Here is a 230,686-nt window from a genome sequence, read left to right on the forward strand (position 1 = left end):
GCCGGTCGGGGCTTTGAGTGCTTATCTGTCGCGTCTGATTTCGGCCAAGCCCTATCAGTCGATGCGGCATATGGCCAAAGAGATTATCAGCAAGTTACCGCCACGACTGGAAACTGCAGCCAAAAGGGCAGAAGAATATGCCCGCGGATTTCTGACAGGTGGTACGCTATTCGAGGAACTGGGTTTCTTCTATATTGGCCCGATCGATGGTCACGACTTTTCCCATCTGCTGCCCGTGCTTAAAAATGTCCGGGACTGTAATTACGACGGTCCGGTCCTGATTCATGCGGTAACTCAAAAGGGCAAAGGCTACGAACCAGCGGAAAAGGCAGCCGACAAATACCACGGCGTGTCGAAATTTGATGTGGTTAGTGGCAAGCAGGAAAAATCCCCCCCCAAGGCGCCGCTTTATCAGAACGTTTTTGCCAAGGCCTTGATTGCGGAAGCCCGGGAAGACGACAAGATCGTCGCGATGACTGCAGCCATGCCGTCTGGTACGGGAATCAATCTTTTTGAAGAGGAATTTCCGGACCGGACTTTTGATGTCGGGATTGCCGAACAGCATGGCGTGACTTTCTGTGCGGGCATGGCCTGTGAAGGCTACAAACCTTATGCGGCGATCTATTCGACCTTTTTACAGCGTGCCTATGACCAGGTAATCCATGATGTGGCTATTCAAAGCCTTCCCGTGCGCTTTATTATCGATCGTGCCGGTATGGTTGGTGCCGATGGAGTTACGCATCAGGGAAGCTATGATCTGGCGTATCTTGGCTGCATCCCGGATATGGTGTTGATGGCACCCTCGGACGAGCTGGAACTGATGCACATGGTTGCGACCTCGACCACGATCAACGATCGTCCAAGTGCCATCCGGTTCCCCCGGGGAGAGGCGACAGGTCGCATGGCGTTGCCCGAGCGGGGAACGGTACTGGAAATTGGGAAAGGCCGGGTTATCCGCGAGGGCAAACATGTTGCAATTCTTGCTTTGGGAACCCGCCTTGATGATTGCCTCAAGGCCGCAGAAAAGCTGGCCGCGAGAGGGTACACTACAACGGTGGCCGATGCCCGCTTTGCCAAGCCGCTGGACGTTGATCTTATCCGTGATCTTGCAAATAAACATGATGTTTTGCTCACGGTTGAAGAAGGCTCCATTGGCGGATTTTCTTCGTTGGTATCAAACTATCTGGCGAATGAAGGTTTCTTTGACAAGGGGTTGAAGTTTCGCCCTGTCTGTATGCCGGATGTCTTCATTGATCATGAAAGCCCTGCAACACAGCTGGCTCAGGCCGGACTGGATGCGGAGGGGATCTTTAACCGGGCGCTTGCTGCATTGGGGCAAGGTGTCGCTCGACCCTCTTCTTCTATTGCCTGACTGCAGGTGACAGCTGGGCCAGGAGTTGCTCTGCTGTCTTAAAAAAAGAACCGTATTGCACTGTTTCTGGTATTTCGGGGCAGGGCAGGATGGTGTCCGCTTTTTCTTGTGCACTATACAACTATGAGATTACCCGTTAGGGTGGATTGATATTCATTCTGACACTATGGCGAACAGCCGCTTTTGGTTGCGTCCATCGGTGATTTTCTTTTTGGGATCCAGTACATGTCGATCAACCTTGCAGAGGACAGGGCCGAAGAGGCTTCTGACCAGAATTTGCCGTCTGTCTGGCGTTGGGGAGAAGAGCTGAGGGCGACCTTTGTTCTCGCCTGGCCATTGGTCATAGCCCAGGTCGCGCAGATGGCACTGGTGACAACCGATGTAATCATGATGGGGTGGCTTGGCCCAAAATTTCTGGCTGCCGGAACGCTGGCCAGCAGTCTGATGAGCCCTTTTTACCTGTTTGGAATTGGCCTGGTTTCAGCTGTTGCCCCCATGATTGCGCAGGCAATCGGTGCAAGAGATTTCAAGTCTGTCCGCCGTACTGTCCGCCAGGGCTTCTGGGTCTCTGTTCTGCTCGCTGCTTTTCTGGTGGCTTTGATCTGGAATACAAAAGCCATTTTTCTTTTTGCCGGGCAGACCGAAGAAAGTTCAGGGATGGCACAGGTCTATGTGCACTATGCAATCTGGCATCTTTTTGCGTCGTTCCTGTTTCTGGTCTTGCGCTGTCTGCTTTCTGCTCAGGGTAAAACCAAGGTTATTCTTGTCATCACGCTGGCCGGAATTGTGGTCAACGGACTGGGGAACTATGCCTTGATGTTTGGCAACTGGGGCTTTCCACGATTGGAATTGATGGGGGCAGGGATCAGCACAACTTTTGTTAATACGGTGATGTTCCTGATTGCTCTGGGTTATATTCTGACCCACCATCGTTTTAAACGCTATGCCATCCTTGTCCGTTTGTGGAAGCCGGACTGGAACCGGTTTTTTGAAATCTTCCGGATCGGATTGCCGGTGGGGTGTATGCTGACAGCCGAAACGGGATTGTTTGCTGCTGCAACGCTGCTGATGGGCTGGCTGGGCACCAATGAATTGGCAGCTCATGCTGTCGCTCTGCAATGTGCGTCCATTGCTTTTATGATTCCCTTGGGGATCAGCCAGGCGGCGACAATCCGGGTTGGTCTGGCCTATGGCGCTAAAAAAAGTGAAGGCATTCGCAAGGCTGGCTGGGTTTCGATTATCATGGGGACCGGCTTTATGGGAACGACCTGTCTGGCTTTCTGGTTTATTCCCGAGGTGTTGGTCGGGTTTTATCTGGATCCGCTGTTGCCTGAAAACCAGGTGCCATTGCAACTGGCCGTGTCCTATCTGGCTGTTGCGGCCCTGTTCCAGTTGGTTGACGGGGGACAGGTTGTTACCTCTGGCGCTTTGCGCGGGTTGAGCGATACCAAAGTACCCATGTTCGTGGCGATATTCGCCTATTGGGGGCTGGGTTTGCCGATCTCTTATTTTTGTGGCTTTGTTCTTGGCTGGGGCGGGCAAGGTATCTGGTTAGGTCTTGCTGCAGGACTTGCTTTTGTGGCAGTTGTTTTTGTTATACGTTTCGCCTGGCGCGAACGCCTTGGTCTGGTCAATTACAAGAGCATATAACGTGGCAAAAGTCGGTAAAATACGCGTGGATCAGCTGTTGGTCGACCGGGGGCTGGTGGAAAGCCGATCCCGGGCACAGGCCAGAATTATGGCAGGACAGGTGTATTCCGATACCCGAAGGATCGACAAACCCGGACAGACCCTGCCTGAAGATGCGGAATTGACCCTCAAGGGCGAGGATCATCCCTGGGTCAGCCGCGGGGGACTGAAGCTGGAAAAAGGCCTGTCCACCTTTGCAATAGATCCCACGGGCAAGGTTTGCATGGATGTGGGAGCTTCCACCGGGGGATTCACTGATGTTCTCTTGACCGGGGGGGCGGCCAAGGTCTACGCCGTCGATGTGGGGCATGGTCAGCTGGCCTGGAAAATCCGCAAGGATGAACGTGTCGTGGTGATGGAGAGAACCAATGCCCGTCATCTGGATGCGGAGAAGATACCGGAACCAGTTGATCTGATTGTCTGCGATGCCAGTTTTATCGGTCTTGAAACCGTTTTACCTGCGGCAATGGCTTTGGCGTCTCCCGGTGCTTTGATGGTAGCCTTGATCAAGCCCCAGTTCGAGGTTGGCAAAGGGCGTGTTGGCAAGGGGGGCGTGGTCCGCGAACCAGAGCTCCACCAGGAAGTTTGTGACCGGATTGAAAGCTGGTTGAACGAGGAAACGGACTGGGCCGTTCTCGGGATCACAGAAAGCCCGATCAAGGGACCGGAAGGGAACATTGAATTCCTGATTGGTGCGCGGAAATTCATTTAGCGCCGGGCCTGCCTATACACTGTAAAAATATTCCAGAAACGTAATAGTTAGAGCGGATTACCTGCTCTCGTTTATGACCTGTTAACTTCTGCGGCGCTATCGTGTAATCCGTGATATAAATACACAAAACGGCTGAAGGAAAGTGGCGGGGATGCCAGAGCCTCGATACTTTTCAGGGAGTGGGCTGATATCCTGCCGTCGAGTTGGTTTTGCCTATGGCCTGATGATCATTAGCAGGAGTGGAGTTGTGAAACCGGACTGCTTTAATTATTGCAGAGGCCTTGCAGGGAGAACAGTCACTTGATGAAGCCGGATTGAAATTAACAGATAGGTTTTCGAACTTTAATGGCCTTTAAATCTGTCCGCACCAAGCTGTTGACCATCTGTATCTTGTCGGTCCTTGTGACCGGGCTGGTCCCTTTCCTGTTCTTTGAAGTCAGGTTTTTGCAACAGGAAGAAGAGCGGATCTCACAACGGGCACTTGACCTGGCCAACAAGGTTGCTGTCCCGCTTTCCCGGTCGCTCTGGGATTATGACGAGAGCACTGTCTTGCTGGTTCTCGATACGCTGATCCGGGACCCGGATCTTGTCCGGGTCAGAATAGTTCTTCCCGAAGGTGCAGGAGAGTTTCATCCACTGGATGAGAGCGATGAGCTGCCGGTAACAAAGGATGACATCAACTTTATCAAGGTCCCTCTTACCTATGTTGCCTTTGAGGACGAAGAGGTACTCGGCCATCTGGAAGTGGGCTACACCACGGTGCAGGCTTATGACAAGGTCGCGACGCGTGTCCTCCTCGACGGAGTGATTTTCTTCTGCATTCTGATGACACTGGGTGGTGGGGCTGCTTTGGCGATCAACCGTATTATCGGTCGCCCCCTGGCCATGTTGTCTCATTCCATCGATGAAATGGCGACCCAAAAAAAGCCCGTATTGGTGAAGTGGCGTTCAGAAGACGAACTGGGACAAACTGTCGAGGCCTATAACAACATGCTGATCACGATTGAACAGCATGAAAAGGATCTGGTGAAAGCCAAGGAAATTGCTGAAATTGCCAACCGGGCAAAAACCTCCTTCCTGGCGAATATGAGCCATGAACTTCGGACCCCTCTCAACGCGATCATCGGCTTTGCCGAGATTTTGATGAAGGAAGACGATTACAAGATCGATCAGGCAAGACGTTCCGAGTATCTGGGGTATATTTTCGAAGCGGGCTCAAGCCTGATGATGATGGTTTCCGACATTCAGCAGATCTCGAGGCTTGAATCAAGCGAAGCAGGAATGCAGGACGAAGAACTGGACGTCGAGGACGAGATCCGGAGTTGTGTCAGGGCACTGGAGCTCCGGGCTGGAGACGGGGCCGTTGATCTTGAATATTCGCTGCAGTCAAACATCCCCTATCTTCGGACCAACGCGCAAGGTTTCAAACAGATTGTCGTTAATCTGTTGAGTAATGCTATCCACTTTACCCCTCGTGGCGGGCAGGTCGAAATTTCGACGCTCTATGATTCTCATCACGGTTTGACAATCCGGGTGGCTGACACGGGAATTGGAATCTCTAAGGAAGACTTGCCTCTCGTGACAGATCCCTTCTGGAAAACATCTGATGGTAACGAAGAGCGGAGCGGGCTGGGCCTGAGTATTGTCAAATCAATTACTGAACGAAACAAAGGGCGCTTATCCATAGAAAGTGAACTTGGTAAAGGCACGACGGTAACCGTCAATTTCCCCGTAGACCGTCTGGTCGAACGCTCTGAACTGCTTTTGGGAAAAGCAAAAACAGCTTAGAAAAACCTGAGGGAAGTTACATTCTTATGGAGTTTGACACCGCCTGCCAATCTCTGAATGGCAGGCGGTGTTTTGTCCTGTTGCGGCCTTGTTTATTGGTCAGTCAGGCGAGGAAGGCCGGAATAAAGAACTGATGCCCTGCGATCTTTGGTTGTTTGCTGGAATTCCTGCAGGAAGGGAGACGCGACCCGGACAACCTCTTTCACAGAACTTGCGACGGCTGGATCACTCAGGATCATCGAGCTGCCCAAGATCCCGTCAAGAAGTTCTTCCAGTGGATCCTTGGGGACGGGCAGAATAACAAGTTCGTGTTGCGTTTCCTCATCGATTGCAGCCATTTCACGTGTCGCCTGCAGAGCTTCGCGGAAGCCGCCTAGATCATCAACCAGACCGTTTTTCTTGGCCTGTGTCCCTGACCAGATCTGGCCCTTGGCAACGGTATGAACAGCAGGCTGGCTCATGCCCCGGCCTTCACTGACCTTAAGCGTGAAATCCTCATAGATCCGATCGAGTGAGTCGTGCAGATGTGTCCAGCCATCGCTGTCAAAAGCTTTGTTGGCACTATAAAGATCAGCATTCTCCCCGGCCTTCACGCCGTCCCACTTGACCCCGATTTTGTCCCAAAGTCCTGTAAGCACCATTTTCCCGCCAGCAACACCGATTGATCCGGTGATGGTTACAGGATTGGCAAAAATCCGATCTGCAGGAGCAGAAATAAAATACCCGCCAGAGGCAGCGACTTCACCCATGGAAACAATAACCGGCTTGCCCAGTTCCCTGGCCCGCTGGACTTCCCGCCACATAACATCCGACGCGACGTAGGACCCACCGGGGCTGTCAACGCGAAGAAGGATGGCTTTGATTGTATCGTCGTCAATTGCATCAGAAAGAGCTTCGGCGATGGTGTTTGAGCCCATTGACATCCCGCCATCGAAGAAGGAACCACCCTGGCTATCCCCCAGGTGAATCTCGCCCTGACCGTATATCACGGCAATGCGCGGTGCGTTTTCCGGAGCTGTCATCTGAGTGGCGAAGGTGTAGTCACTCAGATGGACAAATTCACGATTTTCAACCAGAGCTTCTGAAAGAAGCTCGTCCCAATAACCAACCCGATCGACAAGATCATTATCGAGGGCTTGCAGGGCACTGAAAGGTGCCTGATTCATAAAGGAAATAATCTCGCCGGGTTTTTCACGGCTGATGGAGATCTCGTTTGCAATTTGCTCGAGTATGGAATCAAGGGCTGCTTTTGTATTCTGGCGGACGGGCTCTGGCATGGCCCCGTCTGTAAAGGTATTCATCACCCCTTTGAATTCATGGCGTTGGCTGAACTGGGGTTGAACCCCGAATTCATCCAGCACGGGCCGTAAATAGGGGATCTCCATACTGAAACCAGAGATATCGAGATCTCCCGAAGGCTGGATCCAGATATTTTCAGCTGCACTGGCAAGATAGTAATGCAGGGTGCCATGTCCGGCTTCGCCATAGGTTTCGGCGAAAGAGGCTGACCACTTGCCGGATTTGGTGAAGTCCCGGACCGCTCGTCTCAGTTCTTGTGCCGATGCAAGACCCAGAGAGCCCTGACCTGCACGAATAAGCAAACCTTTTACCCGGTCATCGCCCTGGGCCCGATAGAGGGCTTCTATGGCATCGTGAAGGGGCAGTCCGGGTTGTAGTGAACTGCTGAGGAAGGAGGGCTGGACCGGCCCTTCCCAAATACCTTCGGAAAGATCTATGGTCAGGATGATTTCTGCAGGCAAGTCCTGCTTTGCGGCCCGACGGGTAAGGTCGTCTGCATTATTGAAAAATGCCCCGACTAACAGCCCGAGGAGAAGAACGAGAAGGCCAAGTGCGGCAAAGATACCGACAATGCCCTTGAACAGAAATCGCAGGAATGACATGAGCAGAAATCCGGATGTTAATATGTAAAAATCTTAATACAGGCAGAGTATGACACCCTTGCTCTATTGCAAGTGCGGGGTGGCAAGTTTGTCCAGTTATATGGGGAAGCACGGAGAGAATTAAACCAAAAACGGCAGAATTCTTGTAACTTTGCAGGGCAGGGATGCGATGCGCGGTGACGGCTTGTGATTGCGGTGTGAAAAAAAGCTGCTAGATTGGCGCAAATTCATTCGGAAACCGGATGATATAAATTCATAAGAAGGTAGTCAGGAAGATGCGACGCAAAGCGCGCCCGGGTGGCGGTAAACAGCTTGAGCTGGTGATAGACAGTCTCGGGGCACGAGGAGACGGTGTTTCCGAGCATGAGGGCCGTCCTGTCTATGTCCCCGGGACCATGCCTGGAGATCGCTTGCGGGTGAAGCTTGTTGGCGAAAGGTCCGGCGGCTTCAAGGCCGAGATCCTTGAGTTGCTGGAGGCGGGCGAAAGTCATGTCGATGCACCCTGTCAGCATTATGGTGTTTGTGGTGGCTGTAACGTTCAGCATGTCGCACCGGAATTTTACCGTCGCTGGAAGCGGGATATTGTTGTCCAGGCGCTGACCCGTAAAGGCTTTAGTGGCGGTGAAGTTGCCGAAATGGTTCAGGTTGCCGCGGGCACACGGCGTCGGGCTGTTTTTTCTGCGCTTGCCCGCGGAAAGAAAGTTTCTCTGGGCTTTCATGAGCGTGAAAGCCATAGAGTTGTGGATGTCATCGACTGTAAACTTCTGAACAGCCCTCTGGCCGGGATGATTGCACCTTTGCGTGAACTCTTGATGGTTCTGCTGGTGCCCGAACAGGAAAAAGCCGATATTACGGCGATTTCTTCGACTGCGGGTCTGGATATTCTGGTTGTCAGCACAGCGAAATTGACCCTTGAGGGGCGCGAAGCCATCACCGCCTTTGCCGAGAAAAATTCTGTCGCACGTTTCGCCTGGAACCGCCCCGGTGAAGAACCCGAACCTGTTGCCATTAGAGACAAGCCGATACAGGTCTTTGGCGATATTCCGGTTCTTCCGCCTGAAGGAGCGTTTTTACAGCCCAGCGCCGAAGGGCAACAGGTCTTGACCGATCTGGTCATGGGCTATCTGCCGGACTCTTTTGAAACTGTTGCGGATCTCTTTTCCGGTTGTGGAACCTTTACGTTTCCTTTGTCTAAACGCGCTCAGGTTCATGCGGTGGAAGGGGATGAGCGGGCTGTAATGGCTTTGACCACCTCAGCAAGACGCAATGAAACCACACACCGGATTACCAGTGATTGCCGTGATCTTGATAAAGATCCGATTACAGAAGAAGAGCTGGAAGGGGGCGACTGTGTGGTCCTGGACCCACCACGTACCGGGGCAAGAGAACAGTGCTATGAGCTGGCAAAGTCGGACATCAAGACGATTGTCTATGTGTCCTGCAGTCCAAGCACCTTTGCCCGGGATGCCCGTATTCTGGTTGAAGGCGGTTACAGCCTCCAGGAAGTGACGCCGGTTGACCAGTTTATCTGGAGCGAGCATGTCGAGCTGGTAGCCCGTTTTGAAGCCGAATACGACACGGATGATGATTCGGCTGATCTGGATGTAGAAGAAGAATCTTAAAAAGGAACAGTGGTTTACGGACCGGGTAAGGGGTGCAACAGGTCTTGGACCAGTTGCATCTTTGTTTCCTGCTGTTCCTGGACAAGACAGCTACGCATCACAGCCTTTTCTTCCTCAGCGACAACGGGGTGGGAAAAGGCATGGTCGCGCATCTCCTGACTGGGCCAGATCGCATAGGCTATCCAGCTTCCGTCGCTGCCCAGATGCAGCCGTGATCCCGGGAATCTGTAACGGGAACGAAGCTCGAGTGTGACACGGTGCCAGATCTCTTTGAAAGGCTGGAGCAGCGAAGGATTGATCTGCCAGTTGTAAAGGACTGCAAAAATATCAGGATCTTCTTCAGCAAGCGGCAACAGCAGATCGTCTGTTATTTCCATGGTCTGTTCGGGATGGCGTTCTTGTATGGCATGATGCATCTGCATGACGACCTGCCGGGGGAGGCTGCCAGAGGCAAAGGCTTCGGATCTCTGTTCCAGTGTTTCCCAGAGTGCGTAAGAGAGGTAGCTGCCGTCGTCACATCTGTGCAAGCGCGCGCCGAATGCCCCGGTTTTTTCTCGTAGGGCAAGCGTGATTTCTCTCCAGGCCGTAATAAAATCGGTTCTTCTGGAGGGGATAAGTTTCCAGCGATAGAGAATGGCTTGCATGAGGCATTGTAGCGCGGAGGAGGAAAATTGGGAACAGGGGACTTTGCATGGCGGTGCTGTCCGCCTATATTCCCCTGCAATAAAGATCTGGCATTATTCGGGGGAAGGGCCTCGGAAGGATGCCATGACTCCAGCCTTACAGAGGACCTTATGCCTGCTGCACAGCCTGAAAAATATTTTCCCGCTCGCCACCCGGAAATCCCTGCTTCGAAGGTCGGGGTTCTCTTGATGAATCTTGGAACGCCGGATGGGACGGACTATTGGTCCATGCGACGGTATCTGGGGGAGTTCCTGAGTGATCAGCGTGTGATCGAGGCACCGAAGTGGCTGTGGCAGATTATCCTGCAGGGGATTATCCTGACCACAAGGCCGGGGAAAAGCGGCAAGGCCTACGAGGAAATCTGGAACCGGGAGAAAGATGAATCCCCGCTCAGAACCATAACCCGTGAACAGGCAGAGCAGCTTCAGGTGATGCTGGCGGAAAACCACCCGGAAGTTGTAGTTGACTGGGGCTGGAGATATGGTAACCCGGCGGTAAAGGGGCGGATTGAAGCCCTGCAGAAACAGGGGTGTGATCGTATCTTGCTGTTTGCTCTTTACCCCCAATACTCGGCAACCACTACGGCAACGGCTTATGACAAGTGTTTTGATGCCCTGAAAAGTATGCGTTGGCAGCCTGCTGTTCGTTGTGTTCCTGCCTATCATGACCATCCGGTCTACATTGATGCACTGGCAAACTCTGTGGAGCAGGGTTTGGCAAAACTTGACTGGAAGCCGGACGTGACAATCGCGTCATTCCACGGTTTGCCCATTGAATATCATGAGAAAGGTGATCCCTATTACTGCCACTGTGCCAAGACGACCAGATTGCTCCGGGAAAAACTTGGCTGGACTGAAGAAAAGCTGAAACTCTGTTTTCAGTCTCTCTTTGGCCCGAAGGAATGGCTCAAGCCCTATACCCAGCCAACAGTGGAAGAAATGGCAAAGAACGGGGTGAAAAATCTGGTGATTCTGACGCCAGGGTTTTCTGTCGATTGTGTCGAGACCCTGGAGGAAATTGATATTGGTGTACGTGAAGCTTTTCTTGAGAATGGCGGAGAAAATTTTGCTTTTATTCCCTGTCTGAATGCGGACGAAGGGGGAATGAAGGTTATTCGGGATATTACATTGCAAGAGTTACAGGGCTGGATCTGATCGGCTGCTGTCGAAGGGGGGGGAATTATGAAGGCACTGCTTGTTATTGATTTTCAAAAAGCGATTTCTTTTGAGCCAGCGGCGCATGCGTTGATGGAAACCCGTGATGTGCTGCTTCAGGCGTTAGAGACAGCGCGAAGTCAGGGAATCCCTGTTGTTTTTGTCCAGCACAGTGAAGCCGGAACGCCCTTTGAACGCAATACAGAAGGATGGGAGTTTTTTGGGGGTGTTGCTCCACTTGCCGGGGAAGCTGTTGTGGAAAAGGCCTCTTGCGATGCATTCCGTCATACCCGGCTGGACGAGGTTTTGCGATCACTGGGGGCTGACACCCTGATAATCGGTGGATATGCCACAGAATTCTGTATTGATACCTCGATCAGAGCTGCGGCGAGCAAGGGTTATAAAACGCTGGTTATGCAGGATGGGCACACGACCCGTAACCGTGAACATCTTTCGGCAACAGAGATCAAAAAACACCACAACTGGATCTGGCCTAATATGGCGAACCCGGCGTACGAGATCTGTTTGCTGCCCGCTGCAGATTGTTTCAAGGCCTGAGCATGCCTGAAAAGGTCTACTTCAATGCCGAGAGGATGTTGGAGTAATCATCAGTCCAGACTTTTGTATCCGGATCGTTCGCAAGTTCCCGCCATATGTTCGGAGTGTCTGCCTTTCCCCCGGGATTTCCCAGGGGAATAAGATGATCCAAGGTATTCCGGTCTTTTGAAAGAGCGACCCAGGATGAAAGGAAGTGGTGGGGATTGTTCTTCGCCTGCTCCGAGGTTGGAATGTAGCGATAGATTCTGCTGTGCAGGCCGGTGATCTGCGCTGTTGTTGCAACAGCGGCCTCAAGATCAAAAAAGCGGTTGGAAATATGGAGAAGAATAATACCCTTGCTATCGACCTTGTTGCCATAGATTTCAAAGGCTTCTTTGGTCAGGAGGTGAAGGGGGATGGCATCGGATGAAAAGGCATCTGCAATAAGAAGATCGTAGGTACCGTCCGGAACGTTCTGTAGAGACAGGCGCCCATCGCCAATGATGACCTCGGCGCGCGCAGGGCAATTTTCCAGATAGGTGAAAATATTGGTGTTTCTGGCCAGGCGTTCAACCAAGGGATCGATTTCAAAAAAAGTCCATTGTTGATGTTCCTGACCATAGCAAAGAACAGTTCCGGCCCCGAGCCCTATCGCGCCAATTTTCTGTGGCTGAAAACCTTTATTTTCATAGGCCTCGAACAAGCGCCCCACACCAGAATTGCGGTGGTAGTAACTCAGGGGCTCAAGCGAACTGGTAACCTGGATTCCATGAACCGTGGTGCCATGCTTGGCAATGCGAACTGATTCTCCGGACAGGTCTTCAAGTACTGTTTCCCTGACTGAATAGACCCCGAAAAAACTGCGTTCATGAAAAATGCGCTGTTTGCCCTGCAGGCCGAGTTGCCCACTGTAAAACAGGCAGAATACGATCCCTAGAGTGAAGCGGACTGGTCGACCGATCCCCTCGACCAAAAGAATGATAATCAGGGTGAAAAGGCCAAAGGTAACCAGCTCAAGCCCGAAGTCCAGTTGGGTCTTGGCAAGCCTGACCAGTCCAAAGGAAACAAGAACAAGGACAGGGAGCAGAATATCTGCGAGGGCTGTTTCAGCTTTTTTCCCAAGAAGTTTATTGAATAGGATTGCCTTTGGGTTGTCGGACTGGGGCATAAGCAACGCAGCAACAATCAAAAGCAGGGCGTATTCATAGATATCAGAAAAGACGAGGGGGGCAAGTATGCCCACAAGGATGCCGCCAAGAACGCCCCCCAAGGACATGGCGATATAGAAACGCGTCAAATATCTGGCATCCGGGCGCCGGGCGACAAGTTGACTGTGACAATAAAGGGCAATGACAAAAAAGCAGACAAGGTTCCCGGCCAGAAAAAACAGAATGGTCGGGACTGAAAGGGCAATGATGTTGTAGATCGCTGCAGCCAGCAAAAAGTAGGGCGCGAGTAGATTGATGGTTCTGTTGGAAATCCATGGTTTCTGGGCAAAGGCGATCACAAAAGTCAGGAGGTACAAGGCCAAGGGGATCACCCAAAGCAGAGGCATGGCAATCAGATCTGTCGTGATCTTGTTGGTGACACTCAGAAGAAGGGCAGAGGGGATCAGTCCCAGCAATATCCAGGAAAGGTAAGTGGTCACTGCAGGTTTGCTGTGGGGCGAAAGCTCCAAACCTTCCTGTACATCTGAAGTGATGGATAATGGCTGTTTCTTCAACAACAGTCCGCAGATCAAAATCAGGCCGAACAGCAGGGCAAAACCACCGGACCAGAGAACTCCTTGGGTCGAGAGACCAAACTGGATTTCGATCAACAGAGGGTAGGCGAAGAGGGCGGTCATACTGCCAATGTTGCTGGCAGCGTAGAGAAAATAGGGGTCTGCAGCAGAGGGATCGCCGGAAGACCTGAACCAGTTTTGCAGCAGGGGGGCGTTGGCCGAGATAATAAAAAACGGAGCGCCAATCGAGACCATAAACAATCCGAGTAACCAGACAGTCGGCCAGTTCTCTGAGGGGGACGTAAAATGTTCCGAGATTGCGATGGGCAAGGCCAGGGCGGCCATGAGCATGATTGCAAGGTGTATAAGGATCTGATGCTTCAGAGAGAATTTCTCAGAGAGAAAATGGGCATAGATATAGCCGGCGAGCAACAAGGCCTGAAAGAAGACCATCGCCGTGTTCCAGATCGCAGGTGCACCGCCGAGTAATGGCAGAACAAGCTTGGTAAACTGGGGCTGGATCAGAAACAGCAAAAAGGCGCTGAGACAAAGCGTGAGAACAAAGAGGCCTCGAACCAGCCAGGCTTGCTGGTTACTTTGCCGGGGTACAACCGTTTCTGCCACATTCGTTTTTTGCATGAAGAGATCCCGAGTTTTGCCTCAGGATCATAGAGGCAGCTTCTTAAGACAGGTTTAAAGTACAGAAGCGATTGGAAATGTCTTCACAGATATTATGATCAGCGGCACTGAGCTTTGTGGCGCAACCAATGATCGGCCAGTGTCAGGGCCATCATGGCTTCGCCAACCGGGACACCTCTGATGCCGACACAGGGGTCATGCCGACCCTTGGTGAAAATTTCGGTTTCCTCGCCATCGCTTGTGATTGTTTTCCGGGTTTGCAGGATCGAGCTTGTTGGTTTGATTGCAAAGCGGACAACGACGTCCTGTCCTGTGGATATTCCCCCGAGAATACCGCCAGCGTGATTGCTGGTGAAATGGGCTTTGCCATCTTTCATACGGATCTCGTCGGCGTTTTCCTCACCGCTATAAGCTGCCGTATCAAAGCCATCACCAATCTCGACCCCTTTGACGGCATTGATCGACATCATGGCTTTGGCCAGATCTGAATCCAGTTTGTCGTATACCGGATCGCCAAGTCCAACAGGCACGTTGCTGGCAACAACTTCGATAACGGCACCGAGTGACGACCCGGCTTTACGGGCAGAATCGAGATAGGTTTCCCATTCCTTGGCGGCAACAGGATCAGGGCACCAGAAAGGGTTGTTATTAACCTCTGCCCAGTCCCATCTGGAGCGATCGATCTTGTGCGGTCCCATCTGGACCAGGGCACCACGGATCTGCACGCCCCCCTCGATTTGTGTGTCGAGCACCTTGCGGGCAATGGCTCCGGCGGCAACACGCATGGCGGTTTCCCGGGCAGAGGAGCGCCCGCCACCGCGATAATCACGGATGCCGTATTTTTCCCAATAGGTGTAATCGGCGTGACCGGGGCGGAATTTCCTGGCGATGTCGCCGTAATCCTTGGACCGCTGGTCGGTGTTCTCGATAATCAGTCCAATGGGTGTTCCAGTTGTCTGGCCTTCAAACACGCCCGAGACAATCTTGACCAGATCGGCTTCCTGGCGTTGCGTGGTAAAGCGGTTCTGGCCGGGTTTCCGGGCATTGAGGTATCCCTGGATATCCGCTTCACAAAGGTCAATCCGCGGAGGAGTGCCATCAACGACACAACCGATAGACGGGCCGTGACTTTCGCCCCAGGTCGTAAAACGGAAGATCTCGCCAAAGGAATTACCAGCCATAATGCTCTCGCAATGTTTGAGTGTTAGTCTGTCTTAAAATTCGGGGGAGCAACAGCCCTGCCGCGCTCCCCCATATTTTTGCGATCTCTACAGATCGGCAAGCCCAAAGATCAATTAACCCTGCGGGTTAAAGTTTGCCAGAAGTTCGGACAGGTCCTTGGCTTTGTCGACATTCATCATGCCGACGACATGATAGCCGGAATCTACGTGGTGAATTTCGCCCGTTACCCCGCCTGACAGATCGGACAGCAAGTAGAGACCAGCCCCGCCAACCTGCTCGATACTGACATTACGCTGGAGCGGAGAGTTGTACTCGTTCCATTTCAGGATATGGCGGAAGTCACCAATACCTGAAGCCGCCAGAGTCTTGATCGGGCCGGCAGAGATTGCATTGACACGGATATTGTCAGGTCCCAGATCGGCAGCGAGATAGCGCACAGACGCCTCCAGAGCCGCTTTGGCAACACCCATAACGTTATAGTGAGGCATTACCTGCTCAGCACCGTAATAGGTGAGCGTCACAAGGCTGCCGCCTTCGGTCATCAAAGGTGCAGCATGCTGGGCAATGGAGGTAAAGGAATAGCAGGAAATATCCAGGCTCTGCAGGAAGTTCTTGCGGCTGGTATTCAGGTACTTGCCTTTAAGTTCTTCCTTGTCAGCGTAGGCAATGGCATGAACAAGAAAGTCAAGCTTGCCCCACTTTTCCTTGATTTCACGGAAGGTCGCCTTGACGCTGTCATCATCGGTGACATCGCATTGAACCAGAATTTCAGAGTTAACGGAAGCAGCCAGAGGCTCGACACGTTTTTTCAAAGCGTCGCCCTGATAGGTGAACGCCAGTTCCGCGCCTTGGTCGGCAACCGCTTTGGCGATCCCCCAGGCAATAGAGCGGTCATTGGCAACACCCATTACAAGGCCACGTTTGCCAGCCATTATCGGTTGTGGGTTGGACATAGGGTTCCTCGCTGTGAGATTGTCCTGATAAAAAGGTGCAGCATCCTACAACATTGCCGGGATTGGTCAAAGAAATGGCGACGTCAGGAGTACATTTTCTGACTTTTTAGCTGGGAAATTTGTTTCGCGCCAGTGATAGTTAACCACAAAAGTGAAAATGGCAGGGCTCAGAGGGATTCTCGGTGACAGATTCGACAGTAAAAAGACTAGTGGTCATGCTGAAACAGCTTGCAGACCGGAAAACATGGATCAATCTGGGGCGGTTTGTCCGCTATGTTCTGCGGCGATTTGATAATGACAAGGGAACCCGTGTTGCCGCCTCGCTGAGTTATTCATCTTTGTTGGCGATTGTGCCGATGATGACGATTGCCCTGGCTCTGATGTCGGCTTTTCCCGGTTTTGAAGCTTCAAGAGGAACACTTCAGGATTCTCTCCTGAAAAATATTCTTCCTGCTGCCGAGCTGGAAATTGCCGAACAGCTCAACAGCTTTGTTGCAAATGCCCAGAATATGACGGCTATCGGTGTTCTGGCTCTGGCCGTGACGGCAATCATGCTGCTCTATACGATCTCGCATTCCTTCAATTCGATCTGGTGTGTGCAAGAGCGACGTCCCCTGTTTAATTTGATCCTGGTTTATTGGGCGTTGCTTACTCTTGGGCCCTTGCTGCTGGGGGCGTCACTTACCGTTTCCAGCTATGGTTTTGCTATGGCAGAACTCGTCGGTGGGGGCAGTTACACCCGATCCTTTGTAAGCCGGATTCTTCCCGTTGTTCTGGGTGGGACAGCTTTTACATTGCTTTACCTGGTGGTTCCCAACAGACCTGTCTTATTCAAGCACGCCCTGGCTGGTGGTATAGCGGCAACAACTCTTTTTGAATTGCTCAAGCGCGGGTTTGGCCTCTATCTTTCCTATTTCCCCTCCTATCAGGCGATCTATGGGGCAATGGCGACAATCCCGATCTTTCTCATCTGGATGTATCTGTCCTGGGTGGTCGTGCTGTTGGGTGCGGAAATTGCCGCCGCTTTGCCTGAGCGTCGGGCTGTTCTGCGCCGGGGGATCAGACGGGAAGGGATCGGCGATTATCTTTCGCTGATGATTGCCCTGCTGCGCAAACTTGAAAAAGCAGGGCATCACGGAACTTCTTTGAAAGAGACGGTCATGATGAAGGGCTTGCCGGCTGATTTGCGGGCAACAGGTGAAGTTCTCTACGATTTGAAACGTCTGCGCATTGCCAACCGAACAGGGCGAGGACGATGGATTCTCTGCCGGGACCTTTCGGCTGTAACGCTGGAGGATCTGTTAAAAGAGCTGGACCTGGATTATCTGCCACGGCGCAACTGGCCCGAAGGTATTGCGGATGTTCTCAAAGCCCTGGAACAGAACCCGGTTGAAGTCAGGAAAAAATCCCTGAAAGAGATTCTTCGCCAGACGGAGTAAGAACTGGCCAGAGTAATTGACCAGAATAATCGGCCAAAGCAAGAGGAAGCTGATGCCTGTTGAACATGCCAAACGTTATGCGCCTGAGTACGGGCCGCATCACTTTTCTAACCACTTTCCTATGACAGTTTATGCCCTGCGGAAAATCGGGGCAGCCGGAAGCGCTTTGACAGAGTTTTCCCAGGCATATCTTGGGCAACTGGAAGCGGTGGAACCATCAGGTGGAACAGAGACGATTGACCTTGAGAACTTCAAAATTCATTTGGGGAAACGGAATTATTACAGGGCGTATTTTGACTTTTTCCAGCAAAGGATTACGCCAGAAGATCCGGTGCCGTTGTTCAAACTGTTAATTCCTGGCCAATCAGCCAGCGCATTTCATGCCCTGATCAGATTGGCGTATGGGATTGCTGCAAAAAACAAAAGTGAAATTGCAGCGGGGCTGGCTTATATGGCTGCTTCTTATCTACCGCTGTCTCTTGAAGCAAACGTGTGCGCTTTGGATCGTTGCGACACCGTTGCTTCACTGGGAGAGAAAGTGCTGGTTGCGCAACAGGAAAATACCTTGGCGTCTCTGCCCAGGATCAGATCGATTTTTCGGCAGATGGAAGCTGCTTTGGGGGAAGCGGAGCGTCACAAGCTGGTGCAGGCAGCCTATGACGCAAAGGATATTTCCCTCGAGGATATTTCCAGATTGAGTCTGGATCTGTTCCTGCGGACGAATGACTTTACGGTGTTACATGCGGTGACTGCCAGCCATGCTGCCCGCATAGTTCTGCCGTACGCAGAAGATGAAAAGCTGTTCCTGCGCGAGTTTTTTGCAAGCATTATCCTGTCTGTTTTGACAGTCGAGAGCGGGGCCTTCGGGCAAAAGAGGTTTGCTCCCGCTGCAATAAAACCCTGGGATAGCCTGATTGCCCGGGCTTTGGACAGCCTTGACAGCCACGACGTGAAATTTGTTTTCAGCTGTCGTGAAGAACAAGAACACTATCAGGAACCAGGGTATCTGCTCGCTGCCCAGCTCTGGCTCTTTGGTTCACAGGAATAATGCTGTGTTGAGGCATTCCGGGAGGTCCTACTGGTGCCTCGGCCCCTGAGATTATCCCCTGTTGCGGATAATCTCTTCCAGTTCCTGTCGCGATTCTGCTGGCAGGGCCTGAATTGCGGTGGCGAGATGCCCCAACAGCGTCCGCAGGTTATAGACCTGATCCATACTGCGTAAGATGATTGGCATGGCTTCGTAGTTGACGCCAATCTCATTGATCATTTCGTTGAGCAGCCTGACACGGGATTCGTCATCATCGGTAAAGAGAATCGTTCCATCTTCCTGGGTCGGTAGAACCCAGTTGTGTTCGATCCATTCCGAAAGCTCGGAGCCGCTGATGTTCAGATCATCAACAATTTCGTCAAAACTTTTCATGACTGTCGTGGTTCCCGGATTGAGTTTGTGGCTGAACTTGGCCTCTACCTAGGCTCTCTGGCTTGCGGGTGCAAGGGGAGATCATTTCATAGCTATGAAAAAGGTTATGCCTGGCTCACTCAAAGAGACCTGTATGTTTGCGAGGATCATAGTTTTTGGTCTTTGCCCAGTTTCGTATGAAATCCCGCAATTCCTTGTCTGTTTCGTCCGGCAGATAGACCTGCAAACGAATCAACTGGTCGCCCCGGTTAACACCCTTGATGTCATCAATTCCTTTGCCTTTCAGGCGCAAGGTGGTGCCGGTATTGGAATCTGGCGGAATTCTCACCTTCACGCGGCCAGTGACTGTCGGCACTGTCAGAGTGGTTCCCTCCAGTGCTTCTGTCAGGGATATTGGCAAGTCGAGATAGACGTCTCGTCCTTTTCGGGAAAAGAGGGGATGGCTTTCAATTCTGACCTCGATCAGGGCATCGCCGTTTGGTCCGCCGCCCACACCGGGAAGACCTTTGGTTTTGAGACGCAGAACCTGTTTGTCTTCTGTGCCTGGCGGGATGGTAATATTCAGGGATTTCCCGTCGGCCAGATCAATCCGTTTGATTGCACCAGCTGCAGCTTCGACGAAGTTGACCGAGCAGGTGTATTTGACGTCACTCCCTTTACGTTGAGGGGGGGATGTTCTTGTCTGTCGTTTCCTTGCACCAAAGAGATCGGAAAAAATGTCTCCGATATCCATCTCGTTGCCAAAATCAAAGCCACCATTCCCGCCTGCGGTTGCACCGCGGGGTTGCCCCCGGTGTGTGTATCCACCATGAAAGGGGTTGCTGGCTTGTCCGGTCGCATCAATCTGCCCCCGGTCATATTGCTGTTTTTTCTTGGCATCACCAAGAATGTTATAGGCTTGTGAGATTTCCTTGAATTTCTGTTCAATGGCCTTGTCATCCGGATTTAGGTCTGGATGGTATTGTTTCGCGAGTTTGCGATAGCCAGCCTTGATTTCCGCATCCGAAGCGGTTTTGCTGACCCCGAGAGTTTTGTAGAGATCTTGCATTATGGGTGATGAAACTCAGTCATATGTTACAGAAAGCCGCCACAGGGTCTGCCTTTTGAGTGTCGAGGCAGGTATCCGGGGCAGACACAAAAATAATATAATAGATTAAACATAACTTTAAAGAGGCAAGCCCGGTTCTACAAGCAATGTAATAGCATTGCTGTTTGACAGGTTTGTTATGGTAACCGAAGACAGTTGCTGTTCAGGCAGAGGGAAAGACAAAAAGCCCTGATGAAAATCATCAGGGCTTTGTTGGCCATCAGGCAAGAGCAGGCAGCTCTATGGCTGGTACTGCAACGGGTTTATTGAATTTCCCAGGAACCGTCAGGCTGGCGACAGGCCGTGCCATAGGCTTCTTCGGTTTTCCCGCCAACCACAACTGTCTGCTGATATTCGCGACAGTAAGCACCAGACGAGGATTTTCCGTCGCGTACAGGAGTAACTGTGCCGGAATGTCCTGTGTCCGGGTTGTTCCAGGCTATGGTCTGGCCGACCGGAGCTGTCTGGGCTCTGGTATAGGCCGCGTCAGCTTTTTTCTTGTCTTCGTCGTCCATATAACGACCAACCTCGCTGCCGAGCAAACCCCCGAGAACGGCGCCTGTTGCAGCAGCCACAATCCGTCCGTTGCCTTTGCCGAACTGAGCTCCAAGAAGCCCGCCAGCAACTGCACCACCCAATCCGCCTACGGTTTGTTTTACACCACGGTCAGCACAGGCCGTGGTCGTAAGAGCGATCATCAGAACAGCTATACTCGCTTTGAGTTTCATCTTCTTGTTCTCTTGCAGTTGTTTTGCCGAATTAGGGAAAGTATATCACAATCCTTGTACCCAATCCGGACTATCCTAAATCATCATTATCGATAATAAGAAATTGAGGCCGTTTTATGGCTTAAACCACAATCCTGTGACATTTGTGTGTCTTGATGTGCGGTTTTTGAAACGCCGGTTTTCTGCCCGGCTTTGCAAAACTGTCGCAGTCAGAACGGTTGTCCGGTTTCCTGCAATCTGTTACGCCTTCAGGAAGCTTTATGTTCTTATCCAAGCCCTCTGATGTCTCTGGTGTATTTATAGCAAATAAAATGAGGCCGGAAATACCGGGAAATACCATGATTCGCGATGCTACTCCGTCAGACCCCTATGAAGTTTTTGCTGCCTGGCTGAAAGAGGCAGAAGAAAAAGAGCTCAATGATCACAATGCCATGTGTCTGGCATCTGTTGATGCGAATGGCATGCCTTCTGCGCGTATGGTCTTGCTCAAGGATTGGGATCATGAGGGATTTGTTTTCTATACCAACTTTGAAAGCCGGAAGGGTGAGCAGCTTCTGGCCCACCCCAAGGCAGCGCTGATGTTTCACTGGAAATCAGTACGTCGTTCCGTGCGGGTAGAGGGTATGGTTGAACAGGTCACGTCTGAAGAAGCGGATGCCTATTTTGCCAGCCGGCCCAAACAAAGCCAGATCGGTGCCTGGGCGAGTGATCAGTCCCGCCCTTTGACCGGAAGATTCGAGCTGGAGAAGAAGGTCGCAAAGTTTGCTGCCAAATACGGATTGGGAACGGTACCGCGCCCGCCGCACTGGTCTGGTTTCCGTGTTCGCCCGCAACGAATTGAATTCTGGCAGGACGGTCCTTTTCGGCTACATGACCGTCTGGTCTACCACAGTGTTCCCGGTGGGACTGAGCAGAGCTGGACAACTGAACGTCTTTATCCCTGATTCATTGCCTTATAGCGTCTTGTTAAAAAATCTCGGTGAACAGTTGGGCCTGCAACAGGCCATCAATGGGATGACTGGATGAGCGACAATAGTTTGAATCACAGAGAAAAAACTGCCCTGCTTATGAAGCGGGCCGCTTATGCAGCTGTTTTGACTGCTCTGGTTCTGATCGCAGCAAAGTTATCCGCCTGGGCGTACACCGGATCAGTTTCGATCCTGACGACTCTGGTCGATTCCCTTCTGGACGCAGGTGCTTCCCTGCTTAATTTACTGGCGATCCATCATGCGCTGACTCCCGCTGACAAGGAGCATCGTTTCGGCCATGGCAAGGCAGAGGGCCTCGCGGCATTGGCACAGTCTGCCTTTATCACAGGGTCCGCTGTCTTCCTCATGCTACAGGCGGGGGAAAGACTTGTGTCTCCCCAGCCGGTCAGCAACAGCAACCTCGGGATTGCTGTTATGGTTTTCTCGATTCTTGCGACCTTTATCCTCACACGCTATCAGCACAGAGTTGTCAAACAGACAGGATCGGTAGCTATTCAGGCCGATGCCCTTCACTATGTTGGTGATATGGTCGTGAATGCCTCGGTCATTCTGGCTCTGGTACTGGGAAAATACCTGGAGCTTCCCTGGATTGATCCGCTTTTTGCCTTGCTGATCTCCTGCTACATCCTCAGTTATGCCTGGAGCATCTTCAAGAAGGCGCTGGACATGCTGATGGATCGGGAGTTGCCCGATGATGAGCGCCGGAAAATCAAGGAGCTGGTTCTGGCTCATACCGAGGTGCTTGGGCTGCATGACCTGCGGACCAGGATTTCTGGACCGGACCTTTTTATCCAGTTTCATATGGAGCTGGACGGGCATATCGCTCTGGCGCAATCCTATGCCATTGCCGAGGAAGTCGATCGGGAGATCTGTATGATCTATCCCCATGCAGAGATTATAGTATTGCAGGAACCCTATGGAATTGAAGTGAGCAAGATCGTTCGTGCTCAACGGGACGAGGAGAAAAAGAATGCAGGATAAGGGGCCCAGTAATCACGAAGTTGATCCCGAACAGCGGAAGACACTGGTTCTTACCGGTGCCAGCCGGGGTATCGGTCATTCAACTGTCCAGTATTTCAGCCAGCGAAACTGGCGGGTGATTACCTGTTCCAGAGAGAATATTCCCGATCATTGTCGCCGTGATCCAAACTGGACCGAACATATTGTTACGGATCTGAACAACACGGAAAGCACGCAAAAATTCATTGATCGGGCCAATGAAATTCTGGGCGAGGCCCCGTTACATGCGCTGGTCAACAATGCGGCGGTTTCACCCAAGACAACCTACAAGGAACGTCTGGGCTGTCTGAACGGGGATGTCGAAACCTGGCGCGAGGTTTTTGAACTTAACTTTTTTGCCCCTCTGATGCTGTGTCGGGGTTTTGCTCCTGCCCTGGGACGAGGGGAGGGGGCCGTGGTCAATATTACCTCTATCGCCGGGCATGGAGTTCACCCTTTTGCGGGTTCTGCCTACTCGACCTCCAAGTCGGCTTTGTCGGCGCTGACACGGGAACTAGCTGTGGAATTTGCCCGTTTTGGTGTGCGGGTGAATGCTGTTGCTCCGGGGGAGATCGAAACAGATATGATTGGCGAGGAATACGAGGCCCTGATTCCGCGGATCCCGATGAACCGAATGGGGCAACCTGTAGAGGTCGCATCAGCCGTTTACCAGCTCTGTACACCCAATTTTGGCTATGTGACGGGGACTGAGATTTTTGTAACAGGCGGGCAACACCTGTTTTAGCAGGGGGCGATACAAGGAACAGTATTGATGGATCAGGGCTTTAAGTGGTTATTCCGGAGTGTCTTGAGTGCTGTTCTCTTCAGCCTGGTTGTTTCGTTTCCTGCACTGGCGAAAGCCGAGACGGTAAAGGTTGCCGTTGCATCCAACTTTAAAACAACAGCAGAGGCGCTAGTACGTGCTTATTCTCTAAAAAGTGGTCATGAAGTTGTGTTGAGTTCCGGCTCGACAGGCAAGCTTTATACCCAGATAAAAAACGGGGCTCCTTTCGAGGTATTTCTTGCAGCTGATTCTCTGCGAGCGGCACTGAGTGAAAAAAATGGTCTCGCTGTGGCAGGCAGTCGATTTACCTATGCCCGAGGGCGGATTGCCCTGTGGAGCAATCGAGCTGATCTTGCCGGGCTTGGTCCGGATTATCTCAAGGGAGACAAGGTGACCCGTTTGGCCATCGCCAATCCCAAGACGGCTCCCTATGGCCAGGCAGCAGTGGAAATGCTGAAGAACCTCAGACTTTATGAGGCAGTCAAACACAAGATCGTCCAGGGTGAAAATATCGCTCAGACCTATCAGTTTGTCTACAGCGGGAATGCTGAGGTAGGGGTTGTTGCCCTGTCCCAGATTGTATCTCAGGCTCTGCAACAGCAGAAAACAGTGGCAACGCAGAATTCCGAAATTGGGGGAGTCAGCTGGGTTGTTCCAGAGCATTTGTACCAGCCAATTGATCAACAGGCAGTTCTCTTGATAAAGGGACAGGGAAATCCGGCGGCGACTGCATTCGTTGCCTATTTAAAAAGTGACGAAGCGGCTGCAATCATTCAGAGTTTCGGGTACGCTACAGTCAAGCCGTAATTAACGATATTCAGTTTATTAAATTTGTTGCAGGAGTTCTGAGGCAATGTGGGATCCGATCTGGATCACGGTCAAACTGGCCTTCATCACCACTGTCGTTCTCCTGTTACTGGGAACACCGGTGGCCTGGTGGTTGGCACGTTCCAGATCCTGGTGGAAAGAAGCCGTGGCAGCCGTTGTTGCGCTGCCGATCGTGTTGCCGCCGACAGTTCTCGGCTTTTACCTGTTGATTGCCCTGGGGCCAGATAGTCCTTTGGGCCAGCTGGCGACACAGATTTTCGGCCGTGCATTACCCTTTACTTTTGCCGGGCTGGTGGTTGGCTCGGTAATTTACTCCATGCCTTTTGTTATCCAGCCGATCCGCAATGCCTTTGAGGCAATTGGCGAACGGCCGCTTGAAGTGGCTGCGACACTGCGGGCCAGTCCGCTGGATACCTTCTTTGCTGTCGCAATTCCTATGGCGCGTCCGGGGTTTCTCACAGGCGCTGTCCTCGGGTTTGCTCATACAGTGGGTGAGTTTGGTGTGATTTTAATGATCGGAGGCAATATCCCAGGAGAAACGAGGGTTCTGTCCGTTGCAATCTATGATCACGTCGAAGCTCTTGAATGGGGAGAGGCTCATGTACTTTCGATTGGGCTTCTGATCTTTTCCTTCCTTGTAATCCTCAGCATGATCCTGCTGGAAAAGAAAATGGGGCGGCGCTTGAGATGACCCAAATTATTGCCCGCTTCTCTGGCCCCCTGGATGACTTTGATCTGGACAGTGAATTTTCCATTCCAGCGAAAGGTGTTACTGCCCTGTTTGGGCAATCAGGATGTGGCAAGACCTCTGTATTACGCTGTCTGGCTGGACTGAGCCGACAGCCCGGTGGCTTCCTCTCGGTCAAGGGGCAGGTCTGGCAGGATGAAACAAGTTTTCTTCCTACGCATCAACGTCCGGTGGGGGTGGTGTTTCAGGAGGCTAGCCTCTTTTCTCACCTCTCGGTTAAAGACAACCTGGTTTTCGGGCAGAAACGTGCCGGGGCAAGAGGGCAACTGTTACGCCTTGAAGACATTGTCGCTTTGCTGGGGCTGGGAGATCTGCTGGGGCGCTCGCCCCTGACTCTCTCGGGTGGAGAGCGACAGCGTGTTGCGATTGGTCGGGCGCTGCTCTGTGGACCTGAACTGGTGCTTATGGATGAACCCCTGGCGGCGCTGGATCGTTTCAGTAAAGACGAGATTATTCCCTATCTGGAAACACTTTTCAGAAAGCTGGATATTCCAATGATTTTTGTCTCGCACGATACGGACGAGGTGGAACGTCTGGCGGACTGGATGGTGTTGATGGAGAAGGGGCGGGTTCTTTCTTCCGGTCCTCTGGGCGATGTATTGTCAGATCCGGAACTCTTCATTGCCCGGGGTGCCAAAACGGCTTCTGTGGTGGAAGGACAGGTCGTTGGGTTCGATCCTGAAGATCTTCTGAGCGAAATGAGTGTAACCGGCGGTAAAATTCTGGTGCCGGGAAGACTGGGCGAGGTTGGTACGCGTCACCGGATCAGAATTTCAGCCAATGATGTGAGCCTGGCACGGGAAAGACCGTCGCGTACGACAATATTGAATGTCTTGCCCGTCAGGATATTGGCAATTCACTCTCTGGATGAAGCGAGGGTCAATGTTCTGATTTCTGCAGGACACGGGAGCTCTGTTGCAGATGATGGAGAGCCAAGGGCAAGGTTTATTGCCCGTATTACCCGACGCTCGCTTCGTGCTTTTGCCTTCGAAGTCGGGCAGGATATCTATGCCCAGGTTAAATCCGTCTCAATGCTCAATCCCAAGAAAAAAATCAAAAAAGTCTCGTAAAACCTGAATTTCCCACGTTATGACGCGATGTCTAAGCCATGTCATCACTGATAATGTGTCGCCAGAAGGATAGAGGTTTCGGTATCCATGACATCTTCATGAGTTCGGATATCTGCCAGAGCATCATCCAGCTTTTCAAGCGATAACGCCTGGATTTCCACAAGTATGTCGTAGGGACCGCTGATGGTGTGCACAGCAATGACTTCAGGTTTCCCGGAGATGTAGGCGATGAGACGCTTGTGCGACTTTGACTGCATCTTGATATGGGTTTGTGCCCGGATCGGCATTTGGTTGTCAGGTGAAGCAGTTTTTATTGTAAAGCCATGGATAACCTTCTTTGCCAAAAGGCGCTCAATTCGCTTTTGGACTGTTGCTCGGGATATCTTGAGATGATGCGAAATCGAAACCACAGGCAGCCTGGCATCTTTTCTCAAAAGAGAGATCAAGGCTCTGTCTGTGTCATCCAGATTTAGCATTTTGTCACATTTCCTGATCAATTTGTTAGTTATTATTCAATATGTAATCAAGAATTACTCTATTTGTCGACAAGAAATATTTGGATGCTTGTGGTGCTCTGACAGGATCGAAGGTATTCGGTTTTTGTCGGGAATCTGGTCGTGATAATAGAAGTAGAATGAGAAGATCAAATGAAAGTAACCGTCTGTCAGTTTGATAATCGTCCCGAGGTACAAGAAGCCAATTTTCAGGCTTTGTGTCATCATGTTTCAGAAGAGAAATCAGAATTTGTGCTTGTTCCTGAAATGGCTTTTTATCCTTGGTTGGCTGCAGATAAAGTGCCCTCTGCAACTGAATGGTCCATGGCGATAGACGCGCATGACAAAATGATTCTCCGATTAGAGGAGTTGGGCGCGAAGGCAGTGATGGGGACGCGTCCTGTCTTGCAGGGAGGGAGCCGCCGCAACCGAGCGTATCTATGGCGTCATAACTATGAGTTGGTCGATTTTCATGACAAGTGGAACCTGCCGGATGAAGAGGGGTATTGGGAAGCGACTTGGTATGATAGGGGGGATAAAATCTTCACGACGACACGCTATGGAGACATCCGGATCGGGGTTTCTATCTGCACTGAAATGTGGTTCTTTGAACATGCGCGATCTTACGCGAAGCAAAAAGCTCATCTATTATGTGTTCCTCGGGCAACGCCACATGAATCAACGGACAAATGGTTAGCAGGTGGGCAAGCATCAGCTGTGGTGTCAGGGGCTTACTGCTTATCTTCGAATCTTTATAATCCGAAAGGTTTGGGGGAAAATCTGGGAGGCTTGGGTTGGATTATTGATCCCGAAGGTAATATCCTCGGAACAACCTCGGCTGAAGTTCCGTTTGTGACCGTTACAATTGATCCGGAATTTGCAGAAGTGTCTAAAAAAACCTATCCTCGGGATGTACCGGGCTGATCTTGAAATCGGTACTTAATGCCAGATTGAATAATGTTTTCGGTCTGGCACTTTTGTTTTCTGAAAAGTTTGATTTTTAAAAGTAGAATTACTCTGCACTTATCTGCGCAGCCATGACTTCGTAGCTGGCAAGCTGTTCCCGGGTGTGGGTGATATCCTGGTCAAGCCAGCCACTGAACTCACCTTTGGCCGGGGTGTAGCCCTGTTTCAGCTCCAGCAACCTGTTGAGCTGGCGTTCGTGGATATCAACCAGCAAATTGATCTGCATGTTACGGGTCTTCTCGTCAGCGAGATGAAGCAGACGCATCTTAATGGCAATGATCAGCTTGCTCATATCCGTAACCGGAGCGCGAAGATTGGAGGCCATCAGTTCGTCAAACTCTTCCCGCCCGGTCTGGGTCAGGCAGAGTTCACTTTCTTCGTCAGGATTTTTTTTGACGAGCCCTTCAACCTTGAGAACTTCCAATGGCGTGCCAATAAGATCAAGAGAGGGGCCGACAACAAGGCTGGTAAAACCGCGGACAGTCTGGGCTAGTTCACCATAACTCATGGCTTTTTCCAGCAAAAGTCCCAGCGCAAGCAGGCGCGTGGCTTCGGCGGGGACCAGAGTATTATCGCGGTACATCGGTTCGCTCCTGAATAGAAGACTCTACGGCAGATCAAGCATCTGCACAAAACCTATCGTGCCGCGTTCCTCTTGTCCAGTCAAATGCGAATGATTCGCAAATTTGCGGTTTATGCTGCGATCCGAAGATTCAGTTCCTGCCAGATTTCCTTGAGCGCCCGGGTGAGATACGCGATATCCTCATCACTGTGTACGGGCGATGGTGTCAGCCTCAGACGTTCGGTTCCCTTTGGAACAGTGGGATAGTTGATCGGCTGAACGTAAATCCCGTAGCGGGTCATCAAGGTGTCGGTAATCTGGCGGCAGAGAACAGGATCCCCTACCATAACAGGAACGATGTGGGTGTCAGAGTGCTGAACCGGAAGTCCAGCTTCCTTGAGCTGGCGCCGGGTTTCACTGGCCCGGTCCTGGTGGCGGGAGCGTTCAAAGCTGCTTTGCTTGAGGTGCTGGATACTGGCCAGGGCTCCTGCGGCAACAGCGGGAGGCAAAGAGGTCGTGAAGATAAAGCCCGAAGCATAGCTCCGGATGAAATCGACCAGGCTTGCTGTTGCAGTAATGTAACCTCCGACAACACCAACGGCCTTGCCGAGGGTGCCTTCTATGACGTCCAGTCGATGGCAGAGGTTATCCCGATCGGCAATACCACCGCCACGGGGACCGTAGAGTCCTACGGCATGGACCTCATCAAGGTAGGTGATGGCATTGTATTTGTCAGCCAGATCACAGAAGGCTTCAATCGGTGCGACATCTCCATCCATGGAATAGACGGATTCAAAGGCAATGATCTTTGGTCGCGCCGGATCAATTTCCTTCAGGCGAGCTTCAAGATCGGCTGCGTCATTGTGCTTGAAGATGATCTTTTCGGCCTTGCTGTGGCGGATACCTTCGATCATGGAGGCATGGTTCATGGAATCTGACAGAACCACACAGTTCGGCAGTTTTCCAGCGAGTGTGCTCAGCGCAGCCCAGTTGGATACATAACCAGAGGTGAAAAGCAGGGCGGCTTCCTTGTGGTGCCAGTCTGCCAGTTCCCGTTCCAGAAGAACATGATAGTGATTGTTGCCGGAGATATTGCGGGTTCCGCCTGCACCTGCGCCGCACTTGTCTAGTGCCTCATGCATGGCCGCGATGACCTTGGGATTCTGGCCCATGCCCAGATAGTCGTTGGAGCACCAGACAGTGACCGGACGGTTGCCCTTGTCGCTGTAATGGGTTGCACTGGGAAACTGGCCGGCCTTACGTTCAAGGTCAGCAAATACCCGATAGCGTCCTTCTTCCTTGAGGTCAGCTACCGCGGTGCTGAAAAACTTTTCGTAATCCATCTGCTCTTCTCGCCTAACGTGGGCCGTTTAATCCGGCTTGTTGTTGCTTGCCGTGAGGTTCCCCAGAACAAGCTTATCAGTTGCTGAATTAATGAATAGTGTACCCCAAATCAACAACAATTGGCAGTCTATTGCGTCATCATACTATCACCAACGCGACTGAACGACGCATAAAGATAACAAGGTCTGTACAAATGACTGTTACCTCTTCGCGATCCTTCTGCATTGATCGATGTCAAGAGTCCGCGAATTTATTGAAACCGGAATGCTCACCAGAATCCCCGCCGGAATACTGATGGGGACAAACGATAAAAGATGGCTGAGGTGCCATCTTTTATCGTGGAAACTAAGCCACGGAAAGCAGGCCTTCCCGTCTTGTCCAGTCCAGCGTTTTTTCCAGGGCTTTTGCAAAGCGCCCGATCATTTGATCAATCTGATCATCAGTGATGATCAAAGGAGGGCAGAAAGCGATCGTATCCCCCATGTTCCGGATAATCAGTCCTTCTTCCACAGCCCGCTCGTTCAGATAGGTGCCGACCTTTCCCGCAGGTGAAAAGCTCTCTTTTGTCCGTTTGTTTTGCACGAGCTCGACCCCGGCTATAAGACCGATGCCCCGGACTTCTCCCACCAGAGGGTGATCTTTGAAAGCGGCCAGACGGTTTTGAAGATGTGCGCCGGTTTCGGCGACCTGGGCAAAGAGGTTGCGCTCTTCGTAAATTTTTAGGGTTTCAAGAGCGACTGCCGCACAAACGGGATGACCGGAATAGGTGAATCCGTGACCCAGTACGCCGATCTTGTCAGAATTATCGGCAATGACCTGATAGAATTTGTCATTCAGCATGACTGCCGAGATGGGAAGGTAGGAAGAACTGAGGGCTTTGGCCATGGACATGATATCGGGTTCAATCCCGAAAGTCTGACTGCCAAAGCTGTTCCCGGTGCGCCCAAATCCGCAGATCACCTCATCTGCAATCAATAGAATGTCGTGTTTCCTGAGCACGGTCTGGATTTTTTCCCAATAAGTCGCCGGAGGAATAATCACACCGCCAGCGCCCATCACTGGCTCCCCAATAAAAGCTGCAATGGTCTCGGGACCTTCGGACAGAATCATCTCTTCAAGCTCGCATGCCATGCGGCTGGCAAATGCTTCTTCACTTTCTCCTTCTTTCCCGAACCGCCAGTAGTGGGGGCAGGATGTATGGAGGATATTATTGATTGGCAAATCAAAGTCAGTCTGGTTGACGGGTAACCCTGTCATGCTGGCTGTTGCGACAGTAACGCCGTGATAGCCTTTGACCCGGCTGATAATCTTCTTTTTTTCGGGGCGACCAAGCGCATTGTTGTAATACCAGACCAGCTTGACGATTGTATCGTTGGCTTCCGAACCCGAGTTGGCAAAGATCACTTTCGACATTGGCACAGGGGCCATGGCGATCAGTTTTTCGGAAAGCTCAACAGCGGGAATCGCTGTCTTGTGGGTGAAACCGTGGTAAAATGGCAGGGCGCGCATTTGTTTGGCGGCAGCCTCAACCAGGCGTTCCTCACTGAAGCCCAAAGACGTGGACCAGAGTCCCGCCATGCCTTCGATGTAAGATTTTCCCTGATCATCGAAGACTTCAATTCCCTTGCCGTGGGTTATCACGAGCGGGCCCTTTTTTTCGTGGGCCCTGGCGTTTGTATAGGGGTGCAGACAGTAGGCGATGTCGCGACTGGCAATCGAATTGGGCTTGGGGCTCATGAAGGTTTCCTGTTTGGTCACAAGTGAGTTTGTTGACGAGGGGCAATCATTTAGGAAAATAAGTACTAGCCTCTGTAAACAAGGCAATTACACCCGAGTGTGGGGTTTTCTTCAAGAAGAGAAACGCCGCATTCAAATTTGCCATATGATTGATGTACTTTCAGTGAAAAAGAGGATTTTTGTCTCTCTTATTAATATGGAAATGATTTCCTTATAGGATCGGGTTGTCCTCACCAGAAGAGGTGATAAACGGTTTCAGGGATTTTGACGGAATGAATTCTGGGGAAGATGAATCTTATCAGCTGTTGCAACAGGATTTTGTCGATCAATGCCATAGTGTTGTCGAAGATCTTGAAGACCGCCTCAATCAGGTCTACGCCGGACAGATGGGCGAAGCCGAAGCGATTCAGCTCATTCGTCGAGAGGCCCATAATCTCAAGGGCCAGGGGACGGTGTTCGGCTTTTCTGTGATTGCCATGATTGCACACAGGCTGGAAGATTATCTGGCGAAAACCAACAGCTTGGGTGGAGAAAATATAGATGCAGTGAATGTGTATCTGGATCACATCGGTAAACTGGCAGATGTAAACCGGGTGTTGGATCAGACAGAAGCGGCACGTTTATTACGCTCTCTTCCTCAGGCATCCGACTTGTCACAGGGGCAGGTCAGCCTTGAAACAGGAGCAGTTGAAGAAGTCGAAGTGATGGTTTCTATCTCCAGTCGTTTGCATCTGCATCGCCTGGCTCAGGAACTTAATCGGCCGGGATGGCGGATGATCTCTTTTGGCAGCACCTTGGAATTGCTTGAAAATGCCTTGGTCAGCCCCCCCGATGGGGTGATTGTGTCAGGGGAGATGCCAAAGGTTTCGGGCATAGATCTCGGACGCATTTTTCAGGTTCTGGATCGTGTTCGCGATATACCCTTTGTGCTCCTGACAAGCCGAAAAAAAGATTCTGCTCACTTTGCCGGGTTACCAGAACGGACTGAATTTATCAGCACGGGTACGAGTTTCTCTCAAGACGTCCTCAGGGTTTCCAAATGCTTTTCTGCCGCGGCAAAAAATACTGAAGCATCACAGATACCAAAACAGAAACGATCTCTGGGGAACGAGAGGGGTGTTGAAAAAACGGCTGTAAAACAAGCTGGTTTGAGCCGGGAGCCAAGAAAAGGCGATGGGGAGGAACAACCGGAAAAATCCCGCAACCTGAAAATCTTGGTCGCAGAAGATAACAAGATCAACAGGATGTTGATCCAGAGCTTTTTCGAAAAACTGCCTTTTGACCTGATGTTTGCCGAGAATGGTGTCGAAGCTGTTGAATGCTGCCGCAGAGAGAAATTTGATGTTGTCCTGATGGATGTCATCATGCCTGAGATGGACGGAATGGAAGCCACAGGCAAAATCAGGGCACTGGAGAATAACGAGGCAGGGAAGGTGCCGATTATTGCTCTTACTGCAGATGATACCGAAGAAGATCGTCTGCGCTACAAGGAAGCGGGCATGAACGGTTGTATTGGAAAACCGATTGATCCAATGACTTTGATTGAGATGATCAACAGTCTTGTGGCCCGCCCTTGTCCCTGACGGGGATAAAGAGGCAGGGATTAACGAATCTGGAAAAATCTGTCTGTACATATTTGTCTATTTGGAAAAGGTGACGGTGTGAAAAAATATCCCCATTACAAGGCCGGGAAAGCATTGTTGATTTTCCTGGTACTGGTTTTGTTTTTTTCAGGAAGAGGCAGCATTCTTGCTGCTGAAAATACCTTCCGCTGGGCCTATCAGGGAGATATCCAATCCCTTGATCCCCACGTACTGAATGAAAGTTTTACATTGGGATTCCTCTCTAATGTATATGAGGGGTTGGTTCGCCGGGATCACGATCTCAAAATTGAACCGGCTCTGGCGGAAAGCTGGGAACAACTTGAGCCGACCCGGTGGCGGTTTTATCTGCGCCAGAACGTGGTGTTTCACAACGGCAATCCTTTTACAGCAAGTGATGTGGTTTTTACCTTTGAGCGGGCTTTGCATAAGGACGCCAATGCCAAGAGCTATATTCCACAGGGCTTGAAAGTTGAAGTCATTGATGACTTTACGATTGATTTCATTACAGCAACTCCCAATCCGATACTCTTTCATGAATGGCCGAACCTCCTGATTATGGATCGGGAATGGAGTGAGGCTAATGGTGCAGAAATTCCGGCATCTGTCGCCGAGGGACGTACAGGTTTTGCTTCAGCCCATGCCAATGGAACAGGGGCGTTTCGTTTGCTTTCACGTGTAGAGGGCGGGGCTGCAGAGCTGGAAGTCAACAAGCTGTGGTGGGATACGAAAAAACATAACCTTGATCGCGTGATTTTCTCTCCGATAGGCAAGGATGCGACAAGGGTCGCTGCGTTGATTTCAGGAGAGATGGACCTGATCTATCCTGTGCCACTACAGGACATTGCCGCGATAGAGGCATTAGAAGAAACCAGGATTGTTGCCGGCCCGGAAGTAAGAACGATGTTCCTTGGCATGGATCAAATGCGCGACGAGCTGCTTTATTCCAATGTGAAGGGTAAAAACCCTTTCGCAGATCGCAGGGTGCGCGAAGCTTTTTACCGGGCTATTGATGTCGAGCTTCTGAACAAAAAAGTGCTCTATGGCATCGGGACACCAGCTGCAACAATGATTTCTCCTCTGTTATTTGCTCCTGCGGGTCAAATGCGGCGCCTTGACTATGATCCGGATAAAGCGCGGGTGCTGTTAAGGGATGCTGGCTATGAAAAGGGGTTTGAACTGGAACTGCTTTGCCCTAACGACCGCTATCTGAAGGATGAAGAGCTCTGTCTGGCTGTGGCCGCTTTTCTGGCCAAAGTAGGGATTACAGCCAAGGTCGAGGCGATCCCGAAATCGCAGTTTTTTAAACGCTTGTTGGGCCAGGATACATCGTTCTATTTCCTCGGCTGGACGCCGGGGAGCCTGGACAGTTACAACGTGATCCAAAATGTGATGGGCAGTCCTGACAAGGAGCTGAAGCGGGGTGGCTTTAATTTTGGAGGCTACAGCAATTCCAGAATTGATGACTTGTCAGAAAAAATCCTGGTCGAGATTGATCAGGACAGGCGGGATGAACTGATTACACAAGCCTATCAGATTCTCGCCGAGGATGTTGGTTATATCCCGCTACACCAGCAAGGGGTGGTCTGGGGTGTTCGTCGTGGTGTCGAAGTCCGGAGCAGGGCTGATGACAGCCTGATGCTCTATACGATTACAAAAGGCGACTAGTCTAAAGGTTCGTCAGAACCGGGCGGATTTCTACTCAGGGGTGTCGAGAGGTGAAGGGCTTTGCACACAAGAAATTTATGTGTCGTGATACAGGAAAATCACTGATTTCACGCTAGACTTTATCCCTGTTTCGGTTTCGGGAGAAAGGAAAGAGGGGATGGAGTCTTTCACAAACGCTTGTCGTCGGCAAAGGAGGCAAAATTACTGGCTCCTGTTGCAGGGAATAGCCTTGTCGCTGGCCATCTTCTTTATATCGGTCGCTCCCCCCGTAAAGGCAGCAACAGCACCGCAACGGGTCCAGGTGACGGGTGAAATCATTGATACCTGGTGTTATGTCACCGAGATCATGGGGGATGCCCAGGGAACTGCGCATCATCTTTGTGCCGTCTGGTGCGCGATTGGAGGTATTCCAGTGAGTATTCTCGGCGAAGACGGGAATGTTTACATGGTTTTACGGGTGGAAAACGAAGACACCAACGTCGCTAATCCAACCATAGTCAATATCCAGACGCACAAGGTGACAGTTGACGGAGACCTCTACGAGAGAGACGGGGTCAAATATCTTTTTGTCACGCAGGTGGCTGATGACCAGGGGGTGGTTAATCTCAACCACGAAGATTATGGCATTATACCTTTCGGGAAATAAGATCATGAAAAAATTGCCTATAGAGCACTGGAGAATTCGGGGGCTTGTCATGGCCATTGCCCTGTTGTCCGGTATCCCACAGGTTGAGGCCGCAAATGAATGGGGTATTGAGCACGAGCAAGCGACGGAGTTGACAGGCAGGGTTGTTGATCTGGCCTGTGAACTCAGTGGAAACTGTCCGGATAGCTGTGGCGCAGGCAAGCGACAGCTCGGCCTGCTTCTGCCGGATGGAAAACTCTATCCTGTGGTCAAGGGCGGCACGAACTTTGCCGGGGGAACAGAAGATCTGATCGCTCATTGTGGCAAGTCGGTGCAGGTGGATGGTTTGTTGATTCAAGATCCTCTGATGACACTTTATTTTGTCCAGAGAGTACGTTCGGAAAAAACCGGAGAGTGGGAAAAAGCCAGTAAATGGGGACAGAAATGGCTGGCGGCCAATCCGGGGAAAGATCTGGGAAAATGGTTTCGTTCGGACGAGAGAATACACAAGATTGTCGAAGAAGGTGGCAAACTTGGTATCCCGGGCTTGATCTATGAGGAAGAGTGAATGAACTGGCAGACTTTGTTTCAGAAATTCGCCCTGCTACTTGTCATCATCTTTGGAACAGAAAGTACGGCCCTGTTTGCCCAGGCAGTTGCTGAAACCGTCCCGGTGCCAGATTCAAAAACCGCTTCAGAAACCGCCCCGGTTACGCCTCCTGCCCTGGAGGCGTTGTTCGGAGGGACTTTCGAACTGCTTGATCATCAGGGGTCTGTTCGCCGGGATAGTGATTGGCCCGATAAACTTAAGCTGATTTTCTTTGGCTATACGCATTGTCCTGCCATTTGTCCGACGAGTTTGAATGATATTTCTGAAGCGCTGGATTTGTTGGGGAATGAAGCTGACTTGATACAGCCACTGTTTATCACGGTCGATCCTGAACGGGACAGGCCAGTGGTTTTGGCTGACTATATAAGTTCTTTTCATCCTTCCCTGATCGGGTTGAGCGGAACCGAGGAACAGGTTGCTGCTGTGAGTAAGAAATTCCGGGTACAGCGTCATAAAATTCTGCTTTCCGAAGAAGATCACAGTGCCCATTCAGAACATTCCGACGGGCATGGCGGTGCTGTAAATTACGATGCTGCCCATAGTTCGCTGACCTATTTGATGGATACAGAAGGAAAATTTTTGACAATATTCCCTTATGATACTGGGGCTAACGTGATGGCACAGCGTTTGAAAGTGTATCTGGAAAAGTCCAGATGAGGGTCTTCTTTATAAAAGATCGACAAAGGTTTTCCTGTTGAGGAAAACAGAATTTATGCGTGATAAAGGTGGCCTTCTCGGCCCGGGGCAGTAATAGTGTTGCAACCTCCTTTCTCAAGCAGGGCTCGGGCCTCGATCCCAGCTTTGTGTCACCTTTTCAGCGATCCATGGGTTTTACTTTCGGAAAGCTGTTATATTCCGGATTATCATGCTCACTGTTTTCGAAAGTATCCTTCCTATTTTCGCCATCGTCATGCTGGGGTTTGCCCTGCGCAAGTCGAACTTCGTCCCGGCGGATCACTGGCGGGTGGTCGAAGAACTCTGCTTCTGGATTTTCTTTCCGACCCTTCTTGCCGAAACCCTGATCAAGGCTGATCTGGCGACCATCGCTCTTGGGCCCTATGTCTTTACCCTGTTGGCCATGCTGGCGACGATGGCCGTGCTGACGCTTTTGACCTGGCCATTCCTTGATCGTTTTTGGCGGACAAAGCGGGGGCAATTCTCGACCATCTTCCAGACCACGACCCGCTGGCATGGCTTCATTGCCCTGGCGATAGTGCTCAAGCTTTATGGCGGGGATGGTGCGGCCCTGATTGCTGTGGCGATTGCGGTGATGGTGCCAACCTTGCAGGTTTCCAATATCTTTGTTCTGGCGACCTTTTCTTCAAATGCCCGTCCGCCAATCGGGCAAATTCTTAAAACCGTTCTGAAAAATCCGCTGATCTGGGGCGTGTCAATCGGGTTGCTGGTTAATCTGACCGGAACAGTCGTCTGGGAGCCAGTAATGACCATGGTCGATCTGCTTGGACGCTCTGCTCTGGCCATGTCACTTCTGGCGCTGGGGGCGGGACTGAGCCTGAAGGCTGCGCTCAGACCCTCTAAAGAACTGCTGGTCGGACTGGTTGGAAAGCTGCTGCTCACGCCTGTTGTTATGGCTTTCTGGGCCGTGTGGTTCGGGGTTAGCGGTCTGTCTTTATCCGTATTGCTGGTCTGCGCCTCGGTGCCAACAGCGATGAACGGGTATCTGCTGGCCAAGAAAATGGGCGGTGACGCTGATCTCTATGCGGCAACCTCGACAGTCCAGACCGTGGTATCGTTTTTCTCGATCCCCCTGATCCTGTGGCTGGGCAAAAGCTATTTTGGGGCTCTTTGAGGGGAAATAACTTTAGGCTTGATGCACAAAAGGGCGGCTACCGGATGGTGCCGCCCTTTGTCGAGACAATAGCTGAAAGCCTAGTCGGCTTTGCCACCGCGTTCACGGGACCAGTCGGTCGGATTGCCCAGGAAAGAGCGAACCTGCTCCAGACCTTCATCGGCGAGGTAACCCTTTTCTTCGGCAACCTGCAGGGCATCCCACCAGGTGGCAAGTGCGTGCAGTGTGACGCCCTCTTTTGCCAGATCGCTGATTGACTGGGGGAAGATGCCGTAGTGGAAGAAGACAAAGGTATGATCGCACTTGGAGCCGGCCTTGCGGATGGCTTCGACAAAGTTCAGTTTGGAGCCGCCGTCTGTCGCAAGGTCTTCAACCAGAAGCACCCGGCTGCCTTCGGGCATGTAGCCTTCGATCTGGGCATCACGTCCAAAACCTTTTGGTTTTTTACGTACATACAGCATAGGCAGGCCCATCCGTTCGGCGATCATTGCAGCGAAGGGAATGCCCGCTGTTTCGCCCCCGGCAATGGCATCAAGTGATTCATATCCGATATCACGCTGGATCAGCTCGACTGCCATATCCATCAGTTTGGCCCGGGCGCGTGGGAAGGAAATAATCTTGCGACAGTCAACATAGACCGGGCTGATCCGACCTGATGTAAAGGTAAAGGGATCTTCAGGGCGGAAAAGCACGGCTTCGATTTCCATAAGAATGGAGGCGGTGGTTCTTGCGGTATCGGTGATCTGGCTCATCTCGGTTCCCATCTGTGTCATCTGTGAGGGCTGCGGACTGATTTTGCCTTGTTTAACTTTTGTCGTGCTTTTCTGCAATGAAATTTCAGAAAAAGCTCTGCCCCGCAACAAGAAGGAGCCTTGCAGCCTAATGAAAGGTTCCGGTAGAATCTTCATCGCCGTCGGCGCTGGCCACCTCTGCGGCGAGCAATCCTTGTAGCATTTTCTAAAGCAATTGGTTTATGAAGTGGTGGGACAGTGAAGAAGTTCGTAAAAAGAGAGCAGTTTGAAAATATTTTTGGGGAAAAGGCTTTAGCGTATGGCCTTTTTTACAAGCACAACATCGCCCTTCGCTTTGAGCTCGAACTTCCTCATAAAGGTGTTTTTCATGAAGAGTTCCTTTACGCTTGGGAACGCGCACAAACCATTATCCAGCGAGTATTTGATTCTGAAAGTCGTGTCGGGGTTTGTTTAGCCCTGGAGAGTGATAAAAAATCTACATTTTCTATACGTGAACAAATATATGATTTGAAATGTACAGGTATTACTATTCCTAAGGGGCGTGAGTATTGGTTTGTCTTGGGGGAGGAAGATGAGGGTAATGAATATTATTTATATCGCCACTTTATTTTGTATGATGCTCCCTGTAAGGACCTTAAATCGCTGGTTTGGATTTCTTTGGCAAAATCTCTGGGTATACGTCCTGACATAAATGGAGAGGTTTACTTATTCGATCTTGAAAAACAGATACTCGCTCACCCCTATGATAACCGAGGCATTGATCTGATCAGTCCTAATGTTGATAAACTCAACCCCATTTACCAAGACCTAAACCATCTTCTTTTCGACTATGACAGAGAAAAAATGGATAGGGTATTTAAGGCTTAACACCATTTTTAATATGAGATCTGTTTCAATAGTTCTTGGGCTTTATAGATAAACCGCCTTTTCCATAAGCCTTCAAAATAACTAAAGATAGTTTAATACAACGCCCAGAGACACGTTTCTCAACGATGCCTAAGTAAGCATCGGGGATTGTAGATGAGCACTATGCAGGCGCAGTCTCGTAAACTTGCTATTTTGTCTTTTCTGACTCTCGATGGTGTCATATTGGCACCTGCAAGTCAGCATGACGGTACATTGATAAAGGCATTATTCAGCTATATCGGACATTACAAAAAAGGCGTTTCGATGGGGGCCTATAAACGTCCATAATATTGGGTCATTGATTTTGATGAACCTGGGTCAGAGCTTAAGTCATTCTTCTTGCCACAAGCGACGGGAAGAATGCACTCTTTAGCTACGAGGATTTTTTTTAAAGACCATATCTCAATCGAGGCCTGTATGACAAAACCGGAAACCAAGGCGGGAACAGATAAAGTGGGCTCAGTCTTGTTTTTGCGAGACGGGGCTATTGCCACTGTCATTCTGAACCGGCCAGAAAAACTGAACGCTTTCAATCTTGCCATGTGGGAGCGACTGGGGGATGTGATGCAGGACGTTTCTGCTGATGACAGCTTGCACTGCGTCGTTATTCGGGGCGCGGGCGGACGCGCTTTTGCGGCAGGTGCTGACATTGCAGAGTTCGAACAGGTGCGTTTTTCGTCAGCGCAGGCCGAAGAATATGCCAAACCGATGGACCGCGCGGCGGAAGCAATCCGGGACTGCCCTCATCCTACCCTGGCCTTTATCGAAGGTGCCTGTATGGGCGGTGGGCTGGAACTTGCAGCGCAATGTGATCTGCGTATTGCCAATGCCTCGGCAAAATTTGGTATTCCGATCAACCGGATTGGTAATGTTCTGCCTTCTCCGGCCATGCGGGCACTGGTTGATCTGGTGGGGCGCAGCACGACCCTGGAACTTTTGCTGGAGGGGCGGATCTTCACGGCGGAAGAAGCCTATGCCAAGGGACTTGTCGGGCGGATTGTTGACGATTTGGTTGCAGAGGAAGAAGTCTATAAATCTGCAACCAGAATTGCCGAGGGTGCACCCCTGGCGGCACGTTGGCACAAGAGGCATGCAACGCGCGCTCTTGATTCAAAACCCTTGAGTTCAGAGGAACATAGAGAACCATTTCTCTGTTGTGATACCGACGATTATAAAGAGGGCATCAGAGCCTTCCTTGAAAAGCGCAAGCCCGTTTTCAGGGGAAAGTGAAAAAGCCGGAGCAGAGTGTTTCAAGTCTCTGCCCCGGTGTTTTTGCAAAACCGGATATGATTCCGATGATCTTCTTGCTCTTAGACAGCGATGGCGATTTTGCCGAAATGTCCGGCTGTTTTCATTGCTTCGAAGGCCTTGGGGGTATCGTTAAAATCAAAGACCTGATCGATTACCGGGCGGATCTGGTGACGGGTCATCTGGGCCAGCATGTTGATAAACATGTCGCGGCTGCCAACCATGATGCCTTGCAGGCGCAGTTTTTTAAACAGGATCGGTAACGGTGAGATGTTATGCCCTGGATCGGCCTGAACGCCGATCATGGTGATTCGCCCGTTGAAGCGAGCTGCTTGAAGAGATTGTTCAAGTGTGCCGGGACCGCCTGTGTCGAGCACAACATCAGCACCGACGCCATCGGTCAAGCGCAGAACTTCTGCAGCCCAGTCAGGGGTTTCGCGATAATTGACAAGGTGATCAGCGCCCATCTTTCCGGCGCGGGCCAGTTTGTCGTTGCTGCTTGATGTAATAATGACCTTTGCCCCCAGTGATTTAGCAAACTGCAGGGCAAAGAGGGAAACCCCGCCTGTACCAAGAGTAACAACCGTTTGCCCGGGTTTCAGGTCCCCTGTTTCCATCAGGGCATTCCAGGCCGTCAGGGCCGCACAGGGAAGGGAAGCTGCTTCTTCATAGCTGAGAAAATCGGGAATTTTGACCAGAGCTTTGGTTGGCAAGATGACCTCTTCGGCCAGCACTCCGTCGATTGATGCGCCCATGGCGGTGTACTGCGGGTCAAAGGCCCCGCTCTGCCAGTCGCGCCAGAACATGTTGGCAACGCGGTCTCCCGGGGTAAAGTCAGTGACGCCTTCGCCAATTGCGATGATTTGACCCGCCCCGTCAGAAAGCGGGATCAAGCCGCCTTCTTTGGTTTGCGGGGTGCTGCCATTGGCCACGAGAAGATCACGATAGTTGAGCGACGTGGCGTGCATACGCAACCGGACCTCGCCTGGGCCGGGGTTGCCAATGCTGATTTCCTGTTGCTGCAAATCCAGTTTTTCTGTGTTTGGGATAACTTTCCAGGCTTTCATGATTTTCTCCAGTTGAAAGGGTTTATCGAGATCAGGATGGTTGCTTTCCCGTCCGCTGCCTGAATAGTTAGGAAAGAAATATACATTCGACTAATTTATTATTTGTATGATATTCATTCATTTTGTGAATGTATTGAGGCAGAAATGCAGAACCTCGATCTGAATCTTCTGGTGGTGTTTGAAGCCATCATGACGGAACGCTCGATGACCGGGGCAGCCCGGCGGATTGGCATGACGCAGCCTGCCGTATCCAATGCTGTGGCGCGCATGCGGCAGGTCTGGAATGATCCGCTTTTTGTCAAGCAGGGGCGGGGGATCAGGCCAACCCCTTATGCAGAACGGTTGTGGGAAAAAACCAGGGCTCCCCTGCTGGAAATCAGGGATGCAGCTTCTGGTGATCAGTTTGACCCGGGGAAAAGCGGCCGGGTTTTCCGAATTGGTGTAACTGAATATCCCGTGGACATGCTCTGGTTGCCCTTGCGCAAGTTTCTCGAGCAGGAGGCACCGGGAGTGTCGCTGCATTCTGTTCCCTTGCATGGGAACACAGAAGAACTGTTGCTTGATGCCTCTGTTGATCTGGTGATCCATTATTATGTGGGCAGGCACAAACAGATTCGCTCTTCCTGGCTTTTTAATAACCATCTGGTCTGTGCGGTTCGGCCTGGCCATCCGATGCTACAGTCTTTGAAATCCGGTGATGTGTTGCCTCTGGAAGACTATCTTGCTGCGGATCACCTGATGGTATCGCTGACAGGGGCGGCCAGTGCCAATGTGGATAGTATTCTGCGCAGGCAGGGACTTGCCCGCCGTGTCGCGATGACTGTAACCCATTTTGCTGCCATCCCGCCGCTGCTTATGCAGACGGATCTGGTTTGTGTGACCCCCCAGGCCGTTGTCGCCCGGGCGGTCAAGGCCGGGGAGCTGGTTATCGTACCTTTGTCGTTCGAGATTGAACCTGCGCCAATTTCCCTTGTCTGGCACAGTCGACAGGACAGGGATCCCGGCAGCATCTGGATGCGGAAGCTGATCTCTGATTTTGCGACTGTAGAAGCAAAGCGACTGGCAGATTATTTCTTGCGTGGATGAGAAGTTAGTACTTCCGTTGTGTTTGTTGGATGGAAAAATGAATAGCCGGCAGGCATGTGCCGCCTGTGGTGTTTTGAAAATTTCTTAGGTAAGTCTTCAACGTTTTGGTATGTTTTCAAAGACTTGATCTGTTGACCTGGTGCTGAGAGAAATTTAGTCTCTGGGTGGTTTCTGGTTTGTCCCTTTTTATCAGGCAGGTAAATCTATGCATCAGACGGTGAGCCTGTCCGGTATACAGGAGACAAACCCCGTGTATGTCATGGCGTCTTTTTACGCCGATATGGCCGGAGTGGCTTTGTCCCGGTTGATGCCCCCTGCGAATCATGTTGACGACACCCCGGGCTTCACACCCCCTTTATGGACCTCTTTTGATCCTTTGAAGGTGCGAAAGATATTACCCTGGATAATGGTAATTCAGCGTGTGAACACTGGTCCGGAGGGGCATGTGATCAAGCTGGAGGGGGAGCGCATTATCGAGCTTTCAGGCATTAACTCGATGGGGAAGAGTCTGGCAGAGGCTTTTTCAGGAGAGATTGCCGAGGTCAAATGGCAGGAGCTGGATCAGGTCTCCCGAAGTCGAAGTGTATCTTTTACGCGAAGCCCTGTTCCCCGGGAAAACCGGGCCTTTATCGAGATCTTCAGGGGGTGTTTTCCTTTTTGTGACGAGCAGGGGGAGATCAGCCGATTTCTCGTCGTCGTTGCGCCGGTGAAAGATGACTTGGCCTAAAGGGATTGATATTCTGGTTTGCTCTCGCCCTAGAATATTTTCATCACAGCCTCTCCCTGTCCAACCAGTTGTTTGTGCTGGTTAAAGACTTCACAAGACAGGAACTTTGTGCTTTTTCCCCCACCCTTGTAGATGCCAGTGGCATAAAGTGTGTCCCCGACGTTGGCCGGGGCGGTGAACAGGGTTGTCAGGGAGAGGGTAACAGCACGGCGCTGCTTGGTTGGGTCGGGATTGTGGATAATCGCGTACCCGCAAGCAGTGTCAATCAGGGTCGCGAGAACGCCGCCATGCATGATTCCTGCCCGGTTTAAGTGGCATTCGGCAATGGTCAGAATGACTGTTGCCTGGTTTTCTGACCACTGCCCAAGTTCATAGCCCATGTGTTGCCCGAAGTTACTGAGTTTGTCTCTGGGCTTGTCTCTCGGTTCATCCTTGGGCTTGTCTTCGGAGAGAGGGGGGTGCTTTTTGTCTTTGCCGGTCATTCAGGCGGTTCCCATAGCTGAAATATTCTGCTCGTCGGTTCGCTGTCATCAAGAGCATAGGATGGCCTGTTCAGAGGAGCAAGCTGTGGGTATCGCGGAGGTGTATACCGGGGAAGCAGGTGACGGATCAGAAATTGTCTTTTACATGCAGGATATTGGTGTTCTTGACTTCTTCCATGACCACATAGCTGTGAGTCTGTGAGACACCGGGAGCTGCAGCAAGTTTGTCGCCCAGAATTCCTCGATATTCAGTCATATCCGCTGCACGTACCTTGATCAGGTAGTCGAATCCACCAGAAACCATGTGGCATTCCAGTACTTCGGGGATCTGCATTATGGTGGTTTTGAACTCTTCAAAAAATGCGGAGGTGGTTTTTTCAAGGGTAATCTGAACAAAGACCAGCAAATTGACGTTGATTTTAGCGGGGTTAAGGGTTGCCATGTACCCCTTGATGTAGTTGCTCTGTTCCAGTCGCCGGACCCGCTCGAGACAGGGGGTTGGGCTGAGGTTGACCCGACGGGCCAGCTCAACATTGGAAATGCGACCGTCTTCTTGGAGGACGCGCAGGATGTTGCGATCAATTCGGTCAAGGGTTCGTTCTGTCATGGCGGAATATATAACTGCAAAAATGCTTATTTACTAGAGAAAATATCGCGTATTTTTGATATTTAGCAGCACATATCGCTGATGGTGGAGTATTCTTTTCTTACTCTGGTTATCATCCTGATGCCCGAGGTGAGCTTTGACAATGCGGTTTCCGGGATTAAAATGATGATCATTGATAAAGAAATGGCCAATGCAACCCCTCTGCTGGCAGCGCTTCGTAGCGCCTATCGTATGGATGAGAGCAAGGCGGTAAAAGACCTGATTGGGTCACTGGATCTGTCGAGTGACGCCTTGGACCGGATTTCCGCGCGCGCCAGGGATCTGGTCAAGGAAGTACGCAAGTCCCGGGTTGGCCAGGGCGGTATTGATGCTTTTATGCATGAATTCGAGCTTTCCTCTAAAGAAGGGGTGGTTTTGATGTGTCTGGCCGAAGCGCTTTTGCGTGTGCCCGATAGTGAGACCATCGACAAACTTATCCGCGATAAACTGACGTCTGCTGATTGGGAAGCCCATCTCGGTCACAGTGATTCCCTCTTTGTGAACGCCTCGACCTGGGCGCTGATGCTGACCGGTCGTGTTGTGAATTTTAAAAAGGAAGAAAGTCGGGATTTTTCCGGTTTGCTGCACAAGATGGTGCAAAAGAGTGGCGAGCCGGTCATTCGCAAGGCCGTGCGTCAGGCGATGAAAATTCTGGGCAAGCAATTTGTTATGGGCCGTACCATCAAGGAGGCCCTGGAGCGCGCGGTAGAGGAAGAGAAAAAAGGGTATCGCTATTCCTACGACATGCTGGGCGAGGGTGCCCGGACCATGCCGGACGCCGATCGTTATTTTGAAGCTTACCGGGGTGCTATCGAGAAAATCGGATCCGCTGCCAAGGGGCGCGGGGTGATCGACTCCCCCGGTATTTCGATCAAGCTTTCCGCAATTCATCCCCGGTATCAGTTCAGTCACTTTGATCGGGTGATGGGTGAGGTTGTGCCGCGCTTGAAAGCTCTGGCGCTGGAGGCAAAGAAGTATGACATCGGCCTGACCATTGATGCAGAAGAAGCCGACCGTCTGGAAATTTCCCTCGCTGTCCTCGAAGCAGTGTCAGCCGATCCGGATCTCAAAGGCTGGAACGGTCTGGGGCTGGCGGTTCAGGCCTATCAGAAGCGCGCACCCTTTGTCATCGACTGGCTGGCTGATATGGCGCATCGCCATGGACGCCGCTTGATGGTGCGTCTGGTCAAGGGAGCTTACTGGGATACCGAAATCAAGGTTGCCCAGGAACAGGGACAGGACGGATATCCGGTCTATACCCGTAAGATTTCCACCGATGTGTCCTATCTGTCTTGCGCCCGCAAGATGTTAAATGATCCCGAGGCTTTCTACCCCCAGTTCGCCAGTCATAATGCCCATACCGTTGCTTCCATTCTCGAGATGGCAAAAGCAGGGCAGGATTTTGAATTCCAGCGTCTGCACGGCATGGGTGAAGCGCTTTATGAACAGGTTGTTGGCAAGGAAGGCAAGGGCTATCCCGTGCGCATTTATGCACCGGTCGGCAGTCATGAAGATCTTCTGGCCTATCTGGTGCGCCGCTTGTTGGAAAACGGGGCAAACTCTTCCTTTGTAAACCGTATCCAGGACGAAAAGCTGCCGATTGACGAGATCATTGCCGACCCGATCCAGAAGGCACGTGCTCTGTTCAATATTCCACATCCACAGATTCCCCTGCCGCTCAATCTCTATGGCACAGAGCGTCAGAATTCCCGCGGACTTGACCTGTCAGATGCGCCAAAGCTGGTTGACCTCGGGTCGAAAATGAAAGCTTTTGCCGTTACAGGCTGGAGCGGTGGACCGATCATTGGTGGGCTGGAGGTTCCCGGCGACAAACAGACGGTGACATCTCCTTCGGATCGCGGCATCAAGGTTGGTGAAATGGCCTGGGCCTCAAGGGATCAGGCAGAGCAAGCCGTTGCCAGAGCAGATCGCGCCTGGTGGGGCTGGAACAAGACACCGGCTGCCAAGCGTGCGGAATGTCTTGAGCGTATGGCGGATCTGATGGAGGAAAACACACCTGAGTTGATGGTGCTCTGTATGTGTGAAGCAGGTAAAACCACGGCAGATGCGATTGCCGAGGTCCGTGAAGCTGTTGATTTCTGCCGCTATTATGCCGTGCGCTGTCGCCGTGATTTCGGGGATGCAATGGTGATGCCTGGACCGACCGGAGAGCGCAACGAACTGTCTTTGCAGGGCCGGGGTGTCTTCCTCTGCATCAGTCCATGGAACTTCCCGCTGGCGATTTTCCTGGGACAGGTCAGTGCGGCACTGGCTGCCGGGAACGCTGTTATTGCCAAACCGGCTGAACAGACAGGTCTGGTCGCTGCTGCGGCAATCAAACTGTTCCACCGCGCTGGGGTGCCGGGGGATGTGCTACATCTTTTACCGGGTGATGGTCCAACTGTTGCAGGCCCTCTGTTGTCGGATGAGCGGATCAAGGGTGTTGCCTTTACCGGGTCAACCGAAACCGCCAAGCTGATCCAGCGGGCTCTGGCTGCGCGGGATGGGGAGATCGTTCCGCTGATTGCTGAAACCGGCGGGCAGAATGCAATGATTGTCGATTCAACCGCCCTGCCAGAGCAGGTGGTCCGGGATGTGCTGGCCTCTTCGTTCCAGAGTGCGGGACAGCGCTGTTCTGCGCTTCGGGTTCTTTTCCTGCAAGCTGATGTGGCAGACAAGGTTCTGACCATGCTGGGCGGGGCCATGGATGAGTTGACGATCGGGGATTCAGCGGATCTGGCAACAGATGTTGGTCCTGTGATTGACGAAGACGCCCAGGCGATGCTGACGGCGCATATTGAACGCATGCGCAAAGAAGCGAAGGTTATTCGCGATCTGCCTTTACCTGCCTCGACCGAAAAGGGGACATTCGTTGCGCCAGCAGCTTTTGAGATTGCCGGGTTGCATGTTCTGCAGAAAGAAGTCTTTGGCCCGGTGCTGCATGTTATCCGCTTCAAAGCTTCTGAGCTTGATAGCATTATCGACCAGATCAACAATTCCGGCTTTGGGCTGACGCTGGGTATCCACAGTCGTATTGACGAAACCGTCAATTACATCTGTCAGCGGGTACGGGTGGGCAATGCCTATGTCAACCGCAACCAGATCGGGGCAATTGTCGGGGTGCAGCCCTTTGGCGGTACCGGCCTTTCCGGTACAGGCCCCAAGGCAGGAGGCCCTCGTTATCTGCACCGTTTTGCCACGGAATACGCTGTGAGTATCGATACGACAGCTGCGGGCGGCAATACCTCGCTGATGACGCTCTGATTTCTTCAGCTCCACTGCCAGGAACCCGGCTATTCGTAAGGATAGTCGGGTTTTTTGTTGTGTAATCAAGGATATGACTTATCGTGTGCCGAGATCCTATCGGGAAGATTCAGCAAGGAAGTACAGGGTGAACAGAGAAGATAACAGAGAGTTCGTTCTGGAGGCCTTGCGTGCGAATGAAACCTTATGCTGGTTTGATCAGCCGAAACCGGGACCTTTGTGGAAACATGAACGGGCAACGATACTGTCCAGAAGTCTGATTTTGATCTGGGCTGTTCTGCTGTTTTTTTGCGGGCTGATGAGCCTTGGCGGCGTTGTGACCATACCCTTGCTCATCCTGCTCCTTGTTGCATCCGGTGCCCTGATCCTGCGCCTGATCTGGATCTGTTATCTGACGCGACGCCTGACCTATGTCCTTACGTCAAAGCGGTTGCTGGTGCTGTTGGAAGCGGGCAGGCCGATCGAGTACAAAAGTTATTCTCTCAGCCGGATTTTCGCCATTGATCGCAGGGAAAATCCTGATGGCTCTGGTAATGTTCTCGTGCGGGTGAGAGGCAGGAGAGCGAACCAGCCTGACGAAACAGAAGGTTTTTATGGCATAGAAGAGGCCGAAGAATTTGAACGAGAACTCTTCGGCCTTTGTTCCGAACTCAAAAGCTGAGGGGCGGAATTTCCAGTGAGGATTCTGGAATTCTCCTATTGTTTTTCCGTGAATTTTCCTCCCTTGAAGCAGCGGACAGGATTTCCCCGTTCAAGCTGGTGGTGCTTGAGATTTTCAGTCTTGCGTGCTCCAGCCTGAAACAGGGAATGTTGAACGGCTAACTGTTCGGATAATCGTTGTAACGCAACCTGTTTGTTCCGGTGTTGCGATCTTTGGTCCCGGGCAACGGCAGACAATCCAGAGGGGGTATGGGTTACACGAACGGCGCTGTCTGTGGTGTTTTGATGCTGCCCTCCAGGACCACCGGCCCTAAATGTTTCAAACCTGACGTCGTTCTGGTCGATTTCATTTGGCCAATCAGGTTCATGATCAATCTTGAAAACACCAACATACCAGTTCTGCCGTCGATGCCCTGGCCTGAGAGGGCTTTGGGCGATCCACTGGATCGTCCCCAACCACCTGTCAGCAAGAGATTTGGCCTCTTCCCCGTAAAGGAGGACGACGGAAGAAGCAGGCAGCTTTTCTTTGTCCACGGACTGTCCGGAAACGTTATCGGAAACAATCTCGTAATTGAGGCCGCGTTCATCGGCTTCACCGGAAATTTTCTTCAGCACGTGACGAACTGCCAACTTGCATTCATTTGGGCCATTGCCACTGCTCACCAGCAGCCGGATTGAAGTGGAAGAATTATTCATAAGTGTTTCTCCTGCTTGTAGGCCGCTTACTTTCTTGTTTTGCTTTTTTGAAGGTAACCAATGGTTGGAAGGCAGCAACTGTAGTTGCGAGTTTCTGCCCGGTCAGTTCTCTTAAAACCTGTGCAGAATTTTTATAGGCTTCTGGAGCCTCTTCTATGAGAAGGTGCCTATCTTCACATACAATATGCCCGCCGAAGGAGGTTCTGCTTAACCTGGCCAGGTCAGATTTTTTGTTGTTCAGGCGTCCATGCATCGAACTCCGATCATATTTCCGACCGGCACCATGTGAAAGAGAAAGCAGAGATTCCTCATCGTTGTTGGTTGGTTTAACCAGATAACTGAGAGAGTCTCTTGAACCAGCAAGTGGTACAAAAGGCATGTCAGCCTTGGCTGCACCTTTTCGGTGGAGGATCGCGCCCTTCACGCGTTCGACCAGGTTATGAGGTGAATCAGTAAGGAGTTTTGCCTCGCTTCGTAGGGCTTTGGCTGCGCGCTGGGCAATGATTTGACGATTCAGGCTGGCCCAGGCGACGGCCTGATCGTGACGGTTCAGATAGTTGATGGCCTGAGGGTGGTCGAGATCCAGATCAGCAGAACCATGAGAGCAGATCTCTTCAAAGACCTCGGTACCGAAACTCCGGGAGCCTGAATGAACGAGCAGATAGCTGGCATCTTTGATGAGCCCGGCTTGTTCTGCGAGTTCCTGATCATGGATCTTGTCGATGACCTGTAATTCGCAAAAATGGTTGCCTCCGCCAATGGTGCCGAGGCTGGAGGGCGTGGCGTCTAGCGGTAGGCCTCTTTCTTCCATGAGAGCAAAAGGATCTCCATCCCAGGTTCCTTCTAGAAGTCTGAGGCGTTTGGCGGCTTTTTCAGGACGTATTTTCCTTGCCGGGAGGTCCAAGATGAAAAGAGACATGCCGCAGCCGATGTCGTTACCAACCAGTTGAGGATGCAGCCGGTTTGCGAGAATTGCGATGCCGACCGGACCATATTTCCCTGGGTGTAAATCAGGAAAAACGGCGATTTTTTGAATGTCATGCATCTGCGCGACGTGTTGGAGTTGCTCCTCAGCCTTGCCTTCAATCCAGGTGGCTGAGGAATAGAATTTTCGAACGAAAGCACCCTGCGGTTTTTGTTGCAGGGGGGCGTTCACTTTTGAAGTGCCCATGTAGGTGGCCTTTAAAAACAGGAACTCACGCCCGAAAGCCAAGGCTCACGGGAGTTGTCTCTGAAGAAACCGAAATCTCAGTTTAGTTCAGGGATATTGCCTTAAGGGGCAAGTGGCGAAGGTCGCGCATTTTTTTTGCTCCTGTTTTTATAAGGGGTAAAAGGCTTGAGCCTTTGTGACCGTTGTCCTGCCGACTATGTCGAGCTGGAGAATTTATGAGCTAACAAATGGCTCAACTCTGGTTATTGATCAAGCAAAACTGTAGATCTGTTGCAAAAATACACATCCGTGTGACTTTTTAGCATCACACGGATGATTTCACTGGCGGGTCAAGATGGGGTTACTCCAGATGACGCAGTGCCTCTTCACTTGATAAAATTTCGGCGTAGGCAAAGCCTAGGGCGGACATGAAGGCTGCATGGACCAGTTCTGCTGGAACTGTTGTCCCTTTGAACTCGAGATCGCGAGTGGCACAGCTGTCTTCGGCAACAACACATTCAAAACCATAATCTGATGCGGCGCGGGTCAAGGCATCAATACACATGTGGCTCATGGAGCCCGCGATGATCAGTTTTGTTACCCTTTGTGCTCTCAACAAATCGAGCAATTCTGTATTCTTGAAACCGTTGATTTCGGACTTGACGATAACGGGTTCATTTTCCTGGGGGCTAACAGAATTGTGGATCTCGGCACCGCTGGTTCCCTGAGCGAAAAAGGGTGCATCAGCTTTGCCGGAAAGGTGCTGGATGTGGATAACAGGAAGACCATTCTTGCGACAATGTGCCAACAGGCCCTGTGCTTTTTGGGCGGCCTGTTCCTGGTTTTGCAGTGGCCAGTTGCCTTTCTCGAAATAATCGTTCTGGAGATCGACGAGGATTAGTGCTGTCCGGGAGGTATTCTGTGTCGGCATGATTTATTCCTTCATACAGTTTGGTGATGTTTCGCGATATCTGGTTGTTCTGGTCCCAGTTAAGCTTTTTATGTGGTATGAGGGGATAGGCGTATATGACAAATTAAAGGTGAAATCCGACAATATGAAGAACATGGTCAACATAGCTGTTCTGTCCTATCCCGGAGCAATGAAATCCGCGCATTATGGTTTGTTTGAGTTTTTCGAGGTGGCGAACACCCTCGCGAATGAACATCCGGGTTCTAACTGGCCTTTCTTTCGTTGCAGCACGAGAAGTGCGCTCCCGGACGTGCCTGGAATGAGCCCGGAACTAGGCACAGAGTACAAAATGACAGCAGATAGCGGCGCCGAAGGTGCGGACGATAACATTTTTGATATTGTTGTCCTGCCGCCGCGCACGGCAGAAATAGACTGGGCTATGAGAGCCGGAAATTGCAGGCGCTGGCTTAAGTTTCAACACCAGAAAGGAGCTGTTATGGCATCTGCCTGCGCCGGAGCTTTTCTGCTGGCCGATGCCGGGCTGCTTGACGGGCGACGGGTAACAACTCATTGGGGGCTGGCTGAGGAGTTTCGAAAGCGTTATCCCAAAGCCTTTCTCTGCGAGCAGGAACTGTTGCTGGATGAAGGGGATATCATTACTGCGGGGGGGATGATGGCCTGGATGGATCTGGCCTTGCGATTGGTTGAAAAATTCGCCAGCCCCTTTCTCTCGCTTTTGTTGGGAAAGTATTTTCTGGTTGATACGGGGCAAAGAGATCAGCGATGTTATCAAAGCTTTTCGCCAAAGCTAACCCATGGCGATATGGAGATCCTGAGCTTGCAACACTGGTTGCATAAGAACTGGGAGGAGGGGGTTGATCTTGGTAAAATGACCGATGAGGTTCATATGAGCGAACGTACGTTGCAGCGTCGTTTTACCCAGGCAACGGGCTTTTCTCCCTCTAGCTATGTGATGAAACTGAGATTGCAAAAGGCACGCGAGTATCTGGAAACCAGCAGAGCAAGCATTGACGAAATTGTCTGGAAAATTGGCTATGAAGACCAGAGCTCTTTTCGAAAGCTGTTCAGACGTGAAACGGGTTTGACGCCAAGTGAATATCGCAAACGCTTTTCAAGATAGCGAACTCTGGGTGTAAATAAAGAGAATCCCGGGAATAGTCTTGCTATCACAGGGCAAGGTTTCTAAATTGGCGCTCAACTTTATTTCGGACGTTTTATACGATGGCAACCAAAGATATCTGGTCTCGATTGACGATTTTGACTGTCACCCATAACGGGGGGCAGGTGGTTGGCAATATGCTGGAAACAGTCCCTGCCGAAGCTTCTTTGATTGTCGTGGATAATGCCTCTACAGACGATACTCTTGATATTGTGCGTTCCTTGGCGCCAAAGGCAAAATTGATTTGCAATGAAGTCGGTCTTGGTTATGGCAACGGGATGAATTGTGGTCTCAAGGTCGTAGAAACCGAGTTTGCCTTGTTGGTGAACCCCGATTCAGTTTTGACGGAAGAGGCAATCACGAAGCTTGTCGAAGCGGCAGACAGTTTTCCCGAAGGCGGTCTTTTTGGGCCTACAGTTCTCAATCCGGATGGTTCAATCGAGCTTTCACACGATGTAAATATGTTTGCCCGCTCTTCTCTGGGTAAAAGAGTGGGGGAAGTGTCTCCTGAAGGACCGATCAGCGCTGATTTTGTTTCTGGCGCGGTGGTGCTGTTGAGAATGGCTGCTGGCCGGGAAGTGGGTTTTTTCGATCCAGAAATTTTTCTTTATTATGAAGATGATGACATTTGTACGCGTCTTCGGCAGGCAGGTCATAGTGTTATTCTGGTGCCCTCAGCCGTAATTACACATATCGGCGGTGGCTCGGTTCGACCCAACCGGGCTTACTATTGGGAAAAATTCTGGCACATTTCCTGGTCCCGGCTTTATTTCGAGAAAAAATATCATGGAGCAAGTTCGGCCAGACGGTTAGGGTGGCGTTATGCTTTGCGTTATGCATTGAAAGCCCTTGGTTATACTTTGGTATGGAACCGAACCAAAGCCTGGAGAGATGCAGCCCGTTGTGCAGGTGCTCTTGGTTTTCTTTTTGGTAAACGGGCCTCTGTCGTGCCAATTGCAACGGCTTGATAACAAAGAAAGTAAGTGACAATGAAAGCAGTGATCCTCGCAGGTGGACTGGGAAGCCGGATTTCAGAAGAAACAGATCTGAAGCCCAAGCCAATGGTCGAGATCGGTGGTATGCCTATTCTTTGGCACATTATGAAAATATACAGCAGCAACGGGATCAATGAATTTGTCATATGCCTTGGTTACAAGGGGTATGTGATCAAGGAATATTTTGCCAATTATTTCCTGCATAATGCAGATGTGACGATTGACCTGGCTAACAACCAGCTGGAATATCACGCGTCAAAGGCTGAATCCTGGAAGATTACCCTGGTTGATACAGGCCCCATGACCCAGACCGGCGGGCGGGTTCGCCGTGTTGCGCCGTATCTGGACAAGGACGAACCTTTCTGCCTGACCTATGGTGATGGCGTCGGCAACATCAATGTGCGTGAGACGATTGCGTTGCACAAAAAATCTGGCCGCAAGGCAACAATGACTGTTGTAACTCCACCCGGCCGCTTTGGAGCAGCTATTATCGAGGGGGACGGGGTTTCTGCCTTTACAGAAAAGCCACATGGTGAACAGGGACGGATCAATGCAGGGTATTTCGTCTGTGATCCCTCGGTTATCGACCTGATCGACGGGGACACTACCGTCTGGGAAAAAGAGCCGCTGCAGAAGCTGGCAGCCAGCGGTGAGTTGACCGCTTATGCCCATGATGGTTTCTGGCAGCCGATGGATACCTTGCGAGAGAAAAACGAGCTGGAAGCATTATGGGCGGGGGGAAAAGCTCCCTGGAAGATCTGGTGATTGTTATCTTGATAACAGAGAGAATTTAATGAGCCTGGATCTGGATTTCTGGCGAGGGAAACGCGTTCTTCTGACTGGACACACCGGTTTCAAGGGAGCCTGGATGTATCAATGGCTCCGCTTGATGGGGGCTGATGTTGTCGGATTTGCTCTGGCTCCGCAAACCAATCCCAATCTATATGATTTGCTCAACCTCGGGAATGAGAAGAGCTGCATTGGTGATCTTCGTGATCTTGGGGCTGTTCAATCGGTCGTTGCCCAACATCAGCCGGAAGTTGTTCTGCATCTCGCAGCGCAGGCACTGGTGCGCAAAAGCTATCGCGATCCGCTGGAAAGTTTTTCGACCAATGTTATGGGCACGGCCAATCTGCTGGAAGCCTTGCGTGACTGTCCCTCTCTTGAGGCAGTACTCGTTGTCACAAGCGACAAGGCGTATGAGAACGATGAGCGTGCTGTACCTTTTCATGAAGGCAATGCACTGGGAGGTAAAGATCCCTATAGTGCCTCAAAAGGCTGTCAGGAAATTGTTACGCATAGCTACGCCCGCAGCTTTTTCTCTGGTAAATCCATTCCAGTAGCAACGGCCCGGGCCGGAAACGTTATCGGGGGTGGCGACTGGTCAGAAGATCGCCTGATGACTGACGTGATTTCGGCGCTGTACCGGGAAGAAGAGGTTGTCCTGCGCAATCCGTTGGCAACCAGGCCCTGGCAACATGTACTGGAGCCCTTGGGCGGATATCTGCTTTTTGTACAGAAGCTGGCGAAAAAAGAAATAAGTCTTCCTGCACTCAACTTTGGCCCCAATGGCTCTGCGAGTGTCCAGACTGTGGTTGAAGAGGTTTGCCGTCTCTGGGGCGATGGTCGTCGATGGGTACAGGATGAGGCCGATCAGCCAGCTGAAGCCCATGCCCTGGCACTGGATATCACACTGGCAGCTGAAGAGCTCGGCTGGCACCCTCTGTTGGGGTTCGAAGAAACCCTGCAATGGATTGTCTCCTGGCACAAGACACATAAAGACGGCGGAGATGTCAAAAGAATGACACTTTCGCAGATTACCACTTTTCAGAGCTTACTGGCGGGATCATGAGCAGACTTCATTGCCGTTCTTGTGGAACGGAACTCAAACATTCTTTTCTGGATCTCGGGCATACCCCGCTGGCAAATTCTTATGTAAAAAAGGAAACTGTCTGGACAGCAGACAAGCAGTATCCGCTCCACGCAAGGGTCTGTGGGAACTGTTTTCTTGTTCAGGTCGAAGACGTGGTGCCTCCTGAGGATATCTTTTCCGATTATGCCTATTTTTCATCTTATGCTTCCAGCTGGGTTGAGCATGCCAGGAACTATGCAGAAAGTGCAATCAAGCGATTTGATCTGAATGAAAAGAGCTTTGTTGTCGAAGTGGCCTCGAATGATGGCTATCTGCTTCAGCATTTTGTAAAACAGTCGATCCAGGTTTTAGGGATTGAACCTGCGGCTAATGTTGCGGCAGAAGCGCGTAAAAAATCTGTCCCGACCACTGTTGCTTTCTTTGGCCGGGAAACGGCCTTGAAGGTGCGCGCGGATCACGGACCGGCTGATCTGATGGCTGCAAATAATGTTCTGGCACATGTTCCCGATATCAACGATTTTGTTGCCGGATTTGAAGCACTGCTCAGTGATGAAGGTGTTGTCAGTTTTGAATTTCCCAGCCTGCTAAATTTGATTGAGAATGTGCAGTTCGATACGATTTACCACGAACATTTCTCCTATCTCTCGCTCTTTGCCATTGAAAAATGCTTCTCTCGTAATGGCCTTAAAGTTTTTGATGTGGAAGAGCTTTCCACACACGGAGGCTCCTACAGAGTTTGGGCTTGCAAGAAAAATGCAGACCGGGGAGAGACTGATAACCTGAAGAAAGTCAGGCAGCGGGAAAAAGCTGCGAAGCTTGATGCTCTTGTCGGGTATCAGAACTTTGAACCCCGAGCACAGAAACTGCGCGATGATTTATTGGCTTTTCTCAGACGGGCCAAAGCAGAAGGCAAGCGGGTTATAGGATATGGAGCCGCGGCCAAGGGGAACACTTTGTTGAATTATTGCGGTATTGATCAGGAACTGGTTTCCCATGTTGCTGATCTGAACCCGCACAAACAAAACACTTTGCTTCCCGGCAGCCGTATTCCAGTGATCTCTCCTGATGAGATTTCTGATATCAAACCGGATTACATCCTTATTTTGCCCTGGAACCTCAAGACAGAAATTTCTGGTTCGCTCGCCTATGTTCGTAACTGGGGGTGCCGTTTTGTCATTCCTGTCCCAACGACCGAGGTTCTTGCATGAAATTTTCCTCTACTGACATAGAGGGGCTTTTTCTTTGCGAGCTGGAGGCTTTCAGCGACGAGAGGGGTTTTTTCGCCCGTGCGTTCTGTAGCAAGGAGTTTTCAGATAAGGCGACAGATTTTAAGGTGTCCCAGATAAACCTTTCCGGAAATGTTAACCGGGGAACCCTCCGGGGGCTGCATTATCAGGCGGCTCCTTTACCAGATCCTAAGGTCGTACGTTGTATCCGGGGGGCTGTATGGGATGTTGTGGTTGATTTGCGGCAGGGTTCTCCCAGTTATCTTAAATGGTTTGGAACTGAACTAACTGCTGACAATCGTAAGGCGTTCTTGATTCCTGGTGGCTGTGCCCATGGTTTTCTAACCCTTGAGGATAACAGTGAACTCTTGTATCTGATGGGTGCAGACTTTGTTCCTGAACTTGCCCGCGGGCAGCGCTGGGATGATCCGGCCTTTGCCATCCTCTGGCCTGGAAAACCGGTGGTTATCAGTGAACGTGATGCGACCTACCCGGATTATGTCGCCCCATGAGTAGAATTCTTGTAACAGGTGGTTGTGGATTTATTGGCCGACACACTGTTGCTACCCTTTTAGCCGCTGGACATGAGGTTATCCGCCTTTCACGGAGCCAGCATTCTTCACACAAAAGCAGCAATGAAGACGTGTTTATCGGAGACCTGCTCTGGGATGGGGAGCCGGAACGTATTGCTCGTGATATCCGGGCCGATCTGCTGGTACATCTGGCCTGGGAAACCGAACATGGCCATTTCTGGCATGCCGAGAGCAACCGACAATGGGAGGCCCAGAGCGTTCGTTTGGTCGAGGCTTTTTGGGATGCGGGTGGAGCCAGGGCGGTTTGTGCAGGCACCTGCGCGGAATATGACTGGAAATCGCTTGGGCAAGATGAAAATCTCGACGAGGATCACTCGGCACTCGTACCAGCTACACTTTATGGTCAAAGCAAGCTTTCCTGTTTTAAGTCCCTAAGGATCAGAAGCGCGGCTGGAGCGGGAGCATTAGCATGGGGGCGGGTGTTTTTGTTGTTCGGCAGTGGAGAAGCCCCCACAAGATTTATCCCTGCAGTGATACGCGCCTTGCTCGCAAACAAAGAGGCCCCGATGTCGTCGGGGCAGCAAGTCCGGGACTTTATGGACAGCCGAGATGTCGGGGCTGCTTTTGCTGAACTTGCGTTATCCAGGGCAGAAGGTGCATTCAATATCTCCTCAGGGCAGGGACGGAGCCTTTTGTCCATAGCGGAGATGATTGCCGACAAACTTGGTAAGCGGGATCTGTTACGTCCGGGAGCCTATCCTGATCGTGAAGCAGAGCCATATCGTTTGGTGGGAAGCAATCAAAAATTGATTAAAGAAGTTGGTTTTGACGTCCGATTTTCACTTGAGCAGGGGCTGGATGATTGCCTTTCCTATTGGAGAAATGAGGTAGATTTGTAATAGAGTGGTGTGTCTCGACCAATCTTTATCACTTTTGTGCAGAATAATAAAAAACCCCGGTTCTCGAAAACCGGGGTTTTTTATTTATAGATGACCGCGCCTTAGATCTTGGTGCGCAGGTGGAAAGATTTCGGACGGGTCAGGTGCTCGTAAGCAACAGCTGAGAGACTGCAACCGCGCCCGGAATTCTTGACGCCTGTCCAGGCCAGGGCCGGATCGAGATAGTCACAGCGGTTCATAAACCAGGTGCCGGTTTCGATGTTGTCACCGATTGCCAGTGCAGCCTCAACATCGTTGGTCCAGATTGAAGCGGTCAGACCAAATTCACTGTCGTTCATCAGTTTGATGGCTTCTTCATCGGAGGAGACCTTCATGACGCCAACAACCGGGCCAAAGCTTTCTTCGTTCATGACGCGCATGGAGTGATCGACATTAACGACCAGCTGAGGTGCAAGGTAGGGCGTGCCTTCCTTGTTTGCAGCAAAGAAACCGGGATCGATCAGGGCAGAGGCACCAGCCTTGACTGCATCCGCAACCTGGCTGCGGACAAAGTCAGCGGCGCTGGTTTTGACGACCGGGCCGAGGTTGGTATTGGTATTTGTCGGGTTGCCGAGCTTGTACTGTTTGATGAGATCTACGGCACCGGATACGAAGTCATCGTAAACCGAAGCGTGAACGTAGATCCGCTCAATCCCGCAACAGGACTGACCGGAGTTGAACATGGCGCCGTCTACCAGGCTTTCAACAGCGTAGGCGACGTTGGCATCTGCCCGGACATACCCGGGATCTTTCCCGCCGAGCTCAAGGCCCGTGGCAATAAAACGGCCTGATGCGGCTTTCTGGATGGCATGACCTGCCGGTACGGAGCCGGTGAAGTTGACAAAATCCACGCCGTCGGTGCCGATCAAGCGCGCAGCGCCATCATGGCTCATATGCAGGTGCTGGAAGACACCCTCAGGAAGGCCGGCTGCTTTGAAAGCTTCGCTGAAACGTTCTGCACAAAGGGGAGTCTGCGCGGCGTGTTTCAGCAGAACAGTGTTCCCGGACAGCAGAGCTGGCACGATGCAGTTGACGGCCGTCATCAAAGGAAAGTTCCAGGGGGCGACAACAAAAACCACACCGAGAGCTTCCTTGCGGATGAAGCGGGTGAAGCCTTCTTTGTCACCAACGTTTCGGTCTGCCAGAGATTCAGGGGCGATCTGGATCATGTAGCGGGCGCGTTCTTCAAACCCGCGAATTTCACCGGGAGACTGGGAAATCGGGCGGCCGATCTGCCAGGTGATTTCCTCGGCGATAGCAGCACTGTTGGCGACAAAATAGTCGACAGCTTTGCTGATCAGGGCCTGTTTCTCGCTTAAAGGAACCTTGCGCCAGCTTTTCTGGGCGGCGACTGACTTATCCAGGGCATCCTGGATGTCACGGTCACTTGCCAGTGGACGTTCGACATAAACGGAACCGTCAACAGGTGAAATACACTTTAAAATTTCGCTCATGGAAGGGGCTCTCCTTGGTGTTGTGGAGTATTTTTGTGCGATAGTCTTAAACTGAAGCCGGGAAGGCGACAAGAGAGCCAGAAGGAAGCCCACCTATGCAGTTTATGCATGGCTGCAGGTGAAAAACGCATAGCTAAATGGTTGTAATTAATTATCCTCGAGAGAGATTTGTTTCCTGATTATCGGCACTGATTTTCGTTAATGTATTGTGCTTATAGAGAAAATTCCCTGGTGTCCCTAGCTTTTTTTGATTAAGGACTCGTTAAGATTAAGAGAATAAACTAAGAGTAATCAGATTTTTATCGGAGCACGTAGCTCAACCGCATGGATTGTCAGAGAGAACGGTTGAATTATTTTTGACAGGCGATCATGTGGAGGCCTCAGGAGGAGGAAAAAATGGCACTTTCTACTTTGGGACTGCTGCAGCAGGGCCTCGACAGGCTGCGTGGATTCCCTGACCCGTCTTTAGGGAAAACACTTCCCCAGAATGCTGACGCCGCAGGTAATGCAGCCGGACAAGGGCATGCCTATGGAAAAAATTCCCTCGCAGGTGAAGCGGGCTCAGGCAAGTCCGGGCGACCTCCTCTCAAGGATGCTGTTGATGTTCCCGCCAGTTTTCTGAAAAACAGGGCTGGAGATGTTGAGAAGGGCAGCAATCAACAAACGTCAGATGTAGCCGTTAGTCCAAGTGAAGCAATACAAAAGCTTCTCGGGTCGGCACTTGATGCTATTGTCGGCACGCTGGCTGACGTTTTTGAGCGTCTTGGCAGTACGAAAGAGGCGGCACTCGAGTTTGCGCAAGGCCTGGTCAATTCTATCAAACAGGCTGCCAGCAGTTCGGATGAGTTCAGCTTCTCTTTTGAACAGGCTGTATCTATCAACTCTCGCAAGTCGGTTTCCTACAGCGGGGCTGATGGCACAGGGTCGGGAGTCACAGAAAAGGCCTATCTTGCCGTTCAGTCGCTGGATATCTATGTGAATAACAAAACCGGCGAGTTCTCTTTTAATTTTGCTTCGGTTCAGGCTGAAGTAACGAAAACCACGGCTGTTGCCCAATCGTCTTCGGCAGCGGGTGCGGCTTCGGCTCTGGGGAATGTGTTCCAGGCGCTTGGAAATGATTCGCTGCTGGATGCAGGCAATGGTCTGGGGCTGGACAAGGCAGGAAAAGGGATTAGTGAAATCCTCAGCCAGCTTGTAGGGAACCCAAAACGGGATGCCGCTGCGGAGGAGGGCAGTCCTGTTCTTGATGGAATACCGCTGATCGGCCTGCCGATAGAAGAGCCGTTAATATCCTTGCGCGAACGCGAAGAGATCCCGGCCCGTGGCGAAGGGGAAGACTCTTTTACCCGTTTTCGGGCTGATCTTCTCGTGCCGTTGGGGCAACTGTTCAACGGACAGGATGGTCCCGTGCTGGAGGATCGGCAGGGTGTCAGACACCTGTTGCGTGAAGGGCTGGCAGATTTTGCGCCCCGTGTCGGCGTTGATGCCTGAAGATACAGGGTTCATTATCGAACGCGTATTATGACGGCAAAGGGTTTCGGAGGATCTCCTCCGGAAAGCAGAGTGCAGAGTATGTGTATTTGTAATAAAACCAGAGAGCGTTATTTTGCTCTCTGGTTTTATTTTGTTCTCAGGGGCGAGCGAGCAGACCTCCATCGACAACCAACTCTGTCCCGGTGATATAGCTGGCGTGATCTGACAAGAGGAACAAGGTTGCGTTGGTCATATCCTGAGTCGTACCAGCCCGACCCAGTGGGATAACTTTTTCAGTAGCTTTTTGAATAGCAGGATCCTTGACCCATCGATCCTGCATCGGCGAGACTGTTGGCCCCGGCAGCAATGAGTTGGAACGGATGCCATCAGCAGCACCTTCCATGGCAACGGTCTTTGACAGGGAAATAATTCCGGCTTTTGAAGCCTGATAGGCAACCTGGGGTTTGTCGTCCCCGCGCATGGCCTGAACTGATGCAACATGGACCATGGCACCGCCCCCGGTCTTGCGCATTAAAGGCAAGGCGTGACGGCAGGTAATGACCATGGACTTGAGATTGATACTGATGATTCGGTCCCAGGCATCAAGATTGACTTCTTCTGTAGAACGGTCTTGATCAAACCAGAGTACCCCGGCGGCATTGACGAGATAATCAAGACGTCCGGTCCGGGTAAAAGCAGCGTTCATAACCTGGTTTATAAAGACATCATCGGTGATATCTCCTTTGGCCATTACTGCCTGTCCTGGTCCCTGGGCTGTGAGATCAATTTCTGGTTCCTTGATGTCAATAAGAACGACATAGGCACCTGCCCGGACCAGGTCCAGAGCGATATTTAACCCCATACCGCCTGCGGCACCGGTTATAACGGCGGTTTTTCCCGAAAAACCAGTGTCTGAAAAACTCATGTGATGTTCCTGAAAAATGGGGTCCGTACTGTCATCAGTAATGCCAGCGGAAGATTGATGTCTGGTCAGAATAATAGCTGGAATTAAATCTTTAAACACAGATTATTCATCAAGGGCCAGCCGTGAAAGATGATCTGGAATAATCCCGGTTATGCAAGATTCATCAGTCGTTTGATTCGCAGTGAGGTCGCGGGGTGAGTCGAGGTCAGGTCCCCGGCAGTTTCACTGAAGGCCCGGTTGGGGTTTATGATAAAGAGATGTTCTGTCGCGCTGTTCTTTTGGGCCAGATGGGCATGGTCATTGATTTTTAACAGAGCTGATGCCAGCCCTTTTGGATTACGGGTTAACTGGGCGGCGGTTGCATCTGCAAGATATTCCCTTTCACGGGAAATCGCCATACGGACGAGCAACGCCACGATCGGGGCAAGAATGGCAGCGAGTAGCCATACAGCACCGACAATAATCATAATCAATCCGGCGCCTTTTGAATCACTGTCCTTTGACCGGGAAGACCGGGGGGAAAAGAACAGGCGCGACAGGCGGAGCATGATTTCAGCAAAGACTGCAATCAGACCTGCACCAACAGCAACCAGAACTGCATACTGAACATCCCGATTCAGGATATGGGCGATTTCGTGAGCAACGACCCCCTGCAGCTCTTCGCGAGTAAGTTCGTTATAAAGTCCCGACGTCACGGTCACTGCTGCAAGGTCGGGGCGCAGGCCTGTGGCAAAGGCATTCATTCCTTCGTCTTGAATAATATAGACTTCAGGTTTCGGGAGGCCAGAGGCGATTGCCATCTCTTCAACCACGTTGTGCAGCCTGCTATAGTCCTCTGCGTCTGCTTTAATGGCACTGTTGAGACTGAGGAGTGTTCTGTCCGCAAAAAGCCAGGTCCAGCAGAGGGAAAGAAGTGAAAAAATGAACATGCCTATAGCGGCGAATAGTCCCCACTCGCTTTTCAGGGTATGTCGCAAGATTTCAAGTGTTTCGCTGCGGGGGCGGATCAGATCAAGTGCCGGATGTGCCCCTGTCAGAATTTCTGCAGCCCAGCCTGATACATACCCCAAGCCAACGGCTGTTGTAATCATGATCAAGCAGAGAACAAGTGAATTACGCCTGTTACGGGCTTGGGCACTTTTGAAATCGGTCGACTGGACCACAAGAGAGGCAGTGCTCATGCAAAGACGGTTTCCTGAATGATATCGGTGAGGGAAGGAGTGGGGACCAGACGAGACCTAGAAGGATACAGTCGGTGCATCCTGGAGGTAGTTGCGGGTGACATCGTCCAGTTCCCAAAGGTCTTCCATCTTGAATTTGAATATATTTGCAAAAATATTGGAAGGAAACTGCTGCACCTGATTGTTTTGTTCTGTTGCAACATCGTTGTAATGCTGACGGGCAAAAGCAACCTTGTTCTCGGTTGTCGTCAGTTCTTCTGTCAGGTTGCGGACATTGCCCTGAGACTTGATGTCAGGGTAATTTTCCATCACAGCCAGGAGATTGGCGGTGGCATTGGATAAAAGGTTATTGCTCTCGATCGCCTCACTCCGGCTTCCGGCGGAGGCGGCGCGGGCACGGGCTTCGGTGACTTCTGTCAGGACGGCCTTTTCGTGCGCCATAAAACCCTTGACGGTTTCGACGAGGTTGGGGATCAAGTCGATACGACGTTTGAGCTGGACATCGATCTGCCGCCAGGCATTTTCAACAGAGTTGCGTCCCGAAACCAGCTTGTTGTAGGTCATGATGGCATATAGTGCCGCAATAACGACAAGGCCTAGAAGAATATATTCGGTCATGATTTGTCCTGTGGCTGTGCTCTGTTGTCGATGAAAAGAGAAAGGTTGTCGGGCTGAAAAGTCATTGGCGAGTTCGCAGTAGGTTTGCCCTGTTTTATAACTTTACGCGATGACGATGAACAGTCGGTTTTTCCCGGGCGCTTTGGGTTCTATTGTAATTTACAGGCAGAAAAGGCAACAAAATCAGGATTTTCTGGTTTTAACGGGTTTGGTTCTTTCCGGGTAACAAGTGGTGCAAATTTCGCATTTTGTGCCATCACACCCGCGTGCTGAACAATATTCACGTCCATAATAGATGATTTCGAGATGCAGGTCGTTCCAGCGCTCTCGACGGAAAAGTCTTTTGAGATCTTTTTCTGTCGTTTCAACATTCTTGCCATTGCTCAGTCCCCAACGTTGTGCCAGTCGGTGAATGTGGGTGTCGACGGGGAAGTTCGGGACGCCGAAAGCCTGTGACATTACGACGCTGGCTGTTTTGTGCCCTACACCGGGCAGTTCCTCCAGGGCTTCCAATGACTGGGGGACCTCGCCATCATACCGTTCTACCAGGATCCGGGAGAGTTCGGAAATAGCGCTGGACTTTCTGGGAGACAGACCACAGGGGCGGATAATGGCCCGGATTTCCTCGACAGGAACCTGTGCCATATCAAAAGGGTTGTCAGCACGAGAAAAGAGGGCAGGCGTGATTTTATTGACCCGTTCATCTGTACATTGAGCCGAGAGTAAAACCGCGACCAGAAGCGTGTAGGGGTCTTTATGATCCAGCGGAATAGGAAGGGTCGGATAGAGTTCCTTCAGTCGCCGATCGATATATTCAACACGTTGTTTTTTAAGCATTCTGAAATATGTCTCAAATTTCTTTATATTTTTCTCTGGCAGTTACCTTATTTTAACGCTCGGACCGAATAATCAAATCGGAAGCTATAAAAGCAACATCTTATTGTCTCGCAAAGAGCCATATCTAACAAGGTCGGGTTAAGTCGTGTCAGAAACAAAATCGAACACCCTTGATGAGCAACCGGAAGAGGTTGCTGTTGAGGCAGAGGTGCTGGAAGAAGCACAGCTTGATGTATATACAGATGCCGAGATCGAAACAGAGGTCAGCCGGACTACTTTTCTGGGGAATTTTTCTGTATCAACGCGTATCTATGCGTTGATGTTGCTGGGTATTGTCGCCCTGGCAGTGATTTGCTCGATCTTTTTTGTCGGAGATATGATGCTGGCCAAAAGCCAGGAGCAGCTGGCTGAAAACCAGTCCAGGCTTGAAGAGAGTCAGATTGCCCTGTCGGCAGACCAGGAAAAGCTCGAAAATGCGCAGCAAATTCAGAAACTCGTCGATGAGATTGATGTTGGCATTAATCGCCTTGCCCTGAGTGAAAAGGATTTTCTGCTCAAGAGTGATCTGAAATATGAGGATCAGTTTTTTGCCGCGATGGATGTTGTTAATGCCAAACTCAAAGAACTGGAAGCTCTGTCAGAAGCGCCTGCTTTGAAAGAGGGACTTACGGCATTGAGAGGGAACCTCAGAACCTACGAAGAAAGTTTTGGTAAGGTTGTTGAGGATAAAAATACCCTTGGCCTGACAAAAAACGCGGGGTTGAAAGGGCGCCTGAACAACTCTGCCTTTGCAATCGAAGACAGCCTGAAAGCCCCTTATCTGATCAAGCTGGCAGGGGAGATGACAACAATCCGTACTGTTGAGAAAAGCTTTATCATCTCGCATGAGAAAGAGGATATGGACGATGTTCTCAACCAGGGAAAAAAGTTTTTACGGAATGTGAAATACGCGCTGCTTTCAAAAGATGAGAAAAAGAATATTCAGACACTGGTCGAGACCTATCTGAGCGACTTTGAAAAATTCGCGTCAACGACGCTCAGTTTTGATGGCGGAACGGATCAACTGGTTCAGGCTTTTGGCACGCTTCATGCCCCGATCAAGTCAATGGGGACCTATAGCAAGGAAGAGCTGGAGGCGATCGCTGACCGGGTGAGCAACGTTTCGTCGACCGTTGAAGCCATTTCCGCTGATGTCAAAAGTGTTTCGGCAGAAGCTGCTGACAATGCCAGCGCAGTGCGTAACCTGATTATCGGGGCCGGCATCGTCATCTTTATTCTTATGGTCGGAATTGGGGTGGTTGTGCTCAGGAGCCTGACCGGACCTATCCGTTTGATCACCGATGTTACAACCCGGCTGTCCGAAGGAAACAAGGACGTTGATATCCCTGCAGTGGAGAATCAGGACGAAGTCGGCGAAATGGCCCGGGCACTTCTGGTGTTCAAGGAAAACCTGATCGAACGCGAGAGAATTGAAGAGGAACAGGAAGTACAGCGCAAGGAACGAGAGGCGCGTGCGCTGCGTCTTGAGGAATTGGCAAAGGTATTCGATAGCGATGTTCGCGATGTTCTTGCCGCCTTGCAGAATTCAACAGGGCGGATGGGTGACACAGCAAATACAATGTCTGATGTGGCTGAAGAAACCAAAGCCCAGTCTGCAGCTGTGGCCTCGGCATCAGATCTGGCCTCCACCAACGTTCAGACTGTGGCATCCGCTGCGGAGGAACTGTCTGCTTCTATTAACGAGATCAGCCGCCAGGTGATGGAATCTGCCAATGTCACAAACCGTGCGGTTTCAGAGGCAAGCAAAACCAGCCAGACGGTACAGCAACTGTCTGAAGCGGCACAAAAAATTGGAGAGGTTGTGCACCTCATCAATGATATTGCCGAACAGACCAATCTACTGGCCTTGAACGCGACCATTGAGGCTGCCCGAGCTGGTGAAGCAGGCAAGGGCTTTGCGGTGGTGGCTTCCGAGGTTAAATCCCTTGCCAACCAGACAGCCAAGGCAACGGAAGAGATTTCCGAACAGATCGCGACAATGCAGCGCCAGACCGGCTCTGCTGTGACCGATATTGAAGGTATCAGCAAGATTATCAACCAGGTAAACGAAATCGCTTCGGGTATTTCTGCCGCGGTTGAGGAGCAGGGAGCTGCAACGCAGGAAATTGCCCGCAATACCCAGGAAGCAGCTCGTGGAACCCAGGAAGTCTCGTCCAATATTTCGGGGGTCAGTATGGCTGCCGAGAAATCAGGGCAGGCTTCTCAGGAAGTAAAAAAGGCGGTAGGTGATCTTAAGTCCCAAGGTGACCGTCTTAATGGTCAGGTGCGGGATTTCCTTCGGGAAATCAAATCAGCCTAAGAGAATCTGTCATTGGACTTAACAGGGGGGGAGGGCGATGGTCCTGCCCCCCTGTTAATTTGGGATCATTTTTTGTGATCATTTTTCAGGGAAAGAAACCAGTCTAGAGACAGGCGACTGACCGCGATCCCGGAAAGGATCATGGCGAGCGCCAGAAGTGTTTCTGCCGGGAGGCGTTCGCCCAGGAATACAGTCCCCCAGATAACGCCAAAAACCGGGACGAGATAGCCGACATATGACACAAAGGTATAGTTGACCTCTCTGATCAGATAGAAGCGGAGTATAAAGGCCAGCGCTGTCGGAATAGCCCCAAGATAGACCAGAGCTGCCAGCGTTGATGAACTACTCGCAGAAAGGCTCTGCCAGGGGGAGTCGAGCAACAGGCTGAAGGGGAGGATCTGTAGCGTTGCCACAAGCAGGATCGAAGCCGTGGTTATCGTGTTTGATGTCTCCTGGACACGTTTGACGAGGAGTCCGGAGCCAGCATAGCACATGGCGGCAACCATGGTTGCCAGCTGGGCAGGAACATCCTTTCCGAACTCGGAAAAACTGTCGAAGCCAAGAATCAGTAATACGCCGGAAAAACCAATTATGACGCCCAGGAGCTTGAAGAGGGTAAAGCGGTCATCAGTACTGAAAAAGTGGGAAAGAACAAGGGCGAGCAGGGGGCCTGTTGCCATCAAAATCGCGGTCAGGCCAGATTCAATGTACTGCTCGGCCCAGCTGATCAGGGTAAAAGGAGCAGCCATCGTGAAAAAGCTGACGAAAAAAATCTGTATCCAGAATTTTTTGTCGCGAGGGAGGTAGAGACCACGACTGCGCATGTAACCATAGATGATGATTGTTGCGACCAGCAATCTGGAAGCCGCGATTGTCGCAGGAGGGACTTCGTGAACAGTGATCTTGATGGCCAGGAAAGCTGACCCCCATATCGCTGCAAGCAGGATGAGAATCAAAGTGTCCTTGAGCGTGGGGTTTCGCATTTATGTTCCGTTTCCGTTCCTGCGTCTGGTTAGAGTGGTATCGTTAAACTCATTGTCCAGGCAAGGAAAAATGATTGTAACGGCTTATTGCACGATTGCTGTGACAGAGATAGGGCGGTAAGGTGACGCCGATGTTCTTTGGCCTGTTAAGGCCCCTGAAAGAAGCAGAAAATTTCAAAGTAAATAACAAAGTAGTGTTCCAGGATGTCCGAGATCAAAGAACAGCATCGCCCCCGTATTATCGTTGTCGGTAATGAAAAAGGTGGTTCTGGCAAGTCGACCACCTCCATGCATTTGATCGTATCCCTGCTCAGGGAGGGGTTCAGTGTTGGCACTATTGATCTGGATGCCCGGCAGGGGACCCTGTCTCGCTATATAGAAAACCGGCAACATTTTGTTCAAACGACCAAGGCGCAGATTTCGGTGCCCGAACACAGAAGGGTTTATCGCTCTGCAGTGGAGGATAACGAACTTAGCAAGCAGGAAGATCGCCAGAATCTGGAACAGGCGATGGAAGAATTATGGGATCGGGATTATCTGGTATTTGATACGCCCGGGAGTGACAATTATCTTTCCCGGCTTGGTCATAGTTATGCAGATATTCTGATTACCCCCCTCAATGACAGCTTTCTCGATATGGATATGCTGGCAAAAATAGAGGTTGTGGATGACGATCTGAAGCTGACTCCAAGTACCTATAGCCAGATGGTCTGGGAACAGCGCCAACAACGGGCTATCCAGCGAAAACGGCCAATTGACTGGGTGGTAATGCGTAATCGGCTTTCGCATATTGATGCAAAGAACAAACGTGACATGGGGTTGCTGCTGGAACATCTGGCCAAACGGCTACAGTTCCGCTTGGCTCCGGGCTTTGGGGAGCGGGTGATTTTTCGCGAACTTTTTCCAAAAGGCTTAACGCTTCTGGACCTTGATTCGGAAGATGCCGGAATCTCGCTGAGTATGAGCCATGTTGCCGCGCGCCAGGAGGTGAGGAGCCTGCTGCAGGCCATTGGTCTCAGTGGAGAAATGGCTATAGAACACCCTGAAACAATTTAATTCTCCTGTATCCACAAGTAATGTTTGAGGAAAGCCGGAGCGAAGAAAATCCTATTGGTCCCTTTTGTGCGACGATAGTGATGATTATATATTTTGATGGAAATAGCCTTTACACTGGATCTTCATCGTTCCAGAAGCTTTTGATCTCCTGAAGGAAGCAGCGTGCCAGAGCAGAGACCATCCAAGCAAAAGATTGCGCTTCGATCTTCGAAAGATGAGGTGAGTGCTTTTTTGACAAAGCTGGAGCAGACCCCGGTCAGGGGAACTGAAAGAGGTCGCCTTGTCTTTGCCATGGATGCGACAGCAAGTCGCCAGTTCACATGGGATCAGGCCTGCTATATTCAGGCGATGATGTTCGAAGAAGCGGGAAGGGTTGGCGGTCTGGATATCCAGCTGATTTTTTTCCGCGGTTTCCGGGAGTGCAAGTCAACGGCCTGGATCTCTTCGGCACAGCAGTTACAAAAATTGATGACATCGGTTCAATGTTTGGCGGGTAAGACCCAGATCCGCAAGGTCCTGAAAAAAACACTGGAGGAAACCCAGAAAAAACATGTGAATGCATTGGTTTTTGTTGGTGATGCCATGGAGGAAGATGTGGATGAACTTGGGCACCTGGCTGGGCAGCTCGGGCTGCACGCTGTGCCCTGTTTCATGTTTCACGAGGGACGGGACCCTTTGGTGGAAAATGTGTATCGTCAGGTTGCCCGCCTTTCTGGTGGCGCCTATTGCCCCTTTGACGAAGGCGCTGCTCAACAGCTCAGAGAACTGTTATCAGCTGTTGCTGTTTTTGCTGCAGGCGGGCGGCGGGCCTTGACCGACTTCAGCAAGGGCAAAAAAGGGGGGGCGACCTTGTTGTTAACGCAACTGGGGAAATAGAATCCTTGTTCCAGCCTAAGGTGAGTTTTAAACCCGGATTGCCCCTTTGGGGTTGATAAGTGGGTGAAGGAGAATGATGCTGTGATTGCCTATTTTCTGGCTGGGGTGGCTTTGCTTCTGGCCCTGATTTTCCTGGCTCAGTGGTACAGTCAGGCTTCTCCCTCGACCATTATAAAAACCCTGAAGCGGCTTGCGATCTCGCTTGGCCTTTTTGTTGCCTTGTTTCTGATTTTAACTGGCCGCGTTTTATTGGTTTTGGGTGCCTTGCCTCTGCTGCTGCCTGTACTTCTAAGGTATCGTGGAATTTTGCAGCGATTGAAAATGGCAAGGGGGCCGGCTCCAGGGCAATTTTCGGAAGTCGTGACCCGGTTTTTGCAAATGAGACTGGACCATACAAGCGGTGAGATGAGCGGTCAGGTCATCTCTGGTACTCATGAAGGGAAATCCTTATCTGATCTGCCCCCTGAAGTGATTGCGCAGCTATACCGGGATTATCGGCTGGCGGATACTGAATCTGCTGATCTTATTCTGGCATATGCTCAACGCCGGTTTGGAAGTGACTGGATGCAGGAAGAAGACGGGGCAACGGCTCAGGATTCCAGAGAAAATAAAGAGGGCTTGTCTGATGCTGTTATGGATAAAAAGCAGGCGCTGGAAATACTGGGGTTGAAAAAAGGGGCTTCTGCCGAGGAAATTCGCGAAGCTCATCGATCCCTGATGCAAAAGCTGCATCCCGATCACGGGGGAAGTACATTTCTGGCAACCCAGATTAACAGGGCGAAAGATGTGCTATTGAAAGGCCCGGGTTGAGTTCGCTGTGTCTCTATGGCATGACGTGTGTTGTTTAATTCTAGAATAAGGAGTGGGGGCACCGATGCGCCGACCCGTTCGTAAAGCAATATTTCCTGTTGGTGGTCTTGGCACAAGATTTTTACCAGCAACCAAAGCCATGCCGAAAGAAATGCTGCCTGTGGTTGACAAGCCCTTGATACAGTATGCTGTTGAAGAGGCAAAGGCCGCAGGAATTGAAGAGTTTATCTTTGTCACGGGTCGAGGAAAGGCCGCGATAGAGAACCATTTTGACCGGGAATACGAGCTTGAAGCTGTGTTGCAGTCGCGCGGCAAGCACAAGGAACTGGAAGACCTTTCCTCTTTGTTGCTTGAAGCGGGCAGTGTCACCTATACCCGGCAGCAGGAACCCCTGGGGTTGGGGCACGCAGTATGGTGTGCAAGAAATCTGATCGGCGACGAACCTTTTGCTGTCTTGCTGGCAGATGACCTGGTGAAATCCGATCAGCCGTGTCTCAAACAGATGGTTGAACATTACGAGGACGTTGGCGGCCATCTTGTTGCCGTAATGGACGTGCCGAGAGAGCATACCAATCGCTATGGTATTCTTGATGTGGTCGAGGAAAAAGGTCCTCTGGCCCGAGCACGGACTCTGATTGAAAAGCCAGATCCTGCGGAAGCGCCTTCGACCCTGTCAATTATTGGCCGCTATATTCTTGACCCCTCTGTTTTCAAAGAGCTGGACAAGAAACAACGCGGTGCCGGTGGCGAAATCCAGCTGACAGATGCGCTGGCCAAGACACTGGACGATGTTACCTTCCACGGATTACGTTTCGAGGGAACCAGGTTCGACTGTGGCAGCAAGGCAGGCTTTCTGGAAGCCACCATTGCTTTTGCGCTGGAGCGGGAAGATCTTGGTGTCCGGATGCGGGACATCCTCAACAAGTATGTATAAGTAACCGATTTCAAGCGGCCAGACGATATCCGTATCTTGTCTGCTGATTTGAAAGCGGCGTAGGAGATAATCATGCGTATTGCGATGCTTGGGACAGGCTATGTTGGTCTGGTATCCGGAACCTGTTTCTCTGAGTTCGGAACAGATGTCGTCTGTGTAGACAAGGATGAGGCAAAGATTGAAGGTCTGAGAAATGGGGTGATTCCTATTTTTGAACCAGGCCTTGAAACGCTGGTGAAAAAGAATGCGGCGGCGGGGCGTCTGAGCTTTTCTCTCGATCTGGCAGAAGCAGCCCGCGATGCAGATGCGATTTTTATTGCCGTTGGTACGCCTCCGGGCCCTCAGGATGGCCAGGCTGATCTTTCTTATGTCTATCAGGCGGCCCGGGAAATTGCGGCTGTTCTTGATGGCTACAAGGTTATTATCACCAAATCGACTGTTCCGGTCGGGACGGGGCGCGAAGTGGAACGGATAATCCGTGAAGCCCGCCCGGATGCTGATTTTGATGTCGTTTCAAACCCGGAGTTTTTACGCGAAGGCGCTGCGATCAACGATTTCATGCGCCCGGATCGCGTGGTTATCGGTGCCGAAAGCAAGCGGGCACAGGACGTTATGGCTGAACTGTATCGGCCACTCTACCTGATTGAAACACCGATCATTTTCACCAAGCTGGAAACTTCCGAGCTGATCAAGTATGCAGGCAACGCCTTTCTGGCGACCAAGATTTCCTTTATCAACCAGATGGCTGACCTGTGCGAGAAGGTTGGTGCTGATGTGCATCAGGTTGCCAAAGGTATTGGGCTGGATGGCCGGATCGGGCGAAAATTCCTTCATGCAGGGCCCGGGTATGGCGGCTCCTGTTTCCCCAAGGATACGCAGGCCCTTGCCTATACAGCCCGAGCGAACGGTGCTCCGGTGAGTTTGGTAGAGGACGTTATTTCATATAATGCTGCACGCAAGCGCGGTATGGCCGACAAGGTTATTGCGCATTGTGGCGGCACAGTTGCAGGAAAGAAGGTTGCTGTGCTTGGCCTTACCTTTAAGCCGAACACAGATGATATGCGGGATTCGCCGAGTTTGGATATTATCCCGATTCTCCAGGCCCAAGGGGCAACAGTCAGCGCCTATGATCCTGAGGGAATGGAAGAAGCAAAAAAACTTCTGTCAGATGTGACCTATTGTACTGGTGCCTATCAGGCCATGGAAGGCGCTGATGTGCTGGTTATCGTTACGGAATGGAATGAATTCCGGCGATTGGATATGGATAGAGTGAAGTCATTGCTTTCTGCCCCCTTGATTGTTGATCTGCGTAATATATATAGCCCGGCAGAAATGGCAGAAGACGGCTTTGAGTATCTCAGTATTGGCCGTCCCCTGTCTGCGTTTATGGATATCTGAGAAACAGATCTCACCTTTTGACCCTGTTTAACCTTTGGACTTGAACCAACGTGCACACTTTTCATCCGAGCATCATCCGGGAATATGATATTCGCGGAATTATTGACGAAACCCTCTTTCCTGCTGATGCCCGGGCCATAGGGCACGCTTTCGGCACGATTGTTCGCCGGGCCGGGGGCAACAAGGTTGCTGTCGGTTATGACGGACGTGTCTCTTCCCCGCTGTTGGCATCGGCAGTTGCCGAAGGACTTCGTGCGGCTGGTGTGACCGTCTATGCTGTAGGGCTTGGTCCCACGCCAATGCTGTATTTTGCGGCTTATACTCTGCCGGTTGACGGCGGGATCATGATTACCGGATCCCATAACCCGGGTAATCATAACGGTTTCAAAATCGTTCATAAGCGCAAGGCCTTTTTTGGCGATCAGATCAAGGAAATTTCCCGGCTGTCCAGTAGTGGCGACCTCGAAAATGGTACAGCTGATCTGATTCAACATCCGATTTTTGATGCCTATATTGCCCGGTTGCTGGAAGAGGTCAGCTTTAAGGATACTGGTCTGAAAGTTGTCTGGGATGCCGGAAACGGCGCAGCAGGGGATGCAATGACAGCACTTTGTGCCGCTCTTCCGGGGCAGCACAAACTTTTGTTTGCGGATATTGATGGCACCTTTCCCAATCACCACCCTGATCCGACAGTGCCGGAGAACCTGGTGGACCTGCGTTCGGCAGTGGCTGAGATGGGGGCAGATCTGGGGATTGCCTTTGATGGCGACGGGGACCGGATTGGCCTGGTGGATTCCGAAGGTGAAATTCTCTGGGGTGACCAGATCATGCTGCTCCTGGCGCGGGATATTCTCAAAGACAAACCCGGAGCAACAATTATTGCTGATGTTAAGGCCAGCCAGGTTCTGTTCAGCGAGATTGAAAAGGCCGGTGGCAATCCAATTATGTGGAAAACAGGCCATTCACATATCAAGTCCAAGATGATTGAAACCGGCGCCCCCTTTGCCGGGGAAATGTCGGCCCACCTTTTCTTCGCCGACCGTTATTACGGTTATGATGATGCGCTCTATGCCGCTGTCCGTGTTCTGAATATTATTGCAAAAACAGGACAGTCTCTTGCCGAGTTTCGCAAAGCACTGCCTGTTGTTGTCAATACACCGGAGTTGCGTTTTGACTGTGAGGAAGAGCGCAAATTCTGTGTCGTCGAGGAAGTCGCTGAACGCCTTTCAGCCGAGAAAGCCGATGTGGTTTCTGTCGATGGTGTGCGTGTCAATACATCTGATGGCTGGTGGCTATTGCGCGCCTCGAACACGCAGGCTGTGCTGGTTGCGCGCTGCGAGGCCTCAACACCAGCAGGTCTCGATCGCCTTAAAGCCCAGCTTGCTGCCCAATTGGCCGAGAGCAAGGTTAACCTGCCAAGCTGAACAGCTTGTCACAGTAAAATAAGTTCCTTATGGGGATAAAAAAATAGCCCGGGTTCAACCGGGCTATTTTTTTTAGGTCTAGTTATAAAATGACTTATCCGGGTTGGTTCAGAACAGACCTGGTGGAACAGCAACACAGGACATGCGTTTTTCCTTCAGCTCCCGGCAGGCGTTGCGGGCGGCGACTTCGTCGAGACCTTTGAGGCGCGCCCGATAGAGTGAGCCATCGGCTTTGTCGACCTGCTGGATATGAACCTGTGTGGCATCGTTATGGGATGTGATCTGGGCCTTCGCCTGGGCTGCTGCCATCTTTGCCGGTTCGTAATCGCTGAAGGCGCCAACCTGGATACCCCAGCTGTCGTCGCTGACGTTGCTGGTTTCTTCGCCGTTTTCTTCGATCGCGAGCCCCGTCGTTGTTGCCAGCGCGGCAATCTGTCCTGGAGCAGGGGAGGTTGAGGCGTTAACCAGAACAGGGCGCGGTGTTGGTGTTACTGGTGGTGGCGCAAGTGCAGCGACATCGCTTTCCCGAAGAGGATTGGGCTTGGGTACAGCAGGAAGCTTGGCAACTCTTGTAACGCCAACCTGTTTAAAGCTCTTGTCGAGAATATCTTTCATATGGCGATCACGAGAACGCCCCGTCTTTCCGCCAAAAACAACACCGATAAGGCGACGGTCATTGCGCAAAACGGAAGCAACGAGGTTGAAGCCCGAGGCATTGGTGTAGCCAGTCTTGATGCCGTCAGTCCCCTGATAGCTGGCGAGAAGCTTGTTGTGATTGTTGTAGGTGCGGTTCTTGTAAGAAAAACTCTGGGTCGAGAAGAGGCCGTAGTACTGGGGAAAGTCCCGCATCAGGGCCTTGGCCAGTGTTGCCATATCTCTTGCGGTGCTGAGCTGTCCCCGGTTAGGGAGGCCCGACGCATTGCGGAATGTGGTGTTGCTCATGCCGAGTTTGCGGGCCTGACTGGTCATCATGTTGGCAAAGGTGGTTTCCTTGCCACCGATAGCCTCTGCCATTACCACAGCGGCATCATTCGCCGATTTGGTGACCAGGGACATGATGACATCCCGGGTGGTGATCGTACTGCCAGGGGCCAATCCCAGTTTCGAGGGGGCCATCCCTGAAGCTCTCTTCGAAACAGGAAGTTTTTGCTCCATTTTCAATTTACCCTTTTCCAGGGCATCAAAAGCCATGTAAAGGGTCATCATCTTGGTCAAGGAGGCCGGATAATTTTTGACATCGGCGTTTCGGCTATAGAGAATCTCGCCTGTTTCTGCATCAAGGACAATAGATGCATACTTGGCATGTGCTGGTGCCATAAGCACAAACAGGGTTAGAAGCATTGTTGAGATGAGCTTCAGTCCTAGATTCATTAACTTCCCCTTACAAGACGGGCTTCCTGAATAACACCTTAAAGCGTGTTTCCAAAGTTGAGACTCAGCTTATTGATCTAAGCATTTAATACTGCAGGATTCTACATAAAGATGAATCCTCTGTCCAGTCGCCATTAGCTTGCCATATTTATCTTGAGAAATAGTGAACAAACAGAGCTAAAAGTAACTTTTTGATAAAAAGATGAAAAAAACTCGACTTTTTCGAGGCTCTTTGCCTTTCATCTTGAGCGAGGAAAAATGCAAAAACTCTTTCTTCTTCCCCTGTGTCTCTGGATTGCGGGCTGTTCTTACCAGGGTACCATCGATAAACCCCACACCCAGAAAGCCACCTGGTTCAGTTATGTTGGTGGAGAAGATATCCGTCAGCGCTGTCAACCAGGCATGACCGAATATCGATTTGTCTATAATGCGGTATATGATGAACAGATCAGAACTTATGAAGTCACCGGAATTCCCGGAGGCCCGGCCGAACTGATTTCACGGGCACAAGAGGGAAGTGGCATTCGGGTTAATCACATTTCGCTGTCTGATCCCCTTGCCCAGTTTGGATGGGAAAAATCCCAGCGCAGCCTTTCAAGGGAAGAACTGGCCGAACTGGAGCAGAAGCTGCAACAAAGTGGCGCAGGGGAACTTCGAACCGAGGGTGACCGCTTGCGCTCGGACGATTTTTATTGGACCTCAGCACTGTGCCATAATGGCAATTTTGTTTTCAATGGCTGGAAACTGAAAGACAAGAGTTTTGATCATCTGGCTTTCGTTCCTTATTTGCTGAATCAGGACCAGACCGGTGTTGAAGTCAATCCGATCCGGGATATGGGAACTGCATTCCAGGCGCGTATGGGGCAATCTAAAGCCGAGAAACACAAACATTTCGAATTGCGTGTCGGCAGTAATGGTTTGACCAACACCGCGCTTTTTTAAGATAAAAACAGCCGTTTTGAAACGAACCCGGGCAGTTCCTGGCTGATATAGGGTTTAATAAATGTCATCTGCAACCATAGGGGTTCAGGTGACATTTTGGTTGCACTTGTGTTATGTGTTTGTTGCATTGCAGCATTGCCCTTGAAATTCTCCTGAAACAATGTATATTCACAATTATGTTGCATCGCAGCATGAGGGTGTTGTCAAAAGAGTGACGATCTTCGCCCTACCAAATAAAGCCTGCGGGGCCAAGGTGAAGAACTCGCTCCAAAATTGAGATGATATTGAGGAGATACATATGACAACCACGACTAAAAAGAAGACGGCAGATACTACCGAGAAAACAGTCTCCGGTACGAACGGGCCGAAGACGAATGTTGAAGAAACCCCTGTTAAGCAAACAGTTACCGTGGAGAACGAAATGAAAACTGGTATTGAATCTGCCGCAAAAGGCTATGAACAAATTTTTACTTTCTCTCAGGCCCAGGCTGAAAAAGTAATGACTACATTTTACAAACAGTATGAAGATGCTGCTGCCATCAGCAAGGAAACGGCTGAACTGGCTACAAAATCTGGCAACAGTTTTTCGACAAGCTATCAGCAGTTCAGCACGCTGTTCACCGATATGGCTCAGACAGCTATCAAAAAGAATATGGCTGTTGCCGAAGCTTTCCTGGCTGCAAAAGACATCAACGAAGTTTCTGACATCCAGTCAAAATACGCCCGTGAGTCTTTTGATGCCCTGGTAAAAAATGGTACAGAAATCACTGAACTGACTACGAAGGTTGCAACCGAGGTTGCCGAGCCAATCCGTCAGCAGATGACACAGACTTTCGAAAAGATGTCCAAAACAGCTGCCTAAGCTTGAGGTATTCTTTTTAAGAGTTATGGCAAAAGCCCCGTATTCCACGGGGCTTTTGTCGTTTTGTCTTCCTCGTTATTTTCGGGGTTATTTCCGGGGGTTATTTCTCAGGTTATTTTGCTGGAAACAGACAGGTTGCGATTGAGTTGTTGCCGAGATCACAGAACAGCTATTTCACCGTCGGCTTCTTGAAGAAATGGCTGGTTGATACTATAATATATAGCCTTGAGTATGCGTCCCTGTTGGGGCGTTGTTTGCATTAAAATCAGAGCAGCCTTTCGGTGAAAGGATTGCTTGTAAAAGACAATCAGGTAGCAGTGGATGAGTGGACCAGACCGCGATAATGATTTCGATGAAGAGCAGGGTGTTGTCGTAAAACCACGCACACGAACCAAACGCCCGTCTATGTACAAGGTCCTGTTGCTGAATGACGACTACACACCGATGGAATTTGTCATCCATGTCCTGACACAGTTTTTTGGCAAGGATCAGGAAGACGCGACACGGATTATGTTGCAGGTACATCAGCAGGGTGTCGGGATTTGTGGTGTTTTCAACTACGACGTTGCCGAAACCAAGGCAACCCAGGTAGTTGATCTTGCACGGAAAAATCAGCATCCTTTGCAGTGCGTGATTGAAAAAGAATAACGCGAAGCATGCTCTTCCCGTTTTTTACGGCTCTTTTCGCTGTTTTCTAAAAGAGCCGGCTTATTTTTACACTTTCTTCTTTATTTCCCTTCTAAAATGACTCAACGCAATAGTCGAAACCGCTTTAAACGCCCTGCTTGTCTTAATGGTAAAAGCAGGGTTCTGCCGGGAGATGCTGGCAAGGCGCAGAGATAAAGTGAATTCAGTTCCGCCGGGTTTATCGGAAGAAAAGAAGGAACTGATTTTCTCGGGAAATCTATTTCCCGCTATCTCTTGCTGATTCAGTTTTTGCTCCCTAGGTATAGTGAAAGCCCTACGTTTGGTAAAAGAGGGTGGTCAAAGACACAGGATCAGGATTTAGGGTTCCTGTAAATGATCAGGTGATCTGACCACGATGGTTAAAGGGGTGTGATAACATGGCAATGCTGTCAAACAATCTGGAACAGACACTGCACAGGGCTCTGGCATATGCCAATGAGCGCCGGCACGAATATGCCACACTTGAACACCTGTTGCTGTCCCTGACGGAAGACCAGGATGCCATCGCGGTTTTGAAAGCCTGTGGCGTCGCGCTGGAAACCCTGCGGGAAGATCTGCTGGACTATATCGATAACGATCTGTCCAATCTGGCGACGATCCATCTGGGTGATGCAAAACCGACAGCTGGCTTCCAGCGGGTGCTGCAACGCGCGGCCATTCATGTCCAGTCTTCTGGCCGGGAAGAGGTCACCGGTGCGAATGTGCTGGTTGCCATGTTCTCTGAACGTGAAAGCCATGCCATTTTCTTCCTGCAGGAACAGGAAATGAGCCGCCTGGATGCCGTAAATTATATCAGCCACGGCATTGCCAAGGTTGAGGGTCTGGAAGAAACCCGCACGATCCATGGTGCGGAAGACCGACGCGAGGAAGGGGGAGCAGAAACCCCGAATAACAAAGGACGCGAGGCGATCGATGCCTATTGCGTCGACCTGAACAAAAAAGCCAAGGCTGGAAAGATCGACCCTCTGATTGGGCGGGAATCCGAACTGGAACGTACGGTTCAGGTTCTCTGTCGCCGGACCAAGAACAACCCGCTTTATGTCGGGGATCCCGGTGTCGGTAAAACGGCCATTGCCGAAGGACTTGCCAAGCGTATTGTCGATGGCGAAGTCCCTGACGTCCTGAAAGATACAATCATCTTTTCCCTTGATATGGGCTCATTACTGGCGGGTACCCGCTATCGTGGCGATTTCGAAGAACGTCTTAAGGGCGTGGTCAAGGAAGTCGAGGCCATGGAAGGCGCTGTTCTGTTTATCGACGAAATTCATACGGTGATCGGGGCCGGGGCCACATCCGGCGGATCCATGGATGCGTCCAATCTGCTCAAACCTGCCCTGCAGAACGGCAGCCTGAGCTGTATTGGTTCGACAACCTATAAGGAATACCGCAATCACTTCGAGAAAGACCGGGCACTGGTGCGTCGTTTCCAGAAAATCGACGTGGCTGAGCCTTCAATCGAGGATGCGGTAAAAATCCTGCGCGGCCTGAAGCCCTATTATGAGGAACACCACAAGGTCAAATACACCAACGAAGCCTTGCGCACGGCGGTGGAACTGTCTGCACGCTATATCGGCGAGCGCAAGTTGCCGGATAAGGCAATCGACGTGATCGACGAGGTTGGTGCGTCGCAGATGCTCTTGCCGGAAAACAAACGCAAGAAAGCGCTCGGAGTCAAGGAAGTCGAGGCTGTCGTAGCCAAGATTGCGCGGATCCCGCCCAAATCGGTTTCCAAGGATGACAAGTCTGTTCTTAAAAACCTGGATCGGGATCTCAAGACCATGGTCTACGGTCAGGATCAGGCGATTGTCGCGCTGTCATCGGCTATCAAGCTCGCGAGAGCTGGACTGAGAACACCGGAAAAACCGATTGGCTGTTACCTTTTCACCGGTCCGACCGGGGTCGGGAAAACCGAAGTGGCCAAGCAGCTGTCCCATTCTCTAGGTGTCGAGCTGACCCGCTTTGATATGTCCGAATATATGGAGCGCCATGCGGTTTCCCGTCTGATCGGTGCCCCGCCGGGCTATGTCGGTTTTGACCAGGGTGGTTTGCTGACCGATGCCATCGACAAGACACCACATTGTGTGTTGCTGCTGGATGAAATCGAAAAGGCACATCCTGACATCTTCAACATCTTGCTGCAGGTGATGGATAATGGTCGTCTGACAGATAACAACGGCAAGTCTATTGATTTCCGGAATGTTATTCTGATCATGACGTCGAATGCCGGGGCGGCTGATATGGCCAAACCTGCGATCGGATTTGGCCGGGAAGTCCGGATTGGTGATGATGAGGAAGCGGTCAACAAGGCCTTTTCCCCGGAATTCCGCAATCGTCTGGATGCGATCATTCCTTTCCGTAACCTCTCGACTGGCGTAATGACCAAGGTGGTGGACAAGTTCATTATGGAGCTGGAGACCCAGTTGGCTGACCGTCATGTGACCATTGAACTGTCACCTAAAGCCCGCAAGTGGCTGGCCGCAGAAGGGTATGATCCCCTCTATGGTGCCCGCCCGCTTGGGCGTGTGATCCAGAATGTGATCAAGAAGCCCCTGGCCGAAGAGCTGCTCTTTGGCAAGCTGACACGGGGTGGTCTGGTCCGGATTGATATCAAGGATAATGCACCAAGCTTCAGTTATCCCGAATCTTCGGGGGGAAGCAGTAAAAAAGGTACGAAGAGAAAAGAGCCTGCCTAAGTCTGACTATCGCACCGTTATATGAAAAAAGGCCTCGCATTTGCGAGGCCTTTTTTCGTGGAGTAATTCCTGCATGATCACAGGGGAAGGTCGTGGTTAATGCGCATGTTCACTGGGCTTCAGGGTTTTCTTTGGCTTTGATGTCCCCTGTTGTATCTGGTTTTTCGCGAAGTTCCCGGTTCAGGTTCCTGGTCAGGTACATCAGGAGCAACAAGACCAGAAGCACGAGACCGCTTCCCATCGTCAGGGCATAGTCTTCCATCTGCAGGATCGAGTAGAGGAAGCCGTAGAGGGCAGCAAGCAGACCAGCAACAGCCAGGCCATTTTGTTTGCTGTGGCTTGCTACCGTGACATAGCTGGCGATTGACAGCACGGTTGTACCGGCAGCGAGGCCATAAGAGAAAGCAAAACTAAGGTGTTCGGAAAGTGTCAGCAGCAGAAGATAGAATACTGACAGGGAGACCCCGACCAGGGTGTATTGAACAAGGTGTAATCTTACCCCGCGGGTGAATTCAAAAATCAGCAACATCAAATAGGTCAGAGCAATAAACATGATGCCGTACTTGGCGGCGCGGATGGATGTCCCGTAGTGGGAGATAGGTTCAAATAAACGGGCTTCGGCGATCACTTCCTGTAGATTTATGCCACTGTTGTCGGTGAAAACCTGGGGATAATTGCGGGAGAGATGGCTGATTTCCCAGTTGGCTTTAAAGCTGTTGTTGTCGATTTCATGGGCTTTGGGCAGGAACTGGCGGAAACTGGGATGTGGCCAGTCCGCGGATATCTTAATCTGCGTATTCATGCCGAGAGGGATGGCGCTGATATTCCTGCTGCCGCGCAGGAGGCTGTCAAACTTGACCGAAAAGCGGCTTAAGTCCTGTCCCGGGGTCGGGCGGGCACTGAAACCGCTAGCGAGCAGGTTGGTTCGCAGGCCCGTTCCAGGCATCAGGTCCAGCTTTTTATTGTCGATTGTCACTGTGGGAGAGGCGGCAATGCCACTGTTATCGCTCAGAGCGATGGTGATATAGGCCTGATCATAGAGGATCTGCTGCAAATTCGGGATTGGTGGAGGATTGAAACTGAAGTCTGCAAATCCTTCTACCCGTGCCGTATACACAAGGCTGCGGTAGATACTGCGTTCGCGAAATTCATGATCCAGATTGGCAGAGAGTGACAACTGGTCGGGAAGAATGATCAGTTTGTCATGACCAATAACGATTTTTTCTTTTCCCTGATCCGTCGTAATCCGGGTTTCGGTGACAAAGGGAACGACAAGAACGGGTGCTGCAATTGTCTGCTCCTGCCCCCAGTCGTTGTCTGTTTCATACAATACTGAATGATAGAGATTATTCCGCTCGTTCATCAGGTCGTGGACAAGGGCTGTCGGAATGAGCATGAGCAAGGTTAAGAAGCCGATGATCACTGCCTTGATCATAAGAGGGTTGCTGTTGGCGATACGGCCCCCCAAACCGCTGGCCTGTTCGGCATAACGGCTGGTTATCCATCGTAAACAGGTCAGGCCGATGATGATAAAGATCCCGAGAAAAATGACAGCGACGAGTATGAGAAACACTGTTGTAAGGTCCATCATGGTGAAATCCTCCCCCCTGGAGGTGGTTGTTAGCGGTTTTGTTTCCTGTGCAAGACAGAATATGAGTGAAGTGCCAGCTATCCTGATGGGGGAATGAGAAGAAAGTTTGCGGTCAATAAGGCAAAGTCGGCTGTCGTAGGGCAGGAAAGATGATCTGTTATCGCCATGGTCTTGCCTTACTGTGACCCGGAAAAGGGCGCAAAATGCTGTTTCTCTGACGGGGAATAGTAAAGAGGATGCGTTATGTGTCAGTGGTCCGGGATAACAAGGCGGTTTTCAGTTCTTGAACCCAAGAGTGGATACAACAACCTGATCCGCTGGTCAGTTTGCTTCTTGTTGCTGTGCTGGAGCGGGGCAGCTTTCGCTGATCCGTCTTTTGGGAAGAGGTTGTCGGAAGAAGCTCTCAAACGCACAGAAGTTTTTGTGCTCTATGACAGCAGCTATTACCGGATCAGTTATCCCGGCGGCGATGTACCACAACATAGCGGGGTCTGCAGCGATGTGGTTATTCGAAGTTATCGCGGTCTGGGGATCGACCTTCAGAAGCTGGTTCATGAAGATATGCGCACCAGTTTTTCGGCTTATCCTGCCTATTGGGGCTTAACAAAGCCGGACAGTAATATCGATCATCGCCGGGTTCCAAACCTGCGGGTGTTCTTTACGCGCCATGGTATATCCTTGCCTCTTTCCAAAGATCCACAGGCCTATCAAGCCGGAGATCTGGTCAGCTGGAATCTGCGTCCGGGAGGATCGCTACCTCACATTGGAATTATCAGCGATGAAAAAAGCACTGATGGGGTGCCGCTGGTGGTGCACAACATCGGGAGAGGCCCGGAGTTGGAGGACATGCTGTTCGATTACGAAATCACCGGGCACTACCGCTACGGCACCGGGGATCCTAATCCTTAGGCTGTCTGAGAGAATCTGAAGGGGCATTGGCAGCTGTCTTGCGGAAAGGTCCGAGCTCTTTCAGGTAACTCATATCCTGTTCCAAAGCTCTTTGTTCGCCCTCGAGGAACCGGGCGATGGCATCGCGGAAGTTTGGATCGGCAATGGCGTGCAGGCTGTAAGTTCGGGATGGCATGTAGCCGCGCTGGATCTTGTGTTCACCCTGTGCGCCGGCCTCTACTCTTTTCAGGCCGTGGGTGATGGCATAGTCAATGGCCTGATAATAGCAGAGTTCAAAATGCAGGCTGGGATAATGGCCTGTTGATCCCCAGTTCCTGCCATAGAGTGTATCACTGCCACGGAGGTTAAGGGCAGCAGCAATCAGTTGCCCGCCGTTCCAGGCGCTGGTCAGGACGACCTGTCCGGCCAGCTGTTGTCCCAGACGGGAGAAAAAATCCCGGGTCAGGTAATCATGGGCATGTTTTTTGTCGACGGTGTTGAGATAAAGCCCGTGAAACTGTTCGAGGATTGTTGGAGTGAGGGTCTCGCCTTCAAGTGTTTTCAGGGTTAATCCGTGGCTGTTTGCTTCACGTCGTTCTTTTCTGATCGCTTTTCGTTTGCGTGAACTGAGATCGGACAGGAAATCTTCAAAACCGCCATAACCTTTGTTCTCCCAGTGATACTGGACGCCTGTACGGGGGAGTAACCCGGGTTGGGCCAGGGACTGCCATTCATCCTCGCGGGTGAAGGTCAGGTGCAGAGACGAGGCCTGATATTGCTGGAGCAGCTGCAACATGGCGTTGATCAGGGCCAGTCTGAGATCCTGTTGTTCTGTCCTGTTTTCTGGCGCGATGAGCAAGCGCGGGCCGGTAACAGGGGTAAAAGGCACAGCACACTGAAGCTTGGGGTAGTATTGTCCTCCTGCACGTTCAAAAGCATTGGCCCAGCTCCAGTCAAAAACGTACTCCCCATAGGAATGGCTTTTCAGATAGAGCGGCGCGCAGGCGAGTATCTGCCCGTCAGGATTTTTCAGCGTCAGGTGCTGGGGTTGCCACCCGGTTTCTGCACAGGCGCTTTTGCTTTCTTCAAGTGCCAGCAGGAATGCGTGGGATACAAAAGGGTTGTCTGCGCCAGCACAACGGTCCCAATCGTCCGGGGCAATGCCACTGATCCGGGGATGTACTTCAACACGGAATTGGCTCATCGGGCTCCTCGGAGCGGCTGGGGCAGGAAAAGAGTTCACCACAAGAAATAGGAAGCCGTCTGCCGGATAGCAAACGAAAAAGGCAGGCGCTGAGGCCTGCCTTTTTCATAGGAAGATAGACAGGATCAGTCGATTTCCGCGACGCAGTCAACTTCGACGGCAATACCGAGCGGCAGACTTGGCGCAGAAACGGCAGCGCGGGCATGAACACCTTTGTCGCCGAAGACTTCGACCATCAGATCAGATACGCCGTTGATTACTTTTGGCTGATCCGTGAAATCAGGGGTAGAGTTCACAAAACCACCCAGCTTGACGATACGTTTGACCCGGTCAAGATTGCCGCCAGTGGCTACTTTCAGCTGGGCAATGATGTTGATACCACAAAGGCGGGCCGCTTCCTGGCCTTCTTCAATGGACATGTTATCGCCCAGTTTACCCTTGTAGAGGATCTCGCCATTCTTGGCCGTGATCTGTCCGGAAACAAATACTGTATTGCCAGAGGTAACATAACCAACATAGTTGGCAACGGCTTTTGCAGGTTCGGGGATTTCAATCCCGAGTTCTTTCAAACGGGCGTCAACAGTACCAGCCATAGCTCTATCCTTTGTTTTTTTATTACTTGTTGCTGTCACGGACCTTCTTCCCCCTGCCAGCGGGGCGTCTTGTGAGAAAAAAGTCCAAACCGAAGGGGAGGATATAAAGCGGTTGCGCCCTCGTATCCTGCCTTTATCTGTAGAAATACAGAGCGGATTTTAGCCGGATCCACAGCGAGTGCAAGTCAAGTCTTGGGAAGAAATGCGACAATATTCTGAATGTTTGAGCCTGCTGCAGTGCAATATCATTATGCGGAGTGCGTTCCTGACGACATATCCCTGCGTTTGATGGAGAGAGAGTGCTGGATCAGAGGTCAGGGAATATCTCTCCACAAAACAACAGGCCACAAAACAACAGGGCGGCCTGAGCCGCCCTGTTTATCGCAAAGAAACGGAAACCTTGGCTTAGGAACAGCCAGTTGTACCCCCGCAGGTATCACACTTCAGACAGGTGCCGTTGCGCACCAGAGTGAAGTTACCGCACTCAGGACATGAATCCCCCTCATATCCCTTCATGCGGGCTTCGCGGACCTTTTCCATACGCTTGTCCACGGCCTTGACGATGGTCGTTTCCGCAGCGACGGCGGTCTGGGTGTCGGTAACACCCACGAAATCCTGATTTGCTTCGGCAACAGCAGCGGAAGCCGAGGCCAGTGTGTCCCCGATATCCTGGCCGCCGTTCACAACCATCAGCTTGTTACGGACATACCCTGTAGAAGCCACGCGGCGAACTGTTTCAGCAACAGAATTCCGGGCAGCAGGCAAATCACTTTCGTCAGAACCTTTCCCCAGAGAATCCGGCAGCATGTCTGCTGGCTCTACATGGGCGAGGTCGTTACGCCCAAGATAGGAAACAGCCAGTTCGCGGAACAGATAGTCAAGGATAGACGTTGCCATCTTGATCACGTCATTGCCTTCGACCATGCCTGAAGGCTCGAACCGGGTGAAGGTATAGGCCTCAACGTATTCTTCCAGCGGAACACCGTACTGCAGACCGATGGAAATCGCGATGGCGAAGTTGTTCATCAGGCTGCGGAAAGCGGCACCTTCCTTGTGCATGTCGACGAAAATCTCGCCTAGGGCGCCGTCTTCGTATTCACCCGTGCGCAGATAGACCTTGTGACCACCAACGATGGCTTTCTGGGTGTACCCCTTGCGGCGGGATGGCAGCTTCTTGCGCTCGGTCACAGCTTTTTCGATGACGCGTTCGATAATGCGTTCGGCGACAATCTCGACCCGCTTGGAGGTTGGTGCCTCGGCAACATCATCATCTTCTTCTTCGAGTTCCAGCAGAACACCGGAAGAAAGCGGCTGGGAAAGCTTGGAACCGTCACGATAGAGCGCGTTGGCTTTGAGGCCGAGTTTCCACGACAGCATATAGGCATCTTTACAATCATCAATCACGGCATTGGCTGGCATGTTGATGGTTTTGGAGATCGCCCCGGAAATGAACGGCTGGGCAGCCGCCATCATGCGAATGTGGCTTTCGGCGGAGAGGAAGCGTTTACCGGTTTTCCCACAAGGATTGGCACAATCAAAGATCGACAGGTGCTCGTCTTTCAGGTGCGGTGCACCTTCGAGGGTCATGGCGCCGGTACAGAAGATGTTCGCGGTGTCGATTTCCTTGCGGCTGAAACCAAGCTCGGTGAGCATGTCGAAAGACGGATCATTCAACTGGGCTTCGGTAAAGCCAAGCGTCTTGATGCAGAACTCTTCGCCCAGGTTCCACTTGTTGAAGATGAACTTGATGTCAAAGGCGCTGGCGAGTTTTTCTTCCAGTGCGGCAAGGGCATCATTGGTGAAGTCTTTTTTCTTCAGACTGTCATGGTTGATGCCCGGTGCCTTTTTCAGCGTTCCGTGACCCACGGCAAACTTGATGATGTCCTCGATCTGGCTTTCGCTGTAGCCTAGGTATTTCAGCGCACCGGGAACTGTCCGGTTGATGATCTTGAAGTATCCGCCGCCAGCAAGTTTCTTGAACTTGACGAGGGCAAAGTCGGGTTCGATTCCGGTGGTGTCGCAGTCCATCACCAGTCCGATGGTGCCCGTCGGGGCAACAACGGTGGTCTGGGCGTTGCGATAGCCGTGTTTCTCGCCGAGTTCGAGGGCTTCGTCCCAGGCTTTGGTTGCCGCAGCAACAAGTGCCTCGTCCGGGCAATCCTTGGCAAAGATCGGCACGGGCTGAACTTCGAGGGCTTCATAACCGCCTTCTTCACCATAAGCTGCACGGCGATGATTGCGCATGACCCGCAGCATGTCGTTCTTGTTCAGCTCATAGCGCTTGAACGGGCCAAGCTCTCCAGCCATCTCAGCAGAGGTTGCATAGGCGGTTCCGGTCATGATCGCGCTGAGGGTCGCACAGATCGCGCGGCCTTCGGGCGAGTCATAAGACACACCGGTTGACATCAGCAGGCCGCCGATGTTGGCGTAACCAAGACCGAGTGTCCGGAATTCATAGCTGAGCTGGGCGATCGCCTTGGAAGGGAACTGCGCCATGAGCACAGAGATTTCCAGGGTAATGGTCCAGAGGCGGCTGGCGTGGATGTAGGCATCAATGTCAAAGCTGCCGTCAGCGCGCTGGAAGGTCATAAGGTTCATGGAGGCCAGGTTACAGGCCGTATCGTCCAGGAACATGTATTCGGAACAGGGGTTGGACCCGTTGATCCGGCCAGACTGCGGACAGGTGTGCCATTCGTTGATGGTGGTGTCGTACTGGATGCCGGGATCCGCACAGGCCCAGGCCGCATAGGAAATCTGATCCCAGAGATCGCGGGATTTTAGGGTCTTGTGGACCTTGCCATCGATACGGCGGATCAGGTTCCAGTCACCGTCCTCTTCGAGGCTCTGGAAGAAGCCGTTGGCAACGCGGACCGAGTTGTTCGAGTTCTGGCCCGATACGGTCAGGTACGCGTCTGAATCCCAATCGGTGTTGTAGGTGTCGAACTCCATCTCGGTGTAGCCCTGTTCAGCGAACTGGAGCACACGCTGGATGTAGCTCATCGGCACTTCATGAGCCCGCGCGGTTTTGATCGCAGCTTTCAGAGTGGTGTTCTTGCGGGGATTGACCCGGTCCTTGTCATCAAGGGCATCTGTATTGCAGGCCGCCATGATGCTTTTGAGATGCTTCTGGCAGATATTCGATCCGGCAACCAGTGCGGCGACTTTCTGCTCTTCAACCACTTTCCAGTTGATGTATTCCTCGATATCCGGGTGGTCGAGATCGACAGTCACCATCTTGGCAGCACGACGGGTGGTTCCGCCGGACTTGATCGCACCAGCTGCGCGGTCGCCGATTTTGAGAAAGCTCATCAGACCGGAGGACTTTCCACCGCCAGAGAGAGGCTCTTCAGCGCCCCGGACCTTGGAGAAGTTGGTGCCTGTTCCGGAACCGTATTTGAACAGGCGCGCTTCGCGAACCCAGAGGTCCATGATGCCGTTGTCATTTACCAGATCATCACCAACAGACTGGATAAAGCAGGCGTGAGGCTGTGGATGCTCATAGGCTGATTTTGAACGGACCAGCTTGCCGGTTTCGTGATCGACATAGTGGTGACCTTGACCAGGTCCATCAATACCATAGGCCCAGTGCAGGCCTGTATTGAACCACTGTGGAGAATTCGGTGCAGCCATCTGGTTGGCCAGCATGTACCGCATTTCGTCGAAATAGGTTTTGGCGTCTTCTTCGCTGTCGAAGTAGCCACCTTTCCAGCCCCAGTAGGTCCAGGCGCCAGCCAGACGATCAAAAACCTGCTTGGAGCTGGTTTCTCCGATGATGCGTTCGTCCTCGGGGATATCGGACATGGCATCGTGATCGGGTTCAGAGCGCCACAACCATGAAGGGATTGAGTTTTCTTCTATACGTTTTAATTTAAGGGGGATGCCGCGTTTGCGGAAATATTTCTGGGCGATGATGTCACAGGCAACCTGGCTCCAGCTCGCAGGAACGTCGATGTCTTTGGCCTGAAAAACGATTGACCCATCTGGATTGCGGATTTCGCTGGTTGTTGTGCGAAACGCGATGGCGTCATAGACGTCTTTTCCGGTTTCCGTAAAGCGACGTGCGATGCGCATGCCGTATCCCCTTTATTTTAAACAAAACTCAATAGAAAAGCTCTGGATAAAGGATGTTGATATCCTGTACCAAAGCTCACTCAAACAACAAGGTCCGCAAGCCGGGTGACTCTGCGGTTTTTCTGCGAAAGAAGCACATTTTGTTGATCTGAAGTGATTTAACCACAATATTTGGTTTTCGTCACCCGTATTTTGCATATTGACACCACATTTTGTAGCTCGACAGTAACCATTAAGCCTGTGGATAAATCTGTGAATTACCAGGGAACAAAATTGTATGAATGGGAAAAGTTGCGGAAAAATAAGGCGCTTTTCATTATCCCTAAAATTAATGTTTTCTTTTAAGCTGGTGGAAAAATGCAGGGTAATTTTTATCTGAGAATCTGGTGAAGCAGAATCAGCCAAAGAAAGCAGAAAAAGGGTTACCGATTCGTGTCAGAAAGATAAAATTCCCGGGACCAAACCACAGCAGTATCTGGGGGAATAGAATGATGTCCTGGCTTTCCATCCTGAAAAAATAGCAATAACAATTAGTTGTATTGGCTCTATTGCGAGAGAGGCCTTATCTCGTAGCGGCAAGATGGCATTCTTAGGGTACTGCTGGCTGCTTTGGCCGGGTTACGGGGCGATAACAGGTCCCCGCGATTGCCAGCATAACAAAGAGGGCACCGATAATCTGGGAAATGCCGAGGGCTTCATGTAACACAAGAACCGCCATGGCGATGGTGACAACAGGTTCGCTGTTGAGAAACATTGCCGTGCGTGACGGGCCGATCATTCCGACTGCGGTGATCTGGGCAAGAACAGCCACCAGATAAAGTCCGGCAATAAGGCTTGTGAGTGAGAACTCGGTGAGATTGTCCGGAACATGAAAACTGTTGTTCAGGGGAAGATAGAGACAGGAAAGGACAATCCCGACCACATTGACATAAAAAAGAGATGTCAGGTTTGGTACCAGAGGAACAACTTTCCGTCCGCAAATCAGCCCGCCACACATGGAGAGAGAGGTCAGGCAAAGAAAGCCCAGACCACGCCAGTCAAGACTGTCCAGTGATGGGCCCAGGGCGATGGTAATGCCGGTAAAAGCCAGAAGCGAAAGCCCCAGCTGGGGCAGGCTTGGTGCGCGTTTTTGTAACAGGGGGTCAATAATGGTGACGATAACCGGGAAGGTGTAAAAGACAATGGCGGCAAGACCGATGGAAATGTATTGAACTGCCGAGAGATAGAAAATCGTGACGCAAAAAATAAAAAAAGACATGCAAAAGAGCGGAAGGCGCCCTTTGGGGGGGACAAGGAAGCTTCTCCGAGTGATGCCGAGGATGACGAGCATGACAAGGCTGCCTAGAATAAAACGGAACAGCGTAACTGTCATGGGAGTTGCGCCTGCCTCATATACAGCCGGAGAAATCGGGGTGATCAGCCCGAAGGAGATGCCCGCGAGCAAACCGCTGAGGATACCAGCAGAAGGAATTTTAGTTTCTGTTGGAGTATTCATGGTTTGACTATCCCTGTTTCAGGAGATGCGATTTGTCTCTTTTGTTAAACGCCTCCTGTCGACGTTAGAGGGCATGAGATGGAAACAACAGGAAAAAAATGAACGAACAGGGGCGGCAATGTAATCTTGCTTGCCATTTGACAGGCCGAAGCGGGAAGGGCTTTATATTTTCCGGAAACAACAGCTTCGGCAATTACTTGCTCAAAAGACAGAGGAAACCCCGATGACGGATAAACGGCAGACATATGAGGCAAAGTGCCACTGTGGCAAGGTGCATTTCAAATTCAGGGGAGAGCCTGTGCACACTGCTATCAGGTGCAATTGTTCCATGTGCCGCCGCAAGAATGCTGTCATGTCTACGGGATGTTATAGCGGTGACGCTTTTGAAATTATATCAGGTAAGGATAACCTCGGGACCTACCTTTTCGGTGATCGCAAGGTGAAGCACCATTTCTGCACGAGCTGCGGGATCTATACATTCCACCAGATGGGGCGGCAGCAGGACCATGAAGAGATCGAGCTTCAGGGAGAATTCAGGGTTAATCTTGGTTGTGCTGAGGAAATCGATCTGGAAAAACTGTCGGTCCGGGTTTTTGATGGCCACGACAGCTGGCGCTTCCTGAACTGATGCCTGCAGGATGAGGCAAGGTGAATTTAAATTCCCTGGCCTGAAGGTACTGGATAGAGACAAGAGGCGTTCGCAGGAGATGTGCGAGAGAGCCTGAAGGAAATGATATGAAAATCGCGCTACCCGAATTTCGGGATAAACTCGAAGATTGCCTTGAAGCCCGCGGTGCCCAGGATATTGCGCTGGATCAGGCCTCTGGCATGGTCCAGTGGGCAGAAAGAATTCATCGTTGCGGGGTCGCTTATCTTGCCCAGAAGCGGGATGCCTATAGCAAGCTGGACATCAATGCAGTCAAGCTGCAGCTGGAAAAGGGCAATGCCTCTTTTCTTGATGCGGGAGGGCAGTCATTGGCTGTGGCCGGTCCTCAGGCTCTGGAAAAAGCTATGCTCACAGCCCGTGAAAGCGGTATAGGCCTCTCGGTGATTACAAACGTCTGTGACCTGATCGGTGTCGGGCAGCTGGTTGAGCAGGCTCTGGCAGAGGGGCACGCCTGTTTTGCCACCTATGTTGTTGATCCGGCCTCGGAAGAAGGGACGGTATTGACCGAGGTCTATGGGCATGTACGTGGCATTGCAGCCGTTGCCGGAACCGACAACACCATCCGGACAGAGCTGCACGGATTGCCCAGCAGTCATGGCAATTTCATGAGGGGGAATGCGCCGACCAATCTTGGGGATCTGGTGGTTAGTACACTGTCAGAAGGGAAAAGTCTGGTGCCTGGCTGTACGATACTCTGTCTTGATCTGCCGGATCTTTACGATGATCTGATCAAGGGGCTGGTCGCCGGGGTCGAACAAGCTCCCGCCCGGCTTTTTTATCCTGTAGAACTGAGTACCCGTAACCTTGAGGTCTCGGAAGACGGTTTCGAAGTTGATCAACAGGAATGGCAGATCCTGGCTGAGGAAGAGGGGCTGTTGCCGCCGCCTGAGGGCACAGCTGAGGTGTAAAGGGATATAAAGAGGCGAATATTACGTCAAATTATGTTGTTGGGGCTGGACTGCCGGGGGATGCGGTGTAATATTCAGCCCCATAGCACTCTGGCGGCTGTCGGTGATAGCAGAGCCGAAATCTGAATAAAAACAATTGTTAGGGCGCTGCCCGATAAGGATTGAGATATGGCTGGAACTCCTCTTGGAACCCGTCTTTTTACCTGGCTTAAAGGCGAACTTGTTGGTCAGGATGGTCAAGGCAACAAGTTTTATCGCACCAAGGGTGGCAGTGAAGTACATAAGGACAGCCTGCGCAATGAGCGTCGCTGGGTGATTTATAACGGGGAAGTGGAAGCAAGTCGTGTTTCGGCTGACTGGCACGCCTGGTTACATCACACGACCAATGAACGGCCCCCAGAAGGCGGTTATCCCAAACATGCATGGCAGCTTGAGCACAAGGCAAACAAGACGGGTACAGCGGAAGCCTATCGCCCCGCTGGCAGTACCTTGAAAACCGGGCAGCGCCCGCGGGTTTCAAGTGATTATGATGCCTGGCAGCCGGAATAGTCCGGCAGGGTTCTGTTTCCTCTATTGTGCTTTTCCCCCTGGAAGCGCTCTGTTTTTTAACTGCTGATATATTTTCTTTATTAAGGTGCCTGCATGAACAGAAGTATCGTCGAAACGCTTATTGGTGCGCTGGTTCTGTTTGTCGCAATTTCTTTCGGTTTCTATGCCTTCAATAATGGTGATGCGAGTGGTTCCGGGCAGGGGTATGAAGTTATCGCCGAGTTTGATAATGCCAGTGGTCTGGTGTCTGGAACAGATGTCAAGATTGCCGGTGTCAAGGTTGGGACCGTTCTCAGGCAAGCGCTTGACCGGGATACTTACTTTGCCGTTGTGACGCTTCAGATCAACGACGACGTCAAGCTTCCGAAAGGAACCTCGGCGCGTATTCTGTCAGAAAGCCTGCTGGGAGGCAGTTTTGTCAGTCTTGAACCCGGTGGAGAAGACGGCTACATCGACAAGGGCGGCTATATCAAAGATACCCAGGGGAGCGTTAACCTGATGGATCTTCTTGGCCGCTTTGTTTTCTCTTCTGGTGAAGCAGAATAATTTTTTGCCAGAGTGTTTATCTGCCCTGCAAGCAAGGGTGAGTGGATAAGAGCTGGACTGATGGCCGATAAAGATGACCAGGCGATAATCTGGCGTGAACCTGATGGAACGCCGCTTTCCTGCCTTGAAAAGATCAAAGTTCTCAATGAAAATCTCGATGAGATTCGCGAGCTGTCTCAGGATGCGCTTGAAGATGCCATTCTGATGGGGGCTGATGAAGCTCAGGTAAGGCGGGTTCTGGAGCAGATTGTCGAGAAACTGGTTAATCCTTATCACCCCAAAGGAACTGGTAAACATTGAACCGGAAAGTTGTTATGAAAAAGCTGTTTGTTGCTGGTGCCTTTCTGATAGGAGGGGGGATAGTCTCTGTGCCTGCCCAGGCGGAAATGAACAGCTATGGCGTTGCTGTTTTGCAGGGGTTGAACAAGGTAACCGCCAGGGTTTCTGAATTTGAAGTCCCGTTGAATCAGCCGGTTTTATTTGGCTCATTGGAAATTACAGCGCAATCCTGCCGCAAGAATCCACCGGAAGAAGCACCGGAAGCAACATCCTTCCTTGAAATCTCTGACGTGGGCTCTGATGGCGAGAGAAAGCCGATGTTTTCGGGCTGGATGTTTGCATCTTCCCCGGCGATTTCGGCTCTGGAACATCCGGTTTATGATGTCTGGGTGCTGGATTGTCGACCTGCCACCAATCCCTGAAGGATTGGCCCTAGCAGCTTTAATCGCCGCTATAGATCGCAGGACGGTTGTGGCGGCTCAGTTCAATAAAATCTTCCAGCTCGTTTTTTGAAAGCTCCATTGGAAAGTATGCCGGTACCTGTATGGCTTTGAGAAGTCGCGCCTTATAGTCTTCCCGCCCGATATCGACTGTCCCGAACTGGCTCAGGTGGTGGGTGGTAAACTGGGTGTCCAGGAGTGTGTACCCCCCTTTGAGTAGACGCGCCGCCAGATGGATCAGAGCGACTTTGCTGGCATTGCTGTGCCGGCTGAACATGCTTTCGCCAAAGAAGGCTCCCCCCAGAGAGACACCATAAAGGCCGCCAACCAGTTTGCCATCCAGCCAGCATTCGACCGAGTGGGCAAACCCGCGTTCATAGAGCTGGATATAGAGGCTTTTGATAAGGGGATTGATCCAGGTGTCAGGGCGACGGACCGTTGTCTGGGCGCAGAGATCCAGCACCTGTTCAAAGACGGTATCGCAGAGAATTTTATAAGGGGGATTGCGCAGGATCTTCCGCAGGGAGCGCGGGATATGAACCTTTTTCAGGGGAAGGATGCCACGATTCTCTGGATCGATCCAATGCAGATCAGGAGAATCGTGGCTTTCAGCCATAGGAAACACCCCGATGGTATAAGCTTTTAATAGCAGATCTGCCGTGATCTCCATGTAATACCTATGCCCGCGTGTGTTTTATTGTATATAGCTTCCTACTGGTTGTTCAGGCTGTCCACAAATTTTTCCAGCCAGTGGATGTCGTAGACACCTTCGTTGAACTTGTCGTTGTGCACCAGTTCAACATGCAGGGGAATGGACGTGTTGACGCCATCGATGACGTATTCCCTCAAAGCCCGCTTGGTTTTCATGATGCAGTCGGCCCGGTCATCACCGTGAACGATCAATTTTGCAATCATGCTGTCATAGGTTGGTGGGATTTTATAGCCAGCATAGATCGCGGAATCGACCCGAATACCCAGACCTCCAGGGGCATGATACCCCTTGATTGTACCTGGCGATGGCATGAAGGTGAAGGGGTGTTCTGCGTTGATACGGCATTCGATAGCATGCCCCTTGAGCTTCACTTCATCCTGGGTAACCGAAAGCTTCTCACCCGCAGCGATCCGGATCATCTCCCGCATCAGGTCAATGCCACTGATCGCTTCGGAAATGGTGTGCTCTACCTGAATACGGGTGTTCATTTCAATGAAATAAAACTCGCCGTTTTCATAGAGATATTCGATTGTCCCGGCACTTTTGTAGCCAAAACCGAGCATCGCATCGGCAGAGATCTGGCCAATACGATTACGTTCTTCCTCGGTAAGGGCTGGTGACGGTGCTTCTTCGAGAACTTTCTGGTGGCGACGCTGCAAGGAGCAGTCGCGTTCACCAACATGGATAGCTCCACCCTGCCCATCCCCGAGCAACTGGATCTCGATGTGTCGGGGCGTGCTGAGATACTTTTCCATATAGACCACGTCATCGCCAAAAGCAGACTTTGCTTCCTGACGGGCGAGACGATAGGCATCTTTAAGTTCACCAGCATGAGTGGCGACTTTCATTCCGCGGCCACCACCGCCGGAGCGGGCCTTGATCAGGACAGGATAGCCGATGCGATCCGCTGTTTCCTGCGCTTGATCTGCGCTTTCAAGTGCGCCATCGGATCCAGGAACAACCGGAATACCCAGTTTGATCGCTGTTTCCTTGGCCATCACCTTGTCGCCCATGATGCGGATATGTTCGGGAGACGGGCCGATAAAGGTAAAGCCATGCTCTTCGACCATTTCCGCAAACGCGGCATTTTCTGACAGGAAGCCAACACCGGGGTGAATGGCATCTGCACCTGTAATTGTGGCTGCAGAAAGAATCGCCGGGATATTCAGATAGCTGTCTTTGCTGGGCGCAGGCCCGATACAGACAGCTTCGTCTGCCAGGCGCACATGCATGGCATCGGAATCAATGGTGGAGTGAACCGCGACGGTTTCGATGCCCATATCGCGACAGGCCCGCAGAATTCTGAGGGCAATTTCACCGCGGTTGGCAATGAGGATCTTTTTGAACATGGAACCTTCTTGGCCTGCTTTATTCTATTACCATCAGCGGTTCGCCAAATTCGATTGGCATACCGTCTGAGACAAGGATCTGCTTGACCACCCCGGCTTTGGGGCTTGGCAGCGGGTTCATGACTTTCATGGCCTCGATAATCATCAGGGTCTGACCTTCACGAACAGTGTCACCCACTTTGACAAAAGAGGGGGCACCGGGCTCACCGGCAAGATAGGCCGTACCGACCATGGGCGAGGTTATGGCATTTGCCGGAACGCCGCCTTCACTTGTCGCGGGTGCTGCCAGAGGAGCTGCAGCAACAGGAGCTGCGGCGACAGGAGCAGGGGCATGGACAACGGTATTGCCGCGTACCAGGCGAATACGATGACCTTCGGCTTCGTATTCGATTTCAGTCAGGTCTGTCTCATCCAGCAAGCCTGCCAGAGTGCGAATAACCTTCTCATTTACTTCAAGCTTGGACATATGATTCTTGTTTGCTGTTTATCACGTTAGCCAGGGCATCCAGCGCGAGAAGGTATCCTTCAAGTCCAAGACCACAGATTACCCCGAGGGCAGCCTGAGAAACATAGGATTGATGGCGAAAACTTTCCCGTCGATGAATGTTAGATATATGTACCTCAATAACCGGGAGCGCGACACCTTTAAGAGCATCGAGCAAAGCAACAGAGGTGTGGGTGAGGGCACCCGGATTTATGATGATGCCATCATGGATACCACGCGCCGCATGGATCCAGTCGAGCAACTGTCCTTCCCAGTTGGATTGTTGGCACGTCAAAGAAAGTCCCAGGGCCTTGGCTCTCTTGTTACAGAGGCCATGAAGGTCATCCAGGGTTTCTGCGCCATAAATTTCTGGCTCACGGCTTCCCAGCAAGTTCAGGTTGGGGCCGTTTAACAGTAAAACCGACGGCAAGGACATTCACCACTCATTTCAGTTCAAATGAATTGACTAGCCCTATCATAGCGCCGGAGAAGGCGCAATCATTGCCGCGCTTCTTCCTGCGTTTTTATCGCCGTCAAAAAGGGTTTGTGTCTCTCGACAGGTCATTGGTCCGGTTGGGCTTAGCTGTTGCCCTTGCTCCTGATATCCGCAATAACCTGCTGGAAGGCCTCGTAGCTTGTTCCAGGGGAAAGGCTGCGGGTTCCGACAATAAATGCGGGCGTTCCCTCGGCGCCGACTTTTTCGGCAAGAGAACGGTTTTTCAGAATCGTTTCGCCGATTTCGGCTGATTTCATATCAGCCGCGAACTGCTGTTTGTCCAGGCCGAGGTCTGCCGCCAGTTCAAGAAGGCGGTTCTGGGAAAGGTCTTTGGCATTTTCCATAAGGGCAAAGTGATATTCAGCGTATTTTCCCTGTTTTTGTGCCGCCAGTGCTGCTCTTGCCGCGACAACTGATTCAGGCCCGAGGATTGGAAATTCCTTCATCACGACTTTCAGGTTGGGATCATCTTCGATCAGGGCCTGAATGATTTTTGACGCCTTGTGGCAATAGGGGCAGCGGTAGTCAAAAAATTCAACCAGTACCACGTCACCATCGGGATTTCCCAAGACCGGGGAGGTCTGGTCATTGTGGAGCTGGTCGGCATTCATGCTGATGGCCAGATCCTTGAGTTCAGACTCGCGCTGTGCCTGGAGTTGCTGATAGCGGGTGAGGGATTCAATAATGACTTCAGGATTTTCCAACAGATACTTTCGGACAGCTTCTTCAAAAGCCTGGGTTTGTTCTACAGTTGCCGATTCTGTGGTCGGAGGTGCGTTTTCTGCCAGCAGGGGAGGTGTGTAGCTCAAGGTGGCAAGGAGCAGCCCGGAAGCCAGCAGGGGAAGTTTGAAAAATTTGCTGTGATGGTTCATCAGTTAAAGTATCTCTTGATCTTGATTTTTTGTGTGAAACGCGAGTTGCAACAGATCAGGGAAGCCTTTCAGGCAAAGGTGAAAAGGGCACCTGCTCATGAATCTTTTTTACGCTGTTTGTCCCTGCGATCGGCGGTAATGTTGAGGTCTGATGCCCGTAACCAGGCTGGGGATCCTTTCGGCAGAAGTTCACTTGCCCGCCCGGACTGAAGCATGGCTTCTGTAAAGTTTCCGCGGCCAAAGGCGGCTTCGGCCAGCGCGAGGTGGGTCATTCCCTTGTCTCCCCGACGGCCATAAATAATTGCAGCCTGGCGCCAGACACTGGCGTTGTTCGGTTCTGCCAGCAGAACCTTTTCGATGTGCTCGAGGGCTTTGTCATCCTCGGCGGGGATATTTTCTTCTACCAGAACCCGGATAAGAAGCATGCGGATGGGATCTGCTTCTGGTGCTTTCTCGATGGCTTTTTCCAGATAGGGAAGTGCTTCATGGCCCCTGGCAAACTCGAACAATATCTGCCCCTTCAGCTCAAGAAAATAGGGGTCCTCGGGAAGTTCGGCAAGAAGACTGTCGAGCTCTTGCGTTGCTTTTTCCAGATTGGTCGATCTGTAGTAGGAAATCGCACGGGCGTAGCGCGCCGAGACTGACGTGTCTTCCTCAGGGTATTTACGGGCAACCTGATTGCTGTTTTCCAGAAAGCCGATAAGTTTAGCTCTTACCCTGCTGTGGAGATAGACAGCATCCGGAGAATCCGGCTTTGTTGCATAGGGCGACTGCGAGACAGCATTGTCGAGAAAGTTGATACGTTCCTGGGTCAGGGGGTGACTGCGCAGATAGGGATCCTGATTTTCGCTTAGCAGCACTTCCTGACCGCGCAAGGTTGACATGAAGTCCCGCAAGCCGACGGGGGACTGCTCTGTCGCCTGGAGATACTTCACCGCAGCCTGGTCAGCAGCAGCTTCCTGCTGGCGCGTATAGCTCAGAAAGTTCCGCAGGGCAAAATCCTGCCCGGCGCCGATGATAACAGCAGCGGCTTCACCCTTGCCTGTTGCAATGGCGGCGCCGATCCCCAGCAGATAACTGGCAATACTGGTGCCGATCGCCTTGTCCACACTGTCGCCGCGAAAGGCGACGTGCCCCCCTGCAATATGGCCGGTTTCATGGGCAATGACCCCGATCACTTCAGAAGGCGTCTTGGCTTTCATAATAAGGCCGGTATTGATAAACATTCGGTTGCCAACTGTAACAAAGGCATTCAGGCTTTTGTCATTGACGATGAATATATCTACACTCTGTGGAGCAATCCCTGCAGCTTGCAGGACCGGGGTGGCATAGTTTCGGATCGCCTGTTCTGTTTCTGCGTCCCTGATCAGGTTCAATCCCTGAGCTTTTACTGGCAAAGCAAAGGCAAGAGTGGCAATAAGGGTGGTAATGCGTAAGATCAGGCGGGCTGGGCGTTTTTTCAACGTTCAGTACTCACAGGTAAAGTATAGAGTTACAAGTTATTCAATTGGGGGCAAAGCGTCGGTAATGCAAGAAACCTTTTTCAGGAAGTCTAAAGTCCGTTCCGCGATCATAACAGCATGTCTGGGGGGATTGCTACTCTCGGCTTGCGAGAGTACGGATGATCAGGCGCAGGGTACACTCCAGACCGTGAAAGGATTCGCCGGCCTGGTGTCGGCTGACGAACCCCGGGCCGCGCAGATCGGTCGTGAACTGCTGGGGAACGGCGCAACAGCTGCGGATACGGCTGTGGCCATGTACTTTACAATGGCGGTGACCATGCCCTCGCGTGTTGGTGTGGCTGGCGGTGGGGCCTGTTCCTATTATGATCGGGAAAGCAACTCAGCAACCGCATTGAACTTTCTGCCATCAGCTTCCTCTTCAGGTGGAGTCGTCCCCAAGACACCTCGGGCCATGGCCGCCCTCCACGCCAAATATGGCTCCCTGCGCTGGGAACAGCTTGTGACCTATGGTGAGAGGCTCGCGCGTTTTGGGAACCCGGTCAGCCGTTCTTTTGCTTATGATCTGGCCTTGGCCAACAGTCGGTTGGGTGTAAATGCAGAGATGCTGTCAAAGTTCACACGCAGTGACGGAAAGCTTCCAAGCGAAGGAGATATTCTGGTCCAGCCTGAACTTTCGGGTGTGTTGGCCGGATTGCGCGCCCAGGGAGCCGGTTATCTTTATATGGGGCCTTTGACCCGCCGCTTTGCTGAGGCATCCACAGCCGAAGGTTTGCCGCTTAAAGTCGAGGATATCAGGAACTATCTGCCGGGCATGGAGACACCGCTGACTGTTGAAGTGGGAGTCGATAAAGCCTATTTTTCAGGCGATTATGCCGGAGGCGCACTGGTTGCAGCGCACCTGGTCGGGCAACTGAATGTCAGTGGCGATTATGACGGCGCCGAAGCTGGAAAGCAGGCGCATCTCTTTACTGAGGCCCTGAAGCGTGCCCAGGCAATCCGCAGTGGGGTAATGGCAGGTAAGGTTTCCGCGCAGGAGAGCCTCTCTACTGATGCGCTTGAAGCTGATTTTGCTGCCTTTAATGAAAACCGGGCGACCCCGGTTTCTTCCTTGACCCATGAGCCAATGCCTGCGTCAGGAAACCCTTATGCTGCAGGTTTTGCTGTCATTGACCGTTATAATAACTCTGTTGCCTGCAGCTTTACACTGAACGGACTGTTCGGTTCTGGCCGTATGGCTCAGGATCTGGGTGTGGTTCTGCCTGCTCCCCCTCGGTCGTCAGCGGATGGCCTTGATACTGTCATTGCTGTGGTTGTCGCCAATGAGCCGACGTCGTTCAGCCGTTTTGCCGGAACGGCTTCGGAAGGGGCAGTCGGAGCTTCCTCTTTGAGCAAGGTTATGGCGGATACCCTCTTGGGGGAAGTTGATCTCAAAACAGCTATAACCGCTCCACGCCTGCATCATAGTGGCCAGCCGGATGTTGTCTTCTATGAAGAAAGCACTTCTGATTCTGTGGTTTCCTCGCTCAAAACCCGCGGTCATGATGCCCGGCCCGCGCCAGAATACGGACGGGTGAATGCAGCTTACTGTGCCCAGAGCCTCAAATTTAAGCCAGAGAGCTGCTTTTCGGCATCGGATAGCCGCGGTTTCGGTCTGAGCCGTCTGGCGCAATAGGCAACAATAATCTCTGGTGTCCTCTTTGATGAGAGGATTGTTACAGAACGGGAGGTAGAGCAGTCGAGGATCTGCCTGCTCTGCCTCCAAAAAACTGGATCATGATGCTATGGCTTTAAAACTGTCAACAAGGGGGGATATTCCCCCCTTTATTGTTATGGATGTGCTTCGTGCTGCAAACGAGCGGGCAGCAGCAGGGGAAGATGTCCTGCACCTGGAACTTGGCCAACCGGAAACGCCGGCCCCGCCAGCTGTGCTGAAGGCCGTGAAGCAGGCACTTGATCGCGAAACTATTGGCTATACAGATGCGATGGGGCGGGCAAGCCTGCGGCGACGTATTGCGGAACATTATCGCCATTGCTATGGGCAGGATGTAGATCCGCAGCGCATTATGGTGACCACGGGATCGTCAGCAGGATTTCTGCTGTCTTTTCTTGCGGCCTTTAATCCGGGCGATAAAGTGGCGCTGGCGGCGCCGGGGTATCCTGCCTACCGCAATATTCTCAAGGCGCTTGATATCGAACCTGTGCTGGTTTCTGCGGGGCCGGGAGAACGGTTTCAGCCTTCTGTCGAATTGCTGGAGGCGCTGGAGATTGATCTGGATGGTCTGATTCTGGCTAGCCCCTCAAACCCGGCAGGTACGATGCTGGATGGCACAGCGCTTGAAAAGCTGGTCAGTTATTGCAAGAGGAAAGGCATTCGTCTGATTTCTGACGAGATCTATCATGGCATTACCTTCGGGACGGAGGCCAGGACTGCTCTTGAATACAGCGATGATGCCTTTGTTATAAATTCGTTTTCCAAGTACTTTTCCATGACAGGATGGCGTCTGGGCTGGATGGTGTTGCCTGCAGACATGTGCCGTCCACAGGAATGCCTGGGGCAAAATCTCTTTATCTCTCCGCCGACCCTGTCGCAAATTGCGGGAGAAGCCGTATTTGACTGCTATGATGTGCTGGAAGAATATGTCGAGCGCTATGCCCGGAACCGGGAAATTCTGCTGAACGAACTGCCGGGGGCGGGGTTTGGCGAACTGGCACCGGCCGATGGCGGGTTCTATATCTATGCTGATATTGGCCACAGGACAAATGACAGTCAGGATTTTTGTCAGAAAATGCTGGCAGAGGCAGGTGTTGCGGCGACTCCCGGTGTGGATTTTGACCCCTATAATGGCAATCGTTTTATGCGGTTTTCTTTTGCCGGATCGGAAAAAACAATGCTCCAGGCGGTTAAACGTCTTCGGGGCTGGCATCCCTGAAGCACAGGGCGGTGACGCTTAAGCTGAGAGACGACTTTCCTTTGTGGCAGCGATGTTCTCTTGGCGGAGCAGGAAATAGAAAAAGCCCCGGTCAATTTCTTGGCCGGGGCTTTTTGTCAGGCAGGCATACTGGTTTTATTGGCCAGTGATGCGGCTCCACCATCCCTTTTTCCTGGGGCCATCAGCCGCGCCCTCGGTCGAAGGTGTTGTCTGAGGGGATGTAGCGGCGGCCCGGGCAGTTGAAGCCTTGGGTGCTACGGGTTTCTCGGTTGCAATCGCAGCCGTCCCTTGCTTCGCAACAACCGGGCTATCTGTCTTAGCACCATCTACCGATTTGCTTGCAGGTGAAGGCTTGTCAGCGACCTTGCTGTCGTTGGTGGCTGAAGCTGTTGTACCGGCAGCTGTCACTTCGGCTTTGGCTTCTGATGCTTTCGTCTTTGCTGCAGCCGGCTTCGCCCGGGTTCGCGCCCGTGGTTTTGCCTTGGCTGGTGCCTTGACGTCAGCTTCATTCGCCATAGCGGTGGCTAGCTCAGTCCCGGCGCCTTCGGTAGAGGCTTCTTCTGCCTTTTTCTTTGGGCGACGTGGTGTCGTTGCGGCAGCTTTTTTCCGGGGAGCAGCAGCCCGCTTGGCCCGGACAGGTTTCTTATCTGCTTCGGGGGGCGCAGAAGCGGTGTCGCTCCCTTGTTCCGTAGCAGATGCAACCGTTACAGCTGTCTCGGTCTGGGGAGCTGTTGTGGGAGCTGTTGTATCGGCTTTTGCCTCGACGGTATCTCCAGCTCCTGATTCCAAAGGAACAGCTGTTTCCTTCTTGGCAGCAGCAGGCTTTCTCCGACGCGGCGCACGACGCGCTGCAGGTTTCTCTTCTGTAGCCGTTGTACTGGCTTCAGCCGTGCGTGGTTCTACTGCTGCTGGAGTTTCTGTGGCAGAAACATCGGCAGGAGTTTCCTGGACAGTTGTGACGGCAACGTTATCGCCCGCAGGGTTTTCACTCTGGGCATTGTCACTGTAGCCAGTTTCGCTATGTCCTGTTTCATCTTCTGGGCGTCGTGCACGGCGACGTCCGCCACGTTTCCCCCGACGGCGGCGTTTGCGTGGACGTCCATCTTCATCGAGTTCTTCAGGACGTTCCTCTGGCGCCGTGTCGGCAGTCTCTGCCGTTTCTGAAGCTTCGCCAACAACAGCGGTGATCTGGGGCTCTTCGCCTTCCAGAACGCTTTCCGGCCGATCCTTGCGACGGCGACGGCGACGGCGACGTTTCTTGTCGCCCTCTGGACGTTCGCCTCCGGTTTCACTTCTTTCCGGCCGCTCATGCGGTTCGGGTCGTTCTCCGCGCTCTCCCCGTTCCGGGCGATCAGAACGGTTTTCTACAGGATCACGGGTTTCCTGCGAATCCCGCTGCTCTCTGTTGTCCCGGTTATCATTCCGGTTGTCTCTGGAGTGACGTCCGCTGGTCTCACGCCCAGAGGAGTGCCCTGAACGATGCGCGGGGGATTTTGGTGCTTCCTGTGGCAGAATTTCTGCGATCGGGCCATCATTGTTGGAAACAACGCGCTCAAGACGGAAGTTTGGAATGACAATGTCATCATCGGCATTGATCTGAACTTCAAAATTGTAGCGTTGTTCGATTTCAATCAGGCGACTGCGCTTCTGGTTGAGGATATAGAGGGCAACATCTTTGGGAACAAAGAGCTGCATCTGGCCACTGCCACGACGGATGCCGTCTTCTTCCAGGGCGCGCAAGACATGAAGCGCCGTTGATTCTGTTGTCCGGATTGTGCCGATGCCGTTGCAGTGCGGACAGGTAATGGTCGAGTTTTCGACAATACTTGGACGCAGGCGTTGGCGGGACATTTCCAGCAAACCGAAGGGGCTGATACGTCCGAGCTGAATTCTGGCGCGGTCAGCCTGCATGGCGTCCTTGAGGCGGCGTTCGACTTCCCGATTGTGTTTCTGTTCATCCATATCGATGAAATCGACCACAATGAGTCCGGCAAGATCGCGCAAGCGCACCTGGCGAGCCACTTCTGCAGCAGCTTCCTGGTTGGTCTTGTAGGCCGTTTCCTCGATATGCCGTTCCTTGGTTGCACGACCAGAGTTAACATCGATGGCGACCAGAGCTTCGGTCGGATTGATCACGATATAACCGCCGGATTTCAGCTGTACAATCGGGTTGTGCATGGCATCAATCTGGGTCTCCACCTGGAAGCGGTGGAAAAGCGGAACCTGCATGCCTTTGTAATTTTTAACTTTTTTGGCATGGCTTGGCATCAGGGAGCGCATGCAGCTTTTGGCTGCTTTATAGCCGTCTTCACCTTCGACCAGAATTTCTTCCATGTCGCTGGTGTAGAGGTCGCGCATGGCCCGCTTGATCAGGTTGGCCTCTTCATAAACCAGACAGGGAGCTTCGGACTTGAGTGTTGTCTCGCGGATCTCGTTCCACAAGCGCATCAGATACTCGTAATCACGGCGAATTTCCATCTTGGTCCGCTGACTACCGGCTGTACGAACAATGACGGCAATGCCTTCTGGAATCTTCAGTTCGTTGAGGATTTCCTTGAGACGCTTGCGATCATTGGGTGTGCTGATCTTGCGACTGATTCCGCCACCTTTATTGGTATTTGGCATCAGCACGGAATAGCGACCGGCGAGAGACAGATAGGTCGTAAGAGCCGCGCCTTTGTTGCCGCGCTCTTCTTTGGCTACCTGGATAAGCAAGACCTGGCGACGCTTGATAACCTCTTGAATTTTGTAACGCTTCATGAGGTTTATGCGGGGCTTGGGGCTTTCTTCAAAGTCGGATTCATCTTCATTGATGCTATCGACGGTGGTTTCACCGGCAATTTCCTCAATGGTGTCATCCTGCTGTTTTGCAACACTTTCCAAAGCACCATTGCCAGATGCCGTTGTGGAGATATCATCCTCGACGTCGCTTGCCGTGCTGCTGTCTTCACTATCGTCTTTACCTTCGGCCTCTTCCGCAAGCATAGCTTCGCGGTCAGCCACAGGAATGCGATAGTAATCCGGATGGATTTCGCTGAAGGGCAGGAAACCGTGACGATTCCCGCCGTATTCTACGAATGCGGCCTGAAGCGACGGTTCTACACGGGTTACACGAGCGAGATAGATATTTCCTTTTAGTTGTTTGCGGGAGAGGGTTTCAAAATCGAAATCTTCAAGTTTGTTTTCGTTGTGCACCACAACCCGGACTTCTTCCGGGTGAGTGGCATCGATCAACATACGCTTTGCCATACGTGAGTAACTCCAGCGTGCGGCCAGCCCCTTCGAAAAGCCATATCGAAGGCGGCGCACGGAACATCGTTGTAGATGAAATTATGGGATCAAGAGCGTTCATTACCGGTTTTTGTCCTGCGTCGCCGCAGAAACCACGGGAACGCTCTCGCTGGTGAACCGCTGTTGCGGTTCGATTAGGTTTAAAAATGTCCGAAGGGATAGTTGTTCCTAGAAACCTTGTCCCGCCGGTTTTGGCTTCGGAGCGCTTGCCTCCCAGTGCGTCCTCCTATAAGGACCGAAATCTACCGTTTTTGACGGGAGAGCCTTCTGGGGCATTAGCGCACGCCAGCCGTCATGAGCTAATGCTCCACGGCCAGCGTAGAATTTTCTGCTTGTAGATTAACAGGAGCGTTCCCTCTGTGCTAGAAGGTAATTTCAATTTTGATGATTCAATTTGAATATTTCAGCGACAAGTTGTTTTAAGTCGGTAGAATTGTCCTGTAATCTGCCGTAAAGAAAACGGAAATTCGCAAATTCAGGTCTTTTGCCTCGTCAGAGAATGAGGCAGGACAAACGGGTTTTTATAGAGATTTCCCTACAGTTTTAGGGCGTTTCGGCTGCAGATAGTGAGTGACGGGGTTTATGATTTTTAGTTTTCCCATGAAGAGGCTGGTTCTGGGACTTGTTGTGATCCCGCTTCTGCTATTGTCGAACAATATCTCCTGGGCAGAAGATCTGCTTGCCATTCGAATCGGACAGCACCCCGAGAAGACCCGGTTTGTTCTGGAACTTTCCGAGGCTCCTGCCTATCGGGTGTTCACCTTGCCTGATCCCTACCGGGTCGTGATCGACCTGCCAAAACTGAACTGGAAGGTTCCGCAAAGTGATGTGCCCAAGCCGACCGGTGTTGTCGAAGCGCTGAGGTTTGGTCTCTTCGAACCCGAGGTCAGCCGTCTGGTCCTTGATGCCAAACATCCCGTCGCAATCTCTTCCGTCTTCCTGCTGCCGCCGAAAGAAGGGCACAGGCATCGCCTGGTCGTTGATATGATCAGGGTAACCGATGCGGATTATAAAGCTTCTGGTGAACAGCAAAAACAGCGCGCCTCGAATCCGCCGCTTGGCTCGAATACTGTAGTGGCTTCAAAGCCGCCTGTGCCTGATCTGTCCGCCCCCACAAGTCCCAAAAAAGATAAGGGCAGGAAGATTATCGTCATCGACGCGGGGCATGGCGGGGTGGATCCCGGAGCAACTGGTGTGACCGGTATCCTTGAAAAGACCCTTGCTCTGGAATACGCGCAAAGTCTCAGGGATGCCCTGGAGAAAAGCGGACGCTATAGCGTGGTTATGACCCGGGATAACGACACAACACTGGCGTTGCGCCAAAGAGTGGGGATCGCCCAGGATGCGAACGGTGACCTGTTTATCTCTTTGCATGCCAACAAACATCCATCGGGGACAGTCAAGGGAATTTCAGTTTACAGTCTTTCTGAAAACGGCTCGGACAAAGAAGCCGAAGCCCTGGCGGCCAAGGAAAACAAGGCTGATATTATTATCGGGTTTGATCTCAGTGATCAGTCCCCTGATGTCAGCAAAATCCTGATTGATCTGGCGCAGCGGGAAACCAACAACCAGGGCAAACAGTTTGCCAATGTTCTGGTGGGAGAGCTCAAGCGTGAGACTGTCTTGCTGGGAAGACCGCACCGCTCTGCCGGGTTTGCTGTTCTAAAGTCGCCCGTTATCCCTTCGGTTCTGATCGAGTTGGGGTACATGTCGAACCGGGAGGAAGAAAAAATCCTGAAGAGCAGCAAGCATCGTCAGAAACTGGTCGGGGCAATAACCCGGGCTGTTGATGAGTATTTTGGCAAGCTTGAGACTTTCAACAGTCAGTAAGAGTATTTTCCCCCGGCCGGATCGGGAAAGTAGGAACTGAGCTCATCAATTTTGCCCATCAATCTTGCCCATCAATCTTGCAGGGCTGGGTTGCGTGCCGGGCTATAGGTCTGAAATGAAATCTGCTGTAGAAAAGCAGGGATAAAATCAGCAATAAAACCTGCCATAAGGATGTCACAGTTCTGTTGCAGGTTGTTGGCATGGCTTGCCGTGATTGGCCGGACAGGATAAAATTGAAGCGGTATGGGGCACACAGATGGTGAACGCCCCTTTTACTTTATGAGACGAAAGACAAAGTCGGGTGTTCGGGACTTTGTCAGATAATATTGATGGGTTGGGTAATAGCGTGAAGTTTCTGAAAATCATAGGTTATCTCTTTGCGATTGGTATCGTGCTCGCGATTGCCGGGGCAGGAGGCGCTATTTATGTTTTTTATGAATATGGCCGGGGTCTGCCCGATCATAACGAACTGGTTGACTATGACCCACCAACTGTAACACGAGTACATGCAGGGGATGGACGCCTGCTGGAAGAATATGCGCGTGAAAAGCGTATCTATGTTCCCATAGAGGCGATTCCGGAGCGGGTGAAAGACGCGTTTCTTTCCGCAGAGGACAAGGATTTCTACAGTCATCCTGGAATCAATTTCTTCTCGCTTGCCCGGGCGATGGTGACCAACATCAAAAATGTCGGTTCAGGCAAGCGCCTGATCGGGGCTTCGACCATTACCCAGCAGGTGGCAAAAAACTTTCTTCTGACCAACGAGGTTTCCTATGAACGTAAAATCAAGGAAGCCATCCTGACGTTCCGGATTGAACAGAGCTTTGGCAAAGAACGTATTCTTGACCTCTACCTGAATGAAATCTTCCTGGGCTATCGTTCTTATGGTGTGGCTGTTGCCGCCCTGAACTACTTTAATAAATCTCTGGATGAACTGACAGTCGCCGAGGCTGCCTATCTTGCTGCGCTGCCGAAAGCACCATCGAACTATCATCCTGTCCGCCGTCATGAAGCTGCGCTGGAACGGCGGAACTGGGTTATCGACCGGATGCTGGAAAACAACAAGATTACTGCAGAAGAGGCCGAGATAGCCTGGCAGTCACCCCTGCAGATTATCCGCCGGGACGATACTGAAGTTGTCAATGCCCCCTATTTTGCGGAAGAGGTCCGTCGGGAACTGCTTGACCTCTACGGCGAAGAGAAGCTTTACGAAGATGGTTTCTCGGTGAGAACCACCCTGCAGCCAAAGTTCCAGGATATTGCCCAGCGTAGCCTGAAGGCCGGATTGATTGAATATGATCGTCGCCACGGCTGGCGCGGACCTTTGACGCGTTATGATCCAGAGTCTCCCGATGGCTGGAAAGTACAGCTTGAGGCGATGGAAGTACCGCGAGGAGTCGAACCCTGGGTTCAGGCTGCCGTTCTTGAGGTCGGGGACAATGCTGTTACGATCGGCTTTGTCGACGGAACCAGGGGCACGATCCCCATGACCGAACTGAAATGGGCACGCAAATGGATCGAGGACCAGCGGTATGGCGAGGCTCCAAGATCTCCCGGCGATGTCCTGACGGTCGGAGATGTGGTTCTTGTAGAAGCGGTTCTTAAAGATGCCAAGGATCAGGACTATCCCGCAGATACCTTTGCCTTGCGCCAGATCCCCGATGTGAACGGCGGGATTGTTGCGATGGATCCGCATACGGGCCGCGTTTTGGCCATGTCAGGAGGTTTTTCCTTTGGCCTGAGTGTGTTCAACCGGGCAACACAGGCCGTGCGTCAGCCAGGATCGGCGATCAAGCCTTTTATCTATCTGGCAGGACTGGACCATGGCTACACCCCGGCAACCCTTATTCAGGATGCTCCCTTTTCTCTGGATCAGGGAGCGGGTCTGGGCAAGTGGAAGCCTTCGAACTATACGAACAAGTTCTATGGACCGACCAGAATGCGGGTTGGACTCGAAGATTCCAAAAACCTTATGACGGTCCGTCTGGCACAGAACGTCGGGATGGAAACGATCGTCGAGTATGTGAAACGTTTCGGGATCGATAACAATATGGAACCGGTCCTGTCGATGTCGCTGGGCGCGGGAGAAACATCCCTTCTACAGATGACTACGGCCTATGCCATGCTGGTCAATGGCGGTAAAAAAATTATCCCGAGCCTGATTGACCGTATTCAGGATCGCCGGGGACAGACTGTTTTCAAGCATGACCAGCGTAATTGCCTGCCCTGTGTCGCCAACGACGGCTGGCACCAGCAAGCGGTACCAGAGTTACCCGATACCCGCGAACAGATCGTTGACCCGGCTTCGGCTTATCAGGTTGTTTCGATGCTGGAAGGGGCCGTCCTCAGAGGAACGGGACGGCGAATCAGCAGCATTGGTAAACCCCTGGCAGGGAAAACAGGTACGACCAATGACAGTCAGGACGCCTGGTTCCTCGGGTTCTCCCCTGATCTGGCTGTCGGGGTCTATGTTGGATTTGACAATCCCAAAACCCTGGGGCGAAAAGAACAGGGGGCCAGTGTGGCGGCTCCGATCTTTAAGTCCTTTATGGAAGAAGCTCTTGAGGATGCTCCGGCAACACCCTTCCGTGTTCCGTCAGGCATCCGGCTGGTGCGAATCAATGCCGAAACCGGGCGCTTGGCCAGCCCCAATGACAGCAATGTTATTGTCGAAGCTTTCAAGCCAGACACGGTTCCATCGGCGGATTACACCGGCAGTGGTGAGGAAAATGATAATCCTCTCCTGTCAGGAAATGACCTCCTGACCACAGACGGGCTGTACTAACGGCTGACAAGCAGGTAGAACAAGCCCCGAAATTATCTTTGTACACTCTAGCTGACGAGGAGGCCGTAAAGCAATGCGCGCCGAGATCGAAGCAGCGGTAAGCGACATCAAACAGTCGCTGGCCCTGCTAAGGAGGCATCTTTGACTGGGATGCCGCTTTACGAAGACTGGATGAACTGAACGTTCGAGCCGAAGACCCGACGCTGTGGAATGATCAGCAACTGGCCCAGACCCTGATGCGCGAACGCACCCAGCTGGATCAGTCGATCACAGCTGTGCGCAAAATCAGTAGCGATATGGAAGATGCAATTCTTCTGATCGAAATGGGCGATGACGAAGGTGACAAAGAGTCAGTTGAGGAAGGCGAAAGCCAGATTCTGGCACTTAAAGAACTGGCAGCCAAGAAACAGCTGGAAAGCCTGCTTTCCGGAGAGGCTGATGCCAATGACTGTTATCTTCAGGTCAATGCCGGTGCTGGCGGTACCGAAGCCCAGGACTGGGCTGAAATGCTGTTGCGCATGTATACCCGCTGGGCCGATCAGCATGGCTATAAGGTGGAATGGCTTGAAGAAAGCAGCGGCGAAGAAGCCGGGCTGAAATCAGCGACGGTGGTTATCAAAGGGCATAATGCCTATGGCTGGCTGAAAACCGAGGCTGGTGTACACCGGCTGGTCAGGATTTCACCTTATGATTCCCAGGCTCGACGCCATACGTCATTTTCGTCCGCTTGGGTTTATCCGGTTATTGATGACAGTTTCGAGGTCGAGATCCTCGACAAGGATTTGCGCGTTGACACCTTCCGGGCTTCTGGTGCCGGGGGACAGCACGTAAACACCACAGATTCGGCAATCCGGATTGTCCATGAACCCACCGGGATTGTGGTGCAGTGCCAGAATGACCGTTCCCAGCATAAAAACAGGGCGACGGCCATGAGCATGCTGAAGTCACGTCTGTATGAACACGAAATGCAGAAACGTGAATCTGTTGCGCAGGCAGAAGCTGATTCGAAAACCGAAATTGGTTGGGGCCGCCAGATCCGTTCTTATGTTCTGCAGCCGTATCAGATGGTCAAGGATTTACGAACCGGGGTCGAAACCAGCAACAGCAATGCCGTGCTGAACGGAGATATTGACCTGTTTCTCGAAGCTTCACTTGCTTCCCGTCTGAAAGGTGGAACCAGTAGTGAAGATGAAGAGGGGGATGCCGTACTCTAACGTCTTTGCCTGAGTTTTTGTTAGATCTCTAAGAATGAAAAAAAGCCCTGGATATTGGTCCAGGGCTTTTTGATGATATATTCTGAAAAGCAGGTTTTTTGGACCTGGGAATCTCAAGCCTGTTACAGGTATCAATTCCATGGTTGGCGCGGGGCTGGTATATCCCAGTAAGCCCGGCGGCTCTCTTTACGCGCCTGCTCATCATCTATCCCGATATCGGAAAGCTGTTCGCGGGTGAGCTCATCCAATGATCGGCGTTCCTGTCGAATGTCGATCATCAAGCTGATCTGCTTGAAAAGGTACGCAAGGCCAGTGGTGCTGCTCTTGTGTTGCACAGAAGGCCGGATGTAAGACGCACTACAGCTTTGCGAACTGCCCAAAGCATTACAGGGTTGTTTAAACATTTTTTCCTCCAGTGATTTTTGTGATGAAGAATAAGTATTTCATCAATGTTATTGATATATGGCAGTCGAGCAGCTATTCTTTAAACGAATTGTTTTGATCGCTCGTATCACAGATTTTGATACCGGCTGGAGTGATAGGCAGCGGAAACTTTCCCGGTTTTTTTATGTCCAGTACGCTGGTTTCGCATCTGGGGCGTACATCCTGGGTACAATGTGCAAAGTACCGTATCGGGAGTATTCTTCTGTGAACGTGTTGATCTGTTCTGATGAAAGGCAAGGATATGAACCGGAATCTTGATCTGGGAACCCTTCGTAGTTTTGTCGCTGTTGCGGACACGGGGGGAATGACCTCTGCGGCGAACCGATTGCATCTGACCCAGTCAACCGTAAGCATGCAGATCAAGCGACTGGAGGAAGGAATGGGGCTGTCGTTGCTGGACCGGAATAACGGCAGAGGTATTCGCCCGACAGCCGAAGGTGAACAGCTGCTGGGGTACGCCCGTTCCATGTTGGAAATGAATGATGAGGTCTGGGGGCGTCTGACAGCACCAAAATTTGAAGGTTCGCTTTCCCTCGGTGTTCCAGGCGATATCATTCGGCCTCACACACCTAATATCTTGCGTCAGTTCAATCGGGACTTTCCCCGGGTAAAGGTGAAGCTGACCACGGCCGGGTCACTCGATCTGATTACGGGGGTTGAGCGGGGGCAACAGGATCTGGTTCTGACGACGGAAGTCTTTACCGAAGGCGAGAAGCTTCCAGCCAATGCGGAACGTCTGGCTGTAGAACAACTGCTCTGGACCGGTGCCGTTGGTGGCAGAGCCTGGCTGGCGCGTCCCTTACCTCTGGCTTTTGTGCGCTGGTGTGTTTTTCGGCAACCGACCATCTCGGCACTGGAGCAAGCCGGGATCAGCTGGTTTGACGCAGTTGATAGCGAAAGTCACGAACCAACGTCTGTGACTACAGCAGCAGATTTTGCGGTTCGGGCCGAGATGCCGAGTTTTGATTACCCCGGTCTTGAAGCAATTGATCACCGGGGCGAGCTTCCTCCCTTGCCTAAGTGCAGTATCAATCTTTATGTCACGGAGGGACCTAACCGCAAATTGGCGCAGGAGCTGGCGGTCTATGTTCGGAGAGCATTCCGGGGGTAAGGAGAAGCCGGGGGAGGGATCTGCAGAGATTATTTCTGCTTGATTCTGCCGTCGAGTTCGACAGAAACCGGACCAAAAGCTGAAATGTAATCTGCAAGGATATCATCCATTCTGGGTCCCTGAGTGAAAGCTTTTTGCCGCTGGTTTGTCTGGAGAGCATATCCATCGCCGCCCTGGAGCATATAATCATTTACAATTACCCGATAGATCCGGTCCGGCTCCAAGGGCAGATATCCTTGATTAGGGTCTTTGATCTCAACAGAAACAACCCGCTGTCCTGGTTCCCGGGAAGAGTCCCAGATTATCCGCATGCCAGAAATTTGTGGAAAGCGTCCGTCACTTTCCTCGACCTTTGATAACCCGTTTTCCAGGGCGAGGAGAACTGTACTTCCTTTCAGATTAAGTAAAACAGCGGAGTTTTTGAAAGGTAACACAGTCAGGATATCTCCCCAGCTCACAGGCCCGGCTTCAAGTGATGCGCGCAATCCTCCACTATTAATAATAACGGCCTCTGCCCTGCGCTTTTCAAAGCGCCATAACAGGGCATCACTGATGAGATTACCCATGGTACATTCACTTGATCGGCAATCGTCTCTATCGGCATTTAAGAAGCTACCTGCTTCTCCGACAGTGATCTGCCGAATTTTCTGAAGTTCCTGGTCGATTTTCTCAATATGACTCCTGACAGCGTCGTTTTCGGTAAAAGACTGATCAAGGAGGACACTGTCGCCATCAAAGTGCTGAACGACCCCTTTTTCATCAAAGGTAAGGGTAATTTCGCCATAGTACTTTCCGTACCCATAGGTACGGACAAGGGGAACGGGCTGACCGAGGGGATTTAGAACGACAAAGGGATAGGCCTCGTCGTCTTTGCCCAGACGGGAGGGAGACAAGGTCCTGTTATGTCCGCCAACGATCAGATCTATATGAGGCACCCGGGCCGCAACTTCCTTGTCCTGGGCCAGTCCAAGATGTGAGAGGAGGATGATCTTGTTGATCCCCCGGGCTGTAAGGGTTTCGACTTCTTCACGGACAGTTTCAAGGGCATCTTCAAACTCTATTTGATCTCCAGGAGTAGAAATCTCGGCTGTTCTCTCTGTTATGACACCGATAATTGCTATCTGCTCTCCACCGCGTTCAATAATGTGGTGAGGAGGGATTTGTCCGGCCAGAATAGAGCTGTCGTCAATCGCAATATTGGCCCCAAGAAGAGGGAACCCGGCCTTGGAAATCAGGCGCCGAAGGACGCCGGGGCCACCATCAAATTCATGGTTCCCAAGAGCCATCGCGTCGATATTCATGTCATTGAGGAGAACGATCGATGCCAGACCTTGATAATGGGCATAAAAAAGTGATCCCTCGAACTCGTCACCTGCGTGCAAGAGAAGGGTATTTTCTTTCTGGCTGTTGAGGTCTTTGCGGCGATCTTCCAGAGCTTTGGCGAGGCGGGCATAACCGCCGAAACACTTTTGGGCTGCCAGTTCTTTTTCGCTGCAGGGAACGTCTTGCCGATTGAGGGGAAGAAGCCGGGAATGAAGATCATTGACATGGAGGACAGTCAATGAATATTCAGCCAAGACCGGAGTCATGCCGATCCACTGTATCAAGACAAGGGTAAATAGAGGTATTAAGCCACCCAGATATCTCATCCGTTTCCCGCTCCAGAGCTGAAGCATAACATGGATTGGTTAAGCTGTTATTGCTTTTGCTTTCCCGCGGGGGGCAGGTTTCTGAATAATAAAGGCAGTCCCAGACCGCCAATTTCTTTTTTGGCAACATGCTGGACAATCAGGCCAGAGAGAAGCAATCCGCTCCAGACAGAAGCAAAGACAGCAGCCCACACGCCCCAGGTGCCCCAACCGAGCAGGTGGATAAAGAGAGCAGCAAAGCCGGCTGAGGCGATAACCTGACGATAGATCCCGATCCAGACAGTCCAGATGGGACGTTTGACGCCCTGTAAAAAGGACATCATGGCAAAAAGCATCAGGTAGGCCGGGAGCATGGGGGCGGCAAGGAGAAGATAGTCATAACCCACTGTGATTACTGCCGGGTCAGCGCTGAAAAATCCCAGCAAAAAGGTTCCAATCAAGAGCAGTATCAATCCGCCTGTCAGCATCATGGCGCCACCTGTGCCAAGGCACCACCAGAAGGCATAACGGATGCGGTCATGGGCAGCTGCTCCATTATTCTGGGCGATGATTGGCAGCAAGGCGATGGTCAGCCCCAACCCCGGGAGGAGGATGAGCTGCTCTATGCGCAGAGCAATGCCATAGGCCGCAACAGCGGTTGCACCAAAGGGCTGGAGGAAAAACTGGATGACCAGTACTCCCAGTGTGATGGTGAGAAAATTAAGGGTGGCAGGGAGCCCCTGACCAGAGAGTTCCCGGATGGTTTTCCAGCAGGGAGCAAAGTCACAGGCTTTGCAGCCAAAAAGAACGCGGGAACCCAGAGCCTGGTAGAGGAGAAAAGCGGCGACACACCATTCGATCACAACGGTAGATACCGCGAGCCCGTCAAAACCGATCCCCTCAATACCAAAGGCCCCAAAAATAAACAGGGGATTGAGCAGACAATTAGCCAGAAAACCACCGATCAGCGCGCGTTGGTTCGAGACAGTATCTCCTTGTGAACTGAGGATGCCGTTGGCGGAAAAAGCAATCAGGAAAGCTGGCGTCGCCAGCATGATAACCTGGAGATAGGCAGTGGAAAGAGGGTGGAAACTGTCAGGGACCCCAAGGAGATCAAGCAGAAAGGGTATTGAAACATATCCGGCAACGGCAAGGAAAAGCGAAAAGGCGGCAGCAAAGCTTAGGCCCTGGGCAGCGAAGGTGCGGGCAAGCTCTCTGTCCCCTTTGCCGATTGCCGTCCCGACCAGTGCAGAAATTCCCTGTCCCAGGCCAATGCCAAAGGCAACAGGGATAAAAAAAACAGTGAAGGAAACGGAAAGTGCTGCCTGCGCCTCTGTTGAAAGCATTCCGGCGTAAAAGGTATCGACCACGTTGTAGAGTGTATTGAAAAGCATGCCGATGCTGGCCGGAATGGCCAAGGCCCGGAAGTGTCTGGGCAGACTGCCTTGTGTCAGGTCTCTTTCGCGGGATTTTCCAGGTTTTCTTGCCAAGGGGCGGCCTTAGGTTGTGTTCGCAGTCTTGACCTGCGAGCAGAGGTGAACCGGCTAAAAGTTATCGGGCTTTGTGACGATGGCAACCAGTTTGGCAAGTTCCTGCTCTTTTGCCAATTTTTCTGCCTCATTCATGGCGCGTCGTTCTTTGGCAACCTCGTCCAGACGGCTGCGCCAATGCGGGTGTGCCTTGACCAGTTTGTGAAAGGTATTGGCTTCCAGTAACAGAAGGTGCGAATAGCTTATGGAACGAATATCCGCACTGCGTCTGGTTTCTGCCAGAAGCGCCATCTCGCCAAAGAAATCGCCATGCCCAAGGCGAACGACACGCTCTCCAATACGAATTTCAACGGCCCCGCTGGCAATGAAATACAATCCGTCTGCTTTATCTCCTTTACGGAAGATAAAAGCGTCGTCAGCGAAAACACGGGTGCGCAGGCTCTTTGTAATTTCGTCCAGCTCGCTTTGACTGAGTTCCGAAAAAACAGGAAAGGAGACGAGCAATTCAGAGGTTGTTGCCCGGAAGTCGACCTGCGATCGCGGTTTTACCACAGCGTGAATGGACTCGGCTTCCCCGATCAGACTGCGGGCGAGGTCTTCACTGATGATACCTGCTTCACGTAAATTATCGATCTGCTCAACTTCTTCCCGATAAGCAAACCGCTCGAGCAGGGCGTGATCCAGTGTGCGGGCAAAGCGCGGGTATTGCAGTCTGAGCCCTGCCAGATGGCGTTCTATCTCCTCCTGACGTTGCCGCAATATTTCACCCAAAATTTCTGCGGGTCGATCTCCCAGCAGAGCTTTAAGTTTAGTGTCAAGAAAAACACCCAGTTCCAACACCATGATCCGGTTGATCAAGAGAAGTTGGAAACGTCGCCCGAGATACTGGGCCAGGGGGCGGTTTATGCCCATACGGGCATGACACCAGCCAAGGATTCGAAAAGCGGAACTGTGTTTGTGTGGTTTACGGGCCGCGCGCAGATACCCCAGGCGACCGTCTTCCCTTGCAGCATCGATCATGGCGTCAACGGCAAGCAGATATTGATCAATGAGGATGTGGGGGACACCAGCGCTCCAGCGTGGATCAAAAAGCAGGGATTTCTCCTGGTTGGCGAGGGCAACCAGACCCAGTGTCAAACGTTCCTTATCGCTGATTGTTTCTTCAAAAGTCCTGTCTTTGGCAACTTTTGACAGTCGTTCACTGTAGGGCGACATGGCTGTTTCAACCAGTTCATCATCAAGCTGATAGCGTCCGGCAAAATTCCGCAGACTGCTTTTGACGGTTGAGAGCGACTGGCTGAGAACCTGGGACCTGAAGGCGCGTTCGATTGGGGAAAGCTGGTCCAGCCCAAGCCAGCGCATAAGGGCAGTCAGTGTTGTTCCCTGTATCAAGAGGGTAAAGAGGGCAAAGCCTGTGGCCTGAATGGCAATGAAGCGCTTGGTTTCTGGATCTACAAGCGGGTTTTCAGTCACGGCCAATGCCAGAGCCAGGGTAACGGCCCCGCGCAGTCCTCCCCAGATGATAACGGTCTTGGTGGGCGTGCTAATACTTTGCGTCAGGCGCGTTGCGGATAAAATCGGGAAAACACCAAAGAGGATAACAGCCCGGGCGACCAGTGCTGCGAAAACCGCAACGAGAGTAATCCAGAGATCGGAGACCTGGACATCAGCCAGCAAGCCCGGAACCAGGAGTGCCGCAAGAATGAAAACCAGACTTCCTGCCCACCAGGATAACTGGTCGAGTGTATCCTGAAAAAACCGGAAAGTTTCGCTCTGGAATCGGGACCGGGCAAAGGCACTGAGGACCAGTCCTGCTGTGACCACTGCCACGACACCTGAAATATGGATATAGTTATTGGCCAGAGTATAAATCAGATAGGGCAGGGCAACGGTGATGGTAACCTGTGCTGCCCGGAAAGACCGGAGCCAGGCAAGAATCTGGACGGTCACACGGCCAGCTATGAGACCGACGGCGATCCCGCCTGCAAGAGAGACCGAGAGCGTGCTGCTGACGTTGAGCAGATCAAACTTCCCGCCTGAGATAGTCAGTGCCAGAAAGGCACTAAAAGCGGCAATCGCTGTTGCATCGTTGAGCAGGCTTTCACCCTCGACCAGGCGTGTCAGGCGGGCGGGGGCGCCGAGGTCACGAAAGAGTGCAATAACAGCGCTGGGGTCGGTTGTCGCGACAATGGCCCCAAACAGCAAACAGACAACCAGAGGCGCAGATGAAACGAAGGAAACGGCACCGCCGATAATGACCAGAGCAACGACAACACCAAGAACGGCAAGCAGGATGACAGGAGCCGTATCTTTTGCCAGTCGGCGTACATCAATAGTGACGGCTCCCTGAAACAGCAGGATTGGCAGCATGATATCGAGAAACGTTGCCGAGGAGACCGGAATATCGATTACCAGCGAGGCCACTTCATTGAACTGATCAGTAATGGTCGTATAGAGCAGCCATTTGGCAGCCAAAGCCAAAAGGACACCGATCATGGCGAGAACAACGGTGAAAGGCAGGCCGCTGCGCCGGGCAAGAGGCTGGCTGCAGGCAATAACGACCAGCAGCGCGGCAATGGTAAGAACAATATCTGAAATAGGCACTATCGACGTCCGTGGTCAGTTTCCTGAAACATTGGCACAGTTTTGAGGGGCTGGGGCAAGAACTTGTTGTGTTCTTCTGTTACCTTGCTTTGAAGCTGATTTTTGGTCTGGGGGAATGGTGGTTTCCGGGAATTGCCGTTCAAACGCACATTGTCCGTTCTGCCGGGAAAGTGATTGTGACGGTGGTACCTTCGTTGCGCGCACTCTGGATCGAAAGTGTTCCGCCGTGCAGTTCGGTAAACCGCTTGCTTAATGACAGGCCGAGACCCGTGCCTTCGTGGGCTGTTCTGGCATTGGCCCGTGCCTGACCAAAGGGTTCCATAATTCTGGGGAGATCACCCGGGGCGATACCACAGCCTGTATCCATAACCTCGATATAGATTTTCTGCCCGGTTGTTTTTCCGAGAGAAAGGATGATCTTGTCTCCGTTGGCTGTGAACTTGAGGGCATTGGAAAGAAGGTTGAGGATGATCTGCCTGATAATACGCTCGTCGCCGAGGAGAAAGAGGTCTGCTTCAGGTTCCTCGATGCAGATCTGTCCGGTGCCGTGGCTGGATTTGCCGCGCAGGATCTGTAGACAGCAGGCCACGGTGTCTTTCAGATTGAGCTTTTCTTCATGAAGTGTGAACTCGCCAGCTTCGACCTTGGAAATATCAAGAACATCATTGATCAGATTGAGCAGGTGCTCGCCAGAGCGATGCACATCCGTGATGTATTCCTTGTATTTCGGATGGCCCAAAGCCCCAAAAAATTCGTCACGCATCAATTGGGTAAAACCGAGAATGGAGTTCATCGGGGTGCGCAGTTCGTGACTCATATGGGCAAGAAATTCAGATTTGGCACTGTTGGCAATATCAGCGTCTTCCTTGGCCTGGACCAAAGAAATTTCTGCCAGCTTCAAATCCGTGATGTCTTTATGGATACTGACAATACTGCCGTCTTCAGTGCGTCTGTCGCTGAGCAGCAGATAGCGCCCGTCCCGCAGTTGGATACCAAAGGATTTTGGGGGGCCTTTGACCAGATCTTCCCGACGTTCGATGTAAGCCTGTCGCTGGTTATCACTGACCAGGACTGTGCCCCGGTTTACATCAAGCTCGCCCAGATAGCGACGATGCGCTCCCACGGCGGCCTCTTCATCGCTGTAGCCATAAAACTCTTTAAATTTTGAGTTACAGATTATCAGACGGCCATCGACACCATAAAGAACAAAGCCCTCGCTCATGGCTTCGAGTGCATCAACCAGTATCTGACGGGACGCAAGTGCTGCATGCTCTGCCAGTTTGTTTTCTGTAACATCGTGCCCGGTGAAGAGGAAATAGTTCTTTCCGGTAATGGTTATGGACTGAAGTGCAATGGAAAAATCATGCAGGGTACCGTCTTTGCCGCGTAATCTTGCCGGAAAACGGTCAACGATCTTGTCGGTTTTAAATTGCCGGATCAGCTTGGCGCGCTGGGTCGGTTGAACCCAGATGTTCAACCCCTGAACTGTTTTTCCTGCGAGTTCTTTGCGGGTATAACCAAGGATGGAAAGCCAGGCATCGCTGATAAGCAAAATTTTGCCGTCATGCTGTTCGGTAATCGCCAGATAGGTTCCAGAGGCGCCAACCAGAGCGAGTAATAGATCATCTGCCTTAAGCGCGCGTTCGGCAAAGATGGCACTTAGCTCTGGCAACTCTGGCATTCTTTATCCTTTTCCGGTCTTCTGCTTTCGATAGGGGAATATAGGAATAGGGTAGGGGTAGGACGGCAGGAAATAGTGCAAAAAGTGCTTTAGAAACAGGGCGGATCATAAACCGGAAAATAACTTAACAGGAAAAAGCCTCGGCAGGCAAACGGTCTGATGCCCTGTTTTCACGGGATTATTATGTGGCCTTATATTGTTTGGATATTGTTTGGCGGAACAATCCCATTTTCATGCCGTTGGTGTTTGCATTCAGGAAGAGCACAACCAGAGATAAAATAATCATGAGGAATTCGGCCAGAGGAGGCGCATACCAGATCCCCTGTTCACCAAGAAGAAAAGGCAGGGTGAAAATCAGTGGCAGGGAAAAGAGATAAGTCCGGGAAAGGCCGAGGATTGCCGAGCGTCTGGCGTCGCCGATCGCCTGGAAAAAACCGGAAAGAACCATGCTGAGGCCAAAAGCAAAATAGAACAGCGTGATCTGGGGCAAGATACGTTGGGTCTCACTGGCGATTAGGCTGTCATCAACAAAGATAAACCCGATCTGCCCGGCAAAAACATTGAAAAGGATCTGGAGGCTGCCGCAATAGAAAAGCGCCGAGAGCAGGGCCAGTTTGATACTTGCATTGACCCGGGGCCAGAGCTGAGCCCCCTGATTGTTTCCCGCGACAGTCTGAAAGGCGATGTTCAGTCCCAGAAGGGGTAAAAAAGTGAAGGTCATTATTCGGGTGATAATGCCGTAGGCTGCAACTGTGGCTGCATAATGCTCGTGCCCCCATTGCTGAAGCGAATAGAGAATGGTGGCCGAGGTCATCGATACTCCAAGATAACCAAGGCTGGCCGGTGCGCCAAGGGCAAGAAACCGTTTCCAGAACCGCGTCGGGTTGTGAAAAACCGTCTGGGAAAAGGTGAAAGCGGAACGTGCTTTCTGATGGTAAAGCCCAACTGCGATGATGGAGATGAGCTGGGCCAGTATTGTGCCATAGGCTGATCCGGCCACACCCTGTTCCAGCTTGACGATCAGGATATAGTTGAAGGTAATATTCAACAGGGTAGAAAACAGGGAAAGGAAGGCGATAAAACCCATCTTTCCTTCACAGCGCAGTGCGTCAAAATTGATGGTCAGAAGAAACTGAAGAGGGGAAAAGAAGATCAGGAGCGAGATATAGCTATAGCCCATCTCACTGAGGGGCAGCGAGCCTTTTGTCACCCAGGAAATCAATGCGGTTCCGGCAATTAGGAACAGGGCAATCAGCAGCAGGCAGACCACTGCAGAGAGCAAAATAGCGCTGCCGAGAGCCGCATTTGCCTCATCGTTTTTCCTCGCGCCGAGCAAACGGGCAACAACACTGGAAAATCCGCCTGAAACCCAGGTGGACAGCGCAACAATCAGCATGAAGACCGGAAACATCATGGTTACAGCTGTCAGAGCTTCCGGTCCGACAAATTCACCCAGGAAGTAAGCATCGACGACGGTAAAAAATCCGCTGACCAACATCACCAGAATAATCGGTGCTGCTGTCTTGAGAAAAAGCTTTGGCAGCGATCCGACGAGAAACATGTTCTCGGGTGGGGATTCTGGGGTGGACACCGAACTTTCCTCTTCCCGGATTTTTGAGCAGGTTATGACAAAGAGTTTTTTGCTGAGTGTTCAGATTCTGGGCATTCAGATTCCGGGAATTCAGACAAAAGTAAACCCTCGGGTGTACATTCTGCATTTGCAACTTAAAGTGTCAATAGGTTTGCGACCATAACATATTATGATCCTAGAGATCCGCAACAGGACCGTAATAATCGATAGGGAAACCGGCCAGATCACGGCCTTCAGTATTGAAGGGGGAACGTACTCTGCCCTTAAAGAGGGTCAGGATGATGTTTTGCCAGCTTTCAATCGGGTCTTCCGCGTCCTGCTGACAGAGGTATTCGAACCAGCGCTTGCCTCTTGCGACATGGGAAATTTCATCGTCATAGATAATCTGAAGCCGATCCGCACTTTCAAAATCCTTGACCGCGCGAAGCCTGACAATTATGCCCGGGGTCACATCCAGTCCCCTGGCTTCAAGCACCATCGGGACGACAGCAAGTCTGGCTTTGAGGTTGTGCTCGGTAACCTCTGCCCCTTGCCATAGTCCGGCGTGAGCAGGAAGGGCGCCATAATGTGAGCCAAGCTGTTTGAGGCGCTCACACAGTAAAAGGTGGTGTCGGGCTTCATCATCGGCGATGGCAACCCAGTCATCATAAAATTCTTTTGGCATCGGGGTTCGGGCAAAGCGAACAATGATATCCCAGCAGAGGTTAATGGCATGGAGTTCAATGTGAGCCAATGCATGCAGGAGGGCAATGCGTCCCTCGGGATCCTGTGTCACCTTTCGTCGGGGTACTTCCGTTGGAGGAACCAGAACCGGGCTCTCTTCCCTGGCAGGTTCTGGTGGAATATCAGCCAGACCTACCCGGGAGATTGTCCCCGCCTGCCAGGCACGGGCGCAGAGGCGGGAATATTCTGATTTTTCCTGTGAGTTGGCGATGCAAAGAGCCTGTGCAGCGGCCTCTGCCAGGGTCTTGGGCAAGATGCTCATGGGGGATCTCCAGCAAATACAGGACTGTTTCGGATGCCAGGCCGTTCGGTTGCGAAAAATTACAGACTGGCGACTGCTTCCTGAACCTCTTTGACATGTCCGGAAACCTTTACCTTGTGCCAGATCTGCCGGATTACCCCCCGGGCATCAATCAGGAATGTCGCCCGCTCAATTCCCATATATTCCTTGCCATACAATTTTTTCAGGATCCAGACGCCGTAGGCTTCACAGATTGCACCAGTTTCATCTGAGACGAGAGGGAAATTCAGCTCGTTCTTGGCAATAAAATTGTCGTGGCGCTTTACAGAGTCTTTCGAGACACCGATCACCCGTGCGTTAAGCCTGGAAAAATCCGCCAGGGCATCGCGAAAATCACAGGCCTCGGTGGTACAGCCCGGAGTAGAGTCTTTGGGATAAAAATACAGAACGACGTTCTGTCCTTGCAGCGAACTGAGTGTCAGTTCATCCCCGCCGTTGAGAGGAGCTGTAAAATCAGGGGCCTTATCGCCGGTTTCAAGGCTCATCAGTCGGTATCCTTTTCAGAAATTTTTTGCAGTGTTGTTTTCTTGCGCCGAAAGTTAGCAGGCTATCCCCTAAAGCCCAAGTGCGAACAGTTTCAATCTGACGGGCGATTCATTTTTGAGTGGTGATCGTGAAATAGTTTTTTGAGAAAAAATTACACCTATTAAGTGTTTTTTGTTCTAGTGTGGTGAGGCAAAATCTTTCAATTAATAATATCGGACTAGAAAATGTTTCAAGCTATGAGATCTGTCATTATAGCTCTGGCGCTGTTCGGAGTATCTGGTGTCCAGGTATTCGCTGATAGCTCATCTCCAGAAACTCCAACTTACAAGGGTGCCGTGCACATTATCACCGAGCCGATAATCATGGCAGTACGTTCTTATTCCCTGAGCCCGACCAGAAACACCTCTAAAACCTTTGGAAAGGTAAATGGAGGCGATTTTTATATGGGGAGTTTTTCCAAGGGGACCAGCCAGGTTAAACAACTGGGCGACAACTTGTTGATGCTCGTTTCCATTGACGAAATGACTGTGAATGCCCATGGCCAACAACAGAGATCTTCACCAGAAATGAAAATTTCTGTCGAGCTTACGCCTCAAGGCAAGGTTCTTGAAATGGATTTTGCGGCACCGGAACTTTCTTCTGCTGAATTTCAGCAAACAAAACAATTATTGGGTAACGCAGTAAAACAAAGCGTTGCCACTTTCCCGAAAGAAGGTGTTCGCGAAGGACACAGATTTGAGAACTCGATTGATCTCGGGATTGGGATAATGAAATCGGTCGGAAAAGTCCTGGGGAAAACCGAATTTCGTGACAGGGAGATGCTTCTGGTCGATTTTGATGAAAGTACGGCTTCTTTTAACTTTGAAGGGAAGAATATCAAAGGGGATATAACAGGTTATGGCTTGATGGATGTTGCTACTGGTGCCTGGAGCTATAGTGAATTGCTTATCGACATGCTGCTGGAGTATGAAGGAGAAAAGACCAACCTTTATGTGAATCAGGTTACTGAAATCCTACTGGAATAACAAAAGCTGGCTCGGGTCAGTCCAGCAGATGAGGGAAAGACGCGATCATGATGCCGGTCACGTTTTCTCCGTCATCGGATAAGGGAAGTGCAAGGCGGTCATAGCTATAGCGCTTGTTGTCGAGTACGCCCTTGATGATGTAATAACTCGGCAGTCTTTGCTCAACGATTTCGTCATAGTGTCGGTTGAGTAATTCCCGGTATTGCGGATAGGGCAGGTCTTGCAGGGTTTTACCGGTGAAATCCTTGCCTTCTATTACCCCCATCAGGCTACCAAAGAGACGATGGCGGTACTGTCTTTTCTGGTTGTTGCTGGATGAACCTGCAGCTTCTACATCTATCAGATTGACACGGCCAAGTGCAGGCCAGATAGAAAGTGGATCAATTTCAGAGCGGGCGGGCATTTTGCGTTTGCCACAGAGATCTTGCCAGTAGTCATGAACCCGCTTCAATCGGATATCGGGGATATCCTTCAGGTCGAGACGTTCCTCTCGCTCTAGCTGGTACATGCGGGGCTTCCCAAAAAAAACAGACTGCTCTTTCTAGGAGTATAACTCTATTGGCTGGGAAAATCATCCTTCGCTTCCGACAGGAAATGGAGCATTTAGGCCAGATTTTTTCGACAGTTTGATTTTTGTTTTTAGCTGGGGGAATATCGAGAATTCGCAGTGAATAATCAGGGTGATTACCCTGGTTTAATTTTCTGGGATAACAAACTGTGTAATTGTTTTCTCATAGATCTGTTTAACGCGTTCCGTTGTTTGTTCAAGCCGGGCTTTGAGCTCCGGAAAGCCCGGTTCTCCGACGGTTGTGGCCAGGCGTTTGAGAACCGAGGGAGCTGTCGTTTCTTCATCCAGCTTTTCACCTGTTGTCAGGCGAAGCAGGTTTTGCAGCTGGTGCAACAGATCTGTCGCGTCAATCAGATCTGCCGTATCTGCTGATGACAGGAAACCGAGTTCGCCCAGTTTCTGGAAACACTGGCGGATATTGATCTGTAGAACTTCGCTGCTTTCGTGAGCATGTCTTAGTTGCAAATACTGCGCTAAAAACTCGAGATCAATCAAGCCGCCTCTGATCAGCTTGATATCCCATAATCCTGCGGGCGGTTTTTCTTTTGCAATCCTTTCGCGCATGCTGGCGATATCATTGACCAGTTTTTGCGGGTCTCTTTTCTGGCAGAGAATTGATCTGATGGTATCGTTGATTTTAGCACAGAAATCTGCGGGGCCTGCGATCGCACGCGCGCGGGTCAGGGCCATGTGTTCCCAGGTCCAGGCTTCGTTCAACTGATAACGTTCAAATGCGGTCAGCGTGGTGGCCAAGGGACCTGCATTGCCTGAGGGGCGCAAACGCATATCGATTTCGTAAAGCCGGCCTTCGGGGGTGAGGGCGGTCAGGGCATTGGTGAAACGCTGGGTGAGGCGGGCAAAATACTGGGTTGGATCGAGGGGGCGATCTCCGTCAGATTCCTGTCCTTCTTTGGACAATTCATATAGGCTGATCAGGTCGAGATCAGAAGTAACTGTCATATCCTGACTGCCCAGCTTTCCCATGGCGAGTATGGCAAGATTGCTCTGGTCGATTTTACCGTGGCGCAGTTTCAGTTCTTCCCAGGTGAGCGGCAAAAGTGCTTCGACGATGCATTCGGCAACATGTGCTAGGTCGCGGCTGGAATTCTCTATCCTGCAGGTGCTTCGCAGGATCTGAAGGCCAATTCTAAAACGCTGGTCGTTGGCCCAGCTCCGGCTGAAATCCAGCACATCCTGAAAATCCCGTGCCTGTTCAAGGACCAGGTCCAGCTGTTGTTTCAGTACGTCTTTGTCTGGCAGCCGTTCAAAGAAATTACGACCAAGCACGGCTTCAAGCAATCCGGGGGACTGGCTCAGGCGATCGGCAAGTGCGGGGGCGCTGCCCATAATCTCGGCCAGGAGGTCAAGCAGGTTCGGGTTGGCCTGCAACATGGAAAAAAGTTGAACGCCAGTGGGCAGGCCGGAGAGAAATTCATCGAATTTGTTCAGGGCAATATCCGGTGCTGCGGATTTGCCAAAGGCCTCAAGCAGTTGCGGCACGATCTCGGCGATCAGGCTTCTGGAACGGTCCGACCGCACTGCGCGATAGCGGCCCTGTTTCCATTGGGTGATCAATTGAAAGACCCGGTTGCCGTCGGTAAAGCCGATTTCCTGCAGGGATGAAATCAGTTCCGGCGTGGCTTCCTGGCCTGAAAACACCAGATTTTTTGTCTGTTGCGGCGGGCTGTGTTCATCCTCGAACAAGGTGGCGTAGTGGTCTTCGACCACGTGAAGCTGGTACGAGAGCTCCTCGCGGAAGTCTTCAACAGTGTCATAACCGAGAAATGCCGCGACAGCTGCAAGACCTTCATCGCTTTCCGGCAGGGTCTGGGTTTGCTGGTCATCAATCATCTGCAGGCGATTTTCCAGTCGGCGCAGAAACCAGTACGCCTCTGTCAGGTCTTTTTCTGCTTTGAGGGAAATCAGCTTGGCTTTGTGGAGCTGTTCAAGTGTGAAGACGGTTGAGCTGCTGCGCAGATCAGGATTGCGTCCTCCCCAGATCAGCTGCTGGGTTTGGGCGAAAAACTCGACTTCACGAATGCCGCCGCGCCCAAGCTTGATGTTATGGCCTTTGACGGCAATCCGGGAGCCCCCCTTATGGGCATAGATCTGGCGTTTGATGGCATGAATGTCATTGATGGCAGCAAAGTCGAGGTGTTTTCGCCAGATAAAAGGTTTGATTTCCCGAAGAAAGCGCGAGCCGAGTTCCTTGTCCCCAGCCACGGGGCGGGCCTTGATCATGGCCGCGCGTTCCCAGTTGAGGCCTGTGGTCTCGTAATAGGTCATTGCGGCGTTGAAGGACAAAGCTAGCGGGGTTGCACCAGGGTCAGGTCGCAGGCGCAGGTCTGTACGAAAAACATACCCATCCCGTGTCCGGTCATCAAGGCAGCGGACAAGGTCCCGACTGAGCCGGACCATACCTTCTTGTGGTCCCCGGTCATGGAGGTAGTTAACTTTTTCGGGATCAAACAACAGAATCAAATCTATGTCGGAAGAATAGTTGAGTTCCCAGGCACCGAGTTTCCCCATGGCAAGAACAACATAACCGCAGTCTTCTTCGGGTGCTGCAGGATCTTTCAGTTCAAGGTGCCCGCGCTTGTGGAGTTCAAGCAGCAGATGGGAGACAGCGGCGGAAATTGCGGTGGAGGCAAAAACCGTGAGTTCCTCAACGACCCGGCGGTCCGTCCATTCACCGGTAATGTCAGCCAGCCCTATCGCCAGCGATGCCTGTTTTTTCGCCTGGCGTAATCCTGTCATGACCTGATTGCGATCGGTAGAAAGAGCGATGCTTTCCTGCAGATATTGATGAATGCCGGTCAGACTTTTTTCTGCCCCCTGCTTTAAAAGACGACAGAAGAACGCCATATCACCCAGGATACACTGGGTAAGATACGGGCTGTTGGCAAAGAGGCAGGTAAGGAGTGATTTCGCTTTCGGGGTGGCGCCTAATTCGATAAGATCTTGCTTTAAATCGCTATTTTCAACACGTTCAAGACGTTCTTGCCAATTGGTGAAGCCCAGGCTCACCCGATCGGGGTTGATATTTTTTGGTAATGTTTCTTCAGTAAAAGAAAATGACAGTATCATGAGTGCCGCTACCTTGTTTCGAGTACAGTGCAAAGGCTACAGAAATTGGTCAAGGGCTACCGTGAATAAAACAATGCCGTACTCATTTTCTCAAGGCGCGCGGAGCACCGTTTCGTATGATTCGTAAAACATCCCTGTTTTTTCTTGAAGCCCTTGCTGCCTTGCTTGTGCTCTCTGCAGTTATGGTCGGGATACTGATCTGGCGCCTGTCGTCTGGTCCGGTAACTCTGGACTTTCTGACCCCTTATGTGGAAGAGGCCTTCGTTGATGAAGAAAAAGGGCTGCGGCTGGATGTTGCCACAACCCAGCTGGCCTGGTTGCCGAAAGAAAGGGCTGTCGCGCTTCAGGTTGAGCGGGTCCGGATACTGGATGAAACCGACAGGGCGATTGCCGCCATCCCCTTGATGGGGATTGATCTCAATGTTGGGGCGCTGGCGCGTGGGAAGGTTGTCCCGACAGGTGTCAAGATTATTGGCCCCCGGCTTAATCTGGTTCGCGACCTCGACGGCAGAATTGAGATTGGCAGTGATCGTGCCAGTGCAGATACTTCGATAGCCGAGCCGAGGTTCGGGGATGTTCTGCCAGATGCCTTGAAAAATCTTATGGCTGAACGGACAGAAGGCCATCCCCTGGCCTATCTGGATCAACTTCAGATTCTCAGAGCCCGCATCCGGATCCAGGATAAAAAACTGGGATTGGTCTTTACCGTGCCAAATGCCGACATGACCATTCGCCGGGATAAACTGGGATTGTCCGGAGAGCTGGACTTTCTTGTTGATGTTGCCGAAGAAAAAGCAACCCTGAACGGTGCCTTTGTGTATGACAAGGATCTTCAGATTGTCGATCTGGCATTCCAGGTGACAGGGATACGTCCAACGACACTGGCCAAGCTGGATTCAGGCCTGTCCGACTTGTCCGAGGTTGATATCCCTCTGGCGGCTTCAGTCTCTACATCACTCAATCTTGCGGGAGAGTTCGGCCGCAGTCGTTTCGAGATTTCCGGTGGGCCTGGCAGTATCGCTCTGGCGAGTTTGTCTGTTCCCAAGCTGCCAGTTCAGGGCATGTTCCTGAAGGGGAGCTATAGCAAGGAAAGCCAGAAGCTCGTTGTTGATAATGCGGCAATCAATTTTGGTGAAGAAGGTGTTGCCGGGCCCCAGCTCTCTGTGGCGGGAAGTGTGTCGGGGCTGGACAGTGATATGCAGATTCTGGCTGGTGTGCGTGCGGTGGCTGTTCCGCTTGATGATCTCGCGCTTTACTGGCCAGAAATGATGGCGAGTGATGCACGCGAATGGGTGACCGAGAACATAAAAACCGGCCTGGCCGAAGAAGCTGTAATCAAGGCAGTACTGGAAATTCCCGGGGGTGATTTCGATAACACGAAACTGGTCTCGCTGGACGGCAGTATGAAGTACCGGGATCTTGATGTGCATTATCTGCGTCCTCTGCCTCCGGTCCGGAAGGTGGCGGGAACGGCAGATATTCGTGCCGACGGGCTGACGCTTTTTGCTGATGGTGGTGTGATCGAGGATATGTCTGTGCTGCCTTCTACCATCACCGTTTCCGGTCTGGATGTGGCCAATGAAAGCATATCAATCCAGACAGCTGTCGAAGGTCCGGTCAGGACGGCCCTGGAAATTCTCAACAGTGAAAACCTGCGTCTGGTAGACGAGCTTAACATCGATCCACAGGAAACGGCAGGGGAAGCTGCTGTCGCGGTTGATTTTGATTTTCTTTTGCTGAAAGACCTGAAGCTCAAAGACATCACCATTGATGTTTCTGCCGCAGTGAAAAATGCCCGGATTGGTAAAATCTATGACGGTTTGGATGCGACCGAAGGAGATCTTAAACTTAAGGTCACCGGCAAGGGGATGCAGGTCACAGGCCCGGTCAAACTTGCTTCTATACCGGTGAACATATCCTGGGATGAAAACTTTGGTAGCAATCCAAAGGTGCGAACAAAACTGAAAGCCGATTTTGCCTCGATCAATCCGGAAGGACTGTCTCAACTGGGTATTCCTGTCGCAGATTATCTGGCTGGCCCTGTTTCCTTGTCTCTGGCATTGGAAAATCGACCAGATGGAAATGGTGTGGTGCAGCTGGCTGCAAACCTGAAAGATGCCGAGCTGAACCTTGAAGGGCTGGCTTTTGAAAAAGCGGCCGGGACAGCGGGGAGTTTCAAAGCCGTTGTTATCCTGAAAGATGGTAAAGCCGTGAAGATCAACAGCTTTGATCTTGCTGCGGGGGAACTGGAGCTGAAGGAAGGGCAGGCGGAGTTGACCGATGGCAAGGTGCGAGAGGCTTTTGTCAGGCAATTCCAGTTGGAGAAAACACTGCTCAGTGATGTGGCCGTTGTCCTTGATGATGAGAAGCCCGAGATCACTATTGGCGGGGGAGTATTGGATACAACCCGGTTTATTGGTGATGATGAAGAACACGTTGCTGAACAGGCTGTTGATGCGGTTACTCCGGATCCGGGGATTGAACAGGTCGTGCCTGCTGTGCCTGCGACCGATCCTTTACAGGAAAAGCCTGCCAAGCCGATCAGGGTGACGGCACAACAACTTGATGCGATGTACATGGGGGAAAAACGGTTTTTCCGAAATGTGTCCCTGGTGGTTGACCGTGAAAGTGATGGCCTGAAACGTCTGCAGTTTACCGGGGAAGTACCTGAAGAACTCTGGCATGTTCCTGATAGTAAAGTTCTCGATCCGGAAAACAAGGTGACCCGTACAGTCCGGATTGATTACTTGCCACTGGAGAGTGGCCGTCAGGGATTTCGAGCTGAATCCAATGATTTTGGAGCCATGCTACGGGCCCTTGATGTACTGGATACTGTAGAAGGCGGGAGCCTGACAATTACCGGAGATGCCGAAAGCTATCGCAGTGCTGATCTGCTGTCAGGTAAACTTGATGTTCAGAAACTCAGGCTGGTTAAAGCTCCTGTTCTGGCCAAAATGCTCTCTGTTGCCTCTTTGACCGGGCCTGTGACCGCCCTGTCAACTGAAGGTATTGCCTTTGATGAACTGGTTGGGGATTTTACAGTCCAGAATGGTTTTCTGCGCAGCGACCTGATCAAGCTTTATTCTTCTTCCATTGGCCTGACGGCAAAGGGAGAAGTTGATACCAACAGGGATATTGTGGCCGCCAGAGGAACAATTGTTCCCGCCTACACGATCAACCGGATACTGGGCGGAATCCCCTTGCTGGGAACACTTTTGACTGGTGGTGAAGGCGAAGGAATCGTGGCCTTTAACTATAGCCTTGATGGAACCATGGAAAACCCGAAGGTCTCAATCAACCCGCTTTCGGGCCTTACTCCGGGGTTCTTGCGCAATATTTTTGGGACCGCAACACCAAGCACGGAAAAAAAGCAGAGCGGGGAAGAGGCTGAGGGTGAGGCTGGAAACCCACCTGTAACCCCGGAAAAATAAAGACCCTGTCCCTGTGAGGCTGAAAAAATCTGGAACAAAAAAGAGAAGGCGCGGATGAACGGCCTTCTCTTTTTTTATTCACTGTTACTGGCGAAAAAATTGTATTCCGAACTACAGGGCCATAGGCAGAGCAGTGATCTTACACGGGCTTAACCAGAATATGCCGTTTTTTACCCGCTGAAAGTTTGATTGACCCTTCGGCATTAAGATCCGCAAGGGAAATCGAAACCTGATCACTCTTGATCTGGCTATCGTTCAGGCGGGCACCACCACCCGCAATCAGCTTGCGTGCTTCACTGTTACTGCTGCAGAGACCGACATCCTTGAAGAGTACAAAAGCAGGCAAGCCTTCGGCCAGTTTGTTGCTCTCAATTTCAAAGCTTGGCAGATCAGCACTCATGCTGCGTTCTTCAAAAGCTTTGCGGGCAGTCTCGGCCGCAGAAAGAGCAAGCTGTTCGCCATGGCAGAGTTTCGTTGCTTCGGTGGCGAGGATTTTTTTCGCTTCATTGATTTCAGCGCCTTCGAGCTTTTCAAGACGGTGGATTTCGTCCTCGGAAAGTTCGGTGAAGAGGCGCAGGAAACGGCCAACATCGGCATCTTCTGTGTTCCGCCAGTACTGCCAGAAATCGAAAGCCGAGAGCCGTTCTTCGTTTAGCCAGACCGCGCCGCCGACAGTTTTACCCATTTTCACCCCTGAAGAGGTCGTCAACAGAGGGGATGTCAGGCCGTAAACTTCGTTCTGGTTAATGCGTCGTGTCAGGTCCACCCCGTTGACGATGTTGCCCCACTGGTCAGACCCACCCATCTGGAACAGACAGCTCTGGCGTTTGTTCAGCTCCATGAAATCATAGGCCTGGAGGATCATGTAGTTGAACTCCAGAAACGACAGGGATTGCTCGCGGTCGAGGCGCAGCTTGACGGAATCAAAGCTGAGCATCCGGTTGACGGAGAAATGCACACCGTAATCACGGAGGAATTCGAGGTAGTTGATGTTATCAAGCCAGTCGGCATTGTTGACCATGACAGCATCGGTTGGGCCACTGCCAAAGGTCAGGTATTTGGCAAAGACCTTTTTGATGCCATCCATGTTGTGCTGGATTTCTTCTACCGTAATCAGTTTACGCGCTTCGTCCTTGAAAGAGGGGTCGCCAACCTTGCTGGTGCCGCCTCCCATGAGAACGATTGGTTTGTGCCCGGTTTTTTGTAACCAGCGCAGCATCATGATCTGGACCAGGCTGCCGACATGAAGCGAGTCAGCCGTACAGTCAAAGCCGATATACGCGGCGACAGGGCCCTTGGTCATTTTGCTGTCGAGGCTGTCGATATCCGTACATTGATGAATATACCCGCGCGCGCTCAACTCACGCAGAAAATCTGAACGGAGGTGGGAAGTCTGGGGCGCAGTCATGGCAATCTCATCTGGTTCTGGAAAAGTTTCTGGTTACAACAGCAACAGCGATTGGAAGCAAGGTGTTGTCCTGATTGCTGTCACCGTCGCCGCTGGGATTTAGCATAAAGACAGAAGGGAGACAACGGAGCAACGACTAAAGCCCGAATGTGCAGCAAAAACAGATGGGAAAACAAAAGTAAAAATAAAACCAGAATAAAATCTGAGGTGGAAAATTATTTCACCTTTGGGCAGAACTCTGGCAAAACGGGGGCTTTGTATATCCTGTTGTCTGAACCCGAGAAATGATCTTTAAATCGCTGGGGGCCAGCTTGGGATTATAGTAGGGTGATCCTGAGATCGCCCGGCGATTGGTTCTGAAATATGAGAAAGTGAAGTTGATGACGCTTGGTGGTGATGACTGGTTATTGGGGCTGATGAGCGGTACCTCCATGGATGGTATTGACGCCGCACTGATCAAAAGTGACGGTTCCAGGGTTCTGGAGCAGGGGCCACGGATAACCTTGCCTTATGATGCGTCCCAGCGGGCTCTGCTGGAAAGTGTTATGGGGAATACCGCCGACTGTCAGGAAGTGGAAACCGCCCTCACGCATTGGCACCACCAGGCTGTATCCAGCTTGCTGGAGCAGGCCGGGCTTAAAGCCTCTGACGTTTCCTTGATCGGCTTTCACGGGCAGACAACCTTTCATGATCCCAAAAAAGCAGTTACCAGGCAGATCGGGGACGGCGCCCTGCTCGCCAAACTTTGCGGGATCGCCGTTGTGAATGATTTCCGCTCGGCAGATGTGGCAGCAGGTGGTGAGGGGGCACCCTTGGCACCTCTCTATCATCGGGCGCTGGCAAAAGATCTGGAGAAACCGCTGATGGTTCTCAATATCGGCGGAGTTTCCAACATCACGTTCCTTGGTCAGGATGAAACCGTTCTTGCCTGTGATACGGGGCCTGGAAACGGATTGCTGGATGACTGGATGATGAAGCATTTTGATATGCCCATGGACGAAGGGGGCAAGGTTGCTGCTTCTGGAACGCTCGATCCTCTGGTCTTGGCAGGATTACTTGATCATGGGTATTTTTCTGAGGCGCCTCCCAAATCTCTGGACCGATATGACTTTTCCCCGGAACTGGTCCAGGCTCTTAACCCGATGGATGGCGCGACGACATTGACCGCTTTTACGGCTGCTGCGGTGGCAAAGGTGCTTCCTTTCCTGCCGGAGCGCCCCAACCGTTGCCTTGTGACTGGAGGGGGGCGACGCAACCCCTTCATGATGGATCTGCTTACGCGGGAACTGGATATGCCGGTTGAGCCGGTTGAGGTTGTCGGATGGGACGGTGATGCGCTTGAGGCCCAGGCCTTTGCCTTCCTTGCCCGGCGCAGCCAGTTGGGATTGCCTTTGTCATTACCGACAACCACACGGGTTGCCGCACCTTGTAAGGGGGGCGTGTTACATCTCGCTTCGTGAGGTGAAAAAGTCCGATATTTATGGCGTGTTTAGGTCAGGGTTCAGCTCCAGATCTCCTTTTCACTGAATCCCAGCGCCCAAAAGTCATCTTCACGTGCGGCTTTTTCACTTTTGTCTTCAAGGAAAAATTCATCCAGTTGCGGGGGAGAGACACTGGTCTCGGAGAGCATGGCATGAACCTGGCCCCGATGGTGAATCTGGTGCTGGAAAAGATGGAGCAGGGTCCTGTCGATCCTCTCATGCTGCAAGCGTTTCCCATGAATAAGCAAGGTTTTCTTAGGCAGATCTTCAGCTGTAAGCTTTTTGCACAAGACTAACAGTCTATGATCTGCAGCTTTTTGTTCGCTTGCCAGCTCTGAAAACAGCGGGCAGGGAATTTCCGGATCAAAAGCACTATGTCCGATGCAATTACCTTCAAGAGCTGAAATATAAAACCAGTCTACGGTGAGAATATGGTTGAGTGTATGAAGAATTGATGGAAAAAATCCCGAACGTTTTGCAATAAGCTCTTTCTGGTCAAGTTGTTCACAGGCTTTCAGAAGCCGGTAATTGGCCCAGGCGTTGTTATAGGCACTGCTGCGATAGGGTTGAACCGGCATTTCTGGAGCGCCTTTTCACAATAGTGATGAACGGGCAAGACTAACGTTGCAGGGCCTGGACCACATAGGCAAAGATGGTTTCATCACCCAGTTCTTTTCTGGCTTCAAGTCTGTTGACGCCTCTGACCAGAACATACTTGTTTTTGTCCTTGCCCTTGCGAACCCGGATCGGCTCGACCTCGACTTCGTCAATGATGTTCTCGGCAAAGCTTTCTATTCTGGCCGGATCGCGTTCCTTGCGACGGTCTGCGGGGATATAAATATCGTCAATTTTTATGGCAACGGCCTTTAGCACTTGCGGTCTCTTTCATCTGGTTCAGGTCACTGTCATGACTGCTATCCTGTGGTAATCAGGATTGGTTGTCACGTTTTTCTGGCAAAAAAACACGCATAAAAAAGGCCGCGTGTTGCGGCCTTTTTCGAAATGGTGGGAAGAGTTATTCCACAGAGTTATTCTACAGGGGCAGTCAGGCGCTGGCTGACGTAATCCTGTATGTGGCTGTCGATGACTTCCATATGGTTTTCAAAATAATGCCCGGCACCCTGTTCGATACGATAGTCGATGGCGATACCTTTCTGGGCATTGAGTTTGTCGACCAGCTTGGCTGCGGCAGATTCCGGGACAACGTCATCCCGGTCACCCTGAATCACCAGACCTGAAGACGGGCAGGGTGCCAGAAAACTGAAGTCAAACATGTTGGCAGGCGGGGCAATAGAAACAAAGCCATCGATTTCCGGGCGGCGCATCAAAAGCTGCATGCTGATCCAGGCGCCAAAGGAAAAACCGGAAACCCAACACTGGCGGGCATTCGGATTGACACTCTGCAACCAGTCGAGCGCGGATGCAGCATCTGAGAGTTCGCCTTCACCATCAGCAAAACTGCCCTGGGAGCGACCAACGCCACGGAAGTTGAAACGCAGGACCGAGAACCCCATGGCCTTGAAAGAATTGAACATCGTGTAGACGATTTTGTTGTTCATGGTGCCACCATGCTGCGGATGTGGATGCAGCATCAATGCGATCGGGGCATTGGGTGTCTGGTTGTGAAAGTAGCGTCCTTCCAGACGTCCTTCCGGACCGTTCAAAATAATATCAGGCATGCAGTCGCGGTTTCCCTTTGTTGACTTCCAAGCTTTATTTCATTTACCGACCCGTCTAGACTTGTGGAGCCATACCCTTGCAGGTGGAGGGTTTCACGGTCGAAATCCGGGCTTCACTTGACCCCGGCGATCTGGATAATTATATCGCTTGGAAGGAAAAGTGTCATTTTTCACTCTTGTATATAATCCAGCACCCGCTCTGAGCCAAATACCTTTTTGCAGGAAAGTGAAAAGGACAGTAAAGGACGAACAATGTTCGACAGAATAAAAGCAGAGATTGATGCGACAATGGCACGAGATCCTGCTGCCCGATCCCGTCTCGAGGTTGTTCTCTGCTATCCCGGTTTTCAGGCTTTGATGTTACACCGCCTTGCCAATCGGCTCTGGAAAAGGGATTGGCACCTTTTGTCCCGCTGCATCTCCCATATCGGGCGGATCGTGACTGGCATCGAAATTCATCCCGGAGCCACGATCGGCAAAGATTTTTTTATCGATCACGGTATGGGGGTGGTTATCGGGGAAACCAGCCATATCGGCGACAATGTGACGCTCTATCACGGCGTGACACTGGGCGGGGTTGCCCCTAGTGTGGATTCTGATGCCCAGCGCGGGGTAAAGCGACACCCGACTCTTGAGTGTGGCGTTATTGTCGGGTCAGGCGCCCAGATTCTCGGGCCGATTACCGTGGCAAGGTGTGCCAGGATCGGTGCCAATGCTGTGGTGACCAAGGATGTGCCGCGCTGTGCGACTGTTGTGGGGATTCCGGGCAAGGTGGTGAACCCCAAACCGGCAGTGGTGGATGATCAGCCCTTTGTGGCCTATGGTACGCCAACGGGAGATATTCCTGATCCTGTTGCCCGTACACTGGAAGGCCTGTTGAATGAAGTCCAGTCCTTGCGGCAGCGTCTCAACGCGCTGGAAGGTCAGGAGGATTATCAGAAAAACCTGTTGCACAACAAAAGTGATGCAACGAAAACTGAAGAGCTGGTTAAAGAAAAGACCTCTGGCAAATGAACGGGTAGTCTGTCCGTTGCGTTTGGATCAAGGGTGACGAGAAAATCCTGATCGTATGATCGGTGAATGTTGGGAGTAAAAGGCCGTGAAACTGAGTACAAAGGGTCGCTATGCCGTCATGGCCATGGTCGATCTGGCGCTCTATGCCAACAAGCGTCCGGTGTCGCTTGCTGAAATAGCCGAGCGGCAGGAGATTTCACTTTCCTATCTTGAACAGCTTTTTGCCAAGCTGCGTCGCCGCAAGCTTGTACGATCGGTTCGGGGCCCTGGCGGTGGTTATATGATGGTCAAGGATGCCGGGAAAACACTGATCTCTGAAATCTTTGATGCGGTTGAAGAACCGATCAACACCAATGCCTGTGATCCGGAAAGCCCGATGGGGTGCCGCAGTGACAAGAGCCGCTGCATCACGCACAATCTCTGGCTGGGTCTGTCAAACCACATCTATCGCTACCTCAGCAGTGTTTCCCTGGCGGATGTGATCGAGCGTCGTATTGATCCAGCTTCGGAAAACTTCTTTTTTCCGGATCCCGGTGACGGAGTTGCTGCTCAATAGCCTGTAGCTATTCAATTGTTTACTGTCGGTGACAGGACTGACTTGCCTGATTTTTGTATTATTCTGTCGTAAATACCTGGATTTAACATTATCAGAAGTGTGGGCCGGTTCTCTGATCCTTTTCTCCGGGCCTGTTTTGGCTTCTCCCGTAACAGGGTTATTTGTGTATGCGCCGTTCTGTTTACCTAGACTATAATGCCACTGCCCCTGTCCGGCCGGAAGTGATAGAGGTTGTTGCTTCTGCCCTTGCCCGGACAGGAAATCCTTCTTCCATCCACGAATTTGGCCGTGCGGCCCGACGACTTGTCGAAGACGCCCGGGCCGAGATCGCGGCGCTGGTGGGCAGCAAACCCGCCCGCGTGGTCTTTACCAGCGGCGGAACAGAAGCAAACAATCTGGCGTTAAGAGGAGCAGGCCGGGAACGGGTACTGGTTTCGGCCATCGAACATGATTCGGTCCTGCGGGCCAGAGCCAATGTTGCAGAAATTCCGGTGGATAGAGCAGGCCAGATAGATCTGGCTGCGCTTGAACAGCTGTTAGGAGAAGATGGCAGCGATGTGCTGATCTCGGTCATGATGGCAAACAATGAAACCGGGGTGCTGCAGCCGATAACAGAGGTTGTGGCGCTGGCCCATGCCAAGGGGGCGCTGGTGCATTGTGATGCGGTGCAGGCAGCTGGCAAGGTTGCGATCAATTGCGAAGATCTGGGGGTGGATTATCTGACAATCTCCTCTCACAAGCTTGGCGGTCCCCAGGGGGCAGGGGCTCTGATCCTCGGCAAGGGACTGGAGATTTTACCCCAGCAGCTTGGTGGCGGGCAGGAACGGCGGCGGCGTGGCGGCACAGAAAATGTGGCGGGCATTGCCGGCTTTGGCCTTGCCGCGCGTCTGGCTTTGGACGGTCTTGCCGGGATGCAGGAAAAAGCTGTCTGGCGTGCAACAATGGAAACCAGGATTATGGCTGCGGCACCGCAGGCGCGTATTTTTGGCATGGACTTGCCCCGCGTCCCCAATACCACGACAGTGACAATGCCGGGTGTTCCGTCTGATACCCAGTTGATGGTGCTGGATCTGGAAGGTTTCGCTGTTTCCTCTGGCTCGGCCTGTTCCTCGGGGAAAGTACAGGCATCGCACGTTCTGCAGGCTATGGGGGCGGATGGAAAAACTGCGGGTGAGGCAATACGGATCAGCACCGGCTGGGCCAGTACACAGGAAGATCTGGAGCTTTTTACTGAAGCCTGGATTAATCTGTTCAAACGTAAAGGCACCCGCTCAAACGTACAGTCGTCCGCCGGGCAGGGCTGAGTTTCAAAAATACTAACACTGTGGGAATAGCAGCCCAGAGGCGGGGTGAGGCAAATGGTCAAAAACAAGAGCAGAGACAGAAAAGCCAACCGAACCGTGCGCCCAGTCTATCTGGATTATCAGGCAACCACCCCGACGGATCCGCGTGTGGTTGAGGCGATGCTGCCCTATTTCTATGAGAGCTTTGGCAATCCCCATTCTGTTGATCATGCCTATGGCTGGGAAGCAGAAGAAGTCGTGGATCGCGCCCGGCAGGAAATAGCAGGTCTGATCGGGGCCGACCCGCGCGAGATAATCTTTACGTCCGGAGCAACAGAATCAAACAATCTGGCCATCAAGGGGGTGGCGCATTTCCAGCGGAACAATCCGGCGGGTGGTGGGAAATCCCCGGCACGAAACAGGATTGTCACGACTGTGATTGAGCATAAGTGCGTTCTCGAATCTGTTGCCCGGCTTGAACGGGAAGGTTTTGAGGTCATACGACTGCCCGTTGATACCAGCGGGTTGCTTGATCTGGATCTTCTGACCGAGACGGTAACCGATAAAACGGCGCTGGTGTCGGTCATGGCAGTGAACAACGAAGTTGGTGTGATCCAGAACCTGCAGCGTATCGGCGAGATCTGTCGTGCTGCCGGGGCAAAGTTCCACAGTGATGCGGCCCAGGCCGTGGGCAAGATCCCTCTGGATGTGGCGGCGATGAACATCGACCTCATGAGTATCTCGGGTCACAAGATTTATGGACCCAAAGGTATCGGGGCATTGTATGTTCGCCGTCGTCCGCGGGTTCGTCTCGAAGCCCTGATGGATGGTGGCGGGCAGGAACGCGGTCTGAGATCTGGCACCTTGCCGACCCCGCTTTGCGTTGGCTTGGGTAAGGCCTTTGCCCTTGCTGCTGAAGAGATGCAGGAAGAAAGTAAACGTCTGGCGATCCTGTCACAGCAGTTGTTTGGTGAACTTTCAGCTAAACTTGATGGCGTTCAGATCAATGGCGACACTCAGCAACGTATTCCGGGAAATCTTAATCTCTCTCTGAACGGAATTTCTGCTGGTGACCTGATCAGGGAGGTTCCTGGATTGGCCCTGTCCATGGGATCGGCCTGTTCTTCTGCGGAACTGGAGCCATCTTATGTTCTTAAGGCTTTGGGATTAAATGAGGAACAGGCGAATTCCTCTTTACGTATCGGCCTTGGGCGCTTCACCACGGATGCAGATATCCGTCAGGCCGTTGAATTGCTGGTCGAGGCCGTCGGGCGATTGCGTGCAAAAAACTGACGGACAGGAGAAGAAAAAGCGCTTCACAAGCCGCCCTTTGGCTGCGTATATAGGCGGAAACACCGTACCAGCCGGTTTTTTGCTGTATTTGTCGGGAGATGGCCAATGCCGAAAATGACTTTTGTTGAGCGTGATGGTGCCGAGCGTGAAGTTGATGCGCCTCTGGGACTGTCGGTTCTGGAGATTGCCCAGCGCAATAACGTGGATATTGAAGGTGCCTGTGAGGGTTCGCTCGCCTGTGCCACCTGTCACGTGGTGATTGACCCTTCCTGGTTTGACAAGCTCGAAGCTGTATCCGAAGACGAGGAAGACATGCTTGATCTTGCTTTTAATCTGACCCAGACTTCGCGTCTGGGCTGTCAGTTGATCATGAGTGAAGAGCTGGATGGACTGAAAGTCAAATTGCCGGAAGCAATCTGATATACTTTTAACCCTGCCTTTTTCGCTCTACCTGCCGAGAAGAATTCCCTGCGATGTCCTTCTATGAAGATCTGAAAGCTGCTTGCCCGGATGAATGGGCGTCCTTTGTCTATCATCCTTTTGTCCAATCACTGGGTGAAGGCTCCTTGCCCCGGGAATCTTTTCGCCATTACCTGACACAGGACTATCTGTTTTTGAAACATTTCAGCCGTGCCTATGCGCTGGCAGTGTTCAAAAGTGACAATCTTGAAGACATGCGTCAGGCGGCAGCAACAATGAATGCTTTGCTCAACGAGGAAATGGAACTCCATATCAGCTATTGTGCGCAATGGGGCATCTCTCAGGAAGCGCTTGAATCCGAGCCGGAAGCAACAGCGAACCTTGCCTATACCCGCTTTGTGATCGATCAGGGGCTCTCCGGGGATCTGCTCGACCTGCTGGTGGCGCTAACTCCTTGTGTGCTTGGTTATGCCGAAATTGGTTCCCGCTTGTTCGAAGAACATATCGCTGATCTGGAAAACAATCCTTATCGCCCCTGGGTCGAGACCTATTCCGGCAGTGACTATCAACAGCTTGCCGGAAACTCCTATGGTCGGCTGGAACGTATCGCGCTGGCCCGTCTGGGGGAAGATTACCGTTCCTCGGGACGCTGGCAGCAGCTGTGCAAGACCTTTGCCACCGCGACCCGTCTGGAAGCCGGTTTCTGGGAAATGGGCCTGACCCGAAGCATGTGATTTCTGGTTGGGCAGACAGAGTGAAAAACCAGTGTATAGAAAGAAGGCAGCCTGTTGGCTGCCTTCTTTCGTTGGAGAACATTGTGTTATTTCACAAAAATCTCGACCACTTTTTTTACTGTTAGCCCCTGGACAATAATGGAAAAAATTACCACGCCATAGGTAATGGCAAGCAGGGGTTCTTTTTCCGGAACGTTGGGCAGGGCAAGCACAAGGGCAACGGATATCCCGCCGCGCAGGCCCCCCCAGGTCAGAACCGCAATGGCTCCCGGGGTGTATTTTTCCCTGAGGCTGAGCAGGCTGATCGGCAAACCGACAGAGATAAAACGGGCGAAGAGGACCAGAGGAATCATGATCAGGGTTGCCATGATGGTGCCAGAGGTTTCGGTGATGGCAAGAATCTCGAACCCGATGATCAGAAACAGGGCTGCATTGAGAATCTCATCGAGCAGGGTCCAGAATTTGTTGACGTGATCACGGGTTTCTTCGCTCATGGCAAAGTGCATACCCTTGTTGCCAATCAGCAAGCCAGCGACAACCACGGCAATGGGCCCGGAAAAGTGCAGGGCATAGGAAAGGCTGTAGCTGACCATAACCAGTGCCAGGGTGATCAGGACCTCAAGGGAATATTCGTCAATGCTTTTAAGGGCACGATAGGCAATCCAGCCAAGCAAAAGTCCAAGCAGGGCACCGCCACCAGCTTCGAGCACAAACAGCTGGGCGATCTCTGTTGCTGTGATACCTTCGCCCCCATTCGATGATTGGGTGGCAATAGCAACCAGAATGGTAAAGACCACCACGCCAACGCCGTCATTAAACAAACTCTCTCCGGCGATCTTGGCCTTGAGTGATCTGGGAACCGAGACTGTCTTGAGAATGCCAAGTACCGCAACCGGGTCGGTCGGAGCAATCAGGCTGCCAAAAATCAGACAGTAGATCAGGGGCAGTTCCAGGCCGATCTGTGGCATCAGATAAAACATGGCGATGCCGATAACAAAAGTAGAAATCAGCACCCCCAGTGTGGCCATTAAAGTGATGGCATACTTGCGCTGGAGCAGGTCATCGATATCAACATGAAGGGCCCCGGCAAAAAGCAGAAAACTGAGCATCCCTTTCATCAGGGTGTCGTGGAAATCAATCTGGGCAAGCGAGAGATGAACAGCGGCCTGGATGCCGAGAGTTGGGAGCAACTGGTCAAGCAACATGACGATAATAGAAGCTGCCAGAGCGATAACCACCAGGCCAATGGAGATGGGCATACGCAGCCAGCGATGATTGATATACCCAAAAAATGCGGCGAGGGTTATGGTGATGGCGGCAATATTAAACAGGGAGAGTGTCTGCATCGTGGGTATGGAAATCCGGAAAATCAGGTAGAGGAAATCGGGTTAGAGCTTATAGCAGAAGTTTTTCCTGTGCAGAAGCTTTGGCTGGACAGGGTTCGTGTTTCCACCTATCTGGTTTGACATAACAGATAACACAATCGGGAACCGGGATATGGCTATTACAGACTTTGCAGCGATCGGGCGCGCTTTTCGGGTCAGTTGTAAAGGGCTCTCGCATTGTCTTCGGCACGAACGGGCGGTTCAGCAGGAGGCCGTCTTGTTTATTCTGTTGACACTGGTTGCAGCTTTTCTGGCAGAGAGCGCCTGGCACTGGTTGCTGTTAACGGCTCCGTTGATTCTGATACTGATTGTTGAAGTTCTTAATACGGGGCTTGAAGCTGCAATTGATCGTATTGGTCCAGAGCATCATGAGCTTTCTGGATTGGCCAAGGATTGTGGTTCAGCTGCTGTCTTGCTTTCCATGCTGCTGGCGGGTCTGGTTTGGGGCGTTTTCCTGTTCGAGCGTTTTTTCAGGTGAGCTTGTCAATACTGCGGGGTTGGCTCTTTTGCTCAGGCGAGTGTAGCAGCATGGTGGCAGGCGATCTCTCCATGTCCTTCGAATTTTTTTAACAGCGGTTTCTCCTGACGACAGATTTCTGTGGCGTGGGGGCAGCGACCATGGAACGCACAGCCAGGCGGGATGTTCATCGGGCTTGGCAATTCTCCGCTGAGAGGCGGTATGCTGGTCTTGTGATCGGGATCGATCGAGGGAGCCGCATTGAGCAGGGCGCGGGAATAGGGATGGACAGGGCTGGAGAAGACACTGTCAGAGGCACCAATCTCGACAATGGAACCAAGGTAAATTACCGCCACCCGATGTGACACATGCCGGACCAGCCGAAGGTCGTGGGCAACAAACAGGATCGTCAGACCCAGGCGATCCTGAAGATCCAGCAAGAGGTTGACCACCTGCGCCTGCACCGAGACATCCAGCGCGGAGACCAGTTCATCGGCGATCAGGATTTCCGGTTCAACACTCAACGCCCGGGCGATAGCAACACGTTGGCGTTGTCCCCCGGAAAACTCGTGAGGCAGCTTTCCAGCCGCATCACGGGGAAGGGAGACAAGATCAAGCAATTCGTCGATCCTGTCCGGGATTTCGGCTTCCGGGCGCATCTTATGAACGGAAAGTGCTTCGTGTAGAACCTGACCGACGGTCATACGGGGGTTCAGCGATGAATAGGGGTCCTGAAACATCATCTGGACACGGCGGTTGTAGTCACGTTGCTCTGCTCTGGTTTTATGAGAGACGTTCTGGTTATCAAACAGAATTTCCCCGCCTTGAGGAGGGTACAGTCCGACAAGACAGCGGGCCAATGTTGACTTGCCACAGCCGGATTCACCGACAACACCAAGAGTTTCTCCCCGTTCAAGATGGAGGTCGATGCCGTTGAGGACCTTGATAAAGCGGGGTGCACGGCGCAACAACAGATCGACAAGTGGCGGATTTGTCTTGAAGTGATGGGTCAGGTTTTTGACCTGAAGCAGAGGCTGGGTGTCAGTCACTGTGAATTTCCCGACAGAAAATTTTGTGGGTTAAAGCAGGCCAGAGCGACTTTTTCACTGGTCTGGAGAAGATCAGGTTTTTCTTCTGAGCAACGAGGTGTTGCCGCAAGACAGCGTGGCGCAAAGCAGCAGCCAGAGGGACGGTTGCCCAACCCGGGGGGAATTCCGGGGAGAGAATAGAGTTCGCTGCGCGGAGGTACATTTTCGGGTACAGAACGCAACAGGCCAATCGAATAGGGGTGCCGGGGATTGCGCAGGATATTTCGCACCGGGCCAACTTCGACCAGTCTTCCCCCATACATAACAGCGATGCGATCACAGGTCTGTGCCGCGACGCCAAGATCGTGGGTGACCATGATGACAGACATGCCCATTTCGCGAGAGAGCGCGAGGATGAGATCAAGGATCTGCTGCTGGATCGTCACATCCAGGGCGGTGGTCGGTTCATCTGCCAGCAGAAGTTCCGGTTCCGAGGCCAGGGCTATGGCGATCATGACACGTTGGCGCATTCCGCCTGAGAATTGATGCGGATAGTCACCAAGGCGTGCTGCGGCAGAGGGAATGCCGACCAGATCCAAAAGCTCGATGGCTTTTTTCTTGCGCTCTGTCCGATCGAGCTTTGTGTGGGCTTTGAGGTTTTCGGTAATTTGCAGACCGACAGTCAAAAGAGGGTTGAGTGAAGACATTGGCTCCTGAAAGATCATCGCGATTTCCCGGCCGCGAATTTTCTGTAATGCCCGGTTGGTGAGGGTGTTCAGATCTTGTTTTTTCCAGAGAATTTCTCCCTCAACCTGGCCATAACGCTTGGTCAGGCCGAGGATAGAGCGCAGAGTGATGCTTTTTCCTGACCCGCTTTCGCCGACAAGCCCGAGAATTTCACCGGGCTTTACCGCAAAGGATACCTTGTCAATCGCCAGCAGACTGGATTGACCATGACCAAAAGACATGGAGAGATTGCGAACTTCGAGCAACCCGGGGGGATTGGCACTTTCCGGGTCGGTTGCTGCCGCTCCGTTTTGTGTCTGCCCGGCCCCTGTGGCTGGGTCTGATGAATAGTGGCGCATGTTATCCTCTTGGTCTGAGCAGATCGGCGATGCCGTCACCAACCAGCGAGAAGCCAAATCCGGTAATGACAATGGCAATGCCAGGCATCAGGCTGAGCCACCATGCCGTGGTAATAAAGTTCCTGCCTTCGGCAATCAGTACGCCCCATTCCGCTTCTGGTGGCTGGGCGCCAAGACCCAGATACCCCAGAGAGGACCCAAGCAGAATGGCAAGAGCCATATCGGTCATCCAATAGACGATGACAGGGGTAATGGCGTTGGGCAGGAGGTGGCGGAAAATAATCCGGCTGTCAGAATACCCCATAACCTTGCCGGCAGAGGCATAGTCATTGGCCATCTGTGCCATGATTTCCGCCCGCATCAACCGGGCATAATAAACCCAGCCGACAAGGGTAATGGCGATGTACATATTGATCAGGCCAGGGCCGAGCACGGCGACAACGGCGATAACGAGCACAAGAAAGGGAAAGGTGATGATGGCATCAACACACCGTCCGAAAATGATATCGGCAACTCCGCGGTAATAGCCGACAACCGCCCCGACCAAAACGCCAGTGATCAATGAGAAGATCGTGGCGAGAAAGGCCATCTGCATGTTAACCGAATAGGCCCAGATCACTCTTGAAAGGGTATCGCGACCCAGATTGTCTGTGCCAAAGAGGTGTAGGGCTGTCGGCGGTGACTGGAGGGCTGTGAAATCAAATACATTGGGGTCATAGGGGGCAAAGAAAGCGGGAAACGTCGCCAGTATCAGAGAAAATCCGAGAATGGTCAGTCCGGCGATAAAACCGGGTTGTAACCCTTGAAGACGTTTGAAAAAGCTGAAGCGTTTTTTTCGGGCAAGTGATGCATCTGTCATGATGGGCGAAGCCTTGGGTCCAGCCAGGACTGGATCATGTCTGTGAGAAGAAAAACAAGCGATACCAGTACAGCAAAGGTCAGGGTCAGCCCCTGGATGAGGGGATAGTCGCGGGCAAAGATGGCATCCAGCATCAGCCGACCAACACCGGGGACAGCAAAAACCGTTTCTGTTACCAGGGTGCCACTCATGAGATTGCCAATAGAGAGACCAAGTAATGTCACGGTTGAGACGAGGGCATTCCGAAGCACATGACGGCGAAGGATCAGTCCTTCAGACAGGCCTTTGGCCCGGGCAAACTGGACATACTCTGCATCAATGACCTCAATGATCGAAGAGCGCAGGTTGCGCATGATGATCGCGGAGGTATAGAGGGCGACGGTCAGAGCAGGCAGGAGCAAGTGATACATGTGCTGCCAGAAAGTCTGACCATAGCCTCCGACCGGAAACCAGCGCAGGAACGCGGCCAGAAAAGTAAGAAGCAGCAGGCCGATATAAAAGACCGGCGTAGAGAGGCCGACCTGGAACAGTCCACGAATTATGATGTCTGCCCGCTGGTTTTTGTTCAGGGCAGCAATTGCGGCTAGCGGCCCAGCAATCAGAAGGGAAAAAAGCACGGCATAAAGTGTGAGGAACACAGTGACAGGCAGACGTTCCAGTATCACGGTTGCAACGGGAGCCTTGAGCAGGATTGACTGCCCGAGATCTCCTGTGAGGACATTGCGAACGAAATAGAAAAACTGGGTCCAGAGTGGTTCATTCAGGCCAAGGCGCTGTCGCAAGGCCTCGAGCTGGGCTTCTGTTGCTTTGGCATCGGCCATGGCGATAGCTGGATCACCGGGCAACAGCCGGACCAGCAGAAAAATGATGACCATCACCAGAATAAAGGTGGGAATCATCTGTAACAGACGCGACAAGAGATAGGTGATTGAAGACACAGTTTTGTCTCGCAGTGCAGGCAGGTGCCCGTTCTGAAGTGGTCCGGAAAATGGGCCTTTCTTCAGAACGGGAAGTCACCCTGTTGAGAGTCAGAGGGAAGGATCACTCGTTCTGATCCCTGACGTTTGGGTTCAGATCAATCATTGACCGATCTGGCAGAGATCACAGCCTGATCACTGTTCTATCCAGGTGGACGAGAACTCGTTGCTTCCCAGTGGTGTCTGGACGTAACCCTTTACTGCATTGCCCAAAGCAACGGCAAAAGGTGTCTCGTACATGAAAATCAAAGGTGCTTCTTCGGCGTAGAGCGTTTGCATTTTTGCGTATTGTTCGGCGCGTTTTTCCAGATTGGTTTCCTTGTTCGAAGCCTCATAGAGACTGTTGAATTCGGCGTTGTTCCAGTCTGTACCAACTGCTTTTCGCGTCGGGTAATAGCCGAGCCATCCCGCGACCTGGGCAGGGTCGTTGACATCATTGACCCAGCCATAGGTATGGATATCGAACTCGCCCGAACGGTTTTTAGCACCCCGGGTGGCGCCATCAACCTGTTCGACTGAAAGCTTGATCCCGATCTGGGACCACATCTGCTGCAAGGCGGTAAAGATGATGGCGTCATCGGCCGATCCTGCCAGAGTGGTCAGGGAAATTTCTGTTCCCGGCTTGATCCCGGCTTTGGCTGCCAGGGCCTTTGCTTTCTCAAGGTCGTATTTGTAGAGCGGCTCGGTTCCGGTTGCCAGCTGGGTCGTCGAGGCCATCAGACCGGAAGTCATCGGTTTCCCGGCACCGTGCAGGATCAACTGGATCAGAGCCTCTTTGTTGGTGGCATAGTTGAGCGCCTGACGAGCTTCTTTACTGGCAAGAATATTATCCTCACCGTCTGCAGTTTTTTCCCGGGTATTGATCGGGCTGTAGATAATCCGGGTTGAGGGGAACAGCTCCATATTGATGTTTGAATCTGCCTTGAGTTCGGCTACCCGGGCAAAAGGAATGAATTCGGCAGCATCTACTTCGCCGGCCTGGAGCTTCAGGATGCGGGTTGCATCATCGGGAATGACAAGAAAATCAATGGCATCAAGGTAAGGCAACGGCTGGCCGTCTTCGCCCTGACGCCAGTAGTGCCTGTTGGCAACAAAGTTCATTGAGGCGCCCCGTTGATGATCCTTGAGGACAAAGGGTCCTGAACCCACTGGTGCTGATATACTCAGTGCTTGGGCTTTTTCCTGATCTGTCGTGCCGCTTGCTGTATCAAAGGCATCTTTCGAGACAATCGCGGTGTTGAAGGTTGCCAGCATAAGAATGATGGTGGGGTCGGGATTTTTTAAAGTGATGGTTATGTCCCGATCATTCGCGGTGACACTTTCGATGGAGCCGAGAAGCCCTGCCCAGGGACCAAGGTCCGGATTTCTGGCCCGTTCCAGGGAAAAGATTACATCCTGTGCCTCGATGTCGGAACCGTCAGAAAACCGAATTCCTTCACGCAAGGTCATCTTCAATTCAAGCCCGTCACTGGACAAGCTGTAGGAAGACGCAAGTCCGGGAACGACTGTTTTTCCATCGGCTTCGGTCCGCAACAGGGTGTCATAAAGATTGGACACCATCCAGATATCGGGGTTTCGGTCGGCATAGATCGGGTCAATCAGGGTTGAGTCATCGTAGCGGGCAAAGGTCAGGGTGCCGCCACGTTCGACCGCTTGAGCCGGAGTCATGGCTGTGACTGAAAGTGCCGCAACAGCAGCAAACAGTACATTCTTCATAGTAGTCGCCTCCCAGGGCTTCTTGGCTATTTATTTGTTTTGTTTTGATAAAAAGCAAAGTTTGCGGAATTGTCCGTTCTCATTTTGCTGTATTATTGCATATTGGATATCGTATCCAATATGCAAAGAAGTGTGACGTATTTATAATTGCTGTCAATTATAAATTTATCCCGGGAGGTAAATTGCAGGTTGAAAGTGTAAGCGGTCTGGTTTGAAAAGCTGCAGGAACAGGGGCTTGTGACTTGCCCGCAGCTTTTCGATTAATTGTATGCAGGCCATAAAAATTAAAGCGGTAAAATCAGAGCGGTAAATCAAGTATGGAAGGCGTGGCGATTCCCCTTTCTGGCCAATAGAAAAAGCCAGGTTCCGGGAAAGCCAGGTTTCGGAAGAGAGAAAGATTACCGCAACAAACCCAAATTGCCGGTGAAGCGGTTGACCAGCTTTTTACTGCCCATCAAGGCAATGCCGTGATAGGCGAGTTCAGATGTCGGCGTGGTGACAAGCACCTGGGCGTACTCATCATAATTGCGGGTTGTGCTGGTTGCATTGATCACATCCACGACCGTCAGGTCAGATTGACAAACCCTGAGTTTCTCGCGCAAGGCGAGCAGAGAGCTTTTTGTGCCCTTGAGGATGGGAACGGGCAGGGTTGTGATGCCCAGATGAGAACTGCCTTCCCGGTCGGGCAGATCAGGACCGATTATTTCTGGATGCTGTCTGCCCAGCGACAGTGCCAGAACGGCTGCAGTATTGGCGATAACCCCCAGCGGCAGTTCCTGATCGATCACCAGAACACATTTTCTGTCAGCTTTCTCAGAAGAGAGGGTTTCAGGACTGAGCGGGAGGATTCCTGGGGCGGGGCCGTTTTCAAACTGTTTGGGTTCTTCTGGTTGTTCCATGGGACGGTCTTTCTGTTTTTTTGCTTCTGGCCTGGAGGATAGGGGCCGGAAACAAGCTAGCCTTCGTTTGTGAAGTTGATAATATGGAACAGATGCATTTAACTGTTCTGAAAAGATAACTAATGATTGATGATCTTCGTGCCATGGCGGTTTTTGCCAAAACGGTAGAAACGGGTTCGTTCCGGGCCGCGGCGAAGCTGCTGGGGCTTTCTCCTTCTGTTGTCAGCCACCATGTTTCCCAGCTTGAAGCCCGTTTGGGCGTGGCACTGCTTTATCGTTCGACACGCCGCCTGTCCCTTACTTCGGAAGGGGAGAAGATGTTCGAGGCAAGCAGGGAAATGATGACAGCAGCAGAAAGTGGTCTGGACGCAGTAGCTGGTAGTGCAAGTGAAGCATCAGGTAAATTGACCATCACCTTACCGGCAGGTTTTATCGGGGGGCCTCTGGTTGATGATCTGGCTGCCTTTGCTCTGGCTTTTCCCAGGGTCGAACTGGCCATCAGTTTTACTGATCATCAACAGGATCTGATCCGGGAGGGTATTGATCTGGCTGTTCGTGCCGGCACGTTGCAGGACAGCAGTCTGAAATCGAAAAAGCTTTTTGACCTTGGGCGAAAGCTGGTGGGCTCAAGGGAGTATTGTGCGGGAAGATCCCTGCCGAAACAGCCATCGGATCTGCTGGGGTGGAATTATATTGGCCTGCGGATGCGCCCGAACAACAAACTCCTGATTGATAGCAGCGGCAACCACGAACGAATTGATTATGTGCCGCGGATTGTTGTGGATGATATCCATGCGGTTTGCCAGTTCACGCTTGCTGGATTGGGCTTGTCATCTCCTCCGGATTATCTGGTGGATCAGGAACTGAGCAGGGGAACTCTTGTAGAGGTATTACCAGCCTGGAGGGTTGAAAATCTGCCTGTTTATGCGATCTGGCCACCCAATGCACCGCGGACCAGTCTGACATTCCGCTGTGTGGCATTTTTGGAAGAAAGGGTCAAGGAAAGGGGCCGGAGCGATTAGAAAGTTTTTGGGAATGCTTGTTCCGCTGTTGTTCCCTGAGTTTTGCCAAGCATCGTTTTATGCCAGAAAGTTATGCTAGAAAGTTATGCCAGAAACAGCAGGACAGCTACTGCGGAAGCACGCAATCTGGGGTGGTGAAACAGGATAAAGAAAGAAATGTCATCAATTTTGTGTAATTTAATAAGGATTGTTCTGGTAGGCTAGCTTGTCCTGCCAGCAAAGAATGTAGGGATTCGAACGCATGCGCCTTAAAATATCTGTGATTTTGCTTCTGTTGGGAACAGTGTTCGGATCTGCTGTTTCTGCCAAGGAAATCACGATTGGCATGGGAAATTTTGAACCCTATTACATTGCGAAAGGCCAGACCGGTATTTTTGCCGACATTATCACTGCGGTTTTCAAACGATTGCCGGATCATGAACCAAAATTTGTTTTTGGCAGCCCCAACAACCGTTTGTGGCAGGATTTCAAGAAAAGAAAAGTCGACGCCGTTTCTAATCTGTTTGATTCTGTAGAGATCGATGGCTGTCGATCTGACCCGGTTTTCCGGTTTAGAGATGTCGCCGTAACCCAGAAAATTTCCGGGATTGCGCTGAAAGACATTGCTGATTTGCAGGGGCGAAAAATTATCGCTTTTCAAGGGGCGAAAGATTTTTTTGGTCAGGAATTTTCGGCTGTGGCAGAACAGAGCAGCTATTCCGAGGTATCAGAACCCCGGCTTCAGGCTCAGGCATTGATTGACAGGCGGGTTGAGGTGAGTATTGGGGATCTCTTTATCTTTCTGAGCAGCCTTCAGAAAATGACGAAAAACAGAGCAGAGCCTACAGGTTTTCGGTTCCACGATATTCTGCCAGTGACCTACAGCAGAATGGGGTTTCATGATGTCGAGCTGTGCCAGGATTTTAATGCTGCGCTCAAACAGGTTCGGGACAGTGGTGAATACGAGGAAATCTATAAACGCTACCTCAATATCCTTGGGCATTCTCCTGTGCCCGGGATGTAACAGCTGCCCTGTTTTTTCTCCATCAGTCCTTTTCAACCAGCTCGATTTGATAGGCATCAGGGTCCTGAATAAAGGCGATAACTTCCTGATGTTTGTGTTCTGATCTCTGGAATATCATGGGCCCCGGTGCTTTGGTAATCTTGACACCATGAGATTGCAGATACTGGCAGGTAAGCTGGATATCCGATACGGCCAGGGCAAGATGCCCATAGCCGTTCCCGGGGTGGTAGCCGGTTTGATCCCAGTTATGGGTCAGCTCCAGTACTGTGGTAGAGGTCTCGGTTCCATAACCAAGGAAGGCCAGGGTAAAGCGACCAGAACTGTAATCGTCCCGCCTGAGCAGTTTCATTCCGAGCAGATCACAGTAAAAAACGAGAGAGCGTTCCAGATCCCCACCCTGAGCATGCAGTGGAGTAATCGGGTTGGTAAGACAGAGGCCGGAATAGCTCTCTCGGTAAGGTTATCTGTCATGACAGATTTGAATCCTTTTTACAGGGAGGTCAGGCAAAGGGCATTTCTCCCCGACCAAAAGACCAGTTTTCCCGTTTGGTTTCGATCAGGTTGATAAAGATATCTTCTTTTCTTAGACCGAGAGAGATGTTCAGCCGATCCACGATTCCCTGGAATAGTGATTTTTTCTGTTCACTGCTCCGTCCTTCCGCAGCAGTGATCTGAACAAAAATCATTTCTTCCCCGTGCTCTATCCCAAGAAAGTTTTTGGGAAAGCGCAGACCCTGATTCGGCAGATGCTCAGTGAGGATCTGGAAATAATCGTCCTGGGGGACAGCAAAAGCCGAAACCAGTGCCTGATGAACAGCTTGCGACAGGGCATCCCTATCTGCCTGTGACCTGCCTTGGCTGTGGGATATACGAACAAGGGGCATGATTTAATCTCCTGTATGGCTTGATGGGAATGGGCCGGGGCGTTTTCTGATTTTTTAGAAAGCGGGCCGCTGGCCACTCAGAACAGCGCCGAGCTCTTCGTTGCTGTAGGCGTGACCGTTGATTCCCCAAAGTCCATCCACGGCATGAACCACGTTGCCCCAGATCTGGTCTTTGGCGATTTTACCAGCGGCAGCTTCGTAAATCAGGTCTGTGCCGCGTCTGATCCAGGCCAGTTGCAGGTCACGGGTTGGCAGAACAATGGCCGGAACCTTCAGTTCAAAAATCGCGACTGCCGCGGGTTTGCCGCCAGAGAAGGTCCGGTTTTCAGGAATACTGGTGATCTCGCCAATCACGTTGGGAAGCAGGAACTGGTTATCGGACAGTCCGTTCAGCTCCATAAGGAGTGAGGTCAGGCCGGCAAAAATTTTCTGCTCGGCGGCGGGTGTCAGAAGACCTTCTGTAATAATGAACTGTAATGGCATGTATGTTTCCTTGGGTGGTTTGGGGCAGGAATGCCCTGGAAAGACAGATTTTTTGTACGACAATCAAATATAACGATCGATATATTGTTATATGTATGTAACGATCGTTATTTGTCAATATTAAAAAATAACGATCACTATATTTTATTGTATCTGATATCTAGAAAACCGGAGCCCCAGGAATTGAGACCGTCAAAAATGCCCACCAAAAAAGTGAACGCAAAAGAAGTGAAACCGGAAAGGCCGAGCAAAAAAGAAGAAACCCATGCCCGAATGCTGGCGGCAGCAGGACGCAGTTTCCGGCGTAACGGTTTTGCCGGTATCGGTGTAGACGGGATCGCCAAGGCGGCGGGGGTAACCTCGGGTGCGTTTTATGCGCATTTCGGATCCAAAGATGCGGCGTTTTTTGCAGCGGTTGTTGCCGGACTTGATGAGGTTATTGACGGTATACCCCGGTTCCAGAAAAAACACGGACCTGACTGGCTCCAGGCCTTTGCTGATTATTACCTCGGACAACCGCACCGCGATGATCTGGCCTGTGGCTGTGCCATGACCAGTCTGTCCCCGGAAATCGTGCGCGGCGGGGAGGAACTACACCAGCTATATGAGACAAAGATGTTTCTGATTGCCGGATTGATTGCTGCGGGCCTTGCGGGTGGAAACAGCGACCAGCGTCTGGCCCGAGCCTGGGGCTATCTCGGAACGCTGATCGGCGGCCTGACCATAACCCGGGCAATGCAAAACCGGGACAGTGCAGAAACAATTGCCAAAGCGATCAAGTCGGCAGCGCTTGGCTGTGCCGGAGAGCCCGCCGCAGAGCCAACCGGGGGAGAAGGAAATGGGAAGTGACAAAAAACACCAGCAGCCAGACAGTTTTTCAATCCGCGATGTGGAGGACGGGGATATGGCACCCATCCAGCAGATCTACGCCGATCAGGTGCTGACCGGGGTTTCCAGCTGGGAGGAAGAACCGCCGACACTGGCGGAAATGTGCCGTCGCCGGGAGGCTATTGTCTCCGGGGGCTTTCCCTATCGCGTTGCCGTCAAAGCTGATCCGGGAGAGCCGGCGGGTGAGCGGGTTCTGGGCTATGCCTATGCCTCATCCTATCGGCCAAGGCCGGGGTATCGTTATACGGTGGAAAATTCCATCTATGTCAACAAAATGGCGCGGGGACAGGGGATCGGCCGCCTGCTGTTACAGGATCTGATCAAACAGTGCGAAGCCAGAGGCTATCGCCAGATGATCGCGGTGGTCGGAGATTCCGCCAACAGACCTTCGATTGATTTTCACCTCAGCATGGGCTTTGCGCAGGCCGGAGTCATCAAATCTATCGGCTTTAAATTCGGTCGCTGGATGGACAGCGTGATCCTGCAACGCCCTCTGAACAACGGCGATGCCAGCCTGCCGGAATAGGGGGAGATCCCCGCTTTCAGTTCCGAGACATCTCCTTAAAACAAAAACAGCCGCCCCGCGCCCTTTACAAGGAGCGACAGGGCGGCTTTCCCGGGCTGGAGGGACCCGGCGGGGAAACTGATTAACTCCGGATATTCCCCGATTATTCCCCGATTATTCCCCGATTATTTCCCGGTTGTTTTGGGACTATTTTTTGGCGACTTCGAGGGAACTGGCCAGATCAACCAGATTGAGAAACTCGCGGCGATAGCCAAAAGGATCTTCGCCCAGGGCTGACTTGGCCAGCTTGGCGGTATCGCTCAGGCTCATATCGCCGCTGTAGGGGCTGTCGCGCAGGATCTGCCCAAAGGAGGCAACAGCGGCGGAAAAACGGAATCGCTCGCTGGGGAACTGGTTCTCACTCAGGATCTGGTCGCGGTGGATTGGAAACTCCATCAGCTTGCTGGTTTCTTCCTCAGGGGCTTTGTAGCGCACCCGCAAGAAGGCGAGCTCGTTATTGAGATTGGAAGCATCTGCCCCTTTGCCAGAAGTTCCTTCGCTTTCTCCCGGTTTTTGTCCATAACGCAATGGATCGACACTGAGCCCGTCTGACCCGACCAACGCGATTTCATAAAGCGCGGTGACGGTGTGTCCGGCGCCGATCTCCCCGGCATCGACTTTGTCGTTGTTGAAGTCCTCGCGCTGGAGCTGGCGGTTTTCATAGCCGACCAGGCGGTATTCGGCGACCACTGACGGGTTGAACTCGACTTGCAATTTAACGTCCTTGGCGACGGTGATCAGGGTCGAGGACAGCTCTTCGACCAGCACCTTGCGCGCTTCGGACAGGCTGTCGATATAGGCGTGGTTGCCATTGCCTGCATCGGCGAGCTGCTCCAGCAGGTGATCGTTGTAGTTGCCCGTGCCAAAGCCAAGAGTTGTCAGGGATACCCCACTTTTGCGCTTGCCTTCGATCAGCTTTTTCAGGTCATCAAAATCGACGGTGCCGACATTTACGTCCCCATCGGTTGCCAGCAGAATGCGGTTGATGCCGCCCTTGATAAACTCTTTCTGGGCTTCGGCATAGGCGAGGCGGATACCCGCACCGCCATTGGTGCTGCCCCCGGCGGTCAACTGGTCAATCGCGGCCATGATTTTGGCTTTTTCGGCCCCTGATGTGGCGGGCAAAACGACTTCGGTCGATCCCGCATAGGTAACCAGAGAAATCCGGTCTGCTGCCGTCATCTTGTTGACCATCAGGCGAAGCGAGGATTGCAGCAGCGGCAGTTTGTCGGTGGCATGCATGGAGCCGGAAACATCGACCAGAAACACCAGATTGGCGGCGGGCCGCTGTTCTGTCGGAATGTCAAAGGCCTTGAGGCCGATGTGCACCAGTTTGGTCCTGGCATTCCAGGGCGTGGGCGCGACTTCGGTGGTGACGCTGAAAGGCTGCTCCCGGCTGTCGGGCAGGGGATAGTCATAGGAGAAATAGTTGATCAGCTCTTCGACCCGCACCGCATCCACTGGGGGTAGGTACCCGTCTTCGATAAAACGCCGGGTGTTGGCATAGGCGCCGGTGTCGACATCGATGGAAAAGGTTGAAACCGGGTCCTTGACCACCTGCTTGACCGGGTTGTCTTCAGGACGCTTGTAATTCTCACGGTTTTCTTCTGGCGCGGGAAAGGCGCTGTCGTAAAAAGACTGTCCAGTCGCAAGGGTCAGGGCACGGCCCTGTTCGGCTTCGAGGAGAGGTTCGGCAGATTGTTTGCTGATCGGGGCCACTGGCGGGGGCGGTAACAGCGAGGAGGTGTCGCGCTGGGCAATTTCCTGCTCGCGTTGTCCGCAAGCCGCCACGAACAAGAGCGTTGATATGGCCACACTCCGCATAAGCACCTGCACCCTGCGGGATTGCCGGCCTGTTCTTCCATTCTGATCTGTTGCCATGATTTTTCCTGCCCTGTCTGGTTTATGTCTCTGTTGCCGGAGACAGTAAAAGCAACCGTGGCGCGTATCAGGGCAGGAATAAGGTGATTTTGCGGCGGGTGAGAGTGTTCGATATTTTTTTCTTACACATCCCGCGTCAGTTCGAAAGTCAGGTCGCGGAGCCAGATATGGCCGGGGTCGCGGTCGTGGCGCTGGTGCCAGATCAGCTGGACCTCGATGTCGGGGATGGCAAACGGGACTTCGAAATGCTGGAGTTGATAGCGTTCGATAAAGGGGCCGGCCAGCTCCATCGTTGTGGTGGCAATCAGGTCACTGTCGGCGACCATCACCGGGCTGGCCATGTGGCTGGCGATTGAGGCGGCGACGTGGCGTTTATGTCCCAGTTGTTGCAGGATACTGTCAACATAACTGTCGTGTTTTCCGCTGCCGGAATAGATGATATGGCGGGCGGCAAGGTATTGATCCAGCGAGAGTGACCCCTGAATTTCCGGGTGACTGTGGGCGGCGATGACCAGATGACGGCTTTTGAACAGGCGGGCTGCGCGAAAGCGCGGCGGCAGTTCCCGGCAGACACAGGCGGCCATATCCATGCGTTGGTCCTCGATCATATCAAGCAGACGGGGCAGGGGCTCGTGATAGAGGCTGAGGGCAAGGCCCGGCGCCTGTTCGGCAAAACGTTTCAGGATCATCGGGGCATAGCGGGCAACGGCGTGGTCAGGCAGACCGTAATGAAAATGCCGCTGCGAGGTCGCGGGATCAAAAGAGGAAGGCTGTTGCAGGGTCCGGGTAATCTGGCTCAGGGACTGTTGCAGGGGCAGGATGATCTCGTCTGCACGGGCCGTGGGTTCGACCCCGTTTTTTGCCCGGATAAACAACGGGTCATTCAGACTGTGGCGCAGGCGTTGCAGGGCGTGGCTGACGGCGGACTGGGTCATGCCCAGACGTTCGGCGGCACGGGTGATGTGGCGCTCGGCATAGATGGCCTGAAATATCCTGAGCAAGTTCAGGTCAACATCACTATTATCAGTTTTGTTCATGATAAATATAATAGATATGATCTGGAATAATATCCAGGACTGGATAATCCTCTAGTGCATTCGCGTCCCGAAAGGGAGGAAGCAAGCAAGAGGAGATGCGCAGATGGCACTGCAGGGTGACCAGATAAACCGCCCCGGAACTGGGGAAACGGCAGCAAACGGGCGAGAGATGGATAGATCTGGCTCGGATAAATATGGATCTGGCAAATCCGGCTTTGGCGGATTGGGAAAAAAATCGGTTGGCTGATCCTGACAGTATCGGCAACGGTCATCGCCTTGCTCTCGACCCGTTTCCTTTTGCCTGATCCCCCGCATGTGGGGCCCGAAATCATGGAAAATTTCAATGCTCACAAGCCTGCGTTTCTGGCGCATGTGTTGGGCAGCCTGATCGCCTTGTTGATCGGCCCTTGGCAGTTTGTGGGTTCTCTGCGAAATCGTTGGCCAGGGCTGCACCGCTGGAGTGGGCGCATTTACATGATGGCTGTGTTGCTGGGTGGTGTTGGTGGCTTTATCGTTGCCTGGACGACTCTGGCTGGACCTGTGGCGGTGGCGGGTTTTGCCACGCTGGCGCTGATCTGGCTCTATGTCACGGGCAAGGGGTATCAGACTGTGTGGGCCGGACGCTACGCCGAACATCGCCGCTGGATGATCCGCTCTTTTGCTCTGACAGCTGCGGCGATTACCCTGCGCCTTGGTCTGCCGATAGCTCCGGCGTTGGGCTATGATTTCATGACGGGTTATATTATCCAGTCCTGGGCGGCCTGGGTAATCAACCTGGTTGTGGCGGAACTTTATCTCTACCGAGAAGTGTCGAGGACCAGGGTGCCGGGTGATGGCGTGTCCGTTTAACAGTAAGCACGACTGTTGCATTATATCTGGAATGTAACCTCTGGTTTAATCTGAAGTATATTTTTCTCTCTTGTAAACCAAAGGAGAGAAAAATGTTTTTCCAAATTGATCCTCAACAGCACAGCAATTTTAAAAGTCAGATCAACTCTATGTTTGCGCTGCGCTATCGGGTTTTCTGTGAACGTCTGGGTTGGGTCCCGGGGGAAAACCAGATGGAGCGAGACAGTTACGATGACCAGTCTCCGACCTATCTGATCAAACAGGAGGGGGACGGTACTGTCTCTGCCTGTGTCAGGCTTCTGCCCTCGATGGGGGCGAATATGTTGCGGGATACCTTTCCCGCCTTGTTGTCTGGCAGGGCCTGTCCCGCTTCCCAGGACATCATGGAATCAAGTCGCTTTTCTGTCGATACTGCCCTGCTCCGTAGCCGGGGGGAGGCGGAATTGTCCAGAACGACCTATGAACTGTTTCTGGCCATGATCGAGTTTGGTCTGTCGCGGGGCTTGAGTAAAATCATTACCGTGACGGATTTGCGGATGGAGCGTTTGGTCAAGCGGGCCAACTGGCCCTATGAACGTCTTGGTGAACCACAACGACAGATTGACGGTCAGAAGGAAATCAAGGCGGTGGCAATCGCTGGAGAAATCTCTGTTGATGCTTTGCTTGCTGTCAGAGAAAAGGCTGAATTTTGGGAACCGGTACTTTTTCAACCTGTTGTCAGTAGTGTTTTTCCGGAAAACTATAAAATTGCCAGCTAGAATAATCGGTTGAAAAATCTCGGTTAACGAGTGATTCGTCACGTTATCACTTGTCGCGCCTTACCCTAGCAATATAGGGTGAGGCGTTCTCTTTTTTTGTGGAAAGATATGGTATGAAATACGCGGATCTGGTTTGGTCTGTTACGGAGCTGAAAAGGTGTAAAACCACGCCTGACTTACGCGAAACATTTACTAAAGTTATTCACAAGCTTGGCTTTCAACAATTCGCCTACGTGCGTTTTACAAAAAACAGTGTAGCGGTAGAGGTGTCAATTTACACCTTTAGTGAAGCTTGGAAAATTGTCTATTTTCAGAAGGGGTACGACCAGATTGATCCGGTCTTTGTCGAGGCATTCAATAAAAATGACACGTTTTTCTGGTCCGCTTGTATGCCGGAGTTTACAGGGGAGCATCAGGTTTTTTTTGATGAAGCGGCAAGCTATGGAATCTTTAATGGCCTGACGACCCCCCTGAAGTCAGATGCAAAGGCAAAAGCCATTATGACGATTGCAGCTGCCAGAACGAAAGAAAACAAAAACCTAAAAGAACTGCCTGCCGGGATAATGGCCTATGCAAAAGTTATTTCTGAATGTTTCCATCAAGTGGCACTTGATATTTTCAATGATCAAAATGTTCAGTTGAAATACCGGCAGAAACAAGTTCTGACCATGGCCTCTTACGGGATGTCTTCGAGAGAAATTGCTGCGGCGCTTGATAAGTCAGAGGCTTATATTAACGAGCTTATCACTGGAATTTTGCACAAGCTTGGTACTCAATCTCGTCCGGCGGCTGTTCGTCGGGCTCAAGAGTTGGGATTGCTCGATTAGAAAATAACGCAGTTATTTACAAAAAACAGTACCCTTATTTCCTAGGGTTTGTCTTGGTGGATGTTTCTCTTAGTATACACACTTATTAGTTGATTGGGGTGGTAAGTCAACCTGGATGCCACATAACCTGCTCAATCCAGTTTTGGTTGTTGGTCAAAATCCGGGTGGGATTCAGTGAATTACCCTTTGCCCTGCTACTGATGGGCGAAGGTATTGTCAGGGGGACGGGGCCGGGCGCAAGTCAGTTGTCCCGAACAAAGTCGGAGATAAAAGGTATGGTGGCAGGTGTAAAGGAAAGTCGGGCTTTGTTAACCGCGCTCGACGCCGTGTCTGCCATGAGCAGTAATGAATATCGACTCTTGAGAAACCTGCCGGTTCTTTTACTGCGTCCAGAGGAGTACTGCCTGGGTGATTTTGCTGAAAATCCGGGTGAGAAATCAAAAAACCAGGCGTCTGCAAAACCGGCTTTGGCAAAAGAGGAAAGCCAGGGATGTTTTGTCGAATCCTGCGTGGCGAGTGCGATGGCCCGTCAGCAAGGTTGAACTTGACAGAACCCGCCTGAGTTGGTGATCAGAGCAGCAAGCTCTGCGTAATATTTTATCGAGTGTTGTTCCTGATCTTTTCTATCAGAAAAATACCGCAACAGCCCGAAGGCTGCTGCGGCAGTTGGTCCAGACTTGAACAGTCGCCACCCCTGTCCCCGTTTGGAGGCTGAAGACAGGGGTGGAACTGCCGGGCTTCAGGCCCGACTGGGCTCTACAAACCAGCAGGGGAGATCCCCATAATCTGGCAGAGGTGTGAAGGTGTGGACTGGCTGGCCCATGGCTGATCTGATCAGACCTTCACCCTTTCTGCCTTTGGATCGTAGAGCGGTTTCAGTGACAGGCTGGTTTTGAAACGCTCACAGGCAATTTCAACAGCGAAGTCATCTTCACTGATCCAGTCCGCAGTAACACCGGCTTCGTTGTGGACATAGCCCATGCCGATGGTGGTGCCCAATGTGTGGCTGTACATGCCCGAAGTGACCTTGCCGACAATCCTGTCACCTTTATAGATCGGTTCGTTGTGATACATCATCGCATCGGGATTATCGAGTTTGAGCGAGACCATACGCTTGCCCAAGGGTTTCCCCTTTTGTGCCAGCAGGGCGTCACGGCCGATAAAGCCGCCCGGTTTGTCCCAGGCCACGGCAAATCCAAGCCCGGCTTCGAGCACGGTTTCCTCGTCAGAGATTTCATGACCCCAGTGGCGGAAGCCTTTTTCCAGACGCAGCGTGTTGACCGCGTGCATGCCGCCGGGCTTGAGGTCGAACTCTGCCCCAGCTTCCATCAGCGTGTCGTAGACATGAATGGCAAACTCGCTCGGAATATAAAGCTCCCAGCCCAGTTCCCCGACATAGGTGATGCGTCCGGCCAGAATGCGGGCATAGCCCAGATCGATTTCCTGACAGGTGCCAAAAGGGAAAGCTTCGTTAGACAGGTCGGTCGGGGTGACCTTGTTCAGCAGCTTGCGGCTGTTCGGTCCCATCACCGCGAAGAGGGCATAGCCCGAAGTCACATCGGTGGCGATGCAGTGACTGTCTTCGGGAATATTGCGGGTCAGATAATTCCAGTCACGGTATTGGGTGCCGCCGGATGACAGGACCATGAACTTGTTGTCTTCCAGCCGGGTGACGGTCAGATCCGCCTCGATCCCGCCGCGTTCGTTAAGCCACTGGGTGTAGACCATCTTGCCGTTGGCAACATCGACGTTGGCACCAGAGATGTTGTTGAGCACCTTGACCGCGTCTTTGCCCTGGACCATGAACTTGCCGAAAGAGCTCATGTCAAACAGGGTGACGTTTTCACGGGCAGCTTTACATTCGGCGCCACAGTACTCATGCCAGTTCTGACGCCCCCAGGAGTATTCGTACTTTGGCTCGACGCCTGCGGGGGCAAACCAGTTGGCCCGCTCCCATCCCGCCATCTCGCCGAAACAGGCATTGGCTTTTTCCAGACGGTCATGGATTGGTGAGCGTTTTATGTTGCGACTGGTTTTGGGCTGTTTGTAAGGCCAGTGCATTTCATAGAGCAGACCAAGGGCTTCGGTGGTGCGATCGTAAAGGTACTTGTCACCGCCCTGGAAGGGCTGGACGCGGCGGATATCCACATCCCACATATCAACCGGGCAGTGACCGCGCACGATCCAGTCGGCCAGCATCTTGCCCGCGCCCCCTGCAGACTGGATACCGGTCGAGTTAAAGCCTGCGGCGACATAGAAATTTTTCAGCTCTGGCGATTCACCCAGATAGAAACGGTTGTCGGGGGTGAAACTTTCCGGGCCGTTGAAGAAGGTGTGGATCCCGGCGCTTTCCAGCAGGGGTATACGCGCCATGGCGTTTTCCAGAGCGGGGGTGAACTGGTCCCAGTTCTCTGGCAGTTCGTCAAAGCAGAAGCTTTCGGGAATGCCTTTGTGGCCCCAGGGAACGGCATTGGGTTCAAAGCAGCCGATCAACAGCTTGCCGGCATCTTCTTTGTAGTAGTTATAGCCATCGGGATCACGCAAGGTTGGCAGCTTTGGCAGATCCGCAATCGGTTCGGTGACGATGTAATAGTGTTCTGCGGCATGTAGCGGCACATTGACGCCGACTTTTCTGGCGATCTGTCGCGCCCACATGCCGCCACAGTTGACCACGACCTCGGCGGTGATTTCGCCCTGATCAGTGACTACTCCGGTAACTTTGCCACCAGCGGTGATCACATCTTCAACCTTGATGCCTTCGATGATGGTTGCACCACCGATGCGCGCGCCCTTGGCCAGGGCCTGGGTTGTATCGATCGGGTTGGTCTGGCCATCACCGGGCAGGTACACACCGCCAATGATGTTGGAAACATCGGCGATGGGGTAATGCTCAAGCACCTGTTCCGGGGTGATGACCTCGACTTCCAGACCAAAATTCCGCGCCATGGAAGCGCCGCGTTTGAGTTCTTCCAGCCGTCCGATGGTCTGGGCGACAGAGACCGATCCCGTATGGCGCAACCCGGTTTCCTGCCCGGTTTCGGCGGCGAGGTTTTTGTAGAGATCGGCGGTGTATTTCGCCATTTTGGTCAGGTTTTCTGTCGCTCGCAGCTGTCCGACCAGCCCGGCGGCATGCCAGGTGGTGCCACAGGTCAGCTGTTTGCGTTCCAGTAGCACAACGTCTTTCCAGCCAAGCTTGGTCAGGTGATAGGCCACAGAGCAGCCGACGACACCGCCGCCGATAATGACAACTTGGGCGTGGGCGGGAAGTTTTTTTGCAGCGGGGGCAGTTGAGGGGTGTTCTGTAGCCATCTTTTGATCCTGTAACAAAACCTTGGGGGCTGATCCCGCCAAGGGCGTTGAAAACTTCTGCTTGGTTTCTGGTTTACGGCCTGTTGTCAGGTCTGATTTTGTTCTTTTTTGATCGTGGCGCTTCATGAAACGGGGTAATAAAACGGGCCTAGTAAAACGGAGGAGACATGATCCAGATGACTTCTGCCACCTCTGGCCCGGGGTTGTGGGTACGGTGAAACTCGCCGCGGTTGATCTTGAAACTGTCGCCTGCATGCAGCGTGAAACTTTTATCGGCAATCTCGACGATAATGGTGCCGCTGACGACGTATCCGGATTCTTCAACCACTTCGCGGGCGATCTGGATCTCTCCGGTGGCGGCACCGGGCTGGAAGGTCCCCATGATCATCTCGACGTCGCCACCAAGGTCAGGGGAAAGCAGTTCCTCGACCATGCCTGTGCCGGTAAAATTCAGCTTGCGGCGGTTTTGTTTACGCACAACATGGGCTTGTTCAGTCGGGTCTGCGACAGCGGTACCGTGAAAGAACCAGGAGTTCTGAACCTCGAGTGCTTCGGAGATCTTGTTGAGAATGGGAATGGAAACCGCTGAAATGCCCCGTTCGATCTGGCTGATGTAACCAACTGATTTGCCAATTTTTTCTGCCAGGTTCGTCACGGACATGCGCTTGGCTTTGCGCAGATCCCGGATCTGTTGCCCCAGAGTGACGGATTCTTCTTCAAGAGTGTTTTCTGCCTTGGGCCGCGCCATTCAAGCTGTTTCCTGTATTCTGCTCCCCGAAGTGATCAGGGTTTGTTTTGCTGGAAATATAAAGGCAGAATTAAATGAAAAAACAAACACATTTTTTCATTAGTGTGAAAAAAAGAAAGAAAATTACATTTAATGAACTGTGGTTGTGCTGTTGAAATTATATTTCCGGGGCAGCAAAATCTTGCAATTGTTGCCTGCTTGTGGTCCAAGCGTCGCCAGAGTTGCCGCCGGGTAATGCAGGGTCTGTGAGCAGCAGGTTTCTGTCGGGCGTGTGATGACAGGATAAAGATTTTTGCGGTATTGCCACCTCCCGCGATCCGATACCTCCGTGGCATGGCTGCACTTGGGCGTAACATTAGAATCTGTCTTGCGTAACGGATCACGCAGCTTGAGGGCAGTGGAGCAAAAAATCATGACATACCCAGTATATGGAAAAATTTCCGGTCCCATTGTTCTGATCGGGTTCGGTTCTATTGGCCGCGGGGTTCTGCCCCTGATCGAACGCCACTTTGAATACGATTCCCATATGATCCATGTGATTGATCCTTCGGATGAGCATGCAAACTTTCTGGCCCAGCGCGGGGTGAAGTTTCACAAGAAGTCTTTGACCGAAGACAATTACCGCGAAATCCTTGATGGCTTTTTTGCCGCCAACACTTCTGGTGACAAACAGGGTTTTTGTGTGAACCTCTCCGTCGATACCGGCTCTCTCGATATCATGAAACACTGCCGGGATCTGAACACCCTTTACATCGATACGGTGGTCGAACCCTGGCCCGGTTTTTACTTCAACGAAGATGCTTCCCCGGCCGAGCGTACCAACTATGCCTTGCGTGAAACTGTGCGCGCTGAAAAGCGGGCCAATCCCGGTGGAACCACAGCCGTTTCCTGTTGTGGCGCCAACCCGGGCATGGTGTCCTGGTTCGTCAAGGAAGCGCTGATGCATATCGCGCGGGACACCGGGCAGGAATGTGAGCAGCCACAGAACCGTGAAGGCTGGGCCAGCCTGATGCAGTCCCTTGGCGTCAAGGGCATCCATATTGCCGAGCGCGACACCCAGTATGTGCGCGAGCCAAAACCCATCGGTACCTTTATCAATACCTGGTCGGTCGAGGGCTTCATTTCCGAGAGCTTCCAGCCTGCTGAGCTTGGTTGGGGCAGCCATGAAAAGTGGATGCCGGAAAATGCCCACAAACATGACAAGGGCTGTCAGGCCGCGATCTATATCACCTATCCCGGTGCCTTGACCCGGGTTCATACCTGGTGCCCGACACCTGGCCCCCAGTATGGTTTTCTGGTGACGCACAACGAGGCAATCTCGATCTCTGACTACTATACGGTCGGGGATGCAGCGACACCTGACTATCGCCCGACCTGTCACTATGCCTATCATCCCTGTGATCAGGCCGTTCTCAGTGTGCACGAGATCTTTGGCTCGGGTGCGCAGCAGAAGGTTATGAAAATTCTGTCAGAAGACGAGATCGTCGATGGTGTGGACGAGCTGGGCGTCCTGCTGTATGGCCATGCCAAGAACGCTTACTGGTATGGCTCCCGCCTCTCGATCAAGGAGGCCCGTACTCTGGCACCGTTCCAGAACGCGACCGGCCTGCAGGTCACCTCGGCGGTTCTGGCTGGCATGGTCTGGGCACTGGAAAACCCGGAAGCCGGGATTGTCGAGACTGACGAGATGGATCACAAGCGCTGTCTTGAAGTGCAGCGACCCTATCTTGGCCCGGTCGAAGGACATTACACCGACTGGACCCCACTTTCGACCCGTTGGGATCATTTCAACGAAGAGATCGACACCAGCGATCCCTGGCAGTTCAGGAACATTCTGGCTTCCTGACTTTTCAAGTGATCTGAACATGGTACAGGGCTCATTTCCATCAGGAAATGGGCCCTTTGTCCTCTTGGGAGTTCCCAGTGAAACAATTTGCAGGGTCCGGCTTTGGATGATTAGCGGGCGAGGGCGGTTACCAGTACCTCGAACAGGCGCGGGGAAAGCGACTGGGCGACATTGAAACGCAGGAACCTGTTGGCATTGCCGGACTGGCTGAAAACATTACCGGGGGCAAGGATGATATTCTGGGCAAGGGTTTTGCGGGCGATATCTGCGGCATCCTGTCCTTCGGGCAGGCTGCACCACAAAAACAGACCTGCACCGGGTTCGATCCAGGGGATGATACCAAGGTTACCCAGGCGGTCACTGGTCTGTTTCATGGCCTGGGACAAACGCTTGCGCAGTTCTTCCATATGTTTCCGGTAACTGCCGTTTTGCAGAATGTTGAGGACCAGCTCCGCCGAGAAGTGCCCGTTGCCAAAGGTGGTGGCGATCTTCAGGTCGATCAGGTTTTCAATCCATTCCGGGCGCGCGGCGATAAAACCGCAACGTACAGCAGCTGAAAGCGTTTTGGAAAAACTGCCGATGTGGACCACCCGCTCCAGCCCGTCTAGCGCAGCAAGGCGCGGGCTTGGGGCCTGTTCGAAATCGGCAAAGATGTCGTCCTCGATAATCCTGAGATCGTGCTGTTCCGCCAGCTTGAGCAGACGGTGAGCAACGGGGAGAGACAGACTTGCCCCGGTCGGGTTATGCAGGGCTGAATTGGTGATGTAAAGGCGGGGCGTATGGTTTTTCAGGGCCTGTTCAAAGAGGTCCAGGTCCGGGCCGTTGCGGGTGTAGGGGACACTGACAACCTTGACCCGATGCGCCCGCAACAGGGCGTGAAAATTGAAATAACAGGGATCGTCCAGCAGCACACAATCGCTGGGTTCAAGTAAAAAACGGCAGAGCAGATCAATGGCCTGTGTGCCTGATTCTGTTAACAGGATCTGATCTGGGCTGGCATCGATCCCAACAGCATCCATCCGTCGGGCGAGCAGGGATCGCAGGGCGGGAAGCCCCAAGGGAGAACCATAATCTGTCAGGATCGCGCTGTTGCTGCGGGCGAGGGTTCTCAAGCCGCGGCGAAGGCTTTCTTCGGGCATCCAGTCGGGAGGCAACCAGCCACAGCCTGGCTTGAGAAAACTCTCGTCCGCTTCAAGCGATTGCCGGGACACCCAGAAGGGATCAACCGCGCGGTCCAGCTTCGGCCCGATTTCGGCAAGACTGAGGGGCGGAAGCTGGGTTGTGACATAAAAACCCGATCCCCGCCGGGGCTGGATGATGCCTTCGGCCACCAGTCGGTCATAGGCCTCGACAACCGTCGATTTTGATACCCGCAGTCTGTCGGCGAGATGGCGGATCGAAGGCAACTTTTCGCCAGAGGCCAGACTGCGCCCGGCGATGCGTTGCCGGATCACCTGCATGACCTGTACCACCAGGGTATCTGTTGACTCAGGTAAGGTTTCCTGGATTTTCACGGCGGCTTATTCCTGCTTTGTACTGCTATTGTGTCCAGTACAGTTTGATTGAATTGTACTGGATTGTATCTGGGGAGAAGCACCGGAGCAAGTTATAGACGATGGTGTAACAACTGCGGTGAGGCTTATGGCCGAGCGCAGGATGTAAAGGTGACACTGACAGAAGAAAGCGGTTTTCAGATGAACAGCAAAAACAGCGGGTGGATCAACGGTTTTATCGGGATGCTGATTTTCAGTGGTTCCCTGCCAGCGACCAGAATAGCGGTGGCAGATTTTGATCCGGTGTTTCTGACATTGGCGCGGGCGAGTATTGCCGCGTTGCTGGCGCTTGTCGTCTTGAAGGCTTTTGCGGTGAAGCGTCCGGTGAAAGGCGATCTGGTTTCCCTGATTGTAGTCTCGTTCGGCGTGGTTATCGGTTTCCCCCTGTTAACCGCCTATGCACTGCAATACATTCCGACCACCCAGTCGATTGTCTTTGTGGGGCTGTTGCCTTTGATGACGGCGATCTTCGGCATCCTGCGCGGGGATGAGCGGCCCGGTCCAGCCTTCTGGATTTTCTCCTGTCTGGGCAGTGGGCTGGTGATCGGTTTTGCCCTCAGTCTGTCCGGTGTCACTTCGGCAGGGCCCCTGTCTCCCGAGGCGTTGATCGGCTGTGCCTTGATGCTGGTGGCGATTGTGGTCTGCGGCCTTGGTTATGCCGAAGGGGCCAGGCTGTCGCGTCGGCTGGGCGGGTGGCAGGTCATCAGCTGGGCACTGGTGCTCTCCATGCCGATTACGCTGCCTCTGACCTATGTCAGTCGTCCTGAATCTTTTGCCGGTCAAGGACAGCTTGCCTGGTTCGGGCTGGCCTATGTCTCGCTGTTCAGCATGCTGCTCGGCTTTGTTTTCTGGTACCGGGGACTGGCCCAGGGCGGTATTGCGGCGGTCGGGCAACTGCAGTTGCTGCAGCCGTTTTTCGGTCTGGTTCTGGCGGCAGTTCTGTTACAGGAAACCGTGGGCTGGGCAATGGTTCTGGTTGCTGCTGCCGTGGCGCTTTGCGTGACCGGGGCCAAACGTTTCGCCTAGGATAAATCAATAAGGGATATAAGGCTTGAATAGTTCTGTTTAATCAATTTTTCTCATTTTTATAGTCCCATAGGCTATTGATTGTATAATTGTGCTCACTCAACTTATTCCCCTCGTGCAACTGTGGGTATTACCTGTCTCCCCAATTATATTGGATGATAAGGTAAGCCGTTGATGCCAGACGGAAGGTGACTTGAGAAACCTTTAAAATATGATGTCCGAAAGTGTGATGCTCAGTTGGATACATACGAGAAAATGCCCAAAGTAACATTGAGACAATACATAATATATTTTAGGAATGAGGATGAAAAACTCCTCGGAGAAACCGATCTTCCCTATATGGACATATCTGTATATCAGAAATTATTTAAGATTGATTCTGATAATCCTATGTATGATTCTTACCCGATAGGCCAACTTGAAGCGCATTTCTTTAAGGACCAATTTGATTATGAATTTGATTTAGAAAAGTGTTGTTATTTCTTTGAACAATCTTTGCCATGAAAGACTGATACATAGGTTATCAGCTTATTTCTCCAGACAAGAAAATGTTGGCGCAGAATAAACGTAAAGGGATTAACACAACTGTAGGCGTACCAATTGATACGCCTACAATTCTTCTGTCAGGTCTTGTTTATGGAAACACCGCCATCAACCAGCAGGGCGGTGCCGGTGACAAAGCTGGCATCATCCGATGCCAGATAGAGCGCTGACCGGGCAATCTCTTCCGGCTCTGCCAGACGCTTGAGGCCGTGCAGGCTCTTGATGAAAGCTTCCGTATCGGGGTCAGAAGCCACAGACCTGCCCATAGGTGTGTCGGTGCCGCCAGGCAGCAGGGCATTGACCCGCAGGCCCTGCGGTCCATGTTCGACAGCAAGGCACTGGGTCAGGCCGATCAGGCCGGATTTCGCGGCGGCATAGGCGGCCATGCCGGGCATGCCCGCGCTGTAACCGACAAAGGTCGAGGTGAAGATCAAAGAAGCGTTTCTGCTTTTGAGCAGCTCCGGGATCTGGTGCTTGGATCCGAGAAAAGCCGAGGTGAGGTTGGTTTCCAGCGTATCATGCCAGCCGGAGAGGGTAACCTCGCTTGTCGGTCCCATGGCCCCGAGTGTTCCGGCGTTGTTAAAGGCAATATCCAGTCCGCCGTAAAGCCCGGTTGCGGTTTCGACCAGCGCTTTGGCATAGGCCTCGTCCTTGACATCTCCGGCTATGGCCACTGCCTGACTCCCTGCGTCTTTGATTTCTGTAACAAGAGTGTCCAGTTCGTTCTGACGGCGGGCGCCGACCACAACTCTGGCTCCCTCGGATGCAAAGAGCAGGGCGGTTGCCCGACCAATGCCCGAGCTTGCCCCGGTAATAATTGCGACCCGATTTTCCAGTCTGTTCATCTGATGAGTTCCTTTTGTCAGATTGGTTGGTGCCGATATGGCGTTGCTGCAGACTGGAGGTAGAAGAGGAGAAGAAAACTCCGGTTCTTGTCCGGTAATCCGTAATTTCCCCGACGTTGAACAAAGGCTCAAGATCGGGGTGGCGTGTTCGGCTGTTTCAGGGGAAAATGAATTCAAGCGCAAGATTCGGAGTTCGCAGCTCGGACCCGCGATCTAGTGTCATCCTTATGGCGATCCCGACAAAGGGAAGTGGAATAAGGAGACGCAGACAATGAGTGACAGATCACAGGTGAGACTATTGGAAAAGACCTCCGGTTTTTCTGATGAAAGCAGTCGTTGGGCCGCCGTTGTCGCGCGGGACAAGGCGGCGGATGACGTCTTTTTCTATTCCGTGCTGACCACCGGGGTTTACTGTCGCCCCTCTTGTGCTGCGCGTCTGGCGCGACGGGAGAATGTCGCCTTTTACGACAGCTGTGCGGCGGCAGAAAAAGCCGGGTTTCGCCCTTGCAAACGCTGTCGTCCCAATGAGGAAAAACGCGAAGTCCGTCAGGCACAGGCGGTGGAAAAAGCCTGTCGTCTGATTGCCGAGGCCGAGGAACTGCCCGATCTTGAGGCGCTGGCGGAAGTCGCTGGGATGAGCCGCTTTCATTTCCACCGGGTGTTCAAACAGCTGGTCGGGGTGACACCCAAAGCCTATGCCAGCGCACAGCGGGCCGAACGGGTCCGCGCTGAACTGCAACAAGGTGGCAGTATTACCGAAGCAATCTATGATTCCGGATTTAACTCGAACGGGCGGTTTTATGCCAACACTGGAAAGCTGCTGGGCATGAAACCTTCGACCTATCGCAAAGGCGGCGAGCAGATGGAAATCCGCTTTGCTCTGGGTGAGTGTTCATTGGGCTCTATTCTGGTTGCCGCCAGCGAAAAGGGGCTCTGTGCCATATCGCTGGGCGATGATCCGGAAGTGCTGGTGCACGAGCTGCAGGACCGTTTTGCCAAGGCAACGCTCAGGGGCGGGGAGGGCGCGTTCGAACAGTGGGTCGCACAGGTGATCGGCTTTGTTGATGACCCTCGGGTTGGGCTTGATCTGCCACTGGATATCCGGGGCACGGCGTTTCAGCAGCGGGTCTGGCAGGCGCTGAGCGAAATCCCGCTGGGTACAAGGGTGAGCTATTCGGAGGTTGCCGAAAAAATCGGGGCGCCCAAGGCGGTGCGAGCGGTGGCTTCGGCCTGTGCTGCCAACCATCTGGCGGTTGCTATTCCCTGTCACCGCGTGGTGCGCAACGATGGGGCGTTGTCAGGCTATCGCTGGGGCATCGAGCGCAAGCGCAGCCTGCTTGAACGCGAAGCGGGAACAGCGGCATGAGGGACGAAGCAGTCGTAAACCAGCACTCTGCGACCAGATCGGACAGCGGGGATCGCTTTTCAACAACAGATATTGCGCAGGATCTGAACAGAGATGGCTACGCCCTGCTGCCGGGGTTGCTGTCGGCCGAGGTTTGTCGGGATCTGTCCAGCGGCTACCCGCAGGCAGAGCAATTTCGCAGCCGGGTGGTGATGGCGCGCCATGGCTTTGGGCAGGGTGAATATCAGTACTATGCCTATCCCCTGCCGCCGATCATCGCGCAACTGCGCCAGGATCTTTACCGGGTGCTGGCGCCGATTGCCAACAGCTGGCACGACACCATGGGAATTGAGGCGCGTTTCCCGGTCGAGCTGGCTGATTTTCTGGAACGCTGTCATCAGGCCGGGCAGCACAAACCGACGCCGCTGCTGCTGCAATATGGGGCTGGCGATTACAACTGCCTGCATCAGGATGTCTATGGCGAGCTGCTTTTCCCCCTTCAGGTTGCCTGTCTTTTGTCAAAACCTGATGAGGATTTTACCGGGGGTGAACTGGTGCTGACCGAACAACGCCCGCGCATGCAATCCCGTGCCGAAGTCGTGCCGTTGTATCAGGGGGACGCCGTGATCTTTCCGGTACGTCATCGCCCGAAACAGGGCACCCGCGGCAGCTACCGTGTCACCATGCGCCACGGCGTCAGCCGCCTGCGCAGTGGACAACGCCATACACTGGGTCTGATCTTCCACGACGCAGCCTGAGTCTGAGTCAGCTTAACAGCGCCTGTTGCCAGTTTTCCTGCTGCCCGTTTTCGGTTGCGCTGACGGGCAGAAAGACTTCGGTTGCAGTGGCGATGACTTTTGGGTCTCCAGTGGTGTAGAGCAGCCGGGCCGCCGGATGGTTATCTTCGGGTTTGATGCTGTGTTGCAGACTGGCGAGGTGGCTGTGGCGGTGGAGGTAATCGCCGAGGCTGTCGGCGGAAATACTCGCCTGACAGAGCAGCGGGATCTGTTTTCCTGTCAGGCCTTTCGCGGCATCGTCAAACAGTTCTTTCAGCAGAGGGTAGTGGGTGCAGCCGAGCATGATCCAGCTGGGCAATTCCGGGCTCTGTTCCAGCAACTGGCTGACATAACCTGTCACAAGGTTGCGCAGGGCTTCGGGACCTTCGCGGCCTTCGATGGCCGGAACAAGCGCGGGGCAGGCCTGCTGGACGATCTTGAGCCGGGGGGCACGCTTGTTGATTTCGACCACATAGGTCTGGCTGCGGACGGTGGCTTCGGTGGCAAAAATCGCTACGGTGCCTTCCAGATCTTGTTGCGGATGCTGTTCCCAGCGGATCCAGGGGCGGTCGGTAATGGCTTCGACCATCGGCACCAGTACACCGAGAATACGATTGTCTGGCGCACGGCTGGGCAGCCATTCCTGTTGCAGCTTGCGCAGGGCGATGGCCGAGGCGGTGTTGCAGGCAAGAATGACCAGACGACAGCCCTGGTTGAACAGAAAATCGACCCCCTCCCGGGTCATGTCATAGATCTCGGGACCAGATTTTGGGCCATAGGGCGCGCGGGCGTGATCGCCGAGATAGATAAAGTCCCGTTCAGGCAGGGAACTGCGCAAGGCCTGTAAAACAGTAAGCCCTCCCGAACCGGAATCAAACACCCCGATCGGCGCCTGTCCGACCTGAACAGGATCATCACAGTTGCCGGTCCCGATCTGGATTTCTTCTTTGGATGTCATCGAAAAGATCACTCTGCTTTCATGGTTTATTTACAGAGATAGATACCAGAAATGGCAGGAATTTGACGATGATGATAGCTCAGTTGAATTTCCGTATTATTTCTTTCTGGGGCGGGGTCTTTCCCGGCTCTGTTTTTGCTGAGCAGCGCACAGAATTCCTGCAGGCTGACCTCGAGTTCCTGGGCTTCCTGTTCCCCGCTGGCGAGGAAACGGATCTCCCGCGAGGAGAGGATTTCAACCTGGTCAAATCCCCGGGCGGTGAGAGAGCCGAAGGCCCCGATGGTCTCGCGGATGACCTGGCGGTTATCCTCTTCTGTTTCTTGGGGGGCAATAATAACAAGGCGATAGGCAATAAAAAACACCCCTCCAAGAAGGACCAAAGCGCCAATCCGCCAGTATTTCTTTTGCATGGGGTCTCTTTTCGAGTGATCAGAAGTTTTCTTCAGGGATAATTACAAGGCAAGAGGCTGATTCGAAGGTCTTTTTTTTGCCATAAAAATATCAAAGCTGTATAGCCTTGTCCTGAAGATTACGCAACGGCTTGAGCCTGGCGTAAATCTCTGTAATATGGGCGCTGGAATGGAACTGATCTCTGGTCAAGAGGGCAGGGTTTTGTTCACGATAAGAGGGGATGTCGTTTTATTCCTGTTTTGCTTGTATCGCAGTGTTGTGTGAAATATTTCTTGGTGTTGTAAATGAAGTTAACTGACGGCGGGCGTGTCTTTTTTCTGCGCCTGATCTTCATGATATCTCTGGTGTTCTTGCACCCGGTGTTGGCGTTGGCTGACTTTGATGCCGGGCAGAAGGCCTATGATGCCAAGGATTATGCGGCAGCCTATCGCTATTGGCAGGTGAGCGCTGATCAGGGGGACCCTCAGTCCCAGCTTGGGCTGGCGCAGCTCTACCTTGCCGGGCGCGGGGTGCAAAAAGACAAGATTGTCGCTTATCTCTATTTTGCTCTGGCCTCTGACCAGAATATAGTCGAGGCAGGCAAGCAGAAAGAAAAGCTGGCCGAGAGATTCACCGACGAGGAAGTTCAGCTGGCCGAAACGCTCAAGGACAGCTGGGAACCAATCTTGCCAGCCGAGACAGAGGCAACAGTTACGGACGAGATCGCCAGGCTGGAACAACAGTGGTTTGCAGCGGCCGAGGCTGGTGATGCGCCGGTCATCAAGGAAATGGTTGAAGCCGGATTTGATATCAATAGCCAGGATGTCGATGGCTGGACAGCGCTGATGCTTGCTGCCCTGAACAGTCATACTTCTGTCGCAGGTTTTCTGATTGAGTCCGGTGCCGATCAAAAAATTACCGATGGTCTGGGCATGACGGCCTTGATGGCGGCTTCGGTTGCCGGAGATGCTGATCTGGTCAAGCTGATGGTAAAAACCGGGGCCAATGTGGATCAGGTGGACAGTGCGGGACAGAATGCAGAATATATGGCCGAAGAAGCCGGGCATGTTTCGATTGCCCGTTATTTCTCCGGTATTGAACTGCCTGAAGAAGATATTCAGAAAGCGCAGGAACTGTTGATCGTGCTTGGGTATCTGGAAGGTACGGCCGATGGGAAAAGCGGCCCCAAAACCATGGCAGCCGTCAAGGCCTTTCAGGAAGACAGCGGCCTGAAGCCAAACGGCATGATCCGCCAGATCCTGATGGAAACACTGACTGACAAGGTGACATCACTGGAGGCGTCTTCTCCAGAAGAAAACGGAATTACGACTGTTGAAGCCGGAAGTGAAGAAATTCTGGCGACCGGGGCGATCGAATAACCTGCTGTCGAGTTTTTTTGGGGATCACGTCTGGTTGATCAAACCTGGCCGGGATGGCACCGATGTCTGCCCGAATTCTGCTGTTCGCGCTGTATAGTTCTGATGAAAAAGCAGGCCGCATGGATGAACAGCTGGTTGACAAGGCCGGGGCAAACAGGTAGCCGTCACCCTTCGTTTGAAGCAGGAAATTTCTGATCGTGGATAAACAATATAGTTTGTTCCCTGTAGAAAAAGGTTTTGTCAGATATTTCGGATGTGAGACTCGACTCGGGCTTTGTCATTCTATATGGTATCCCGTCATTCGCAGAGACTGGATATGCTGGTTTTCTGCTTCGATAATTGAATCCTTTCCACTCGTTAAGGCAGTCTAGATGAACTGGACAGAAGAGCGCATTGAGCTTCTGAAAAAACTATGGTCCGAAGGCCATAGTGCTTCGCAGATAGGTAAACTTCTTGGCGTTTCCAAAAACGCTGTGGTTGGTAAGGCACACCGGATGAAACTGGCAGCCAGACCTTCCCCTATCAAACGGGGTGAAAAAGACGAGACAGCGAAAAAAGATACCGCTGCCAAGGCTCAGACACCAAAGGTTGCCAAACCGGCAGCTGCGGCCAAAACTCCGGCGCAGTCCGAGGTTGCAACACCAAAAGCTAAACCGGCACCAGCTCCTAAAGCGGCTGTTCGCCCTGCTGCTCCAGCTCCGAAACCGGCAGCTGCACCGGCACCCGCTCCGGCGGCAAAATCTGTTGGCTTCGCTCCTCCGCCACCGGTCACGGCTGCTGAAGCTGCGGCGACTGCCAAGGCCGAAGACACGGCTCTACCAGCCAAGGCCCGGCGTAAAGCCAGTCTTGACGCGGCGGATCGCCGCCTTTTCAGTGGTGCGCTTGAAAAGCGCAAAGGGCCGAAGTGTCTCTGGCCGATTGGTGATCCTGGTGATGCAGACTTCCATTTCTGTGAAGCGCCGGCAGTACCAAGCAAGCCCTATTGTGCAGAACATTGTGCCCGGGCTTATATTACAAAAAGCAGTCGTGGTGGCGGGGGCTCACGCTCATCCACACCTTCGTCTTCTTCTTCTTCCTCATCTTCATCCTCTTCGTCTTCCGAAGCGGCCTGAGATTGAAGCGATACACAAAAAGGGGTGCTTTTGCGCCCCTTTTTGTGTTTTGTCACTCTGACCAAATCGGTTCCGGATCTTTTATATCACCTTGGCGATACCGCCTCGGCGCGGGTCTCCGGCGGCACTGACCTGCCCGCTTCCCGTACGGCTGAGAGTATGAACACCACCGAAAAAGAGATCTCGTCCAGGCCAGAGGCGATGAGAACAGGCTTTGTTTTCCAACAAAGTGGCGATGAACTGCTTACATTCATCGGCATCAAATCCTCCTTCGATACTGGCAAGACCGCGCTCCACATGCAGACGGGGGGCTGTGACAGCGGCTGCGGCATCCATGTCGTATTCAATCAGATTGATCAACACCTGAAGAATGGCGGTCCGGATCCGGTTTGATCCGCCTGAACCCAGGACTGCAAGTTGCCCCTGGTGTCCACGGGCGAGCGAGGGGGCCATCATCGAGGAAATCCTGCTGCCCGTGGGCCAGTTGTGAAAACCTGCAGGATTGAGATCTTCCTCTCCCAGCATGTTGTTCATCATAATACCGCTGCCGGGCAGAATGTAGCCACAGCCCTCGCCATTGGACAGAGTCAGGCTGGCGAGGTTTCCCTTGCTGTCGAGCACGCTGATATGAGTGGTCCCGCGCGGGTTGTGAGGATGTTCGGCAACTTCACGGCGGTAGCGTTCCAGAAAAGGAGGAGAAAACAGTTTTTGTGCGGCGTCTTTTTCTTCCTGTTCTGAGGCCGCTTCGTGCAGGGCACTTTCAACTCTGGCCTTGTTTGTCAGCGCCATGATGCGGGAAAGTTTTTCCAGATGACTGACTGTACCAAAGCCGGAAGGGGCAAAGGACTCTTCCTGGAGCAGGGCAAGAGCAAATGCAATCAGGATGCCGCCAGCCGAGGGAGGCGGGTTGGTATCTATTTGCCAGTTGCGATAGGTCAGGGAGAAAGGCTTGCGAATTTTCACCTGATAGCCTGAAAGGTCTGAGAGGGTAAGAAGTCCCCCCTGATCCCGGCAATCCCTGATCAACTGGCTGGCGATCTCGCCTTCATAAAACAGCCGCTCGCCTTCATGGGACAGAGCGTCCAGAAATCCGGCCAGCTCTGGCTGTTGTAACAAATTTCCTTCTTGCAACAGGCAATCAGGACGCTTGGCAAAAATGGCCTGGCTTTCTGCTCTGGCAAGGAAAATTGGCTGAATGATCTCGAACAGATAAGCCTCGGTCTGGCGCAGGCGGGTGCCTTCGCGGGCCAGTCGGATTGCCGGTTCCATAATCCGGGTTATGGGCAGGCTGCCAAGCTCCCGGTGGATGGTAAAAAGACCGCGGATCTGTCCCGGTGTTGCCATCGCGCCCAGACCGATATGGAATTCCTGCTCTGTGGTTTTGAAACGGGCCGTTATCGGGGTGAAGTCGATCTGGTCAAGGGGGCGACGGTGCCGGGGTGTGTCGACAAAAAAATCATAGAGACGGCTTCGGCCCGGCAGGGTCTGGTGATTGTCTGCACCCTTGGCCAGAAGAAAGCCGCCACCGCCAAAAGAAGAAAGCACGGGTTCGACGACGGAAGAAGCACAAAGCGCCGCCAGAGCGGCATCAAAAGCTGTGCCTCCATCCCTCAGGATTTCCTCTGCTGCTGCAGCGGTGTCCGGGTGCCCGCAGGCGACAGCACCAAACTTTGCTATGCCGGAGTGAGTACTTTCTTTTGCTGACATCTGCCCCCGTTCTGGCTTGTTTGTTCTGATTGGCTTTATCGTCACTATTATTTCTGACATGCCGGGGCTGAGGGGTAAAGTTTCAAAGGAGGGAAAACGGGGGGCAGATTTATCGGGAAATAATGCCGTAAATAGGTAAAGCTCCCAATTTTGCCTGACTTTCGCCCGATTTATAGTGTTTCTGAAAAAAGGCTTCTGTCGGGTGGACCGTCCGGGTTGGTTCAGGTGTAGTCTGGAAGCAATGTTTGGTAAATGGAGGATCGTGATGTCTGGGGTTATGAAACAATCAAGGAGCTGGTGTTTATCGACTCTTCCTGCTGTGCTTTTTGCCTTGGGGCTTGCGGTTTCTCCCTTGCTTTTGCAGTCCGCACAGGCACAGGAAGAAGAGAGCCCGGGAGAGATGGCCCGGGAGAGCCTGGAGCTGATGATGAAATCACTCTCTTTGGTAATCGATGCCATCCCGCAGTATGAAATGCCCGTGATCACAGAAAACGGCGATATTATCATCCGGCGTAAACAAAAGGATGATTGGGAAGATCAGGACGATACGTCCCCTGATGCAAAACCAACGGATCCCGAGAATCAGGATTCCACCAAGATCTGAAGATGTGATCGGGCTGCTGTTTATGGGCTTAGGTAAAAAACCGGCTTGCGGCTTTGGTCAGAGGAGGCTATCCCCAAGATAACCGGGTGTGGTGCTTTTATATAAGTCTGCTGCCATTAAACCCGCTAGAATGAGGCTGTTCAGCTTGCCGAGTTGTTTTGCTGTGTCGGCCTTGCGTGTCGTGTAAGGAAGGGATACCCCATGTTTGACAGCCTCGGTGCTTTTGTCCCCGGTGGAAACATGACTTTTGAGGGGGCTGAAAAAGGACCGCTCAAGGGTTTTGGTTTCGCGGTCAAGGATATCTTTGATCTTCAGGGCTATGTTACCGGCTATGGGAACCCTGACTGGCAGAGCCGCCGCCGCCCGGCCAAGCTTCATGCCGAAGTGGTGCAGAAACTTCTCGATGCCGGGGCTATGGTGATCGGCAAGACCATCACAGACGAATTTGCCTACAGCCTTAACGGCCAGAATATGCACTATGGCACACCCGCCAATTCGGAAGCGCCGGGACGTATTCCCGGTGGTTCTTCCAGTGGTTCGGCCTCAGCTGTTGCGGGTGGCTTGGTGGATTTTGCTCTGGGCTCTGATACAGGTGGCTCTATCCGGGTACCGGGCAGTTATTGCGGCCTCTTTGGCCTGCGCCCCAGCCATGACCGGATCAGCCGCGCCGGGGTGCTGCCGCTGGCTGAAAGTTTTGACACCGTTGGCTGGTTTGCCCGCGATGCCTGGTTGTTGCATCTGGTGGGGGAGGTTTTGTTTGATGGCAAGGCGGATACAGATAAAAAACCGGAAAAGCTTCTGGTCGCGGTCGATGCCTTTGACTGTCTTGATCTGCGCTCGCGCGGTGCGTTGAAACCGCATCTGGAACGGCTGGAACAACGCTTGGGCAAGGCGGAATATATTACGCTTAATCCGGATAACCTTTCTGTCTCCAGTCTCTATCCGCAAGGAGAGGCCCCCGCTGATCCGGCTTCGGGTGGTCTGGTCGGATTGGCCGATATTTTCCGGGTGCTGCAGGGCCGGGAAATCTGGACAGCCTATGGCGACTGGATGACACGGGTCAAACCGCGTATTTCCCCGGATATTCAGCAACGCCTCGACTGGGCCGCAACCATCACTGATGAACAGGTGGCCGAAGCGGAGGAAAAACGGACGCTTTTCGTCCAACGACTGAACAGGCTATTGCCAGAAAAAGCATTACTCTGCCTGCCTTCTGCTCCCGGCATTGCCCCGCGGATCAAGGAAGAGGCTGAAACGCTTGCGGCCCACCGCAGCAAGTTATTGGCGCTGACCTCTGCCGCAGGCCTGAGCGGCTGCCCGCAGGTCACCCTGCCGCTCGGCACCCTCGAAGGCTGTCCGCTGGGCCTGGGTCTGATGGCGGCAAGAGGATCTGATCTGGAACTTCTGGCTTTCGCCGAAAGTTTCTGTGGCGAAGAAGAGCAGCAATCCCTGAGCCAGTTTTAGCAACTACTGTCGCCTTTTAACCAGGAACAAAAAATCCCTGTAGAATTGTTATAAAATCTACAGGGATCGCAACTGCCATTAGGCAAGAGGACCAATCGGTCCTTATTCGTCGTACTGGATCAGCGTGGTGACGGGCAGTCCGGCGAGTTTTTCGCGGCCCTTGAGGAAGTTCAGCTCGATAATGCAGGCGGCCATGCGTACATCTGCACCAGCCTGTCTCAGCAGGGCAACGGCCGCTTCCATGGTGCCGCCCGTGGCGAGCAGATCGTCGAGCATGACCACGCGCTGACCCGGCTTGATGGCGTCTTCCTGAATCTCGATGGTGTCGCTGCCGTATTCCAGATCATAGCTATAGGGAATGGTCTTGCCCGGCAGTTTGCCTTTTTTGCGCACCATGATGAAACCCAGGCCCAGACGCAACGCCAGCGGGGCGGCGAGCAGGAAGCCACGGGATTCAATACCCGCGAGCACGTCGGGTTTTTCTTTTGCAATGATGGCGGCAAGGCGCTCGATGGTTTCGTGCCAGGCTTCCGGGTGGGCCAGCAGGGTCGAGATGTCATAAAACAGAATGCCGGGTTTGGGATAGTCTGGAACCGGGCGGATATGATTTTTCAAATCGATGGTCATCTGTCTCTGGGTTCCTTTTTGTCCCCGGCTGAACACAGCCAGAATAAGTCATGCCGCGGCCCATTGCTCTGGGCCAAGCGCGATTAATGCAGAATTGTGACGGATTCTGCAACAGAACCTTTTCCAGACCCTGCTGCGCCCGTTACCCCTTTGTTGTTACAAGCAGCGCCAGAAGTCCAGATCAGAAGACACAGCCAGATGTAACGGTCAGATGTTATGGCCAAGATACCAGGATAGAGAGATCACGATAGAGTGAGGAATGGTTGTTGTTGCGAAGGGGCTGTGGTGCAATCGCTTTCTGGAGTGTTCCAGATTTTACACAGGAGAAGCTTTATGATCCGGCGTCGTTATGCGTTCCTTCATACCCTGGGTGGGCTGTTGTCTCTCGTTACCGGGCTTTTGATGGGGCTGGGCTTGCTTGTGGCGCCATCTTCTTTTTCTTCAGCATTGGCTGATCAGGGTTTTCCCCAGGACGGCATGGTTGTGGTCAAAACCGATAAGGCCTTTACTGTATTGGTTGCGGATCTGGAGAGAGCAATCAAGGAAAACAAGATGGGTCTTGTCACCCGGGCATCTGCAAGTGCGGGCGCTGCCGGGCAGGGCATCACCATTCCTGGCAACATGGTGGTCGGTGTCTATCGTAATGATTTTGCCCGCCGTATGCTGGAAGCCTCCCTTCCGGCGGGTATAGAAGCGCCGATCCGGTTTTATCTGACCGAGAACGACGATGGCTCCGCAAGCCTGACCTACCAGAAGCCGACGGCGGTTTTTGCTCCCTATGGCAGTGCGGATCTTGATGTCATGGCTGCAGAGCTGGATGTGATTTTCGATGCGATTGCCAAGGAGGCAACACAATAGTCCTCGCGGACTTTTCTGGTATAGCCGGACCGCCAGATTTAACAGGGGGTGGAGCTGATCGGCGGTGTTCTTGTCGGTTTGTTCTCCGGGCGTTAAAGAAGTTTACCCAAGCAGTGCTATCGCGTAGAAAATACTAGGATGTGCCGAGTGTTTCGCAAGCTTTCATTGTTTTTCTAATGGGCGAGACAGGCAGCATTCAGTTCTAATAGAAAACGAGACAGACACGGTGGGCAGGAAAAGCAGGACTGATAACGGGGAAGAGTCAGTTCACATAGATCAGGTTGAAGATCAGTCCGAAGTCCTGTTTTGTGATTTTTCCGGCGGGGCGGTCGGGCATCGCTTGCGTTTTGGTGGCGGACGGGGACAGGATCTGCCCAAGGCGGCGGGTTTTACCAAAGGGCGCACACCAAGCGTTGTCGATGCCACAGCAGGTTTTGGCCGGGATGCTTTTCTGCTGGCTTCACTGGGTGCTGAAGTCACCTTGATCGAACGCTCGCCGGATGTTCATGCCATGCTTGAGGAGGGGATGGCACGGGCGCGGGAGGCTGACGAGAAGGTGGCACAGATTATCGCGCGGATGACCTTGCTTTTCGGAGATGCAAAGGAAATTTTGCCGGGGCTTGCGCCAGAAGTTGTGATCGTCGATCCCATGCACCCTCCCCGCAAGACCAAAGCGTTGGTGAAAAAGGAAATGAGGGTCTTGCGGTCTTTTGTCGGGGCCGATCCGGATGCAGAAGAGTTGATGAAAGTCGCCTTGTCTGCTGCGGAAAAACGCGTGGTCTTGAAGTGGCCAGCCAAAGCAGACCCTCTGGCGGGAATCAGGAAACCTTCGCATCAGATTATGGGTAAATCGACACGTTATGATGTCTTTATGGTCGGATAGATCGCGATTTTTGCGGGTAGTAAATTCATCCGGGCAAAGAAATATAACTTATTTTTACAACCTTTAAGTTGTTTCCCGGCTAAGATATTTTTTTCTTTTGTGATATAGTTGTGACATGTCCATTGCAGATGTAGCCCTTAACCTGATGTTATCTATTTGATAAATATAATTGTTACGCTTTGGGATTGAATGTTTTTTTATAAATACAGGGTAAATTTTATCTTGTTATTAAACATGAATTAACGGGACGCCCTGATAATAGGGCTGAAAGAGTCGGGATACCATTCCGGTATGTACCGACGCGTAGGTTGAAAGAAGCTGGAGAGCCATGAGTCTTACACAGCAAGATGTCGCCAAACTTCTGGCAGATCCGTCTCCCGTTGTGCGGGCACAGACGACGGCGAAAATCGCCTCTCATTTTGATTCCAAGGAATTTACGGCAGAAGAAAAGGCGATTGCCGAGGATATCTTTCGGGCTCTGGTCAAGGATGCCGAAGTGGTTGTCAGAGAGGCTCTGGCCAACACGCTCAAGGCTTCCGAGGATCTGCCGCGGGATGTGGCCTTGGCTATGGCCCGGGATGTTGAATCTGTCTCCCTGCCGGTTCTGAAATATTCAGAAGTTTTTTCCGATGAGGATCTTATTGCCATTCTCAACTCTGAGGGAGCTGCCAAGCAGGAAGCAATCGCTCTCCGCAGTATTGTCTCTGAAGCTGTTTCAGACGCTGTTATCGATACGGGAAATGAAAGTGCAGTCGCAAAACTTGTCTCTAACGAAGGTGCGGCAATAACTGAAAAATCCTATGGCAGGGTGATGACCGAGTACAAGGAAAGTGAAATGGTTTCGGGATCATTATCCCGCCGTCCTTCCCTTCCGCCCTCAATCGCCCAACGCCTGATGAGTTCCCTGTCTGACCGCCTGCAGGAATATGTGGTTAGCAGGAAAGATCTCGATTTTGACCAGGCTTCCAATCTGATCCTGCAGGTTCGCGAACGGGCCACCGTTTCCCTGCTCAAGAACGGATCAAGCCATGCGGAACTGGTCAAGCTGGTCAAACAGCTGAACAAGAGTGGGAAGCTAACCCCGTCACTGGTCCTGAGGGCGCTTTGTACCGGCGATATGATGTTCTTTGAATGCGCCATGTCGGAAATGGCGGGTATTCCCCTGAAGAACGCGCAGGCCCTGATTCATGATGAAGGCGCGCTCGGCCTGAAGTCTCTCTATACCAAGGCCGGTATGCTGATGGCCTATTTCCCCTTTGTGAAGGCGGCGATCCGGGTGCATCGGGAAATGGATTACAGTGGTGAACAGAATGACCGCGAGGTTTTTGCCAGCCGCTTGCTTGAACGGCTTCTGACTGTTTTTGAATTGCCGGACCAGGAACTCAGCCCGAACGAAGTGGAATATCTGGTGACCAAGCTTCAACAGTATTCTGCCTGATTGAATAGATAGTCTATGACAAAAAAACGGTCCTGTTACAGGGCCGTTTTTTTTGTTAGCCGGGAGAGTGATTTATTTACCGCAGGGATCATTCTGCTTGATTGTATGCAGGGCAGATAATATCTGATCAGTCAGGAGTGAGTCGCTTTTCCGTGACTCTTGTGAACATCTGTATCAGCGGGACGCAATGCCAGGACCGGATTTATATGAAACCCTGTCTGTTATGGCAGGGGCTGCCGCAGTGGTGGGAGCAGCCGGATGGTGGGCGACCCGTCCGCGTGTTCCGGGAACAATTCGCTGGATCTCTCCGACTGCTATTCAGTTTCTTGGTGTGATTGTCTTTGTATTGATGGTGCCGCATTTGCTTGGACTGCTTGGGGGAGCGGATTTGCTGCAGGCAATCTCATCCCAGCGAGGGTACCGCGGCTGAACCTGTCATCAAACGTGGTTCAGGTGTCAGGGGGTATAAAAGCTCTGGGGAACCGGCATAAAATCCTCGTCTTCTTCGTCCACCCCTGTTAGGTCGCCGATCGGTTCGAGGTCGTTTCTTGTCCACCAGTAACGAAAACCCTGGGCGCGGAGCCAGCGCTCTACCCGAGCCAGATCGTTCCACTCGCGCCCGAAGCCTCTTGCGGAATTGATCCTGGCAAGTTGCCCGTCGACATAAACCAGAACCCCCCATGAAAAGGGATGTTTGCTCTGGTCGCCAAAGCCGCCGCCTTTTTGCTGTCGGTGAACCCGATAGACCACAGGGAAATCACCGAGCCTTGCTGCCGTTCGCAGAAAAGGCAGGTCGGATTGTGTAATGGCCAGGGTCACGCCTAACGCTACATCTTGATCCATGTTGTTGACAGGTTCCTTTTTTTACTACAGCATGATCCATGATGAATTTTAAGTAGTAGCATTCACAGAGATGCAGCGAAAGAGAATAGAGGTAAAAATGGCTCGAAAGATTAACCCGGTCCCCAAGGGATACCATACATCTACACCGGTTCTTGTGGTGCAGGATGCAGCGGCAGCCATTGAGTTCTACTGTGAGGTCTTTGGAGCCAAAGAGCTTTCAAGGCTGGTCTCCGATGACGGTCTGACCATTTTAAGATCAGAGCTTAAAATCGGAAATTCTGTTATTCTGCTCAATGATGAAATGCCTGCCTATGGGATTTTGTCCCCGGCTTCCCTGGGGGGAGCGTCAACCGCCTTGCAGCTTTATCTCCCCGAGCTGGATGCTGTCTGGGCGCGGGCAGTAAAAGCCTATTCCTATGTGTTATTGCCGCTGGAAGATGCCTATTGGGGTGAACGGACGGGAAAATTGATCGATCCGTTCGGACATGTCTGGATTCTGAGTAAGAAGACTGAAGTCCTCAGCCAGGAAGAGATCAAAAAACGCGCTGCCCTGATCAGCCCTCTTGCTTTTGGGCAGGACAACAATGAGAATGCTTCTGTTCAAAATTCTGAACAGCTTTCGCCTTCCGGGCAAGATGCTGTTCCGATTATTGATATCGCAATGGCATTAAACGGCTGAGAATGGCCGACTGGCTGAGAAACCCCGATGCTTCCGAGAGGTGTATCAGGGAGGTTTTGCAGCCTTTCTCAATCAGGTAAGGAAATGATGATGAACAATTCTTCACTTACAACACGACGGGACAATGCGATTCCGCGCGGTGTGGCGACAGCAACAAACGTCTTTGCTGACCGGGCTGAAAATGCCGAGCTGTGGGATGTTGAAGGCCGTCGCTATGTTGACTTCGCCGGTGGGATTGCTGTGCTGAATACTGGACACCGTCATCCGGATGTCATGGCTGCGGTTCAACAGCAGTTGGCGCGTTTCACCCATACGGCTTATCAGGTCGTACCCTACGAAACCTATGTCGAGCTTGCTGAACGCCTCAACCGTCTGGCTCCGGGGCCAACCCCCAAGAAAACTCTGTTTCTGACCACGGGTGCCGAGGCCGTGGAGAATGCGATCAAGATTGCCCGGGCTCACACCGGGCGTCCGGGTGTAATTGCTTTTTCTGGCGGGTTTCATGGTCGGACCAACCTGACGATGGGCCTGACAGGGAAGGTCGTCCCTTATAAAGTTGGTTTTGGTCCTTTCCCGGGTGATATTTTCCACGTGCCATACCCGATGCCCAATCACGGGGTCAGCGAAGAAGATTCACTTGATGCACTCAAGACTGTCTTTAAAGCCGATGTCGATCCTAATCGCATTGCGGCATTAATCATCGAACCTGTGCAGGGTGAGGGCGGCTTCTATATCGCTTCGCCTGCCTTCCTTGGCAAGCTGCGTGAAATCTGTGATGAACATGGCATTCTTTTGATTGCCGATGAAATCCAGACCGGTTTTGCCCGGACTGGCAAGACCTTTGCTATCGAACATTCCGGGGTTGAACCGGATATGATTACCATGGCCAAAAGTCTGGCCGGGGGCTTCCCGCTTTCCGGCGTAGTCGGTAAGGCCCACATTATGGATGCTCCGGCTCCTGGTGGACTGGGCGGGACTTATGGGGGCAGCCCGATCGGTTGTGCTGCGGCCCTGGCTGTTCTGGATGTAATCGAAAAAGAAGGTCTGAATGGCAAGGCGATTGCGCTGGGTAAAAAAGCGACGGACCGGCTGCATGCACTGAGCAATCGCAATGATGTTCCGGCTATTGGTGCTGTTCGTAATCTCGGAGGCATGATTGCTTTTGAGCTGATGAAGGACAAATCCGGGAACACGCCTGACCCCGATATGGCCAAGAAGCTTTGTGCCAAGGCCCTGGAAAATGGTCTTATCCTGCTTTCCTGTGGTATATATGGAAACACGATCCGCATTCTGGTGCCTTTGACGGCCTCTGATGCTGTGGTTGATGAGGGACTTGATCTTCTGGAAGCCGCACTGGTTCAGTGTGCTGTGGGCTAGACAGTCTGCCGGTTAATGTGTTCTGCTATGTCCCCGATCGGGAGTTTGTCTGATCGGGGGCGGGCAGTACAATCCAAATTATTATTTCTGATCTTTTTTTATGAACGATCGGGATAAATTGAAAAGAGATAGATGACACCGTTTTCGATCGCCGGGGTACAGATGTATGTATCCGCAAGTCAGGAAAATATCTCTGCCATGAAGTTGCGGGTTGAGGTTGCTCTTGCTCGTTTTCCCTGGCTTGACATGATCCTTTTTAGTGAGCTTTCCCCCTTCGGGCCGTTACAGGGAAATCACCCCGAAACAATTTCTTCGCAGATAGAGATTTTTCAGGAACTGGCTGCTCAGCATAAAATCTGGCTGATACCCGGCTCGATGTTTGAACGCCGCGAAACCGGTGTTTTCAACAGCTCGGTTGTGATCAATCCCAATGGCGAAATCGTTGGTCGCTATGACAAGATGTTCCCCTTTATGCCCTATGAAACCGGGGTCACTGGCGGGACAGAGTTCCTGGTGTTTGATGTTCCACAGGTCGGGCGTTTCGGTTTTTCGATCTGTTATGATATCTGGTTCCCTGAAACGACCCGGACCCTTGCTGCCATGGGGGCGGAAGTCTTGTTGCACCCGGTACTGACAGGAACAACAGACCGGGATGTCGAGTTGGCCATCGCCAGGGCTACTGCGGCACAGTTCCAGTGTTATGTTTTTGATATAAATGGAATTGGGGCGGGTGGTATCGGGCGGTCCTGTGTTGTCGGTCCGGGTGGAAACATGCTCTACGAGGCCCGGGGCAGCGAGGAGATTATACCGATAGAGATCGATCTGGATCTGGTTCGTCGTCAGCGCGCGCTGGGGCAAAATGGTCTGGGACAGGTTCTCAAAAGTTTCCGTGATCGCAATGTCGATTTTTCTGTCTATGACAGATCCCGTTTTAGTCACGATTATCACGATAGCCTGGGGCCTCTTCAGATGCCTCACCGCAATATTCACAGTTAAGTTTATCAATGCTGTCGGTTCATCTGGACTACAGGTGAACCGACAGTAATGGATTGTCCTAGAAGAAACGGAAGGAACAGCCCGACAAGAGGCTAAGGTTAATAAAAATCGGTACCCATAATCATGTTAAAAAAATAAGTTAGCAGGGAAGAGGGACAAATGGCGAAAGCTAAAAAGATTTATAACCAGCAATCACTCAGTCATTATTACAACGCTTCACAATTTCGCATTGATACCTGGAACAAATTAAAAAGCACGACCCGCCAGATTGCCAATGGCGGTACGAACAGGGAAAAAAATATTGAAAAAGTCCGGGAGCTGCTCGCCTATCTGGCTCCTGTAGAAATCTACTGGGCCTTCCCGGGATCCCAGGTTTTCCAACAATTGGTTCGCGACGAACAGCTTGAAGAATTTGATCTTCTGGCCAACAAGGTTTCCCGGATAGCTTCTGCCCTGCTCAGCGGGGAATACCGTAGAAAGCATATCGTTCTTGATGGGGCAGCCGAGACCGAAGCCGAGCGGGATTCCGGTATTGAATCAACGCCCTATACCAGTTTTGATCGCGCCCGAAGACGCCCGTATTTTGAAGTGCTGATCGTTGATGATCTGACGCCTGCTCAGGCTGAATCACAACGTGCAGCCCTGACCGGAATGCGCCGGGATGAAGACCGCTGCACCTATGCGCCGATTTTTGTCCCGAGCCTGGATGATGCCCTGATCGCGGTTTCATTTAACCACAGCATTCAGTCGGTGGTGATCCGTTTTAATTTTGATCTTCATTCTGAAAATGGTTTGCCAGTCCTGAGCAAGTACCTCAGGGACACCAAACTTGACGGCATTGAAGATGTTGATTCCAGCGAATATGGAATCATTCTTGCCGATGCAATTTCTCGAATCAGGCCAGAGGTTGATCTGTTTCTGGTAACCGATCAGTCGGTCGAAGACGTGGCGGGCCGGGTCGGGAAAACCTGTCGTCGGGTGTTCTATAACAGCGAAGATTTCTTTGAGCTGCATCTGAATATCGTACGGGGTGTGGAAGATCGCTATAAGACACCGTTCTTTACAGCACTGAAGACCTATTCTTCCAAGCCAACGGGTGTGTTTCATGCCCTGCCGATTTCCCGTGGAAAATCCATTATCAAATCCCACTGGATTCAGGATATGGGAGAGTTCTATGGCATAAACATCTTCCTGGCCGAAACCTCTTCTACCTCGGGCGGCCTTGATTCCCTGCTCGAGCCAAGCGGGCCGATCAAAGAAGCCCAGGATCTTGCTTCCAGGGCTTTTGGATCCAAGCAGACTTTCTTTGCCACCAACGGCACCTCGACCTGTAACAAGATTGTAGTTCAGGCGCTGGTCCGCCCCGATGATATTGTGCTGGTTGATCGCGACTGCCACAAATCCCATCACTATGGCATGGTGTTGGCCGGAGCCAATGTAGTCTATCTGGATTCCTATCCGCTCAGCGAATATTCCATGTACGGGGCGGTGCCGCTCAAGGTGATCAAGGAAAGCCTTCTGAAACTGCGCAGTGAAGGTAAACTTGACCGGGTCAAGATGCTGCTTTTGACCAACTGTACTTTTGACGGGGTTATCTACAACGTCCAGCGGGTGATGGAAGAATGCCTGGCGATCAAGCCCGATCTGGTTTTCCTCTGGGATGAGGCCTGGTTTGGTTTTGCCCGTTTCGGCCCGACCTATCGCCAGCGTACCGCGATGTTCTCGGCGGCGCACCTGCGCGAGAGATACAAATCGGAAAGCTATCGCGAAGAGTACACACGCTATCAGGATGAAACAGCGGACCTTGATCCGGACGATCATGAGGCCTGGCTCAGCCGCCGGCTTTACCCTGATCCTGATCAGGTGCGGATCCGCGCCTATGCGACCCAGTCTACACATAAAACGCTGACCTCTCTTCGTCAGGGGTCCATGATTCATGTGCATGATCAGGATTTCAAATCCAAGGTCGAGGAGTCTTTTCACGAAGCCTATATGACCCATACATCGACCTCGCCGAACTACCAGATCCTTGCGTCGCTGGATGTGGGGCGCAGACAGGTCGAGCTGGAAGGCTTTGAACTGGTGCAAAAGCAGGTCGAGATGGCGATGGTTTTGCGCCAGACAGTGATGACCCATCCGCAGCTTCGCAAATTTTTCCGGATACTGACCGTTGGCGATATGGTGCCGTCAGAGTTCCGCGAGTCCGGTATCCAGAGTTATTACGATCTGGAGCAGGGCTGGAATGATATCTGGAATGCCTGGGAAATTGACGAGTTCTGTCTTGATGCAACGCGTATCACACTCTATGTCGGCCAGACCGGGATGGACGGGGATACCTTCAAGAACAAGGTCCTGATGGACAAATATGGTATCCAGGTCAACAAGACATCGCGTAATTCGGTGCTGTTTATGACCAACATCGGGACCACGCGAAGTTCTGTTGCCTATCTGATCGAGGTTCTGGTCAAGATCGCCAACGATCTGGAGCAGGAAATCGAGGACATGAGCCCGGCAGAACGCCGTATCCATGACCTGAAGGTCAAATCGGTTGTTGAAGACCTGCCTCCGCTGCCTGATTTCTCGCGTTTTCACGATGCTTTCCGGCCCAGCGGTGATCAGCCGGGAGATGAAGGGGATTCCCGTACGGCCTTTTTCCTCTCCTATGATGCAAATAACTGTGAATACATGGGTCTCAATGACCGCTCGCTTGATGATGCCATGGAGGCGGGGCGGGATGTGGTTTCTGCTTCCTTTATCATCCCCTATCCACCGGGCTTTCCGATCCTGGTGCCGGGGCAGGTGGCAAGTATGGAAATCATCGAGTTCCTGCGCAATCTTGATGTGAAGGAAATCCACGGATACCGGCCCGAACTGGGGCTGCGGGTCTTTACCGAAGAGGCAATCCAACGCCAGATGAAACGTTAAGCCAATACCGAAATACAACGCTATAAACAGGGAGGCTATTTATGAATAATAAAGCCGTAAAAAAAGTTGTGAAAAAAGCAGTGGTTTCAGGGAAAAGCTCTACAGCGAAAAAAACAGCTAAAACGCTGAATAACATGTCGGAAATCCGGCGCTTTTTTCATCGGAACGAACAGCCGATTTTCTTTGTCTCAGCAACCAATTTCAATCTTCTGGGGATTGATGAGTGGTGCCGAAATTTCAAATACATCAGCTATATAGATTGTTTTGACGGACGCCATCCGAACGTGTTCGTGCCAAGCGAGGCGGAACATCCCGAGTTTGAGTCCATTGAGGATATCAACGTCTATCTGCTGGAGCACAAGGAAGTCATTGACCTGATCAAGTCTTCCAAGAAAAAGCCCAAAGTCGTTTTCCTGATGTTTGACAAACGGATAGAGAAGATCTGTAAGGAACTGGGCATTGATGTCTGGTTCCCCAAAGCGGCCCTGCGCGAGAAGATTGATCACAAGATCGAAACCGTGCGCATTGGCAATGCTGCGGGTGTTCCTTCTGTGCCCAACGTTCTGAGCGTGGTAAAAAGCTGGAAGCACCTGCAGGAGGTGGCCAAGCCCATTGGAACCGATCTGGTCTTGCAGTCGGCTTTTGGTGATTCCGGCCATACGACGTTCTTTATCAAGAGCGAAAAAGACTTCAAACGCTACGAGCAGAAAATCGTCGGGCAGGGCGAAATCAAGATCATGAAACGGATCAACAACCGGGGATCTGCGATTGAAGCCTGTGCGACCAAAGCTGGAACTGTTGTGGGGCCGCTGATGACCGAGCTGGTCGGCTTCAAACAGCTGACGCCTTATCGCGGCGGTTGGTGTGGTAACGAGATTTTCCCAGGCTCTTTTGACGAGAAAATTCTTGAAAAAGCCCGTCGTTACACCGAGAATTTCGGGAATCAGCTGGTCAAGGAAGGCTACCGCGGCTATTTCGAACTCGACTTCCTGATCGACACGGACGATGGCGAAGTTTATCTGGGCGAATGTAATCCAAGGGTTACCGGAGCCAGTTCCATGACCAACCATGCTGCTTTTGCTCATGCGGATGCGCCGTTGTTCCTTTTCCATCTACTGGAATTTTCGAACGTACCATTCAAGCTGGACGTCGATGAACTGAACGCGCGTTGGGCGGACAGCGAGAACATTGACGACTGGTGCCAGATGGTGATCAAGCACACAGATGACAATGTGGATATTCTGACCGAGGCACCGGAAAGCGGTATCTGGCGTTTACTCCCTGATGGAACGGTGGAATATGACCGCTTTGATTACCACCGCCGTGCTGTAAACAGTGAGAATGAAGCCTTCTTCCTGCGTATATTGATGCCGGGTGATTATCGTTATGAAGGGGCGGATCTGGGAATTCTTGTGACCAGGGGCAGGGCCATGAACAAGGCTTTCCAGCTCAATGCGAGATCAAAGCAGTGGATCGACGGGATAAAGTCAAAGTTCAAGGCTGTACCTTTGCCCACGGCAGAAGCCTTGCCGGTTTCTGATCCCGCTTTCAAGATCATGTAAGGTCGGGCGAATTCTGGCAGAAGTGTAGGCAAGATGGATCTTGTTTTTGAAAAGCTCTATGAGACCAAAGCTGGTCCGGCCTGGAAGGATCTGTTTGATCGTTTGTGGCCGGCCTATGAAAAATGGTTTCTAAGCGAGGGCATTTCAGCAAGGCAAACCTATCTTGCCGGCCTTCGGGCGATGAAACGCTATATGCCTGAACTGGTGCCGACTTACGAGCATCTTTGTGAACTGGCGGGCGGTGGAGATCTTGCCGCCCGTTTCCTCAGCTTCTATCGTCCCCCGCTTTATCTTTCCGGCTGTTCCCAGGCGGTTTGGCTGGGGGATGAACCCATGCTGGTGCGTAACTATGATTATGCACCAGAACTCTGTGACGGGGTTTTGCTCGACAGCGCCTGGAATGGTCGGCGGGTGATGGCGATTTCTGACGGCATGTGGGGTGTTGTCGACGGTATTAATGATGCTGGACTGGCAATTTCTCTGACCTTTGGCGGGCGGCGGGTCGTTGGGAACGGTTTTGGTGTGCCGCTGATCCTGCGCTATATCCTGGAATTTTGTGACACGACAAAAGAGGCCATTGCCGTTCTGCGTCGTATTCCCTGTCACATGGCCTATAACGTGACCTGTGTGGATCGTTCCGGGGCTTATGTCACGGTATATCTCTCGCCGGATCGGGACGTACTGGTCAAGGATACCCGGGTCGCGACAAACCATCAGGAGCATGTGGAATGGCACCTGCACGCACGTGTAACCGCGACGGTCGAACGTGAACGGTTTTTGTTGCAGCGACTGACCATGCATGATGAACCGGCTGATAAATTTATCAGTGCCTTTCTCAAGCCCCCCCTTTATTCGACGAATTTCTCCCGCGGGTTTGGCACGCTCTATACCTCGGTCTACTGGCCTTTACGGGGTATTGTGGATATCCACTGGCCGGGTGCGGTCTGGTCGCACAGCTTTGCAGAGCCAACGATTGAAAAGCGCCAGATCCGCTATCCCGACCATGTACCGCTTTACTGACAGATAAAACCAACGATCAGAAACGAGCAGGCCCCGGAAAATTCCGGGGCCTGCTCGTTTCAAAAACACGGGAAAGATAAAATCAGGCAATCCTGACTTTACTGAGGAAGGCTTCAACTTCCTTGCCGAGCTTGTCGGCATGGTCGGTCATCTCCAGGATCATTCCTTCGACAGCCTGTGCAGCAGAGCTGGTATTCTCTGCAGTGCTGCGGACACGATCGACGGTGTCTGTAACCTGTCCTGTGCTGTAAGAGGCTTCCTGCACATTTTGGGCAATATCATGCGTCGCCTGATTCTGACGCGAGACGGATTCAGAAATGGTACCGGCAATTTCGTCGATCCGGGTGATGATATCCTGGATCCCCTTGATCGCCCCAACGGCTGTCCCGGTGGCACTTTGCATCGAGGTGATCTGTTCCGAGATCTCTTCGGTTGCCTTGGCCGTCTGGGTCGCCAGGGATTTCACCTCCGAAGCCACAACGGCAAAGCCCTTGCCCGCTTCTCCGGCGCGGGCGGCCTCAATCGTGGCGTTGAGTGCCAAAAGGTTGGTCTGTTCGGCGATGTCGGAAATCAGGCCGACCACATCACCGATTTTGCGGGCTGCTTCTGAAAGACCCTCGACTTCCTTGTTGGTCTTTTCAATCTGGATCACAGCATCGCTGGCAACGGATGATGATTCCCGGACCCGCTGATCAATTTCCTCGATAGAAGAGGTCAGAAGCTGGGAAGCATTGGTAACCGCATTAACACTTCGCGAGGCGGTGTGGGAAATCTCGACGATGGCACGGGCTTCTTCACTGGTCGCAACGGCTACCGCCGCCATTTCCTGGGCTCCGGCGCTGGATTGAACCGCACTATCGGCAACTTTTTGGGTCAGGGCACCCACAGACTGCTCAAAGTTGAGGGCAAGGTCGCTCAGCATTTTCTGCTTCTCGTCTTGTGCCCGTCGCTGCTGTTCTTCCTGTTCACTCTGCATGCGCTGCCGTTCTGCGGCATTGCGATGGAAAACTTCCATGGCCTCGGCCATATCCTTGATTTCATCGTTGAAACTTGGCTGCGGGATTTCTGTATCGGTTTTCCCGGTGGCCAGATCCATCATCGCGTTGGTCATCCGCCCAAGAGGGCTTGTGATACTGCGGGTGACGGCAATGGAAATGACAATGGTTGTAATCAAGGCAACGGCAATAATGGCGATCAGAAACTGGATGCGCTCAAGCAAAGCTGCATCGAAATCGTCCATATAAACACCAGTACCAATAATCCAGCCCCAGTTTTTGGTGCTCTGCACGTAGGAGAGCTTTTCAACGGGCTCTTCCTGTCCTGGTTTGGGCCAGAGATAATCAACATAACCACCCCCCGAGGCCTTAACTACTTCGATGAAGGCGGGGAAGATCAGCTTGCCGTTTGGATCGGCCAGCGTACTCAGATCCTTGCCATCGAGAGCAGGCTTGACAGCATGCATAATCATTACAGAGTTAATATCATTCACCCAGAGATAATCGCCATCGCCATAGCGGATACCATTAATTGCCTGTAGCGCATTTTTTTGGGCATCTGCTTCAGACAGTTCGCCATTTTGAGCCCGGGCATGATAGCTGTCGGCAATACCAACCGCAGATTCAATGATATGTTTGAGTTCCAGCTGTTTCTGGTTAAGCAGATCATTCCTGAGATTGTTGATGGAGAAACCGCCAACAATCAGGAGACCCAACGAAGAAACGATGATCAGGGCGATCAGGCGATGCCCGATGCGAAAGCCCGCTTTTTTTATAAGTTGCATTCTTCTTCCCGGTTTTTATGTGAAGCCAGGATTACGAAGATAAGTCATAAAGATTAAAATATCTTTTTCATCGAAAAATATTGTAACTATTGCCAAAGTACCTGTTCAGTACTGGCGGGTGAATTGTCGATATTTATCTTAAGATACTGTTTTTAATGTTGAATGGCAGAGTTTTGTGGACCGTAACTAACCAATGAAAATGAGGCCGGTGCCACCGACTACCAGGACAGCGCCGATCCAGGCCCCTGCCGCCGGACGTTCTTTGGTCCGGAACCACATCATTGGTAACATCAGCACTGGCGTCGTCGCCGAGAGTGTTGCAACCACCCCGACATCACCCTGGGCCAGAGCGTAGAGGATCAGGGTCATTCCGACACACATGCCAAGAAAACCAGAGATGATCACAAGGCCAAGGGTTTCGCGATCCAGAGGGTTCTTCATCTTGAAGGCCTGAATACGGGTCGAGGCAAGGATGGTCAGGCCGAGTGCGGTGATACCAACGCGTAGCGCGGCAACGGCTACAGGGTCAGCACCTGCCGCCATAACGGGCTTTGCGACAAGGGAACCAATAGACTGGCCCAATGCCGCGAGCAGACCCATTGCGACACCGATGATCAAGGGGCCTTTTATTTCCTCCCACTTGTGGAGCTGGGCACGCCGTTTGCCGTAAACGATCGCCAGAACAACACCGGCAATAACCAGCAAGGTTCCAGCAAGAGCAGAGGGCGAGAGCACTTCATCAAGAAATATCCAGCCCAGAAGAGTGCTCATGGGGGCGTTGGTGGAAAAGAGGATTGCTGTTCTGCGGGGGCCAAGACGATTAAGGGTTGCAAAGAGCGCGGTATCCCCCAACAGGATGCCGATCAATCCGGATACCAGTACCTCGGCCAGCTGGTCTGGACGTATACTGTCCCAGCCGCCAAATATCGTGACATAGGCCGCCAGCATGACAAAAACCAGCTGCATGCGGATACGGTTAAAACCGATTGTACCAAGGCGTTCTGCCGGTGTGGTTGATACCATTCCCCCGATTGCCCATACGGCGGCTGCAGAGAGGGCTGCAATTTCAACAAGAAACATCTGCTCACCATGTCAGGAATTTTGGTAATTATCGTGCCCGGACTCTACCTCGTCTAATATTTCTGGCAAGCGGATAAAATTTATCTTCCAGCATTAGATTTTGTAATCCAGGGCTGTGGTATTCAGTTAAACTAGCTTTTGTTGCCATTTCGTGTGGAAGTACTGTCTTCTGCAGCGGGCGCATTTTTCGGATCCCAGATCCGCCACAGAGATATGGCTCCCCACAGCAGGGGGAGTGGAGCAAGCAGGGAATGCCAATGATTTTCCATCAGATTATTGATCAGGGCAAAGAAAATCAGGGCAGTAGTTGTCACCATAATGGTTTTGCTCAACCGGGATGGCGGTCCGATCAGGCGCTTGCGCTTTTGCTGAGTCTCAGAAAGAACATTTCCAGCTGGTGGGGCTTTGGCCCAGTCTGGTTCAATACCGACAGCTGTTGAGTGATGGCTATCCGGATGTGCCTTGTCTGACAGCCCTGTGTTTTCTGACCCGGCGGAATGAAGATGCTCTTCCTCAAGAATTTCCGCATCAATGATTTTGGTCCGGTACTGGTTTTCTGGGGATTTCTGGGCTGACCCGGCCTGGCGCGAAGGATATTTCCAGTTTTTGTCGAGCAGTTTGTCGAGCCATTGGCTGAACAGGTCGGCAAGAACAGCTGCTATGCGGACAGAAAGCCAGACTACAAGACCGATCGCCAGCATGATCCCGCCAAATTTGATGATTTCGAAACCAGCGGGAAATCGCTGATTTTTCAAAATAACAATAGCGATGAAGATCAGGGGAACGACAATGGCAAGACTGATGCTCAAACGGCTTACAGCTTGAGATGTCCGGATTATTTTCATGAAGCCATACCTGTTAGTCCCAGTGAGAAGAGCTTAATCGAACAGGATTGACAGAGGGTTAACGTTCGTTAACCCTCAACAGACTTGGTCCAGAATGCTTGTGTACAGCCCGTGCCTTGTCAATTGGCCTTGTCAATCGGACTTGTCTTTGGGATTTATTGTTCGCTGAAGGCGAGCTTAAGACCAAAACCGGCAAAAGCGGCGGCTGTTGTGCGGCGGAACCAGCGCATGAAAATATCGCTGCCCAACACTGCCTTGCGCAAGGCAGAGGCGCAAACCCCATAGATGCTGAAGACAACAAAAGTCATGGCCATAAAACTTCCCCCAAGCAGCAAGGTCTCTGCCGCCCAGGTCGGAGATGCCGGATCAACAAACTGGGGTAAAAAAGCAAGAAAGAAGATCGAAAGCTTGGGGTTAAGAACATTGATCAGGATACCGCTTTTGACGATGCTGATCTTGTTGACTGGCAGATTGTCGGTGTTGTCTATTTTCAGGGGGCCCCTGGATTTCAAGGCCTGATAGGCAAGATAAAGCAAATAGATCACGCCAAAAATCTTGATACCCTGAAACAGGATGGCGCTGGTATGAAGTATGGCAGCCAGACCAAAAATTGCAGCAATGACGTGGGGGGCAATGCTCAGGGTACAGCCGAATGCGGCAAAGGTGCTGGAAACCCGTCCGGCCACAAGACCAGTGGCAATGGTATAGACCGCTCCGGTCCCGGGGATCAGAATGATGACAAGTGAAGTCAGGAGAAATTCAATACTCATGGCTGGCCTTCAGGAGGATAGAGTATAAGGCAGGGACCAGCCTTCTCTCCCTGTCAGGAGTTATCCAGCTGCGTGTTGTATGTGACGCTTTCTTTCTATCGGAAAGTGCAGGAAGCCTAGTGTAGCCTGAGAGGAAACACAAGAGGCCAGCCTCTGTTCCAGGGGTTGGGGTGTTATTGCCAATATCAGCAGATGACAAGAAGCCGGATTAAAATTCGCGCGAGATAGAAAACTCGACAGCTTTGACCAGGGCATTTTTTTCCGGGCTGTCAGGGAAAATGGCAAGAGCATCAATGGCCTTTTGCACATATTCACGGGCCAGAGACATACTGTCTTCAAGCGCATTGTGTTTGTGCATCAGGGCAATCGCGTGGTCCAGATCCCTGTCGCTCTGGTCAAGCTCCTCGATCACGCGTTTCCAGAAAGCGAGTTCTTCGGCGTTATTCCCGGCCGTGGCTTTTTCGTAAGCCAGTATGATCGGCAGGGTCATTTTTCCTTCGCGGAAATCATCGCCGACAGTCTTGCCCAATGCAGCCTGTTTGGCAGAGTAGTCAAGAATATCGTCAACCAGCTGGAAGGCGATGCCGAGATACTGTCCATAGGCTTCCAGCGCATCGGCTTCGTTCTGCGGGCGGTCAGCAACCACTGCACCGAGCTGGCAGGAGGCAGCAAAAAGTACGGCGGTTTTGCCACTTATGACCTTCAGATAGGCATCGCGGTCTGTTTCCAGGTCATTGCTGGTCATCAACTGCTGGACTTCACCTTCGGCGATCACGGCAGAAGCATCAGAGAGAATGCGGATGACTTCCAGCGAGCTGTCGCGGGACATCAACTGAAAGGCGCGACTGAAGAGGAAGTCACCAACCAGAACCGATGGCTTGTTTCCAAAAAGAGCATTGGCCGTATCGCGACCACGACGCAGATCACTTTCATCAACCACATCATCATGCAGCAGGGTCGCGGTGTGAATAAATTCGATACAGGCGGCGAGGCCGAGGTGACGATCACCTTTGTAACCGCAAAGTCTGGACGAAGCGAGGGTGAGAAGCGGGCGCAGGCGTTTGCCACCAGCCGCAATAAGGTGCCCGGCTAATTGAGGTATCAAAACGACGTCTGATTGCATGTGTTTCATGATCAGGGCATTGACGGCCTTGAGATCATCTGACACGAGATCAAGCAGAACATCCATGCCGTTTTGGGCCTGGCTGTTCTTTGACGGAGTTGCACTCTGATCAGCTTTTACATCCGCAGCGATGGCCACGTTCATCCCCTAATATCTGCTACCGGCACAGGGCCGGACCCGTGGTTTCCGTGACCCAGAATTGATCAAAGATCACGCAAGTTCGTTCTTATAGGAAGCGGGGAAGCGAGTAAACCGGATAACAGCTTTTTTATTGGAGAAACCGGGTATCTGAAAGGCTTTTTGCGCGGGTGCTGTTTCGGAGCGGGGGATTTTCCATTGGTGGAAAAGCCCCCGGCGATGAAAGAGGGCAGCAGAGGCTTTGGGGTTCCTCTTTGAGGATTACTACTCAGGTTTTTCAACAAGAAGCTGGTCAGGGATCTGGATTGAAAGGCTGGAGTTCTTACGTTTGAGGAATGCGAGCAGCAGATCAGGATAATCTGGCCTAACAGCTGATTTGACGGAGGAGCGCAAACTCAAAGCCGTTCGATAATTCCTGACTTTAGGGGTGTTCTGGAAAAAATCAAAATCATAGAACATTTCAAAGACATCAAAGTATCTGAAGACTGGGGCGAAAGCGGCATCCACCAGACGAAAATGGTTGTCGGAAAAATAGCTGTGTTCCGTCAGGTTTTGCTCTAGCCACCTAAATTTTTCCGTTAACAGCTGAGCTTGCTCTTCCAGTTTTTGAGGGGTTGGGGCGCTATAGAAACCTGCAATTGCCGCAAGGATAGAAGACGCAAACTCGATCCAGGAGCGATGGCGTGCCTTGTGAAAAGGATCAGAAGGATGCAGGGAGGAACCCGAAGTTTCATCAAGATATTCACAGATCACCGAGGATTCAAACAGAACGCCTGTGGCAGTCCGGAGCAAGGGAACCTTGCCAAGGGGCGATATTTTCCTGAACCAGTCCGGCTTGTTTGACAAGTCTATATAGGTACGTTTGTGCGGTATGCCTTTTTCGGTCAGCAGGATAATTGCTCTTTGAACATAGGGGCAGAGGTTAAAGCTGACCAGTTCCAGCTCGTTATCACGCTGAACACGGGTATCGGCTCTGGCGCTCGCTTGTTCAGTTGTGGAGCCAGGATGCGCAGGGGGATTGGGGAGAGAAGCTGTCATGGTCGTCTTCCTTAAAGCGGGCGGGGTGCCCCGTCATTAGACTTGTTGATTGCCTCTCACTGATTTAATTTGTTCATATGTGTGTATCAATTATCCATTATTGGAGTTTTTCTTTGCATGAATGAACAGGGTGAGTATTGGCGTGACCTGCGTACGGTGCTGGCAGTTGCTGAAGAGGGATCTCTTTCCGCGGCAGCGCGAAATCTTGGTATCAGTCATGCAACAGTGTTTCGTCATATAAACCAGATAGAAGAAAAACTGGTGGTCAAATTGTTTGAACGGGGCAGGGAGGGCTACAGTCTGACCGCCGCGGGAGAAAGGCTTGCTGCCCTGGCGGGCCGCTTTGACCAAGATCTGATCGGTCTGGAGCGCCAGATACAGGGACAAGAGATTGAGCCGGCAGGGCTGGTGCGGATCACGACAACAGACACTCTGCTGATCAATTTCCTTTCGCCTATGCTAGTCGCGTTGCAACAGCGCTTTCCCGAGATTGAGCTGGAAATCGACTGTTCAAACGAGATCGTCAATCTGAACCGCCGTGATGCTGATATTGCCCTGCGTCCGAGCAAGGAAGCCGGAGATAATATGATCGGGCGTCGGCTTTCGGATATTGCCATGGCAATCTATTGTCACAAGAGTTATGCGCAACAACATTTTCAAGGGCACATTCTTAGCGACCTGAAAGAGATCCCGCTGGCAATCTTGCAACAACAGATCTGGGTCGGACCTGGTGAGAAGCTGTTTTATCTGCCCCTTGCCAGGTGGTTGCGTGAACAAGGATTTCAGCCTTCTGTACGCAGCCGCCACAACAGCCTTTTGGCGGTCGCCGACGCAGTTCGGGCTGGCGCTGGTCTGGCTGTCCTGCCTTGTTTTATGGCTGATGAGGACGACAACCTGCTCCGAATTGCCAGGCCTTTGCCAGAACTGACCGGGGAACTCTGGCTGTTGACCCATCCTGATCTGCGTAATGTCGGGCGTATCCGGGCCTGCATGGATTTTCTGGCAGAAGAGGTGACCTCGCGGCGATCACTTTTGGAAGGGCGGCGATAAGAGTGACGTTTTAAATATAAAAGCTTTAATTATGATTGATCTGATTGTGATTTTTAATATCGCTATGGATTTTTAAGTAGCAAGGTTTTGTGATTGCGACGGGGATCACAGATACGCAATTGGATCTCGTCTCTCTTCTTCGGGCCACTTCGGGCCTCTTCGGGGGCGGACTGATCTTGCGTGACCAGATTATCTTTTTCTTGCGATGCCTGAATTCTGTTTTGAAAATTGTATATTATAACCAAAGATTGTAACTCCTTAAGATGTTATTTTCCCTCGGTAAATAACATTAAGCTGTATTTGATTTTTCAAAAAAACATCAAAACTAATTGAATTAGGTAGCGGTATTCGAATTTTTCCTATAGATAATACATGCGATTTTTCAATGAATTATCGTTTCAGTGTCGCAAATTGATCTTTTGATGCGTCAAAGAATACTTGCCAGGGAAGCCAGTTTTTTTGATGAAATATAGAGTTATTCTCAATTGCGGTCATAGATAAAAATTATAATTTCGAAAGCAGATTTCTGGTTTGTTAATTCGAAAATAAAACGCAGTGGTTGAATGTAAAAAGCTGACACTGCAGGCAGGGAGTTTGAATAACGTGACGAGAACAACCACGCCAGTATTGGTGACGGGGGGAGCGGGCTTTATCGGCTCTCATCTCTGCGAAGCATTAATTGCCCGAGGTGAGTATGTGCTTTGTGTCGATAACCTGATGACCGGAAGTCTGGATAATCTTGTGGATTTCATGCGACATCCGAGATTTGAATTTCGCCGACACGATATTACCGAGCCACTCGCCCTGGAGGTCAGTGCAATCTATAATCTGGCTTGTCCGGCATCACCTGTCGATTATCAACGCGATCCGGTGCATACGCTGAAAACCTGTGTCCAAGGTGCTCTGAATATGCTCGAGTTGGCGCGGAATTGTAATGTGCCGATCCTGCAGGCCTCGACCAGCGAAGTATATGGAGATCCATTACAACATCCTCAGGTGGAGAGCTATTGGGGGAATGTGAACCCTATTGGACCACGCTCTTGTTATGACGAGGGTAAGCGTTGTGCGGAGACGCTGTTTTACGATTATCACCGGATGTATGGTGTTGATACCAGGGTGATCCGTATTTTCAACACCTATGGCCCCCGGATGCAGGTCGGCGATGGCAGGGTCGTATCCAATTTTATTGTCAGTGCACTGAAAGATATGCCTTTGACCATTTACGGAGATGGACAGCAAACCCGATCTTTCTGTTATGTGGATGATCTGGTTCGTCTTATTATTGCCTGTATGGATAACGAGAACAGGCATGGGGCGCCCATCAATGCGGGTAATCCGGAAGAGTACACAATGCTTGAACTGGCTGATCTGGTTCGTGAACTGGTCGGGGGTAACTCTTCGCTGACCCACCTTGCCTTGCCTGAAGATGACCCCAAAAAACGTAAACCGGATATTGAACAAGCCCGGGTGGTGCTGGATTGGGAGCCGGAGGTTTCTGTGCGTGACGGTCTGGCCCGAACCCGAGATTATTTCCGTACTGTTCTGGCGCGGAAGCCGTCGAAAGAAGAGAGCTTGCCAGAGATAAGAGAGTTTGCCCATGCCTGACCTTCTACCTGTACTGGTTACCGGTGGTGCCGGATATGTCGGCAGTCATGTGTGCAAGCTGCTCCACCAGAACGGATTTTTGCCAATTACCTATGACGACTTGAGCACGGGGCACAAAAAGGCTGTTCGATGGGGCCCTTTTATCAAGGGGGACATTGCAGATGGGGCAAAGCTCGACGAGGTGTTTGAGGAGTATCAGCCTTTGGCGGTCCTGCATTTTGCAGCGAAAGCCTATATCGGTGAGTCGATGCTTATGCCGGCGGAGTATTACAGAATAAACGTGGCGGGAACGCTTTCGTTGCTTGAGGCAATGCGGCGGGCCAGAATCATGAAAATGGTTTTTTCCAGCAGCTGTGCGACCTATGGCATCCCCGCACGGCAACCGATTACTGAAGAAGAAATCCAGGCGCCGATTAACCCTTATGGCCAGACCAAACTGACTGTCGAGAAGATGCTGCAGGATTATGCCGTTGCCTATCAGTTTTCTTCGGCAATCTTGCGTTATTTCAATGCCGCAGGTGCCGACCCTGACGGGGAAATCGGTGAGGATCACGATCCGGAACCGCACCTGATCCCAAACGTTCTGAAGGCGCTGTCAGGGGGGGAGCCATTGGTTATCCATGGGGCAGATTATCCAACAACTGACGGAACCTGTGTCCGGGATTACATTCACGTCAACGATCTCGCGACAGCACATGTAGCGGCTCTCAGATCCTTGCTTGAAGGGGAGCCCTCATTTGCCTGTAATCTAGGCACGGGACGGGGTATTTCGGTTCTTGAAATCATGACTGCTGTTGAAAAGATCACAGGAAAATCTGTGCCGCACAGCTTTGGTCCTCGCCGTCCTGGAGATCCTGCAGAGTTGGTCGCTTTGACAGCAAAAGCACACGATCTGCTTGGATGGAAACCTTTACATAGTGATCTCGAAACCATCATTCAAACGGCCTGGCAATGGCATCAATACCAACTGGCCAACCAGTCCTAATGACGACTGACATTCAAAGGGTAGAAATACCATGAAGATTTCTGCAATTGTTCCTTGTTACAACGAGGAAGAAAACCTCGACGCTGCTTATGAGGCATTCACTCAGGCTTTGTCGCCCTATGAGGATTACGAGATCATCTTTACCGATGACGGCAGCACAGATCGCTCGCTGGAGATCATCAAGTCTTTTGCTGCCAGGGACAACCGTGTCAAATATATCGCTTTCTCCCGCAATTTTGGCAACTGTGCGGCGTTTCGGATAGGCTATCGCTATGCGGTGCATGACTGGTGTATTCAGTATGACTGCGATCTGCAGTCACCGCCTGAAGAGTCCTACAAACTGATTGAAAAAGCGCAGGAAGGCTATGATGTTGTCTTTGGTATTCGCCGGGATCGTGACGATCCGCTGTACCGGGTCTGGGGCACAAAGATCCAGCAGTTTATCGCTGGAACTCTGTTTGGCATCGAAGTTCCCGTTGGGGCGTCGGTCTTTCGGGTTATGCGAACAGCCGTTGCCCGGGATGTGATCAACTATCCGGCACGCGCCCAGTATTTTATCGTGACCGTGCCTAAAGTCACCCATAACTATATTTCTGTTGAAACCGATCATCACGCCCGCAGGGCCGGAGAGTCCAAATGGACGCTCTACAAAATGTTCCAGCACAGTTTTGATCTGTTCCTTGGCTTCTCGACCATGCCGCTGACGGCCCTGTGGCTTCTGGCCGGGATTGCTGTTTTTACGGCCATGGTTGGCGGTTTTATCGGCAGTGAAGCTGTGGCCTACGCCGGAGCGGCTATCGCTGTGGGGAACCTGTTCGGGCTGGCGATTATGGGGGAATATATTAAACGCCCCTTCAGTAGCAATTTGCCCTACAAACAGGTCTATGTCCGGGAAAGCAATATCCCGGCCTGTCAGACTGATTTTAACACCCGCGACTTGCTGCAATATGGCATGCCGGCACCTGTTTCTACCCCGACCCTGGTTGCCTCGGGCGAGGGCAAGCGATGATGGAAACTGACATTCTTGAGCGGCCCATAAATGGTCAGGACGGGGGGCAAGGGGATCTGCTTGCTTCTGCTTTTTCATCTGAACAAGTAAAGGCGGGACATGCGGCAGGGAAAACGATCCTGATCCTGGGGGCGAGCCCGGATCAGTTGCCGCTTTATCAGGCGGCGAAAGCTGCTGGGGCTTATGTTATCGGTGCCGATGCCAATCCGAACTCCATGGCACGACCGCTTGCGGACAGGTTTCTGTTGCTGAAAAGCAGATCAGCTGAAGATATCATTATCCAGCTCGATGGACAGGCACTGGACGGTGTTGCATCGCCGGGAAATGATTCCTTTCATCAGACAATTTATGACTTGTGCCGACATTACGGCCTTCCCAATCCCCCCAGTTTTTCTGCGGTAGCTGCATCTTGTGACAAAGGTTTCTTTTCGTCCCAGGCACAGGAAATGGGTATTTTTGCTCCGACACATTGCGAGTCAAAAGATCCGGAGGTGTTGAAGGCTTTTGCACAAGCGCGCGCCTTGCCACTGATCGTCAAACCTGCTGACTCCTCAGGCAGCAAGGGTTTGAGCTTTCTCCAGGATCTGGATCAGTTTCAGGCGACTTTTGACAAGGCGTCATCGACGTCTCCCACAGGACTGGTCATTATCGAAGACTATGTGACAGGTGACCAGTTCGGGGTAGAAGCCTTTCGACTTGATGGGCGCTGTGTGTTGACAGCCGTAAGTCAACGTGGACATACCGGGCCGCCTGATTTTCTGGTGACTCGACACAGTGTTGGCTTTCCTTTACCCGGGGTGCTTGAAGCTGATCTGGTTCCAGCGATTGATCGCATAGCCGATGCGTTGGATATTACAAATGGTCCCTTGAATTTTGATCTTATTCTGGCTCCGGATGGACGTATTTGTTTCATTGAGATGGGGGCTCGTTTGTCCGGAAACGGGTTCCCGGCACTGGTAAGAGAGACTTATGGAGTTGATACTCAGGACTGGGTGTTGCGCTTGGCTTTGGGCATCGATATTGCGCCGCCTGAACAGTTTCTCCGGCCCAAGGCATATGGAATTCAGCAAATCCTGACAGCAAAGAAGTCGGGATGGCTGGATGGAGTATCTGGTCTGGAAACATTGCGCGAGCACCCTGCTTACAAACAGGATACTCTTTTTGTGAAGTCGGGGGACCAAGTCCAGCAGTTCAAGCGAACGATCGATCGTCTGGGAGTGGTCTTGTTGGCACATGAAGATATGTCTTTGGTCAACGAGGCGTTATCTCGTCTTGAAACCACTGTTACTTTCGTCATTGGTGACGATAACCTTTCCCCAAATTTATCCGGAAATCAGGAGTAATAAATGTCGCGCTCTACCAAGTGGTCAATTTTCTTTGGCCTTTGTGCTCTGATTCTGGGGGGCTATGCAATTCTGTTCCTGCCATCTGAGCGGGAAGTGAAAAGTCTGGGGATTTTCCTGTTCAAGTTAACGCCTTTCTCACTTGCTGCGTTGGCAATAGCCCTGTTTGATCCGGACTTATTTCGTCGGTTCCGGTTAACCGTACCCCTGTCATATCTTTGCTTTGCGGTGTTTTTCTTTTTCTACGTGCCGAAAATGTTTTTCGATGTGGCCTTCAGGGAAGCGGAGAACCTTTATTATATGACGCTTTTGATTGTGCCCTGTCTGATTCTGGCTTTCGCCCTGATCCATCGTATGGGCGGCGGGTCAACGGGGATGGTACTCCGCATTGCATTTGGGATGCTGGTGCTGATGCTTTCGGGGATTGAAGACCTTGCGTTTCTGACGATCAACCCGCACGAAGTCGGTTCCAAGTACAACCCTATACCGGAAGTCTGGGGCTGGGCATCACACATGAAAGTCCGGCTTGGTCATTTCCCCAGCAAATATGAGGCTTTTGCTTTTATTGGCGTACACGTTGTTCTGGCACTGGTGATTGCCTTCTATCACTTCCGCTGGCTTCACCCTTTGGGACGATATTTCGGAGTTCAGGAGCTACAAGGGGGCAATTCTGATTCCGGTGTGGCTGGTTCCAAATCTTCAGGAGAGGTTTCGGCTGCTTCATGAGCATTCACCGCATAGTGGTGCTTGAAGACCCGGCGGCGGTTTCAGCCGCCGACTGGGATACTGTTGCCGGGAATAGTCTGATGTCCAGCTACCGCTGGCAATCTTTCTGGGCGGCAGCCCAGGCGCCAAGCCTGCCAAGGAGCCGGACAGCAATTGTTGCGGTTTATGAAGGCAACCAGCTTGTCGGGCATTGTGGCGCTTATCGTTATCCCTATCCGCTTCCTTTTAAACAGGCATGGCAACGGCGAACGGCGCGTTCCCTTATGTGGCCGATTAACCCTGTGAACTTTCACAAGCCGCCTCAGGTTCATCCTGCGGCAGATCCAGATCAGGTTATTCCGTTGTTGCTTCAGGGAATTGATCAGCTTCGTTTGAAGTGGTTGGCTCCGGCAGCCCGGCTGGTCATGCTTGACCAAAGGCGCGATGCCCGACTGCTCGGGCATTTACAGAAGAAAGGTTATATGATTGCGCCGGGTATCACAGATACTCAACTGGATATTGTCTGGCCCAATTTTCAGGATTACCTCGGGCAGGCTCTGCAGGGGCGACATCGAAATTATCTGGCGCGATGTTATCGCAAGGCGATTGAAGCCGGAGCCGCGCTCAAGGTGATTGAAAGGCCTTCAGCCTTCCAGGATCAGATTATAACTTTGCTGCGCAATGTAGCCGCACGGAACCGCAGCGAGACACTATATGATGAGAGTTTTCTCATGGCTGCTGAACAGTATCTCCTGCGGGATGATATTGTGGTTATCGGTGCGTGGCTAAAGGGACAGTTGGTGGCCTGTACAATCAACTTCCGCGATGGAGAGAGCCTGATCCAGAAATCTCTGGGGATGGATTACGCTTTGGCACAATCCCTCAATCTGTACCGATTGATTATGGCTGAAGGCATCAAATATGCGATTGAAGCCGGGTTGAGCAGTATTCGCTGTGGCTTTAGCCAGTACGATATCAAGGGGCGCCTGGGGTTCGATCAGGTTGCTACCCTTTCCGCCATCAAGGCTGCCCCACCGATACTGTCCCGACTTTTTACCTATCGTTCCGGGGCAATGCAGGTGGACAACACAACAGCAAACAGCTCACCTGATACTTTGGTCGATAGCTCTGGAAATAGCCAGCCGGGCAAGGCGGGGACTTCCCTGTGACCGTATTGTCCAACAAGTTCCATTTACTGCGCAATCTGGTTTTCCTGACTGGATCAATGGTCCTCTTGCGAGTCCTGTCCGCGACAACAACTATCGTATTGACCCATTGGCTGGTGGTTGAGGACTATGGTCGTTTTTCTTATGGGCAATCACTTGCCTTGTTGTTGATGTTCGGCGTTTCTGTTGGTTTGCCAACCTATATTGTCAAGGAACTGGCCGGGAAAAACGAGACAGCAGGGGCACTGCTGAAAGCATGTCTGAGGCTGATCACGGGACTCGCACTTGTGGAGTGGCTGGTTCTTGCCGGTATTTTTCTGACGGGGGTCTTGCCGGATGGTCTGGCTGGAACTGTGTTGCCCATGGCTGTCGGAGGCGCGGCTCTGGCCGGGAATATGATTTTTCAGGGTTTCTTTCGGGCCTTTGACCGTTTTGCCTTACAGTCCGCCTTACTGGTTTTGCAAGGTGTAGCGATGCTGGTGATCCTGTTGTCTGCTGCCCGGGCGTTTAATTCTTCCGAAGCAGTGGCCTGGGCTTTTGCCGGAACCGCAGGTGGCATTTTTCTACTCCATGGTTTTTTTGCTTTTCGTCTGACCGGTGGTGCACGCCAGAGTAATCCCGAGGTCTTGGTGCTTTTGAAAAGAACACTGCCGTTTGGAATGATCGACTGGATCATGGCCGGATATCCGCTGGTGGTCGGCACGGGTTTACTCTTTAGTGCTGGCGAGGCCGAAGTAGGCGTTTTTTATGCCGGCTTCGCGGTCTTCAGCGCTGTCGCGATTACGGCACTGGTTCTGGATCAGGTCTTCGTCCGGGAAATCATGCGTTCAGGTGCAACTCAGCAAACACGAATAACTTTACTCTATATCCTGGCGGCACTGGCGGCGGGTCTTGTTGTCGGAGGTGTGTTGTTCCTGTCGTCGGGGCTTCTTGCCTCGTTGTTTTTTGGTGGCGAGCAGCCTGAGCTGGTCATGGTTTTGAAAATGTTGTCGCTGGCAGTAGCCTTTCGGTTTGTCAGCCTTGCGTCCAGCAGTATCGAACGTCTTAATGGCGCGCAGAACAAGGTATTGTTTTTCCATACCTGCGGGTTGTTCTTGTTGATCCTTTGCATTCCCTTTGCCCTACAGTGGGGACTGCTGGGTGGTACGGCATCTGTGGTGGTACTTGAAGGCTGCCTAGCCATTCTTTTCCTGTTACGCAGGAGAAAGCTCTTTCGGGTTTTTCCCCAAGGTGAAAAACGACTGACAGAAGAAGGCGTTCGTCGCTTGTGATTTTTCTGGCAAGCCGTTAGGTTTTCGGGACTGTACCAGTTCTTCAACAGTTCTCCGGGCTCAAGCGTGTGATTGAAATCTATCGAACCAATGATATTGTCAAACTTTCCTGGTTACAGGCCCTTATGTCTGATGCGGGGATCGACTGTCTGGTGCTGGATCAGCATGCCTCGATCATGGATGGGTCAATAGGTGCGGTGCAACGCCGGCTTGTCGTGAGCGAGGATGACGCAATCCGGGCGACGCGGGTGTTGACCGATGCGGGAGAGCTCAGTGCTGAAGAGGCGAGGTCCCGGTTATGACTGCCTTGTCAGAGGACGAATTTATCGGCGGCGCGGTTCGTGTGCTGCAACCGGTCAAAGGCTATCGTGCGGGCATTGATGCGGTGCTGCTGGCGGCAACTGTTGCGGCAAAGGCAGGGGACGAAATTCTTGACCTTGGCTGTGGTGTCGGTACGGCGGGGCTCTGTCTGATGGGGCGACTTCCCGATGTCAGGGTGACCGGGCTCGAGCTGCAGTCGGTACTGTATGATATTGCGCTTAAGAACCGGGAGCTTAACCAATTTGAGGATCGCTGGTCACTGGTACAGGGCGATTTGCTGCAGCTGCCTGCCGATCTGCCGCTGGGCTCGTTTGACCAGGTCATCTGTAATCCCCCTTTTATGCCAAAAGGCCGTTCCAACGCCTCGCCGGACCCGATCAAGCTTCTGGCGAACCACGAAGGTGAGGCCCTGCTGCGAGACTGGATTCTGGCGGCTTTGAAGCTGGTGAAGCACAAGGGCGCTGTAACGATTGTTCACCGGGCTGACCGACTGGATGAGATTCTCTCGGTTTTCCGCGAGAAAAAAGCAGGGGCCGTGCAGGTTTTTCCTCTCTGGCCCTATGCGGGGCAGGCGGCAAAGCGGGTGGTGGTTCGGGCGCGACGCTCGGTCTCGGGGCCCCTGTCGATCTGTGCGGGCCAGGTTCTGCATAAAGATGATGGCTCTTACAGTGATGTTATTGACGGGGCTTTAAGAAAAGGCCTTGCACTTCCATTTTAGGGAAACCTGCCCATTTTAAGGAAACTTGCCCTTGAGGTACTGGTTCCCGGTTGTGGGATCCATGCTCTGCGGGTAAAACAACGGTGAAACAATCAAGCCAAGGCGTGTCATGAAGTTCAAAAAGCTGCTCAGAAAACTTCCGATCAAGCATTTCCGCAATCCTCCTGCCAAGGTTGCTGTCGTTGCACTTAATGGCGTGATCGGCGGGGGAAGCCCCTTGCGTCCGGGCTTGTCATTGGCAACAGTCGAGGATCAGCTGGAATCTGCTTTCAAAATTGACGGTATCAAAGCTGTTGCCCTGACGATAAACTCCCCCGGCGGTTCTCCGGTCCAGTCTGATCTGATCGGGCGTCGCATTCGCGATCTGGCGGACAAGCACGAGGTGAAAGTCTATGCCTTCTGTGAAGATGTCGCGGCTTCTGGCGGATACTGGCTGGCCTGTGCTGCTGATGAAATCTATGCGATGGAGTCATCGGTCATCGGGTCGATCGGGGTGATTTCTGCCGGATTTGGTTTTCCCGAGCTGATCAAGAAACACGGTATCGAGCGCCGGGTACGCACAGCTGGGGATCTTAAATCAACTCTCGATCCTTTTGAGGCGGAAAAACCGGCTGATGTGAAACGTCTGGAAAAAATCCTGACCGAAATCCACGAAAACTTTATGGAGTGGGTGCGCGAGCGCCGGATGACCAAGCTCAAGGGCGAGGAAAAAGAGCTTTTCTCCGGCCTGTTCTGGACCGGTAAAACCGCAAAAGAACACGGCCTGATTGACGGGCTTGGTTCCCTGCATCAGATCATGCGGTTCGAGTATGGCGACAAGGTCAAGCTGATCAAGGTGGAAGGCAAACGCAGTTGGTTAAAAGGCAAGCTGGGACTTGATGCTGCGGTTAGCGGATTATCGGGGTTGAACTCTGGTGATATTGCCAGCGGCCTGCTGTCCAGCGTCGAAGAGCGGGCGCACTGGAATCGATTTGGTCTCTAGTACGCAAGAGTGCTGGATTACACGAAATTAATATGGATACCCTGCCAGACATCAGTCGGTGTCGCCGGGAAAAGTGAGGGATAATGTTCGGAATACCGTCACTGGGAAAATTATTGGTGCTGGGGATTGTTATTGCCGGTGTCTATCTGGTGTTCAAAACCATTGGACGGCGGGGTCAAAGTCCAACCTCCGGTAGCGGCGGGAATGGTAAAAACAGACAAGCCAGCCAAAAGAATCAGGACATTAGCGGTTCACTGGATATGGTTCAGTGTCCGGCCTGTCAGGCCTATATTCCCGCAAAGAGCAAATGCTCCTGTGGAGGAGCGGGTTAGAAACGACAAAAAATCTTCGGATTCCGCCATGGTGCCTGTTGATTCCTTCTGCGGGTCACTATAAGTTCAATCAAATTTTCGCACTGCAGCAAAATGACAGAAAACAATATGTCCCAGCCTGGTGTAACAAAGCCCAAGGTCATTGTTGACCCTGAAAAGTGCTTTCAAAGACTCGTTCTCAAACTCCAGGACTACTGGGCCCGGCAGGGTTGTGTAATTCTTCAGCCCTATGACATGGAAGTCGGCGCCGGAACATTTCATCCGGCGACAACCCTTCGTTCTCTTGGCCCCCAGACATGGCGCGCGGCCTATGTGCAGCCAAGCCGCCGTCCTGCTGATGGTCGCTATGGGGAAAATCCGAACCGCCTGCAACACTATTATCAGTTCCAGGTCATCATGAAGCCGTCGCCTGCCAATTCGCAGGAACTCTATCTCGGTTCTCTGGATGCCATCGGCATCGACCCGACCAAGCACGATCTGCGCTTTGTCGAGGATGACTGGGAAAGCCCGACACTGGGTGCCTGGGGGCTGGGCTGGGAAGTCTGGTGTGACGGTATGGAAGTCAGCCAGTTCACCTATTTCCAGCAGGTCGGCGGAATTGACTGTGATCCTGTGCCGCTGGAGCTGACCTATGGTCTGGAACGTCTGTTCATGTATGTACAGGGCGTGGAGAATGTCTACGATCTTGACTGGGATGGTGTTCCGGCTGAAGAAGGCGGCAAGACCTATGGTGATGTGTTCCATCAGGCTGAAGTAGAGTTCTCGACCTATAACTTCGAGGTTGCTTCGACAGAAGAGCTGTTCCAGCACTTCAAGGATGCCGAGGCTGAATGTGCCCGTATCCTGAAATTTGGTGAGGCCAATGCCGAGAAAAACGGTCAGGCCAAAGGAAATCTTTTGCCCTTGCCCGCTTATGACCAGTGCATGAAAGCCAGCCACCTTTTCAACCTGCTTGATGCCCGGGGTGTTATCTCGGTAACCGAGCGACAGGCCTATATAGGTCGCGTGCGCGAGTTGGCAAAAGCCTGTTGTGAAGCCTGGTATAAAACCCAGATGGAAGGGGTTTAGGTCATGTCTGAATTTCTGCTCGAACTTCATTCCGAGGAAATCCCGGCCCGTATGCAGGCAAAGGCCGCTGATGATCTCAAAAAACTGATTACGGATCGCCTGAAAGAGGCAGGTCTGGTCTTCACCGATGCCCGGGCATTTGTCACACCGCGTCGTCTGGCGCTGGTGGTGGACGGCTTGCCTGCGCGGCAGCCCGATGTCAGCGAAGAGAAAAAAGGCCCCAAAGTCGGTGCCCCGGAAAAGGCGCTGGTAGGTTTTATGCGGGCCAACAATCTGTCATCGATTGATCAGGCCGAGGTCCGTGAAACCCCCAAGGGGGATTTCTATTTCCTGATGAACCAGATCAAGGGCCGGGCAACTGCCGAGGTTCTTTCCGATGTTGTTGTTGAAACACTGAAGGCTTTCCCCTGGCCCAAGTCGATGAAATGGTCCCGCAACAGCTTCCGCTGGGTGCGCCCCCTGCATTCGATTTTGGCGATCTTTAATGGTGAAACCCTGAGCGGATCATTCGATTTTGGTGCCCAGGAGCTGACGTTTGGCAATAAAACCCGCGGTCATCGTTTTCTGGCACCGGACTGGTTCGAGGTTGAAAACCTCGATGACTACCTGCACAAGCTGCGGCTGGCCAAGGTGCTGGTCGATGCTGACGAACGCCGCAAGCTGATCGCGGAACAGGCGGGGAAACTTTGCGTTGCCGAAGGACTGGTGCTCAAGGATGATCAGGGACTGTTGAACGAGGTCGCCGGACTGGTTGAATGGCCTGTTGTGCTGATGGGCAAGATCCTTGATCGCTTTATGTCGGTGCCACACGAGGTTCTTTCGACCTCGATGAAAGAACACCAGAAGTATTTCTCGGTTCTGGACAAAGATGGCAAGCTTGCCAACCGCTTTGTCTTTGCCGCCAACACCGAAGCGGTTGATGGGGGCGAAACCATCATTGCCGGAAACGAGCGGGTGCTGGCTTCACGTCTGTCCGATGCTGAATTTTTCTGGGAACAGGATAAAAAACACCGCCTCGACAGCCGTGTAGATGCTTTGAAATCCATCGTGTTCCAGGCCAAACTGGGCACTGTTGCTGACAAGATTGGTCGTGTCCGGGTTCTGGCAGGCAGTCTGGCAAACCAGATCGGTTGTGACACGACACTGGCCCAGCGCGCTGCCGAGCTGGCCAAGGCCGATCTTAATACCGGGATGGTCGGGGAGTTCCCCGAACTTCAGGGTGTTATGGGGCGCTATTACGCGCTGCATGACGGCGAGAATTCTGACGTGGCCGAAGCCATTGCCGATCACTATTCTCCGCTTGGTCCCTCTGATCGTTGCCCCTCTGCCCCGACGTCTGTTGCTGTCGCGCTGGCGGACAAGCTGGACACACTCGTCGGGTTTTTCGGTATCAATGAACTGCCAACCGGATCGAAAGACCCCTTTGCCCTGCGTCGTGCGGCTTTGGGTGTGATCCGTCTGATTACAGAAAACAATCTGCGTGTTTCCCTGACACAGGCGTTGAAAGACAGCTATGCCGCTTATAGCGGACAGCTGACCGAGGCTGAAGCTCTTACGGTTGATGGCCTGATGGCCTTCTTTGCCGACCGTCTCAAGGTGGCATTGAAAGACCAGGGGGTGCGCCACGATCTGGTGACGGCTGTGTTCGAGCTGGGCAACGAAGATGATCTGGTACGGTTGCTGGCGCGGGTTTCTGCGCTGGCGGAACTGCTGGATACAGATGACGGTGTCAATTTGCTGGCCGCGTATCGCCGGGCGATGAACATCGTGCGTATCGAAGAGAAAAAAGACAAAACGGCTTACGACGGATCCGTCGATGCCGCATTGCTGCAGCAGCCAGAAGAAAAGGCGTTGCATGAGGCTTTGGAAAAAGCGTCAGGAGAGGCGAAAACGGCCCTCGCAAGTGAAGGTTTCAAAGTGGCGATGTCGGCCCTGGCCGGGCTTCGTCCTCCTATGGACGCGTTTTTCGACAAGGTGACGGTCAATGATGATGATCCCGCCTTGCGTAAAAACCGTCTCGGCCTGCTTTCCCGGGTTGGCGTGATTCTGGGGCAGGTTGCAGATTTCTCACGAATAGAAGGATAGATGAGAAAATGACCAAATGGGTCTACAGTTTCGGTAGTGGCAAGGCTGACGGCAAAGCCGACATGAAGGAACTCCTCGGCGGCAAGGGGGCGAACCTTGCCGAGATGTCATCTCTGGGGTTGCCTGTCCCCCCCGGATTTACAATCTCCACCGAAGTCTGTACGGCCTATTATGACAATGACCGGAACTATCCTGCCGATCTTGCCGGTCAGGTTGATGAAGCGGTCGCGCAGATTGAAGAAATCGTCGGCATGCGCTTTGGCGATACCGCAAATCCGCTGCTGGTTTCTGTCCGTTCCGGTGCCCGGGCTTCCATGCCGGGGATGATGGATACGGTGCTCAATCTTGGTCTCAATGACGAAACGGTTGCCGGACTGGCCAAGGTCTCTGGCGATGAGCGCTTTGCCTTTGACAGCTATCGCCGCTTTATCCAGATGTACAGTGATGTGGTGCTGGAAGTCGATCATCATTTCTTTGAAGAAATCCTGGAGCTGCACAAGGAAGACAATGGTCTGATTCTTGATACCGAACTTTCCGCCGATGACTGGAAAGGCGTGATCGAGCAGTACAAGAAAATTGTTCAGGAAGAATACGGACAGCCATTTCCGCAGGACCCGCGGGAGCAGCTCTGGGGCGCAGTATCTGCTGTGTTCGGTTCCTGGATGAACGCCCGGGCGACGACCTATCGCAAGCTGAACAATATTCCCGCGGCCTGGGGCACGGCGGTTAACGTTCAGGCCATGGTCTTTGGCAATATGGGCGATGACTGTGCCACAGGTGTTGCCTTTACCCGTAACCCTTCGACCGGGGAAAACCTGTTCTATGGTGAATACCTGATCAACGCCCAGGGCGAAGATGTGGTTGCCGGTATCCGTACCCCGCAGAACCTGACCATCCAGGGCAAGGAAGAACAGAGTTCTGACCTGCCAGCCATGGAAGAGGTCATGCCCGAAGTGTTCAAACAGCTCGACGATGTGCGCCATATTCTGGAACAGCACTATCGCGATATGCAGGACATTGAATTTACGGTCCAGTCGGGCAAGCTCTTTATGCTGCAGACCCGTGCAGGCAAGCGCACAACAGCGGCTGCCTTGCAGATTGCGGTTGATATGGTCGCCGAAGGCCTGATCAGCGAAAGCGAAGCCGTCATGCGGGTAGAGCCTGCGGCGCTGGACCAGCTGCTGCATCCGACGCTTGATCCAAAAGCCGAACGCAATGTCATCGGTCGTGGCCTGCCGGCATCACCGGGTGCAGCTTCGGGACAGATCGTCTTTTCTGCTGATGAAGCCGAGAAAATGGCCCATGCGGGCAAAAGCGTGATCCTTTGCCGGATCGAGACCTCGCCGGAAGATATCCATGGCATGCACGCTGCCAAGGGTATTCTGACGTCACGTGGTGGCATGACCTCTCATGCGGCGGTGGTTGCCCGTGGGATGGGACGTCCTTGCGTTTCGGGTGCGGGTGAACTGCGCATCGATTATAAAAACGGCACCATTATCGTGCGTGGCCAGGTGTTGAAGGCCGGGGATATCCTGACCATTGACGGCAGCACCGGTGAGGTGATGATCGGTGAGATCCCGACGATCCAGCCGGAAATGTCGGGGAACTTTGGCAAGCTGATGGAATGGGCGGATGCCATCCGTACCATGAAAGTCCGCACCAACGCCGAAACACCAAACGACTGCCGGACCGCCCGCAGCTTTGGTGCTGAAGGTATTGGCCTGTGCCGGACAGAGCACATGTTCTTTGATGCCGACCGCATTGTCGCTGTGCGCGAGATGATCCTGTCTGACAGCGAAGAAGACCGCCGCAAGGCTTTGGCCAAGATCCTGCCGATGCAGCGTGACGACTTTGTCGAGATCTTCAAGATCATGGCGGGTCTGCCAGTGACCATTCGTTTGCTTGATCCGCCTTTGCACGAATTCCTGCCGCACGGCGAAGCCGAGATGCAGGAAGTGGCCGATGCGGCGGGTGTGCCGATTGAGAAGCTTCATGCCCGCGCGGCCAAGATGTCTGAATCCAACCCGATGTTGGGACACCGTGGTTGTCGTCTCGGAATTTCCTATCCGGAGATCTATGAGATGCAGGCCCGCGCAATTTTCGAAGCAACCGCCCGTGTTGCCAAGGAAGAAGGCCAGACAGTGCGTCCTGAAGTCATGATCCCGCTGGTGGGCATGAAGAAGGAACTGGAAATTCTCAAGGCGCTGGTTGACCGGGTTGCCAAGGAAGTCATGGCAGCCGAAGGGGTCGAGATGACCTATCTGGTCGGCACCATGATCGAGCTGCCTCGTGCCGCTCTGCGCGCGGGTGACATTGCGGAAGAAGCCGAATTCTTCAGCTTTGGCACCAACGATCTGACCCAGACAACCTTTGGTCTGTCACGCGATGACGCCGGGAACTTCCTTGGTGCTTACGAACAGCGTGGCATTATCGAGCAAGACCCCTTTATCTCGCTTGATCAGGAAGGTGTCGGGGAACTGGTTGAAATCGCGGTTGAACGTGGACGCAAGACCCGCAGTGACCTCAAACTGGGTATCTGTGGCGAACACGGCGGCGACCCCGCCTCGATCCACTTCTGTCAGCGCACGGGCCTGGATTATGTTTCCTGTTCGCCGTTCCGCGTGCCGATTGCCCGTCTGGCAGCCGCACAGGCCGCGATCAAGAACTAATCTGGTTCGAAGACAGTCTGATCTGTCCAAAGATCAATAAAGAAAGGGTGGCTTCGGCCACCCTTTCTGCTTTCTGAATGAGGTTGGCGTTCAGGAGCTGACGCGTTTCCTTGCCGCAATTGCGACGCCCACGGCTGCGACAGCCATGCCGATCCAGGCAACAGGGGGCATTTCCTCACCCAGCAGCAGCCAACCGAACAGGGCTGCGAGGGGAGGAACCAGAAACATCAGCGATGATACCCGCGAGACTTCCCCGGCACGGATCATGGCCAGGAGCAGGCTGATGGCGAGAATGGAATTGCCAATAGCCAGATAAGCAAGGGCTGCTAGAAATTCCCCGTTCCACTGGACCTGCATGGTTTCAAAGAAAAAGGCAATGGGGAAAACGACAGAGAAACCAGCTGCATATTGCACAAGGTTGGCTACAATAGGATGGGCTGTACCACCAAAACGTTTTTCATAGAGCACACCGCTGGTGATGCCCAGCAGGCCCATAACGCTGAAACCAACCCCGATGATTGTCGGTGGTTCGATATCTGAACGGGCGATGATAACAATCAAAACGCCGACGAGTCCGAGCAACAGTCCCAGCCAGCGCTTCCAGCTGACTTTTTCCCTGGCCAGTGCCGGTGCCAGAATAGCGACGAGTATGGGCTGTAATGACATGAATATTGCCAGTACTCCGGCTGAGACACCGGTTCTGAAAGCCCACCAGCAAAATCCGAAATATACGGCCTGAACCAGAACCCCGACCACAACCAGATGCAACCAGTCGGCCTTCCGCTTGGGCAGTGCAGGTTTAAAGTACAGGTAAAAGGGGACAAGCAATATCACCACAGCTGAAAAGCGCAGGGAGAGCAGTGTCATCGGCTCTGCATATTGAAGGCCAACCTTGGCCACGCCGTAACCTCCGGCCCAGAGCAGAGTAAAGATGACAGGGGCCAGTGTTAACCACACTGGTTTGCTCGTTTGATTCATAACAGATTGATCCGGGGAAAAATAAGAAAGCGTACTGTACCGTACTGCTCTGCTGGTGAAGGTACTATAGCCAGTTTTAAGGGAACGTTATAGACAGTTTCTCTTATCATTTTGTCCGTACCGGGTTTTAGACCGCTTTATTTTGGTCATTCTTCGTTTTTCATTAATATTGCGAATCATTTGCATTCTCATTTTTGCTGCAGTAAGGTGCCTCCTATCGATACTTTTGAGTGAAAATGCAGGGGCTGGATCGCGGATTCAGCTCAGGGGCCCGCTTTGTCTTAAGCGCAGGATACCGACATTTTTACTGTTGCTCAGTCGCCGGAATTATAGCCGTTGGAAGGAATACTGATGAAATTCAGGAATGTGAACCGCAAGGCAAAAGCCTTAGCGGGAATTATAGCTCTGGTTTTGGGGATGCAAGTCGCCACCGCACAGGCGGAAAAAATTACGATTACGGATATTGCCGGACGCATTGTCGAGGTAGAAAAAAATCCTTCAAAGATCGTTCTCGGTGAGGGAAGAATGATCTATTCCCTGGCGGTTCTGGATCGGGAAAATCCGTTCAAGCGTGTGGTCGGCTGGAAAGACGACATGATCAAGTACGATCCGGACGCCTATCGCAAGTATGTTGAAAAGTTCCCTGAAGCAGCAGACATCCAGAATCTTGGTAGCCCCTATGCGGCTGAATACAGTCTTGAAACCCTGATTTCTCTTGGTACAGAAGTCGTCTTTCTGAACCTTGGCAATCTGCTCAAAGCACAGGAAAGCGGCATTGTTGAAAAACTGGAGAAGGCCGGTGTAGCGGTTGTCTTCCTTGATTTCAGACAGCGCCCAACCCAGCATACCGCACCGAGCATCCAAATTCTGGGGCGGATTTTTGATCAGCGGGATCGCGCTGATGAGTATCTCGATTTTTATCAGCAGCAGATGATGACAGTGTTTTCCCGGGTTGAGGCGATCAAGGATGAAGACAAGCCGATTGTCTTTATCGAACGCGGGGCGGGCTATGATCCTGATGATTGCTGTGGCACTTTTGGTGGCGCCAACATGGGGCGTCTGGTCGATCTGGCCGGAGGCATCAACTGGGGATCACGCAAGTTTCCAGGCTTCAGTGGCAAGGTAAATCCGGAAGTAATCTTTACCGACAATCCGGATATCATCATCGGTACAGGTGCCAACTGGGCCGAAGCCAAACCTGATAACATTGCCGTACTCTTTGGATATGATGCGAGCAAGGAAATGGTTCAGGAGCGTCTGGCCGGGCTGGCTGCACGTAAAGGCTGGGGAGAACTGAAAGCGGTTAAGAACGGTCAGTTCCACTCTATTTACCACCAGTTTTACAACAGCCCTTATCATTTTGCAGCGCTGCAGGCCTTTGCCAAATGGATGCATCCTGATCTCTTTGCCGACCTTGATCCGGAAGCTGCCTTTATCGAGCTGCATGAACGTTTCTTGCCGATTGAGTACAGCGGTGTTTTCTGGGGATCTCTTGAAACACCACAGTAACTAAAGTGGAAGCAGTGCCTCTTCTTTCCCCGTGAAAGAAGAGGCACTGCTTTTGGGAGGAAAGAAACATGGTGGCAAGTACCGACATCAACACGACCCGGCAGGGGTATCAAACCCGCGTTGCACGACGATACTTTGCGCTTGTGCTGGTTGCCGCGCTGCTGCTGATCAGTTTTCTGGTGGATCTGACCAACGGTCCGGGAAATTTCCCTCTGTCGATGGTTCTTGAAACCCTGCTGGATCGCAGCGCCCATGGCATCCAGATGGAAGTCATTATCTGGGATTACCGCTTGCCTGTTGCTGTTACGGCAATTCTGGTTGGCGGTTTGCTGGCTCTGTCCGGGGCCCAGATGCAAACGGTCCTGAACAACCCGCTGGCGGAACCTTTTACGCTCGGGGTTTCTTCTGCCGCCAGTTTTGGCGCGGCACTGGCGATCGTACTGGGCTGGAGCATCGTTCCGGGGATCGGGCATATGCTGGTCACGGTCAATGCCTTTGTTTTTGCGCTGCTGACCTGCGGCTTTATTCTGATCGCGACCCGGGTCAAGGGGGTCGGCACCGAAACCATGGTGCTGTTCGGGATTGCGATATTTTTCACCTTTAACGCCGCGCTTGCGTTGATGCAGTATATGTCTTCGGAAGATCAGTTGGCCCGCATCGTCTTCTGGATGATGGGGTCTCTGGCGCGGGCAAGCTGGGAAAAGATTGCGCTGGGTGCTGTCTTACTCTGTCTTGCGCTGCCCTACAGCCTGTTCCGGACCTGGCAGCTGACAGCATTGCGTATGGGCGACGATACCGCCCTCAGTCTGGGAATTGACGTTGCGCGCCTGCGGGTCGAGATGCTGATAGTCATTTCCATCCTGGCGGCAACAGCGGTGGCCTTTGTCGGTACCGTCGGATTTATTGGTCTGGTCGGTCCCCACATTGCCCGGTTGATTGTCGGGGAAGACCAGCGCTTTTTTCTTCCTCTCTCGGTTCTGGTCGGGGCACTGGTGCTGTCGTTGACCTCCATTGCCAGCAAGATGATCACGCCGGGGGTGATCTATCCTATCGGAATTATCACCGCCCTGATCGGGGTGCCTGTTTTTGTATCTCTTATCCTTTCCAGCCGACGGGAGCGTCTGTCATGAACAATCTGAATATTACAGATCTTGGTGCCGGATATGGCAAGGTCACTATTCTGAAGGGGATTACGGTTTCCAATGTGAAGCCGGGAGAGTTCGTTGGTCTGATCGGGCCGAATGCCTCGGGGAAATCGACACTGTTCAAATCTATTGCCGGTATTATCCGCCCCGGGACAGGGACGATCAGTCTGGGGGATATTGATCTGGTTACAGCGGGTCGGGCGCAGCGCTCCCGGCGGGTGGCCTATATGCCCCAGGCCTATGGATGTAACGCTGCGTTGAGTGTTTTTGAATGTATTCTGCTGGCATTGAAACAGGCCAACCGCTGGCGGGTTTCCAGTGATGACCTCGACCGGGTTGCCGATATTCTGGCCGAACTGGAACTGTCACATCTGGCTGATAAGGGAATTGCCCTGCTCAGCGGCGGGCAGGCGCAAATGGTCGCTGTAGCCCAGACACTGGTCCGCCAACCTGATCTGGTGCTGCTGGATGAGCCGACTTCAGCGCTGGATCTGCATCATCAGCTTTCTATTCTCGCCACGGTGCGGCGGGTGATGAAAAAACGCGGTATGATCGTTATTGCCGCCTTGCATGATCTTAATCTGGCGGCGCAGTTTTGTGATCGGCTGGTGTTGCTGGGATCGGGAGCGGTCCTGGCCGATGGCCCCCCCGGCAAGGTCCTGGCGCTATCGTCAATCGAGGAAACTTACCGGGTGAAAACGACATTGGAGCAAACCCGTCGCAATACTCTCTATGTCGATGCAAGATTGTCTGCCTGAAGAAAGAACAGGGATTCTTTTTTCGCTGTTCGGGCCGAAAGCATTCTTGTAATGCTGGTCTCTCTGCGAGGGAAAAGACGAGGGTGGCGCGATGAAACAGCATCTGAGAGTGGCAGATTATAAAAGCATGCCGTGGAAAAACGGTTTGGGGACGACTGTTGAACTGGCTGTTGCTTCCCATGGATCGGCCAATGGATCGGTCCATGAATCGGCCCATGAATCGGCCCATGAATCGACTGGCTTGCCGGATCAAGGTGACAGCCCGTTTCTCTGGCGTATCAGTATTGCCACCGTTGCTCAGGATGGTCCGTTTTCCTGTTTTCCCTGTATCGACCGTAATCTCATGATCCTTGAGGGCAAGGGAATGGTTCTGGATGTGGCGCGACAGGGAAAACTGACGTTGAAAGCGCCCTTGCAACCTGTCGAATTTGCAGGTGATGTCGCTGTCGAGGCACAGCTGACAGAGGGGCCGATCACAGACTTTAATGTCATGGTCGATCGCCGCTACGCCCGGGCAAGTGTCCATGTGCTACAGCTCGGTCTGGAAAAACAGATGGTTGAGCTGTCTGGTGGAACCGACTTTTTTTACATTCCCGCGAATGCAGCAGCGGTGGTAATAAACGCGGATCAGAAATTCCGGCTTGTAGCAGGGGAAAGCTGTCATCTGTCGGGTGAAAGCGGGCAGGTTTCACTGGTCAGGGAAGAGACTGCTGCTATGGGAAAAACGTCATCCCCTGTCATTCATGTTGCTATCAGGCATCTCTGAGTGACACTGTAGCCGGGGTTGATCTTATTCAGTGTGGCGTTGTCTCTCGATCCAGGCCACAGCCTTTTCCCGGTCAGTGAAGACGTTGAAGACCTGGTTCGGGAGCACGGCTCTGATCGCTTTTATCAGGATATTGAAGCTTTTCTGGTCAGACAAAAAGGCTGTGCGTCTTTTGGGGCCTTTCCCGCCGAAATGGTGATCCCACTGGTCACCAATTTCCTTGACGGTATGCCAGCTGGCGTTGCCCCGATGAAATCGCAGATCAATGACATTGTCATAGTTTTCCAGGTTCGGAATTTGTTGCCATATCTCTTTGAGTTCGGCTAAAAGCTGATCTGTATGCAGGTGCCCTATATAGGTCATGTGCCGAACCAATCTGGTCCGGTCAAGGTGGCATTCAACGCGGGGTGGCAGGAGTGCGGGAGGGTTAAGGTGACTGTAATCTGCCGGAGGCGGAAAGGGACAATCTTTTGCGTTGTCCGAAGTCATCCTTTCAGAAGTATTCTTCTGAAAATCTTCAGGGAACATTTCATCGCTGCCCCTTCTGGCGATCTTGCAATCGTCAAAGGTCATATCTGAAGGAGCCTCGCCTAAAAAGAAAATAAGGTCTGATCTTATACAATTAATAAGGCAAGGGAGCAACAATTTACAGGCAAAAGCTGGATACTTGCCATCAAGTCATGAGATAATATCATGAGATTGCGATTATTTCTTGCTTTGCGGCGCTCTGCACTGGCATTACCTTACGACTGTAGAAAATATCCAATTCAGTCAAGGGTTCGTAAATCCGGGAAAAACAGGGGTGTTCACCCCTGTCGGAGCTCAACATCGGCTGATAAACACATGCTATCCTGCACAGTTCAACCAGGACTGTCGCAGTCTGATACTTCAAGGAGAGACGCATGAGCTATTCTGATATTCTGGAACGTCTGGGCTTGTCCCAGGCTGAAACAACCGGCGGCTCCCTGAAGGTGACATCTCCGGTCGATGGGGCTGAAATCGCCGCTGTCGCCGAGATTAAAGCTGCGGATGTTCCCGCAGTGATCGCCTCTGCCAAGTCTGCGTTCAACAGCTGGAAGGCTGTACCTGCACCGCGTCGTGGTGAGCTGGTTCGTCTGCTGGGCGAGGAGCTGCGTGCAGCCAAGGAAGATCTCGGCCGTCTGGTGACACTGGAATGCGGCAAGATCTATGAAGAGGGCTTGGGTGAAGTTCAGGAGATGATCGACATCTGTGACTTTGCTGTTGGTCTGTCCCGTCAGCTTTATGGCCTGACGATTGCGTCAGAGCGCCCGGGTCACCACATGCGTGAAAGCTGGCACCCGATGGGGGTGTGCGGTGTGATCTCTGCCTTTAACTTCCCGGTGGCTGTCTGGTCCTGGAATACGGCACTGGCGCTGGTTTGCGGTAACTCTGTGATCTGGAAGCCGTCGGAAAAAACACCTTTGACTGCTCTGGCCTGTCAGAAGATCCTTGAAAAAGCACTGGCCCGTTTTGGTGATGATGCCCCGGAAGGCCTGCATCATGTGCTGATCGGTGGGCGTGATGTTGGCGATGCCATGGTCAGCAGCGAAGATGTGCCGATTGTCTCTGCTACGGGCAGCACGGCCATGGGCCGTCAGGTTGGTCCAAAAGTTGCCGCCCGCTTTGGCCGTTCCATCCTGGAACTCGGTGGCAACAACGCCATGATCGTCACACCGTCTGCTGATCTGGATATGGCCGTCCGCGCTATTCTTTTCTCGGCTGTGGGCACAGCCGGCCAGCGCTGTACGACCCTGCGCCGTCTGATCGTGCACAAGGATATCTATGAGCAGCTGATGCCCCGTGTGATCGCCGCCTATGCGTCGGTCAAGGTCGGCAATCCACTGGAAAAAGGCACATTGGTTGGCCCGCTGATTGATCAGGCGTCTTTTGACGGCATGCAGTCTGCACTGGCGGCAGCGAAAGCATCGGGTGGCAAGGTCCATGGCGGCGAGCGCGAACTGGCCGAGCAGTTCCCCGGCGGGTATTATGTTCGTCCAGCCGTGGTTGAAATGCCGGTTCAGAACAAGGTTGTCGAGACTGAAACCTTTGCGCCGATCCTCTATGCGATGAAATACGACAGCTTTGATGCGGCAGTCGAGATGCAGAATGCGGTGCCACAGGGCCTGTCTTCCTGTGTCTTCACCACGGATGTACGCGAAGCAGAACAGTTCCTGTCTGATGTCGGTTCCGACTGTGGTATTGCCAACGTCAATATCGGCCCAAGCGGTGCGGAAATCGGTGGTGCTTTCGGTGGTGAAAAGGAAACCGGGGGTGGACGTGAGTCCGGTTCTGATGCATGGAAAGCCTATATGCGTCGCCAGACCAATACCGTGAACTATTCCCGTTCTCTGCCATTGGCACAGGGAATCACCTTTGATATCGACTGATATTAAGCAGCGATAGAAATGCAGAAAGGGTCGCTTTGGCGGCCCTTTCTGTTTGTAATGTCCTGCTGGAGGAAGGTTAAGCTGTACGGGCGAGAGGTAAAGGATTTTTACGCCGCTGCGAACTTGTGGCGATATGCAGGGGGCCGTGCCCGGGGATATTCAGATACTGTCCCCGGATTGCAAAGGTGCTTTCAATCAATCCTGTTGTTACAAGCTCCTGGGGTGGACCGGAGTAGAGCAGTTTTCCGTTGGCAAGCAGGGTCAGGCTATCAGCAAACATCAGGGCGTGATTGATTTCGTGCAGGGAAAGGGCGATGGTCAGACCTTGTGTTGTTGAGAGCTCCTGCAACAGTTCAAGTACTTCCAGTTGATGGCCGAGATCAAGGTAGGTCGTCGGTTCATCAAGCAAGAGAATGGACGCCTGCTGGGCCAGCGCTGTCGCAATCCAGGCGCGTTGACGCTCTCCGCCAGAGACTGTGCGCATTGAACGCTCGCGATAATCCAGCAGACCCGTCTGTTCCAGTGCCCAGCTGACAGCCTCACGATCTTCAGCTGTCAATGCCCGGATCAGGCCCCGGTGGGCAAAGCGCCCCTGTTCGACCAGCTGGCCGATGGTCATGTTTTCTGGAACTTCGGGAGCCTGGGGCAAAAAAGACAGGGCCCGGGCAAGTGTCCGTCGCGGCCATTTGTGCAGCTCCTTTCCTTGCAGGACCGCCGAACCTTGAGTGGGTTTGAGCAGCCCGGCCATGGCGCGTAACAGCGTACTTTTACCACAGCCGTTCGGACCGATCAGGATGTTGACCTTACCTTGCTGCAGGTTGAGCGAGAGACCTTCCACTACAGGCTGCCTACTGTATCCCAGTGTGACATTGTCTAGCGAAATTGAACTGATCTCTCTGGGAGAGCTGGAAGAAAAGACAGTGGCTTCGGGGAGGGAGCTGGGCATGCTGAGGGTCATCCATAACGGCGGAGCAGGACAAGAAAAACCGGAACACCAAGCAGTGCTGCGATGATTCCAACGGGAACTTCATTGGGGCTGAGCAGCAGACGGCCAATCAGATCAGAACCGACCACCAGCCCGGCCCCGAGCAGGGCGACGATGGGAATGTAAAAGTGCTGGTTGGTGCCCCGGGACAGATAGCGGGCAAGGTGAGGCACAACGAGCCCGATAAAGCCGACAGGTCCGACGACCCCGACAGCACTGGCTGCGAGGCCGGCACCGACAGCCAGCGCGAGGCTGCGCCAGAGAGGAACTGAAAGGCCAAAAGAGGTCGCGCAGTCGTCTTCGAGCTGCAACAAACGTACAGGACGCCGGAGCAAGGGCAGGAAAAACAGGCTGGCGACAGTCCAGGGCAAAAGATAAATCAGATGATCCCAGCCCCGGGCGTAGAGACTGCCAGACATCCAGAGCAGGATGGATTCCATCCGGGTCGAGCCCCAACCAGCCAGCAGCCCCATTGCCAGAGCATGAAGCACAGCCCCCAGAGCAATACCCATCAGGGTTAAGCGCAAGGGAGACAGACCGCTTTGCCAGGACAGGAGATAGACTGCAAAGCCAGCAATCAGCCCGCCGAGACAACCAGCCAGGGGCAGATACTCCAGGGGAATTGTAAAAAGCTGGCTGCCATCGCTATTCCCGGCATAAACGGCAAACATCAGAAAGAGCATCACGGCCAGTGTTGCCCCCTGTGAAACACCCAGGATGGTGGGATCAGCAAGCGGGTTGCGCGTGATTGCCTGGAGCAGGGCGCCGGAAAGAGCAAAATGAACCCCGACAAGCAACCCGACAATAACGCGGGGGAGCCGCTGGAAAGCGATAATGGTGTCGGTGCGTTGGCTGCCCTCGCCGAAAAGGGCAAAGAGGGTTTCAGCCGTTTCAAGATCGACGGTGCCCAGAAAGATTGCCAGGATCACGACAATCGGAAAGCTGAATATAACAAGGCCAAGCAACCCGCCTGATATCCGGGAACCGGATAGCTGTTGCGCCGGGATTTTCCGATTTTTTTTGAGGCTGCTGGCGATGCCGGACATGCTGGAAGAGGGGGCAGGCTGCATAAGCTCTCAGGCCTTCTGTCGATAGATAATGGCAAGGAAAATTGGCCCGCCGATCAAGGCCGTGATCATGCCGATCGGCAGTTCCCGTGGGGCGGCGAGTGTGCGGGAAAAGAGATCGGCACTGACCAGTAACAGCGCGCCAAGAGCAAGGGAAAGCGCGACGGCTGTACCTGTTGTACGGGCGCCAAGCATCCGGGCCATATGCGGGACACAGAGTCCGACAAAGGCAATCGGGCCAGCAACCGCGACAACCCCGGCACTGAGGCAGATTGCCAGCAAGGCCAGCAGAGAACGCCAGAGACGGACATTGACCCCCATGGCCTGAGCGGGCTCATCGCCAAGAGACAAGAGAGCAAGCGGGCGCAGGCAGAAAAAAACACAGACCAATCCGGGGACAACCCACGGCAGCATGATCAGCAACTGGGACCAGCTACGTCCCTGAAGTCCGCCAGAGAGCCAGAAGAGCAGGGTACCGGTTTGTGGCCCGGCAGAAAGCAGGGTCAGCGTGGTCACTGCAGCGGCGAGAAAAGAAACGGATACCCCGGCAAGAGCCAGACGTAAAGGCGAGGACAAGGTCGGTCCACTGAGAAACAGGGTGATGCTGGCTGCGGCTGTGCCGCCAAAGAGGGCAAGAAAGGGATAATAATAAGGGCTGATCAATTGAGGCAGACAGACAAAAGCCAGAACCACAAGCATGGCTGCCCCGGATGTAACCCCGGTAAGGGAGGGAGAAGCCAGCGGGTTTCTGGTAATGCTTTGCAACAGGTAACCGGCAACGGCCAGACTTGCGCCCGCGAGGAGGGCAATCAGCATGCGGGGCAGGCGCAGTTCCCAGAGAATAATGCTGGATACACTGTCATCGGGAAGCCAAAGGACACGAATGATTTCTGATACAGGAATGTATTGTGCGCCAATCCCAAGGCCGAGCAGGCCAACAGTCACGGCGACAGCGGCGATTCCCGTAACAAGAAAGAAAGGGGCTGCTTTTTGTCGCCGGGCAGCCCCGTAACTGTTTGGTGAGAGTGCTTGGAATTTTGACACGTGTTTTTTGGTTCTGTCTTATCAATCAATGGTGGTTAATGATAATGATACGCAATATCGGCGTCAACCGTTGTGTCACTGTCCGTGCGACAGGTTTCAGGTGCTTTGTAAAACCCCGCTGCGTCGCGCCCAGGAAAAATACTCGAAGGCAAAAATCATCAGACATGCTGTCGCTGCAACTCCGACCAGCAGACCGACCCAGATTCCGCTGGCCCCCTGATGCTGATCAATACCCAGAAACCAGGCGGCAGGAAGCCCGATAAACCAGTAACCAGCCACGGTAATCCAGAAACCTCTTGTGGCTTGCCCGAGGCCACGCAAGGTGCCAATGGCAATGTTTTGCAGGGCATCAAAGATCTGAAGCACCCCTGCGATCAGCAGCAGGCTGCTTGCCAGTGCCAGAACCTCGGCTGGTTGCTGCCCGCTTTTCAGGGTTATCAGAGTAATAAAACGTTCCGGGGCAAGAAAATAGAACATCGCGATGATGGACATGATTGTCCCCCCAAGGAAAAAGGCGGTACGCCCAACCTTGCTGATGGTTTCTTCGGCTGGTCTTTGGCCCGAGAAAGTTCCGGCGGTTACCGGATGGGCCTTCCGGGTACCCGTACCGCGACCAACAGCCTCACTGATACCGACCGAAGCGGCATGGGACAGGCCGATAGCGATCATGAAGACGATATAGACCATCTGGTTGACCAGGGTATGTGCCGCCAGGGCTGTTTGTCCGACCGTTCCCATCATCAGGGCGATGACGGCAAAAAAGCCGGCTTCGGACCCATAGGAGGCCGAGGTCGGTATCCCGATCCTGAGCAGGTCGCGGGTATTTGACCAGACCCGCGCAACATCAAGGCGTAGACGGCCAAAATCTATCTGGCTGTGTGTCAGAATTGCCAGAGCAAAAAAGGAGAGCAGGAAAACCAGGCTGCTGGCTGCGGCAATACCGGCAAGCCCCAGTCTGGGCAGGCCAAAAAGTCCTTCGATCAGAATATAGTTCAATCCGGCGTTGACCCCGATGGATACCAGGGTGATCCATAACAGAGGGCCGGCCTTGCGCAGGCCTACGCTGACCCCGCGATAGCTATAGAACCAGAACGCAGGCAGTATTCCCGGTGCCATCCAGGCGAGATACTCGGCAGCCTGGGTTACAATGGCGGGTTCCTGTCCCAGATAAACCAGACCACTGGAGCCAAAGAGCATCAGCAGGGCTGCGACGAGGCCCGCTGTGCTGGAGACAGCCAGCCCGGCAAAAAGACAGTCGGAAAGGGCGCTGTCCCTGCCTGCGCCAATGGCTTCGGCGACCATGTTTGAAAGACCGACAACGAGACCAAAGCCCATGGTCCGCAAAAGGTTGAAGATAAAGAAAGCCAATCCGCCTGCAGCCAGGCTGGCTTCGCCAAGCAAGCCCATCATGACAATGTCAGTGGTTGAAATGGCGACCTGTGCAAGTTGCGTCAGGATGAGCGGTGAGGCGAGGCGCAGCAGCGACTGCGCCTCGACCAGATACCCCCGGATAAACATAAAATCAGTCGTTCCTTGTACCAAAAAAGAGTTCAAGTTCTGCCGGAAGTTCCGTACTTAACAGTTTGCGTTCCGCCATCCAGTCGTCATCGTAATAACTGTCGAGGTACTTGTCTCCTGCGTCGGGAATGATGACGACCACCGTACCGGTGAGAAAGCCTTCGCGGATGGCGCGGATCGCTGCATAGAGTGCCCCGCCGGCAGAACCGCCGATCAGCAGACCAAAACGTCGCGCGATGTACCGGGCCGTATTGAAAGCCGCGATATCGTCGACCTTTACCCCGAGGCTGATCTGATCGTAATCGACACAGACCCCGATTTCGGCACCGGGCGGGGTCCCTGTTCCTGACTGGTAATAAGTTCCCCCGGCCCCTCCAAAGATAATGGACCCTTCAGGTTCAACGCCGAGGCTGTAGAGTTCAGGGATGGTTTTTCGCAAGGCTTTTGCCGTACCGCAAAGCGACCCTCCGGTGCCTGCCGCCCCGACCAGCGCTTCGATTTCTGGTCCAAGGATTTCCAGAAGTTCTTCGGCGAGCGATGTATAGCCATCTGGATTGGCAGGGTTGTTGTGTTGTTCCGTCCAGAAACTGCCGGGATCTTCGGCTGCAATTCGGGCAGCAGTTTCATCGCGCAATGCAGTTGAAAGTTCTCCGTCGCTGCTATTTTCATCGACGAAAACGATATCCGCGCCGAGGGCACGCATGGCCCGGAGTTTGTCTTTGGCGGCGTGGCTGTCGACAATCGCGGTGAAGCGATATCCCCGTTCAGCCGCAATGGCTGCCAGTCCCAGCCCGGTGTTGCCGGAGGTGCTTTCGACAATGCGACCACCGGGCTTTAGCTGGCCAGAGGCTTCTGCTGCATTGATCATATTGAGCGCCATACGGAATTTCATGTTACCCATGGGATTGAACTGCTCAAGCTTGAGCAACAGCGTGGCCTTGTGGTGGGGGACTGGAAGCTGGAGAAGAGGGGTGTGCCCGACCGTCTGGCTGTAGCGGGTAACAATACCCCGGTTGTGACTGTGTTGTTTCAATTCCATGATGAATGATCCTCGGCAAGAACGGCGCAATAGTCTGTATCCCGGCACCAGGCCGGTACGCCATTGCGCAGGAAGAGACAGATTTTCTGGGGAAGAGGCAGTCCATGGAATTCCGATTCATTGGAATCCATCTGATAGCCAGCGGTATTCAGATAGCAAAGCAGATCACCGACTTCGGGTCTTCTGGGGAAGACGATTTTGCGCCAGCTCAACATATCACTGTCCAGGCAGCTGACCCCGCCGATGGCCGCCCGGAAAAGCGGAGCTGGCAAGGTGCTCGCACAATCAGCCTTTCGAGAGGAAAGCAACCTTGGGTCCGGCAGAAATTCGCTATCGAACCACTGTTCGGAAAGGCTGAAGCTGGTGCCGTCGACGGTGATGATGCTGTAACCATCTTTCGATGCCTCTGGTTTTCTTTCCTTGACACCCTGAACTGAAAAAAGGGTGACACCGCTTTGATCAAGCAAGGCACGGCCGGGCTCCAGCATCAGTTCCATATCCTGTGCCCGCAGGAGGCTTGCAAGATCTCCTTTCCCTGCCGGGTTCGGGGTTTGCAGGATGTTGCGAAGAGCATCCAGTCCGGGGGTT

Annotated in this window: 205 protein-coding genes and 1 pseudogene (2 of these 206 running past the window's edge); 119 read left to right on the forward strand and 87 right to left on the reverse strand. The window is 52.3% G+C overall.

The genetic code is table 11. The features are described from left to right. The 4 genes from dxs to O4H49_RS01050 all read left to right on the forward strand — a co-directional run. Nucleotides 1–1,372, forward strand: the 3' portion of a protein-coding gene (gene dxs / locus O4H49_RS01035; RefSeq protein WP_269422265.1) for a 1-deoxy-D-xylulose-5-phosphate synthase. The gene continues 578 nt to the left of window position 1, outside the view; the window shows 1,372 of its 1,950 coding nt (coding positions 579–1,950); its start codon lies off the left edge, out of view; the stop codon is at nucleotides 1,370–1,372. A 225-nt stretch (nucleotides 1,373–1,597) separates the two neighbouring features. Beyond that, nucleotides 1,598–3,022 carry an MATE family efflux transporter gene (locus tag O4H49_RS01040; protein ID WP_269421549.1) on the forward strand — a complete coding sequence of 475 codons (1,425 nt, stop codon included), beginning with the start codon at nucleotides 1,598–1,600 and terminating at the stop codon, nucleotides 3,020–3,022. Between the two features lies 1 nt (nucleotide 3,023). Then, nucleotides 3,024–3,773 (forward strand): TlyA family RNA methyltransferase, encoded by a 750-nt coding sequence (locus O4H49_RS01045; RefSeq protein ID WP_269421550.1) that lies wholly within the window; start codon nucleotides 3,024–3,026, stop codon nucleotides 3,771–3,773. Between the two features lie 345 nt (nucleotides 3,774–4,118). Next, complete coding sequence (locus O4H49_RS01050; RefSeq protein ID WP_269421551.1) at nucleotides 4,119–5,561, forward strand: ATP-binding protein; 1,443 nt, start codon at nucleotides 4,119–4,121, stop codon at nucleotides 5,559–5,561. Between the two features lie 92 nt (nucleotides 5,562–5,653). On the opposite strand, the gene sppA is transcribed toward O4H49_RS01050, so the two are convergent. Next, nucleotides 5,654–7,462, reverse strand: a complete 1,809-nt coding sequence (gene sppA / locus O4H49_RS01055; RefSeq protein ID WP_269421552.1) for a signal peptide peptidase SppA — start codon at nucleotides 7,460–7,462, stop codon at nucleotides 5,654–5,656. Nucleotides 7,463–7,737: 275 nt separating this feature from the next. Between sppA and rlmD the strand changes: the two genes are divergently transcribed. Then, entirely contained in the window at nucleotides 7,738–9,084 is a 1,347-nt protein-coding gene (rlmD, locus tag O4H49_RS01060; RefSeq protein ID WP_269421553.1) for a 23S rRNA (uracil(1939)-C(5))-methyltransferase RlmD, read from the forward strand. A 14-nt stretch (nucleotides 9,085–9,098) separates the two neighbouring features. On the opposite strand, the gene O4H49_RS01065 is transcribed toward rlmD, so the two are convergent. After that, nucleotides 9,099–9,728 (reverse strand): antibiotic biosynthesis monooxygenase family protein, encoded by a 630-nt coding sequence (locus O4H49_RS01065; RefSeq protein WP_269421554.1) that lies wholly within the window; start codon nucleotides 9,726–9,728, stop codon nucleotides 9,099–9,101. A gap of 150 nt (nucleotides 9,729–9,878) precedes the next feature. Between O4H49_RS01065 and hemH the strand changes: the two genes are divergently transcribed. Together hemH and O4H49_RS01075 are read left to right on the forward strand one after the other, a co-directional pair. Further along, nucleotides 9,879–10,922, forward strand: coding sequence for a ferrochelatase (hemH, locus tag O4H49_RS01070; protein ID WP_269421555.1), 1,044 nt, complete (start codon nucleotides 9,879–9,881; stop codon nucleotides 10,920–10,922). A gap of 27 nt (nucleotides 10,923–10,949) precedes the next feature. Further along, nucleotides 10,950–11,480: an isochorismatase family protein gene (locus O4H49_RS01075; protein WP_269421556.1), complete on the forward strand. Its 531-nt coding sequence runs from the start codon at nucleotides 10,950–10,952 to the stop codon at nucleotides 11,478–11,480. Nucleotides 11,481–11,496: 16 nt separating this feature from the next. Here O4H49_RS01075 and O4H49_RS01080 read toward each other — a convergent pair whose 3' ends face one another. The 3 genes from O4H49_RS01080 to fabI all read right to left on the reverse strand — a co-directional run bounded on the left by O4H49_RS01080 (nucleotide 11,497) and on the right by fabI (nucleotide 15,956). Then, the gene (locus O4H49_RS01080; protein WP_269421557.1) at nucleotides 11,497–13,821 is read right to left on the reverse strand and encodes a spermidine synthase; all 2,325 of its coding nucleotides are present in this window, start codon (nucleotides 13,819–13,821) and stop codon (nucleotides 11,497–11,499) included. A 98-nt stretch (nucleotides 13,822–13,919) separates the two neighbouring features. After that, nucleotides 13,920–15,002, reverse strand: a complete 1,083-nt coding sequence (gene aroC / locus O4H49_RS01085) for a chorismate synthase (protein ID WP_269421558.1) — start codon at nucleotides 15,000–15,002, stop codon at nucleotides 13,920–13,922. 114 nt (nucleotides 15,003–15,116) lie between these two features. Then, complete coding sequence (fabI, locus tag O4H49_RS01090) at nucleotides 15,117–15,956, reverse strand: enoyl-ACP reductase FabI (protein ID WP_269421559.1); 840 nt, start codon at nucleotides 15,954–15,956, stop codon at nucleotides 15,117–15,119. A 182-nt stretch (nucleotides 15,957–16,138) separates the two neighbouring features. On the opposite strand from fabI, the gene O4H49_RS01095 reads away from it, so the two are divergent. Continuing rightward, nucleotides 16,139–17,395 carry a YihY family inner membrane protein gene (locus O4H49_RS01095; protein ID WP_269421560.1) on the forward strand — a complete coding sequence of 419 codons (1,257 nt, stop codon included), beginning with the start codon at nucleotides 16,139–16,141 and terminating at the stop codon, nucleotides 17,393–17,395. Nucleotides 17,396–17,447: 52 nt separating this feature from the next. Next, a complete protein-coding gene (locus tag O4H49_RS01100; protein ID WP_269421561.1) occupies nucleotides 17,448–18,443 on the forward strand; it encodes a questin oxidase family protein in 996 nt (331 codons plus the stop codon). 51 nt (nucleotides 18,444–18,494) lie between these two features. Here O4H49_RS01100 and O4H49_RS01105 read toward each other — a convergent pair whose 3' ends face one another. From O4H49_RS01105 to O4H49_RS01115, 3 genes are all read right to left on the reverse strand, one after another. Continuing rightward, nucleotides 18,495–18,815, reverse strand: coding sequence for a chaperone modulator CbpM (locus tag O4H49_RS01105; RefSeq protein ID WP_269421562.1), 321 nt, complete (start codon nucleotides 18,813–18,815; stop codon nucleotides 18,495–18,497). 115 nt (nucleotides 18,816–18,930) lie between these two features. Next, nucleotides 18,931–19,863: a DnaJ C-terminal domain-containing protein gene (locus O4H49_RS01110; protein ID WP_269421563.1), complete on the reverse strand. Its 933-nt coding sequence runs from the start codon at nucleotides 19,861–19,863 to the stop codon at nucleotides 18,931–18,933. 302 nt (nucleotides 19,864–20,165) lie between these two features. Next, entirely contained in the window at nucleotides 20,166–20,630 is a 465-nt protein-coding gene (locus O4H49_RS01115; protein ID WP_269421564.1) for an RT0821/Lpp0805 family surface protein, read from the reverse strand. Nucleotides 20,631–20,941: 311 nt separating this feature from the next. On the opposite strand from O4H49_RS01115, the gene pdxH reads away from it, so the two are divergent. The 6 genes from pdxH to modC all read left to right on the forward strand — a co-directional run bounded on the left by pdxH (nucleotide 20,942) and on the right by modC (nucleotide 26,048). After that, entirely contained in the window at nucleotides 20,942–21,574 is a 633-nt protein-coding gene (gene pdxH, locus O4H49_RS01120; protein WP_269422266.1) for a pyridoxamine 5'-phosphate oxidase, read from the forward strand. Between the two features lie 78 nt (nucleotides 21,575–21,652). After that, nucleotides 21,653–22,600 (forward strand): cation diffusion facilitator family transporter, encoded by a 948-nt coding sequence (locus O4H49_RS01125; RefSeq protein ID WP_269421565.1) that lies wholly within the window; start codon nucleotides 21,653–21,655, stop codon nucleotides 22,598–22,600. Beyond that, entirely contained in the window at nucleotides 22,590–23,363 is a 774-nt protein-coding gene (locus tag O4H49_RS01130) for an SDR family NAD(P)-dependent oxidoreductase (RefSeq protein ID WP_269421566.1), read from the forward strand. The genes O4H49_RS01125 and O4H49_RS01130 overlap by 11 nt, the downstream gene beginning before the upstream one ends. A 27-nt stretch (nucleotides 23,364–23,390) precedes the next feature. Continuing rightward, nucleotides 23,391–24,209: a molybdate ABC transporter substrate-binding protein gene (gene modA / locus O4H49_RS01135; protein WP_269421567.1), complete on the forward strand. Its 819-nt coding sequence runs from the start codon at nucleotides 23,391–23,393 to the stop codon at nucleotides 24,207–24,209. Nucleotides 24,210–24,255: 46 nt separating this feature from the next. Further along, on the forward strand, nucleotides 24,256–24,921 hold the full coding sequence (modB, locus tag O4H49_RS01140) for a molybdate ABC transporter permease subunit (protein WP_269421568.1): 666 nt from the start codon (nucleotides 24,256–24,258) through the stop codon (nucleotides 24,919–24,921). Next, complete coding sequence (gene modC / locus O4H49_RS01145; RefSeq protein WP_269421569.1) at nucleotides 24,918–26,048, forward strand: molybdenum ABC transporter ATP-binding protein; 1,131 nt, start codon at nucleotides 24,918–24,920, stop codon at nucleotides 26,046–26,048. Before modB ends, modC begins: the two co-directional genes overlap by 4 nt. A gap of 44 nt (nucleotides 26,049–26,092) precedes the next feature. Here the strand turns inward: modC and O4H49_RS01150 are convergent, their stop codons facing one another. Beyond that, entirely contained in the window at nucleotides 26,093–26,524 is a 432-nt protein-coding gene (locus tag O4H49_RS01150; protein WP_269421570.1) for an Lrp/AsnC family transcriptional regulator, read from the reverse strand. A 171-nt stretch (nucleotides 26,525–26,695) separates the two neighbouring features. On the opposite strand from O4H49_RS01150, the gene O4H49_RS01155 reads away from it, so the two are divergent. Beyond that, nucleotides 26,696–27,466, forward strand: coding sequence for a carbon-nitrogen hydrolase family protein (locus O4H49_RS01155; RefSeq protein WP_269421571.1), 771 nt, complete (start codon nucleotides 26,696–26,698; stop codon nucleotides 27,464–27,466). 88 nt (nucleotides 27,467–27,554) lie between these two features. Here O4H49_RS01155 and O4H49_RS01160 read toward each other — a convergent pair whose 3' ends face one another. The 3 genes from O4H49_RS01160 to O4H49_RS01170 form a co-directional block, all read right to left on the reverse strand. Continuing rightward, on the reverse strand, nucleotides 27,555–28,091 hold the full coding sequence (locus O4H49_RS01160) for a hypothetical protein (protein WP_269421572.1): 537 nt from the start codon (nucleotides 28,089–28,091) through the stop codon (nucleotides 27,555–27,557). Nucleotides 28,092–28,201: 110 nt separating this feature from the next. Beyond that, nucleotides 28,202–29,413 (reverse strand): 5-aminolevulinate synthase, encoded by a 1,212-nt coding sequence (hemA, locus tag O4H49_RS01165; RefSeq protein WP_269421573.1) that lies wholly within the window; start codon nucleotides 29,411–29,413, stop codon nucleotides 28,202–28,204. A gap of 346 nt (nucleotides 29,414–29,759) precedes the next feature. Next, nucleotides 29,760–31,151, reverse strand: coding sequence for an aspartate aminotransferase family protein (locus tag O4H49_RS01170; RefSeq protein WP_269421574.1), 1,392 nt, complete (start codon nucleotides 31,149–31,151; stop codon nucleotides 29,760–29,762). 272 nt (nucleotides 31,152–31,423) lie between these two features. Here O4H49_RS01170 and O4H49_RS01175 point away from each other — a divergent pair, with 272 nt between their 5' ends. From O4H49_RS01175 to O4H49_RS01200, 6 genes are all read left to right on the forward strand, one after another. Then, complete coding sequence (locus O4H49_RS01175) at nucleotides 31,424–32,734, forward strand: response regulator (protein WP_269421575.1); 1,311 nt, start codon at nucleotides 31,424–31,426, stop codon at nucleotides 32,732–32,734. Nucleotides 32,735–32,812: 78 nt separating this feature from the next. Next, on the forward strand, nucleotides 32,813–34,420 hold the full coding sequence (locus O4H49_RS01180) for an ABC transporter substrate-binding protein (RefSeq protein WP_269421576.1): 1,608 nt from the start codon (nucleotides 32,813–32,815) through the stop codon (nucleotides 34,418–34,420). 157 nt (nucleotides 34,421–34,577) lie between these two features. After that, nucleotides 34,578–35,066 carry a hypothetical protein gene (locus tag O4H49_RS01185; RefSeq protein ID WP_269421577.1) on the forward strand — a complete coding sequence of 163 codons (489 nt, stop codon included), beginning with the start codon at nucleotides 34,578–34,580 and terminating at the stop codon, nucleotides 35,064–35,066. Nucleotides 35,067–35,070: 4 nt separating this feature from the next. Continuing rightward, complete coding sequence (locus O4H49_RS01190) at nucleotides 35,071–35,613, forward strand: hypothetical protein (RefSeq protein ID WP_269421578.1); 543 nt, start codon at nucleotides 35,071–35,073, stop codon at nucleotides 35,611–35,613. Next, a complete protein-coding gene (locus O4H49_RS01195) occupies nucleotides 35,614–36,312 on the forward strand; it encodes an SCO family protein (protein WP_269421579.1) in 699 nt (232 codons plus the stop codon). Nucleotides 36,313–36,520: 208 nt separating this feature from the next. Further along, nucleotides 36,521–37,465, forward strand: a complete 945-nt coding sequence (locus O4H49_RS01200) for an AEC family transporter (protein WP_269421580.1) — start codon at nucleotides 36,521–36,523, stop codon at nucleotides 37,463–37,465. An 80-nt stretch (nucleotides 37,466–37,545) separates the two neighbouring features. Here O4H49_RS01200 and O4H49_RS01205 read toward each other — a convergent pair whose 3' ends face one another. Then, entirely contained in the window at nucleotides 37,546–38,229 is a 684-nt protein-coding gene (locus O4H49_RS01205) for an orotate phosphoribosyltransferase (protein ID WP_419715208.1), read from the reverse strand. A 225-nt stretch (nucleotides 38,230–38,454) separates the two neighbouring features. Between O4H49_RS01205 and O4H49_RS01210 the strand changes: the two genes are divergently transcribed. From O4H49_RS01210 to O4H49_RS01220, 3 genes are all read left to right on the forward strand, one after another. After that, on the forward strand, nucleotides 38,455–39,084 hold the full coding sequence (locus O4H49_RS01210) for a DUF3885 domain-containing protein (protein ID WP_269421582.1): 630 nt from the start codon (nucleotides 38,455–38,457) through the stop codon (nucleotides 39,082–39,084). Nucleotides 39,085–39,237: 153 nt separating this feature from the next. Continuing rightward, nucleotides 39,238–39,411: a hypothetical protein gene (locus tag O4H49_RS01215; RefSeq protein WP_269421583.1), complete on the forward strand. Its 174-nt coding sequence runs from the start codon at nucleotides 39,238–39,240 to the stop codon at nucleotides 39,409–39,411. A 129-nt stretch (nucleotides 39,412–39,540) separates the two neighbouring features. Next, the gene (locus O4H49_RS01220) at nucleotides 39,541–40,353 is read left to right on the forward strand and encodes an enoyl-CoA hydratase/isomerase family protein (protein WP_269421584.1); all 813 of its coding nucleotides are present in this window, start codon (nucleotides 39,541–39,543) and stop codon (nucleotides 40,351–40,353) included. A gap of 80 nt (nucleotides 40,354–40,433) precedes the next feature. On the opposite strand, the gene O4H49_RS01225 is transcribed toward O4H49_RS01220, so the two are convergent. Continuing rightward, on the reverse strand, nucleotides 40,434–41,438 hold the full coding sequence (locus O4H49_RS01225) for a zinc-dependent alcohol dehydrogenase family protein (protein ID WP_269421585.1): 1,005 nt from the start codon (nucleotides 41,436–41,438) through the stop codon (nucleotides 40,434–40,436). A 144-nt stretch (nucleotides 41,439–41,582) separates the two neighbouring features. Here O4H49_RS01225 and O4H49_RS01230 point away from each other — a divergent pair, with 144 nt between their 5' ends. Continuing rightward, nucleotides 41,583–42,524 (forward strand): LysR family transcriptional regulator, encoded by a 942-nt coding sequence (locus tag O4H49_RS01230; RefSeq protein ID WP_269421586.1) that lies wholly within the window; start codon nucleotides 41,583–41,585, stop codon nucleotides 42,522–42,524. A gap of 205 nt (nucleotides 42,525–42,729) precedes the next feature. After that, a complete protein-coding gene (locus O4H49_RS01235; protein WP_269421587.1) occupies nucleotides 42,730–43,251 on the forward strand; it encodes a hypothetical protein in 522 nt (173 codons plus the stop codon). A gap of 29 nt (nucleotides 43,252–43,280) precedes the next feature. Here the strand turns inward: O4H49_RS01235 and O4H49_RS01240 are convergent, their stop codons facing one another. Both O4H49_RS01240 and O4H49_RS01245 read right to left on the reverse strand, forming a co-directional pair. Next, complete coding sequence (locus O4H49_RS01240; RefSeq protein ID WP_269421588.1) at nucleotides 43,281–43,733, reverse strand: PaaI family thioesterase; 453 nt, start codon at nucleotides 43,731–43,733, stop codon at nucleotides 43,281–43,283. Between the two features lie 127 nt (nucleotides 43,734–43,860). After that, nucleotides 43,861–44,340 carry an Lrp/AsnC ligand binding domain-containing protein gene (locus tag O4H49_RS01245; protein ID WP_020592678.1) on the reverse strand — a complete coding sequence of 160 codons (480 nt, stop codon included), beginning with the start codon at nucleotides 44,338–44,340 and terminating at the stop codon, nucleotides 43,861–43,863. 81 nt (nucleotides 44,341–44,421) lie between these two features. Between O4H49_RS01245 and putA the strand changes: the two genes are divergently transcribed. Both putA and O4H49_RS01255 read left to right on the forward strand, forming a co-directional pair. Next, nucleotides 44,422–47,643, forward strand: coding sequence for a bifunctional proline dehydrogenase/L-glutamate gamma-semialdehyde dehydrogenase PutA (gene putA / locus O4H49_RS01250; RefSeq protein WP_269421589.1), 3,222 nt, complete (start codon nucleotides 44,422–44,424; stop codon nucleotides 47,641–47,643). A gap of 127 nt (nucleotides 47,644–47,770) precedes the next feature. Next, on the forward strand, nucleotides 47,771–48,304 hold the full coding sequence (locus O4H49_RS01255) for a hypothetical protein (RefSeq protein WP_269421590.1): 534 nt from the start codon (nucleotides 47,771–47,773) through the stop codon (nucleotides 48,302–48,304). Nucleotides 48,305–48,339: 35 nt separating this feature from the next. Here O4H49_RS01255 and prfH read toward each other — a convergent pair whose 3' ends face one another. The 3 genes from prfH to O4H49_RS01270 all read right to left on the reverse strand — a co-directional run bounded on the left by prfH (nucleotide 48,340) and on the right by O4H49_RS01270 (nucleotide 51,080). Beyond that, on the reverse strand, nucleotides 48,340–48,999 hold the full coding sequence (gene prfH, locus O4H49_RS01260; protein WP_269421591.1) for a peptide chain release factor H: 660 nt from the start codon (nucleotides 48,997–48,999) through the stop codon (nucleotides 48,340–48,342). Further along, nucleotides 48,992–50,170: an RNA ligase RtcB family protein gene (locus O4H49_RS01265; RefSeq protein ID WP_269421592.1), complete on the reverse strand. Its 1,179-nt coding sequence runs from the start codon at nucleotides 50,168–50,170 to the stop codon at nucleotides 48,992–48,994. The genes prfH and O4H49_RS01265 overlap by 8 nt, the downstream gene beginning before the upstream one ends. A 340-nt stretch (nucleotides 50,171–50,510) precedes the next feature. Beyond that, nucleotides 50,511–51,080 carry a cysteine hydrolase family protein gene (locus O4H49_RS01270; RefSeq protein ID WP_269421593.1) on the reverse strand — a complete coding sequence of 190 codons (570 nt, stop codon included), beginning with the start codon at nucleotides 51,078–51,080 and terminating at the stop codon, nucleotides 50,511–50,513. Nucleotides 51,081–51,204: 124 nt separating this feature from the next. Here O4H49_RS01270 and O4H49_RS01275 point away from each other — a divergent pair, with 124 nt between their 5' ends. The 7 genes from O4H49_RS01275 (at nucleotide 51,205) to O4H49_RS01305 (ending at nucleotide 57,765) form a co-directional block, all read left to right on the forward strand. Next, on the forward strand, nucleotides 51,205–52,200 hold the full coding sequence (locus O4H49_RS01275) for a GlxA family transcriptional regulator (protein ID WP_269421594.1): 996 nt from the start codon (nucleotides 51,205–51,207) through the stop codon (nucleotides 52,198–52,200). A gap of 101 nt (nucleotides 52,201–52,301) precedes the next feature. Then, the gene (locus tag O4H49_RS01280) at nucleotides 52,302–53,207 is read left to right on the forward strand and encodes a glycosyltransferase family 2 protein (RefSeq protein ID WP_269421595.1); all 906 of its coding nucleotides are present in this window, start codon (nucleotides 52,302–52,304) and stop codon (nucleotides 53,205–53,207) included. A 21-nt stretch (nucleotides 53,208–53,228) separates the two neighbouring features. Further along, nucleotides 53,229–53,999, forward strand: coding sequence for a glucose-1-phosphate cytidylyltransferase (gene rfbF, locus O4H49_RS01285; RefSeq protein WP_269422267.1), 771 nt, complete (start codon nucleotides 53,229–53,231; stop codon nucleotides 53,997–53,999). A gap of 28 nt (nucleotides 54,000–54,027) precedes the next feature. After that, nucleotides 54,028–55,086 (forward strand): CDP-glucose 4,6-dehydratase, encoded by a 1,059-nt coding sequence (gene rfbG / locus O4H49_RS01290; RefSeq protein WP_269421596.1) that lies wholly within the window; start codon nucleotides 54,028–54,030, stop codon nucleotides 55,084–55,086. Further along, complete coding sequence (locus tag O4H49_RS01295) at nucleotides 55,083–56,315, forward strand: class I SAM-dependent methyltransferase (RefSeq protein ID WP_269421597.1); 1,233 nt, start codon at nucleotides 55,083–55,085, stop codon at nucleotides 56,313–56,315. The genes rfbG and O4H49_RS01295 overlap by 4 nt, the downstream gene beginning before the upstream one ends. Next, nucleotides 56,312–56,845: a dTDP-4-dehydrorhamnose 3,5-epimerase family protein gene (locus O4H49_RS01300; protein ID WP_269421598.1), complete on the forward strand. Its 534-nt coding sequence runs from the start codon at nucleotides 56,312–56,314 to the stop codon at nucleotides 56,843–56,845. Before O4H49_RS01295 ends, O4H49_RS01300 begins: the two co-directional genes overlap by 4 nt. Further along, nucleotides 56,842–57,765: an NAD-dependent epimerase/dehydratase family protein gene (locus tag O4H49_RS01305; RefSeq protein ID WP_269421599.1), complete on the forward strand. Its 924-nt coding sequence runs from the start codon at nucleotides 56,842–56,844 to the stop codon at nucleotides 57,763–57,765. Before O4H49_RS01300 ends, O4H49_RS01305 begins: the two co-directional genes overlap by 4 nt. A gap of 101 nt (nucleotides 57,766–57,866) precedes the next feature. Here the strand turns inward: O4H49_RS01305 and O4H49_RS01310 are convergent, their stop codons facing one another. Continuing rightward, entirely contained in the window at nucleotides 57,867–59,258 is a 1,392-nt protein-coding gene (locus tag O4H49_RS01310; protein WP_269421600.1) for an aldehyde dehydrogenase family protein, read from the reverse strand. 396 nt (nucleotides 59,259–59,654) lie between these two features. Here O4H49_RS01310 and O4H49_RS01315 point away from each other — a divergent pair, with 396 nt between their 5' ends. After that, on the forward strand, nucleotides 59,655–60,749 hold the full coding sequence (locus O4H49_RS01315) for a hypothetical protein (RefSeq protein ID WP_269421601.1): 1,095 nt from the start codon (nucleotides 59,655–59,657) through the stop codon (nucleotides 60,747–60,749). 139 nt (nucleotides 60,750–60,888) lie between these two features. Here O4H49_RS01315 and O4H49_RS01320 read toward each other — a convergent pair whose 3' ends face one another. The 4 genes from O4H49_RS01320 to nth all read right to left on the reverse strand — a co-directional run bounded on the left by O4H49_RS01320 (nucleotide 60,889) and on the right by nth (nucleotide 64,292). Continuing rightward, a complete protein-coding gene (locus O4H49_RS01320; protein WP_269421602.1) occupies nucleotides 60,889–61,656 on the reverse strand; it encodes an SDR family NAD(P)-dependent oxidoreductase in 768 nt (255 codons plus the stop codon). 149 nt (nucleotides 61,657–61,805) lie between these two features. Beyond that, nucleotides 61,806–62,837 carry a M48 family metallopeptidase gene (locus tag O4H49_RS01325; protein WP_269421603.1) on the reverse strand — a complete coding sequence of 344 codons (1,032 nt, stop codon included), beginning with the start codon at nucleotides 62,835–62,837 and terminating at the stop codon, nucleotides 61,806–61,808. Between the two features lie 57 nt (nucleotides 62,838–62,894). Continuing rightward, nucleotides 62,895–63,455, reverse strand: coding sequence for a LemA family protein (locus tag O4H49_RS01330; RefSeq protein WP_269421604.1), 561 nt, complete (start codon nucleotides 63,453–63,455; stop codon nucleotides 62,895–62,897). Between the two features lie 183 nt (nucleotides 63,456–63,638). Then, nucleotides 63,639–64,292: an endonuclease III gene (nth, locus tag O4H49_RS01335; RefSeq protein ID WP_269421605.1), complete on the reverse strand. Its 654-nt coding sequence runs from the start codon at nucleotides 64,290–64,292 to the stop codon at nucleotides 63,639–63,641. Nucleotides 64,293–64,437: 145 nt separating this feature from the next. Here nth and O4H49_RS01340 point away from each other — a divergent pair, with 145 nt between their 5' ends. Further along, nucleotides 64,438–66,651, forward strand: coding sequence for a methyl-accepting chemotaxis protein (locus tag O4H49_RS01340; RefSeq protein WP_269421606.1), 2,214 nt, complete (start codon nucleotides 64,438–64,440; stop codon nucleotides 66,649–66,651). 65 nt (nucleotides 66,652–66,716) lie between these two features. On the opposite strand, the gene O4H49_RS01345 is transcribed toward O4H49_RS01340, so the two are convergent. Continuing rightward, on the reverse strand, nucleotides 66,717–67,634 hold the full coding sequence (locus tag O4H49_RS01345; protein ID WP_269421607.1) for a DMT family transporter: 918 nt from the start codon (nucleotides 67,632–67,634) through the stop codon (nucleotides 66,717–66,719). Nucleotides 67,635–67,838: 204 nt separating this feature from the next. On the opposite strand from O4H49_RS01345, the gene O4H49_RS01350 reads away from it, so the two are divergent. From O4H49_RS01350 to pgmG, 6 genes are all read left to right on the forward strand, one after another. Then, the gene (locus O4H49_RS01350; protein ID WP_269421608.1) at nucleotides 67,839–68,690 is read left to right on the forward strand and encodes a division plane positioning ATPase MipZ; all 852 of its coding nucleotides are present in this window, start codon (nucleotides 67,839–67,841) and stop codon (nucleotides 68,688–68,690) included. Between the two features lie 219 nt (nucleotides 68,691–68,909). Beyond that, nucleotides 68,910–69,566: a VWA domain-containing protein gene (locus O4H49_RS01355; protein ID WP_269421609.1), complete on the forward strand. Its 657-nt coding sequence runs from the start codon at nucleotides 68,910–68,912 to the stop codon at nucleotides 69,564–69,566. A 63-nt stretch (nucleotides 69,567–69,629) separates the two neighbouring features. After that, nucleotides 69,630–70,376: a DnaJ domain-containing protein gene (locus O4H49_RS01360; RefSeq protein ID WP_269421610.1), complete on the forward strand. Its 747-nt coding sequence runs from the start codon at nucleotides 69,630–69,632 to the stop codon at nucleotides 70,374–70,376. 64 nt (nucleotides 70,377–70,440) lie between these two features. Further along, nucleotides 70,441–71,310, forward strand: coding sequence for a UTP--glucose-1-phosphate uridylyltransferase GalU (galU, locus tag O4H49_RS01365; RefSeq protein ID WP_269421611.1), 870 nt, complete (start codon nucleotides 70,441–70,443; stop codon nucleotides 71,308–71,310). Nucleotides 71,311–71,382: 72 nt separating this feature from the next. Then, nucleotides 71,383–72,708: a UDP-glucose dehydrogenase family protein gene (locus O4H49_RS01370; protein ID WP_269421612.1), complete on the forward strand. Its 1,326-nt coding sequence runs from the start codon at nucleotides 71,383–71,385 to the stop codon at nucleotides 72,706–72,708. A 50-nt stretch (nucleotides 72,709–72,758) separates the two neighbouring features. After that, nucleotides 72,759–74,132 carry a phosphoglucomutase/phosphomannomutase PgmG gene (gene pgmG, locus O4H49_RS01375; protein WP_269421613.1) on the forward strand — a complete coding sequence of 458 codons (1,374 nt, stop codon included), beginning with the start codon at nucleotides 72,759–72,761 and terminating at the stop codon, nucleotides 74,130–74,132. Nucleotides 74,133–74,240: 108 nt separating this feature from the next. Here pgmG and O4H49_RS01380 read toward each other — a convergent pair whose 3' ends face one another. After that, nucleotides 74,241–75,503: a D-alanyl-D-alanine carboxypeptidase family protein gene (locus O4H49_RS01380; RefSeq protein WP_269421614.1), complete on the reverse strand. Its 1,263-nt coding sequence runs from the start codon at nucleotides 75,501–75,503 to the stop codon at nucleotides 74,241–74,243. 258 nt (nucleotides 75,504–75,761) lie between these two features. Between O4H49_RS01380 and O4H49_RS01385 the strand changes: the two genes are divergently transcribed. The 4 genes from O4H49_RS01385 (at nucleotide 75,762) to clpA (ending at nucleotide 80,687) form a co-directional block, all read left to right on the forward strand. Further along, nucleotides 75,762–76,445, forward strand: a complete 684-nt coding sequence (locus tag O4H49_RS01385; RefSeq protein WP_269421615.1) for a hypothetical protein — start codon at nucleotides 75,762–75,764, stop codon at nucleotides 76,443–76,445. Nucleotides 76,446–76,743: 298 nt separating this feature from the next. Next, complete coding sequence (locus O4H49_RS01390; RefSeq protein WP_269421616.1) at nucleotides 76,744–77,307, forward strand: phasin family protein; 564 nt, start codon at nucleotides 76,744–76,746, stop codon at nucleotides 77,305–77,307. 321 nt (nucleotides 77,308–77,628) lie between these two features. Continuing rightward, nucleotides 77,629–77,955, forward strand: a complete 327-nt coding sequence (gene clpS, locus O4H49_RS01395; RefSeq protein ID WP_269421617.1) for an ATP-dependent Clp protease adapter ClpS — start codon at nucleotides 77,629–77,631, stop codon at nucleotides 77,953–77,955. A 422-nt stretch (nucleotides 77,956–78,377) separates the two neighbouring features. Beyond that, on the forward strand, nucleotides 78,378–80,687 hold the full coding sequence (gene clpA, locus O4H49_RS01400; RefSeq protein ID WP_269422268.1) for an ATP-dependent Clp protease ATP-binding subunit ClpA: 2,310 nt from the start codon (nucleotides 78,378–78,380) through the stop codon (nucleotides 80,685–80,687). Between the two features lie 109 nt (nucleotides 80,688–80,796). Here the strand turns inward: clpA and creD are convergent, their stop codons facing one another. After that, complete coding sequence (creD, locus tag O4H49_RS01405; RefSeq protein ID WP_269421618.1) at nucleotides 80,797–82,278, reverse strand: cell envelope integrity protein CreD; 1,482 nt, start codon at nucleotides 82,276–82,278, stop codon at nucleotides 80,797–80,799. Nucleotides 82,279–82,665: 387 nt separating this feature from the next. On the opposite strand from creD, the gene O4H49_RS01410 reads away from it, so the two are divergent. After that, nucleotides 82,666–83,187, forward strand: a complete 522-nt coding sequence (locus O4H49_RS01410; RefSeq protein ID WP_269421619.1) for a DUF1287 domain-containing protein — start codon at nucleotides 82,666–82,668, stop codon at nucleotides 83,185–83,187. Here the strand turns inward: O4H49_RS01410 and O4H49_RS01415 are convergent. The 4 genes from O4H49_RS01415 to O4H49_RS01430 form a co-directional block, all read right to left on the reverse strand. Next, nucleotides 83,177–84,370, reverse strand: a complete 1,194-nt coding sequence (locus O4H49_RS01415; RefSeq protein ID WP_269421620.1) for a GNAT family N-acetyltransferase — start codon at nucleotides 84,368–84,370, stop codon at nucleotides 83,177–83,179. The genes O4H49_RS01410 and O4H49_RS01415 overlap by 11 nt on opposite strands. A 125-nt stretch (nucleotides 84,371–84,495) precedes the next feature. Next, entirely contained in the window at nucleotides 84,496–84,963 is a 468-nt protein-coding gene (locus tag O4H49_RS01420) for a RidA family protein (RefSeq protein WP_269421621.1), read from the reverse strand. A gap of 405 nt (nucleotides 84,964–85,368) precedes the next feature. Further along, the gene (locus O4H49_RS01425; protein ID WP_269421622.1) at nucleotides 85,369–89,034 is read right to left on the reverse strand and encodes a vitamin B12-dependent ribonucleotide reductase; all 3,666 of its coding nucleotides are present in this window, start codon (nucleotides 89,032–89,034) and stop codon (nucleotides 85,369–85,371) included. Between the two features lie 589 nt (nucleotides 89,035–89,623). Continuing rightward, nucleotides 89,624–90,529 (reverse strand): DMT family transporter, encoded by a 906-nt coding sequence (locus O4H49_RS01430; RefSeq protein WP_269421623.1) that lies wholly within the window; start codon nucleotides 90,527–90,529, stop codon nucleotides 89,624–89,626. A gap of 223 nt (nucleotides 90,530–90,752) precedes the next feature. Here O4H49_RS01430 and O4H49_RS01435 point away from each other — a divergent pair, with 223 nt between their 5' ends. From O4H49_RS01435 to O4H49_RS01460, 6 genes are all read left to right on the forward strand, one after another. Beyond that, on the forward strand, nucleotides 90,753–91,157 hold the full coding sequence (locus tag O4H49_RS01435; protein ID WP_269421624.1) for a GFA family protein: 405 nt from the start codon (nucleotides 90,753–90,755) through the stop codon (nucleotides 91,155–91,157). Nucleotides 91,158–91,264: 107 nt separating this feature from the next. After that, nucleotides 91,265–92,104, forward strand: a complete 840-nt coding sequence (locus tag O4H49_RS01440; protein ID WP_269421625.1) for a hypothetical protein — start codon at nucleotides 91,265–91,267, stop codon at nucleotides 92,102–92,104. A 168-nt stretch (nucleotides 92,105–92,272) separates the two neighbouring features. Next, nucleotides 92,273–92,653 (forward strand): NADH:ubiquinone oxidoreductase subunit NDUFA12, encoded by a 381-nt coding sequence (locus O4H49_RS01445; protein ID WP_269421626.1) that lies wholly within the window; start codon nucleotides 92,273–92,275, stop codon nucleotides 92,651–92,653. A 93-nt stretch (nucleotides 92,654–92,746) separates the two neighbouring features. Next, complete coding sequence (gene mlaD, locus O4H49_RS01450) at nucleotides 92,747–93,199, forward strand: outer membrane lipid asymmetry maintenance protein MlaD (RefSeq protein WP_269421627.1); 453 nt, start codon at nucleotides 92,747–92,749, stop codon at nucleotides 93,197–93,199. A 60-nt stretch (nucleotides 93,200–93,259) separates the two neighbouring features. Continuing rightward, complete coding sequence (locus O4H49_RS01455; RefSeq protein WP_269421628.1) at nucleotides 93,260–93,499, forward strand: hypothetical protein; 240 nt, start codon at nucleotides 93,260–93,262, stop codon at nucleotides 93,497–93,499. Nucleotides 93,500–93,513: 14 nt separating this feature from the next. Further along, nucleotides 93,514–93,900, forward strand: coding sequence for a DUF2155 domain-containing protein (locus O4H49_RS01460; RefSeq protein WP_269421629.1), 387 nt, complete (start codon nucleotides 93,514–93,516; stop codon nucleotides 93,898–93,900). Nucleotides 93,901–93,919: 19 nt separating this feature from the next. On the opposite strand, the gene aat is transcribed toward O4H49_RS01460, so the two are convergent. The 6 genes from aat to O4H49_RS01490 form a co-directional block, all read right to left on the reverse strand. Next, a complete protein-coding gene (gene aat / locus O4H49_RS01465) occupies nucleotides 93,920–94,588 on the reverse strand; it encodes a leucyl/phenylalanyl-tRNA--protein transferase (protein ID WP_269421630.1) in 669 nt (222 codons plus the stop codon). 41 nt (nucleotides 94,589–94,629) lie between these two features. Continuing rightward, entirely contained in the window at nucleotides 94,630–95,979 is a 1,350-nt protein-coding gene (gene accC, locus O4H49_RS01470; protein ID WP_269421631.1) for an acetyl-CoA carboxylase biotin carboxylase subunit, read from the reverse strand. Nucleotides 95,980–95,998: 19 nt separating this feature from the next. Further along, nucleotides 95,999–96,445, reverse strand: coding sequence for an acetyl-CoA carboxylase biotin carboxyl carrier protein (accB, locus tag O4H49_RS01475; RefSeq protein WP_269421632.1), 447 nt, complete (start codon nucleotides 96,443–96,445; stop codon nucleotides 95,999–96,001). Continuing rightward, nucleotides 96,432–96,899, reverse strand: a complete 468-nt coding sequence (gene aroQ, locus O4H49_RS01480; RefSeq protein ID WP_269421633.1) for a type II 3-dehydroquinate dehydratase — start codon at nucleotides 96,897–96,899, stop codon at nucleotides 96,432–96,434. The genes accB and aroQ overlap by 14 nt, the downstream gene beginning before the upstream one ends. A gap of 143 nt (nucleotides 96,900–97,042) precedes the next feature. Continuing rightward, on the reverse strand, nucleotides 97,043–97,831 hold the full coding sequence (locus O4H49_RS01485) for a DsbA family protein (protein ID WP_269421634.1): 789 nt from the start codon (nucleotides 97,829–97,831) through the stop codon (nucleotides 97,043–97,045). A 95-nt stretch (nucleotides 97,832–97,926) separates the two neighbouring features. After that, nucleotides 97,927–99,294: a M48 family metalloprotease gene (locus tag O4H49_RS01490; protein WP_269421635.1), complete on the reverse strand. Its 1,368-nt coding sequence runs from the start codon at nucleotides 99,292–99,294 to the stop codon at nucleotides 97,927–97,929. Between the two features lie 64 nt (nucleotides 99,295–99,358). On the opposite strand from O4H49_RS01490, the gene O4H49_RS01495 reads away from it, so the two are divergent. Together O4H49_RS01495 and O4H49_RS01500 are read left to right on the forward strand one after the other, a co-directional pair. Continuing rightward, nucleotides 99,359–100,966, forward strand: a complete 1,608-nt coding sequence (locus tag O4H49_RS01495) for a gamma-glutamyltransferase (protein WP_269421636.1) — start codon at nucleotides 99,359–99,361, stop codon at nucleotides 100,964–100,966. A gap of 109 nt (nucleotides 100,967–101,075) precedes the next feature. Then, nucleotides 101,076–102,224, forward strand: coding sequence for a pyridoxal phosphate-dependent aminotransferase (locus O4H49_RS01500; protein ID WP_269421637.1), 1,149 nt, complete (start codon nucleotides 101,076–101,078; stop codon nucleotides 102,222–102,224). Between the two features lie 135 nt (nucleotides 102,225–102,359). Here O4H49_RS01500 and O4H49_RS01505 read toward each other — a convergent pair whose 3' ends face one another. Continuing rightward, entirely contained in the window at nucleotides 102,360–105,473 is a 3,114-nt protein-coding gene (locus O4H49_RS01505) for a ribonuclease E/G (protein ID WP_269421638.1), read from the reverse strand. A 624-nt stretch (nucleotides 105,474–106,097) separates the two neighbouring features. Here O4H49_RS01505 and O4H49_RS01510 point away from each other — a divergent pair. The 3 genes from O4H49_RS01510 (at nucleotide 106,098) to prfB (ending at nucleotide 111,344) form a co-directional block, all read left to right on the forward strand. Further along, a complete protein-coding gene (locus O4H49_RS01510) occupies nucleotides 106,098–107,345 on the forward strand; it encodes an N-acetylmuramoyl-L-alanine amidase (RefSeq protein WP_269421639.1) in 1,248 nt (415 codons plus the stop codon). Nucleotides 107,346–107,691: 346 nt separating this feature from the next. Then, a complete protein-coding gene (locus O4H49_RS01515; protein WP_269421640.1) occupies nucleotides 107,692–110,130 on the forward strand; it encodes a penicillin-binding protein 1A in 2,439 nt (812 codons plus the stop codon). 73 nt (nucleotides 110,131–110,203) lie between these two features. Beyond that, nucleotides 110,204–111,344 (forward strand): peptide chain release factor 2 gene (gene prfB, locus O4H49_RS01520; protein ID WP_269421641.1). Its coding sequence is split into 2 segments (ribosomal slippage): nucleotides 110,204–110,272 and nucleotides 110,274–111,344, totalling 1,140 coding nucleotides; the frame shifts between segments, so codons are not numbered across the junction. 131 nt (nucleotides 111,345–111,475) lie between these two features. On the opposite strand, the gene O4H49_RS01525 is transcribed toward prfB, so the two are convergent. Then, nucleotides 111,476–111,748, reverse strand: coding sequence for a DUF1127 domain-containing protein (locus O4H49_RS01525; RefSeq protein ID WP_269421642.1), 273 nt, complete (start codon nucleotides 111,746–111,748; stop codon nucleotides 111,476–111,478). A gap of 281 nt (nucleotides 111,749–112,029) precedes the next feature. Here O4H49_RS01525 and O4H49_RS01530 point away from each other — a divergent pair, with 281 nt between their 5' ends. Next, nucleotides 112,030–112,899 (forward strand): LysR family transcriptional regulator, encoded by an 870-nt coding sequence (locus O4H49_RS01530; RefSeq protein WP_269421643.1) that lies wholly within the window; start codon nucleotides 112,030–112,032, stop codon nucleotides 112,897–112,899. 29 nt (nucleotides 112,900–112,928) lie between these two features. Here O4H49_RS01530 and O4H49_RS01535 read toward each other — a convergent pair whose 3' ends face one another. The 7 genes from O4H49_RS01535 to bcp form a co-directional block, all read right to left on the reverse strand. Continuing rightward, nucleotides 112,929–114,548 carry a bifunctional metallophosphatase/5'-nucleotidase gene (locus O4H49_RS01535; RefSeq protein WP_269421644.1) on the reverse strand — a complete coding sequence of 540 codons (1,620 nt, stop codon included), beginning with the start codon at nucleotides 114,546–114,548 and terminating at the stop codon, nucleotides 112,929–112,931. 47 nt (nucleotides 114,549–114,595) lie between these two features. Continuing rightward, nucleotides 114,596–116,017: an MATE family efflux transporter gene (locus tag O4H49_RS01540; protein WP_269421645.1), complete on the reverse strand. Its 1,422-nt coding sequence runs from the start codon at nucleotides 116,015–116,017 to the stop codon at nucleotides 114,596–114,598. Nucleotides 116,018–116,071: 54 nt separating this feature from the next. Next, nucleotides 116,072–118,621 carry a cation:proton antiporter gene (locus tag O4H49_RS01545; protein WP_269421646.1) on the reverse strand — a complete coding sequence of 850 codons (2,550 nt, stop codon included), beginning with the start codon at nucleotides 118,619–118,621 and terminating at the stop codon, nucleotides 116,072–116,074. A gap of 139 nt (nucleotides 118,622–118,760) precedes the next feature. Then, nucleotides 118,761–120,302 carry a PAS domain-containing sensor histidine kinase gene (locus tag O4H49_RS01550; protein ID WP_269421647.1) on the reverse strand — a complete coding sequence of 514 codons (1,542 nt, stop codon included), beginning with the start codon at nucleotides 120,300–120,302 and terminating at the stop codon, nucleotides 118,761–118,763. Nucleotides 120,303–120,483: 181 nt separating this feature from the next. Further along, nucleotides 120,484–121,893 carry an MATE family efflux transporter gene (locus O4H49_RS01555; RefSeq protein ID WP_269421648.1) on the reverse strand — a complete coding sequence of 470 codons (1,410 nt, stop codon included), beginning with the start codon at nucleotides 121,891–121,893 and terminating at the stop codon, nucleotides 120,484–120,486. A 175-nt stretch (nucleotides 121,894–122,068) separates the two neighbouring features. Then, nucleotides 122,069–122,878, reverse strand: a complete 810-nt coding sequence (locus O4H49_RS01560) for a ferritin-like domain-containing protein (RefSeq protein ID WP_269421649.1) — start codon at nucleotides 122,876–122,878, stop codon at nucleotides 122,069–122,071. Nucleotides 122,879–122,937: 59 nt separating this feature from the next. Next, complete coding sequence (gene bcp / locus O4H49_RS01565) at nucleotides 122,938–123,402, reverse strand: thioredoxin-dependent thiol peroxidase (protein WP_269421650.1); 465 nt, start codon at nucleotides 123,400–123,402, stop codon at nucleotides 122,938–122,940. Nucleotides 123,403–123,639: 237 nt separating this feature from the next. Here bcp and O4H49_RS01570 point away from each other — a divergent pair, with 237 nt between their 5' ends. Beyond that, the gene (locus O4H49_RS01570; RefSeq protein WP_269421651.1) at nucleotides 123,640–124,428 is read left to right on the forward strand and encodes a hypothetical protein; all 789 of its coding nucleotides are present in this window, start codon (nucleotides 123,640–123,642) and stop codon (nucleotides 124,426–124,428) included. 16 nt (nucleotides 124,429–124,444) lie between these two features. On the opposite strand, the gene O4H49_RS01575 is transcribed toward O4H49_RS01570, so the two are convergent. Then, the gene (locus O4H49_RS01575; protein WP_269421652.1) at nucleotides 124,445–124,936 is read right to left on the reverse strand and encodes a PAS domain-containing protein; all 492 of its coding nucleotides are present in this window, start codon (nucleotides 124,934–124,936) and stop codon (nucleotides 124,445–124,447) included. Nucleotides 124,937–125,122: 186 nt separating this feature from the next. Beyond that, complete coding sequence (locus O4H49_RS01580) at nucleotides 125,123–128,083, reverse strand: bifunctional [glutamine synthetase] adenylyltransferase/[glutamine synthetase]-adenylyl-L-tyrosine phosphorylase (protein ID WP_269421653.1); 2,961 nt, start codon at nucleotides 128,081–128,083, stop codon at nucleotides 125,123–125,125. Nucleotides 128,084–128,199: 116 nt separating this feature from the next. Here O4H49_RS01580 and O4H49_RS01585 point away from each other — a divergent pair, with 116 nt between their 5' ends. After that, nucleotides 128,200–131,514 carry an AsmA-like C-terminal domain-containing protein gene (locus tag O4H49_RS01585; protein ID WP_269421654.1) on the forward strand — a complete coding sequence of 1,105 codons (3,315 nt, stop codon included), beginning with the start codon at nucleotides 128,200–128,202 and terminating at the stop codon, nucleotides 131,512–131,514. Between the two features lie 139 nt (nucleotides 131,515–131,653). Here O4H49_RS01585 and tyrS read toward each other — a convergent pair whose 3' ends face one another. Beyond that, nucleotides 131,654–132,922 carry a tyrosine--tRNA ligase gene (gene tyrS, locus O4H49_RS01590; protein WP_269421655.1) on the reverse strand — a complete coding sequence of 423 codons (1,269 nt, stop codon included), beginning with the start codon at nucleotides 132,920–132,922 and terminating at the stop codon, nucleotides 131,654–131,656. Nucleotides 132,923–133,293: 371 nt separating this feature from the next. On the opposite strand from tyrS, the gene O4H49_RS01595 reads away from it, so the two are divergent. Then, nucleotides 133,294–134,382, forward strand: a complete 1,089-nt coding sequence (locus O4H49_RS01595) for an anhydro-N-acetylmuramic acid kinase (protein WP_419715201.1) — start codon at nucleotides 133,294–133,296, stop codon at nucleotides 134,380–134,382. A 41-nt stretch (nucleotides 134,383–134,423) separates the two neighbouring features. On the opposite strand, the gene O4H49_RS01600 is transcribed toward O4H49_RS01595, so the two are convergent. The 3 genes from O4H49_RS01600 to O4H49_RS01610 form a co-directional block, all read right to left on the reverse strand. Beyond that, a complete protein-coding gene (locus tag O4H49_RS01600) occupies nucleotides 134,424–134,981 on the reverse strand; it encodes a DinB family protein (protein ID WP_269421657.1) in 558 nt (185 codons plus the stop codon). Between the two features lie 40 nt (nucleotides 134,982–135,021). Then, nucleotides 135,022–135,276: a ParB N-terminal domain-containing protein gene (locus tag O4H49_RS01605; RefSeq protein ID WP_269421658.1), complete on the reverse strand. Its 255-nt coding sequence runs from the start codon at nucleotides 135,274–135,276 to the stop codon at nucleotides 135,022–135,024. 155 nt (nucleotides 135,277–135,431) lie between these two features. After that, nucleotides 135,432–136,082, reverse strand: a complete 651-nt coding sequence (locus O4H49_RS01610; RefSeq protein ID WP_269421659.1) for an alpha/beta hydrolase — start codon at nucleotides 136,080–136,082, stop codon at nucleotides 135,432–135,434. A 252-nt stretch (nucleotides 136,083–136,334) separates the two neighbouring features. On the opposite strand from O4H49_RS01610, the gene cysE reads away from it, so the two are divergent. The 6 genes from cysE to tenA all read left to right on the forward strand — a co-directional run bounded on the left by cysE (nucleotide 136,335) and on the right by tenA (nucleotide 141,382). Next, nucleotides 136,335–137,096, forward strand: coding sequence for a serine O-acetyltransferase (gene cysE, locus O4H49_RS01615; RefSeq protein WP_269421660.1), 762 nt, complete (start codon nucleotides 136,335–136,337; stop codon nucleotides 137,094–137,096). An 85-nt stretch (nucleotides 137,097–137,181) separates the two neighbouring features. After that, complete coding sequence (locus O4H49_RS01620) at nucleotides 137,182–137,652, forward strand: Rrf2 family transcriptional regulator (protein WP_269421661.1); 471 nt, start codon at nucleotides 137,182–137,184, stop codon at nucleotides 137,650–137,652. Between the two features lie 167 nt (nucleotides 137,653–137,819). Continuing rightward, nucleotides 137,820–138,956 (forward strand): cysteine desulfurase family protein, encoded by a 1,137-nt coding sequence (locus tag O4H49_RS01625; RefSeq protein WP_269421662.1) that lies wholly within the window; start codon nucleotides 137,820–137,822, stop codon nucleotides 138,954–138,956. Nucleotides 138,957–139,010: 54 nt separating this feature from the next. Continuing rightward, nucleotides 139,011–140,228: an aminotransferase class V-fold PLP-dependent enzyme gene (locus O4H49_RS01630; RefSeq protein ID WP_269421663.1), complete on the forward strand. Its 1,218-nt coding sequence runs from the start codon at nucleotides 139,011–139,013 to the stop codon at nucleotides 140,226–140,228. A gap of 105 nt (nucleotides 140,229–140,333) precedes the next feature. Continuing rightward, on the forward strand, nucleotides 140,334–140,648 hold the full coding sequence (locus O4H49_RS01635) for a ferredoxin family 2Fe-2S iron-sulfur cluster binding protein (protein WP_269421664.1): 315 nt from the start codon (nucleotides 140,334–140,336) through the stop codon (nucleotides 140,646–140,648). A 53-nt stretch (nucleotides 140,649–140,701) separates the two neighbouring features. After that, nucleotides 140,702–141,382, forward strand: a complete 681-nt coding sequence (tenA, locus tag O4H49_RS01640; protein WP_269421665.1) for a thiaminase II — start codon at nucleotides 140,702–140,704, stop codon at nucleotides 141,380–141,382. 86 nt (nucleotides 141,383–141,468) lie between these two features. Here tenA and O4H49_RS01645 read toward each other — a convergent pair whose 3' ends face one another. Next, nucleotides 141,469–142,728: a cation:proton antiporter gene (locus tag O4H49_RS01645; RefSeq protein ID WP_269421666.1), complete on the reverse strand. Its 1,260-nt coding sequence runs from the start codon at nucleotides 142,726–142,728 to the stop codon at nucleotides 141,469–141,471. 151 nt (nucleotides 142,729–142,879) lie between these two features. Between O4H49_RS01645 and O4H49_RS01650 the strand changes: the two genes are divergently transcribed. Then, nucleotides 142,880–143,245, forward strand: coding sequence for a diacylglycerol kinase (locus O4H49_RS01650; RefSeq protein WP_269421667.1), 366 nt, complete (start codon nucleotides 142,880–142,882; stop codon nucleotides 143,243–143,245). Between the two features lie 32 nt (nucleotides 143,246–143,277). Here O4H49_RS01650 and O4H49_RS01655 read toward each other — a convergent pair whose 3' ends face one another. From O4H49_RS01655 to O4H49_RS01680, 6 genes are all read right to left on the reverse strand, one after another. After that, complete coding sequence (locus tag O4H49_RS01655; RefSeq protein WP_269421668.1) at nucleotides 143,278–144,273, reverse strand: ABC transporter ATP-binding protein; 996 nt, start codon at nucleotides 144,271–144,273, stop codon at nucleotides 143,278–143,280. Next, nucleotides 144,270–145,337, reverse strand: a complete 1,068-nt coding sequence (locus tag O4H49_RS01660; RefSeq protein WP_269421669.1) for an ABC transporter ATP-binding protein — start codon at nucleotides 145,335–145,337, stop codon at nucleotides 144,270–144,272. Before O4H49_RS01660 ends, O4H49_RS01655 begins: the two co-directional genes overlap by 4 nt. A 1-nt stretch (nucleotide 145,338) precedes the next feature. Beyond that, nucleotides 145,339–146,196, reverse strand: coding sequence for an ABC transporter permease (locus tag O4H49_RS01665; RefSeq protein ID WP_269421670.1), 858 nt, complete (start codon nucleotides 146,194–146,196; stop codon nucleotides 145,339–145,341). Then, the gene (locus O4H49_RS01670) at nucleotides 146,193–147,134 is read right to left on the reverse strand and encodes an ABC transporter permease (protein WP_269421671.1); all 942 of its coding nucleotides are present in this window, start codon (nucleotides 147,132–147,134) and stop codon (nucleotides 146,193–146,195) included. The genes O4H49_RS01665 and O4H49_RS01670 overlap by 4 nt, the downstream gene beginning before the upstream one ends. A gap of 174 nt (nucleotides 147,135–147,308) precedes the next feature. Beyond that, a complete protein-coding gene (locus O4H49_RS01675) occupies nucleotides 147,309–148,889 on the reverse strand; it encodes an ABC transporter substrate-binding protein (protein ID WP_269421672.1) in 1,581 nt (526 codons plus the stop codon). A 398-nt stretch (nucleotides 148,890–149,287) separates the two neighbouring features. Continuing rightward, nucleotides 149,288–149,788 (reverse strand): DUF2000 domain-containing protein, encoded by a 501-nt coding sequence (locus O4H49_RS01680; RefSeq protein ID WP_269421673.1) that lies wholly within the window; start codon nucleotides 149,786–149,788, stop codon nucleotides 149,288–149,290. 122 nt (nucleotides 149,789–149,910) lie between these two features. On the opposite strand from O4H49_RS01680, the gene O4H49_RS01685 reads away from it, so the two are divergent. Together O4H49_RS01685 and O4H49_RS01690 are read left to right on the forward strand one after the other, a co-directional pair. Next, entirely contained in the window at nucleotides 149,911–150,810 is a 900-nt protein-coding gene (locus O4H49_RS01685) for a LysR family transcriptional regulator (protein ID WP_269421674.1), read from the forward strand. Nucleotides 150,811–151,051: 241 nt separating this feature from the next. Then, nucleotides 151,052–151,813: a substrate-binding periplasmic protein gene (locus O4H49_RS01690; protein ID WP_269421675.1), complete on the forward strand. Its 762-nt coding sequence runs from the start codon at nucleotides 151,052–151,054 to the stop codon at nucleotides 151,811–151,813. Between the two features lie 22 nt (nucleotides 151,814–151,835). Here O4H49_RS01690 and gloA read toward each other — a convergent pair. From gloA to O4H49_RS01705, 3 genes and pseudogenes are all read right to left on the reverse strand, one after another. Continuing rightward, nucleotides 151,836–152,284, reverse strand: a pseudogene (gloA, locus tag O4H49_RS01695) (lactoylglutathione lyase). A gap of 29 nt (nucleotides 152,285–152,313) precedes the next feature. After that, nucleotides 152,314–152,697 (reverse strand): tautomerase family protein, encoded by a 384-nt coding sequence (locus O4H49_RS01700; RefSeq protein WP_269421676.1) that lies wholly within the window; start codon nucleotides 152,695–152,697, stop codon nucleotides 152,314–152,316. 54 nt (nucleotides 152,698–152,751) lie between these two features. Next, on the reverse strand, nucleotides 152,752–153,180 hold the full coding sequence (locus O4H49_RS01705; RefSeq protein ID WP_269421677.1) for a hypothetical protein: 429 nt from the start codon (nucleotides 153,178–153,180) through the stop codon (nucleotides 152,752–152,754). A 198-nt stretch (nucleotides 153,181–153,378) separates the two neighbouring features. Between O4H49_RS01705 and O4H49_RS01710 the strand changes: the two genes are divergently transcribed. Further along, entirely contained in the window at nucleotides 153,379–154,029 is a 651-nt protein-coding gene (locus O4H49_RS01710; protein WP_269421679.1) for a TetR/AcrR family transcriptional regulator, read from the forward strand. Beyond that, a complete protein-coding gene (locus O4H49_RS01715; RefSeq protein WP_269421680.1) occupies nucleotides 154,019–154,594 on the forward strand; it encodes a GNAT family N-acetyltransferase in 576 nt (191 codons plus the stop codon). Before O4H49_RS01710 ends, O4H49_RS01715 begins: the two co-directional genes overlap by 11 nt. A 186-nt stretch (nucleotides 154,595–154,780) precedes the next feature. Here the strand turns inward: O4H49_RS01715 and O4H49_RS01720 are convergent, their stop codons facing one another. Further along, nucleotides 154,781–156,514: a vWA domain-containing protein gene (locus tag O4H49_RS01720; protein WP_269421681.1), complete on the reverse strand. Its 1,734-nt coding sequence runs from the start codon at nucleotides 156,512–156,514 to the stop codon at nucleotides 154,781–154,783. A 122-nt stretch (nucleotides 156,515–156,636) separates the two neighbouring features. Next, nucleotides 156,637–157,551 (reverse strand): LysR family transcriptional regulator, encoded by a 915-nt coding sequence (locus tag O4H49_RS01725; RefSeq protein WP_269421682.1) that lies wholly within the window; start codon nucleotides 157,549–157,551, stop codon nucleotides 156,637–156,639. Between the two features lie 103 nt (nucleotides 157,552–157,654). Here O4H49_RS01725 and O4H49_RS01730 point away from each other — a divergent pair, with 103 nt between their 5' ends. The 5 genes from O4H49_RS01730 (at nucleotide 157,655) to O4H49_RS01750 (ending at nucleotide 160,527) form a co-directional block, all read left to right on the forward strand. Then, complete coding sequence (locus O4H49_RS01730) at nucleotides 157,655–157,798, forward strand: hypothetical protein (protein WP_269421683.1); 144 nt, start codon at nucleotides 157,655–157,657, stop codon at nucleotides 157,796–157,798. Nucleotides 157,799–157,881: 83 nt separating this feature from the next. Then, nucleotides 157,882–158,400 (forward strand): DUF2306 domain-containing protein, encoded by a 519-nt coding sequence (locus tag O4H49_RS01735; RefSeq protein ID WP_269421684.1) that lies wholly within the window; start codon nucleotides 157,882–157,884, stop codon nucleotides 158,398–158,400. A gap of 92 nt (nucleotides 158,401–158,492) precedes the next feature. Then, entirely contained in the window at nucleotides 158,493–159,158 is a 666-nt protein-coding gene (locus tag O4H49_RS01740; protein ID WP_269421685.1) for an acyl-homoserine-lactone synthase, read from the forward strand. Between the two features lie 113 nt (nucleotides 159,159–159,271). Beyond that, nucleotides 159,272–159,985, forward strand: a complete 714-nt coding sequence (locus O4H49_RS01745; protein ID WP_269421686.1) for a helix-turn-helix transcriptional regulator — start codon at nucleotides 159,272–159,274, stop codon at nucleotides 159,983–159,985. Between the two features lie 305 nt (nucleotides 159,986–160,290). Continuing rightward, nucleotides 160,291–160,527 (forward strand): hypothetical protein, encoded by a 237-nt coding sequence (locus tag O4H49_RS01750; protein ID WP_269421687.1) that lies wholly within the window; start codon nucleotides 160,291–160,293, stop codon nucleotides 160,525–160,527. A gap of 292 nt (nucleotides 160,528–160,819) precedes the next feature. On the opposite strand, the gene O4H49_RS01755 is transcribed toward O4H49_RS01750, so the two are convergent. Then, nucleotides 160,820–163,294, reverse strand: a complete 2,475-nt coding sequence (locus O4H49_RS01755; protein ID WP_269421688.1) for a GcvT family protein — start codon at nucleotides 163,292–163,294, stop codon at nucleotides 160,820–160,822. A 148-nt stretch (nucleotides 163,295–163,442) separates the two neighbouring features. Continuing rightward, nucleotides 163,443–164,042 (reverse strand): helix-turn-helix domain-containing protein, encoded by a 600-nt coding sequence (locus tag O4H49_RS01760; RefSeq protein ID WP_269421689.1) that lies wholly within the window; start codon nucleotides 164,040–164,042, stop codon nucleotides 163,443–163,445. A gap of 412 nt (nucleotides 164,043–164,454) precedes the next feature. Between O4H49_RS01760 and O4H49_RS01765 the strand changes: the two genes are divergently transcribed. After that, on the forward strand, nucleotides 164,455–165,888 hold the full coding sequence (locus tag O4H49_RS01765) for a homospermidine synthase (RefSeq protein WP_269421690.1): 1,434 nt from the start codon (nucleotides 164,455–164,457) through the stop codon (nucleotides 165,886–165,888). 110 nt (nucleotides 165,889–165,998) lie between these two features. Here the strand turns inward: O4H49_RS01765 and O4H49_RS01770 are convergent, their stop codons facing one another. Beyond that, the gene (locus tag O4H49_RS01770; protein ID WP_419715202.1) at nucleotides 165,999–167,402 is read right to left on the reverse strand and encodes a PLP-dependent aminotransferase family protein; all 1,404 of its coding nucleotides are present in this window, start codon (nucleotides 167,400–167,402) and stop codon (nucleotides 165,999–166,001) included. Between the two features lie 150 nt (nucleotides 167,403–167,552). Here O4H49_RS01770 and O4H49_RS01775 point away from each other — a divergent pair, with 150 nt between their 5' ends. Both O4H49_RS01775 and O4H49_RS20620 read left to right on the forward strand, forming a co-directional pair. Beyond that, nucleotides 167,553–168,467, forward strand: a complete 915-nt coding sequence (locus tag O4H49_RS01775; protein WP_419715203.1) for a DMT family transporter — start codon at nucleotides 167,553–167,555, stop codon at nucleotides 168,465–168,467. A gap of 255 nt (nucleotides 168,468–168,722) precedes the next feature. Next, nucleotides 168,723–168,971: a DUF7683 domain-containing protein gene (locus O4H49_RS20620; protein WP_419715204.1), complete on the forward strand. Its 249-nt coding sequence runs from the start codon at nucleotides 168,723–168,725 to the stop codon at nucleotides 168,969–168,971. Nucleotides 168,972–169,090: 119 nt separating this feature from the next. Here O4H49_RS20620 and O4H49_RS01780 read toward each other — a convergent pair whose 3' ends face one another. Then, the gene (locus tag O4H49_RS01780) at nucleotides 169,091–169,855 is read right to left on the reverse strand and encodes an SDR family oxidoreductase (RefSeq protein ID WP_269421691.1); all 765 of its coding nucleotides are present in this window, start codon (nucleotides 169,853–169,855) and stop codon (nucleotides 169,091–169,093) included. 271 nt (nucleotides 169,856–170,126) lie between these two features. On the opposite strand from O4H49_RS01780, the gene ada reads away from it, so the two are divergent. Further along, the gene (gene ada / locus O4H49_RS01785) at nucleotides 170,127–171,221 is read left to right on the forward strand and encodes a bifunctional DNA-binding transcriptional regulator/O6-methylguanine-DNA methyltransferase Ada (protein ID WP_269421692.1); all 1,095 of its coding nucleotides are present in this window, start codon (nucleotides 170,127–170,129) and stop codon (nucleotides 171,219–171,221) included. Continuing rightward, nucleotides 171,218–171,958, forward strand: a complete 741-nt coding sequence (locus tag O4H49_RS01790) for a 2OG-Fe(II) oxygenase (RefSeq protein ID WP_269421693.1) — start codon at nucleotides 171,218–171,220, stop codon at nucleotides 171,956–171,958. Before ada ends, O4H49_RS01790 begins: the two co-directional genes overlap by 4 nt. Nucleotides 171,959–171,965: 7 nt before the next feature. Here the strand turns inward: O4H49_RS01790 and O4H49_RS01795 are convergent, their stop codons facing one another. Beyond that, the gene (locus O4H49_RS01795; RefSeq protein ID WP_269421694.1) at nucleotides 171,966–172,934 is read right to left on the reverse strand and encodes a glutamate racemase; all 969 of its coding nucleotides are present in this window, start codon (nucleotides 172,932–172,934) and stop codon (nucleotides 171,966–171,968) included. A 26-nt stretch (nucleotides 172,935–172,960) separates the two neighbouring features. Further along, nucleotides 172,961–173,344, reverse strand: coding sequence for a hypothetical protein (locus tag O4H49_RS01800; RefSeq protein ID WP_269421695.1), 384 nt, complete (start codon nucleotides 173,342–173,344; stop codon nucleotides 172,961–172,963). Between the two features lie 285 nt (nucleotides 173,345–173,629). Between O4H49_RS01800 and O4H49_RS01805 the strand changes: the two genes are divergently transcribed. Together O4H49_RS01805 and O4H49_RS01810 are read left to right on the forward strand one after the other, a co-directional pair. Further along, nucleotides 173,630–174,703 carry an ankyrin repeat domain-containing protein gene (locus tag O4H49_RS01805; RefSeq protein ID WP_269421696.1) on the forward strand — a complete coding sequence of 358 codons (1,074 nt, stop codon included), beginning with the start codon at nucleotides 173,630–173,632 and terminating at the stop codon, nucleotides 174,701–174,703. Nucleotides 174,704–175,074: 371 nt separating this feature from the next. Then, nucleotides 175,075–175,815 (forward strand): GcrA family cell cycle regulator, encoded by a 741-nt coding sequence (locus O4H49_RS01810; RefSeq protein WP_269421697.1) that lies wholly within the window; start codon nucleotides 175,075–175,077, stop codon nucleotides 175,813–175,815. An 81-nt stretch (nucleotides 175,816–175,896) separates the two neighbouring features. On the opposite strand, the gene O4H49_RS01815 is transcribed toward O4H49_RS01810, so the two are convergent. Further along, on the reverse strand, nucleotides 175,897–177,522 hold the full coding sequence (locus tag O4H49_RS01815) for a gamma-glutamyltransferase (RefSeq protein WP_269421698.1): 1,626 nt from the start codon (nucleotides 177,520–177,522) through the stop codon (nucleotides 175,897–175,899). 265 nt (nucleotides 177,523–177,787) lie between these two features. On the opposite strand from O4H49_RS01815, the gene O4H49_RS01820 reads away from it, so the two are divergent. Then, complete coding sequence (locus O4H49_RS01820; RefSeq protein ID WP_269421699.1) at nucleotides 177,788–178,126, forward strand: hypothetical protein; 339 nt, start codon at nucleotides 177,788–177,790, stop codon at nucleotides 178,124–178,126. A 201-nt stretch (nucleotides 178,127–178,327) separates the two neighbouring features. After that, complete coding sequence (locus tag O4H49_RS01825) at nucleotides 178,328–179,590, forward strand: amidase (protein WP_269421700.1); 1,263 nt, start codon at nucleotides 178,328–178,330, stop codon at nucleotides 179,588–179,590. Between the two features lie 102 nt (nucleotides 179,591–179,692). On the opposite strand, the gene O4H49_RS01830 is transcribed toward O4H49_RS01825, so the two are convergent. Continuing rightward, entirely contained in the window at nucleotides 179,693–180,211 is a 519-nt protein-coding gene (locus tag O4H49_RS01830; RefSeq protein ID WP_269422271.1) for an adenine phosphoribosyltransferase, read from the reverse strand. A 339-nt stretch (nucleotides 180,212–180,550) separates the two neighbouring features. Here O4H49_RS01830 and O4H49_RS01835 point away from each other — a divergent pair, with 339 nt between their 5' ends. The 4 genes from O4H49_RS01835 to O4H49_RS01850 all read left to right on the forward strand — a co-directional run bounded on the left by O4H49_RS01835 (nucleotide 180,551) and on the right by O4H49_RS01850 (nucleotide 183,826). Continuing rightward, nucleotides 180,551–181,075: a DUF302 domain-containing protein gene (locus O4H49_RS01835; RefSeq protein WP_269421701.1), complete on the forward strand. Its 525-nt coding sequence runs from the start codon at nucleotides 180,551–180,553 to the stop codon at nucleotides 181,073–181,075. Nucleotides 181,076–181,301: 226 nt separating this feature from the next. After that, the gene (locus O4H49_RS01840; protein WP_269421702.1) at nucleotides 181,302–181,958 is read left to right on the forward strand and encodes a class I SAM-dependent methyltransferase; all 657 of its coding nucleotides are present in this window, start codon (nucleotides 181,302–181,304) and stop codon (nucleotides 181,956–181,958) included. Nucleotides 181,959–182,286: 328 nt separating this feature from the next. Then, nucleotides 182,287–183,396 (forward strand): DUF2336 domain-containing protein, encoded by a 1,110-nt coding sequence (locus O4H49_RS01845; protein WP_269421703.1) that lies wholly within the window; start codon nucleotides 182,287–182,289, stop codon nucleotides 183,394–183,396. A 187-nt stretch (nucleotides 183,397–183,583) separates the two neighbouring features. Then, nucleotides 183,584–183,826 (forward strand): hypothetical protein, encoded by a 243-nt coding sequence (locus O4H49_RS01850; RefSeq protein WP_269421704.1) that lies wholly within the window; start codon nucleotides 183,584–183,586, stop codon nucleotides 183,824–183,826. Between the two features lie 26 nt (nucleotides 183,827–183,852). On the opposite strand, the gene O4H49_RS01855 is transcribed toward O4H49_RS01850, so the two are convergent. Beyond that, on the reverse strand, nucleotides 183,853–184,239 hold the full coding sequence (locus O4H49_RS01855; protein ID WP_269421705.1) for a hypothetical protein: 387 nt from the start codon (nucleotides 184,237–184,239) through the stop codon (nucleotides 183,853–183,855). A gap of 97 nt (nucleotides 184,240–184,336) precedes the next feature. Here O4H49_RS01855 and O4H49_RS01860 point away from each other — a divergent pair, with 97 nt between their 5' ends. The 6 genes from O4H49_RS01860 (at nucleotide 184,337) to O4H49_RS01885 (ending at nucleotide 192,798) form a co-directional block, all read left to right on the forward strand. Beyond that, a complete protein-coding gene (locus O4H49_RS01860) occupies nucleotides 184,337–184,918 on the forward strand; it encodes a VOC family protein (RefSeq protein WP_269421706.1) in 582 nt (193 codons plus the stop codon). A gap of 90 nt (nucleotides 184,919–185,008) precedes the next feature. Next, on the forward strand, nucleotides 185,009–186,295 hold the full coding sequence (gene gabT, locus O4H49_RS01865) for a 4-aminobutyrate--2-oxoglutarate transaminase (RefSeq protein ID WP_419715205.1): 1,287 nt from the start codon (nucleotides 185,009–185,011) through the stop codon (nucleotides 186,293–186,295). Nucleotides 186,296–186,427: 132 nt separating this feature from the next. Continuing rightward, a complete protein-coding gene (locus O4H49_RS01870; RefSeq protein WP_269421707.1) occupies nucleotides 186,428–187,291 on the forward strand; it encodes a carbon-nitrogen hydrolase family protein in 864 nt (287 codons plus the stop codon). A gap of 159 nt (nucleotides 187,292–187,450) precedes the next feature. Next, nucleotides 187,451–190,216, forward strand: a complete 2,766-nt coding sequence (locus tag O4H49_RS01875; protein WP_269421708.1) for an aminotransferase class I/II-fold pyridoxal phosphate-dependent enzyme — start codon at nucleotides 187,451–187,453, stop codon at nucleotides 190,214–190,216. A 41-nt stretch (nucleotides 190,217–190,257) separates the two neighbouring features. Next, a complete protein-coding gene (locus O4H49_RS01880) occupies nucleotides 190,258–191,778 on the forward strand; it encodes a biotin carboxylase (RefSeq protein ID WP_269421709.1) in 1,521 nt (506 codons plus the stop codon). A gap of 33 nt (nucleotides 191,779–191,811) precedes the next feature. Beyond that, nucleotides 191,812–192,798: a C45 family autoproteolytic acyltransferase/hydolase gene (locus tag O4H49_RS01885; protein WP_269421710.1), complete on the forward strand. Its 987-nt coding sequence runs from the start codon at nucleotides 191,812–191,814 to the stop codon at nucleotides 192,796–192,798. 82 nt (nucleotides 192,799–192,880) lie between these two features. Here O4H49_RS01885 and O4H49_RS01890 read toward each other — a convergent pair whose 3' ends face one another. The 6 genes from O4H49_RS01890 to O4H49_RS01915 all read right to left on the reverse strand — a co-directional run bounded on the left by O4H49_RS01890 (nucleotide 192,881) and on the right by O4H49_RS01915 (nucleotide 199,572). Beyond that, entirely contained in the window at nucleotides 192,881–194,578 is a 1,698-nt protein-coding gene (locus O4H49_RS01890) for a methyl-accepting chemotaxis protein (protein WP_269421711.1), read from the reverse strand. A 186-nt stretch (nucleotides 194,579–194,764) separates the two neighbouring features. Next, a complete protein-coding gene (locus O4H49_RS01895) occupies nucleotides 194,765–195,658 on the reverse strand; it encodes a DMT family transporter (RefSeq protein ID WP_269421712.1) in 894 nt (297 codons plus the stop codon). A gap of 131 nt (nucleotides 195,659–195,789) precedes the next feature. Continuing rightward, complete coding sequence (locus O4H49_RS01900; protein WP_269421713.1) at nucleotides 195,790–196,503, reverse strand: hypothetical protein; 714 nt, start codon at nucleotides 196,501–196,503, stop codon at nucleotides 195,790–195,792. 155 nt (nucleotides 196,504–196,658) lie between these two features. Further along, nucleotides 196,659–197,273 (reverse strand): LysE family translocator, encoded by a 615-nt coding sequence (locus O4H49_RS01905; RefSeq protein WP_269421714.1) that lies wholly within the window; start codon nucleotides 197,271–197,273, stop codon nucleotides 196,659–196,661. Between the two features lie 208 nt (nucleotides 197,274–197,481). Then, a complete protein-coding gene (locus tag O4H49_RS01910; protein WP_269421715.1) occupies nucleotides 197,482–198,540 on the reverse strand; it encodes a polyprenyl synthetase family protein in 1,059 nt (352 codons plus the stop codon). Between the two features lie 258 nt (nucleotides 198,541–198,798). Then, entirely contained in the window at nucleotides 198,799–199,572 is a 774-nt protein-coding gene (locus O4H49_RS01915) for a glutathione S-transferase family protein (protein ID WP_269421716.1), read from the reverse strand. 117 nt (nucleotides 199,573–199,689) lie between these two features. On the opposite strand from O4H49_RS01915, the gene O4H49_RS01920 reads away from it, so the two are divergent. The 15 genes from O4H49_RS01920 (at nucleotide 199,690) to ppdK (ending at nucleotide 216,881) form a co-directional block, all read left to right on the forward strand. Further along, complete coding sequence (locus tag O4H49_RS01920) at nucleotides 199,690–200,622, forward strand: LysR family transcriptional regulator (protein WP_269421717.1); 933 nt, start codon at nucleotides 199,690–199,692, stop codon at nucleotides 200,620–200,622. 603 nt (nucleotides 200,623–201,225) lie between these two features. After that, a complete protein-coding gene (locus tag O4H49_RS01925; protein ID WP_269421718.1) occupies nucleotides 201,226–202,227 on the forward strand; it encodes a UDP-glucuronic acid decarboxylase family protein in 1,002 nt (333 codons plus the stop codon). After that, the gene (gene galE / locus O4H49_RS01930; protein ID WP_269421719.1) at nucleotides 202,220–203,212 is read left to right on the forward strand and encodes a UDP-glucose 4-epimerase GalE; all 993 of its coding nucleotides are present in this window, start codon (nucleotides 202,220–202,222) and stop codon (nucleotides 203,210–203,212) included. Before O4H49_RS01925 ends, galE begins: the two co-directional genes overlap by 8 nt. A 31-nt stretch (nucleotides 203,213–203,243) precedes the next feature. Then, entirely contained in the window at nucleotides 203,244–204,221 is a 978-nt protein-coding gene (locus O4H49_RS01935; protein ID WP_269421720.1) for a glycosyltransferase family 2 protein, read from the forward strand. Continuing rightward, the gene (locus O4H49_RS01940) at nucleotides 204,218–205,564 is read left to right on the forward strand and encodes an ATP-grasp domain-containing protein (protein ID WP_269421721.1); all 1,347 of its coding nucleotides are present in this window, start codon (nucleotides 204,218–204,220) and stop codon (nucleotides 205,562–205,564) included. Before O4H49_RS01935 ends, O4H49_RS01940 begins: the two co-directional genes overlap by 4 nt. A 3-nt stretch (nucleotides 205,565–205,567) precedes the next feature. Beyond that, nucleotides 205,568–206,290, forward strand: a complete 723-nt coding sequence (locus tag O4H49_RS01945; protein ID WP_269421722.1) for a hypothetical protein — start codon at nucleotides 205,568–205,570, stop codon at nucleotides 206,288–206,290. After that, entirely contained in the window at nucleotides 206,287–207,438 is a 1,152-nt protein-coding gene (locus tag O4H49_RS01950) for a GNAT family N-acetyltransferase (RefSeq protein WP_269421723.1), read from the forward strand. Before O4H49_RS01945 ends, O4H49_RS01950 begins: the two co-directional genes overlap by 4 nt. Then, nucleotides 207,435–208,706 carry a hypothetical protein gene (locus tag O4H49_RS01955; protein ID WP_269421724.1) on the forward strand — a complete coding sequence of 424 codons (1,272 nt, stop codon included), beginning with the start codon at nucleotides 207,435–207,437 and terminating at the stop codon, nucleotides 208,704–208,706. The genes O4H49_RS01950 and O4H49_RS01955 overlap by 4 nt, the downstream gene beginning before the upstream one ends. Before the next feature lie 68 nt (nucleotides 208,707–208,774). Next, on the forward strand, nucleotides 208,775–209,008 hold the full coding sequence (locus O4H49_RS01960; protein ID WP_269421725.1) for a DUF2007 domain-containing protein: 234 nt from the start codon (nucleotides 208,775–208,777) through the stop codon (nucleotides 209,006–209,008). Further along, a complete protein-coding gene (locus tag O4H49_RS01965; RefSeq protein WP_269421726.1) occupies nucleotides 209,005–209,745 on the forward strand; it encodes a tRNA1(Val) (adenine(37)-N6)-methyltransferase in 741 nt (246 codons plus the stop codon). The genes O4H49_RS01960 and O4H49_RS01965 overlap by 4 nt, the downstream gene beginning before the upstream one ends. Before the next feature lie 109 nt (nucleotides 209,746–209,854). Further along, nucleotides 209,855–210,727 (forward strand): S49 family peptidase, encoded by an 873-nt coding sequence (locus O4H49_RS01970; RefSeq protein ID WP_269421727.1) that lies wholly within the window; start codon nucleotides 209,855–209,857, stop codon nucleotides 210,725–210,727. A gap of 83 nt (nucleotides 210,728–210,810) precedes the next feature. Continuing rightward, nucleotides 210,811–211,059 (forward strand): hypothetical protein, encoded by a 249-nt coding sequence (locus tag O4H49_RS01975; protein WP_269421728.1) that lies wholly within the window; start codon nucleotides 210,811–210,813, stop codon nucleotides 211,057–211,059. Between the two features lie 108 nt (nucleotides 211,060–211,167). Then, entirely contained in the window at nucleotides 211,168–212,127 is a 960-nt protein-coding gene (locus O4H49_RS01980) for a glycine--tRNA ligase subunit alpha (protein WP_269421729.1), read from the forward strand. A gap of 3 nt (nucleotides 212,128–212,130) precedes the next feature. Next, nucleotides 212,131–214,212 (forward strand): glycine--tRNA ligase subunit beta, encoded by a 2,082-nt coding sequence (gene glyS / locus O4H49_RS01985; protein ID WP_269421730.1) that lies wholly within the window; start codon nucleotides 212,131–212,133, stop codon nucleotides 214,210–214,212. Nucleotides 214,213–214,220: 8 nt separating this feature from the next. Beyond that, nucleotides 214,221–216,881 (forward strand): pyruvate, phosphate dikinase, encoded by a 2,661-nt coding sequence (gene ppdK / locus O4H49_RS01990; RefSeq protein WP_269421731.1) that lies wholly within the window; start codon nucleotides 214,221–214,223, stop codon nucleotides 216,879–216,881. Nucleotides 216,882–216,971: 90 nt separating this feature from the next. Here ppdK and O4H49_RS01995 read toward each other — a convergent pair whose 3' ends face one another. Continuing rightward, nucleotides 216,972–217,859, reverse strand: a complete 888-nt coding sequence (locus tag O4H49_RS01995) for a DMT family transporter (protein WP_269421732.1) — start codon at nucleotides 217,857–217,859, stop codon at nucleotides 216,972–216,974. Between the two features lie 351 nt (nucleotides 217,860–218,210). On the opposite strand from O4H49_RS01995, the gene O4H49_RS02000 reads away from it, so the two are divergent. The 4 genes from O4H49_RS02000 (at nucleotide 218,211) to O4H49_RS02015 (ending at nucleotide 222,037) form a co-directional block, all read left to right on the forward strand. Beyond that, nucleotides 218,211–219,368: an ABC transporter substrate-binding protein gene (locus tag O4H49_RS02000; protein WP_269421733.1), complete on the forward strand. Its 1,158-nt coding sequence runs from the start codon at nucleotides 218,211–218,213 to the stop codon at nucleotides 219,366–219,368. 68 nt (nucleotides 219,369–219,436) lie between these two features. Further along, nucleotides 219,437–220,498, forward strand: coding sequence for a FecCD family ABC transporter permease (locus O4H49_RS02005; RefSeq protein ID WP_269421734.1), 1,062 nt, complete (start codon nucleotides 219,437–219,439; stop codon nucleotides 220,496–220,498). Continuing rightward, entirely contained in the window at nucleotides 220,495–221,271 is a 777-nt protein-coding gene (locus tag O4H49_RS02010; protein ID WP_269421735.1) for an ABC transporter ATP-binding protein, read from the forward strand. Before O4H49_RS02005 ends, O4H49_RS02010 begins: the two co-directional genes overlap by 4 nt. A gap of 91 nt (nucleotides 221,272–221,362) precedes the next feature. Further along, the gene (locus O4H49_RS02015; protein WP_269421736.1) at nucleotides 221,363–222,037 is read left to right on the forward strand and encodes a HutD family protein; all 675 of its coding nucleotides are present in this window, start codon (nucleotides 221,363–221,365) and stop codon (nucleotides 222,035–222,037) included. A 24-nt stretch (nucleotides 222,038–222,061) separates the two neighbouring features. On the opposite strand, the gene O4H49_RS02020 is transcribed toward O4H49_RS02015, so the two are convergent. Next, complete coding sequence (locus O4H49_RS02020; protein ID WP_269421737.1) at nucleotides 222,062–222,400, reverse strand: hypothetical protein; 339 nt, start codon at nucleotides 222,398–222,400, stop codon at nucleotides 222,062–222,064. Nucleotides 222,401–222,939: 539 nt separating this feature from the next. On the opposite strand from O4H49_RS02020, the gene O4H49_RS02025 reads away from it, so the two are divergent. Further along, a complete protein-coding gene (locus O4H49_RS02025; protein ID WP_269421738.1) occupies nucleotides 222,940–224,445 on the forward strand; it encodes an aldehyde dehydrogenase family protein in 1,506 nt (501 codons plus the stop codon). 76 nt (nucleotides 224,446–224,521) lie between these two features. On the opposite strand, the gene O4H49_RS02030 is transcribed toward O4H49_RS02025, so the two are convergent. From O4H49_RS02030 to O4H49_RS02055, 6 genes are all read right to left on the reverse strand, one after another. Continuing rightward, nucleotides 224,522–225,391 carry an ABC transporter ATP-binding protein gene (locus O4H49_RS02030; protein ID WP_269421739.1) on the reverse strand — a complete coding sequence of 290 codons (870 nt, stop codon included), beginning with the start codon at nucleotides 225,389–225,391 and terminating at the stop codon, nucleotides 224,522–224,524. A gap of 8 nt (nucleotides 225,392–225,399) precedes the next feature. Beyond that, a complete protein-coding gene (locus O4H49_RS02035; RefSeq protein ID WP_269421740.1) occupies nucleotides 225,400–226,500 on the reverse strand; it encodes a FecCD family ABC transporter permease in 1,101 nt (366 codons plus the stop codon). 6 nt (nucleotides 226,501–226,506) lie between these two features. Continuing rightward, complete coding sequence (locus tag O4H49_RS02040) at nucleotides 226,507–227,541, reverse strand: FecCD family ABC transporter permease (RefSeq protein ID WP_269421741.1); 1,035 nt, start codon at nucleotides 227,539–227,541, stop codon at nucleotides 226,507–226,509. 96 nt (nucleotides 227,542–227,637) lie between these two features. Continuing rightward, nucleotides 227,638–229,059 (reverse strand): MATE family efflux transporter, encoded by a 1,422-nt coding sequence (locus tag O4H49_RS02045; RefSeq protein ID WP_269421742.1) that lies wholly within the window; start codon nucleotides 229,057–229,059, stop codon nucleotides 227,638–227,640. Nucleotides 229,060–229,063: 4 nt separating this feature from the next. Continuing rightward, the gene (locus O4H49_RS02050) at nucleotides 229,064–230,098 is read right to left on the reverse strand and encodes a PLP-dependent cysteine synthase family protein (protein ID WP_269421743.1); all 1,035 of its coding nucleotides are present in this window, start codon (nucleotides 230,096–230,098) and stop codon (nucleotides 229,064–229,066) included. Continuing rightward, nucleotides 230,089–230,686: the final stretch of an alanine racemase gene (locus O4H49_RS02055; protein WP_269421744.1), read on the reverse strand. It continues 938 nt past the right edge of the window; 598 of the gene's 1,536 nt are visible here — the last part of the coding sequence; its start codon lies off the right edge, out of view; it ends in the stop codon at nucleotides 230,089–230,091. The genes O4H49_RS02050 and O4H49_RS02055 overlap by 10 nt, the downstream gene beginning before the upstream one ends.

Source organism: Kiloniella laminariae (genome assembly GCF_027214005.1).
Taxonomy (GTDB): Bacteria; Pseudomonadota; Alphaproteobacteria; order Kiloniellales; family Kiloniellaceae; genus Kiloniella; species Kiloniella laminariae_A.

Coding starts and splice junctions, on each gene's coding strand:
- O4H49_RS01500 (WP_269421637.1), top strand. CDS start 101,076: ATGGCTTTAAAACTGTCAACAAGGGGGGATATTCCCCCCTTTATTGTT.
- accB (WP_269421632.1), bottom strand. CDS start 96,445: ATGTCCAAGCTTGAAGTAAATGAGAAGGTTATTCGCACTCTGGCAGGC.
- O4H49_RS01700 (WP_269421676.1), bottom strand. CDS start 152,697: ATGCCCCTTGTTCGTATATCCCACAGCCAAGGCAGGTCACAGGCAGAT.
- O4H49_RS01680 (WP_269421673.1), bottom strand. CDS start 149,788: ATGGAACAACCAGAAGAACCCAAACAGTTTGAAAACGGCCCCGCCCCA.
- O4H49_RS01810 (WP_269421697.1), top strand. CDS start 175,075: ATGAACTGGACAGAAGAGCGCATTGAGCTTCTGAAAAAACTATGGTCC.
- mlaD (WP_269421627.1), top strand. CDS start 92,747: ATGAACAGAAGTATCGTCGAAACGCTTATTGGTGCGCTGGTTCTGTTT.
- O4H49_RS01630 (WP_269421663.1), top strand. CDS start 139,011: ATGGTCAAAAACAAGAGCAGAGACAGAAAAGCCAACCGAACCGTGCGC.
- bcp (WP_269421650.1), bottom strand. CDS start 123,402: ATGAGCCTTGAAACCGGCGATAAGGCCCCTGATTTTACAGCTCCTCTC.
- O4H49_RS01110 (WP_269421563.1), bottom strand. CDS start 19,863: ATGCAAGATCTCTACAAAACTCTCGGGGTCAGCAAAACCGCTTCGGAT.
- O4H49_RS01905 (WP_269421714.1), bottom strand. CDS start 197,273: ATGAGTATTGAATTTCTCCTGACTTCACTTGTCATCATTCTGATCCCC.
- O4H49_RS01190 (WP_269421578.1), top strand. CDS start 35,071: ATGAAAAAATTGCCTATAGAGCACTGGAGAATTCGGGGGCTTGTCATG.
- O4H49_RS01160 (WP_269421572.1), bottom strand. CDS start 28,091: ATGTACCGCGATAATACTCTGGTCCCCGCCGAAGCCACGCGCCTGCTT.
- O4H49_RS01730 (WP_269421683.1), top strand. CDS start 157,655: ATGGCACTGCAGGGTGACCAGATAAACCGCCCCGGAACTGGGGAAACG.
- O4H49_RS01495 (WP_269421636.1), top strand. CDS start 99,359: ATGCAAGAAACCTTTTTCAGGAAGTCTAAAGTCCGTTCCGCGATCATA.
- O4H49_RS01965 (WP_269421726.1), top strand. CDS start 209,005: ATGACTGCCTTGTCAGAGGACGAATTTATCGGCGGCGCGGTTCGTGTG.
- O4H49_RS01790 (WP_269421693.1), top strand. CDS start 171,218: ATGAGGGACGAAGCAGTCGTAAACCAGCACTCTGCGACCAGATCGGAC.
- rlmD (WP_269421553.1), top strand. CDS start 7,738: ATGCGACGCAAAGCGCGCCCGGGTGGCGGTAAACAGCTTGAGCTGGTG.
- O4H49_RS01245 (WP_020592678.1), bottom strand. CDS start 44,340: ATGACAGAACGAACCCTTGACCGAATTGATCGCAACATCCTGCGCGTC.
- O4H49_RS02030 (WP_269421739.1), bottom strand. CDS start 225,391: ATGCCCAGCTCCCTCCCCGAAGCCACTGTCTTTTCTTCCAGCTCTCCC.
- tenA (WP_269421665.1), top strand. CDS start 140,702: ATGTCCTTCTATGAAGATCTGAAAGCTGCTTGCCCGGATGAATGGGCG.
- aroQ (WP_269421633.1), bottom strand. CDS start 96,899: ATGTCCTTGCCGTCGGTTTTACTGTTAAACGGCCCCAACCTGAACTTG.
- O4H49_RS02025 (WP_269421738.1), top strand. CDS start 222,940: ATGAGCTATTCTGATATTCTGGAACGTCTGGGCTTGTCCCAGGCTGAA.
- O4H49_RS01385 (WP_269421615.1), top strand. CDS start 75,762: ATGCAAAAACTCTTTCTTCTTCCCCTGTGTCTCTGGATTGCGGGCTGT.
- O4H49_RS01305 (WP_269421599.1), top strand. CDS start 56,842: ATGAGTAGAATTCTTGTAACAGGTGGTTGTGGATTTATTGGCCGACAC.
- O4H49_RS01525 (WP_269421642.1), bottom strand. CDS start 111,748: ATGTTTAAACAACCCTGTAATGCTTTGGGCAGTTCGCAAAGCTGTAGT.
- O4H49_RS02050 (WP_269421743.1), bottom strand. CDS start 230,098: ATGGAATTGAAACAACACAGTCACAACCGGGGTATTGTTACCCGCTAC.
- O4H49_RS01800 (WP_269421695.1), bottom strand. CDS start 173,344: ATGCAAAAGAAATACTGGCGGATTGGCGCTTTGGTCCTTCTTGGAGGG.
- rfbF (WP_269422267.1), top strand. CDS start 53,229: ATGAAAGCAGTGATCCTCGCAGGTGGACTGGGAAGCCGGATTTCAGAA.
- rfbG (WP_269421596.1), top strand. CDS start 54,028: ATGAGCCTGGATCTGGATTTCTGGCGAGGGAAACGCGTTCTTCTGACT.
- O4H49_RS01705 (WP_269421677.1), bottom strand. CDS start 153,180: ATGCCATTACAGTTCATTATTACAGAAGGTCTTCTGACACCCGCCGCC.
- O4H49_RS02035 (WP_269421740.1), bottom strand. CDS start 226,500: ATGCAGCCTGCCCCCTCTTCCAGCATGTCCGGCATCGCCAGCAGCCTC.
- O4H49_RS01765 (WP_269421690.1), top strand. CDS start 164,455: ATGACATACCCAGTATATGGAAAAATTTCCGGTCCCATTGTTCTGATC.
- O4H49_RS01715 (WP_269421680.1), top strand. CDS start 154,019: ATGGGAAGTGACAAAAAACACCAGCAGCCAGACAGTTTTTCAATCCGC.
- O4H49_RS01855 (WP_269421705.1), bottom strand. CDS start 184,239: ATGGATCAAGATGTAGCGTTAGGCGTGACCCTGGCCATTACACAATCC.
- O4H49_RS02015 (WP_269421736.1), top strand. CDS start 221,363: ATGAAACAGCATCTGAGAGTGGCAGATTATAAAAGCATGCCGTGGAAA.
- O4H49_RS01065 (WP_269421554.1), bottom strand. CDS start 9,728: ATGCAAGCCATTCTCTATCGCTGGAAACTTATCCCCTCCAGAAGAACC.
- cysE (WP_269421660.1), top strand. CDS start 136,335: ATGTTCGACAGAATAAAAGCAGAGATTGATGCGACAATGGCACGAGAT.
- O4H49_RS01430 (WP_269421623.1), bottom strand. CDS start 90,529: ATGAATACTCCAACAGAAACTAAAATTCCTTCTGCTGGTATCCTCAGC.
- O4H49_RS01825 (WP_269421700.1), top strand. CDS start 178,328: ATGTTTGACAGCCTCGGTGCTTTTGTCCCCGGTGGAAACATGACTTTT.
- modA (WP_269421567.1), top strand. CDS start 23,391: ATGGATCAGGGCTTTAAGTGGTTATTCCGGAGTGTCTTGAGTGCTGTT.
- O4H49_RS01635 (WP_269421664.1), top strand. CDS start 140,334: ATGCCGAAAATGACTTTTGTTGAGCGTGATGGTGCCGAGCGTGAAGTT.
- clpS (WP_269421617.1), top strand. CDS start 77,629: ATGAGTGGACCAGACCGCGATAATGATTTCGATGAAGAGCAGGGTGTT.
- O4H49_RS01345 (WP_269421607.1), bottom strand. CDS start 67,634: ATGCGAAACCCCACGCTCAAGGACACTTTGATTCTCATCCTGCTTGCA.
- O4H49_RS01760 (WP_269421689.1), bottom strand. CDS start 164,042: ATGGCGCGGCCCAAGGCAGAAAACACTCTTGAAGAAGAATCCGTCACT.
- O4H49_RS01665 (WP_269421670.1), bottom strand. CDS start 146,196: ATGACAGATGCATCACTTGCCCGAAAAAAACGCTTCAGCTTTTTCAAA.
- prfH (WP_269421591.1), bottom strand. CDS start 48,999: ATGAATAATTCTTCCACTTCAATCCGGCTGCTGGTGAGCAGTGGCAAT.
- O4H49_RS01435 (WP_269421624.1), top strand. CDS start 90,753: ATGACGGATAAACGGCAGACATATGAGGCAAAGTGCCACTGTGGCAAG.
- fabI (WP_269421559.1), bottom strand. CDS start 15,956: ATGTCCAACCCACAACCGATAATGGCTGGCAAACGTGGCCTTGTAATG.
- glyS (WP_269421730.1), top strand. CDS start 212,131: ATGTCTGAATTTCTGCTCGAACTTCATTCCGAGGAAATCCCGGCCCGT.
- O4H49_RS01780 (WP_269421691.1), bottom strand. CDS start 169,855: ATGAACAGACTGGAAAATCGGGTCGCAATTATTACCGGGGCAAGCTCG.
- O4H49_RS02010 (WP_269421735.1), top strand. CDS start 220,495: ATGAACAATCTGAATATTACAGATCTTGGTGCCGGATATGGCAAGGTC.
- O4H49_RS02000 (WP_269421733.1), top strand. CDS start 218,211: ATGAAATTCAGGAATGTGAACCGCAAGGCAAAAGCCTTAGCGGGAATT.
- ppdK (WP_269421731.1), top strand. CDS start 214,221: ATGACCAAATGGGTCTACAGTTTCGGTAGTGGCAAGGCTGACGGCAAA.
- nth (WP_269421605.1), bottom strand. CDS start 64,292: ATGCTTAAAAAACAACGTGTTGAATATATCGATCGGCGACTGAAGGAA.
- O4H49_RS01945 (WP_269421722.1), top strand. CDS start 205,568: ATGTCGCGCTCTACCAAGTGGTCAATTTTCTTTGGCCTTTGTGCTCTG.
- aroC (WP_269421558.1), bottom strand. CDS start 15,002: ATGGCTGGTAATTCCTTTGGCGAGATCTTCCGTTTTACGACCTGGGGC.
- O4H49_RS01980 (WP_269421729.1), top strand. CDS start 211,168: ATGTCCCAGCCTGGTGTAACAAAGCCCAAGGTCATTGTTGACCCTGAA.
- O4H49_RS01920 (WP_269421717.1), top strand. CDS start 199,690: ATGAATGAACAGGGTGAGTATTGGCGTGACCTGCGTACGGTGCTGGCA.
- O4H49_RS01720 (WP_269421681.1), bottom strand. CDS start 156,514: ATGGCAACAGATCAGAATGGAAGAACAGGCCGGCAATCCCGCAGGGTG.
- O4H49_RS02020 (WP_269421737.1), bottom strand. CDS start 222,400: ATGACCTATATAGGGCACCTGCATACAGATCAGCTTTTAGCCGAACTC.
- hemA (WP_269421573.1), bottom strand. CDS start 29,413: ATGGATTACGAAAAGTTTTTCAGCACCGCGGTAGCTGACCTCAAGGAA.
- O4H49_RS01975 (WP_269421728.1), top strand. CDS start 210,811: ATGTTCGGAATACCGTCACTGGGAAAATTATTGGTGCTGGGGATTGTT.
- O4H49_RS01125 (WP_269421565.1), top strand. CDS start 21,653: ATGAGCGACAATAGTTTGAATCACAGAGAAAAAACTGCCCTGCTTATG.
- O4H49_RS01420 (WP_269421621.1), bottom strand. CDS start 84,963: ATGGCTGGTACTGTTGACGCCCGTTTGAAAGAACTCGGGATTGAAATC.
- O4H49_RS01610 (WP_269421659.1), bottom strand. CDS start 136,082: ATGCCTGATATTATTTTGAACGGTCCGGAAGGACGTCTGGAAGGACGC.
- O4H49_RS01380 (WP_269421614.1), bottom strand. CDS start 75,503: ATGAATCTAGGACTGAAGCTCATCTCAACAATGCTTCTAACCCTGTTT.
- O4H49_RS01600 (WP_269421657.1), bottom strand. CDS start 134,981: ATGCCGGTTCAACCCTATCGCAGCAGTGCCTATAACAACGCCTGGGCC.
- O4H49_RS01185 (WP_269421577.1), top strand. CDS start 34,578: ATGGAGTCTTTCACAAACGCTTGTCGTCGGCAAAGGAGGCAAAATTAC.
- O4H49_RS02005 (WP_269421734.1), top strand. CDS start 219,437: ATGGTGGCAAGTACCGACATCAACACGACCCGGCAGGGGTATCAAACC.
- ada (WP_269421692.1), top strand. CDS start 170,127: ATGAGTGACAGATCACAGGTGAGACTATTGGAAAAGACCTCCGGTTTT.
- O4H49_RS01275 (WP_269421594.1), top strand. CDS start 51,205: ATGAAGAACATGGTCAACATAGCTGTTCTGTCCTATCCCGGAGCAATG.
- O4H49_RS20620 (WP_419715204.1), top strand. CDS start 168,723: ATGCCCAAAGTAACATTGAGACAATACATAATATATTTTAGGAATGAG.
- O4H49_RS01550 (WP_269421647.1), bottom strand. CDS start 120,302: ATGCCAGAGTTGCCAGAGCTAAGTGCCATCTTTGCCGAACGCGCGCTT.
- O4H49_RS01820 (WP_269421699.1), top strand. CDS start 177,788: ATGTCTGGGGTTATGAAACAATCAAGGAGCTGGTGTTTATCGACTCTT.
- O4H49_RS01795 (WP_269421694.1), bottom strand. CDS start 172,934: ATGACATCCAAAGAAGAAATCCAGATCGGGACCGGCAACTGTGATGAT.
- O4H49_RS01650 (WP_269421667.1), top strand. CDS start 142,880: ATGGCTATTACAGACTTTGCAGCGATCGGGCGCGCTTTTCGGGTCAGT.
- O4H49_RS01580 (WP_269421653.1), bottom strand. CDS start 128,083: ATGATACTGTCATTTTCTTTTACTGAAGAAACATTACCAAAAAATATC.
- modC (WP_269421569.1), top strand. CDS start 24,918: ATGACCCAAATTATTGCCCGCTTCTCTGGCCCCCTGGATGACTTTGAT.
- O4H49_RS01370 (WP_269421612.1), top strand. CDS start 71,383: ATGCGTATTGCGATGCTTGGGACAGGCTATGTTGGTCTGGTATCCGGA.
- O4H49_RS01100 (WP_269421561.1), top strand. CDS start 17,448: ATGCCTGTTGAACATGCCAAACGTTATGCGCCTGAGTACGGGCCGCAT.
- O4H49_RS01875 (WP_269421708.1), top strand. CDS start 187,451: ATGGCGAAAGCTAAAAAGATTTATAACCAGCAATCACTCAGTCATTAT.
- O4H49_RS01995 (WP_269421732.1), bottom strand. CDS start 217,859: ATGAATCAAACGAGCAAACCAGTGTGGTTAACACTGGCCCCTGTCATC.
- O4H49_RS01675 (WP_269421672.1), bottom strand. CDS start 148,889: ATGAAGAATGTACTGTTTGCTGCTGTTGCGGCACTTTCAGTCACAGCC.
- O4H49_RS01240 (WP_269421588.1), bottom strand. CDS start 43,733: ATGACCGGCAAAGACAAAAAGCACCCCCCTCTCTCCGAAGACAAGCCC.
- O4H49_RS01660 (WP_269421669.1), bottom strand. CDS start 145,337: ATGCGCCACTATTCATCAGACCCAGCCACAGGGGCCGGGCAGACACAA.
- O4H49_RS01625 (WP_269421662.1), top strand. CDS start 137,820: ATGCGCCGTTCTGTTTACCTAGACTATAATGCCACTGCCCCTGTCCGG.
- O4H49_RS01040 (WP_269421549.1), top strand. CDS start 1,598: ATGTCGATCAACCTTGCAGAGGACAGGGCCGAAGAGGCTTCTGACCAG.
- clpA (WP_269422268.1), top strand. CDS start 78,378: ATGCTGTCAAACAATCTGGAACAGACACTGCACAGGGCTCTGGCATAT.
- aat (WP_269421630.1), bottom strand. CDS start 94,588: ATGGAGATCACGGCAGATCTGCTATTAAAAGCTTATACCATCGGGGTG.
- O4H49_RS01050 (WP_269421551.1), top strand. CDS start 4,119: ATGGCCTTTAAATCTGTCCGCACCAAGCTGTTGACCATCTGTATCTTG.
- galE (WP_269421719.1), top strand. CDS start 202,220: ATGCCTGACCTTCTACCTGTACTGGTTACCGGTGGTGCCGGATATGTC.
- O4H49_RS01440 (WP_269421625.1), top strand. CDS start 91,265: ATGAAAATCGCGCTACCCGAATTTCGGGATAAACTCGAAGATTGCCTT.
- O4H49_RS01235 (WP_269421587.1), top strand. CDS start 42,730: ATGCATCAGACGGTGAGCCTGTCCGGTATACAGGAGACAAACCCCGTG.
- O4H49_RS01895 (WP_269421712.1), bottom strand. CDS start 195,658: ATGTTTCTTGTTGAAATTGCAGCCCTCTCTGCAGCCGCCGTATGGGCA.
- O4H49_RS01740 (WP_269421685.1), top strand. CDS start 158,493: ATGTTTTTCCAAATTGATCCTCAACAGCACAGCAATTTTAAAAGTCAG.
- O4H49_RS01205 (WP_419715208.1), bottom strand. CDS start 38,229: ATGGGAACCGAGATGAGCCAGATCACCGATACCGCAAGAACCACCGCC.
- sppA (WP_269421552.1), bottom strand. CDS start 7,462: ATGTCATTCCTGCGATTTCTGTTCAAGGGCATTGTCGGTATCTTTGCC.
- O4H49_RS01415 (WP_269421620.1), bottom strand. CDS start 84,370: ATGAGCCAATTCCGTGTTGAAGTACATCCCCGGATCAGTGGCATTGCC.
- O4H49_RS01350 (WP_269421608.1), top strand. CDS start 67,839: ATGTCCGAGATCAAAGAACAGCATCGCCCCCGTATTATCGTTGTCGGT.
- O4H49_RS01860 (WP_269421706.1), top strand. CDS start 184,337: ATGGCTCGAAAGATTAACCCGGTCCCCAAGGGATACCATACATCTACA.
- O4H49_RS01455 (WP_269421628.1), top strand. CDS start 93,260: ATGGCCGATAAAGATGACCAGGCGATAATCTGGCGTGAACCTGATGGA.
- O4H49_RS01220 (WP_269421584.1), top strand. CDS start 39,541: ATGACAAAACCGGAAACCAAGGCGGGAACAGATAAAGTGGGCTCAGTC.
- O4H49_RS01835 (WP_269421701.1), top strand. CDS start 180,551: ATGATCCGGCGTCGTTATGCGTTCCTTCATACCCTGGGTGGGCTGTTG.
- O4H49_RS01130 (WP_269421566.1), top strand. CDS start 22,590: ATGCAGGATAAGGGGCCCAGTAATCACGAAGTTGATCCCGAACAGCGG.
- O4H49_RS01885 (WP_269421710.1), top strand. CDS start 191,812: ATGGATCTTGTTTTTGAAAAGCTCTATGAGACCAAAGCTGGTCCGGCC.
- O4H49_RS01685 (WP_269421674.1), top strand. CDS start 149,911: ATGATTGATGATCTTCGTGCCATGGCGGTTTTTGCCAAAACGGTAGAA.
- O4H49_RS01870 (WP_269421707.1), top strand. CDS start 186,428: ATGACACCGTTTTCGATCGCCGGGGTACAGATGTATGTATCCGCAAGT.
- O4H49_RS01735 (WP_269421684.1), top strand. CDS start 157,882: ATGGAAAATTTCAATGCTCACAAGCCTGCGTTTCTGGCGCATGTGTTG.
- O4H49_RS01745 (WP_269421686.1), top strand. CDS start 159,272: ATGAAATACGCGGATCTGGTTTGGTCTGTTACGGAGCTGAAAAGGTGT.
- O4H49_RS01300 (WP_269421598.1), top strand. CDS start 56,312: ATGAAATTTTCCTCTACTGACATAGAGGGGCTTTTTCTTTGCGAGCTG.
- O4H49_RS01445 (WP_269421626.1), top strand. CDS start 92,273: ATGGCTGGAACTCCTCTTGGAACCCGTCTTTTTACCTGGCTTAAAGGC.
- O4H49_RS01935 (WP_269421720.1), top strand. CDS start 203,244: ATGAAGATTTCTGCAATTGTTCCTTGTTACAACGAGGAAGAAAACCTC.
- O4H49_RS01575 (WP_269421652.1), bottom strand. CDS start 124,936: ATGTACCAGCTAGAGCGAGAGGAACGTCTCGACCTGAAGGATATCCCC.
- O4H49_RS01535 (WP_269421644.1), bottom strand. CDS start 114,548: ATGAGATATCTGGGTGGCTTAATACCTCTATTTACCCTTGTCTTGATA.
- O4H49_RS01115 (WP_269421564.1), bottom strand. CDS start 20,630: ATGAAACTCAAAGCGAGTATAGCTGTTCTGATGATCGCTCTTACGACC.
- O4H49_RS01725 (WP_269421682.1), bottom strand. CDS start 157,551: ATGAACAAAACTGATAATAGTGATGTTGACCTGAACTTGCTCAGGATA.
- O4H49_RS01225 (WP_269421585.1), bottom strand. CDS start 41,438: ATGAAAGCCTGGAAAGTTATCCCAAACACAGAAAAACTGGATTTGCAG.
- accC (WP_269421631.1), bottom strand. CDS start 95,979: ATGTTCAAAAAGATCCTCATTGCCAACCGCGGTGAAATTGCCCTCAGA.
- O4H49_RS01320 (WP_269421602.1), bottom strand. CDS start 61,656: ATGAGTTTTTCAGACACTGGTTTTTCGGGAAAAACCGCCGTTATAACC.
- O4H49_RS01970 (WP_269421727.1), top strand. CDS start 209,855: ATGAAGTTCAAAAAGCTGCTCAGAAAACTTCCGATCAAGCATTTCCGC.
- O4H49_RS01890 (WP_269421711.1), bottom strand. CDS start 194,578: ATGCAACTTATAAAAAAAGCGGGCTTTCGCATCGGGCATCGCCTGATC.
- O4H49_RS01175 (WP_269421575.1), top strand. CDS start 31,424: ATGAATTCTGGGGAAGATGAATCTTATCAGCTGTTGCAACAGGATTTT.
- O4H49_RS01230 (WP_269421586.1), top strand. CDS start 41,583: ATGCAGAACCTCGATCTGAATCTTCTGGTGGTGTTTGAAGCCATCATG.
- O4H49_RS01460 (WP_269421629.1), top strand. CDS start 93,514: ATGAAAAAGCTGTTTGTTGCTGGTGCCTTTCTGATAGGAGGGGGGATA.
- O4H49_RS01080 (WP_269421557.1), bottom strand. CDS start 13,821: ATGCAAAAAACGAATGTGGCAGAAACGGTTGTACCCCGGCAAAGTAAC.
- O4H49_RS01585 (WP_269421654.1), top strand. CDS start 128,200: ATGATTCGTAAAACATCCCTGTTTTTTCTTGAAGCCCTTGCTGCCTTG.
- O4H49_RS01265 (WP_269421592.1), bottom strand. CDS start 50,170: ATGGGCACTTCAAAAGTGAACGCCCCCCTGCAACAAAAACCGCAGGGT.
- galU (WP_269421611.1), top strand. CDS start 70,441: ATGCGCCGACCCGTTCGTAAAGCAATATTTCCTGTTGGTGGTCTTGGC.
- O4H49_RS01710 (WP_269421679.1), top strand. CDS start 153,379: ATGCCCACCAAAAAAGTGAACGCAAAAGAAGTGAAACCGGAAAGGCCG.
- O4H49_RS01645 (WP_269421666.1), bottom strand. CDS start 142,728: ATGCAGACACTCTCCCTGTTTAATATTGCCGCCATCACCATAACCCTC.
- O4H49_RS01200 (WP_269421580.1), top strand. CDS start 36,521: ATGCTCACTGTTTTCGAAAGTATCCTTCCTATTTTCGCCATCGTCATG.
- O4H49_RS01270 (WP_269421593.1), bottom strand. CDS start 51,080: ATGCCGACACAGAATACCTCCCGGACAGCACTAATCCTCGTCGATCTC.
- O4H49_RS01570 (WP_269421651.1), top strand. CDS start 123,640: ATGAGATCTGTCATTATAGCTCTGGCGCTGTTCGGAGTATCTGGTGTC.
- O4H49_RS01805 (WP_269421696.1), top strand. CDS start 173,630: ATGAAGTTAACTGACGGCGGGCGTGTCTTTTTTCTGCGCCTGATCTTC.
- O4H49_RS01105 (WP_269421562.1), bottom strand. CDS start 18,815: ATGAAAAGTTTTGACGAAATTGTTGATGATCTGAACATCAGCGGCTCC.
- O4H49_RS01530 (WP_269421643.1), top strand. CDS start 112,030: ATGAACCGGAATCTTGATCTGGGAACCCTTCGTAGTTTTGTCGCTGTT.
- O4H49_RS01330 (WP_269421604.1), bottom strand. CDS start 63,455: ATGACCGAATATATTCTTCTAGGCCTTGTCGTTATTGCGGCACTATAT.
- O4H49_RS01155 (WP_269421571.1), top strand. CDS start 26,696: ATGAAAGTAACCGTCTGTCAGTTTGATAATCGTCCCGAGGTACAAGAA.
- O4H49_RS01880 (WP_269421709.1), top strand. CDS start 190,258: ATGAATAATAAAGCCGTAAAAAAAGTTGTGAAAAAAGCAGTGGTTTCA.
- O4H49_RS01425 (WP_269421622.1), bottom strand. CDS start 89,034: ATGCGCATCGCACGTCGCTTTACGGAAACCGGAAAAGACGTCTATGAC.
- tyrS (WP_269421655.1), bottom strand. CDS start 132,922: ATGACTGCGCCCCAGACTTCCCACCTCCGTTCAGATTTTCTGCGTGAG.
- hemH (WP_269421555.1), top strand. CDS start 9,879: ATGCCTGCTGCACAGCCTGAAAAATATTTTCCCGCTCGCCACCCGGAA.
- O4H49_RS01390 (WP_269421616.1), top strand. CDS start 76,744: ATGACAACCACGACTAAAAAGAAGACGGCAGATACTACCGAGAAAACA.
- modB (WP_269421568.1), top strand. CDS start 24,256: ATGTGGGATCCGATCTGGATCACGGTCAAACTGGCCTTCATCACCACT.
- O4H49_RS01215 (WP_269421583.1), top strand. CDS start 39,238: ATGAGCACTATGCAGGCGCAGTCTCGTAAACTTGCTATTTTGTCTTTT.
- O4H49_RS01505 (WP_269421638.1), bottom strand. CDS start 105,473: ATGGCAAAGCGTATGTTGATCGATGCCACTCACCCGGAAGAAGTCCGG.
- putA (WP_269421589.1), top strand. CDS start 44,422: ATGGTGGAGTATTCTTTTCTTACTCTGGTTATCATCCTGATGCCCGAG.
- O4H49_RS01170 (WP_269421574.1), bottom strand. CDS start 31,151: ATGAGCCCCAAGCCCAATTCGATTGCCAGTCGCGACATCGCCTACTGT.
- pdxH (WP_269422266.1), top strand. CDS start 20,942: ATGAGGCCGGAAATACCGGGAAATACCATGATTCGCGATGCTACTCCG.
- O4H49_RS01195 (WP_269421579.1), top strand. CDS start 35,614: ATGAACTGGCAGACTTTGTTTCAGAAATTCGCCCTGCTACTTGTCATC.
- O4H49_RS01755 (WP_269421688.1), bottom strand. CDS start 163,294: ATGGCTACAGAACACCCCTCAACTGCCCCCGCTGCAAAAAAACTTCCC.
- gabT (WP_419715205.1), top strand. CDS start 185,009: ATGAACAATTCTTCACTTACAACACGACGGGACAATGCGATTCCGCGC.
- O4H49_RS01900 (WP_269421713.1), bottom strand. CDS start 196,503: ATGAAAATAATCCGGACATCTCAAGCTGTAAGCCGTTTGAGCATCAGT.
- O4H49_RS01310 (WP_269421600.1), bottom strand. CDS start 59,258: ATGAGCGAAATTTTAAAGTGTATTTCACCTGTTGACGGTTCCGTTTAT.
- O4H49_RS01295 (WP_269421597.1), top strand. CDS start 55,083: ATGAGCAGACTTCATTGCCGTTCTTGTGGAACGGAACTCAAACATTCT.
- O4H49_RS01815 (WP_269421698.1), bottom strand. CDS start 177,522: ATGTCAGCAAAAGAAAGTACTCACTCCGGCATAGCAAAGTTTGGTGCT.
- O4H49_RS01150 (WP_269421570.1), bottom strand. CDS start 26,524: ATGCTAAATCTGGATGACACAGACAGAGCCTTGATCTCTCTTTTGAGA.
- O4H49_RS01910 (WP_269421715.1), bottom strand. CDS start 198,540: ATGAACGTGGCCATCGCTGCGGATGTAAAAGCTGATCAGAGTGCAACT.
- O4H49_RS02045 (WP_269421742.1), bottom strand. CDS start 229,059: ATGTTTATCCGGGGGTATCTGGTCGAGGCGCAGTCGCTGCTGCGCCTC.
- O4H49_RS01690 (WP_269421675.1), top strand. CDS start 151,052: ATGCGCCTTAAAATATCTGTGATTTTGCTTCTGTTGGGAACAGTGTTC.
- O4H49_RS01845 (WP_269421703.1), top strand. CDS start 182,287: ATGAGTCTTACACAGCAAGATGTCGCCAAACTTCTGGCAGATCCGTCT.
- O4H49_RS01950 (WP_269421723.1), top strand. CDS start 206,287: ATGAGCATTCACCGCATAGTGGTGCTTGAAGACCCGGCGGCGGTTTCA.
- O4H49_RS01280 (WP_269421595.1), top strand. CDS start 52,302: ATGGCAACCAAAGATATCTGGTCTCGATTGACGATTTTGACTGTCACC.
- O4H49_RS01315 (WP_269421601.1), top strand. CDS start 59,655: ATGGCACTTTCTACTTTGGGACTGCTGCAGCAGGGCCTCGACAGGCTG.
- O4H49_RS01560 (WP_269421649.1), bottom strand. CDS start 122,878: ATGAGCATCTTGCCCAAGACCCTGGCAGAGGCCGCTGCACAGGCTCTT.
- O4H49_RS01940 (WP_269421721.1), top strand. CDS start 204,218: ATGATGGAAACTGACATTCTTGAGCGGCCCATAAATGGTCAGGACGGG.
- O4H49_RS01075 (WP_269421556.1), top strand. CDS start 10,950: ATGAAGGCACTGCTTGTTATTGATTTTCAAAAAGCGATTTCTTTTGAG.
- O4H49_RS01510 (WP_269421639.1), top strand. CDS start 106,098: ATGATTTTTAGTTTTCCCATGAAGAGGCTGGTTCTGGGACTTGTTGTG.
- O4H49_RS01850 (WP_269421704.1), top strand. CDS start 183,584: ATGCCAGGACCGGATTTATATGAAACCCTGTCTGTTATGGCAGGGGCT.
- O4H49_RS01485 (WP_269421634.1), bottom strand. CDS start 97,831: ATGAACCATCACAGCAAATTTTTCAAACTTCCCCTGCTGGCTTCCGGG.
- O4H49_RS01915 (WP_269421716.1), bottom strand. CDS start 199,572: ATGACAGCTTCTCTCCCCAATCCCCCTGCGCATCCTGGCTCCACAACT.
- creD (WP_269421618.1), bottom strand. CDS start 82,278: ATGATGGACCTTACAACAGTGTTTCTCATACTCGTCGCTGTCATTTTT.
- O4H49_RS01325 (WP_269421603.1), bottom strand. CDS start 62,837: ATGAGCACTGCCTCTCTTGTGGTCCAGTCGACCGATTTCAAAAGTGCC.